This is a genomic window from Planococcus faecalis (assembly GCF_002009235.1).
Taxonomy (GTDB): Bacteria; Bacillota; Bacilli; order Bacillales_A; family Planococcaceae; genus Planococcus; species Planococcus kocurii.
This window is the reverse complement of record NZ_CP019401.1, coordinates 1-230686: the sequence shown is the minus strand read 5'-3', so window position 1 is coordinate 230686 and position 230686 is coordinate 1. Positions and strand designations below refer to the sequence as shown.

The 230686-nt window shown below is 43.3% G+C and carries 212 protein-coding genes, 20 tRNA genes, 15 rRNA genes, 1 other RNA gene, 1 riboswitch and 3 other annotated features (1 of these 252 cut by a window edge); of the genes, 15 read left to right on the top strand and 233 right to left on the bottom strand.

Translation table 11 applies throughout. The features are described from left to right. From AJGP001_RS01235 to flgB, 28 genes are all read right to left on the bottom strand, one after another. On the bottom strand, positions 1-257 hold the start of the coding sequence (locus AJGP001_RS01235; protein ID WP_078080059.1) for an HAD family hydrolase. It extends 415 nt beyond the left edge of the window; 257 of the gene's 672 nt are visible here — the first part of the coding sequence; it begins with the start codon at positions 255-257; its stop codon lies off the left edge, out of view. Beyond that, on the bottom strand, positions 254-1042 hold the full coding sequence (locus tag AJGP001_RS01230) for a hypothetical protein (RefSeq protein ID WP_245830270.1): 789 nt from the start codon (positions 1040-1042) through the stop codon (positions 254-256). The genes AJGP001_RS01235 and AJGP001_RS01230 overlap by 4 nt, the downstream gene beginning before the upstream one ends. A gap of 311 nt (positions 1043-1353) precedes the next feature. Continuing rightward, on the bottom strand, positions 1354-1704 hold the full coding sequence (locus AJGP001_RS01225) for a PilZ domain-containing protein (RefSeq protein ID WP_058386649.1): 351 nt from the start codon (positions 1702-1704) through the stop codon (positions 1354-1356). 20 nt (positions 1705-1724) lie between these two features. Further along, entirely contained in the window at positions 1725-2162 is a 438-nt protein-coding gene (locus tag AJGP001_RS01220) for a YaaR family protein (RefSeq protein WP_071154105.1), read from the bottom strand. Continuing rightward, entirely contained in the window at positions 2163-2591 is a 429-nt protein-coding gene (locus AJGP001_RS01215) for a DUF6115 domain-containing protein (protein WP_245830225.1), read from the bottom strand. It abuts the gene before it with no gap. Positions 2592-2621: 30 nt separating this feature from the next. Beyond that, entirely contained in the window at positions 2622-3380 is a 759-nt protein-coding gene (locus AJGP001_RS01210) for a FliA/WhiG family RNA polymerase sigma factor (protein ID WP_071154104.1), read from the bottom strand. A 36-nt stretch (positions 3381-3416) separates the two neighbouring features. Beyond that, positions 3417-4286, bottom strand: a complete 870-nt coding sequence (locus AJGP001_RS01205) for a MinD/ParA family protein (protein WP_078080057.1) — start codon at positions 4284-4286, stop codon at positions 3417-3419. Beyond that, a complete protein-coding gene (gene flhF, locus AJGP001_RS01200; RefSeq protein ID WP_071154103.1) occupies positions 4279-5379 on the bottom strand; it encodes a flagellar biosynthesis GTPase FlhF in 1101 nt (366 codons plus the stop codon). Before flhF ends, AJGP001_RS01205 begins: the two co-directional genes overlap by 8 nt. Further along, complete coding sequence (gene flhA, locus AJGP001_RS01195; protein WP_058386653.1) at positions 5376-7415, bottom strand: flagellar biosynthesis protein FlhA; 2040 nt, start codon at positions 7413-7415, stop codon at positions 5376-5378. The genes flhF and flhA overlap by 4 nt, the downstream gene beginning before the upstream one ends. A 22-nt stretch (positions 7416-7437) precedes the next feature. After that, a complete protein-coding gene (gene flhB / locus AJGP001_RS01190; RefSeq protein ID WP_078080056.1) occupies positions 7438-8526 on the bottom strand; it encodes a flagellar biosynthesis protein FlhB in 1089 nt (362 codons plus the stop codon). Then, the gene (gene fliR, locus AJGP001_RS01185; protein ID WP_071154102.1) at positions 8527-9306 is read right to left on the bottom strand and encodes a flagellar biosynthetic protein FliR; all 780 of its coding nucleotides are present in this window, start codon (positions 9304-9306) and stop codon (positions 8527-8529) included. A gap of 6 nt (positions 9307-9312) precedes the next feature. After that, positions 9313-9582, bottom strand: coding sequence for a flagellar biosynthesis protein FliQ (fliQ, locus tag AJGP001_RS01180; RefSeq protein WP_049693911.1), 270 nt, complete (start codon positions 9580-9582; stop codon positions 9313-9315). A 16-nt stretch (positions 9583-9598) separates the two neighbouring features. Beyond that, complete coding sequence (gene fliP, locus AJGP001_RS01175; RefSeq protein WP_071154101.1) at positions 9599-10288, bottom strand: flagellar type III secretion system pore protein FliP; 690 nt, start codon at positions 10286-10288, stop codon at positions 9599-9601. Next, positions 10285-10932, bottom strand: a complete 648-nt coding sequence (locus tag AJGP001_RS01170; protein ID WP_071154100.1) for a flagellar biosynthetic protein FliO — start codon at positions 10930-10932, stop codon at positions 10285-10287. Before AJGP001_RS01170 ends, fliP begins: the two co-directional genes overlap by 4 nt. 26 nt (positions 10933-10958) lie before the next feature. Then, a complete protein-coding gene (gene fliN / locus AJGP001_RS01165) occupies positions 10959-11990 on the bottom strand; it encodes a flagellar motor switch protein FliN (RefSeq protein WP_078080054.1) in 1032 nt (343 codons plus the stop codon). Continuing rightward, positions 11980-12963 (bottom strand): flagellar motor switch protein FliM, encoded by a 984-nt coding sequence (gene fliM / locus AJGP001_RS01160; protein ID WP_078080052.1) that lies wholly within the window; start codon positions 12961-12963, stop codon positions 11980-11982. Before fliM ends, fliN begins: the two co-directional genes overlap by 11 nt. Positions 12964-12976: 13 nt before the next feature. Continuing rightward, positions 12977-13192, bottom strand: coding sequence for a flagellar FlbD family protein (locus AJGP001_RS01155; protein ID WP_058386660.1), 216 nt, complete (start codon positions 13190-13192; stop codon positions 12977-12979). 23 nt (positions 13193-13215) lie between these two features. Further along, positions 13216-14010 carry a flagellar hook-basal body complex protein gene (locus AJGP001_RS01150; protein WP_078080051.1) on the bottom strand — a complete coding sequence of 265 codons (795 nt, stop codon included), beginning with the start codon at positions 14008-14010 and terminating at the stop codon, positions 13216-13218. Positions 14011-14052: 42 nt separating this feature from the next. Continuing rightward, positions 14053-14508 (bottom strand): flagellar hook assembly protein FlgD, encoded by a 456-nt coding sequence (gene flgD / locus AJGP001_RS01145; RefSeq protein WP_058386662.1) that lies wholly within the window; start codon positions 14506-14508, stop codon positions 14053-14055. 16 nt (positions 14509-14524) lie between these two features. After that, positions 14525-15844: a flagellar hook-length control protein FliK gene (locus AJGP001_RS01140; protein ID WP_071154098.1), complete on the bottom strand. Its 1320-nt coding sequence runs from the start codon at positions 15842-15844 to the stop codon at positions 14525-14527. Positions 15845-15848: 4 nt separating this feature from the next. Beyond that, positions 15849-16358, bottom strand: a complete 510-nt coding sequence (gene fliJ, locus AJGP001_RS01135; RefSeq protein WP_237150193.1) for a flagellar export protein FliJ — start codon at positions 16356-16358, stop codon at positions 15849-15851. After that, positions 16321-17637 (bottom strand): flagellar protein export ATPase FliI, encoded by a 1317-nt coding sequence (fliI, locus tag AJGP001_RS01130; protein ID WP_058386664.1) that lies wholly within the window; start codon positions 17635-17637, stop codon positions 16321-16323. The genes fliJ and fliI overlap by 38 nt, the downstream gene beginning before the upstream one ends. Continuing rightward, positions 17618-18415, bottom strand: a complete 798-nt coding sequence (locus tag AJGP001_RS01125; protein WP_071154097.1) for a FliH/SctL family protein — start codon at positions 18413-18415, stop codon at positions 17618-17620. Before AJGP001_RS01125 ends, fliI begins: the two co-directional genes overlap by 20 nt. Further along, positions 18408-19421 (bottom strand): flagellar motor switch protein FliG, encoded by a 1014-nt coding sequence (gene fliG, locus AJGP001_RS01120; protein ID WP_071154096.1) that lies wholly within the window; start codon positions 19419-19421, stop codon positions 18408-18410. The genes AJGP001_RS01125 and fliG overlap by 8 nt, the downstream gene beginning before the upstream one ends. Before the next feature lie 11 nt (positions 19422-19432). Beyond that, positions 19433-21070 (bottom strand): flagellar basal-body MS-ring/collar protein FliF, encoded by a 1638-nt coding sequence (gene fliF / locus AJGP001_RS01115; RefSeq protein ID WP_071154095.1) that lies wholly within the window; start codon positions 21068-21070, stop codon positions 19433-19435. A gap of 25 nt (positions 21071-21095) precedes the next feature. Next, a complete protein-coding gene (gene fliE / locus AJGP001_RS01110) occupies positions 21096-21392 on the bottom strand; it encodes a flagellar hook-basal body complex protein FliE (RefSeq protein WP_071154094.1) in 297 nt (98 codons plus the stop codon). A 428-nt stretch (positions 21393-21820) separates the two neighbouring features. Then, positions 21821-22276, bottom strand: a complete 456-nt coding sequence (flgC, locus tag AJGP001_RS01105; protein ID WP_058386669.1) for a flagellar basal body rod protein FlgC — start codon at positions 22274-22276, stop codon at positions 21821-21823. Between the two features lie 5 nt (positions 22277-22281). Then, positions 22282-22683 (bottom strand): flagellar basal body rod protein FlgB, encoded by a 402-nt coding sequence (gene flgB, locus AJGP001_RS01100; protein ID WP_071154093.1) that lies wholly within the window; start codon positions 22681-22683, stop codon positions 22282-22284. Between the two features lie 79 nt (positions 22684-22762). Beyond that, positions 22763-22849, bottom strand: a riboswitch (cyclic di-GMP riboswitch). A 222-nt stretch (positions 22850-23071) separates the two neighbouring features. On the opposite strand from flgB, the gene AJGP001_RS01095 reads away from it, so the two are divergent. After that, positions 23072-23908 carry a flagellar hook-basal body protein gene (locus tag AJGP001_RS01095; RefSeq protein WP_078080050.1) on the top strand — a complete coding sequence of 279 codons (837 nt, stop codon included), beginning with the start codon at positions 23072-23074 and terminating at the stop codon, positions 23906-23908. Positions 23909-23922: 14 nt separating this feature from the next. Beyond that, a complete protein-coding gene (locus AJGP001_RS01090; protein WP_078080049.1) occupies positions 23923-24765 on the top strand; it encodes a flagellar hook-basal body protein in 843 nt (280 codons plus the stop codon). Between the two features lie 257 nt (positions 24766-25022). On the opposite strand, the gene AJGP001_RS01085 is transcribed toward AJGP001_RS01090, so the two are convergent. The 14 genes from AJGP001_RS01085 to AJGP001_RS01020 all read right to left on the bottom strand — a co-directional run bounded on the left by AJGP001_RS01085 (position 25023) and on the right by AJGP001_RS01020 (position 36298). After that, a complete protein-coding gene (locus AJGP001_RS01085) occupies positions 25023-26399 on the bottom strand; it encodes an IS4 family transposase (protein WP_071153814.1) in 1377 nt (458 codons plus the stop codon). A 374-nt stretch (positions 26400-26773) separates the two neighbouring features. Then, positions 26774-27655, bottom strand: coding sequence for a flagellar hook-associated protein FlgL (gene flgL / locus AJGP001_RS01080; RefSeq protein WP_071154092.1), 882 nt, complete (start codon positions 27653-27655; stop codon positions 26774-26776). 27 nt (positions 27656-27682) lie between these two features. Next, entirely contained in the window at positions 27683-28951 is a 1269-nt protein-coding gene (flgK, locus tag AJGP001_RS01075; protein ID WP_071154091.1) for a flagellar hook-associated protein FlgK, read from the bottom strand. A gap of 25 nt (positions 28952-28976) precedes the next feature. Beyond that, positions 28977-29462: a flagellar protein FlgN gene (locus AJGP001_RS01070; RefSeq protein WP_071154090.1), complete on the bottom strand. Its 486-nt coding sequence runs from the start codon at positions 29460-29462 to the stop codon at positions 28977-28979. 28 nt (positions 29463-29490) lie between these two features. Beyond that, positions 29491-29760 (bottom strand): flagellar biosynthesis anti-sigma factor FlgM, encoded by a 270-nt coding sequence (gene flgM, locus AJGP001_RS01065; RefSeq protein ID WP_071154089.1) that lies wholly within the window; start codon positions 29758-29760, stop codon positions 29491-29493. A 38-nt stretch (positions 29761-29798) separates the two neighbouring features. Beyond that, positions 29799-30224, bottom strand: coding sequence for a flagellar protein (locus tag AJGP001_RS01060; protein WP_071154088.1), 426 nt, complete (start codon positions 30222-30224; stop codon positions 29799-29801). A 70-nt stretch (positions 30225-30294) separates the two neighbouring features. Beyond that, positions 30295-30720: a flagellar basal body-associated FliL family protein gene (locus AJGP001_RS01055; protein WP_071154087.1), complete on the bottom strand. Its 426-nt coding sequence runs from the start codon at positions 30718-30720 to the stop codon at positions 30295-30297. A gap of 10 nt (positions 30721-30730) precedes the next feature. After that, the gene (gene motB / locus AJGP001_RS01050) at positions 30731-31495 is read right to left on the bottom strand and encodes a flagellar motor protein MotB (RefSeq protein WP_078080044.1); all 765 of its coding nucleotides are present in this window, start codon (positions 31493-31495) and stop codon (positions 30731-30733) included. Continuing rightward, the gene (gene motA, locus AJGP001_RS01045; protein ID WP_078080042.1) at positions 31485-32282 is read right to left on the bottom strand and encodes a flagellar motor stator protein MotA; all 798 of its coding nucleotides are present in this window, start codon (positions 32280-32282) and stop codon (positions 31485-31487) included. Before motA ends, motB begins: the two co-directional genes overlap by 11 nt. A gap of 334 nt (positions 32283-32616) precedes the next feature. Then, the gene (gene fliS / locus AJGP001_RS01040) at positions 32617-32994 is read right to left on the bottom strand and encodes a flagellar export chaperone FliS (RefSeq protein WP_071154085.1); all 378 of its coding nucleotides are present in this window, start codon (positions 32992-32994) and stop codon (positions 32617-32619) included. Between the two features lie 16 nt (positions 32995-33010). After that, the gene (locus AJGP001_RS01035) at positions 33011-33400 is read right to left on the bottom strand and encodes a hypothetical protein (RefSeq protein ID WP_058386680.1); all 390 of its coding nucleotides are present in this window, start codon (positions 33398-33400) and stop codon (positions 33011-33013) included. Beyond that, positions 33400-34887 carry a flagellar filament capping protein FliD gene (fliD, locus tag AJGP001_RS01030; RefSeq protein ID WP_071154084.1) on the bottom strand — a complete coding sequence of 496 codons (1488 nt, stop codon included), beginning with the start codon at positions 34885-34887 and terminating at the stop codon, positions 33400-33402. Before fliD ends, AJGP001_RS01035 begins: the two co-directional genes overlap by 1 nt. Before the next feature lie 18 nt (positions 34888-34905). Continuing rightward, on the bottom strand, positions 34906-35250 hold the full coding sequence (flaG, locus tag AJGP001_RS01025) for a flagellar protein FlaG (RefSeq protein WP_071154083.1): 345 nt from the start codon (positions 35248-35250) through the stop codon (positions 34906-34908). A gap of 307 nt (positions 35251-35557) precedes the next feature. After that, the gene (locus tag AJGP001_RS01020) at positions 35558-36298 is read right to left on the bottom strand and encodes a glucosaminidase domain-containing protein (RefSeq protein ID WP_071154082.1); all 741 of its coding nucleotides are present in this window, start codon (positions 36296-36298) and stop codon (positions 35558-35560) included. Positions 36299-36496: 198 nt separating this feature from the next. Here AJGP001_RS01020 and AJGP001_RS01015 point away from each other — a divergent pair, with 198 nt between their 5' ends. Further along, entirely contained in the window at positions 36497-37381 is an 885-nt protein-coding gene (locus tag AJGP001_RS01015; RefSeq protein ID WP_071154081.1) for a hypothetical protein, read from the top strand. A gap of 299 nt (positions 37382-37680) precedes the next feature. Here the strand turns inward: AJGP001_RS01015 and AJGP001_RS01010 are convergent, their stop codons facing one another. The 9 genes from AJGP001_RS01010 to AJGP001_RS00970 form a co-directional block, all read right to left on the bottom strand. Further along, complete coding sequence (locus AJGP001_RS01010; RefSeq protein WP_071154080.1) at positions 37681-37857, bottom strand: YjfB family protein; 177 nt, start codon at positions 37855-37857, stop codon at positions 37681-37683. Positions 37858-38286: 429 nt separating this feature from the next. Next, on the bottom strand, positions 38287-38421 hold the full coding sequence (locus AJGP001_RS01005) for a flagellin (RefSeq protein ID WP_038702006.1): 135 nt from the start codon (positions 38419-38421) through the stop codon (positions 38287-38289). A 322-nt stretch (positions 38422-38743) separates the two neighbouring features. Next, complete coding sequence (locus AJGP001_RS17675) at positions 38744-40078, bottom strand: flagellin N-terminal helical domain-containing protein (protein WP_071154079.1); 1335 nt, start codon at positions 40076-40078, stop codon at positions 38744-38746. Positions 40079-40308: 230 nt separating this feature from the next. Continuing rightward, positions 40309-40533: a carbon storage regulator CsrA gene (csrA, locus tag AJGP001_RS00995; protein WP_008431704.1), complete on the bottom strand. Its 225-nt coding sequence runs from the start codon at positions 40531-40533 to the stop codon at positions 40309-40311. 3 nt (positions 40534-40536) lie between these two features. Next, the gene (gene fliW, locus AJGP001_RS00990; protein ID WP_071154078.1) at positions 40537-40992 is read right to left on the bottom strand and encodes a flagellar assembly protein FliW; all 456 of its coding nucleotides are present in this window, start codon (positions 40990-40992) and stop codon (positions 40537-40539) included. A 103-nt stretch (positions 40993-41095) separates the two neighbouring features. Beyond that, the gene (locus AJGP001_RS00985) at positions 41096-42928 is read right to left on the bottom strand and encodes an adenylate/guanylate cyclase domain-containing protein (RefSeq protein ID WP_245830224.1); all 1833 of its coding nucleotides are present in this window, start codon (positions 42926-42928) and stop codon (positions 41096-41098) included. 2 nt (positions 42929-42930) lie between these two features. After that, complete coding sequence (locus tag AJGP001_RS00980) at positions 42931-43275, bottom strand: DUF3307 domain-containing protein (RefSeq protein ID WP_071154076.1); 345 nt, start codon at positions 43273-43275, stop codon at positions 42931-42933. After that, positions 43272-44423 carry a GAF and HD-GYP domain-containing protein gene (locus AJGP001_RS00975; RefSeq protein WP_071154075.1) on the bottom strand — a complete coding sequence of 384 codons (1152 nt, stop codon included), beginning with the start codon at positions 44421-44423 and terminating at the stop codon, positions 43272-43274. Before AJGP001_RS00975 ends, AJGP001_RS00980 begins: the two co-directional genes overlap by 4 nt. A 464-nt stretch (positions 44424-44887) precedes the next feature. After that, positions 44888-46318 (bottom strand): purine-cytosine permease family protein, encoded by a 1431-nt coding sequence (locus tag AJGP001_RS00970; RefSeq protein ID WP_078080039.1) that lies wholly within the window; start codon positions 46316-46318, stop codon positions 44888-44890. Positions 46319-46735: 417 nt separating this feature from the next. On the opposite strand from AJGP001_RS00970, the gene AJGP001_RS00965 reads away from it, so the two are divergent. Further along, on the top strand, positions 46736-48553 hold the full coding sequence (locus AJGP001_RS00965) for a putative bifunctional diguanylate cyclase/phosphodiesterase (RefSeq protein WP_071154074.1): 1818 nt from the start codon (positions 46736-46738) through the stop codon (positions 48551-48553). Positions 48554-48633: 80 nt separating this feature from the next. Here the strand turns inward: AJGP001_RS00965 and AJGP001_RS00960 are convergent, their stop codons facing one another. The 10 genes from AJGP001_RS00960 to AJGP001_RS00915 all read right to left on the bottom strand — a co-directional run bounded on the left by AJGP001_RS00960 (position 48634) and on the right by AJGP001_RS00915 (position 59944). Continuing rightward, positions 48634-49452, bottom strand: coding sequence for an STAS domain-containing protein (locus AJGP001_RS00960; protein WP_078080037.1), 819 nt, complete (start codon positions 49450-49452; stop codon positions 48634-48636). Between the two features lie 230 nt (positions 49453-49682). Beyond that, positions 49683-51485: a glutamine--fructose-6-phosphate transaminase (isomerizing) gene (gene glmS, locus AJGP001_RS00955; RefSeq protein WP_058386694.1), complete on the bottom strand. Its 1803-nt coding sequence runs from the start codon at positions 51483-51485 to the stop codon at positions 49683-49685. A gap of 993 nt (positions 51486-52478) precedes the next feature. After that, positions 52479-53828, bottom strand: coding sequence for a phosphoglucosamine mutase (gene glmM, locus AJGP001_RS00950; RefSeq protein ID WP_058386695.1), 1350 nt, complete (start codon positions 53826-53828; stop codon positions 52479-52481). Positions 53829-53898: 70 nt separating this feature from the next. Next, complete coding sequence (locus AJGP001_RS00945) at positions 53899-54903, bottom strand: CdaR family protein (protein WP_071154073.1); 1005 nt, start codon at positions 54901-54903, stop codon at positions 53899-53901. Next, on the bottom strand, positions 54896-55732 hold the full coding sequence (cdaA, locus tag AJGP001_RS00940) for a diadenylate cyclase CdaA (protein WP_058386697.1): 837 nt from the start codon (positions 55730-55732) through the stop codon (positions 54896-54898). Before cdaA ends, AJGP001_RS00945 begins: the two co-directional genes overlap by 8 nt. A 102-nt stretch (positions 55733-55834) precedes the next feature. After that, complete coding sequence (locus tag AJGP001_RS00935; RefSeq protein WP_078080035.1) at positions 55835-56458, bottom strand: anti-sigma factor; 624 nt, start codon at positions 56456-56458, stop codon at positions 55835-55837. Positions 56459-56470: 12 nt separating this feature from the next. After that, positions 56471-57034: an RNA polymerase sigma factor SigW gene (sigW, locus tag AJGP001_RS00930; RefSeq protein ID WP_058386699.1), complete on the bottom strand. Its 564-nt coding sequence runs from the start codon at positions 57032-57034 to the stop codon at positions 56471-56473. 470 nt (positions 57035-57504) lie between these two features. Beyond that, the gene (rocF, locus tag AJGP001_RS00925) at positions 57505-58413 is read right to left on the bottom strand and encodes an arginase (RefSeq protein WP_071154072.1); all 909 of its coding nucleotides are present in this window, start codon (positions 58411-58413) and stop codon (positions 57505-57507) included. A gap of 70 nt (positions 58414-58483) precedes the next feature. Further along, positions 58484-59047: a GNAT family N-acetyltransferase gene (locus AJGP001_RS00920; RefSeq protein ID WP_078080033.1), complete on the bottom strand. Its 564-nt coding sequence runs from the start codon at positions 59045-59047 to the stop codon at positions 58484-58486. 15 nt (positions 59048-59062) lie between these two features. Next, positions 59063-59944: a LysR family transcriptional regulator gene (locus tag AJGP001_RS00915; protein ID WP_071154071.1), complete on the bottom strand. Its 882-nt coding sequence runs from the start codon at positions 59942-59944 to the stop codon at positions 59063-59065. Positions 59945-60048: 104 nt separating this feature from the next. Here AJGP001_RS00915 and AJGP001_RS00910 point away from each other — a divergent pair, with 104 nt between their 5' ends. Beyond that, positions 60049-61128: a citrate synthase/methylcitrate synthase gene (locus AJGP001_RS00910; protein ID WP_071154070.1), complete on the top strand. Its 1080-nt coding sequence runs from the start codon at positions 60049-60051 to the stop codon at positions 61126-61128. A gap of 70 nt (positions 61129-61198) precedes the next feature. Here the strand turns inward: AJGP001_RS00910 and AJGP001_RS00905 are convergent. The 116 genes from AJGP001_RS00905 to tilS all read right to left on the bottom strand — a co-directional run bounded on the left by AJGP001_RS00905 (position 61199) and on the right by tilS (position 155720). Then, a tRNA-Ala gene (locus AJGP001_RS00905) sits at positions 61199-61271 on the bottom strand. A 31-nt stretch (positions 61272-61302) separates the two neighbouring features. Beyond that, positions 61303-61375 (bottom strand) — tRNA-Lys (locus AJGP001_RS00900). 10 nt (positions 61376-61385) lie between these two features. Beyond that, positions 61386-61460: transfer RNA gene (locus AJGP001_RS00895), tRNA-Gln, on the bottom strand. 19 nt (positions 61461-61479) lie between these two features. Beyond that, positions 61480-61563: transfer RNA gene (locus AJGP001_RS00890), tRNA-Tyr, on the bottom strand. A gap of 20 nt (positions 61564-61583) precedes the next feature. Next, positions 61584-61659, bottom strand: a tRNA-Val gene (locus AJGP001_RS00885). 4 nt (positions 61660-61663) lie between these two features. Continuing rightward, positions 61664-61738 (bottom strand) — tRNA-Glu (locus AJGP001_RS00880). Between the two features lie 52 nt (positions 61739-61790). Next, positions 61791-61863 (bottom strand) — tRNA-Thr (locus AJGP001_RS00875). 42 nt (positions 61864-61905) lie between these two features. Then, positions 61906-62021, bottom strand: a 5S ribosomal RNA gene (gene rrf, locus AJGP001_RS00870). Positions 62022-62098: 77 nt separating this feature from the next. Continuing rightward, a 23S ribosomal RNA gene (locus tag AJGP001_RS00865) occupies positions 62099-65031 on the bottom strand. Between the two features lie 197 nt (positions 65032-65228). Then, a 16S ribosomal RNA gene (locus AJGP001_RS00860) occupies positions 65229-66778 on the bottom strand. Together the 16S, 23S and 5S rRNA genes with 7 tRNA genes alongside form the textbook arrangement of a ribosomal RNA operon. A 508-nt stretch (positions 66779-67286) precedes the next feature. Next, positions 67287-67952 carry a KinB-signaling pathway activation protein gene (locus AJGP001_RS00855; RefSeq protein WP_058386704.1) on the bottom strand — a complete coding sequence of 222 codons (666 nt, stop codon included), beginning with the start codon at positions 67950-67952 and terminating at the stop codon, positions 67287-67289. Between the two features lie 193 nt (positions 67953-68145). Further along, positions 68146-69210, bottom strand: coding sequence for an Mrp/NBP35 family ATP-binding protein (locus AJGP001_RS00850; protein ID WP_058386705.1), 1065 nt, complete (start codon positions 69208-69210; stop codon positions 68146-68148). Between the two features lie 176 nt (positions 69211-69386). Beyond that, entirely contained in the window at positions 69387-69821 is a 435-nt protein-coding gene (locus AJGP001_RS00845) for a VOC family protein (protein ID WP_078080031.1), read from the bottom strand. Positions 69822-69932: 111 nt separating this feature from the next. Beyond that, a complete protein-coding gene (gene rpsI, locus AJGP001_RS00840; protein ID WP_058386707.1) occupies positions 69933-70325 on the bottom strand; it encodes a 30S ribosomal protein S9 in 393 nt (130 codons plus the stop codon). 29 nt (positions 70326-70354) lie between these two features. Then, on the bottom strand, positions 70355-70792 hold the full coding sequence (rplM, locus tag AJGP001_RS00835; protein ID WP_058386708.1) for a 50S ribosomal protein L13: 438 nt from the start codon (positions 70790-70792) through the stop codon (positions 70355-70357). Between the two features lie 193 nt (positions 70793-70985). Further along, the gene (truA, locus tag AJGP001_RS00830; protein WP_078080029.1) at positions 70986-71729 is read right to left on the bottom strand and encodes a tRNA pseudouridine(38-40) synthase TruA; all 744 of its coding nucleotides are present in this window, start codon (positions 71727-71729) and stop codon (positions 70986-70988) included. Between the two features lie 11 nt (positions 71730-71740). Then, positions 71741-72538 (bottom strand): energy-coupling factor transporter transmembrane component T family protein, encoded by a 798-nt coding sequence (locus tag AJGP001_RS00825; protein WP_078080027.1) that lies wholly within the window; start codon positions 72536-72538, stop codon positions 71741-71743. Continuing rightward, the gene (locus AJGP001_RS00820) at positions 72535-73407 is read right to left on the bottom strand and encodes an energy-coupling factor ABC transporter ATP-binding protein (protein WP_071154691.1); all 873 of its coding nucleotides are present in this window, start codon (positions 73405-73407) and stop codon (positions 72535-72537) included. The genes AJGP001_RS00825 and AJGP001_RS00820 overlap by 4 nt, the downstream gene beginning before the upstream one ends. Further along, on the bottom strand, positions 73383-74231 hold the full coding sequence (locus AJGP001_RS00815; protein ID WP_071154690.1) for an energy-coupling factor ABC transporter ATP-binding protein: 849 nt from the start codon (positions 74229-74231) through the stop codon (positions 73383-73385). The genes AJGP001_RS00820 and AJGP001_RS00815 overlap by 25 nt, the downstream gene beginning before the upstream one ends. Positions 74232-74629: 398 nt before the next feature. Then, positions 74630-75004: a 50S ribosomal protein L17 gene (rplQ, locus tag AJGP001_RS00810; protein WP_008432531.1), complete on the bottom strand. Its 375-nt coding sequence runs from the start codon at positions 75002-75004 to the stop codon at positions 74630-74632. Positions 75005-75049: 45 nt separating this feature from the next. Further along, a complete protein-coding gene (locus AJGP001_RS00805) occupies positions 75050-75994 on the bottom strand; it encodes a DNA-directed RNA polymerase subunit alpha (protein ID WP_058386713.1) in 945 nt (314 codons plus the stop codon). 130 nt (positions 75995-76124) lie between these two features. After that, positions 76125-76514: a 30S ribosomal protein S11 gene (rpsK, locus tag AJGP001_RS00800; protein ID WP_006828953.1), complete on the bottom strand. Its 390-nt coding sequence runs from the start codon at positions 76512-76514 to the stop codon at positions 76125-76127. Between the two features lie 25 nt (positions 76515-76539). Continuing rightward, positions 76540-76905, bottom strand: coding sequence for a 30S ribosomal protein S13 (rpsM, locus tag AJGP001_RS00795; protein ID WP_006828952.1), 366 nt, complete (start codon positions 76903-76905; stop codon positions 76540-76542). Between the two features lie 23 nt (positions 76906-76928). Continuing rightward, positions 76929-77042, bottom strand: a complete 114-nt coding sequence (gene rpmJ / locus AJGP001_RS00790) for a 50S ribosomal protein L36 (RefSeq protein WP_058386714.1) — start codon at positions 77040-77042, stop codon at positions 76929-76931. 37 nt (positions 77043-77079) lie between these two features. After that, the gene (gene infA, locus AJGP001_RS00785) at positions 77080-77298 is read right to left on the bottom strand and encodes a translation initiation factor IF-1 (protein ID WP_006828950.1); all 219 of its coding nucleotides are present in this window, start codon (positions 77296-77298) and stop codon (positions 77080-77082) included. A gap of 398 nt (positions 77299-77696) precedes the next feature. Beyond that, a complete protein-coding gene (locus AJGP001_RS00780; protein WP_058386715.1) occupies positions 77697-78350 on the bottom strand; it encodes an adenylate kinase in 654 nt (217 codons plus the stop codon). 61 nt (positions 78351-78411) lie between these two features. Then, positions 78412-79707, bottom strand: a complete 1296-nt coding sequence (secY, locus tag AJGP001_RS00775) for a preprotein translocase subunit SecY (protein ID WP_058386716.1) — start codon at positions 79705-79707, stop codon at positions 78412-78414. Further along, positions 79707-80147 (bottom strand): 50S ribosomal protein L15, encoded by a 441-nt coding sequence (rplO, locus tag AJGP001_RS00770; protein WP_058386717.1) that lies wholly within the window; start codon positions 80145-80147, stop codon positions 79707-79709. Before rplO ends, secY begins: the two co-directional genes overlap by 1 nt. Positions 80148-80180: 33 nt before the next feature. Further along, positions 80181-80363, bottom strand: coding sequence for a 50S ribosomal protein L30 (gene rpmD, locus AJGP001_RS00765; protein WP_071154689.1), 183 nt, complete (start codon positions 80361-80363; stop codon positions 80181-80183). A 13-nt stretch (positions 80364-80376) separates the two neighbouring features. After that, on the bottom strand, positions 80377-80877 hold the full coding sequence (gene rpsE / locus AJGP001_RS00760) for a 30S ribosomal protein S5 (protein WP_008497444.1): 501 nt from the start codon (positions 80875-80877) through the stop codon (positions 80377-80379). A gap of 21 nt (positions 80878-80898) precedes the next feature. After that, the gene (gene rplR / locus AJGP001_RS00755) at positions 80899-81261 is read right to left on the bottom strand and encodes a 50S ribosomal protein L18 (protein WP_058386719.1); all 363 of its coding nucleotides are present in this window, start codon (positions 81259-81261) and stop codon (positions 80899-80901) included. A gap of 33 nt (positions 81262-81294) precedes the next feature. Then, positions 81295-81834, bottom strand: coding sequence for a 50S ribosomal protein L6 (gene rplF, locus AJGP001_RS00750; RefSeq protein WP_071154688.1), 540 nt, complete (start codon positions 81832-81834; stop codon positions 81295-81297). Between the two features lie 30 nt (positions 81835-81864). Continuing rightward, positions 81865-82263, bottom strand: coding sequence for a 30S ribosomal protein S8 (gene rpsH, locus AJGP001_RS00745; protein ID WP_006828942.1), 399 nt, complete (start codon positions 82261-82263; stop codon positions 81865-81867). Positions 82264-82292: 29 nt separating this feature from the next. After that, a complete protein-coding gene (gene rpsN / locus AJGP001_RS00740) occupies positions 82293-82478 on the bottom strand; it encodes a 30S ribosomal protein S14 (protein ID WP_006828941.1) in 186 nt (61 codons plus the stop codon). A gap of 19 nt (positions 82479-82497) precedes the next feature. After that, positions 82498-83037, bottom strand: a complete 540-nt coding sequence (rplE, locus tag AJGP001_RS00735; protein ID WP_006828940.1) for a 50S ribosomal protein L5 — start codon at positions 83035-83037, stop codon at positions 82498-82500. A 27-nt stretch (positions 83038-83064) separates the two neighbouring features. Then, positions 83065-83376 (bottom strand): 50S ribosomal protein L24, encoded by a 312-nt coding sequence (gene rplX / locus AJGP001_RS00730; protein WP_058386721.1) that lies wholly within the window; start codon positions 83374-83376, stop codon positions 83065-83067. Positions 83377-83411: 35 nt separating this feature from the next. Next, positions 83412-83780: a 50S ribosomal protein L14 gene (gene rplN, locus AJGP001_RS00725; RefSeq protein WP_006828938.1), complete on the bottom strand. Its 369-nt coding sequence runs from the start codon at positions 83778-83780 to the stop codon at positions 83412-83414. Between the two features lie 47 nt (positions 83781-83827). Beyond that, positions 83828-84091 (bottom strand): 30S ribosomal protein S17, encoded by a 264-nt coding sequence (rpsQ, locus tag AJGP001_RS00720; RefSeq protein ID WP_008432511.1) that lies wholly within the window; start codon positions 84089-84091, stop codon positions 83828-83830. Positions 84092-84115: 24 nt separating this feature from the next. Then, positions 84116-84316, bottom strand: a complete 201-nt coding sequence (gene rpmC / locus AJGP001_RS00715; RefSeq protein ID WP_006828936.1) for a 50S ribosomal protein L29 — start codon at positions 84314-84316, stop codon at positions 84116-84118. Beyond that, positions 84306-84740, bottom strand: a complete 435-nt coding sequence (gene rplP / locus AJGP001_RS00710) for a 50S ribosomal protein L16 (protein WP_006828935.1) — start codon at positions 84738-84740, stop codon at positions 84306-84308. The genes rpmC and rplP overlap by 11 nt, the downstream gene beginning before the upstream one ends. 1 nt (position 84741) lies before the next feature. Next, positions 84742-85398: a 30S ribosomal protein S3 gene (gene rpsC, locus AJGP001_RS00705; protein WP_008497438.1), complete on the bottom strand. Its 657-nt coding sequence runs from the start codon at positions 85396-85398 to the stop codon at positions 84742-84744. A 3-nt stretch (positions 85399-85401) separates the two neighbouring features. Next, positions 85402-85743 (bottom strand): 50S ribosomal protein L22, encoded by a 342-nt coding sequence (rplV, locus tag AJGP001_RS00700; RefSeq protein WP_008432509.1) that lies wholly within the window; start codon positions 85741-85743, stop codon positions 85402-85404. Between the two features lie 19 nt (positions 85744-85762). After that, the gene (gene rpsS, locus AJGP001_RS00695; RefSeq protein ID WP_006828932.1) at positions 85763-86041 is read right to left on the bottom strand and encodes a 30S ribosomal protein S19; all 279 of its coding nucleotides are present in this window, start codon (positions 86039-86041) and stop codon (positions 85763-85765) included. Between the two features lie 60 nt (positions 86042-86101). Beyond that, the gene (rplB, locus tag AJGP001_RS00690) at positions 86102-86932 is read right to left on the bottom strand and encodes a 50S ribosomal protein L2 (protein WP_058386722.1); all 831 of its coding nucleotides are present in this window, start codon (positions 86930-86932) and stop codon (positions 86102-86104) included. A 46-nt stretch (positions 86933-86978) separates the two neighbouring features. Continuing rightward, the gene (rplW, locus tag AJGP001_RS00685) at positions 86979-87263 is read right to left on the bottom strand and encodes a 50S ribosomal protein L23 (protein ID WP_058386723.1); all 285 of its coding nucleotides are present in this window, start codon (positions 87261-87263) and stop codon (positions 86979-86981) included. Further along, the gene (gene rplD / locus AJGP001_RS00680) at positions 87263-87886 is read right to left on the bottom strand and encodes a 50S ribosomal protein L4 (protein WP_058386724.1); all 624 of its coding nucleotides are present in this window, start codon (positions 87884-87886) and stop codon (positions 87263-87265) included. Before rplD ends, rplW begins: the two co-directional genes overlap by 1 nt. 29 nt (positions 87887-87915) lie before the next feature. Beyond that, positions 87916-88545: a 50S ribosomal protein L3 gene (gene rplC / locus AJGP001_RS00675; protein WP_058386725.1), complete on the bottom strand. Its 630-nt coding sequence runs from the start codon at positions 88543-88545 to the stop codon at positions 87916-87918. A gap of 47 nt (positions 88546-88592) precedes the next feature. Continuing rightward, a complete protein-coding gene (rpsJ, locus tag AJGP001_RS00670; protein WP_006828927.1) occupies positions 88593-88901 on the bottom strand; it encodes a 30S ribosomal protein S10 in 309 nt (102 codons plus the stop codon). A gap of 255 nt (positions 88902-89156) precedes the next feature. Then, on the bottom strand, positions 89157-90479 hold the full coding sequence (locus AJGP001_RS00665) for a Na+/H+ antiporter family protein (RefSeq protein WP_078080022.1): 1323 nt from the start codon (positions 90477-90479) through the stop codon (positions 89157-89159). Positions 90480-90626: 147 nt separating this feature from the next. Further along, the gene (gene leuD, locus AJGP001_RS00660) at positions 90627-91214 is read right to left on the bottom strand and encodes a 3-isopropylmalate dehydratase small subunit (RefSeq protein ID WP_078080020.1); all 588 of its coding nucleotides are present in this window, start codon (positions 91212-91214) and stop codon (positions 90627-90629) included. Positions 91215-91239: 25 nt separating this feature from the next. Then, positions 91240-92658 (bottom strand): 3-isopropylmalate dehydratase large subunit, encoded by a 1419-nt coding sequence (gene leuC, locus AJGP001_RS00655; protein WP_078080018.1) that lies wholly within the window; start codon positions 92656-92658, stop codon positions 91240-91242. An 18-nt stretch (positions 92659-92676) separates the two neighbouring features. Beyond that, the gene (gene leuB / locus AJGP001_RS00650) at positions 92677-93777 is read right to left on the bottom strand and encodes a 3-isopropylmalate dehydrogenase (protein WP_078080016.1); all 1101 of its coding nucleotides are present in this window, start codon (positions 93775-93777) and stop codon (positions 92677-92679) included. 30 nt (positions 93778-93807) lie between these two features. Next, positions 93808-95349, bottom strand: coding sequence for a 2-isopropylmalate synthase (locus AJGP001_RS00645; RefSeq protein WP_078080014.1), 1542 nt, complete (start codon positions 95347-95349; stop codon positions 93808-93810). Beyond that, positions 95336-96370 carry a ketol-acid reductoisomerase gene (ilvC, locus tag AJGP001_RS00640; protein ID WP_058386731.1) on the bottom strand — a complete coding sequence of 345 codons (1035 nt, stop codon included), beginning with the start codon at positions 96368-96370 and terminating at the stop codon, positions 95336-95338. The genes AJGP001_RS00645 and ilvC overlap by 14 nt, the downstream gene beginning before the upstream one ends. Before the next feature lie 28 nt (positions 96371-96398). After that, entirely contained in the window at positions 96399-96911 is a 513-nt protein-coding gene (gene ilvN, locus AJGP001_RS00635) for an acetolactate synthase small subunit (protein ID WP_058386732.1), read from the bottom strand. Continuing rightward, positions 96908-98635: a biosynthetic-type acetolactate synthase large subunit gene (gene ilvB, locus AJGP001_RS00630; RefSeq protein WP_078080012.1), complete on the bottom strand. Its 1728-nt coding sequence runs from the start codon at positions 98633-98635 to the stop codon at positions 96908-96910. The genes ilvN and ilvB overlap by 4 nt, the downstream gene beginning before the upstream one ends. A 354-nt stretch (positions 98636-98989) precedes the next feature. Further along, positions 98990-99889, bottom strand: a complete 900-nt coding sequence (ilvE, locus tag AJGP001_RS00625; protein WP_071153305.1) for a branched-chain-amino-acid transaminase — start codon at positions 99887-99889, stop codon at positions 98990-98992. Between the two features lie 325 nt (positions 99890-100214). Continuing rightward, entirely contained in the window at positions 100215-101402 is a 1188-nt protein-coding gene (gene tuf, locus AJGP001_RS00620; protein ID WP_058386734.1) for an elongation factor Tu, read from the bottom strand. A gap of 115 nt (positions 101403-101517) precedes the next feature. Continuing rightward, positions 101518-103596, bottom strand: coding sequence for an elongation factor G (fusA, locus tag AJGP001_RS00615; protein WP_058386735.1), 2079 nt, complete (start codon positions 103594-103596; stop codon positions 101518-101520). A gap of 51 nt (positions 103597-103647) precedes the next feature. Beyond that, positions 103648-104118 (bottom strand): 30S ribosomal protein S7, encoded by a 471-nt coding sequence (rpsG, locus tag AJGP001_RS00610; RefSeq protein ID WP_058386736.1) that lies wholly within the window; start codon positions 104116-104118, stop codon positions 103648-103650. Between the two features lie 44 nt (positions 104119-104162). Next, the gene (rpsL, locus tag AJGP001_RS00605) at positions 104163-104582 is read right to left on the bottom strand and encodes a 30S ribosomal protein S12 (RefSeq protein ID WP_058386737.1); all 420 of its coding nucleotides are present in this window, start codon (positions 104580-104582) and stop codon (positions 104163-104165) included. 98 nt (positions 104583-104680) lie between these two features. After that, positions 104681-104929 carry a ribosomal L7Ae/L30e/S12e/Gadd45 family protein gene (locus AJGP001_RS00600; RefSeq protein ID WP_071153302.1) on the bottom strand — a complete coding sequence of 83 codons (249 nt, stop codon included), beginning with the start codon at positions 104927-104929 and terminating at the stop codon, positions 104681-104683. Positions 104930-105067: 138 nt separating this feature from the next. Then, positions 105068-108673 (bottom strand): DNA-directed RNA polymerase subunit beta', encoded by a 3606-nt coding sequence (gene rpoC, locus AJGP001_RS00595; protein ID WP_058386739.1) that lies wholly within the window; start codon positions 108671-108673, stop codon positions 105068-105070. A gap of 107 nt (positions 108674-108780) precedes the next feature. Further along, positions 108781-112335, bottom strand: a complete 3555-nt coding sequence (gene rpoB, locus AJGP001_RS00590) for a DNA-directed RNA polymerase subunit beta (RefSeq protein WP_058386740.1) — start codon at positions 112333-112335, stop codon at positions 108781-108783. Positions 112336-112549: 214 nt separating this feature from the next. Next, the gene (locus tag AJGP001_RS00585) at positions 112550-113152 is read right to left on the bottom strand and encodes a class I SAM-dependent methyltransferase (protein WP_071153301.1); all 603 of its coding nucleotides are present in this window, start codon (positions 113150-113152) and stop codon (positions 112550-112552) included. 124 nt (positions 113153-113276) lie between these two features. After that, on the bottom strand, positions 113277-113636 hold the full coding sequence (gene rplL / locus AJGP001_RS00580; RefSeq protein WP_058386742.1) for a 50S ribosomal protein L7/L12: 360 nt from the start codon (positions 113634-113636) through the stop codon (positions 113277-113279). Positions 113637-113693: 57 nt separating this feature from the next. Continuing rightward, a complete protein-coding gene (rplJ, locus tag AJGP001_RS00575) occupies positions 113694-114194 on the bottom strand; it encodes a 50S ribosomal protein L10 (protein ID WP_058386743.1) in 501 nt (166 codons plus the stop codon). 31 nt (positions 114195-114225) lie between these two features. Then, positions 114226-114374 (bottom strand) — a sequence feature (ribosomal protein L10 leader region). A gap of 42 nt (positions 114375-114416) precedes the next feature. Then, on the bottom strand, positions 114417-115115 hold the full coding sequence (gene rplA / locus AJGP001_RS00570; RefSeq protein WP_058386744.1) for a 50S ribosomal protein L1: 699 nt from the start codon (positions 115113-115115) through the stop codon (positions 114417-114419). A gap of 105 nt (positions 115116-115220) precedes the next feature. Next, positions 115221-115646 carry a 50S ribosomal protein L11 gene (rplK, locus tag AJGP001_RS00565; protein WP_006828906.1) on the bottom strand — a complete coding sequence of 142 codons (426 nt, stop codon included), beginning with the start codon at positions 115644-115646 and terminating at the stop codon, positions 115221-115223. Between the two features lie 164 nt (positions 115647-115810). Beyond that, entirely contained in the window at positions 115811-116344 is a 534-nt protein-coding gene (nusG, locus tag AJGP001_RS00560; protein WP_058386745.1) for a transcription termination/antitermination protein NusG, read from the bottom strand. Between the two features lie 103 nt (positions 116345-116447). After that, positions 116448-116633 carry a preprotein translocase subunit SecE gene (gene secE, locus AJGP001_RS00555; protein ID WP_058386746.1) on the bottom strand — a complete coding sequence of 62 codons (186 nt, stop codon included), beginning with the start codon at positions 116631-116633 and terminating at the stop codon, positions 116448-116450. Positions 116634-116691: 58 nt separating this feature from the next. Further along, positions 116692-116838, bottom strand: coding sequence for a 50S ribosomal protein L33 (gene rpmG / locus AJGP001_RS00550; protein WP_078080010.1), 147 nt, complete (start codon positions 116836-116838; stop codon positions 116692-116694). A 69-nt stretch (positions 116839-116907) separates the two neighbouring features. Further along, a complete protein-coding gene (sigH, locus tag AJGP001_RS00545; RefSeq protein ID WP_071153300.1) occupies positions 116908-117558 on the bottom strand; it encodes an RNA polymerase sporulation sigma factor SigH in 651 nt (216 codons plus the stop codon). 71 nt (positions 117559-117629) lie between these two features. Further along, positions 117630-118139 carry an NYN domain-containing protein gene (locus AJGP001_RS00540; protein WP_071153299.1) on the bottom strand — a complete coding sequence of 170 codons (510 nt, stop codon included), beginning with the start codon at positions 118137-118139 and terminating at the stop codon, positions 117630-117632. A 4-nt stretch (positions 118140-118143) separates the two neighbouring features. Next, complete coding sequence (gene rlmB / locus AJGP001_RS00535) at positions 118144-118899, bottom strand: 23S rRNA (guanosine(2251)-2'-O)-methyltransferase RlmB (RefSeq protein WP_071153298.1); 756 nt, start codon at positions 118897-118899, stop codon at positions 118144-118146. Continuing rightward, on the bottom strand, positions 118896-119315 hold the full coding sequence (locus AJGP001_RS00530) for a Mini-ribonuclease 3 (protein ID WP_071153297.1): 420 nt from the start codon (positions 119313-119315) through the stop codon (positions 118896-118898). Before AJGP001_RS00530 ends, rlmB begins: the two co-directional genes overlap by 4 nt. After that, a complete protein-coding gene (gene cysS, locus AJGP001_RS00525) occupies positions 119312-120721 on the bottom strand; it encodes a cysteine--tRNA ligase (protein WP_071153296.1) in 1410 nt (469 codons plus the stop codon). The genes AJGP001_RS00530 and cysS overlap by 4 nt, the downstream gene beginning before the upstream one ends. Next, positions 120718-121380, bottom strand: coding sequence for a serine O-acetyltransferase EpsC (epsC, locus tag AJGP001_RS00520; protein WP_058386752.1), 663 nt, complete (start codon positions 121378-121380; stop codon positions 120718-120720). The genes cysS and epsC overlap by 4 nt, the downstream gene beginning before the upstream one ends. A gap of 52 nt (positions 121381-121432) precedes the next feature. After that, positions 121433-121650: a binding site (T-box leader), on the bottom strand. A 42-nt stretch (positions 121651-121692) separates the two neighbouring features. After that, on the bottom strand, positions 121693-123156 hold the full coding sequence (gltX, locus tag AJGP001_RS00515; protein ID WP_071153295.1) for a glutamate--tRNA ligase: 1464 nt from the start codon (positions 123154-123156) through the stop codon (positions 121693-121695). Positions 123157-123196: 40 nt separating this feature from the next. Next, entirely contained in the window at positions 123197-123697 is a 501-nt protein-coding gene (ispF, locus tag AJGP001_RS00510; RefSeq protein ID WP_058386754.1) for a 2-C-methyl-D-erythritol 2,4-cyclodiphosphate synthase, read from the bottom strand. Further along, positions 123694-124389, bottom strand: coding sequence for a 2-C-methyl-D-erythritol 4-phosphate cytidylyltransferase (gene ispD, locus AJGP001_RS00505; protein ID WP_058386755.1), 696 nt, complete (start codon positions 124387-124389; stop codon positions 123694-123696). The genes ispF and ispD overlap by 4 nt, the downstream gene beginning before the upstream one ends. A 29-nt stretch (positions 124390-124418) precedes the next feature. Continuing rightward, on the bottom strand, positions 124419-125498 hold the full coding sequence (locus AJGP001_RS00500) for a PIN/TRAM domain-containing protein (RefSeq protein ID WP_058386756.1): 1080 nt from the start codon (positions 125496-125498) through the stop codon (positions 124419-124421). A 93-nt stretch (positions 125499-125591) separates the two neighbouring features. After that, complete coding sequence (radA, locus tag AJGP001_RS00495) at positions 125592-126968, bottom strand: DNA repair protein RadA (RefSeq protein WP_058386757.1); 1377 nt, start codon at positions 126966-126968, stop codon at positions 125592-125594. 61 nt (positions 126969-127029) lie between these two features. Next, positions 127030-129492 (bottom strand): ATP-dependent Clp protease ATP-binding subunit, encoded by a 2463-nt coding sequence (locus tag AJGP001_RS00490; RefSeq protein WP_071153294.1) that lies wholly within the window; start codon positions 129490-129492, stop codon positions 127030-127032. Then, positions 129489-130580, bottom strand: a complete 1092-nt coding sequence (gene mcsB, locus AJGP001_RS00485) for a protein-arginine kinase McsB (protein WP_058386759.1) — start codon at positions 130578-130580, stop codon at positions 129489-129491. Before mcsB ends, AJGP001_RS00490 begins: the two co-directional genes overlap by 4 nt. Beyond that, positions 130570-131103 (bottom strand): UvrB/UvrC motif-containing protein, encoded by a 534-nt coding sequence (locus AJGP001_RS00480; RefSeq protein ID WP_071153293.1) that lies wholly within the window; start codon positions 131101-131103, stop codon positions 130570-130572. Before AJGP001_RS00480 ends, mcsB begins: the two co-directional genes overlap by 11 nt. 12 nt (positions 131104-131115) lie before the next feature. Then, positions 131116-131586 carry a CtsR family transcriptional regulator gene (locus AJGP001_RS00475; protein ID WP_058386761.1) on the bottom strand — a complete coding sequence of 157 codons (471 nt, stop codon included), beginning with the start codon at positions 131584-131586 and terminating at the stop codon, positions 131116-131118. A gap of 787 nt (positions 131587-132373) precedes the next feature. Further along, a complete protein-coding gene (locus tag AJGP001_RS17425) occupies positions 132374-132520 on the bottom strand; it encodes a hypothetical protein (RefSeq protein ID WP_169835247.1) in 147 nt (48 codons plus the stop codon). A gap of 316 nt (positions 132521-132836) precedes the next feature. Continuing rightward, positions 132837-132952, bottom strand: a 5S ribosomal RNA gene (gene rrf / locus AJGP001_RS00465). A 139-nt stretch (positions 132953-133091) separates the two neighbouring features. Beyond that, a 23S ribosomal RNA gene (locus tag AJGP001_RS00460) occupies positions 133092-136024 on the bottom strand. Positions 136025-136144: 120 nt separating this feature from the next. Further along, positions 136145-136220, bottom strand: a tRNA-Ala gene (locus AJGP001_RS00455). Between the two features lie 8 nt (positions 136221-136228). After that, a tRNA-Ile gene (locus AJGP001_RS00450) sits at positions 136229-136305 on the bottom strand. A 121-nt stretch (positions 136306-136426) separates the two neighbouring features. Next, positions 136427-137975, bottom strand: a 16S ribosomal RNA gene (locus tag AJGP001_RS00445). A 235-nt stretch (positions 137976-138210) separates the two neighbouring features. Further along, positions 138211-138286: transfer RNA gene (locus tag AJGP001_RS00440), tRNA-Ala, on the bottom strand. Positions 138287-138292: 6 nt separating this feature from the next. Next, positions 138293-138369 (bottom strand) — tRNA-Pro (locus AJGP001_RS00435). Positions 138370-138395: 26 nt separating this feature from the next. Then, positions 138396-138472, bottom strand: a tRNA-Arg gene (locus AJGP001_RS00430). A 31-nt stretch (positions 138473-138503) separates the two neighbouring features. Beyond that, a tRNA-Leu gene (locus AJGP001_RS00425) sits at positions 138504-138592 on the bottom strand. Between the two features lie 29 nt (positions 138593-138621). After that, positions 138622-138696 (bottom strand) — tRNA-Gly (locus AJGP001_RS00420). Positions 138697-138701: 5 nt separating this feature from the next. Further along, positions 138702-138786: transfer RNA gene (locus AJGP001_RS00415), tRNA-Leu, on the bottom strand. A gap of 20 nt (positions 138787-138806) precedes the next feature. Continuing rightward, positions 138807-138882: transfer RNA gene (locus tag AJGP001_RS00410), tRNA-Lys, on the bottom strand. 7 nt (positions 138883-138889) lie between these two features. Next, positions 138890-138965: transfer RNA gene (locus AJGP001_RS00405), tRNA-Thr, on the bottom strand. Positions 138966-138977: 12 nt separating this feature from the next. Beyond that, positions 138978-139053: transfer RNA gene (locus AJGP001_RS00400), tRNA-Val, on the bottom strand. Positions 139054-139063: 10 nt separating this feature from the next. Beyond that, positions 139064-139179: ribosomal RNA gene (rrf, locus tag AJGP001_RS00395) — 5S ribosomal RNA — on the bottom strand. Positions 139180-139317: 138 nt separating this feature from the next. Further along, positions 139318-142250, bottom strand: a 23S ribosomal RNA gene (locus tag AJGP001_RS00390). 197 nt (positions 142251-142447) lie between these two features. Beyond that, positions 142448-143997, bottom strand: a 16S ribosomal RNA gene (locus AJGP001_RS00385). A 374-nt stretch (positions 143998-144371) separates the two neighbouring features. Continuing rightward, entirely contained in the window at positions 144372-145856 is a 1485-nt protein-coding gene (gene lysS, locus AJGP001_RS00380) for a lysine--tRNA ligase (protein ID WP_078080008.1), read from the bottom strand. 168 nt (positions 145857-146024) lie between these two features. Further along, positions 146025-146525: a 2-amino-4-hydroxy-6-hydroxymethyldihydropteridine diphosphokinase gene (gene folK, locus AJGP001_RS00375; RefSeq protein ID WP_058386763.1), complete on the bottom strand. Its 501-nt coding sequence runs from the start codon at positions 146523-146525 to the stop codon at positions 146025-146027. Continuing rightward, entirely contained in the window at positions 146522-146887 is a 366-nt protein-coding gene (gene folB, locus AJGP001_RS00370; RefSeq protein WP_058386764.1) for a dihydroneopterin aldolase, read from the bottom strand. The genes folK and folB overlap by 4 nt, the downstream gene beginning before the upstream one ends. After that, complete coding sequence (gene folP, locus AJGP001_RS00365; RefSeq protein WP_078080006.1) at positions 146887-147699, bottom strand: dihydropteroate synthase; 813 nt, start codon at positions 147697-147699, stop codon at positions 146887-146889. Before folP ends, folB begins: the two co-directional genes overlap by 1 nt. 126 nt (positions 147700-147825) lie before the next feature. Then, the gene (gene cysK / locus AJGP001_RS00360) at positions 147826-148767 is read right to left on the bottom strand and encodes a cysteine synthase A (RefSeq protein WP_071153238.1); all 942 of its coding nucleotides are present in this window, start codon (positions 148765-148767) and stop codon (positions 147826-147828) included. Between the two features lie 131 nt (positions 148768-148898). Then, complete coding sequence (locus tag AJGP001_RS00355) at positions 148899-149840, bottom strand: peptidyl-prolyl cis-trans isomerase (protein WP_071153237.1); 942 nt, start codon at positions 149838-149840, stop codon at positions 148899-148901. After that, positions 149824-150705 (bottom strand): Hsp33 family molecular chaperone HslO, encoded by an 882-nt coding sequence (gene hslO, locus AJGP001_RS00350; RefSeq protein ID WP_058386768.1) that lies wholly within the window; start codon positions 150703-150705, stop codon positions 149824-149826. The genes AJGP001_RS00355 and hslO overlap by 17 nt, the downstream gene beginning before the upstream one ends. A 17-nt stretch (positions 150706-150722) precedes the next feature. Then, positions 150723-151490 (bottom strand): type III pantothenate kinase, encoded by a 768-nt coding sequence (locus AJGP001_RS00345; RefSeq protein WP_071153236.1) that lies wholly within the window; start codon positions 151488-151490, stop codon positions 150723-150725. A 115-nt stretch (positions 151491-151605) separates the two neighbouring features. Beyond that, on the bottom strand, positions 151606-153624 hold the full coding sequence (ftsH, locus tag AJGP001_RS00340) for an ATP-dependent zinc metalloprotease FtsH (protein ID WP_071153235.1): 2019 nt from the start codon (positions 153622-153624) through the stop codon (positions 151606-151608). Positions 153625-153745: 121 nt separating this feature from the next. Next, entirely contained in the window at positions 153746-154297 is a 552-nt protein-coding gene (gene hpt, locus AJGP001_RS00335; protein WP_071153234.1) for a hypoxanthine phosphoribosyltransferase, read from the bottom strand. A 25-nt stretch (positions 154298-154322) separates the two neighbouring features. Next, the gene (gene tilS / locus AJGP001_RS00330; RefSeq protein WP_071153233.1) at positions 154323-155720 is read right to left on the bottom strand and encodes a tRNA lysidine(34) synthetase TilS; all 1398 of its coding nucleotides are present in this window, start codon (positions 155718-155720) and stop codon (positions 154323-154325) included. A gap of 126 nt (positions 155721-155846) precedes the next feature. Here tilS and AJGP001_RS00325 point away from each other — a divergent pair. Next, positions 155847-155920, top strand: a tRNA-Met gene (locus AJGP001_RS00325). Between the two features lie 165 nt (positions 155921-156085). On the opposite strand, the gene AJGP001_RS00320 is transcribed toward AJGP001_RS00325, so the two are convergent. Together AJGP001_RS00320 and AJGP001_RS00315 are read right to left on the bottom strand one after the other, a co-directional pair. Then, positions 156086-156508 (bottom strand): S1 domain-containing RNA-binding protein, encoded by a 423-nt coding sequence (locus tag AJGP001_RS00320; protein ID WP_058386773.1) that lies wholly within the window; start codon positions 156506-156508, stop codon positions 156086-156088. 116 nt (positions 156509-156624) lie between these two features. Next, the gene (locus AJGP001_RS00315; RefSeq protein ID WP_071153232.1) at positions 156625-157047 is read right to left on the bottom strand and encodes an FtsB family cell division protein; all 423 of its coding nucleotides are present in this window, start codon (positions 157045-157047) and stop codon (positions 156625-156627) included. 281 nt (positions 157048-157328) lie between these two features. Between AJGP001_RS00315 and AJGP001_RS00310 the strand changes: the two genes are divergently transcribed. The 3 genes from AJGP001_RS00310 to argF are packed head-to-tail and all read left to right on the top strand — an operon-like array spanning position 157329 to position 162440. After that, positions 157329-158399, top strand: coding sequence for a carbamoyl phosphate synthase small subunit (locus AJGP001_RS00310; protein ID WP_071153231.1), 1071 nt, complete (start codon positions 157329-157331; stop codon positions 158397-158399). Then, on the top strand, positions 158392-161490 hold the full coding sequence (locus AJGP001_RS00305; protein WP_078080005.1) for a carbamoyl-phosphate synthase (glutamine-hydrolyzing) large subunit: 3099 nt from the start codon (positions 158392-158394) through the stop codon (positions 161488-161490). Before AJGP001_RS00310 ends, AJGP001_RS00305 begins: the two co-directional genes overlap by 8 nt. Continuing rightward, positions 161487-162440 carry an ornithine carbamoyltransferase gene (gene argF / locus AJGP001_RS00300; RefSeq protein WP_078080003.1) on the top strand — a complete coding sequence of 318 codons (954 nt, stop codon included), beginning with the start codon at positions 161487-161489 and terminating at the stop codon, positions 162438-162440. The genes AJGP001_RS00305 and argF overlap by 4 nt, the downstream gene beginning before the upstream one ends. 49 nt (positions 162441-162489) lie before the next feature. Here the strand turns inward: argF and AJGP001_RS00295 are convergent, their stop codons facing one another. The 18 genes from AJGP001_RS00295 to metG all read right to left on the bottom strand — a co-directional run bounded on the left by AJGP001_RS00295 (position 162490) and on the right by metG (position 182766). Then, positions 162490-162780 (bottom strand): RNA-binding S4 domain-containing protein, encoded by a 291-nt coding sequence (locus AJGP001_RS00295; protein ID WP_058386778.1) that lies wholly within the window; start codon positions 162778-162780, stop codon positions 162490-162492. Position 162781: 1 nt separating this feature from the next. Next, a complete protein-coding gene (gene yabN, locus AJGP001_RS00290) occupies positions 162782-164245 on the bottom strand; it encodes a bifunctional methyltransferase/pyrophosphohydrolase YabN (protein ID WP_078080001.1) in 1464 nt (487 codons plus the stop codon). Beyond that, complete coding sequence (locus AJGP001_RS00285) at positions 164242-165846, bottom strand: putative polysaccharide biosynthesis protein (RefSeq protein ID WP_078079999.1); 1605 nt, start codon at positions 165844-165846, stop codon at positions 164242-164244. Before AJGP001_RS00285 ends, yabN begins: the two co-directional genes overlap by 4 nt. A gap of 122 nt (positions 165847-165968) precedes the next feature. After that, positions 165969-169502, bottom strand: coding sequence for a transcription-repair coupling factor (gene mfd, locus AJGP001_RS00280; protein ID WP_071153230.1), 3534 nt, complete (start codon positions 169500-169502; stop codon positions 165969-165971). Positions 169503-169571: 69 nt separating this feature from the next. Then, positions 169572-170135, bottom strand: coding sequence for an aminoacyl-tRNA hydrolase (pth, locus tag AJGP001_RS00275; RefSeq protein WP_058386781.1), 564 nt, complete (start codon positions 170133-170135; stop codon positions 169572-169574). Positions 170136-170301: 166 nt separating this feature from the next. Further along, entirely contained in the window at positions 170302-170946 is a 645-nt protein-coding gene (locus AJGP001_RS00270) for a 50S ribosomal protein L25/general stress protein Ctc (protein WP_071153229.1), read from the bottom strand. Between the two features lie 112 nt (positions 170947-171058). Continuing rightward, positions 171059-172021 (bottom strand): ribose-phosphate diphosphokinase, encoded by a 963-nt coding sequence (locus AJGP001_RS00265; protein ID WP_058386783.1) that lies wholly within the window; start codon positions 172019-172021, stop codon positions 171059-171061. Between the two features lie 15 nt (positions 172022-172036). Beyond that, positions 172037-173410 (bottom strand): bifunctional UDP-N-acetylglucosamine diphosphorylase/glucosamine-1-phosphate N-acetyltransferase GlmU, encoded by a 1374-nt coding sequence (gene glmU, locus AJGP001_RS00260; RefSeq protein WP_071153228.1) that lies wholly within the window; start codon positions 173408-173410, stop codon positions 172037-172039. Between the two features lie 244 nt (positions 173411-173654). Continuing rightward, positions 173655-173939: a septation regulator SpoVG gene (gene spoVG, locus AJGP001_RS00255; RefSeq protein ID WP_058386785.1), complete on the bottom strand. Its 285-nt coding sequence runs from the start codon at positions 173937-173939 to the stop codon at positions 173655-173657. A 235-nt stretch (positions 173940-174174) separates the two neighbouring features. Next, a complete protein-coding gene (locus AJGP001_RS00250) occupies positions 174175-174552 on the bottom strand; it encodes a RidA family protein (RefSeq protein ID WP_071153227.1) in 378 nt (125 codons plus the stop codon). Then, positions 174553-175380, bottom strand: a complete 828-nt coding sequence (gene purR / locus AJGP001_RS00245; protein ID WP_058386787.1) for a pur operon repressor — start codon at positions 175378-175380, stop codon at positions 174553-174555. Positions 175381-175437: 57 nt separating this feature from the next. After that, complete coding sequence (ispE, locus tag AJGP001_RS00240; protein ID WP_078079997.1) at positions 175438-176301, bottom strand: 4-(cytidine 5'-diphospho)-2-C-methyl-D-erythritol kinase; 864 nt, start codon at positions 176299-176301, stop codon at positions 175438-175440. A 148-nt stretch (positions 176302-176449) separates the two neighbouring features. Beyond that, positions 176450-176713 (bottom strand): biofilm formation stimulator Veg, encoded by a 264-nt coding sequence (veg, locus tag AJGP001_RS00235; RefSeq protein WP_006830753.1) that lies wholly within the window; start codon positions 176711-176713, stop codon positions 176450-176452. Positions 176714-176876: 163 nt separating this feature from the next. Then, on the bottom strand, positions 176877-177755 hold the full coding sequence (gene rsmA, locus AJGP001_RS00230) for a 16S rRNA (adenine(1518)-N(6)/adenine(1519)-N(6))-dimethyltransferase RsmA (RefSeq protein ID WP_058386789.1): 879 nt from the start codon (positions 177753-177755) through the stop codon (positions 176877-176879). Next, a complete protein-coding gene (gene rnmV, locus AJGP001_RS00225; RefSeq protein WP_071153226.1) occupies positions 177755-178312 on the bottom strand; it encodes a ribonuclease M5 in 558 nt (185 codons plus the stop codon). Before rnmV ends, rsmA begins: the two co-directional genes overlap by 1 nt. Before the next feature lie 114 nt (positions 178313-178426). After that, positions 178427-179755, bottom strand: coding sequence for a resuscitation-promoting factor (locus AJGP001_RS00220; RefSeq protein WP_071153225.1), 1329 nt, complete (start codon positions 179753-179755; stop codon positions 178427-178429). A gap of 86 nt (positions 179756-179841) precedes the next feature. Continuing rightward, positions 179842-180609 carry a TatD family hydrolase gene (locus AJGP001_RS00215; RefSeq protein ID WP_058386792.1) on the bottom strand — a complete coding sequence of 256 codons (768 nt, stop codon included), beginning with the start codon at positions 180607-180609 and terminating at the stop codon, positions 179842-179844. Positions 180610-180810: 201 nt separating this feature from the next. Further along, positions 180811-182766 carry a methionine--tRNA ligase gene (gene metG / locus AJGP001_RS00210; RefSeq protein ID WP_071153224.1) on the bottom strand — a complete coding sequence of 652 codons (1956 nt, stop codon included), beginning with the start codon at positions 182764-182766 and terminating at the stop codon, positions 180811-180813. Positions 182767-183094: 328 nt separating this feature from the next. Here metG and AJGP001_RS00205 point away from each other — a divergent pair, with 328 nt between their 5' ends. After that, positions 183095-183379 carry a transition state genes transcriptional regulator AbrB gene (locus AJGP001_RS00205; protein ID WP_269465414.1) on the top strand — a complete coding sequence of 95 codons (285 nt, stop codon included), beginning with the start codon at positions 183095-183097 and terminating at the stop codon, positions 183377-183379. A 236-nt stretch (positions 183380-183615) separates the two neighbouring features. Here the strand turns inward: AJGP001_RS00205 and rsmI are convergent, their stop codons facing one another. From rsmI to ffs, 18 genes are all read right to left on the bottom strand, one after another. Further along, on the bottom strand, positions 183616-184485 hold the full coding sequence (rsmI, locus tag AJGP001_RS00200; protein ID WP_071153223.1) for a 16S rRNA (cytidine(1402)-2'-O)-methyltransferase: 870 nt from the start codon (positions 184483-184485) through the stop codon (positions 183616-183618). Then, positions 184482-184751, bottom strand: a complete 270-nt coding sequence (locus tag AJGP001_RS00195) for a GIY-YIG nuclease family protein (protein ID WP_071153222.1) — start codon at positions 184749-184751, stop codon at positions 184482-184484. The genes rsmI and AJGP001_RS00195 overlap by 4 nt, the downstream gene beginning before the upstream one ends. Beyond that, the gene (locus AJGP001_RS00190; RefSeq protein WP_071153221.1) at positions 184738-185475 is read right to left on the bottom strand and encodes a tRNA1(Val) (adenine(37)-N6)-methyltransferase; all 738 of its coding nucleotides are present in this window, start codon (positions 185473-185475) and stop codon (positions 184738-184740) included. Before AJGP001_RS00190 ends, AJGP001_RS00195 begins: the two co-directional genes overlap by 14 nt. 86 nt (positions 185476-185561) lie before the next feature. Further along, positions 185562-185921, bottom strand: a complete 360-nt coding sequence (gene yabA, locus AJGP001_RS00185) for a DNA replication initiation control protein YabA (protein WP_008433090.1) — start codon at positions 185919-185921, stop codon at positions 185562-185564. A 10-nt stretch (positions 185922-185931) separates the two neighbouring features. After that, positions 185932-186744, bottom strand: coding sequence for a PSP1 domain-containing protein (locus AJGP001_RS00180; protein ID WP_071153220.1), 813 nt, complete (start codon positions 186742-186744; stop codon positions 185932-185934). 3 nt (positions 186745-186747) lie between these two features. Next, entirely contained in the window at positions 186748-187740 is a 993-nt protein-coding gene (holB, locus tag AJGP001_RS00175; protein ID WP_078079995.1) for a DNA polymerase III subunit delta', read from the bottom strand. 94 nt (positions 187741-187834) lie between these two features. Further along, entirely contained in the window at positions 187835-188164 is a 330-nt protein-coding gene (locus AJGP001_RS00170; protein WP_058386800.1) for a cyclic-di-AMP receptor, read from the bottom strand. A 101-nt stretch (positions 188165-188265) separates the two neighbouring features. Further along, positions 188266-188916 (bottom strand): dTMP kinase, encoded by a 651-nt coding sequence (tmk, locus tag AJGP001_RS00165; RefSeq protein ID WP_078079993.1) that lies wholly within the window; start codon positions 188914-188916, stop codon positions 188266-188268. A 121-nt stretch (positions 188917-189037) separates the two neighbouring features. Further along, positions 189038-191149 carry an RNA degradosome polyphosphate kinase gene (locus tag AJGP001_RS00160; protein ID WP_078079992.1) on the bottom strand — a complete coding sequence of 704 codons (2112 nt, stop codon included), beginning with the start codon at positions 191147-191149 and terminating at the stop codon, positions 189038-189040. 78 nt (positions 191150-191227) lie between these two features. After that, on the bottom strand, positions 191228-192754 hold the full coding sequence (gene ppx / locus AJGP001_RS00155) for an exopolyphosphatase (RefSeq protein ID WP_071153219.1): 1527 nt from the start codon (positions 192752-192754) through the stop codon (positions 191228-191230). 50 nt (positions 192755-192804) lie between these two features. Next, on the bottom strand, positions 192805-194247 hold the full coding sequence (locus AJGP001_RS00150; protein ID WP_071153218.1) for an aminotransferase class I/II-fold pyridoxal phosphate-dependent enzyme: 1443 nt from the start codon (positions 194245-194247) through the stop codon (positions 192805-192807). Positions 194248-194395: 148 nt separating this feature from the next. After that, positions 194396-194511: ribosomal RNA gene (gene rrf, locus AJGP001_RS00145) — 5S ribosomal RNA — on the bottom strand. A 77-nt stretch (positions 194512-194588) separates the two neighbouring features. After that, a 23S ribosomal RNA gene (locus AJGP001_RS00140) occupies positions 194589-197520 on the bottom strand. Between the two features lie 197 nt (positions 197521-197717). Beyond that, positions 197718-199267 (bottom strand): 16S ribosomal RNA (locus AJGP001_RS00135). 551 nt (positions 199268-199818) lie between these two features. Next, entirely contained in the window at positions 199819-200415 is a 597-nt protein-coding gene (gene recR, locus AJGP001_RS00130; protein ID WP_008497656.1) for a recombination mediator RecR, read from the bottom strand. A gap of 12 nt (positions 200416-200427) precedes the next feature. Then, positions 200428-200751 (bottom strand): YbaB/EbfC family nucleoid-associated protein, encoded by a 324-nt coding sequence (locus AJGP001_RS00125; protein ID WP_410477420.1) that lies wholly within the window; start codon positions 200749-200751, stop codon positions 200428-200430. Positions 200752-200775: 24 nt separating this feature from the next. Further along, on the bottom strand, positions 200776-202509 hold the full coding sequence (gene dnaX, locus AJGP001_RS00120; RefSeq protein WP_071153217.1) for a DNA polymerase III subunit gamma/tau: 1734 nt from the start codon (positions 202507-202509) through the stop codon (positions 200776-200778). A gap of 163 nt (positions 202510-202672) precedes the next feature. Continuing rightward, positions 202673-202938, bottom strand: an RNA gene (gene ffs, locus AJGP001_RS00115) — signal recognition particle sRNA large type. A gap of 373 nt (positions 202939-203311) precedes the next feature. Between ffs and AJGP001_RS00110 the strand changes: the two genes are divergently transcribed. Continuing rightward, a tRNA-Ser gene (locus AJGP001_RS00110) sits at positions 203312-203404 on the top strand. Positions 203405-203534: 130 nt separating this feature from the next. Here the strand turns inward: AJGP001_RS00110 and AJGP001_RS00105 are convergent. The 3 genes from AJGP001_RS00105 to AJGP001_RS00095 form a co-directional block, all read right to left on the bottom strand. Next, entirely contained in the window at positions 203535-204203 is a 669-nt protein-coding gene (locus AJGP001_RS00105) for a deoxynucleoside kinase (RefSeq protein ID WP_058383834.1), read from the bottom strand. Beyond that, complete coding sequence (locus AJGP001_RS00100) at positions 204200-204838, bottom strand: deoxynucleoside kinase (protein WP_071153216.1); 639 nt, start codon at positions 204836-204838, stop codon at positions 204200-204202. The genes AJGP001_RS00105 and AJGP001_RS00100 overlap by 4 nt, the downstream gene beginning before the upstream one ends. Positions 204839-204933: 95 nt before the next feature. Beyond that, a complete protein-coding gene (locus tag AJGP001_RS00095; protein ID WP_058383836.1) occupies positions 204934-205794 on the bottom strand; it encodes a YitT family protein in 861 nt (286 codons plus the stop codon). 123 nt (positions 205795-205917) lie between these two features. Here AJGP001_RS00095 and tadA point away from each other — a divergent pair, with 123 nt between their 5' ends. After that, entirely contained in the window at positions 205918-206409 is a 492-nt protein-coding gene (tadA, locus tag AJGP001_RS00090; protein WP_143039500.1) for a tRNA adenosine(34) deaminase TadA, read from the top strand. 12 nt (positions 206410-206421) lie between these two features. Here the strand turns inward: tadA and AJGP001_RS00085 are convergent, their stop codons facing one another. The 4 genes from AJGP001_RS00085 to pdxS all read right to left on the bottom strand — a co-directional run bounded on the left by AJGP001_RS00085 (position 206422) and on the right by pdxS (position 210479). Further along, on the bottom strand, positions 206422-207282 hold the full coding sequence (locus tag AJGP001_RS00085; protein ID WP_071153215.1) for an alpha/beta fold hydrolase: 861 nt from the start codon (positions 207280-207282) through the stop codon (positions 206422-206424). A 141-nt stretch (positions 207283-207423) separates the two neighbouring features. Further along, positions 207424-208698 (bottom strand): serine--tRNA ligase, encoded by a 1275-nt coding sequence (gene serS, locus AJGP001_RS00080; protein WP_071153214.1) that lies wholly within the window; start codon positions 208696-208698, stop codon positions 207424-207426. A gap of 62 nt (positions 208699-208760) precedes the next feature. After that, positions 208761-208967 (bottom strand) — a binding site (T-box leader). Between the two features lie 11 nt (positions 208968-208978). Further along, positions 208979-209593 (bottom strand): pyridoxal 5'-phosphate synthase glutaminase subunit PdxT, encoded by a 615-nt coding sequence (gene pdxT, locus AJGP001_RS00075; RefSeq protein WP_071153239.1) that lies wholly within the window; start codon positions 209591-209593, stop codon positions 208979-208981. Between the two features lies 1 nt (position 209594). Beyond that, positions 209595-210479, bottom strand: a complete 885-nt coding sequence (gene pdxS / locus AJGP001_RS00070) for a pyridoxal 5'-phosphate synthase lyase subunit PdxS (protein ID WP_071153213.1) — start codon at positions 210477-210479, stop codon at positions 209595-209597. A 104-nt stretch (positions 210480-210583) separates the two neighbouring features. Between pdxS and pdxR the strand changes: the two genes are divergently transcribed. Further along, positions 210584-211978: a MocR-like pyridoxine biosynthesis transcription factor PdxR gene (gene pdxR, locus AJGP001_RS00065; protein ID WP_078079991.1), complete on the top strand. Its 1395-nt coding sequence runs from the start codon at positions 210584-210586 to the stop codon at positions 211976-211978. Between the two features lie 41 nt (positions 211979-212019). Here the strand turns inward: pdxR and AJGP001_RS00060 are convergent, their stop codons facing one another. After that, positions 212020-213378: a serine hydrolase gene (locus tag AJGP001_RS00060; protein ID WP_078079990.1), complete on the bottom strand. Its 1359-nt coding sequence runs from the start codon at positions 213376-213378 to the stop codon at positions 212020-212022. Between the two features lie 107 nt (positions 213379-213485). Continuing rightward, on the bottom strand, positions 213486-214949 hold the full coding sequence (guaB, locus tag AJGP001_RS00055) for an IMP dehydrogenase (protein WP_058383843.1): 1464 nt from the start codon (positions 214947-214949) through the stop codon (positions 213486-213488). A 227-nt stretch (positions 214950-215176) separates the two neighbouring features. On the opposite strand from guaB, the gene AJGP001_RS17310 reads away from it, so the two are divergent. Both AJGP001_RS17310 and AJGP001_RS00050 read left to right on the top strand, forming a co-directional pair. Continuing rightward, on the top strand, positions 215177-215542 hold the full coding sequence (locus tag AJGP001_RS17310; protein ID WP_151897503.1) for a hypothetical protein: 366 nt from the start codon (positions 215177-215179) through the stop codon (positions 215540-215542). Positions 215543-215600: 58 nt separating this feature from the next. After that, positions 215601-215834 carry an IS30 family transposase gene (locus AJGP001_RS00050; RefSeq protein ID WP_071153244.1) on the top strand — a complete coding sequence of 78 codons (234 nt, stop codon included), beginning with the start codon at positions 215601-215603 and terminating at the stop codon, positions 215832-215834. Positions 215835-216077: 243 nt separating this feature from the next. On the opposite strand, the gene rrf (AJGP001_RS00045) is transcribed toward AJGP001_RS00050, so the two are convergent. From rrf (AJGP001_RS00045) to dnaA, 9 genes are all read right to left on the bottom strand, one after another. Next, positions 216078-216193 (bottom strand): 5S ribosomal RNA (gene rrf / locus AJGP001_RS00045). Positions 216194-216270: 77 nt separating this feature from the next. Continuing rightward, a 23S ribosomal RNA gene (locus AJGP001_RS00040) occupies positions 216271-219203 on the bottom strand. 197 nt (positions 219204-219400) lie between these two features. Continuing rightward, positions 219401-220951, bottom strand: a 16S ribosomal RNA gene (locus tag AJGP001_RS00035). A 934-nt stretch (positions 220952-221885) separates the two neighbouring features. After that, entirely contained in the window at positions 221886-224468 is a 2583-nt protein-coding gene (gyrA, locus tag AJGP001_RS00030; protein WP_058383847.1) for a DNA gyrase subunit A, read from the bottom strand. A 30-nt stretch (positions 224469-224498) separates the two neighbouring features. Next, positions 224499-226427 carry a DNA topoisomerase (ATP-hydrolyzing) subunit B gene (gene gyrB, locus AJGP001_RS00025; RefSeq protein WP_071152957.1) on the bottom strand — a complete coding sequence of 643 codons (1929 nt, stop codon included), beginning with the start codon at positions 226425-226427 and terminating at the stop codon, positions 224499-224501. A gap of 158 nt (positions 226428-226585) precedes the next feature. Beyond that, positions 226586-227698 (bottom strand): DNA replication/repair protein RecF, encoded by a 1113-nt coding sequence (recF, locus tag AJGP001_RS00020; protein ID WP_071152956.1) that lies wholly within the window; start codon positions 227696-227698, stop codon positions 226586-226588. After that, positions 227688-227927: a S4 domain-containing protein YaaA gene (yaaA, locus tag AJGP001_RS00015; protein ID WP_071152955.1), complete on the bottom strand. Its 240-nt coding sequence runs from the start codon at positions 227925-227927 to the stop codon at positions 227688-227690. Before yaaA ends, recF begins: the two co-directional genes overlap by 11 nt. 106 nt (positions 227928-228033) lie before the next feature. Continuing rightward, the gene (gene dnaN, locus AJGP001_RS00010; protein ID WP_058383851.1) at positions 228034-229170 is read right to left on the bottom strand and encodes a DNA polymerase III subunit beta; all 1137 of its coding nucleotides are present in this window, start codon (positions 229168-229170) and stop codon (positions 228034-228036) included. Between the two features lie 172 nt (positions 229171-229342). After that, positions 229343-230686 (bottom strand): chromosomal replication initiator protein DnaA, encoded by a 1344-nt coding sequence (dnaA, locus tag AJGP001_RS00005; protein WP_071152954.1) that lies wholly within the window; start codon positions 230684-230686, stop codon positions 229343-229345.

Here is a 230686-nt window from a genome sequence, read left to right as displayed (position 1 = left end):
TTGGTTACATAGTCTTCTAATAAGGTTTGCCAAGTTATCCCTTCAATCTCTAACTCTTCAATTAATTGTTGATAAACACGGTCTTTCCAAACGTATCCTTTGGCATCCAATTCGATAAAGCGATTACTAAAAAAAGCCTTAGGTACATGCTTTACGTGTTCATCTAACCGGTTGTACTGTTCATCTACAAACGCTAGCAGCGAACTATCCCGGTCCAATAATGTGCCATCCAAATCAAAAATAACCACTTTGATCATTCGACTTCTCCTGTCTCGCTACTTTCTAGATTCAGCTTCTCATAAAACCCTAAAGATGCTAATAAAAATGCTTTATCATACTTTGTTTTCTCATGAATTCTATCTACCCAATCCTCCAGATTTTCTAACGGCTCATCGTGATAAAGTCCCGTGTTTGTACTCAAAAAACTGTTCCAGTTATCAAACTCCCAGTGGCGCGTCTCTCCTTTTTCATACAGCCGAACTTCGACCAACGGCTCAGGAGAGATATGATGTTGAGAATACTCAGCTGCCGCTAAAAACTGGAGACGTTCCACTGGCTTTACCTTGTAGAGTTGACGGGATTGTTTGCCATTGGATCGGTAATAGACCATCTCAACCTCTTGACCAATCGACTTTACTTGCACTTCTGCTCCTGGAAAATACCCAGACAATTGACTGCTTGTAAAATTCTGACTGTCTCCATCTATTAAGATGGGCTGGATCCACTGATCGCCTAAATCACATAGAAATCTGCGTCCATCCCTGTCTTCAGCTATGATAGCTGCGTGAGCATCTACTGTTCCTAGCTTACTGCCTATTGGATAAGCGTTAACCCGTGCGTCTTCAAAAGCTGCTAACAGCCAAATTGCCAAGTCAAAACAATTCCCTGTGATACCGTATTGGTCATGGTGCTGTTTCATGAGCTCGACATCGCGTTGCTTTTGGTCGCCTGATCGCTGATAATACCAAGCTTTTGTCAAAGTCTCCATGGGAAATCCATCAAACTGCTGCCAAACTGAAAGAATCTCTGCGGGTGCTTTTATTTGCTTCACCTTCTTTTTCTTTTTTGTATGCTATTACTTCTCTATATTCTGTAGAAATTCCTGCTGTTAGAAGAACTAAGCTATTGCGAACTCGGTGTGCAAGTTTTCATATCCAGTCGATTGACATCAGCGATTCAGATTCAAGGGCTCTTTTGATCTTTGCTTTCACTTACAAAATGATCTTTTATTTTAGCTCGAAACTAGCTGATGACATTGAACATCTAGTTGTTCTTCAGTAGGCAAAAGGGGCTATCCCAAAAAGTCATTGCTCATGACCTTTTGGGATAGCCCCTTTTCATCAAGTACTAGAGTTAATCCGTCAGAAAACTTTTTCGGTTGCGGATTTGGTAATGGTTTAGTTGCTTGAATAACTCTGAGGAAGTTCCTTGATCCACAGAAAATTCAACCCCGCATTCTACCACGTCGATACCTGTCGCTTTTCGAACAACAGTCCCTTCTATTAAGAAAGCGCTATCTACTAGTTCAAAACTACAGCGTACGCTTTCTCCCAAAGGAATATTAAGTACAGAAGAAAACACCAACCCTCCGGCACTAACATCATAAATTTCGACCGGCAAAAAATTACCTCCGTAAACTGAAACCTTGCCATTCAAAGCCTGGTTGAAAATAACTCGAAAAAATTCGCGACGATTTTCCGACATTTCACTCTCCCCATCCTCGGTCACATATACAAATTTACAAGCAGACCTTTGATTTCTCCTACTAGATCTAAAGTACCGATTCCTTCTTCTTCATTATTCAATACTTCGTCTTGAATTTCAATTAGTTTTTTATCGATTATTTTGATAATTCGTTGGGGTTTTAAGTTACCGCCTGATGTAAGACTTTGCTCATCTGATAAGTGTAAACCATAACTCACAGATTCTGAGACAAATTGCTTAACAGCTTGCTTATAATTCACTAAATTTTCAAGTGTACGTTGATTGGCTAATTTTTGACCTTGCGTATCCACATTACTCATCAACTGATTTAACGAATCATTTTGCAGCTTTGACTGAGATTTTCTCATGGCATTTGAGAAAAGTTCGTTCGGCTTGTTACCATTCGTTTGTTTCAACAGCCGGTCGTTTTGAATCGTACTCTGACTATCAATACGCATTTACAGCACCTCGTCTTCTTTTAAATTACTGTACTGCTTATTGTTCATATTAAGGACAAGCTCTACTTCGCCAAAGTCGGCGTGAAGCACTTTAGCAATTTGTCTGGAAGAAAACCCTTGTCTAGACAGCTGAATGATTTTCTCTGTTTCTACAGTAGACTTTTCGGGACTGTCGATCTGTTCAATCTTGGTTTGTTCTAATCGTTCAACGCGTTCGACGAGTTGGGTTTCGCTGTTCTTTATGTAAGTAGTTAATTTATTGTAAAGTTCATTGTTTTCTTCTTCAAGTTGGGCCACAAACTGGGCCATCTTTTCATGAATTTCAGGTGAGCTGTTATTTATGTGCTGTTTTTTTACTATCAGCATCAGCCGTATATTCATTAGCACTAGCCCCGTACTAACTGCTATCAATAGCCATTCCATCCCCATCACCTTAGCCTTCTGTTTGGTAGTTTCACTTCAATAATGATCGTGTACAGATAAAATCGAAGCATGCAGTCGAAGCATAGCTTTTGAGTGAAGCTGTGAAACTCTTGATACACTAACGCCGAGAATTTCGGCAATTTCGGTTAATTTCATTTCTTCAAAATAGCATAATGACACCGTAATTTTTTCTTTTTCAGGCAACCGTTCAATGGCACGAACTAGCGATTCTTTCATCATTCGATCTGCTAAATGGCGTTCTGGCGAGCCTACGTGATGGTTGTTCACTGTTCGTCGTTCTTCAAAGTGTTCGTCATCCATTGAAATCATTGTTGATAGCGCTGCTTCTGAAACTGTCTTATTAAGCTCAGCTTTCGTAATACCCAAATACAAACTAACTTCCTCGTCAGACACAGAAGCGCTATTTTGCTGCTCTAATAAAAGATAGGCTTTTTCAATTTTCTTTACTTTTTCTCTAACGGATCGCGGCAACCAATCACTATGTCGCAACCCGTCAATAATCGCGCCTTTGATGCGCCAGGAAGCATAGGTTTCAAATTTCAAATCTCTTTCAATATCGAATTTACTTAAGGCATCGAGTAATCCTTCATAGGCATAGCTGCGGATATCATCTTTTTCCACAGTTTTCGGTAAACTGATCATGAACCGTTGAATCACGTAATCAACCAAAGGAAGATATTGTTCAACCAAGTATTCGCCAGCTTCTGGATCTTGGTGTTGTTGCCAATCGCTCCAGCAGGAGAGTTCTTCTTTTGATAATTTGGGATTCAGCATGATTTTTCACCACCATTTCCAAGCGTCAAGCCGCTCTTATTTAAAAAATATTTTCATAATAAACCCTTTCAGTCCCAGTTTATAAGGAACACGGAGATGTAGAAATTCACCCGTTAGTTGACGAATGGCCACTGCCGATTCACTATTCGGATAAACCAGCAGTAGCGGCTGTTGCTTTTTGACAGCTTCTGGCACGTGTAAATCATTTGGGATAGAACCCAAGGCGCCAATCTCTTTCCCTAAAAACTGAACTGCTGCTTGGGTAAAGTTATCAGCTGTTTGTTGTCCTTCTTTGATACTGACGCATTGATTGACTACTAGCTTCATATGAACATTTGGATCTTTGCCATGCACCATCTTGACGACTGAATAGGCGTCAGTAATCGACGTTGGCTCAGGAGTAGTAACTAAGATGACGTCATCAGCGGCTAAGATAAAGCGAAGATTTTCGTAGGACAAACCTGCTCCCGTATCCAAGATGATGTAGTCTACTTCACCCTGTAAAGTGGCCAGTTCCTGAAAAAATTTATGCAGTTTGTGATCATCCATTCGAAACAGTTCGTTAAAACCATTGCCCCCTGAAATGAACAGCAAGCCATTTGGACCTTTTTCAATAATATCCCGAACAGCCAAATCTTTTTCAATCATGGAAGCAATGGTTTCACGTGGAATCTGATCAAGTAACACATCAATATTAGCGAATCCCATATCAACATCAAGAATCAATACCTTTTTATCCTGTTCAATAAGGCTTAAGCCAAAATTTAATGCGAAATTCGATTTTCCAACTCCGCCTTTGCCACTAGCGATTGCCAACACTCGTGTTTTTTTAACGGTTTTTTTGCTTGGCTTATCCGATTGCTTTATCAGCATTTTTTCTCTTAACTGGTTGGCTTGATCAAGCATTAGTTTTTTCTCCCAAGATGAAGTCCGCTACTAATTCCGGTGTGCAGTCCATAATGTCATCCGGTACATTTTGGCCATTAGCGATATAGCGTATCGGAATGTCGTAATGGCAAATCAAATTCACGATAGCGCCCGAAGAACTGGTTTCGTCTTTTTTAGTCAATAGCAGTTCATCCATAGAAATGGAACGGAAATTATTAATTATTTTTTTCATATCTTCGTATTTGGCAGTTAAGCTCAATACTAAGTGAATCTGTACCTTACTATCAGTTGGCAGTAACTGCTTAAGGTCTTCAATATATTGCGTCTGCTGATAATTTCGGCCTGCCGTATCCATTAAGATGATATCGCAGTCATGAAAATCTTCGATTGCTTTCGTTAAATCTGCAGAAGACTCCACTACCTTAACTGGAATATTCAAGATGCTGCCATAGGTTTTTAATTGCTCAACTGCCGCAATACGGTAAGTATCCGCAGTAATCAATCCCACTTTTTTATCCTTTGTAAGCAGATAACCAGCCGCAATTTTTGCGATTGTCGTTGTTTTCCCAACCCCTGTTGGTCCGATAAAACAAATAATTTCTGGTTGTTGTGAAATTTCATCACACTGATGCCAATCCATCATTGCGACCAATTCTTCACGAGCAAAGCGCTGAACACGCTCTAACGTTTGATCAGTGTTAAATTCATCTCTTGCGATCAATTTTGCTAGCAAGTCTGTCAAAATATCCGGCGCTATTTCTTGCGCAATCAATTGCTTTTTCAACAACCGAAGAGATTCAGGAAGATCCTCTTCTTTCATCTGTTTCATCATAAATTGTTTCATATTCTTTAACTCATGGATCAATTCTGCTGAGGAGTCTTTTGGATTACTCCACTTTGATGGAGATTTCGTTTCAGTTGGCAATCCTTTTTTCGGCGGGATTGGATCAACGCCAGCTGTGATTTCTAATTTTTCTTTCTTGAAAAAACCTAAAAATCCACCTGTCTTGATTTTTTTGGTATTTAAAATCAACGCATCTTCGCCTAGATCCTTTTTAATCATGGGGAGTGCTTCCGCCATCGTGTTGACGATATATGTTTTCAACCTCATGAGACGTTCACCACTCCAACACTTTGAATTTCAATCTCCGGCTCTAGTTCGTTATAGGACAGCACTGGCAGGTCGGGTGCAAAACGCTCGACGAATTGTCTCATGTAAATACGGATAGCAGGAGACGTCAGTAAAATGGGCTGAACGCCGGTTTGCTGCAGTTGCGCCGCTTGTTCTGTGATCTTTTGGAAAATCGTTTGAGAAGATTCTGGATCAATGGACAAGTAATTGCCTTGCTCTGTCCGGTGCACAGAGTCAGCGAATTTCTTTTCAAGACTCGCGCCTGCTGTAATCACTTGCAACGGTTCTTTTGGCGTAGCGTATTGCAAGGTAATTTGACGTGATAGGGATTGACGAACATACTCCGTCAACAAATCTGCGTCTTTTGTTTGCGTAGAGTAATCTGCCAACGTTTCCAAAATGGCTAATAAATTGCGGATGGATACTTTTTCTTTCAAAAGTTTCATTAATACTTTTTGCACTTCACCAATGGTCATTAAATTTGGTACTAACTCTTCGACTACTGCTGGTGCTGTTTCGCGCATATTTTCAATGAGCGATTTTACTTCTTGTCTACCGATTAATTCATGCGCGTGGCGTTTGATCACTTCTGTCAAATGAGTAGACACAACAGACGGCGGATCAACAATGGCGTAACCTGCCATTTCGGCTTCTTCTTTCATGTCCTCATCGACCCATAAAGCAGGCATACCAAAGGCGGGTTCCACGGTTTCAATGCCTTCTACTGATTCGTCGTCAATGCCCGGACTCATGGCTAAGTAATGATCAAGCATAATTTCACCTGATGCGACTTGGTTGCCTTTGATCTTAATCATGTATTCATTCGGCTGCAGTTGGATGTTGTCACGAATCCGAATGACCGGAACGACAATACCTAGCTCCATCGCGCATTGTCGACGGATCATAATCACACGGTCCAGTAAATCGCCACCTTGATTTTTGTCGGCAATTGGGATTAATCCATAGCCAAACTCAAATTCAATGGCATCCACATGCAGTAAGTCAATGACACTTTCTGGACTTTTCATTCCCGCTATTTCTTTATCTTCTTTGCCTATTTCAACTTCCTGCTTTTCCTCAGATTTCAAGGTTTTTTGCATTTGGAAAGCACCATAAGCGATGACACCCGCAATCGGCACAACGAGCATTGGACTGATTGGTGTAAAAACTGCAAACATCACTAACGTTCCGGCTACAATATACAACATCTTTGGATAGGCGAAAAGTTGTTTTGTGATATCTGACCCTAAATTGCCGTCTGATACTGCACGTGTGACGACAATACCCATCGCTGTCGAAATTAATAGCGCTGGAATTTGAGAAACTAAGCCATCTCCAATAGACAGTAGCGTAAACAGCTGCGCTGCTTCTGCAAATGGCAATTTGTGAACCATGACACCGATTAGCAAGCCACCAATGATGTTGATGAGGGTAATAATGATTCCGGCAATCGCGTCTCCTTTAACGAATTTACTCGCACCGTCCATGGCCCCGTAAAAGTCTGCTTCTGAACTTACTTTTTCACGACGGCTTTTTGCTTCTTGATCCGAAATCATTCCTGCGCCGAGGTCGGCGTCAATACTCATTTGTTTACCCGGCATGGAATCGAGCGTAAATCGTGCAGCCACTTCGGCTACTCGCTCGGAGCCTTTCGTAATCACGAGAAACTGAATAATCACTAAGATGAGGAATACCAAGATCCCGATAATGGCGCTTCCTCCAACAACGAACGAACCAAACGTTTCAATCACTTGTCCACCTGTTTGATTGGTCAAAATCGAACGGGTTGTCGAAACGTTTAACCCCAGTCGGAACAAAGTTGTTAACAACAGTAACGTAGGAAAAATAGAAAATTGCAGAGGTTCTTTTGTATTCATAGCCACTAACAAGATCGTTAGTGCCAAACTGATATTGATCATAATTAACACATCTAACAAGAGCGGCGGAAGAGGGATGACCATCATCACCACAATCATGATAACGGCTACCATGATGGCATAATCTCTGAATTTCACGCGGGTCCCTCCTCTATCCGGGTTATCGGATTTTTCCTTTTAATCGGTAAATATATGCTAAAACCTCAGCCACAGCTAGGAATAATTCTTCCGGTACAACATCCCCAACTTCAACTTGGGCATACAGTGCTCGTGCGAGAGGTTTGTTTTCCATCGTCACAATTCCAAATTCTTTCGCTTTTTCTTTAATCTTCAGCGCCAAATGATCTTTGCCCATTGCGATGATGACCGGAGCCTCCATCATTTCGGCATCGTACTTGATCGCGACAGCGTAATGCGTGGGGTTGGTGATTAACACATCTGCACTTGGCAGATCCTGTATCATACGGTTCATGCTCATTTGTCGCTGCTTGTCTTTTATTTTTGATTTGATGAGCGGATCGCCTTCCGCTTTTTTGTATTCATCTTTGATGTCTTGTTTTGACATCTTGATGCCTTTTTCAAATTCGTATTTCTGATAAATGTAGTCTAGGATAGATAAACTCAGCAGGATCAGTCCTGCAATCAAGCCCATTTGGAAAACCAATGAACCGATAAAAGAAAACGAATAGCCAATGCTTTTTTGTGACAGCGTAAATAACTCATCTTTGCCTACCCACAATACGCCAAATGCAGCGCCGCCGATAATGCCGATTTTCAAAAGGGACTTCCCCAACTCGACTAAAGCGCGCATTGAAAATATTCGCTTTGCCCCTTTGATTGGATCTAGTCGTTCAAACTTGGCCATGATGGGGTCTGATGTGAAAATAACACCCACTTGGATAAAGTTTCCGAGAAAGCCGAAGACCATACCAACGAGCATGATAGGCAGCATCAACAAAAAGGCATTCATGGCCATCTGCTCAAACAAGGTACGAATGGTGGCCGGTGTTATTTCCCAGGAAATATATTGCGTAAAGTGAATCCGGTAAATAGCTAAAATTCGGTCCATCATCCAGCCACCGAGCGAATTCAGTAGCACAATCCCCCCGATAATAATCATGGCAGCTGCGACTTCCGGGCTTTTGGCTACTTGGCCCTTCCGCTTGGATTCTTGCCTTTTTTGCGGTGTCGCTTTTTCAGTTTTCTCACCCGCAAAAAATTGCAAATCCAAGGGATATCTAGTTGCCACTTACGTTCCTCCTAACAAACGAATCAGTTGAGCCATACTCACCAAGAGTTTCTCAAAGAGAACCTGCAGGATATAGAAAAACACGGGCATGGTTAGAAAAAGCATGATAAAACCGACAAAAATTTTCAACGGCAACCCGACAGCGAATATATTCAGCTGAGGCACCGTTTTCGCCAAAATACCAAGGGCAATATCCACTAAAAACAAAGCGCCAACGATTGGCAAGGCAATTTGCAACGCAATCAAGAACATTTCTGCAAACAAGCCCGTCATAAATTGTGCGATGTCTTCAGCTTTCACAGAAATAGCTAATCGCTCTACCGGAAACACACATAGGCTTTGCATCACACCGTCTAACATCAAATGATGACCATTTACAGTTAACAAGAACAACAACGCCATCATGTACTTGAAATGACCGATAATCGGCACTTGCGCACCGGTTTGTGGATCCAGCACATTGGCCATCGAAAAACCCATTTGAAAATCAATAAAAGCGCCTGCAATTTGAACCGTGTACAACACGAGAGCTGCAGTGAAGCCGAGTGCCAAACCCGTCGCCAGTTCTTTAGTAATTAACAAAAGATACGTCGAGTCCAAAAGAATCGTTTCGCCCATAGGCAAGGTCGACACAGCGACAAACGCTAAAAATGCTGCGATACCTACTTTGAATTGAGCGGGTACCCCTCGCATTGAGAAAATAGGAGCAATTAGAAAAAAACTGGTTAAACGGACGAGCATGAGTAAAAAATAAGGCAAGATATCAAAAATTTTGTCCATGTCCGTTTACCCGATAATTCTTGGCAGCTGCTCAAACAAGTCCCGTGTGTAATCTAGCAGCAAGGTCAACATCCACGGGCCAAAGACCACGAGCGAGATAAAGACCGCCAGTATTTTCGGGATAAATGCTAAGGTTTGTTCTTGAATTTGTGTCATCGCTTGGAACACGCTGACCAATAATCCAACAGCTAACGCAATGAGCAGCATTGGAGCGGATATAAGAATCACTGTAAAAATTGATTGTTCCGCTAGTTTGATCACCATATCTGGAGTCATCGTATTCTTCCTTTCGTCAAAAGCTGACCAGCAGCGATTCGATTATTAAGTACCAGCCATCGACCAACACAAATAGCAATATTTTAAACGGTAACGATATCATGACTGGCGGCAACATCATCATCCCCATTGCCATCAACGTACTGGCGACAACCATATCAATGATTAAGAAAGGAATAAAAATAACAAACCCAATTTGAAAAGCAGTTTTCATCTCACTAATAGCAAATGCCGGAACCAGTGAAGTTAGCGGAATCTCTTCAATGCTGTCAGGTTTTTCTAGCTCCGCGTATTTAAAAAACAAAGCCAAATCTTTTTCTCTTGTATTTTTTGCCATAAATTCTTTTAATGGCACAATAGCGGTATCCAGTGCTTCTTGTTGCGCCATGTCGCCGTCTAAATACGGTTGAAGTGCAGTTTCATTCATTTCTCCTACGATAGGAGACATGATAAAAAATGTTAGAAATAGTGCTAAGCCAACCAATACTTGGTTCGGTGGCATCGACTGTGTGCCGAGTCCAGTTCGCACGAATGACAAAACGATGATGATCCGTGTAAAACTAGTCATCATAACTAGAATTCCTGGAGCTAAAGACAAAATCGTTAACAGGAAGAATAATTGAAGCGTTGTTGAGACATCTTCAGGGGACTCTGCGCCAAAATCAATGCCCGGAATATTAATAGCAGATAAGATTTCCGGAATCATAGCGGACGTCCTTCCGTGTCTTGCGTTTCTTTTTCAAACTCATCTTCAAGCGCTTGTTGTTGGGCTTTTTGTTTATTTAAGCTTTGCTTAAATAACTGATCAAAGCCATTTTTTTGCGCTTTTTTTGAAAAACCTTCCATCTTTTTCTTTGTTAAATCAAACAAGTTTTTCGATAATGCGGGTTGTTGCTGCTCAAAGTCTTTTTCAATGTTGTTAATTTCCACTGCATCTGAAAATTCCTTGATGAGCGTTACTTCATCACCCACGCCAAGTAAGTACATCTGGCTGCCAATTTTCACCACTTGCAGCGACTTATTATTGCCCAGCGGCGTACCACCCATCAGTTTAACAGCTTGGTTCGGTTGCAGGTTTTTCTGACGTGCCGCTAAAAACTTAATAAGTCCATAAATCATCACCACAATCAACAACGTATAAAAGATTAATTGAACAATAATACCGGCTAAGCTTTTTTCTTCTATCGGTGCTCTTTCTACATCATCAACGGGTGTTTTTTCTACCGGATCTTCATTATTTAGCCATTCCACCACATTCGGACTGGCTTGAACAGCTAGTGGCACCGACATTGCGCTCAAAAACAACAGCGCTAATAGCAATGGCATCCACATATAACTTGATTTAGGCACTCTTAGTAAACTCCTTTTATCCATCATTAACGCAGTTTTGAGATGCGTTCAGCTGTGCTCAATACATCTGTTACCCGGACACCGAAGTTCTCATCAATGACAACTACTTCTCCAACTGCAATCAATTTATTATTGATTAGGATATCAACGGGTTCTCCTGCTAATTTATCCAATTCAATAATAGACCCTTGCGAGATTTCCAATATTTCCTTGACTACTCGTTTTGTACGGCCTAGCTCCACAGTAACTTGGAGCGGAATATCCAATAACATATTCAAGTTATTCGGTGCAGATGGCGCTGTTTCCGTATTGTCGAAGCTTGAAAACTGAACATTTTGTACGGTCGGTGTTGCTTGAGCCTGCTCATTTAGCCCATCATCTGATTGCTTTGGCATTTCACTTGTCTCCTTTAGTTCTTGCGGATTAAACGGTGCCGTTAAAATCTCCACCAAGGTTTTTGCAAGTGGTAGAGGCAAACATAAACAAAAACGGATGTTTTGCTTTCCGCTAACATTCAACTGAAATTCCGACTCTGTAAACGACTGCTCTTTCGTAAAGTTAGCTAACGAAAATTCACCCGTTTGGTCCACAACGTCCATACCCGACAAGGAGTAAGTAAGCTCGTTTTCTAACAGCGCTGACATCGACTGTGCCACTGAATCAAACATTTTACTAATCAACTCTTGAACCGCTTGAAATTCTGTTTGGTCCTCTGTAGTCTTTAATGCAGCATCCATGTCCTTTTTAGAAACAGCAAGAACCTGCATTCCGCTAGCTGAACCCGTATATTCACCAAGCGCCACATAAAACGGTGCGCCGATCGAACCAAATACAGCATCTCGACTGGTCACAGTTAGCGTTGGAGAAGTGACAAAAACCTGTTCTGCAAGCAACGATGTGAGTAAAGCAGCCGAACCTCCTAGAGACGTGTTCAATAATTCGATGATAGCTTCTGTCTCTGTTTTTGATAATGCGTTTTCAGGCATCGCCTTTCCTCCTGTCTTCTGGTCATCCGAAGAATTTTTACGTTTTTCTGGAGAATGATGATCAGTCGTCATCAAATTGAACTCCTTGAATCGATAGTTCTGTTACTTGTACAGCCATCCGACCTTTTGAAACACCAGGTTGGGCATAAAATTTTAATTTGTTATCTACTTGAAGCGTGACAGGTGACTCGTAAGATTCGTCCAAACGAATGACATCGCCATTTTTCAGGTTCAGGAAATCTCCAAGTTCAATCGTTGATTTTCCCAGTACCGCTTTGATTTCCATTTTGGTGCTTTGCAGCTTTTCTTCTAACGCTTCCATTTCATGTGTTTCAACAGCCTTTTTTTGGTTTGCCAGCCAATGTTTCGCTGACAGCTTCGGCAAAATTTGCTCGAGCACTGTATGAGGCAAACAGATATTGATGATGCCTTCTGCGTGTCCAATTTTTGTTTGCAACTTGATTAAAATGACCGTTTCGTTTGGAGGAGAAGTAGTCAAGAATTGTGAATTCACTTCAATCTCTTTGAGTTCTGGAGACAGTTTCACTACAGATGACCAGGCTTCTTCAAAACAATCCAGTGATTTTGAAAACACCCGTTCAATGACGCTGATTTCAATTTCAGTCAACTCACTGTCTTTCTGCAAGAGATTTCCTTGCCCGCCCAGTAGCCGGTCAAACATGACATATACCACCTCTGGAGAAAAATCCATCACCATGCTGCCCTGCAGCGGTGTTGCTTCAAAAACACCCAACATCGATTTTTTTTGGACATTTTGAACAAATTCTTGATAGGAAACCTCTTCAACTTTTTCAACGGTCACTTGAACAAATGTTCGAAGCTGTGCCGAGAAATAAGAAGTTAACAAGCGCGAAAAATTCTCATGGATACGCGATAAGGTACGGATTTGATCTTGTGAAAAACGTAACGCTTTCTTGAAATCATATGCTTGAACATTTCTTTTTTTATCAATCACTTTCGGTTCTTGATTGCCCATTGCCGAAAGGATGGTTTCGATATTTTCATTTGATAAAACGTCTGTCAACTTGATTGCCCCCTCATTCGTCTAGGTTCGGCTCATGCAAACGAGGTAAAATGTTCAGCTTCCGGTAATAGTCGGTTACTTTGTCCATAACTTCCTCTACAGTTTCCAGTACATGGACTTTCTTACCGGTTGTTAACGTCACCACTGTATCCGGTGTCGATTCTAGTCGCTCGATATAGATGGCGTTTAATACGATAGATGAACGGTTTAACCTAGTTAAGTTAATCATTTCGATGGACTAAGCTCCTTCCATTAACGTTTTAGGTTCATAATTTCCTGTAAAATTTCATCAGAAGTGGTAATGGTTTTTGAGTTAGCTTGGAATCCGCGTTGCGCTATAATCATTTCTGTAAACTCTTCCGTTAGGTCAACGTTAGACATTTCGAGCATGCCCGAACCGATTTCTGTTTTAGCGTCTGTAGCTGACCCTAACTTCATATCATTGCCTGCACTAGCAGTCATTTGGTATAGTGACCCCCCAATTTTGCTAAGTCCTTCAGGATTGGCTGGTGCCGCAACTCCTATTAACCCTCCAATAAGATTTTCATCTTTTCCGTCACTTATTTTCTTTCCGATAATTTGACCCTCACGATTAATACTAAATGAACTATAGGTGCTAGCATTAATTTTAATGGTGTTTCCAGCATTGTTCAAAACCTTATACCCTTGAGCTGTTACTAAGTCGCCTGCAGCTGTTACTGTAAAGTTTCCTGCCCGTGTTAAGTATTGTCCTGCTGGAGCAGTAGCTTTTGGGTCTTGCACAACGAAAAAGCCGTCTCCCATAATGGCAAGATCAGTTCCCACGCCCGTAGACATTAATGAACCTGCATTGTGATTGACGTTGATGGAAGAAGTTACCGAACCTAGACCCACTTGCATCGGATTCGCACCACTACTCGACATATTCTGGCTTAACAAATCTTGAAAATTAATGGTGCTTTTTTTGTAGCCGACTGTATTAACGTTAGAAATGTTATTCCCGATAACATCTAACTTTGTTTGGAAGTTTTTCATACCTGACACACCTGAGTACATTGAACGTAACATTTAATTTTCCCCTTTCAAGAACCGCGTTTCATCCACCATGGATTACACAGTTTCTTGTTTATTAGCTGGTGCTGTCGTTTTTTCAATATGAATGATTGAGTTGATTGGCACTTTTACATCTGATCCTTCAAGCTCTGCCATTACTTCTCCGTTTTTACTGGACAAGGCTTTGACAATTCCTTCACCTGACGCTGTTTCGGACTGCCACTTAACCGATGTTCCGATTAAATGCGCATAATCTGCTAATGACGAATTTCCTTGATTGTTGACGAATTGCGTCATCGTTTTATTTAAATTGGTCAATTGTTCGAGGCTTGTAAATTGGGCCATTTGGCCAATAAATTCGGTGTCCTTTAACGGCTCCATCGGATCTTGGTGCTGCATTTGAGTCACTAGAATTTTAAGGAATGCATCTTGTCCAAGTGCATTTGTTGGTGCCGTCTTAGCCACTGGCGCTGCAGCAGTAGCCGCTCCCGTTGTCGCTGTCGAAATATTCATCCAAACACCCTTTCTTCTATACGGTGTAATCTACTTTTAGTAAGCCTTCAGGCAATAGCTTTGTTGTTTCTTTAACTACGTCTTCTTCAGACTGAAAATAGCTATGACCACTACGCGGATTTTTACTTTGTTGTTGCGTAAACCGTTGTTCTGCATGAGGTTGTTGCTGATTAAAAGGCTGCTGTGGGCTTTGTTCGAGCACTTCAATTTTTTCAACTTCCACACCCTGTTGAATCAATGAAGTTCTCAACTGATTTAGCTGAAGTTCAATCGCTTCTTTTGCCATTGGTGTGCTTGCCATAATTTGAGCGGCTAGTTTGCCATTTGTTGATGTCAATAAGATTTCAAGGTGTCCCAAATGTTCCGGGAAAATATTAACACGCATTTTCAGGCCTTCTTGACCGTCGACTAAGCGCATTGAACTTTTCAACATCCCGCCGAGGTCTTCTAGAAGATGGGGTAAACGTACTAATGGAACTGGCTGTAGACTGGCTTCTGCTTTCACAAGAGTCCCGGCAACCTTTCCAGCATCTGCTGTCATCGTTAAAGGCTGCGCAGCTAGATCTGGAGTCGCTTTCACTTCTATGGATTCTTTAGGAGTTTGAAGTTCTTCTCCACTTTGGAGCTTCGGAACAACCTTACCTTCTCCTGCTTCAAGTTCTTTTAACGCCTTTTGCATTTCAACAGACACCTTAGAACTGTTGCTCACTGGCTTCAGTAATTCACCAACAAGTATGGGAATATCCTTTACCGCATGACTTTCTTCACTAGACGCTATAACCGGCTTTAGTTGAGGGCTCGTAGCGATTAGAGCTTGTTGTTTTTCAAGCATCCCCAACAAATCATCGAGTTGTTTAGAAAGTTGTATTAAGCCATTAACGCTTGTCTTATTCGCTTTTCCTTCTACCTCGTTCAACATCGGGGATTTCACAGTTTCTCCAGCTGGTTGTTCGACTAAAATTTGGAGCTGCTGTTGTATTTTCTGAAGCAGTGAAACGAGTTGACTAGGATCTTCTGATGCATTCGCAGCTACCTGACCGGGCGCTGGCAAACCAGTTGGCTTGTTGTCAGCCTGCAGTTGTTGCAACTGCAGAATGGCGTATTGAATTTCCTGCTGCTCAGTTGTTGGCTCTTCAACTAGTAGTTCTTGTAAAGACGCTAGCACAGATTCCACGTTTTCCAACAGGTTTTCTGTAGGTGCTTGTTGTTCGCTAACAGGTGGAAGTGCCAATGATTCCAGTAAAGAAGCAAATGCCGCTTGATTCACAACAGGTTTCGAAGTTGTTTTCGTGACAGGGCTAATGATTTGTTGAAACGTCGGCTTTAAAGCTTCCATACGTTCAAGTCCCTTCCGCCAAGTTATTTGCCTTAGCTAAGCGATAAAACCGCGTACTGGCCATTTCGTCAAAAAAGCTTTGTTCGGCCGCTTTGTTTTCTTCTTGGAAATGTGTTAACTTTTGTTGCTTCAAGTTTTCCCACGTTTTTTCTTCTTTCGCTTTTTCTTGCAATACACCTTGAGACGCTGAAACTTTTTTCTGTAAATGTTCCAATTCTCTTTCGGAAGAAAGCGATTGACCTTGAAGCTGATAAATATAGTCTTCTAACATGCGAAGTTCTGAAATGTTGACGCCACTTTGCTGTTTGGCATTTTTTAATAACTCAGCATCTGAGATTTTCTTTTGAATCATTCTTTTTTGCTGATGTCCTACTTCATGTTGTTTGATAGCTTCAGCCATTTGGATCTGCGCAAAGCCCTTTTCATTTTCTTTTAAATCCAATATCTTTTGAAATCGAAAGTTGAATTGTGTCAGTTTAAATCCCTCCAAATTGTGCGGATAGCCGTTCAACACTTTCTTCTATTTTGGCTTTCTCGTAAATGTCTTGCTGCAAATATTCTCGGATCAATGGATACGCTCGAATGGCGTCATCAATCTCTTTATTTGCACCACTCTTGTAGGCTCCGATATTAATCAGATCTTCAGAAGTCTCGTAAGCTGCTAACAGACGTTTGAAATCTCGTGCGGCTTGTTGATGTTCTTCTGATACCACTTCGTGCATCACCCGGCTAACACTCGCCATTACGTTGATCGCTGGAAATTGACCTTTTTGAGCAATTTTTCGGTCCAATACAATATGTCCATCTAAAATTCCGCGCACCGCATCGGCAATCGGTTCGTTCATATCGTCTCCGTCTACTAAAACGGTATAAAAAGCGGTGATCGTTCCTTTACTGGAAGTACCCGAGCGTTCGAGTAATTTCGGTAACAATGCAAAAACGCTTGGTGTATACCCTTTACTCGTTGGTGGTTCGCCTACTGCGAGCCCCACTTCACGTTGTGCCATCGCAAAACGCGTCACCGAATCCATCATCAACATGACATTTTTTCCTTGATCCCGGAAATATTCAGCAATCGCTGTTGCGGTTAGTGCGGCTTTAATGCGCTGCATGGGTGTTTGATCGGAGGTTGCTGCGACGACGACGGATTTCTTCAGCCCTTCAGGACCTAAATCACGTTCAATAAAGTCACGAACTTCACGGCCACGTTCTCCAACGAGCGCAATGACATTAATATCTGCTTCTGTATTGCGAGCAATCATGCCCATCAACGTACTTTTCCCAACACCACTTCCGGCAAATACCCCAATGCGTTGACCTTGGCCAACAGTTAGCAAACCGTCAATGGCACGAACTCCGACTTCTAAAGGTTTATCGATTCTCGGGCGCTTTAACGGGTTCGGCGGGGCATTATTAGTAGAATATTTTTTCAACCCCCGAGGCAATAAGCTTTCATCAAGTGGCATCCCCGTTCCGTCCAAAACTTTCCCTAAAATAGAAGGCCCCACTTTAATCTGCAGTGGCCCTCCCGTGGCGACGACTAAACAACCGGGTCCAACTTGCGAAAGATCCTGAAGTGGCATGAGCATGATTCTGTTTTCTTTAAATCCAACAACTTCGGCTTCAATCGGTGGCTCGTTGCGATTTGGGTAAAGCAAACACAATTCACCAATTTTTGCATTAGGTCCTCGTGATTCAATCGTCAAACCAATTACTTGAATCACTTTCCCGTGCTTTTTGATCGGTTCAATGTCGCTCAGCAATTCCAGGTATTCATCTTCCCACAAGTTCATCGTTGGTTTTCTCCTCACAGTAAGCGAGCAATTGATTTTTGATTTCTTCTAGTTGATGATCAATCATCGCGTCATAAGATCCACTCGCTGTATGAATTCTGCAGCCACCTGATGTCAGATTCGCTACAGGAACTAGTTTTAATTCTGAATCGGCTTTGATATAGGTTTTTAACTCCTCTAAAAAGGGAATAATGACCGAGTAATCTTCGGGAGAAACTTGCATCGTGACGTCTTCAGCTTCTTCTACTTGCTTTAATGCGTGCTGAATAATGCTCAATAACTGCTGTCTATCTTGTATCAGTTCGTTGTGGATCACTTTTTCGGCAATCGTCACACTTAGTGACAGCAAGAAAGGTTCGGCTTGCTGAATAATAGTGGCCTTTTCTTCATAGGCTGTTTCCAGTAAACGAGTCATTTCTGCTCGTTTTTCAACGCTGTCTTGCTCCACTTGTTCCAGTCCTTCTGTAAATCCAGCCTGAAACCCTTGTTGCTTTGCTTGTTGTTCGACTCTTTGCGCATGCTGTTGTGATTCTTGTTGCTTTTCTTGCCACCACTCATCGATTTCTCGTTGTGCATTTTGCTGATCGTTTACGAGTTGAGCCTGCAATTGCTCTCTCTTAGCTTCCAATTCATTGATTTCTTGAAGCAACTGCTGTTGCTGTTGTCTCGGATCTATTTTGGGATCAGTAAAAACAGGTTTTTGAGTCTCAATTTTGCGTGTCTGAATAATTTTCATTTCTTCAGAAAGAGGCTGAGAAAGTCGAATAATATTAGACAATTATTTCTTCTCCTCCTCCACGCGATACATCAATTTCTCCTTTTTCTTCCATACTACGAATCAAGCCAACAATATTTGTTTGTGCATTTTCTACATCTTTCAGTTTTACTGGACCCATAACTTCGATTTCTTCATGGATAGCCTCTGCTCGACGTGTCGACATATTTTGATAAATGCTGTTTTTCACTTCTTCGCTTGCTACTTTCAATGCAAATGTCAAATCAGCGTCGCTAACTTCACGGACAATTCGTTGAACAGAACGACTTTCAAGTTTGACGATGTCCTCAAAGACAAACATCCGTTTCTTGATTTCTGAAACCAGTTCGGGATTGTCTTTTTCAAGTTCGCCCAAAATGGATTTTTCTGTACTGCGGTCCACATTGCTCAACACGCGAACAATGGCTTCAACTCCTCCAGTCGCGGTGTAATCTTGGCTGCCAGTCGCAGTCAGCTTACGCTCCAAAATTTGCTCGACTTGATGGATAACGTCTGGGGAAGTGCTTTCCATTAAAGCAATACGTCTTGCAACTTCCGCTTGTTTGCTACTTGGTAGCTCAGACAAAATTTTAGAGGATTGTTTCGCATCTAAATAAGACAGCACTAACGCAATGGTTTGCGCTTGTTCGTGTTGAAGAATGTTTAAAATCTGATTAGGGTCCGCTTTTCGAGCAAAACTAAACGGTTTTACTTGAAGTCGGTTCGACAAACGACTAATCGTGTCCATCGCTTTGTCTTTCCCTAGCGCTTGTTCGAGAATGTTTCGGGCATAAACCAATCCACCCTCATTCATATAATCCTGCGCCAAAATCATTTCATAAAATTCATTAATGACTCTTTCCGTTTGGCTGTTTTTCAACTGCCGAACATTGGAAATCTCCATCGTCAGTTGATCAATTTCTGGCTCGGTCAATTGCTTGAATATCTCAATAGAAACTTCAGGTCCTAAACCAACCAATAAGATGGCTACCTTTTGAATCCCTGTCAAATCATGTATTCCTCTAACCATTAGACACTCTCCTAGTCATCTGCCATCCATGACCGCAACAATTTCGTAAAGTCTTCAGGTCGTCCTTTGGCAAGCTTTTCAATCGTTTTTCGCTTCGGATTGGATCGATTACTAAACTCAGACAAATCGATTTCTTCCTCTTCGGGTTCTAGTAAATTTGATTTGGCTAATGCCTGTTCGAACCCTTCAAAACTATATTCTTCTTCTATATCCACTTTTTTCTTTTTACGAAGTAATAACAAGGCAACAATAATCACAATTACCAGCACAATTGCCGCTCCAATTACTAGCAGAAGATTATTAGGAATACCAGCGAAAAATGTCGCTTCTGGCTTTTCATCTTCAACAGCTGGACGTCCTTGGAATTCGGTTGCAAAAACGGAAATTCGATCTTCCAACTCAACATCTGTCGCTTGAAATTCATTCATGCTTAGCGATGTACTCACTGCATTTTTCAATAAATTACTGATATCCGCAATGTTTTCTTGCGTCAAACTTGCCGGGTTATCCGGAATCGGCGGCTCTACACCAACGTTGATTGTAATGTCATCAACGACATATGGGCTCTTTTCAATTTGGCGATTGATTCGGTTGACTTCGCTGTTAATGCGCTCTTCTGTTCGTTCAGATTCACTGTTTCCAGCACCGTCTACACCTGGATAATTAGCCACTTCCGTTTCCCCGGTTCCCGCTGCATCTTCAATAACTGTTCCTTCACTTGAATACGTTTCAACAATTCGTTCGACACTAATACTCAAGCCTTCATTATTTTCAACATCAACCGGTTCCACTAATTGTTCTTCTCGTTTTTCTTTAGTGAAATCAATATTCGTCATAACAGAAACAACCACTTTATCCTGACCTAATAATAAGCCAAGCATTTGTTGCAACTCGCGCTGAATATCTTGTTCAATGCCTTTTTGAATTTCACGATGCTGCTGGTAAACCGACAAATTGGTATCTGCTTGATTGGCATCTTGCACTTCAAACACTTGGCCGTTTTGATCCATAATCACAATTTGTTCTGGCGGCAAACTTGGCACCGATTTACTGATTAAATGATACAAGCCATTAATTTGCTTTTGATCCAACTGCAAAGTCGAATCACCTTGAACCACAATCGAAGCCGTTGACGTTTGCTCTTCGTCGGTAATCCAAATATTTTCTTTTGGCAACGTAATCATGACATTGGCTTCTGTCACTCCGTCAATTTGCTCAATCAAATACGCTAACTCATTTTGCATCGCATCCCGTTCAACCACATCAAAATGACGATCGGTCATCCCAAGCCCCATATTTTCACTAAACGTACCGTAATTGACATTGCCGTTTTTCGGAATGCCTTCAGCTGCTAAACTTACTTTCAAATTAGCCAAATGCTCTTCAGGCACACTGATCGTTTTACCATCTGCCGACACTTCCACAGGAATTGCTTGTTCTTCAATCGCCGTCTTGATTTCACCAGCTTCGGCCGCCGTCAAATCAGAATACAATACAGAAAAATTAGATTGATTGCTAAAGAAAACGAAGATTCCTAAAATCATTAATGTGATAAAAAAAGAGCCGATAACAGACCATTTCGTTACAGGAGAAAAACTGGTCCATGATTCGCTCATTTTCGTTTTGAATACTAAAAGCTTTTCTTTCATTTCATCATCATCCTGCCGGTTTCAATCATACTTGCATTCTCATCACTTCTTGATAAGCTTCAACCACTTTATTTCGTACCTGCATCGTCATTTGCAACGACAAGCTGGCCTTTTGCGAAGCGATCATTACTTCATGAACATCCTGAACTTCTCCTGTCACCAATTGATTGGTCAATTTATCTGATTCGTTTTGTGCTTTGCTTACTCCTTTTAATGCATCTTTGAATATTTCCCCGAACCCTTCAACTTTGTTGTCCAGCTTCACTTTGTCGAATAATTGGTTTTGAATAAAAGGCGTTTGAATCCCGCTGATTTTTTCCATGGTGCCTCCTAGGTAGTTATAGTAGGATAATTTTTTTATATACCGCTTCGGCCGCTCTGGGCATGGCTCTCGTAAGAAGCCAGGCAAAGAACGCCTGTCTTCTTACTTCGCCTAGCCCGTGGACGCGCCTACGCTTAGAAAGTTGGTGAATTAAAAATCGAACTTTCAATTTCGCACTACTTCATAAAGACTTATAGCAAACTAACTCTATGTTTCACTAGTTAAAATCAATAGTTTCTTCTTATTATTTCACGACTCTTAGAAGAAAAAGCGGAAGGCGGCGACTATTTTAAGTAGGTGCTACTAGGAAACCGCTGCTCCTGCATCGCTGCGCTAGCTTCGTCGCAAGGAGATGGTCCAAATTCCTGTGGACCATCTCTTGGAAAGCGTCCGCCTGGAGCAATTTCTTTCACCTTAAGTAAAGTGTATTATTTGCCGATTTCCAAAGCTTTCATAAACATGCTTTTTGATGCATTTAATGCCGTGACGTTTGCTTCGTATGAACGAGTTGCCGACATCAAATCGACCATTTCTTTTAGTGGATCCACGTTGGATGAACGAACATAGCCGTCTTCTCCAGCATCTGGATGTTCCGGATCATACGTTAGTGTAAAAGGCGTCTGGTCTTCTCTAATTTCCGACACGTTAACACCTGTCACTGCAGTGTTTCCCCTGTTCATTGCCGACTGCAATTGATTGGCAAAAGGCGAGGTTCCACTTTGAGACAACTCAACTGATTTTCTGCGGTACGGCACCCATTCCCCGTCCACTAATTCGGCACGGTTCGTATTGGCGTTTGCGATGTTCGCAGAGACCACATCCATGCGCATTCGGTTAGCCGTCAGCCCCGAAGCACTAATATTAAATCCGCTGAATAAACTCATTTTTGTTATCTCCCTCCATTAATAACAGAGCTAAGACTGTTGAGTTTGCCGTTGACCCGTTCGGTTACGGCGTTGTACCATAATTGGTTTTTTGCCAGTTCAGCCATCTCGACATCCATGTCGACATTATTGCCATTGTTATTATATTGGGTTGAGTTGTTTGTTAAGATTTTAGTCGATCCTACAGTAGCTTCATTGCTAAACGACAGGTGGCGATTGTCTGTTTTATAGCTTGAAAGACTTTGCTGATTCATCGCTGTATCGAGCGCTGCTTGGAAATCTACTTTTTTGCTTTTGTAATTAGCCGTATCTACATTGGCGATATTCGCTGAATGAACTCGCTGTTTAAGTGTAGAAGCCGATAAAGCTTGTTCCATGGTCTCTAGAGATTTAGGGAATATATTCATCGATAAACTCCTTTTTTTTACAATCAATATGCTAATAAAAATCCACTTTAAAAAAGTGGATTTTTATCAAATATACCACTTAGGTAACCCGGCTACCTTGTACACTGTGTATTTAGGCCCGTAGCTTTGCGTCTTTACCTTTCGAGTAAGTTTGCCATTTTCATTATGATATTCTATTATTTTTTTATTAAACTCATCATTTTGTACTATTTTCAAAAATTAATAACAAAGTGATAGTATCATGTTTCAATAATTTTGTATATTTTTCTTTTTATAAATATAAAATGATATTTCTTCCATATTAATCAATAAGACACTATTTTTATTCATTCGTTAATGTTATGCTACGCGATATCTATCATTATGTTAATAAGAAGGAGAAAAACCTATGTTTCGCGGATTATATACTGCTACATCAGGGATGATGGCCAATAATAGGAATCAACAAATATTGACAAATAACCTATCAAACGCCAATACTCCAGGATTTAAAGAAGACAAAGCAGTCTTACGAGCATTTCCAGACCAACTCATCGTAGCGATCGAAAATGGAAAAAAAGGTACAATAGTCCCCCAAAATATCGGTAGTTTGACTACAGGAGTATATACACAGGAGGGTATTCCGTCTTTTCTTCAAGGTCCGTTACGAGAAACTGGAAATTCAACAGATATGGCGTTGTTGGATGAATTATTACCACTAAACACGGATACCCAACAAAAAGGGACGATGGTTTTCGCAGTGACTGCTGAAAACGGTGAGATGCGTTACACAAAAAACGGCTCTTTCGCAGTAAACACTGAAGGATTTTTAACGACTAGTGACGGATTTCCTGTTCTCGGCGAAAACCAACAACCCATTCAAGTTGGTTCAGCCGATTTTACTGTCCAAGACAATGGCCAACTTATTCTAGCAGATGGTACACAAGGCGATCGCTTGTGGATTGGTCACACGGACAACCCACAGCAATTTGTAAAAGAAGGTCAGAATCTTTTACGCTGGACGGGAGATGCAGAAGCTGCTCCTCAGTTTATCGATAATGTTGCTCGACTTGCTGGCACAAACAGCTTTTTAAAACAAGGGTTTATTGAACAATCGAATGTGGACTTGACCAAAACCATGACAGACATGATGACGACATACCGCGGCTTCGAATCCAACCAAAAAGTAATTCAAGCATACGACCGCAGCATGGAAAAAGCCGTCAATGAAATCGGACGCGTTTAGGAGGAAGTGAACCATTGAATATCCAAATGAATACTGCGAGTAACACGATGAGTGAACTGCAAAAGAAAATCGACTTGATTGGCAACAATATCGCCAACGTCAACACCAATGGCTATAAACGTCAAGAAGCGAGTTTTTCAGATGCACTCGTCCAGTCTATCGAAAAACAAGTCGGCCAACAAAATGAAATTGGACGAACCACGCCTTACGGTTTACGGATTGGCGCCGGCGCGATTCTGTCCCAAACCGCTGTTCGCAATGAGCCAGGTTCGATTCGCCAAACCGATCGCCCTCTCGATTTTATGATCCAAGGGGAATCCGCCTACTTCCGCATTGCCGCTGAAGGCAATACTTTTTATACAAAAGATGGATCTTTTCAAGTTCAACCAGTTCCCAACTCCAATCAAGTGCGTTTGGTTACCTCGAACGGGGATGCGGTACTCGGCGCTACCAATCAGCCCGTCGTTTTTGATGCTGATTATAAGGATATTCAGTTAAGCGGGAATGGCACTTTGGAAATTTCTTATACCGATGCCACTAAGCAACCTACTGAAATCCAAATGGGTGTTGCCCAGATAAACCGGCAAGGCTCACTCGAAAAAATAGGTGGCAATCTTTTCCGCCTGACCGGTACTGAAGCTGAACAACTCGCAAATGGTAATTTACAGTTAATCGATTTGTCCCAGCAAACGGATGGAACGATTGGCATCAAACAAGGCGCGTTGGAAATGTCCAATGTTGATTTGACTGATGAGATGGCGGAATTGATTTCCACGCAACGGCTATTTCAATCACAAGGAAGAGCGATTTCCTACGCAGATGACATGATGGGATTAGTTAATACCATTAAGGGATAACAAAAAAAGAGCAGGCACCCCGCGGGGTGCCTGCTCTTTTTTCTATGTAGCTTGTGCGGAAGAAATCGCTCCAGGCGGACGCTTTCCGGGGGGCACGGCTTCAGCCCATAGCTGTCAACTTAAGAAATAACGTGGAGTATGCCCATTAAATTTGTACGATATGGGGGTTTGAATTAGGGGAATATCGGAAATGGTGATAACTAAGAACGCCAACTAGCCTCCCTTTTTTGGGGGAGGCTGTGGGTGGGTGGGTAATTCTAGTTGAGTTGAAGGCGTTTCAAGGCTGTTCCTTTAGCGGAATTCGGCTTCCGTGCAGTCCTGCTGAGTAAGTGGGAAATCAAGGGGACAAAAGCCAGAAGCGTCTTCTTTTTTTGTTTGACGGCTTCATACATTTGTGCCAAAAACTCACAGGCGATACTTCGAATCGCGATGGTTTCACTAATTTCTTTCTCCTCGATTTCCCAAATCGCATTCCGAAGTTGATACGCAATCAATTGGCTTAACAGGAAAACCAGTAATGTGGCATATATATGGCAGAGCCAGCGCTCTTGTTTGATCAACCGGAAATGATCGATTTCCAAATAGGATTTCAATGCCTTAAAGATCAATTCAATTTGCCAACGCATGCGATACAACTCAACGAGGTGCGAACCTGAAACCGGTTCGGGTAAGTTGGTCATATATCCGGTTATTCTGGCTAAATCACGAACCAACTGCTTGGGTTTCTTCCCACTTTTGGTCGCCCGGCGCTGAATTTTTTTCAGTCGCTGTTGTCGGTCTTCTTCGCCATGGGCAACTAGCACACATCGTGCTGGAAAATGCGCATCGTGCCCAAAGTAAACTTGTTCCAGTTCCAAGATTTCTCCCGGTACCATGTTCTCGCAAAGGAGATCGAGTTCAATGCGTTGATACTCACTACTCTTCACCACAGATCCATTCGGATGATAGGCAGGGAACGGGTTTTGATAGGCCAAATAAGCGTCGTTTCGAAACTTGGTGAGAAAGTAGTTGTGGTTTTCATCAATCTTCTCCAATAAGTGGAAATGGAAATAGCCAAGGTCTTGCAAGCACAATTCTTGCTCGTCCAGAAACGGCACCCGTTTCCCTCCCATGACGGTGTCGTTGACGTTGTCCAGATCGACACGCAAAAAGGTCAGTCGTCCCGTCAACACATCAAATTCATGTTGGATTTTCACGGAGGTTTGGCGTGTTTTTTTCGCGCGCGCTTTCAATGAATTGGGCACATCGATATGCGTGGCATCTAAGATGCGCAAGCTCGTAAACGGCCAATCCACGGCCACTGGATGTTTCGCTAGTTCAAGCGATTGCTGAATCTGGAATAACTCTTCGACCAACCGTTGAAGAAAATGGACAGCTTGCTTAGTGAACTTCTTATCGATTGCGGTACGACTGATGTCGATTTCCTGATCGGCCAAGAGCTTGGTGCTGAGTTCTTGCAAGCTCGGATCGATGAAGTTTCCATGGGCCTGAAAAAGCAACGACAGAAAATCGCTGGCGGTTAGTTTTCTCTTACGTTGAATAAATCCCGTTTCTTTGGCTAGGGCGTCGACCTTTTCTGGTTCCAGGAATGCAAATAGTGCATCCAGGTAGCTGAGCGTAGTTGGAGCTGTCATAGAAAAAACTCCTCTCGTTGATGGGTATTCTTCCATACCATCTTTCGAGAGAAGTTAGTCCTTTTTCTTAAGTTGACAGCTATGACGGCTTCAGCCGCTTCCCTCGCTCTGCTCAGTCCAGGGTCTTCAGCTCGCGCTGATCCCCCAGGATTCGCCGCCTTCCGCTCTTTCTTCTAAGAAGCATGGTAACAAATGATTAGTAGCAATCTTTATCATCAATAACCAGTTCGATTTATTTAAGATATGGAGCAAACCAGTGGAGACTCCCGCGGGAAAGCGAGACAGCCGAGACCCTGCAGGAGCGTAGCGACGAAGCGGCTTGGCGCTCGCCCGCAGGAAAGCGGAGCTGGTTTGTGTAATATCAGCATAACTTCTTATCTCAAAAAGTCCATCAAACTTGGCTGGATGATTTTTGATGTTGCGGCGAGGCTGGCTTGGTAGATACTTTCTTCGCTCTTTAGCTTGATAACAGCTTCTGCGTAATCGATATCTTCCACTCTTGACAACATCGATTTGATTTCAAGATTGCTGGCAAGCAAGCGATTTTCAACGGCTTCTAGACGATTTTGTCGTGCACCGTTTTCAGCGCCCACTGTCAACAACCGGTCAATTCCGGCATCAATTTTTTCCAAATCGATGGCAGTTCCAGCCTTTAAATTGGCGGACATGCTTTCCAATGTGTTAAAGAGGTTCGCCGCATCAGCTGAAGCGCCAAACAACTGCTCGGGCAAAACACTCGATTGAATACTGATGCCTTCTCCGATCGTAAAGGTTTTAGCGACTAAGTCCGCACTACTTGGCGTCATGTCTCCTTTTTCAGGGAAAGGCAGTTCGCCGGTTTTTTGACCATTGAACAAGGACTTGCCATTGACTTTAGCATTTGCCAGTTGCCGCATGTGCTCTGTCAATTCTTCTATTTCAGCGGCCATTGCTGTCTGATCCAGCTCTGAATACGTACCATTATTTCCTTGAACCGCTATTTCGCGCACCCGCTGCATGGCATTGACCATGGAGTCGATGTTTTGACCGGTTTCGTCCATCCACAGTTTGGCTTCGCCTGTGTTTCGCTCGAATTGTGCATTGGTGGCAAGCGTACTTTTTAGGTTCATCGCTTTACTGACACCATTGGGGTCGTCCGATGGGCGGTGAAGCAGTTTGCCACTCGCTACTTGGTTATTGATTTTTTCAAAGCGGCTCAAGTTTTGGCTCATATTGCGTATGGAATTCTGGTTTAGCATCTGTTGCGTGACTCTCATGTTTTCCCCTCCACGTTGCTTCTGCTATTAGCTACCCATTCGGTTAATAATGGTATCCAGCATTTGATCCGTCATTGATACTAACCGCGCTGCCGCATTATAGGAATGCTGGTACTTGATCAAATTGGCCATTTCTTCATCGAGCGAAACACCCGTTACGGATTGTCTGCGGTTTTCTGTCGCTTGAAGTGCTGCACTATGATTGGCAACCGAGTTGGTCGCTGATTGACTTTCTGCACCGAGTTGACTGACAAGTTTTCTGAAATCACTTTGTGCAGTGGCGATTGTTTTTCCTGTTGCTGCTTGTTGTTCCAAAGGATCTGCTTCGTAATTCACTTTTAGCTCAGACAGTTTAAAGTTTGCGGCATCGCCAATGAATAAAGCTTGATCCTTGCCACCCGTTCCCGACATGCCATTTGCTTGGACAAAATCGCGAACTACAGTTGTTAAGTTTGTCTGATATTTTGTTGCAGTATTTAAGGATTCGCCCAACCCTGCTAATTTCCCACCAAATTTTTGAGGGGTATTCGTTGCATCCTCGGCTGTGATTTCAGAAACTGCTTCACCTGTGACCAGCGCTTGGTTGTTGGAAGCGAGGCTAATCGAGTAACTGCCATTTGCTTTTTCTTCTACTTTTACAGACATCAATTTCGAAAGATCTTCTACTAGCGCGTCCCGTTTGTCTTTTAAATCATTTGATTGACTGCCATCGCGGACGATGCTTTTGTTGAGCTCAGCGATTTGTTTTAAATAGCCGTTTGCTTCGGCCACTGTTTCGGTAGATTGTTGTGTCAGTTCACTTTTCAAACTGTCTAGTGATTTGTTCATTGATTGTGCTACGTCGATAAAGCCTTGTGCACGTTCTTTTACAACGGCTTGTGCAGATAAACTATCCGGTTCGTTAGCTAAGTCTTGCCACGCGTTCTTCAATCCGTCCATCGCGCTACTTAAGCCGCTATCACTCGGTTCATTGACGATCGTTTCTAAGCGGTCCAATGTTGTTTGCTTGGCTTGCCACTGTCCGAGTGTTTCGGAATGATCGCGTACTTGCTGATCGAGAAAACGGTCTCTTACACGTGTAATCGAATCAATCGTGACACCGGTTCCGAGTTGGCCTGTATGAGCACCTTGGCCTGTCCAAATATCTAAAGATGGCGACGAGCTTGAGTTGACTTGTTGGCGTGAATAGCCTTTTGTATTAACATTGGCGATATTCTGTCCAGTCGTCGCAATGCTTGCCTGGCCGACGGATAATCCGCGTTTTCCTAATTCTAAGCCGTGAAATGTTGAAACCATAATTCTCCCCGCTCTCTAACAATTCCTAAGCTCTTGTATCAAAAAAGCCTTGATTGTTTGTTGGTGGTTTTTGCTGATTTGCCGGTGATTGATAATTAAAATGCTGTTGTTTTGATTTTGTTACTTGGGTAATCATATGTTGAACAAAGCTTACCGAGTCTTCAAGAATTTTTTCGTTCGTTTTGTTTTTTGCTTGAAGCTCGGTCAACAGCATTTGTAACGTTGTCAATTGTGAGTAGAGCTCTTGTTTTATCTCTTCATCTGGAATTTGTTCGGCAAACTGGCTAAAGGTTAAACCCGGATGCTCTTCCAACACGTCGGCTACGAGTTGCTGCCGTTCGTCTTCTAATTGGCCAAGTTGTTTGACTAGTTTGGTTTCTTCTTTTACAAGCTCGGTTAACTCATCGACTTTTCGTTCGATCAACACCGTCTGCTTGCGTTCGGCATAACGGATAAGCTGTTTTTGTATGCTGATTAGTTCGTCCAGCGTATTTACTACTAAGTTCAGCATCCGTCTCCTCCTCTTTTGCGCGCTTTACTTATTTATCAAACCAGAATTGATGCACTTTATCTGCTACTTTTTCTGCGTCTACCTGGTACTCACCTGATGCCACTTGAGCTTTCAGCAACTGAATTTTTTCTTGTCTTTCAATGTCCACACTGGCATTTTTTTCGAACATGGCTTTTGCCTCATTTGAAATTTGCAGCTCATCTTCTTTTTGCAATGGCTTTGTTTTTGCAACAGGAGCCACTTGCATTTTTTGGTAAGATTGAATAAAGGAAGAACTATTGGTCTTATCGATATTCATTCCTTCACCACCCTCTAGTGTAATTTAGTTTCGTTCGATCACCGTATTTTCCAATACTGTGCGTTGACCTTTGGCCTGACTCGTTTTCTTCCGGTTTCTTCTAAGAATTTATCATTTTTTAATGTCGCATCAATTTTCTTTGAAAAATCCTCGAAACAGTCACTACACAGGATCTGCCTTTTGATTACTTTACCACAATGCTTGCACGGGTAACCCAAATTGGCGAAGTCCTCTGCGTAAATACGGCCGTCACGAATAAATTCGGCAATTTGTTTGACAGAGACCGTCGTCGACTCGCTGACTTCTTGAATATCCGCAAAGCGATTGGCTTCGATTTTCAAAAAATTGTTGACCAACTTGAATTCTTCTTCGATTTCCTTGTAGCAGTCCAGGCAATAGTCAGTGTAGTCTTTAAAGAATAATGTACCGCAAATTCGGCAATTATCCAGCTGATTTGCTTTCATATGCACCCACCTGACCTTCTCTATAAATTTATATCGGCAGATTTCACAAAATGTTTAGCGGAATTCGTGATTATTGCAATTTAAATTCAGTCACTAAGACACGTTCGACTGTACCTTTTTCAAAAACTTCGGTTAACCGCTTTATCAGTTCTTCCTCGATCATCGTAATGCCGCTTTCTCCGATCAATTCTTCCTTCGTAAAACTAGCAACTGTTGCAATAATAGCCGCACGCACTTCGGCTGTCCGTTTTTCAGCTTCTTTTTTTGTGTCCTTATCACTCAGTAAAATATTAAACTGCACCACTCCGAAATTTCCGGAAGATGCTAGGTTGGTCGTAATAATATCGGTGTCAATGCTTAGTTCTGCTATTTCTTCGGCACTTAACGACGTTTCTTCTTCGGCTCCAGCATCTTTTTGCAGGAAGTAAAATGCGGCTCCGCCTCCGATAACGATGGCAATAATCAGCACACCTATAATTTTCTTTAGTTTTCCCATGTCACACCTCTTACTCGTCAGTTTCTTTTTCATAAGGTGAAATCAGCACTTCCACGCGGCGGTTTTCCGCTCGTCCTTCAGGTGTATCATTTGAGGCAACTGGATGGTATTCACTATAGCCAGAAGCGCTGAATTTCTGCGGATCGAGCTCATCGTTTTCAAGCAAAATCCGCATGAAATTAACAGCGCGTGCAGAACTCAATTCCCAGTTGGTTGGGAACTCTTTTGTCCCTGCCGGAATATTGTCTGTGTGTCCTTCGATAAAAATCATCCGCGGCGGATCGGAAATCAATAAATTTGAAATCTCACTCGCAATTGCCTCGGACCCGCTTCGCATATCCGAACTGCCCGACTCAAATAACACGCCTTCTTTAATCGTAATCATCAAGCCTTTCACGGTCATTTCAGTTTGGAGACGAGGGGACAATCCTTTTTCATCAATATAAGCGTCAATTCTTGTTTGGAACTCTTGCAGTTCCTGTTGATCTTTAGCGGCTAAAATTTCTTCTGGGCTTTCGCCTGATGGCGGATCTTCAATTAGCTCGGCTGTTGGCGATGTATCAAAACTTTCAACGGGTGCTTGCTCATCGAGTACGCCGGTACCGCCTTGCAGTTCGCTGTTAAACGATTTAGCAATAGCACTTAGCTTTTCAGCATCGACTTGGCTGGACGCAAATAATACGATGAACAACGCCAAGAGGAGCGTCAAAATATCGGCATAAGGCAAGAGCCAAGCTTCATCGACGTGTTCTTCATGCTTTTTTTTACGCTTCAACTTGAACACCGCTCTCCTCGTCAGATTCAAGTACACGGTCTTTCGTCGGTAAGTACGTTAATAGTTTTTCTTCTACGGTGCGGACAGGCAGGCCTTCTTGCACAGCGAGCAAGCCTTCTAGCATAATCATTTTTGTTTTCACTTCTGACTCTGATTTCCGCTTGAGCTTATTGGCAAATGGATGCCACAGCACGTAGCCTGAGAAAATCCCGAATAGCGTGGCGATAAAGGCGGCGGAAATCGATTTACCGAGAAGCGCTACGTCGTCTAAGTGACCGAGTGCCGCAACGAGTCCGATAACGGCACCGAGTACACCGAGTGTCGGGGCGTATGTACCGGCTTGTGCGAAAATTTTCGCACCCAGTTCATGGCGTTCTTCCATCGCGGCGATTTCTTCTTCCATTAAGTCGCGAATGTGTTCTTGCGACTGGCCATCCACGACCATTTTCAAACCGCGCTGCAAAAAAGCATCTTCTACTTCTTCTGCTTTTTCTTCGAGCGCCAGCAAGCCTTCTTTTCGTGCGAGCATCGCCCATCCCGTGAACATGGGAATCATTTCTCTGATCGACACTGATTTTTGATCGCTGAAAATTACTTTGAACAGGCTTGGGATTTTCTTGATTTCGTCCATCGGAAAGGCAACGAGCAGACAGGCGACGGTGCCGGCAAAGATGATGACGAGTGCCGCTGGATTGTATAGGGCGATCGGGTTTGACCCTTTCAAGATCATCCCACCGATCAACACAGCAAATCCCATTATGACTCCTATCCATGACGTCTTATCCACGTTTATACCTCATTTCTTTTTGCGGGTGTAGTTTCATACTTTTTACTTGGTTGAGGATATTCCGCAAAACAACTCCGCTTTCCTGCGGGCTTGCGTCGAACTAACTCGGGCTATGGGCCCGAGTGGATTTCGCCACTTCGCTATCCCGCGGGAGTCTCCGTTGTTTTGCTCCATATCTTATTTCTAAAAATCGGAATTTTTTTGCGGTTGATTTATCAGGTAGCTAGTGGAGTTCATTTCTTTATGAAAGTACTGAGAAACCGCTCTAGCTTTACATTCACTCTAGTACTAAGCGTCGACCCGTCCAGGAGCTAAGCCCGATGCGGATTAGAAGTTAGTTGCTTTTGGCTAACGCCATGGCTTGTTTCCAGGTGCTGCGCATGTCTGTCATGAGTGTTTCTACTTCTTCTAATGCTTCTAAATCGTTTTTCATGTTGGCTTCTAGTAGACGGCTGTACATGTATTCGTACATTTGCTCAAGATCTGTCGACATGTCGATGTCTGCGTTTAAGGTGCTGCGAAGTTCTTGGATGATGTTTTGAGCTTTGATGATGTTGGTGTTTTTTTCTTGGAAGTTCTTGTCGTTCATTGCTCGTTTTGCTAGTTTTATGAATTTTACAGAGCCGCTGTAAAGCATTAACGTTAGTTCCTGAGGTGATGCTGTCATGACTGAGTTTTGTTGGTAGGTTTGGTACGGATTGATGATTGCCACGCTTTTTCCCCCTTGTTTAGTTGCGCTTGTCGATAAATGAACCGGCGGTGACCATCCCCTGATAAGCACCGCTGTATTTTTTGGATATTTCTTTTGTTTCTGTAATGCGCTTGATCTGCGTAAAAAAAGATTGGTGCAAGTTAATGATCAGTGGCTGGAGCTGTTGATCAATTTCTTTTAACTGGGCAATAATCGAAAGTTCTTCTGCTGTCCATTTAAAGTTTCTTTGCTTCATGAATATCTCTAATTGCCGAATTGATTCTTGCCTGTTAGCAAATAACATTTCGAGCGACTCAACGATTCCTTCTTCGTTTGCTTCCATGCGCGAATTGATCTGCTGCGCTTTTTCGTAAAGATCGTATGTTTGTTTCAAAAAAGCATACATAATCGTTTTGGACGTCATCATTACGCGCCACCGAATAAGCTTTGTTGCATCCAGGTGCTTTGTGAGTTCACCTGACTGAGTGCTTTCTCCATGGCTGTGAACTGTTTCCAATAACGATCCTCAATACGCGTCAGACGATCTTGCCAGCGGCTGATTTCTTCGTCCATTTGTTTGATGTTTTTAGCAAGCGTGCTATTGTCAATGCTAACCGAAGCACTGCCTGCTTTGGCACTAAGATTTTTAACGACGGCGTTCAAGGTATCGTAGACACGAACGCCGACTCCGTTGCCCGCAGCGTCTCGTGTCGTGAACAACGCCATCACTTCATCGGGTTTGTTCGCCAACGCTTCGCTCAGTTTCTTTTCATCAATGAACAACTTACCGCCTTCTGTATAAGAGCCGGTGTTAATGCCAATCTGCGACAAGTGATTGATGTTGCCATCTGCAATACCGGATACTTTGTCCATAAATGCTCTACGCAAATCTTGCATGGCACTTTTTAACACTGGATCGTTGCGAAGCAGGCCACTGCGCGCTTTTTCTTCCCATAATTCGATTTCTTTTTCCGTTAGATCCTTTTTCTGTTCGTCTGATAAAGGCTGGAAATCGGGATAGCGTTTTTCAATGATTTGCTTTTGCAATGTCTCGATGGATGCATTGTATTTATCGACAAAGTCTTTGATCATGGCTAATGGCTTTTCAGGGTTCGACTGGACGTTAACAATTGTTTCAGCACCTTTTTGCAGAAGGTTGACCGTAATTCCATTCACTACGGTTTGATTGGTTTTTAAATTTTTAATTTCAATGCCGTCAAACTTGATCAAGCCATCTGTAGCTCCATCTGCCGTTGCTGTAGCGGTACCGTTATTAATAATTTTGTCGGCCAGTGCGGTACTGGCTGCTCCGTTCGCGTCCGTAAATTCCATTGTAAAAGCTTGTTCACTGCCCATTCCTTTTGTGGCGATAAAAAAACGGGATGTCGTGTTATCGAAACTTGCCCGAAGCGCTGGTACGGATGCTGCTGTGGCATCCTGAAGTTTTTTAGCAACGCCTTCAAACGTATCCGTACTCGCTACTTCAATTTCAATGGTGCCGACTTTTATTTTTCCGGCTAGGCCGATTTGGTCTGTCGATTTTGCTGGATTTACTTTGCCATCAGCGGCTGTTGTACTGACGCCAAGGGTTGAATTTAACTTCCCCGCACTCGCAACATTCACGACTTCCACTTTATACGAACCGCTCATCGCAGTTGGTGTTGTTGCGACTGTGAAACTTGTCGGGTTTGATGACGTTGCACTGTAAGAGTTGAACGACGACTGAAGCCGCATATTGCTCGCACTCGTCCGGAGATTCGACATCGACAGGTTGGTATCGCGAAATGCTTCTTGTTGCCACTCCGTGAATACTTTTTGTTGCATTAATTTATCTAAAGGAAGTTTTTGGACTTTCATCATGTCTTTCACAATTGATTCGGTGTCCATTCCTGATGCTAATCCACCAACACGCATAGTGTATTCACTCCGATCTTATAGTTTCTCATCCACCATGAGGCCTGCCATATCGGCCATCGAGGCATACATATCTAAAAATTTCTTGTTTGGAATTTCGCGTAAAATTTCCTCTGTTAACGAATTTATTACTTGAACGTAATAAACATTCATTTCTTCATGAAACTGAAATTTCACATTGGTCTGAGCTGATTCTAAAAATGTGTTCATGCTGTCGACTTTATCGGTAAGTGCTTCTTTCGTAATGGGTTGATCCGCTTCTTGATGTTGGTTTTCTTCTGGAGCGATGGGTTGTTTCGGTACTACTGGGGTTGGTTCGCTCACTCTCGGAAATTCTATCGAAGGCAATTTAGTTATTTCCATGTAGGTTACACTCCTCTTCCTTCAGATCGACTAAAGGGCTCTATATAGTAGTTATCGGCAGAAAAGCAGATTTTTTTAGTAAAAAAGTAAAAAAAAAATAAGACAGGTTTGTGAAAATGAAACCGCGCTGGTCGCTTTGGGGATGACTCCCGCAAGAAGCCAGGAAAACCACCTGTCTTCTTACTCCGTCTACCCCGTAGACGCGCCATCGCTAGCGTCTGGGTAAAAAAATATAAAAAAGAGGTATTAGAACAAGTTCGTCCCAATACCTCTTTTGTTTACACACTCATATTTTCGAAAATCTATGTTATGTCAATTTAGAATATTGACTGCTGACACCTTGTGTCCAGTGGTTGTTTAATCCTGTCGGGTCGTTTGCGGCTCCAACTGGCGCGTATTTCGCTCCGATTTTCGCTATGGTGTCTTTGCCTTCGTTTAAATAATTTTGACGCAAATTACGTGCCATGTCGAAAATGCTGTCTTCTACAGAAGCATAGCTCCGCAAGCCATTTTTGCCCATCATGCCGGCGACATTGTTTTTGTCGTTAACCGCGCGTGACGAGCCATTGCCCGTTTCGTGAATGGCAATCGCTGACAATAAATTCGGATCCAAATCGTATTTTTTCCCCGCATTGATAAAGTGAGCGGCCGTTCCATCTAATTTACCTTCTAGTGTATTGTCTAGTTTGATAAATTGCGTCGGTTTAAACTTCAAGTCACTCGTATCTGTTGCAGCGGTTGGCACTTCTTGCGTATTGAGCGGCGGAATTGAAATGGCCGGGTTATAAGAATTGTCGAGCGGTGCCGTTAACGGCGTTGTCAAAGTAGGCAGTGAAACCTGAGCGCCTGTTTGCTGTGTCACGCCGGGATTTGTTTGTTCCATGTTTTCCATCATGGCGTTCATCAGCATCGCAAAAAACGTACTCGGACTTGTCGAACTGCCGATAGAACTGCTATCACCACCAGTTTGTCCCATAGCCGGCATCGATTTCGCCATCGTCGCGATCGTGTTATATAAAAATAAATTAGAAGAAATTGGACTGGTCATTCAGTTGTCACACCCTTTGCTCGAGTTAATCTTGTTTAGTGTACAAGATTACGGGTGAAAAAAGAATAGGATAATTGTGGGAGAGGGAAATAATCTTTTATTATAAAACAGAATATTATGAATGAAATTAGACATTTAAGATCATATCTATGTATATTTAATTAAGAACAACAGTTCCTTTAAGAAAGGAGTTTTGTTATGCATGATATGCTTTGCGGAAAATTACTAGGAGATGGTTGCTTAACCAAACAACTTCGTAGAAAACCGCGTTTTCAATTTACTCATTGCAAAAAAGATACTGGATGGAGTCTATTTTGCTTTGAACAACTTTCACCCTTTATACCTCTAAATCCACCTAAATACAGAAAAATTATTGATGCACGTACAATCGCTGGCTTCACAGAAAGCTATATTGTTCAGTCACGGACTTCAGAAGAGCTTTGCAAGTTATATGAAATATGGTATCCTCACTCAAAAAAAGAACTGCCCTTCTCTTATATTGAAAATCACTTTACTAATAAGACTTTGGCATGGTGGTATCAAGACGATGGACACTTAAAACTCCAAAATAGCATTCCAAGAAAAATCATTTTATCTACTGATAGTTTTTCATTAGCTGAAAACCACTTTCTTATCGACTTTCTCAATAAAAGATATGATCTTCATTTTTCTATCGATGCTCAAAACAGACTTCTGTTGTACGATCAGTATCAGATTATGTATTTTTTAAAATTGGTAGACCCTCACATACATGAGTCAATGAATCGGAAAAGAAAACCATCTCATACTATAAAGAAAATCGCTAACCGCACGACTATCTACTTGCCTAGTGATATAACAATTCACAAACCTACTTTTGAAATAAATGAACAGTATAAAAGATTGCCACTGTTGTTATCTTTAAGCGACAATCATGTTCATTTCTTTCCGCAAACTAAGACACTGCTAGATTCACAAGTCGAAACAAAACCTTACCAAATACAAATAGAAACTGGCTTTAAAGAAAGCCTAATACTATTAAGAAACCAAACAGGATTGAATATTAGTCAGTTAACCACATTATGCTTTAAATTAAACTCTTAGACAGAACTGGCATGCACTATTCCACTATCGCTTAATTTCTTTGATAATCAACGTATGTTTCGCAGCATCTTCACCACTTTTTTCTTGTATTACAAAATACGAACTATAGATGAAGATTTTCTTCTCTTGAAAAAGGAGAACCGCACACTAGCGACGGCGCGTCCTCGGGGTAGGCGAAGCCCAAAGACAGGTGACCTTCCTGGCTTTGGGCGAGAGCCATCCCCAAAGCGACCGGCGCGAATTGGTTCCAAGAAAAAACCTGTAGACCACTCGAATAAATCGAGTGGAACTACAGGTTTTTAAGCTCTTATATCTATCCGACTCCCAATATGAGGACGAACAGATTGCTCTAACATCTTCACAACCTCTTGACCATTCGTTTCCGCTTGATCAATCGTTTTCTTCATAATCGATACATTCGCTTCAGTTCTCACGCTTGCCTGACTCATTGCCATTGATAACGCAGCGATATCCATTAGATTACCTCCTTATAAAAAAAAGAGCCTAAAATCAGGCTCCTTTTGATCCTTAAAATTAACGTAGCAATTGTAGTACTTGCTGTGGTGCTTGGTTGGCTTGCTTTGCCGCTATGTCTTTCGATCATAGAATAGACTATATCTTCACCCTCACACTTGAGGGGCTGGGCACTTCGAATGGCGCTTGCCACCCTACGGATTTCATCGCCATAGCTTCTGCCTTAGACGGTTTATCCTAGTCGTTGAACCTTCCCCAGAGTTTCCTCACAGGAGCTTGGCTGCTGATTATCCATTGGTGCATCCTCATCATTTTCAAACCGTCACGCTGACCGTTTCCAGTTACGTTGTGGTTGATGGGGCTTTAGGAAGTTCCAGCAATTCACCCAGTTATACTCTAACCCGTTACCCGGTTAGACGCCCTAGAATCAATTATCTCAACAGTTGTAATACTGATTGAGTCATTTGATTGGATTGAGCTAGCATTGCTTGTGATGCTTGTGCAAGAATCGAGTTCTTTGTTTGTTCCATCATTTCTTTCGCCATCGTGCGAACATTTACTTTCATAAATGACTAGACTATATCTTCACCCTCTAGTGTTAGTAGGGGCCGGGCACTTCGGATCCACAGTACTGATGTATACTGCCTCACCTACGGATTTCATCACCATAGCTTGCGCCTTAGATGGTCTATCCTAGTCGTTGAACCTTCTCCACTCTTTCGAGACAGGAGCTTGGCTGCTGATTGCCCAATCTTTTATTTTTTCAGGGCCGTCACGCTTGTCGTTTCCAACTACGTTGTGGCAATAAAAGCTATCAGGACTTTCCAGCAATTCACCCGGTCGTAATCTCTGATCGTTACCAATCAGGACGACTGTACCTCCACTCGCTTACGCGGCTTCGGCATAATCAACGTCGCGGATTCTTGATTCCGCAGCTGTAATGTTTTCAGAAGACGCGTTCAAATTATTGATTGTGTGGTCTAAACGATTTTGCATCGCACCAAGTTTAGAACGTTCAGAAGATACTGATTCAATTGCTGTTTGGATAATAGTAATCGCTTTATTAGAAGATGCTTGAGATGAAATATCAATACCCTTACCAGTAACTTTAATTTCTTCACCAGTTGCTAATCCTGCATTCGCTGTTGTAGTAAGTAGAGCTTTACTAGTGTCTTTAACATCTACCCAGTTTGTAGTTGCCGCAGCTGAACCTGCTACGCCACCCGATAAGTTGGTAGCTCCTAGTGCAATAATATCTCCATTAGCATTAGCTAACCCGATATTGAAACCGCCTGAAATCGAAGAGTTTTTCGAAACATCTACTACAGTATAGCTGCCTGCCTCTAATTTAGAACCAGTAATTCCAACATTCGCGGTTACAGTATCTCCAGTATCTTCAATAGTTAAGCTTCCTCCTGCAACAACGTTTCCATCTAAGCTGAAAGTGTCTCTATTTGCTGCATTCGCGTCTGTTACGCCATATTGGACCCACGCTTTTCCATCTTCACTAGTTGCTACTGCATTACCAGCCGTGTCTACCGCTACATATTTTTGAGCAGCTGCTGTTGATATTGTTCCTCCAGACAGGTCATCTGTTAAAGCAGTACCTTCGTATTTTTCAATTTCAACAACTTTAAACGTTCCATTTGCAATCTCAGTACCCGCAGCACCTCTAATCACACCAGCTGTTTGCTCTACTTCTGCTGATTCGCTACCAGCAACTTTCAAAGCAGATGAATCCATCTTATTTATGGAAAGGCTAATGTTTTGATCTGCATTAGCACCGACATGGAACTTAGCTTCAAATTTACCATCGAGCAAAGATCGAGTATTAAATTCAGTATCTGTAGATATACGCGTAATCTCTTCAGCTAATTGATTAATCTCTTTTTGAAGCTCACTCCGGTCTGTATCAGTGTTTGTACCGTTTGCTGATTGTACTGCCACTTCTCTCATGCGCTGAAGAATGTCGTGAGTTTCACTCAAAGCACCTTCTGCAGTTTGAATCATAGAAATACCATCTTGAGCGTTACGAGAACCTTGCTCTAACCCACGAATTTGTCCGCGCATTTTTTCAGAAATTGTAAGTCCAGCAGCATCGTCTGCAGCTCTATTGATACGCATACCAGAAGATAATTTCTCCATATTTCCCATTTGTGCACTTTGAGCCGAGCCCATTTGTCTGTGTGTGTTAAGTGCTGCGATATTGTGATTGATAATCATTGTGTATTACCTCCGTGTAATGTTTTTTGTTTTTTGTAAGCGTCCAAATCCTTTTGCACTGCCTTACATATATTATTATCGGAGGGCTTTACCAAATGTTTAGTGTTTTTTGAAAAAAGATTTAGAATATTTTTTACGCCCCTGCGGCAGCCGCAATTTAAGGAACAATTGAGTCTGTCAACGTGGCGCGTTAGGCATAGAAAAAGCCTGCAAATTCTGCAGGCTCCAGGCTATTTTTTCCGCATACTCAAAAAGTCACTCAAGTTGATGACATTTGACGTTGCTTGTTTGTTTTCTTCTTGAATTTCTAAATACACTTCTTTTCGGTGGATGGTGATTTGCTTTGGCGCGTTAATGCCGAGACGCACCATGTCGCCTTCGATCGAAGTGACCGTAATTTCAATATCGTCGTTGATGACGATGGTTTCGCCTTTTTTGCGTCCGAGTACTAGCATCGTCTACACCTGCCTTGCAGCGGTGTTGTCTGTTTGAAATAATGCCTGCTTGATTGCATAGTCTTTATTGTTCAAGACGATTTGCATGCCTTGTTGTTTTTTATTGTTAATGACAAGTGGCGCTTTTAAGTTTGTTGTGGCGCTACTAATATCGCCTTTGACTGTAACTGTTGTTAAAACAATGGCATCTGTCGGCTCTTCTAGTTGTAGCCGCTCCACGATTTGCTCTTCTAGTTTAATGTCATAGTCTTTAAAAAATGTAAATGGATCAACTAAGAAAAAGCTCACATCCACGTGTTCTACCGACTGCAAGAAAAAGAATGGCGACTCTTCTTCTGCGTCTGCTGGGATTAATACATAGTCTTTCACCTCTTCAAATCCTGGAATGCCTTTATCAAATGTAATGACACGATCTTCCTCTAGTTCGACTTCTCCGAATTGTTCTGTTTGAATTTTCATGTCCGACTCCTTCCGTAACAACTAAATGCCTTGTAAGATAAAGATATCTTACGAGGCATTTATTGACAATCAATTTTTATCGATTCCATCTAGTGGAAAGCACTCAAATGACCCGTTCTTCCATTACAAATCTCTCCGCTAACCGAACCCGTACCAACTCCACTGCTACGTCGATGCCCTTTAACTCGGCCGAAAACTCTTCTAGTTGCACATCCGCGCTGTTCAACAACTCGACTGACTCCGGTAGCGCGAGTACGTCTTTACTAAGGACAATGTCCCCACCTTCGCCTTGCGCTTGAATACGTGCGGCAATGTTCACGGTACGGCCGAAATAATCGAGGCGGTCGTTGGAATTAACCGCGATGGCTGCTCCGCTGTATAAGCCGAGTCGCAACACCAAGTTTTCTTTCGCTGTCTTGTTAAACACTGCTAGGTTTTTTTGAACCGCCAGTGCCGCTTTCAGCCCGTCTTCTGGTTTATGGAAAACCGCCATGACGGCGTCGCCAATGGTTTTCACGACGCTGCCTGAATTTCGGGCAATATGACCCGTCAGAAAGTCAAAATGATTGCGCACTTGTCCGTAAGCACTCGAGTCACCGGCCGTCTCATACAGCAGTGTGGAGCCTTTTAAATCGGTAAACAAGATCGTCACGTGATTGATGCCGATTTTCTGTCCGGGTGACAGCACTTCCGAAGAAAACAAATCCCTGAACTCTTGCATGGCAGTGACTCTAGCGGCCGTTACTGCTTGTTTGTTCCAATCGGCATGTTCTAATGCGACAACGATGTCTGCGCTGCTGGTGTTTGTGATTGCGACGTTTCGAGAGCCGTTCACTGAACTGTGTGACCAGCCAAGATCCGTGTAAACAAGCTGGTTTGATTTTATTTCACTGTTCACAGACACATGGTCATTTGCCTGAAGCACACGAAAACGTAGCGCGTCTTCGCCTTGTGGAATAACAAAGCTCGCGGTTTTGCCCCCCTCGATCACTTGCTGCGCTTTAACGTGCGGGGTGATCATTGGACCACCGATGCAATACACTTCGGCGTAAGCTTGACGTACCGTTGGATGAACTGAAAAATTCAACTCGACAAACTGATCAAAATTAGCGTCATAGTTAATGCCGCATAAATCGCAATGAAATTGCTGCTCTAGCTGTGCGAGTGAACCGTGTTCGACTTTCGAAACGCGGCAGTTTGGGCAGATGACGTTCCAGCTGAGATTTAGTAATCCCGCTTTTGTGGCATACAGCAAGACGCGCAACACTTCGTCCAAATCGACGTTCCACAACTTAGCGACTTGCACGGGCTCGATTTGCGCGACGTCGTGATCGCCTTTGTCCGCTAAATAACGATGCAACAACTCCACATAGTCTCCGTTGACCGGTGACTTTGCGAGTAGGGCCGATAACCGCTCGAGTTCGGGTAAGTTGATGTTCGCCTTGCTTGTTTTTTGTGGTGCTTCTAAAACAGTCGTTGCTCCAGACTGTAAGTAATCATCGACATACCCCATAATTTTTTTGACAGCGGGCAGAGCGGTTACCCAAATCGCTCCGTAGCCCATTACGTTAAGCGGTACAAAGCGAGCGGTCAGCTTGACCCGGGTTCCGTTTTCCGCGTTATCGAATAGCTCGACTGTCAACGTATAATGCTTCATCGGCCCGGTAAGATAACGGCGTTCGACCGTATAGCTCTCGTGTTCTTGCCACTGAAACGGAAACTCTTGCCAACTGATTGGCACAAGTCCGAGCACTTTGGCATGAGCTTCTCGGTAAAACACGTCCGCTCCGTCTTGCTTAGCCGGACTAAAGCGGACCGGAAACAAGCCAATAGACAAGTTCATGCGGTTGTTGTCCGCAAGCAATTGCCAAACGGTTTTCCGGTCTAGTGCGTATTCTTTTTCAAGTACGTAGGTTTTCGGTTTCAATCGTTTCACTCCTAGGAAATCGCAATGGCAATGGCCAGTAAAATCACATGGAAAATTTGATCAGCCACAATCGACAACCACACTTTTTCTGGACCTTTCGCGGTTTGGATCCGTTCCACCCAGAACATAACGAAGGTTTTCCGGTCTAATACAAGATGGCCAATAAACACAATCGCCAGTGCGGGCAAAGACAATCCGCCTGATAACATGCCAAAGACGGCAATCACCGCTGTGTAAACCGACACATGCGTGAATAACGGCAGCCACTTGGTCGCTTTGTATTTGGCCATCCAACTCGTTTGCAGTAAAAAGTCTCCAATTAAATGACCAAGCAATAACACATCAAACTGATTCATAAACGGTAGCCTCTTCCCTGCCCTGCTTCGTATTGTTCGATTTGGTAATTACAGCCCTGTAAAATCGCTGCAAATGCATCAACGACTCGGCTATCGAATAACGTGTTTTTACAGCGCTGCAACTCTTCCACTCCCGACTCGAAAGAAGCACCTGCGCTATAAGAACGCGCTGTGGTCATGGCGTCAAACGCATCGGCAACTCCAACGATTCTAGCAAACAACGGGATGTTTTCGCCTGCCAAGCCATGTGGATAGCCGGTGCCATCAAGTCGCTCGTGATGCGACAACGCCGTTTCAATGGCATGAACCATGGCTTCTTTTGGTTCGATATTGGACAAGATACCTGCACCGATCACCGTATGTTGTTTAATAGTGGTATATTCATCCGTTGTTAGTCGTTCAGACTTTCTTAAAATGTTGTCCGGTATACCGATTTTTCCGATATCGTGCAAAAGAGCGGCTTTGTATAATTCTTCACAGCTTTGCGCATCCATTCCGAGTTTTTCGGCAATCCACAACGAATATTTCGCCACTCTTTCTGAATGACCCGCTGTATACGGATCGCGCGCATCCAACACTTTCGCCAGTGTTCGTATCATGCTGAGCAGCATGCGCTGCAGTTCGTCGTACATTTGGCTGTTGTGGAGTGCCAGCGCCGATTGGTTGGCAAGTGCTACTGCTAAACGGATGTCTTGTTCGGAGAAAAAAGCGATGTCTTTTTTGTTTAATAACTGCAAAGCACCAAGCACTTTGCCTTTCACTGCTAACGGAACGGTGATCATCGACTTGGTGATAAAGCCGCTCGAGTCGTCTACACGATTTGCCCAGTTTGGATGCCATGCGACGTTTTCGATCAACTCGGCTTTGCCTGTTTCGATCACTTTGCCGACAATGCCTTCATCTCTCTTTAATTCGATGTTGAGAATATCCGCTGAAGAAGGTCCGTACGCCGCGTCCGCTTTGATTGTTTGGCGCTCTCCGTCGAGTACCCACAAGGTTCCTGCTTCGGCTCCCACCACTTGTACCATTTGCAGCAAGATGCTTTCCAGCACTTCACCCATTTCCAAGTTTGAATTGAGCTGCTTAGAAGCTTCCAGTAACATCACCAGTTCGCGAACTTGGGATTCTAACTCTTTTAGTTGTGTCATGAACTTCCTCCGATAGCTGATCCGAATCAAAAACATTTTATTTTAGGTTGCATCTAGTGAATTCATGCGTTTCGCCTGCTAATTTGCATCCTTTTTAAGAATTCAGTAGAAAAATTTCGTTTTCACTGGACTCCGTCTCTTCGCGCCAGCGAGGCGATGATGAAAAGTTCGTATCCTTCGTTCACTATCTATCGTTTTATTGTTTCTTGTCGATCATAGCGTGGAATTTACCATTATGCAATATTACCCAAATTATTTTATTTTTCTTTACTCAATTTGACATTCTTAGTAATTCGGCTTGAAAAAACCGCAACCTCTCCGGTTTTGAGAGGTTGCGGTCGTGTTTGCTATTTTTTCCACCAACTGCCGCACCTTCTCGGACGTTAAGCTCGAGCCTTTTTGCTTGAGCTCTTGTACTTCCTTCTAAGTGGAAATAGACGCTTACTTATTGCTTCTACTAAGCTTCAGATTTTTGATTCGGCAATCCAATCTTCTTTCGGAATATCCCTTGTTTCTTTTTTCACATAATAACGGCCTTTTGTAGCTACGGCTAGAACCACTGTCAAAATCGAGGCTAAAACCAATGCGAAAAATGCGGCTGTGCTTTGCAGGAAAGTTCCCATGTAGCCGAGTGCTGCGATTGTTCCGATGGCAGTCGGCACGAGCAACGACACGACGCCGACTGGATTCCATTTGTATAGATTTTTCTGCCTCGATTCGTAATAGCCCGGACCGATGTTCAGCCATTTTTTGACGACCAATGCATCCGTCACTAAAATCGACGCCCAGCTCATCAGCGCCACACCTTGGAACGTCATTGCCGTATCTAAATAGTCAACGATTCCACCCAGCATGAGCATCATCGCTGTGACACCGGAGACCACTACCCAAAAACGGCGCCCGGGTGTAAAGCCAAACATATTTTCAAAAAAGCTCGACAAGGATAGTGAGCTGCTGTAGATGTTGGTAATGTTGATGCGGATTTGCGTCAGCATCGTAAACAGCACACCGCCAAGCCCAAGCAACACCACAATGTAAATGCCGGGATTAGATTCGCCGAGCGTTACGCCAAACCAAATACCGAGACCTCCCATAACGCCAAAACAGAAAATCTGTGGAATAAACCCAATGGCAACCGAACCGATTTTCAAATCTTGTGGCTTTAAAAAACGCGCGTAATCAGAGGCGATCAACGCCGTTAATCCCATAATGCCGTGTTGCATCCCGATGCACAACAGCAACGCCGTTCCACCGATTTGGACACCTTCTGGCATGTATGTCCAAAAGCTGCCGTCATATTGTGATGTCGTATTGAAAGCAACGACAATTGCCGCAATCAAAAATACGGCAAATAACGGCAATGACCATTTCTGCAATTTATCCAATTGGTTAATGCCAAACCAATTTAACGGAATGACAACTGTGCCAAATACAACGATCAGGAGCCATGTGGGGATGGCGGGGAAATAAGCATGGACAGCAGTGACCAAAATCATGCCTTCAAACGCACAATACATGATAAAGTTCGATGCGTAGATTAAGGAAGTTAACGAGGCCCCGATGTAACCGAACCCTCCGCGGGATAATAAATTGACGTTCATGCCTGATTTGGCCGATAGGTAAACGATGATGGTTCCGAGGATGCCTGCGACGAGTATCGCGTAGGTGGCGGAAATGATGGCATTGGCCGCTCCAAATTGCAAGGCCATGACACTTCCCATTTGGAAGTAAAAAATAGCGGTTGCGATGCCGAACGTAATATTGGTGATACTCAACCAGCCCATCTTACGTTCTTCACGCGGAACACGGTCAAACGTATAATCGCCTGTGGATTCATCTCCATAGCTTTTTTTCTTGCCAATCAATTGGTGATCTGTGGTAATCTCAGATCTCATTTGATCATTCCTTTCGTATTCAGTTTTACTGTCTTTTGGAAAAGATAGTAGCTTGTCTATTTCCGTTCATTTGCAAAAGAAGAAGGGCATCGAAGCTTGTACATCACTCATAAAAGACAAAAAAACGAATTTTCTCCGCTCACGAGTGTTGCTGCAGCGGAAAGAATCACGTTCCTTCCTATTGTAACATAACAGTTGCACACTCACTGATTTTTCCATAATCCACTTATCCCATCGATTCAACTCGCACAAATGGACAAAGTCCCCACTCGCAGAAACCAAAATCCTTTCATAGCCAGTTTGAAAGCATATTTTTTTTAGCAATTAATGTATATTTTTATGCTATGATGTGTAAACAAACTTTTCACAACTACTAGCCTTAGTAAATTTTTTTATAAAGGAGACTTTGCTTACTCCATGGATATTTTTTCACTGCCCTCTTATTTTTTAGTCCTGATGCTATCCATTTTTTTTATTTTTTTACTGATCTCACTGTTTGTCTATTTGCGACATCGTCAGGATTTCAAACTAAAAGCCAGCTCTGCTGAATCAGAAAAGAAATTTGAATCCATTTTCGAATCGACGACAGATGCCATCATCGTAGCTGATCAAACGGGCATCATTATGCAATGGAATTCAGGTGCCGAATCCATTTTCGGTTACAGCAAAGAAGAGGCACTCGGCTCCAATCTGGAAATCATTATCCCGGGGTCCTTTGTAGAAGCTCACCGAAAAGGTTTACAACGTTACCTGGATACCGCTGTTCCGCATGTGATTGGTCAGCGCATTGAATTGGTGGGTGAGCGCAAAGACGGCAGCGCGTTTCCGATTGAAATGTCTCTCAGCACATGGAAAAGCGATAAAGTTGTCTTTTTCGGAAGCATCATTCGCGACATCACCAAGCGAAGAGAGGCAGAAGAAAAAATTCACAGCCTTGTCTACAAAGATTCCTTAACCGGTTTACCCAATCGGCGACTGTTTAATGACCACTTGGTTTCACTACTTAATGACGTTGACAATAAACAGCCTTTTGCTCTTCTGTACATCGATTTGGATCATTTCAAAATGGTGAATGACACGTATGGCCATTCTGTAGGAGATCAATTGTTGATGGAAGTGGCTGTGCGTTTTCAAAGCATCGCATATGAACATGACACCATTTCCCGGTTGAGCGGAGATGAGTTCATTATGTTATTGCAGAATACAGATAAGACCCAAGCGGCCAATCACGCGCACATGATGTTAGAGCTCTTTAAAAAGCCTTTTCATTTCCAGCCGGAAGAATTGTTTGTTACGCCTTCTATCGGCATCAGTATGTACCCTACTGATGGAACCGATTTAGATACGTTAGTAAAAAATGCAGATATTGCGCTGTATCAAGCAAAAGCACGAGGCAAAAACAATTTTCAGTTTTTCACAAAAGAAATCAATCAATCCATTTTGAGAAAGTCTAAATTGGCCATTGATTTGAGAAAAGGCTTGGAGCATGATGAATTCTTTATTCATTACCAGCCACAAATCGATTTGAAAACCGAACAACTAGTTGGCTTGGAAGCTTTAGTTCGCTGGAATCACCCGGAATGGGGCGCAATCTCACCCGCTGAGTTTATTCCGATTGCTGAAGATACTGGAAGCATCGTCCAACTCGGTGAATACGTCTTGCGTCAAGCTTGTCTGCAAAACAAAGCTTGGCAACGAGCAGGATTGCCGAAGTTTCGCGTAGCCGTCAACATTTCTTCTCACCAGTTTTCGCAATCCAATTTGACGGAAACGGTCCATGCGGCATTAATAGATTCGGGACTTGAACCTCGTTATTTGGAACTCGAACTGACTGAAAGCATTATTCAAAGCTCTTCTACAGCTATTGCGACGATGAACGAACTCAAAACCATGGGCGTTTATTTGTCGATTGATGACTTTGGCACCGGTTATTCGTCGCTTCGTTATTTAAAGCTATTCCCGATTGATACGCTGAAAATCGATCAATATTTTATTCGGAATATTATTACCGATTTAAAAGACGCAGCACTTGTCGCTACTATCATCCGTATGGCTAATGACCTTCAGTTAAACGTCATTGCGGAAGGTGTTGAAACAGCTGAACAATTTCAATTCTTGAAACAAAAAGACTGCAACCAAGCGCAAGGGTACTACTTTAATCGTCCGCTCCCTCCTACAGAAATTGAACGACTTTACGGACCGGCACACAATACGCAATCGCCTTCTCACAGTTGATGCATACTTAATGAGCGAGCCAATCAAATAAAGCCACGTTCCGCAATAAATTGCGGGACGTGGCTTTATTGTTGTTTCAGTTATTTCACGCTTTCTAATGCTTGCTTTACAGTTGCATAGGTCTCCGCATCTAGCATGTCAATGCCGCTGCGAACGATGGCTTGAACCAAGTCAGGCCGCAATCCCGCAATAATCACATGAATTCCCATCAATCGAAGTGTTCCTCCAATTTGTTGGAGAGACTGCGCAATGTGGTCATCGATTGTTAAAACACCTGAAAAGTCCGTAATGACGTGATTGACATCCATCTCGGCAATTCGTGGAATGACGTTGTTCATAATATGAGCGATTCGGTAACTATCCATTACCCCAATTAACGGCAACACGACGACGTCTTCTAAAACCGGTACAATCGGTGCTGATAAACTGATTAGCTCAACGCGCGTCTCTGCTTGGTGCCTTTCAGTAAGTCGTTCAAATGCATAAAAGGTCTCATTTAAACTAACATCTAACATAGCATTGATCGCTTTGATCGCTTTCATGCTCTCGACAACAGACAAGTCGAATTGCAAACTGAGACGTGTAAAAATCTCTGAAAACACTTCACGCGTTACCGGATAACGAATAACAATTGCTGAAATTTGCCCTCCTGAAGAAACTTGAATTTCAGCATTTTTTTTGCTCCATTCGATTAAAGCTTCTGGCACTTCAACTTGTTGACCTTCAAGAAGAGAGTAACCAAAAAAACCAAGCAATTCAATGTACATTGCAGTTGCTCGTTCTCTTTCCCAATCCGGAATATCCAAGCTCGCTTCTTGCATCACTGAATCGACTACTTCTGCTGACAATAGTTCAGCGTTTTCACTTATGTATTTGGAAAATTCTTTAAAAGAAGACATCTATTTCACACCTTTTTCTTATATTGCTTTGATTATACCATTGGGCAGGGAGCGGATAGAAATTTAACCACTACCGTGTGTAGAATTTTTGAAGGAGTGTTTTTTAAAGTTCAACCAGGCTCATCAACTAAAAATCCCCCTACGGATTTCCATCCGTAGGGGGATTTTTAGAAGCTATAACTATACTCGACCACAGATCACTAATCGATAGTTACGTTATTTAACACTCTTTACTCAACCGTTACCGACTTCGCCAAGTTACGCGGCTTATCAACGTCACAATCGCGGTGAAGCGCTGCGTAATAGCTGATCAGCTGCATTGGGATAACCGATACTAGCGGTGACAGCAATTCGTTTACTTTTGGCAAGACCAGGCTATCGCCTTCTTCTTGCAAGCCTTCCATCGAAATGATGCACGTGTGTGCCCCGCGTGCCGCTACTTCTTTCACGTTTCCACGGATGTTTAAGTTTACCGCTTCTTGCGTCGCCAGTGCGATAACCGGTGTGCCTTCTTCGATCAAGGCAATTGTTCCGTGCTTTAGTTCCCCGCCAGCAAAACCTTCTGCTTGGATATACGAAATTTCTTTTAATTTCAATGAACCTTCAAGTCCCACGAAATAATCCATCACGCGTCCAATAAAGAAGCAATTGCGAGTTGTCGACAAGAATTCTGTCGCAATTTGTTCCATTTCTTCTTTTGAATCGACTTGTGCTTGAATCGCATTGGCAACAATTCCTAGCTCTTGAACCAAATCAAAACCGATATCAATGCCGCGTGCTTCTGCCGTTACAGCAGCTAAAATCGACAAGACTGCGAGTTGTGCTGTATACGCTTTTGTTGACGCAACCGCAATTTCAGGACCTGCAAACAATAATAAGGTATGGTCAGACTCACGTGACAACGTAGATCCTGCAACGTTTGTAATGGTTAACGATGCATGACCCATTTCTTTGATCTTCACCAATACTTGACGGCTATCCGCTGTTTCACCTGATTGCGAAATAAAGATAAACAATGGTTTTTCCGATAGCAATGGCATATTGTAGCCAAATTCGCTTGAAACATGCACTTCAACTGGGATACCCGCTAATTTTTCAATATACTCTTTGCCGATCAATCCTGCGTGGTAGCTCGTACCCGCCGCGATAATGTGGATGCGGTCAGCTGCTTGCATCGCTTCTAGAATTTCTGGTTGGATAGTCAATTTATCGTGTTCGTTTTGGTATGCTTGAACGATCTTGCGGACAACCGCTGGCTGCTCGTCAATTTCTTTCAACATATAATGTGGGTATGTGCCTTTTTCAATATCGCTCATGTCGATTTCAGCAGTAAATGGCATACGGCTTACCGATTGGCCATCCAACGTTAAAATATCGACGCTGTCCTTACGAACGATGACGATTTCTTTGTCCATTAATTCCACAAACTGATCTGTTAATTGCAGCATCGCCATAGCGTCTGATGCGATAACGTTAAAATCTTCACCCAGACCGACAAGTAGCGGGCTCTTGTTTTTCGCTACAAAAATTGTTTGTTCTTCTTCTGCGTCTAATAACGCAATGGCATACGAACCTTTCAGTAAAGTTAGTGCTTTGCTGAAAGCATCTTGTGTAGACTGGCCTTCTTCAACGAATTTCCCGATCAATTGAACGATGATCTCGGTATCCGTATCCGACTCCATTTCCACACCAGCCAAATAATCGCGCTGAATATGATGATAGTTTTCAATCACACCGTTATGCACAAGTGTAAAACGGTCCGATGTATTTTGGTGCGGGTGCGCGTTGGCACGTGTTGGCTTGCCGTGTGTCGCCCAGCGTGTATGACCGATTCCTGTAGAACCCATAACCTCTTCGTCTACAACGCCACGTAAATCAGCAATACGTCCTTTTTCTTTAAACACTTTGACGCCACTGCCGTTACGAACCGCAATTCCAGCTGAATCATAACCGCGGTATTCTAAACGCTCTAAGCCTTTCAATAAAATTTCCTTTGAATCATTTTCACCAATATATCCTACTATTCCACACATAATGTAATTCCTCCATTTGTCTAAGTCAAATAAGCGTTTGCTCTTACGCAAACACCTTTGTTTTGAGCCCATCCATCTTGTTGTCCAATCGATCACTCGACTGTTTTAAGAATAGACATAACGACCAGGCTTCATGGCCGGAAGGGATCCGCCGAAATCTCGATACTCCTTCTCCTCGTCTACTGAAGATGACTTGTCCGTCCATTTCTTCAGTACAGGCGCTATAATTGTTTTCCTCGCAGCTACTTCGATCCTCCTTTTTCTGCGGTCGTAAACCAACTCTACTATCATACAGTGTCCACACAATCCCGTCAATTAAAGCAAATAGTTATTTAGGTCTATTTCATCATTTTTTTCCGTATACTGGTTGATTTATCTGTAAAAATACATTTTCATCACGTTATATTTTTGATGTAAATCAAACAATTGGTAGGCTTATCGCTTTTTTAAACGCTTATAGTTCTCCAGCTACAAGCTATTGCGCAAACTAGCTCCGCTTTCCTGCGGGGGTCTCAGAATCCGAACCAGGAAACCGACTCGCTTCACACCGTTCAACGATCCTGACACTCGATTAAATCCGTTAGAAGCGAACATACAAACGGCTATGATGCGCCTATTTTTTCTGTCGGGAATCTCAGCAACTGCTTGAAGTGCAAGTGCTCGACTCCTGCAGGACCAGCGCGTGGCGAAGACCCTGGAGCGAACAAAGTGAGTGAAGCGGCTGAGGCCGTGCCCGCAGAAAGAGAGCGCTGGAACGGAAAGCAGCCACCCTTATGCTCATTCCTTTGAAACATAGAAAAGTGCTTGACTACAGATAAGAAAGCGTCCGTCTATTATGCTTTCTTCGTTTCTCTCTTTCCACTCATTTACCCCAAAACTCGATCATAGAACCAATCTGACAAAAAAGCTTCTCCAACTACGGTTATCCAAAACTTTCTAAACAAACAAAAGTCCGTAAGCAAGATGCTTACGGACTGGGACTGGTTGATCCGATTAGTTTAAGCCCATTTCGCAACGTACCACTTCTGCGATACGTTCTACGTAGCTTTCACAGTCTTCTGATGAAGCGGCTTCTACCATAATGCGGACAAGTGGCTCTGTGCCCGATGGACGGACAAGCACACGGCCGTTGCCATTCATTTCTTTTTCGACTTCAGAAATGACGTCTGCAACTTTCGCGTTGTCTGTTACTGCGTGTTTATCCGTTACACGAATATTCACAAGTTTTTGAGGGAAAATCGTCATATCAGACGCCAGTTCAGACAATTTCTTGCCGGTAATTTTCATAATATTTACTAGTTGAAGACCTGTTAACAAGCCATCGCCTGTCGTATTGTAATCAAGGAAAATAATATGACCCGATTGTTCGCCGCCTAAGTTGTAATCATTTTTCTTCATTTCTTCGACTACATAACGGTCACCAACAGCGGTTTTGTTGCTCTTCATGCCGTGGCTTTCTAATGCTTTGTAAAAGCCCATATTGCTCATAACAGTCGATACGACCGTATCTTTTTTCAGACGGCCTTCTGAATGCAAGTGCTTCGCACAAATATACATAATTTGATCGCCATCTACAATTTGCCCTTTTTCATCGACTGCGATTAAACGATCGCCATCTCCGTCAAATGCCAAACCAATGTCTGCGCCTTTAGCAAGTACCAGTTCTGCTAATTTCTCAGGATGTGTAGAACCTACACCTGCGTTAATGTTCAAGCCATTTGGTGACGCACCCATTGACGTAATGTCAGCATCTAAGTCAGCAAAGACATGCGTTGCCAGTGTAGACGTGGCACCGTGTGCACAGTCAAGTGCTACCAGAATGCCTTCGAATTCTTCATCAACCGTTTGTTTTAAGTATTGAAGGTATTTCTGTCCGCCTTCGAAATAATCGGTAATGCTACCAAGATCGCCACCCGTTGGACGTGGCAATAGATCTTCAGCGCTATCTAATAATGCTTCAATTTCCGCTTCTTGTGCATCAGACAGTTTAAACCCGTCTGAACCAAAGAATTTGATGCCGTTGTCTTCTACTGGATTGTGTGAAGCAGAAATCATAACGCCCGCCTCTGCACTCATGACGCGTGTTAAATAAGAGACACCGGGTGTACTAATAACGCCAAGACGCATCACTTCTGCACCTACAGAAAGTAGTCCTGCTGCTAAAGCACCTTCTAGCATTTCGCCTGAAATTCGTGTATCACGACCGATTAGCACTTTCGGCTTGTCTTTCGCACTTTTTGTCAAAATGTATCCGCCAATGCGACCTAATTTAAACGCCAATTCAGGTGTTAACTCACTGTTTGCAACTCCACGTACTCCATCTGTTCCAAAATATTTTCCCATTACCATACTCGCTCCTTCAGTCAATTGCTTCAATTTAGTTTATCTGATGCTTCTTTCATGTCTAAAGCATTTATGACTCTGTATTATCGACCACTTCTGAATCTTTTTGATCTGTCGGTCGTTTTGCAGAATCGTCAATTACCGTTTCGGCTTCTACCGTTACTTGTCCTGGTGACACCGCAGAAGCTCCCGCAGGAATGTCCAGTTCTACCTCTAAGGTACTATCTTTAGCCGTGACCAGTGCAGCGTCTGCTTCAACGACGTATTCGGTAATTTCATCTACGACACTTTTGGGGCCGAAAATTTGGATTTCTTCCGTCGTTGTCGTCCAATTTTTAATGGTAATGCCGGTACCGGCTTTGCCAATCGGTTCAATTCTTACCGGCACGGTTTTGCTGTATTCAACAACTTCAACCGCAACTTCCACTTCTGCCGGTTCGATTTCTGCACTTTCCAGCTTTGTCAAATCTTCTGCTAGCACCCGAACGCGGGCGGCGGTGTTAAAGGATTCCTTGACACCTTGCTCACCAGAAACCGTAGCTTTGACAAAGCTGATAGCGTCTATCATGCTTTTAGGACCCGTTACAATGACCGTTTCTGGATCGACTGATACGTTATCCAAAATATAACCATCCGCTAACATCCGCTCATTGATTTCTGGATCTACACGGAATTCTTGCGACACCCGCTCTTCAATGACGACATTAACAAACGCCGGATCGACTCGAACCGTTAATTGTTCAGAAAGATTTTCAGTTTGAATCGGGACTTGGTGCTCGCCCATCGGCAAATTACGCAAATCCACAAATAAGGTGAAGTCTTCTAATTGGCGTGCCGTTTGTACGACACTCACAGGGCCGCTCAAATGCAAATCAGCGGTTTTTGGGACACCGCTAACCATCAAACTATTGTCATGGTAGACCTCAAGTTCTACTTCTTCAATCACTTCCGACACACGGCTAGTATCTGTTGTCACCGCGGAATTATCGTCTGCCTGTACCGAGAAAAATAAAAGGAAGGCTAATAACAGCGCCGTAATCCGTAAAAACCAGCGATTGTCCATCATCTTATCCATTCTTTTTCCCCCTCCACTTCCACCAAGGAAGAGTGACTTCTTGCTGTTCTGCGCCAAACCAGATTCGACGAAGCTTTACTTCAAAGTCTTCAAGTGATAAATTACGATGCAAATCGCCATTTGCTGTTAAGCTGATGGCGCCTGTTTCTTCTGACACGACAATGGTAATCGCATCCGTCACTTCACTAATGCCAAGAGCGGCACGGTGACGCGTTCCGAGTTCTTTTGAAATGAACGGACTTTCAGACAGTGGCAAATAACACGCCGCTGCGGCAATTCGGTTTTTTTGAACAATTACCGCTCCGTCGTGCAGCGGTGTGTTTGGAATGAATAAATTGATCATTAATTCAGATGTTAAATCTGAGTTCATTGGAATGCCGGTCTCAATGTATTCACTCAATCCTGTTTCGCGTTCAATCGATACCAATGCCCCAATGCGTCGTTTCGCCATATAGCTAACGGACTTGGACATCGCTTCAATCAATCGGTTGCGTTCGGACTCTTCGTTTAATGTACTGCTAGAGAACAATTTGCCACGCCCGAGCTGTTCAAGTGCGCGACGCAATTCCGGTTGGAAAATGATAATAATGGCTAAAAAGCCCCATTCTAATACTTGTTGCATAATCCAGCCTAACGTTTCCAAGTTAAGTGCTTGTGTCACGAGGCGCGCGATAATAATAACAAAGATCCCTTTTAACAATTGAACCGCTTTTGTTCCTTTGATAACAGTGATCAATTTATAAACAACAAACCACACCAATAAAATGTCGATGATGTTTGCTAGAAGTCTAAATGATGTTTGGTCGGTTAAATTTTCAAAAAAAGGCATCTGCAACCCTCGCTTTTCTACATCTGCATATGCATTTATTATAGCATAAGTGAATTGGGCTTGCCTTCATAGAAAAAACCCATCCTTTAGGAGAGGAAGGGTTTAATCTTCATTTTTGTCAAAAACAGTGGCTGCGTCTTTAAAGCCGTTTTTAATGGTATACCATAGCCATTCAAACGCTTGGTCGATTTCCTCAATTTCACCGGTAATGACCCCACTCGATGCCATGTACTCGCCATTAACAATGGTCACGTTTCCTTCAAGTTCGCCTTCTACACGTAGATCTCCATTACGTATGGTCATATCACCCACAACTGTTTGTCCTTCTGGAACAACGACAGTCTGTCCTTCTATAACAAGGTTCGGTTGATTGGTAAAAGAAAATTGTTGTTCGTTGTTAAAGTTCGTAAACAACGCTGTGCTCATCAATACGCAAAACAAAGCCGCTGCTGCGAGCATTGGGTGTTTTCTTAACCAACGCTGAACCCCAGCCCGCTGCTTTTCTTTCGGCAAGCGCTCCATTGTTGTTTGGACAAAATTGGGTGGCGCTTGTATATGGGAAACACTTTGGATAAATGCAACGGTTTTACTTAATGCCTGATATTGTTCTCGGCAATCCTCACAGCTCTCCAAGTATTCTTTTAATTGTTGTTCCTCGCTCGGGCTTGTATCGCCGTCGAGGTGATGGTTCATTAATTGGATAATGTTTTCCGGACACGCATTCATCGTGATCGCCTCCTACAAATTGCTCAATTGCTTGCGAAGAGCTTCTCGGCCTCTGTGTATACGCGTCTTCACCGTTCCCAACGGCAAATCTAAAATTTCACTGATTTCCGCGAGCGGCAATTCTTCAATATACTTTAATACAATAGCGGCACGATACTTGTCTGGCAAGCGACTAATTTCATACTGCACCCGCTCCTGAACTTCCATCCGCATTAACTCTTCTTCTGGAAGCTCATCGTCATTGGCAATTTTTGAATACATATTCAAGCCTTCCGCTCCGCGCACTTCCGCATCTAAGTGGTAATCCGGTTTTTTCTTCCGAATCCGGTCGATGCACAAATTGGTAGCGATGCGGTACAACCAGGTGGAAAATTTGCGGTTCTGGTCAAAGGTGCGGATATTTGCATAAGCACGCATAAAAGCTTCCTGAGCAATATCTTCTGCTTCTTGCTTGTTGCCAAGCATGCGGTAACAGATATGATACAGCTGGTGCTGGTAAAGCTCCACGATTTCGGCGAATGCGTTCTGATCGCCTTTTATTACTTTCGCTATTCGTTTATTGACTAACGCATCCATGATCTCATTTCCCTCCGCCTATGCGGCTGTACTTTGTATACGTATCTCGATTAAAAAAGTTTCATTTATTTTTCTTATTCTATCGTAGCAGACAGTACCCAAATAAATCCAACTATTTTTTACAAGTTTTTTCATTTAAGGAAGTTTACTAACTGATGAAACAAAAAACAGGCGTTCGCCTATTCAGAATGCAGAAAAATTCGAATTAAAATAAATAACGATTCACAACCCAATCAGTCTAGCCACTTTGCTTTTTGCGGGCTCAACTTCAGCTTCCGTTGTTCCAGCGAAAGGCAACGAGATGCTCCTACATCGTGCACTAGCTTCATCCGCGGAAAGCGTCGCATGAAGCGCACAATCCTGTATACACAAGATGAAGCGACCAGAGCGATGTATTCGAAAAAAAACTGCAGACAATTCGAATAACTCGAGTTTGTCTACAGTCTGAACAGGCTTTCGCTTGTTTTTGCTTATAATAATTTTTCGCCGAATAATGAACCAATCAACGCAACTGCAACATCCGCTGTTTTGTTTTTCTCGTCAAGAATCGGATTCACTTCTACAAATTCAGCAGAAGTAATAATGTCTGCATCATACAACATTTCCATTGCTAAATGACTTTCACGGTAGCTAATGCCGCCTGGAACAGGAGTACCAACGCCTGGTGTGTACATTGGGTCGATGCCATCAAGGTCGAGTGACAAATGAACCGCATCTGTTTTGCGCTCTTCTTTCAAATAACGGATCGAATCTTCGATGACGGCATGCATGCCCATTTTATCAATTTCGTGCATGCTGTAAACGCGAATGCCGTGTTCTTTGATCAATTCACGCTCACCTGGGTCAACTGAACGAGCCCCGATAATGACGATGTTTTCAGGTTTTACTTTTGGTGAATAGCCGCGAATATTCGTCAATTTCTCGTGGCCGTGTCCAAAGCTTGCTGCAAGTGGCATGCCGTGGATATTGCCTGATGGTGATGTGTCGCTTGTGTTCATGTCAGCGTGTGCATCGTACCAGATAACGCCTAAGTTTTCATGACGCTCAGAAATCCCAGCGAGTGTACCGATTGCAATACTGTGATCGCCGCCTAACACGAGCGGGAAGTTCCCAGCTTGTGCTACTTCAAATACTTTATCGCCAAGCGTTTCTGTCGCTTCTGTGATTGCTTTTAAGTTACGTAAGTTTGTGGACGTATCGACGCTTCCGTCTGCTTGACCAATTTGGATGTCCCCTTCATCCGTAACCGTATGGCCCAACTCTTCAATGCGGTCTACTACGCCCGCATAGCGGATCGCGCTTGGTCCCATATCGACACCGCGACGATTTTGTCCGTGGTCCATTGGAACTCCGATAATAGAAATAGTTAATTTATTCATTATTCTATACCCCCTTAGCAAGATAGACTTATTGTAACCGCTAAGGTCTCTTTGGCTCAACTAGACAAAATCACGCATATTTATTCGCTTTTTTCGTTAGCTCTTTTTTTATTGTTGGCCAGTCTTTGTCAATTAGTGAATACACCACTGCATCTCTCGGCTTGCCGGTTGAGCGAATGCGTTCGTTACGAAGCACGCCTTCTTTCACTGCGCCCATGCGTTCAATCGCCTTCTGTGAACGGATGTTATCGGCATCTGTTTTGAATTGGACTCGAATCATGCCACGTTCTTCAAAGCAATAACTAAGTAAAGCAAGCTTAACTGCTGTGTTGACATGCGTTCGCTGTGCTGACAGTGCATAAAATGTTGCACCGATTTCACAGCTTTTATTCGCTTCATCAATTGCATATATGCGTGTTGTGCCGATGATTTCTGCTGTTTGTGGATTTTCCACTGCGAAAATAAGGACATTAGACTGATTAAGCCCAGATTCTAGCCACGCTACCAAATCTTCAAAAACCGCTACTTGGCTGAGCATGTGTTCGAAAATTTCCGGTGTGTATAGCGCCCATAAGGCTTCAAAATCATCTCTTTTCAATAAGCGTAACCGAATACCACCTGACTCAATAATCATTGCCCTCTCCCCTTTTCACGTAAAGTATACCGATTGAATGCGGCGCATAAAATCTTTTTCCAGTATCCCCATATGTTTTGTTAAAAAGTAAGTGGACACGACGGGTAATGGAAACAACTCAAAATGCGCTTCCATTAAACGTCCTTCCACCAATTCCCGGCGAACCATTGATTTTGGTAAAAAGGATGCCCCGAGACCCTCTTGTATAAAGCGCTTGGCGATATGAGCTTGCGTCACTTTCATCGTTCGAATTCCCGGCACGTGCAAACGCAACTTTCCTAATAGCTCTTCCCAAAAAACAGGGTGATGATGTGTAAACAGTACGGAATTCCGCAAAGCATCTTCCACTGAAACTTGCGGCCCAGTCTCGTCATCATAAGCATCTCTCGGCAAAACGAACAGAATTGGATCGTTGTAAACAATAACTTGCGCAATGCTCCGACCCGTAGGCGGTAAAGCAGAAATGCCAGCCGATACTTGCTCCGATTCGACTAAAGCTTCGATTTGTTCCGATTCTTCCACACGAATTACCAATTCTACTTCCGTATGTTCACGAATAAATGATTTCAGCACATAAGGCAAAATTGTTTCCGCCATCAACGGGGAAATAGCAAGCGTCCAGGTCTTCCGGTACCCTTGAGCAAAGGAATGCAATTCTTCAACACTGTCATCTAATTGTTCTAATACTTTTTCGGCTTTGTCTCTAAAATACCTGCCTTCTTCTGTTAACGACACCCGGTTGTGGCTGCGTTTGAATAACAGAAGACCCAAATTTTCTTCTAATAACCGAATGTGAACAGTCACGCTGGGTTGCGACATCATCAGCCGTTCTGAACTTATTCTAAAATTTAAGGTTTCTGCAGCGTCCACAAAGGTTCTCAACCACTGGACTTCCATAACATCCCTCGTCTCGATTACTTTTCTTAATTGTCTCAATTATATATCTTTAATTTTTATTATCAAATAGAGAGCGTAAACTAAAAGAAAAGGAGGAGTTTATGATGTTTCAGCCTGGATTAAAAGGTGTTGTCGCTGTTCAAACAGCGATTGCTTCTGTGGATGGAGATATAGGGGAATTACGCTACCGTGGACAATTGGTAGAGACCGTCATACGCGGTAGGTCATTCGAAGAAACTGCCTATTTTTTATGGCATGGGCAATGGCCTGACGATGTTCAATTGGAAAACCTCCAACACCAACTGCTGAGTTACCGAAAATTGCCGGCACATATTGTTGAAATGGCTCAGTTGCTGCCAAAAGAAACTTCGCTAATGGATGCTTCACGGACATTGGTATCGGCTTACACACATAGTGAATTTCAAACCTTGCCTTCTGCAGAACAAGCAGTTGCGCTAACTGCCGCACTACCGGTAATGACTGCGCTCTTTTATCGCCTTCAAAACGGGCAGCAAGCCCTTAGCCCAAGAGACGATCTTGGTCACACGGCCAATTACTTATGGATGATCACCGGACAGCCACCCACAAATGGGCAAACGCAAGCGCTCGAAACTTATTTAAAATTAACAATGGAACATGGCATGAACGCTTCGACATTCGCAGCACGCGTTACCATTTCCACTGAATCCGATCTCGTATCTGCAGTTGTCTCAGCTCTTGGTACCATGAAAGGACCGCTTCACGGAGGGGCTCCATCAGGGGTCATTGATTTACTGGATACCATTCAAACAAAAGATCGAATCAACGCCGTTATTGCAGACAAGCTAGACCGAGGTGAAAAAATCATGGGTTTTGGTCACCGTGTTTACCGAACAGAAGATCCACGGTCAATCGTCCTCCGAAAAAAATGCTTGGAACTCCAAGGAGAAGATTCGTGGCTTGATTTAGCAGTTGCTGCTGAAAGTCATATCATTAAAGGGTTGAATGCCCGTAAACCAGGACGGGCACTCTATACCAACGTCGAATTTTATGCGGCGGCAATTATGCGATCCATTGCGATGCCGACACAATTATTTACGCCAACGTTTAGCGTCGCGCGAATTATCGGCTGGACGGCACACGCACTCGAGCAGCAAGACCATAACGTGATTTTCCGTCCTCAATCCGAATACATCGGAACCTAAAAAAACCCCGTATCCAAGTTAATGGATACGGGGTTTTTACACATGGATAGTACAAATACACATGGAACAATGGAGCCTAGGGGGCTCGAACCCCTGACCTCGTCACTGCCAGCGACGCGCTCTCCCAGCTGAGCTAAGGCCCCGCGCTGAACAGGCGCAAGGATGTTACAAGAATGAGCCATGAAGGATTCGAACCTTCGACCCTCTGATTAAAAGTCAGATGCTCTACCAGCTGAGCTAATGGCTCATAGTAAAAATGGCTGGGGTACCTGGATTCGAACCAGGGCATGACGGGATCAAAACCCGTTGCCTTACCGCTTGGCTATACCCCATTCATAACTATAAGAAAACTGGTGGTGGGGGGCAGATTCGAACTGCCGAACCCGAAGGAGCGGATTTACAGTCCGCCGCGTTTAGCCACTTCGCTACCCCACCGTATGAATTTGCGAAAAAAATGGTGGAGGATGACGGGATCGAACCGCCGACCCTCTGCTTGTAAGGCAGATGCTCTCCCAGCTGAGCTAATCCTCCAAAATGGTGACCCCTACGGGATTCGAACCCGTGTTACCGCCGTGAAAGGGCGGTGTCTTAACCGCTTGACCAAGGGGCCTTGGTAAAATTGTCTAGTTAACTTCCTATTCAGAAACTCTCAAAAGAATAAAAGCTTCCAACCGGATTCGAACCGGTGACCTCTTCCTTACCATGGAAGCACTCTACCTGCTGAGCTATGGAAGCAAGGTAAAAGAATCATTAGGAATAAAAAATAAACATAGAATAGCCCAGCGACGTCCTACTCTCACAGGGGGAAACCCCCAACTACCATCGGCGCAAAAGAGCTTAACTGCCGTGTTCGGGATGGGAACGGGTGTGGCCTCTTTGCCATCATCACTGGACTATTTGGTTGAGTGTTTGTTCACTCAAAACTGGATAAACGACAGGTGAAACAAGCAAGTTTTTCGCATACAGTGTGTTGGTTAAGTCCTCGATCGATTAGTATTCGTCAGCTGCACGTATCGCTACGCTTCCACCTCGAACCTATCTACCTCATCGTCTTTGAGGGATCTTACTTGCTTGCGCAATGGGAAATCTCATCTTGAGGGGGGCTTCGTGCTTAGATGCTTTCAGCACTTATCCCGGCCACACATAGCTACCCAGCGATGCCCTTGGCAGAACAACTGGTACACCAGCGGTGTGTCCATCCCGGTCCTCTCGTACTAAGGACAGCTCCTCTCAAATTTCCTGCGCCCGCGACGGATAGGGACCGAACTGTCTCACGACGTTCTGAACCCAGCTCGCGTACCGCTTTAATGGGCGAACAGCCCAACCCTTGGGACCGACTACAGCCCCAGGATGCGATGAGCCGACATCGAGGTGCCAAACCTCCCCGTCGATGTGGACTCTTGGGGGAGATAAGCCTGTTATCCCCGGGGTAGCTTTTATCCGTTGAGCGATGGCCCTTCCATGCGGAACCACCGGATCACTAAGCCCGTCTTTCGACCCTGCTCGACCTGTACGTCTCGCAGTCAAGCTCCCTTCTGCCTTTACACTCTACGAATGATTTCCAACCATTCTGAGGGAACCTTTGGGCGCCTCCGTTACTCTTTAGGAGGCGACCGCCCCAGTCAAACTGCCCGCCTGACACTGTCTCCCAAGCCGATCAGGCTTGTGGGTTAGAATTTCAATACAACCAGGGTAGTATCCCACTGACGCCTCCTCCGAAGCTAGCGCTCCGGAATCTCAGGCTCCTACCTATCCTGTACAAGTTGCACCAAAATTCAATATCAGGCTACAGTAAAGCTCCACGGGGTCTTTCCGTCCTGTCGCGGGTAACCTGCATCTTCACAGGTACTATAATTTCACCGAGTCTCTCGTTGAGACAGTGCCCAGATCGTTACGCCTTTCGTGCGGGTCGGAACTTACCCGACAAGGAATTTCGCTACCTTAGGACCGTTATAGTTACGGCCGCCGTTTACTGGGGCTTCAATTCGCACCTTCGCTTGCGCTAAGCACTCCTCTTAACCTTCCAGCACCGGGCAGGCGTCAGCCCCTATACGTCACCTTACGGTTTTGCAGAGACCTGTGTTTTTGCTAAACAGTCGCCTGGGCCTATTCACTGCGGCTCTCTCGGGCTATTCACCCTACCAGAGCACCCCTTCTCCCGAAGTTACGGGGTCATTTTGCCGAGTTCCTTAACGAGAGTTCACTCGCTCACCTTAGAATTCTCTTCTCGCCTACCTGTGTCGGTTTGCGGTACGGGCACCTCCCGCCTCGCTAGAGGCTTTTCTTGGCAGTGTGAAATCAGGGACTCAAGGGTAAACCCTCTTGCCGTCACAGCTCAACGTATCAGAAATGGGATTTGCCTCATTTCACGCCTCACTGCTTGGACGTGCACAACCAACGGCACGCTCTCCTTATCCTTCTGCGTCCCCCCATTGCTCAAACGGCGGGGAGGTGGTACAGGAATATCAACCTGTTGTCCATCGTCTACGCCTATCGGCCTCGACTTAGGTCCCGACTAACCCTGAGCGGACGAGCCTTCCTCAGGAAACCTTAGGCATTCGGTGGACGGGATTCTCACCCGTCTTTCGTTACTCATACCGGCATTCTCACTTCTAAGCGCTCCACCAGTCCTTCCGGTCTGACTTCAACGCCCTTAGAACGCTCTCCTACCACGGATCTCTAACGAGATCCATCCACAGCTTCGGTAATCCGTTTAGCCCCGGTACATTTTCGGCGCAGTGTCACTCGACCAGTGAGCTATTACGCACTCTTTAAATGATGGCTGCTTCTAAGCCAACATCCTGGTTGTCTAAGCAACGCCACATCCTTTTCCACTTAACGGATATTTGGGGACCTTAGCTGGTGGTCTGGGCTGTTTCCCTCTTGACTACGGATCTTATCACTCGCAGTCTGACTCCCAAGCATAAATCACTGGCATTCGGAGTTTGTCTGAATTCGGTAACCCGGGATGGGCCCCTAGTCCAAACAGTGCTCTACCTCCAGGATTCTCAATCTTGAGGCTAGCCCTAAAGCTATTTCGGAGAGAACCAGCTATCTCCAGGTTCGATTGGAATTTCTCCGCTACCCACACCTCATCCCCGCACTTTTCAACGTGCGTGGGTTCGGGCCTCCAGTAAGTGTTACCTTACCTTCACCCTGGACATGGGTAGATCACCTGGTTTCGGGTCTACAACTGCATACTCTGTCGCCCTATTCAGACTCGCTTTCGCTGCGGCTCCGCCTTCTCAGCTTAACCTTGCATGCAATCGTAACTCGCCGGTTCATTCTACAAAAGGCACGCCATCACCCATTAACGGGCTTTGACTACTTGTAGGCACACGGTTTCAGGATCTATTTCACTCCCCTTCCGGGGTGCTTTTCACCTTTCCCTCACGGTACTGGTTCACTATCGGTCACTAGGAAGTATTTAGCCTTGGGAGATGGTCCTCCCAGATTCCGACGGAATTTCACGTGTTCCGCCGTACTCAGGATCCACTCTGGAGGGATAGGGTTTTCGGCTACGGGGCTGTTACCCGCTGCGGCGGACCGTTCCAGGTCGCTTCGCCTAATCCTATCTTTTGTAACTCCGTATAGAGTGTCCTACAACCCCAAGAGGCAAGCCTCTTGGTTTGGGCTGATCCCGTTTCGCTCGCCGCTACTCAGGGAATCGCATTTGCTTTCTCTTCCTCCAGGTACTTAGATGTTTCAGTTCCCTGGGTCTGCCTTCTCATGTGCTATAGATTCACACATGGATACTACCCGATTAAAGGCAGTGGGTTCCCCCATTCGGAAATCTCCGGATCACAGCTCACTTACAGCTCCCCGAAGCATATCGGTGTTAGTGCCGTCCTTCTTCGGCTCCTAGTGCCAAGGCATCCACCGTGCGCCCTTTCTAACTTAACCACTGGTTAATTAAAAAGTTGTGACGAAATCGTCACGCGTACTTGAATTACTTGCTTTGTTTCAATGTCGTTTTATCCAGTTTTCAAAGAACAAGGTTGAAAGTCACAAAAAAAGGCGTTGCCGCCTGAAGGTGAACCTTCAAAACTGAACGCAAAACGTCAACCCCGAGACAAGCTCGGTTCCGAATTTATCCTTAGAAAGGAGGTGATCCAGCCGCACCTTCCGATACGGCTACCTTGTTACGACTTCACCCCAATCATCTGTCCCACCTTCGGCGGCTGGCTCCACAAGGGTTACCTCACCGACTTCGGGTGTTACAAACTCTCGTGGTGTGACGGGCGGTGTGTACAAGGCCCGGGAACGTATTCACCGTGGCATGCTGATCCACGATTACTAGCGATTCCGGCTTCATGCAGGCGAGTTGCAGCCTGCAATCCGAACTGAGAACGGTTTTCTGGGATTGGCTTGCCCTCGCGGGGTTGCAGCCCTTTGTACCGTCCATTGTAGCACGTGTGTAGCCCAGGTCATAAGGGGCATGATGATTTGACGTCATCCCCACCTTCCTCCGGTTTGTCACCGGCAGTCACCTTAGAGTGCCCAACTGAATGCTGGCAACTAAGATCAAGGGTTGCGCTCGTTGCGGGACTTAACCCAACATCTCACGACACGAGCTGACGACAACCATGCACCACCTGTCACCACTGTCCCCGAAGGGAAAAGTGTATCTCTACACCGGTCAGTGGGATGTCAAGACCTGGTAAGGTTCTTCGCGTTGCTTCGAATTAAACCACATGCTCCACCGCTTGTGCGGGCCCCCGTCAATTCCTTTGAGTTTCAGCCTTGCGGCCGTACTCCCCAGGCGGAGTGCTTAATGCGTTAGCTGCAGCACTAAGGGGCGGAAACCCCCTAACACTTAGCACTCATCGTTTACGGCGTGGACTACCAGGGTATCTAATCCTGTTTGCTCCCCACGCTTTCGCGCCTCAGCGTCAGTTACAGACCAGAAAGTCGCCTTCGCCACTGGTGTTCCTCCACATCTCTACGCATTTCACCGCTACACATGGAATTCCACTTTCCTCTTCTGCACTCAAGTTCCCCAGTTTCCAATGACCCTCCACGGTTGAGCCGTGGGCTTTCACATCGGACTTAAAGAACCGCCTGCGCGCGCTTTACGCCCAATAATTCCGGACAACGCTTGCCACCTACGTATTACCGCGGCTGCTGGCACGTAGTTAGCCGTGGCTTTCTGGTGAGGTACCGTCAAGGTACCAGTAGTTACTTGGTACTTGTTCTTCCCTCACAACAGAGTTTTACGATCCGAAAACCTTCGTCACTCACGCGGCGTTGCTCCGTCAGACTTTCGTCCATTGCGGAAGATTCCCTACTGCTGCCTCCCGTAGGAGTCTGGGCCGTGTCTCAGTCCCAGTGTGGCCGATCACCCTCTCAGGTCGGCTACGCATCGTCGCCTTGGTAGGCCATTACCCCACCAACTAGCTAATGCGCCGCGGGCCCATCCTGCAGTGACAGCCGAAACCGTCTTTCCGTGCAGCCTCAGGAGAGGCCGCAAACTATTCGGTATTAGCACCGGTTTCCCGGAGTTATCCCGATCTGCAGGGCAGGTTGCCCACGTGTTACTCACCCGTCCGCCGCTAAACAATGGGAGCAAGCTCCCAAAGTTCCGCTCGACTTGCATGTATTAGGCACGCCGCCAGCGTTCGTCCTGAGCCAGGATCAAACTCTCCATTATAGAGTAGTGTTGATTGCTCAATACTGCTGGCGTATCGCCGTCCGAAGACGCACGATTCGCTTTGATCTGCGTGATGCTGATCAGTAAGTTGTCGTCACGAACACCGAGAAGGAAAACAACTTTGCTCTGATTGCCATAAGGCAACCTTCGCAAAAGCCGTTCTCGCACCGAAGTGCTCGTGACGTCTTTCGTTGACGTTTTGCTGTTCAGTTTTCAAAGTTCAAGTTGTTGTGTTTGGTTGCCGCCGTTTTGTTTGTGTTGTTCGTTGTTGCTTGGCGACTTTTATTATATTAAAGCATGATTACATTTCTGTCAACACTTTCGCAAAAGTTTTTCTTAAAACCCTGTTTTCCCTTCTGTATTCTCTCTTTAAAAAATCGAAAAAGTACCTAGCTCCCTTACAGCCATCTATATTCGCTCATCGTGCAATTGATTTTATTAAAACAAAAAATCATTTAGCCACTTTATTGAAACAAGCGGTTAAATGATTTTTCTTACAAAACAATGCTTACGCTTTTGCTTTTCTTGCAGCACGTCGTTCTTCTAATTTCTGGCGATCAATATCTGATTGTGCGTTGTATTTTGGCAACACCAATAACTGATACGCATTTACTGCTAAGAATGGGAACAGCAATAAAGTAACCCAGCTGTCGATATTCCCTTCTTCTACCATCAACGCCGGCAGCCATTCAACCGTCGTAATAACAATCATGAAGAACAATGCAGAAATAAATGTTTCTTTATTGGTCCATTTTGCTTTCACATATGCCGTAACCACTCCGGTAACGATCAAGATTGTTAATAAGATTCCATATAACCAAACCTGTTCAGTCGTTTCTGCGTTTGGCGCAAAGCGGAATAAAATCAAATCTGTAACGACTACGACGATAATCAAAAGTTGAATCCAATTCCACAAACGCAATGTACGAAATATGTTCATCCCAATCTGATGCACCGTCAAGTAAGCAAAGAAACACAATTGGCTAATAATGCTCATCGTTAAGCCAATAATAACGAGCCAGACAAATCCTGCCAAGAATTCGCCCCAGTGTCCTGCATGAAACGGTTGTGAAAATATATCATCCCAGCGAACGAATAAACCGAGTACGCCGGTTACCGCTCCACCAATTAATAAAGCTTTCAAGAAAAACTTAACCCAATTTCGTATTGTCAATTGAATGCCTCCGTTATTTAAAGTTCTTTTACGATTGTACCAACCGGCTATTAAAAAATCCATTCACTGTAGACGATAGATTGTGAACAAAGCTTGAAAGTCGAATCTTTGTTACTGAATCGCCATATCCTCCTGAGGATTGCACAAAATAAAAGCCCGGAAACCGATTATGGCTTCCGGACTGCTCACTATCTTATTTTTTGTCAGCAAATTGTTTAAGTACTTGCTGCGCAATGTCTTCGTAGATTTTCCCTGTCGGATGATCCGCCAAGTAAACAGACGGTGCAAAGTCAGCTTCGTTCCAGTCAGGCTGACCCAGTGGAATTTGTCCAAGTAGCGGCGCTTGCAACTCTTCTGCAAGTTTCGGTCCGCCACCTTGTCCGAAAAGAAATTCTTTCTTGCCCGTTTCTTGGCTTTCAAACCATGACATGTTTTCAATAACACCCAACACCTCGTGATTGGTTTGAAGCGCCATCGCTCCAGCACGTGCCGCAACAAACGCTGCAGTCGGGTGTGGTGTGGTGATAACAATTTCTTTAGATGCCGGTAGCATTTGGTGAATGTCGAGTGCAACGTCCCCTGTACCTGGTGGCAAGTCCAATAGAAGGTAATCCAAATCTCCCCATTCTACATCGCGGAAAAATTGATCAAGTACTTTGCCGAGCATCGGGCCACGCCAAACGACTGGCATATTGTCTTCTACGAAAAAGCCCATCGAAATTACTTTTACGCCGAAGCGCTCTACTGGAATGATTGTTTGACCACGAACGACTGGCGATTTATCAATGCCCATCATGTCTGGCACACTAAAACCGTAGATATCTGCATCGATTAAGCCCACTTTTTTGCCTAGACGCGCTAATGCAATTGCTAAGTTAACAGATACCGTCGATTTACCAACTCCACCTTTACCGCTGGCAATTGAAATAAATTCAACTTTGTTCAATGGAGATAACAAATCCTGCGCTTCTGATTCATCAGCTGTGCCACGGAATTTCGCTAAAGCTTCTGTTGAGAGCTCTTCAAAACGAATTCCGACAGAACCCGCTCCCGCTCCTTTTAATACATCGACAACTTTCATCTGTAACTGCATTTGTTCAGGTGTATTTGTTTTAGCAATTGCCAATTTGACACTGACGTGTTTTTTCTCTTCCTTAATCGTTACAGACGTAATGCCATCTGTTTCAGTTAACGATCTATGTAAAAACGGATCTTCTAACGCTCCGAGTAATTCGCGTACTTGTACTTCAGTTAACATATCGATACACTCCCTATCAATTTTGCTCACCATAAAGTATAGCACAGCAAATCTTATTTTTAATCTATTCGGTCTTATAAGAAAAATGAAAAAAGCCACTGCGCTCCGGTGGCTATGAGAGCTCGGGCGAAGTGGCGTTTCTTCAACAGAATAACTGGCGTGGCCAAGAGCCCAACTTACGAATCAATTTCCAGCATATCGTTTTCATCGAACGTAAAGTCCGGACCCCATGCTACTTCCCAGTAATAGCCGTCGGGATCGGTGAAGTAACCTGAATAACCTCCCCAGAAAACTTCTTTCGGTTCTTTGATGATCCTTCCTCCAGCCGCTTCCGCAAGAGCCATCACTCTATCCACTTCTTCTTTAGACTTTGCGTTATAGGCCAGCGTAATGCCTGAAAATCCACTGCCACTTGGCGGGTTCTTTTCATCGATATCTTTCGCCAAGTCCTCCAATGGATACAACTCCAGTTTCGTACCAGCCGAATTGAAAAACACGATTTCAGGATTGTCCCCTTTTTCCGTCGTTTTAAAGCCGAGGCCATCTCTGTAAAACTTTACGGATGTTCCCATGTCTTTCACACCCAGGCAAATTAAATTGATCCGGTTCATTTCGGCACCCCTCCCATTTCCTTCTATTTTACCTGTTCGAACCTCCATTTGAACATAAAAAAAGCACTTCCCGAATTTCTTCGGAAAGTGCTTTGTAAACGAAAATCGAAATTAACGTTTTGAGAACTGAGGTGCACGACGTGCTGATTTAAGACCTGGTTTCTTACGTTCTTTCATACGTGGGTCACGTGTTAACAACCCAGCAGATTTCAACGCAGGACGGAATGCAGGGTCTACAGTTAGTAGAGCGCGTGCGATACCGTGACGGATTGCTCCGGCTTGGCCTGTGAATCCACCGCCGTTTACGTTTACTAGGATGTCGTAGCTTCCTAGAGTATCCGTAGCAACTAGTGGCTGTTTGATAATTTGTTGTAGTGTTTCATAAGGAACGTAGTCCGCTACGTCACGTTTGTTGATTGTAATTGTGCCGTCACCCGGTACTAAACGTACGCGAGCTGTTGAGTTTTTACGACGACCTGTCCCAATATATTGAACTTGTGCCAAAGGTGTATCCTCCTCTAATTTACTAATTATTAACCGCGTAGTTGATAGATTTCTGGTTGTTGTGCTTGGTGGTTATGTTCAGGGCCAGCATAGACATGCAGCTTTCTAAACGTTTGACGACCTAAAGAGTTTTTTGGAAGCATCCCTTTAATAGCCAATTCAAGCATTCTTGTTGGGTATTTTGTGCGCATTTCAAGTGCAGTACGTTGTTTAAGTCCACCCGTGTATTGTGTGTGACGGTAATAGATCTTGTCTGCAAGTTTGTTACCTGTAAGGTGAATTTTTTCAGCGTTGATAATGATCACGTGATCACCAGTGTCAACGTTTGGTGTAAACGTTGGTTTATATTTTCCACGTAAGATTGAAGCGACTTCAGAAGCTAAACGTCCAAGAGTTTGCCCTTCTGCATCGACAACTAACCATTTACGCTCTACTTCGTGACCCTTAGCCATGAATGTTGTACGCATGTATATTGTCCTCCTAATATATCGTCTCTTTTAAGTTCTTTTACAGTGTTCCGCTGTTCCGTTTTTTCGTTATCCCTTAACACAAATAACCTTCCGGGGCATATCGTGGGGGTAATGAAAATACCATACATCATGTTATAACGAAAGTGCTAAAAAGTCAAGGGGTTTTCTAAAAACACCAGGAAAAGTTGCTTCAGCTCTCGTACATCACGCTTTCCAAGTAAAGCCCATGTGCTGCCGCTGTTTTTCCAGCGGCGTCCCGGTCCGTTGCAGCCACAATTCGACTAAGTTCGTCAGCTGCTCTTTTACCGGTACCGACTTCCGTTAAGGTCCCTGCAATAATGCGAACCATATTGTATAAAAAGCCAGATCCTTCAATAATCATATGCAATTCGTCACCATGTTCTTCAAACTCCAGACGTCGAACTGTTCGCACTTTATCGACTACTGCGGTATTCGCCGCACAAAAACTGGAGAAATCGTAAGTGCCAATCAACGCCTGTGCCGCTATGGTCATTGCTTCTACATCGAGTGGTTGCTTGATGTGAACCATCAAATTGCGCGTGAACGGACTGATGATTTGACTGCGATTCCATTTATAACGATAAGTTTTACCTGTCGTATGATAACGCGCATGAAAAGACGCATCGACTTCTTCAATCGCGTTCACGCGGATGTCTTCTGGCAATAGCACATTCAAAGCCTTTATCCAACCCGTCATCGGGATGGAAAACGCTGTATCAAAATGAATGACTTGTCCGGTAGCATGGACTTTGGCATCTGTCCGTCCGCTTGCCACGACTTGCACAACTTTTCCTTTATGAATGGTTTTTAACACGTTCATTAATTCGAGCTGGACCGTGCGTTTGTCTGGCTGCACTTGATAACCTGCAAATCCAGAACCATCATACGCAATGGTCGCTTTTAATCGTTTCATAATTTCTCTCCTTATACCCGGAAATACCAAAGCATTCCCGCGAGCCCCGCTAGCACAAGCAGGCTCAAGCTATCGATAGAACGCCAATTGAGTTGGCGATAGCGCGTTCTGCCTTCGCCCCCGCGGTAGCCACGAACTTCCATCGCTGTAGCCAAGTCCTCTGCCCGTTTAAAGGCACTGACGAACAGCGGAATCAGCAAGGGCACAACCGCCTTAATGCGCTCTTTAATCGGCCCTGAGCCAATGTCAGAACCTCTGGCCATTTGCGCCTTGAGAATCTTCCCAGTCTCGTCCATAAGCGTCGGGATAAACCGCAACGAAATCGACATCATCAACGCCAGTTCATGGACCGGCAACTTGATTCGTTTAAATGGACCAAGCAGTACTTCAATCCCGTCTGTAATAGAAATCGGTGAAGTCGTCAAGGTTAAAATACTAGTAATAAACACCAGTACTAAAAAGCGAATCGAAATGAATATCCCCTGCCGCAAACCTTCTTCATAAATTTCAATAAAACCAAAATCCACTAATATATCACCTTCACGCGTAAAGAAAATATGCAATAAAAAAGTGAATACCAACAATATAAAGACCGGTTTCAATCCATTTATCAAGAAATACAAACGAATTTTGGATAAAAATACTACCAGCAAAGTAAATCCTAGCAAAATCCCATAAGTCACTGCGCTATTCGCAATAAACACGATGGCAATAAACACAAAAACAAATGAAATTTTCGCCCGTGGATCCATTCGGTGAATAACAGAATCACCAGGAATAAATCGACCAAAAATCATTTTCTCCATCATTCGGAATCACGTCCTTCCGATAATGCGGATGCAATGTTTTGAGCTAACGCTTCTTCTGTCAATGAAACAACACCCAGTTGAATTCCTGTTTTGGCTTCAAATTTTCGTTGCAACCGAATGGTACGCGGTGGTTCCAAACGGTAATCTCTCAGTTGCTCTTCATTTGAAAAGATTGCTGTTGGCTCTCCTGTGACCACACAGCGACCATTGTGCATAATCGCCACATTATCTGCGTAACGCGCCGCATCTTCCATGCTGTGCGTCACCAGCACCGTTGTTAGTCCTTTTTCAATATGCAAACGGTAAAACAAGTCCATAATCTCACGGCGACCACGTGGGTCAAGGCCTGCTGTCGGTTCATCTAACACCAATACATCTGGTTCCATCGCCAACACGCCAGCGATAGCCACGCGACGCATTTGCCCACCGGACAAGTCAAACGGCGATTTTGTCAAAACTTCTGCAGGCAATCCAAGCTGTTCGACTAATTCATGCGCCCGGCGGCTCGCTTCTTCTTCTGACACACCATAATTTAAAGGTCCGAACATAATATCCTTTAAGACCGTCTCATCAAACAGTTGTTGCTCAGGAAACTGAAAGACAATCCCCACTTGTCGCCGAACATCACGCAAATTCTTTGCTTTTACACCAGCTTCGATTTTACGGTCACCAATCGTAACGGACCCTTCAGTTGGTTTTAAGAGCGCATTGAGATGTTGAAGAACAGTTGATTTGCCAGACCCAGTATGGCCAATAATAGCCGTATAGGAACCAGAAGGAATATGCAGCGATACATCCGTCAGTGCTCTCTTTTCAAAGGGCGTATCTTTCGCGTAACTATATCCTACTTCCTGGAGTAAAATGTCCATAACTCATCCACCAATTCTTCTTCTGTCATATGTTCTCCTTGCAACGCCACACCCGCTTCTCGCAACAAATGCGTCATGCGCATCGAAAACGGCAAATCTAAACCCAAAGTTGTTAATTCATTACCCGAAAGGAACACGGATTCTGGTATTCCTTCTAACTGCTTATGGCCTGCGTTCATTACAAGAATACGATCAGCAAGTGCTGCTTCTTCCAGGTCGTGCGTAATGGATATTACCGTCAAACCTGTTGCTTCCCGAAGTTCACGAATGGTTTCAATCACTTCCATACGCCCTTGCGGATCGAGCATCGAAGTTGCTTCATCCAAAATCAATAAACGTGGACGGAGCGCCAGTGCACCCGCAATTGCCACACGCTGTTTTTGGCCACCCGACAAATGATGAGGTTCATGATCAAGATAATCGTCCATCTTCACTTGGTGCAAAGCTTCTTTGACACGAACCACCATTTCTTTATGTGGCACACCGTTGTTCTCCAGTGCAAAAGCAACATCATCTTGAACCGTTGCCCCGACAAACTGATTATCTGGGTTTTGAAAAACCATGCCCATTTGGGAACGGATGTCCCACAAACTTTCCTCAGCCATCAATTTGCCCATGGCTGATACTTGACCGGTTTGCGGAAATAATAAGCCGTTCATCAATTTAGCAATTGTCGATTTTCCAGAGCCATTGTGACCCACTAAGGCAATCCACTCCCCATCTTGAATGGAGAATGACAAATCTGCTACAGCGGGTTTTACCGACTCGTCTTCTTGCGTATATGTAAATGTCACATTTTCGAATGACAAGATAGTCGAATTCATCTCAGCTGACCTCCTCTAACACTTGCTTAACTCTTCTCTACTCTACTGGTTTTTATGCGCGTTTGTAAAACCTAAAATAAATAAAAAAAGCGCGCACCTCATTCAGAGAAATGCGCTTTTCTGTCTCTATGGCTTCCCCGGTTGCTTAAGCCAGGGTTGAATGAGGTGCGTAGAGCTAGACGAGACGCCGCCTTTCGGCTCGCTCATCATAACACTCAGCTTTTCATATTGTCGTATAAATCATAATGCTAAAAGAAGAGGGCTATTGACCCCCTTCAAGTAAATCAATTATGCCTCCGCATAATTGCGTCCGGATTTTGAATTGCGCTAGCGCAATTAATTCCTTTCAAAATCCGTGACATCCGCCGGAGGCTTTAATTTGAATCAATAGATTCAAATTAAACCAATTCGATAATAACGATAGGTGCGCCATCTCCGCGACGAGGCCCCATTTTCATAATACGAGTGTAACCGCCTTGACGGTCAGCGTAACGTGGTGCAACGTCATCAAACAATTTCTGCAATGCATAAGTTGTCGTTTCGTTGCCTTCAGCGTCTGCAGTTGTAACCAACTCACGGCGCATCCATGCTGCTGCTTTACGGCGAGCGTGAAGATCTCCACGTTTACCAAGCGTAATCATTTTTTCTACAGTCGAACGCACTTCTTTCGCACGAGCTTCAGTCGTTTGAATGCGTTCATGTACGATTAAGTCTGTTGTAAGGTCACGTAATAGTGCTTTACGTTGAGAACTTGTACGTTGAAGCTTTCTCATTGAAGTTTCCCTCCTTTGTTGAATAGTTCGGATCCGATCTTAATCTCAGTCTTCTTTACGAAGTCCAAGACCTAAATCTTCCAACTTCACTTTAACTTCTTCAAGTGATTTGCGTCCGAGGTTGCGTACTTTCATCATGTCGTCTTCCGACTTGCTTGCCAGTTCGTGTACCGTGTTGATACCCGCACGCTTTAAGCAGTTGTAAGATCGAACCGAAAGATCAAGTTCTTCGATAGTCATCTCTAATACTTTTTCTTTTTGGTCTTCTTCTTTTTCAACCATGATTTCAGCCGTTTGTGCCTCATCTGTTAATCCTACGAAGATATTTAAATGCTCAGTAAAAATTTTAGCTCCAAGCGCAATTGCCTCTTTTGGACCAATGCTGCCATCTGTCCAAACATCAAGAGATAATTTATCGAAATGAGCCAGTTGGCCCACACGAGTATTTTCCACTTGGAAGTTAACGCGTGAAACTGGAGTGTAAATAGAGTCAATCGGGATAACACCAATCGGAAGATCTTCACGTTTGTTCTGATCTGCACGAGCGTATCCACGGCCTCTGTTCGCATACATACGCATACGTAGATGACCATTTTTAGCGATTGTTGCAATATATAGATCCGGATTCAGAATTTCCACGTCACTATCGTGCGTGATATCTGCAGCCGTAACCGTTCCGTCACCTTTTATATCAATTTCAATGACTTTTTCTTCGTCAGAGTAAATTTTCAAAGCCAGCTTCTTAATATTCAAAATGATTGTTGCTACATCTTCTTCTACACCTTCGACAGTGGAGAATTCATGCAGTACGCCATCAATTTGAATTGAAGTAACAGCTGCGCCAGGTAAAGATGAAAGTAAGATTCGACGTAAGGAGTTTCCTAAAGTGGTTCCATATCCACGCTCAAGAGGTTCAATAACAAATTTTCCGAATTTGGAATTGTTATCGATCTCAACCGTTTCAATCTTTGGTTTTTCTATTTCGAGCATTCAGTTTACCCTCCTTCAAAACGTCGGTTTTTTTTCGTGTCATCAAGAATTCGATAGTCACAGACTTTCGCTACGATTCAGAACCCATCCAGTAAGTCGTGATGTTCAAAAATCCTATTCAGATTAACGATTATACGCGACGGCGTTTTGGCGGACGGCAACCGTTATGAGGTACTGGAGTTACATCTTTAATCGCTGTAACTTCTAGTCCGGCAGCTTGAAGCGCACGGATAGCAGCTTCACGACCTGAACCAGGACCTTTAACTGTAACTTCTAAAGTTTTAAGACCGTGTTCGATTGATGTTTTAGCAGCAGTTTCAGCAGCCATTTGCGCAGCGAAAGGAGTAGATTTACGTGAACCTCTAAATCCTAGAGCCCCTGCACTTGACCATGAAACAGCGTTACCCTGCATATCAGTGATAGTAACGATTGTGTTATTAAATGTTGAGCGGATGTGAGCAATACCAGATTCGATATTCTTTTTCACACGACGCTTACGAGTTTGTTGTTTACGTGCCATGTTAAGAAGAAACCTCCTTTACTGATTATTTTTTCTTGTTAGCTACAGTTTTACGAGGACCTTTACGCGTACGCGCATTGTTCTTCGTATTTTGACCGCGAACAGGTAGTCCACGACGATGGCGAATCCCTCGGAAGCTAGCAATTTCCATCAAGCGTTTGATGTTCATTGAAACTTCACGGCGAAGGTCACCTTCGATTTTGTATTGATCTAATTGTTCACGGATATTGTTCAACTCGTCTTCTGTAAGATCACGAACGCGTGTCTCTTCAGAGATACCAGCAGCAGAAAGAACTTTCTGTGCAGTTGTTTTACCAACACCGAAAATATATGTTAATGAAATAACAACGCGTTTGTCGCGCGGAATGTCAACACCAGCAATACGTGCCATGTGTGCGATGCACCTCCTTCAAATTAGCCTTGTCTTTGTTTGTGTTTCGGATTTTCACAGATTACCATTACTTTACCGCTTCTGCGAATAACTTTACATTTTTCACAGATCGGTTTTACAGATGGTCTCACTTTCATCTAACCCAACCTCCTTAGTGGTCCGGAGTGCAAAAGATTATTTAAAACGGTATGTGATACGACCGCGTGTTAAATCATAAGGAGAAAGTTCTACTGTCACTTTATCTCCTGGCAGAATGCGGATAAAATGCATGCGAATCTTGCCAGATACGTGCGCGAGAATCGTGTGACCGTTTTCCAATTCTACTTTAAACATCGCGTTAGGCAAAGTCTCAACGACAGTTCCTTCGATTTCAATTACATCGTCTTTCGCCATCGACCCAGTCTCCCTTCTGTATACAAATCAGGTTCTCATCTTCAAACAGTATTTGCTGATTGAATAGTGTAGTACATTCATTCACGAGAAATGCATGAGTGACATTCGAAGATATTCTCCGAGCCCCGCAGTCTAGCGGGCCGGGGTTAATCCGGCAAAGCCAGTCTGTCTCATGTATCCTCGACTGCCCGGACTGCCTTGGATGAGTTCCAAACCCGTTACACAGATGCTTCCACGAAACTCATTATACTAGCATCGGTGCATAATTGCACTAAAGTGCATTTGCACCAATGATTGTATCCTGAGCCTTGTTTGCTTTTGCAGCTCTCGAAAATTCATATCTCCGGTGCCCCTTTAAAGCCACATGGAGGCAACTAACTGCGCCCGGCGCCGGGGATTTAGCCTCGGTCGCCCTTTAGAAGAGCATCAATGTCAGCAAATACTTTTTTGATGTCCTGCTGTCCATCTATATTTTGCAGCACGTTTTTGCTTTCATAGAAATCAAGAAGCGGCTGTGTTTGTTGCATATTTACTTCTAGACGCTTCGTGACGGTTTCAGGCTTATCATCTTCACGCTGATAGAGTTCTCCGCCATCTTTGTCGCACACGCCAGCTTTAGCCGGTGGGTTAAACACAGTATGGTAAGCAGTTCCACAAACTTTACAGATCCATCGGCCTGTTAAACGTGCAATCAATTCGTCTTGTTCGACTTGAATATTTACGACATGCTCGATTCGCTTATCAAGATCGGCCAGAAGAGATTCCAACGCTTCAGCTTGAGGGACAGTACGTGGAAAGCCATCTAATAAGAAGCCTTCTTCACAATCCTTCGCACTTAGTCGTTCTCGGACAATGCCGATTGTCACTTCATCAGGCACTAGAGCACCTTGATCCATGAATGATTTAGCTTTCAAGCCCAGTTCCGTTCCACCTTTTATAGCAGCACGGAACATGTCACCTGTAGAAATATGAGGGATGTCGTACTTCTTAACAATTTCGTCTGCTTGAGTACCTTTTCCGGCACCCGGTAGACCCATTAATACGATATTCATACGTTGTCCCCCTCAAACAATTGGACAAGAGACGCTTTCACGTCTCTTTATATCCTACTGATTATTTCATAAAGCCTTTATAATGACGTTTCACAAGTTGAGATTCTAATTGCTTCATCGTCTCTAGCGCTACCCCTACAACAATCAAAAGACTTGTTCCGCCGATTTGCGCCGATTGCGGTAAATTCGCAATGTTAATGAAGAAAATCGGTAGAACAGCAATAACTGCTAAGAAAATGGCACCAACGAATGTCAATCGGTATAACACACTTGTTAAGTAATCTTGCGTATTTTTACCCGGACGGATTCCCGGAATGTATGCACCCTGTTTTTTCAAGTTATCCGAAACGTTCTCAGGATTAACCTGAATGAAAGCGTAGAAATACGTAAATGCTACGATCAAAGCGACATAAATGATCATGCCGACCGGACGCGTATAATCAAACGTACTCTGAATCGCTTCTGTAAACGCATTGGCACCAAAGAAAGAAGCAATGGTTTGTGGCGTAATAATAAACGCTACTGCAAAGATTACCGGGATAACTCCGGCCGCGTTTACTTTCAAAGGTAAATGCGTTTGCTGCCCACTTGTTGTTTGACCACGGCCAGCAACTCGTTTTGCATACTGAATCGGTATTTTACGCAACGCTTGTTGAACGTAAATAACCAAAACCGTAATGGCAACAACAGCTAATGCAAGCAATGCCATAATGGCAATATTGATCGGAAGCTGATCTCCAGCTCCTTGGATCTGCTGTGCATATAGTTGATTAATAGCACCTGGTACTGCAGCGACAATCCCTGCGAAGATGATAATCGAAATACCGTTCCCCACACCTTTTGCCGTAATCTGCTCACCAAGCCACAGTAGAAACGCCGTACCAGCAGTCAAAACAATAGCGATGACAACGTAAGTTGAAATCGTGTCATTCTGGATTAAAGAACCGCCGTACATTTGGTTAAATCCGTAAGACATACCGATTGCTTGAATAAAGGCAAGAACGATTGTGAAGTAGCGAGTGAATTGAGCAAGTTTCCGTCTTCCGACTTCCCCTTGTTTCGCCCACTCTGCAAATTTCGGTACAACATCCATCTGCAATAATTGCACGATGATTGATGCTGTAATGTATGGCATAATTCCCATCGCTAAAATCGAAAAGTTAGCAAGGGCACCTCCACCGAAAGTATTTAAGAATCCAACCAGACCCATCTGGTCAGTAGCTTGCAAAACTGAAGCATCAACATTCGGTACTGGAACAAAAGTTCCAATACGGAAAATGATGAGCATCAATAATGTAAAGAATATTTTATTTCGAATATCAGTCACGCGCATAAAATTAGAGATTGTCTGAAACATTAAACCACCTCGGTTTGTCCGCCAGCAGCTTCAATCGCTTTTTTAGCTGATCCAGAGAATTTGTGAGCTTTTACTGTCAATTTCTTTTCTAAGCTACCATTGCCCAGAATTTTGATTCCAGAACGTTCATTGCTCACAACACCTGTTTCAATCAACAATGCAGGTGTTACTTCTGTGCCTTCGTCGAAACGGTTTAGCACTTCAATATTTACAACTGCATAGTCTTTACGGTTAATGTTGGTAAATCCACGTTTTGGCAAACGACGGAATAATGGGTTTTGACCACCCTCAAATCCAGGACGAACACCGCCGCCTGAACGTGCGTTTTGACCTTTATGACCTTTACCTGCTGTTTTACCAGTACCTGAACCGATACCGCGTCCGATGCGCTTTCTTGAGCTGCGTGAACCTTCTGCCGGTTTTAATTCATGAAGTTTCATTTAGTTGGCACCTCCTTCTATAGAAATCCGTAATTAAACTTCTTTAATCGTTACTAAGTGAGCGACTTTAACGAGCATTCCGCGAATGGCTGCATTATCTTGGTGCTCAACAGTTTGATGCATTTTGCGCAATCCCAATGATTGAACAGTTTTACGTTGTGTCGGTTTAGTACCGATCACAGATTTTGTGAGGGTAATTTCCAATTTAGTTGCCATGTGATTTTCCCTCCTATCCTAACAGTTCTTCTATTGATTTGCCGCGAAGTTTTGCAACTTGGTCAGCACTTTTCAATTGAGTTAAACCGTTAATAGTTGCACGTACCATGTTGATTGGTGTGCTTGAACCTAGAGATTTAGATAAAATATCTTGTACTCCAGCTAATTCAAGTACCGCACGAACAGGTCCGCCAGCAATTACACCAGTACCCGGAGAAGCAGGTTTAATAAGAATTTGGCCTGCACCAAAACGACCGATTACTAAGTGTGGAGTTGTACCCTTAACCATTGGTACTTCGATTAGGTTTTTCTTCGCATCTTCAATAGCTTTGCGGATAGCATCTGGAACTTCTTGAGCTTTACCAGTACCAAAACCAACATTACCATTTTTGTCGCCTACAACAACTAATGCAGAGAAACGGAAACGACGTCCACCTTTTACAACTTTCGCTACGCGGTTAATCGTAACTACGCGTTCTTCAAGTTCAAGTTTGTTTGGATCAATACGACGCATGAAATGTGTCCCTCCTTCTTTTTAAAATTGTAAACCATTTTCACGTGCAGCTTCTGCTAATGCTTTTACACGTCCATGATATAAATAACCACCGCGGTCGAAAACAACTGATTTTAAGCCATTTTCAGTAGCGCGTTTTGCGATTGTTTCGCCGACTTTAGTTGCTGCTTCCACGTTGCCAGTAGATTCTACTGAGAAATCTTTCTCCATAGATGATGCACTTGCAAGTGTAACGCCATTCATATCGTCGATCAATTGAGCGTAGATGTATTTATTTGAACGGAATACGTTTAAACGTGGGCGTTGTGCTGTACCCGTAATTTTAGAACGTACGCGAGCATGACGTTTTTTACGAGATGCGTTTTTGTCGAGTTTCGTAATCACTGAGGTCACTCCTTTCAGCCTGCCTAAGCAGCATTATTTACCTGTTTTACCTTCTTTGCGGCGAACGACTTCTCCTTCGTAACGGATCCCTTTGCCTTTATATGGCTCTGGTGGACGTACTTGGCGAATGTTCGAAGCAAGAGCTCCAACACGTTCTTTATCAATACCTTTTACAATAACTTTTGTGTTTGCTGGAACTTCAACTGATACTCCGTTTTCCGGTGTGAATTCAACCGGGTGAGAGTAACCTACGTTAAGAACCAATTTTTCACCTTGTAATTGAGCACGGTAACCAACACCTACTAGTTCTAGTGTGCGTTGGAATCCTTCTGAAACTCCAGTAACCATGTTTGCAAGCAAAGCACGAGTTGTACCGTGGTTTGTGCGGTGATCTTTAGAATCCGAAGGACGTGTCAATGTTAGCACGTTATCTTCAAGAGCGATTGTAATATCTTTGTGGAATTCGCGAGTTAACTCGCCTTTAGGTCCTTTAACAGTTACAGCATTCTTGTCTCCAAGAGTGATTGTAACGTCAGCAGGAACCTCGATTGGTTTTTTACCTACACGTGACATTCTTTTGCACCTCCATTCGTTTGTTGCTTATTACCAAACGTATGCTATGATTTCTCCGCCGATTTGTTTCGCGCGGGCTTCTTTATCAGTTACTAAACCTTGTGATGTTGAGACTAAAGCGATTCCAAGACCGTTTAGTACACGTGGCACCTCATTAGTTTTTGCATAAACACGTAGTCCTGGTTTTGAAATGCGTTTCAATCCAGTAATAACGCGCTCATTGTTAGCTCCGTATTTAAGGAAAATTCGGATCATGCCTTGTTTATCATCTTCAACGTATTCTACGTCACGAACGAAACCTTCACGCTTAAGGATTTCAGCGATGTCTTTTTTCACATTAGAAGCTGGAAGCTCTAATTTCTCGTGACGAACCATGTTTGCGTTACGAATGCGTGTCAGCATATCTGCAATCGGATCTGTCATTGTCATTACTTTTACCTCCTTCCCAAATTAGGGGATTACCAGCTGGCTTTTTTGACGCCAGGAATTTGTCCCACATATGCAAGTTCACGGAAACAAATACGGCAAAGTTTAAATTTGCGTAATACTGAATGCGGACGTCCGCATCGTTCACAGCGTGTGTACTCTTGTACTTTAAACTTTGGCGTGCGTTTTTGTTTTGCGATCATAGATTTTTTAGCCACGTTTACGCCTCCCTCACGTTTACTTTTGGAACGGCATTCCGAATTGTGTTAATAACTCACGAGCTTCTTCATCAGAGTTCGCAGTCGTTACAATTACGATGTCCATACCGCGTACTTTTGAAACTTTATCATAATCGATTTCTGGGAAGATTAACTGTTCTTTCACGCCAAGTGTGTAGTTACCACGGCCGTCGAACGATTTGTTCGATACGCCACGGAAATCACGAACACGTGGAAGTGAGATAGCAATTAATTTGTCCAGGAAGTCATACATACGCTCTCCGCGTAGTGTAACTTTACATCCGATTGGCATACCTTCACGTAGACGGAAGCCAGCGATAGATTTCTTAGCTTTAGTAATAACTGGTTTTTGACCAGTGATCGTTTGTAATTCTTCAACAGCAGAGTCAAGTGACTTAGTGTTTTGAACAGCTTCGCCTACACCCATGTTGATGACGATTTTGTTTACTTCAGGTGCCTGCATTACCGATTTATATTCAAACTTGCTCACTAGAGCAGGAGTGATTTCATTGACATATTTTTCTTTTAGGCGGTTCATGTGTGTACCTCCCTTCATTCAGGAATTTTATTTATCTAATTTTTCGCCGGATTTTTTTGCAACACGAACTTTTTTACCATCTTCAACCTTATATCCTACACGAGTCGGCTCGCCGGATTTAGGGTCAAGTAACATTACGTTAGAAACGTGAATTGCTGCTTCTTGGCTGACAATTCCACCTTGTGGATTTGCCTGGTTCGGTTTTGTATGCTTTTTAATGATGTTTACACCTTCAACAAGCACACGGTCTTTCTTAGGTAAAGCAGTCAAAACAACACCTGTTTTGCCTTTGTCTTTGCCTGAGATTACCTTAACTGTATCGCCTTTTTTAACATGCATTCTGTCGCACCTCCTTGGTATGGCACATTGATTTATTAAAGAACTTCAGGAGCAAGTGATACGATTTTCATGAAGCTGTTATCGCGAAGTTCGCGGGCAACAGGTCCGAAAATACGAGTTCCGCGTGGACCTTTGTCGTCACGGATAATGACACATGCGTTTTCATCAAATTTGATATAAGTACCGTCTTTACGGCGAGCTCCGCTTTTCGTGCGAACGATGACAGCCTTAACGACTTCACCCTTCTTAACAACGCCACCTGGTGTTGCTTTTTTCACGGTACAAACGATTACGTCTCCGATGTTTGCAGTCTTACGACCAGAACCACCAAGTACTTTAATCGTTAGTACTTCACGAGCACCCGAGTTGTCTGCAACTTTTAAACGACTTTCCTGTTGGATCACTTAGGTAACCTCCCTCCGGAATTTCTTAGGTTCCGAAATTATTTAAATTAAATGATAACCGCTTTTTCTACAATTTCCAATACGCGGAAACGTTTTGTAGCTGATAACGGACGAGTTTCCATGATGCGAACTACGTCGCCCATTTTCGCTTCGTTTAGCTCATCATGAGCTTTATATTTCTTAGAGTATTTTACACGTTTGCCATAGAATGCATGCTTCTTTTGAGTTTCAACCATTACTGTAACGGTTTTGTCCATTTTGTCAGACACAACACGGCCTGTGTATACTTTGCGTTGGTTACGCTCAGTCATACTTGCAAACCTCCTCTCGATTTATCAGTTATTGCCACTGAGTACTCTTTCGTGAATCACAGTTTTCATACGGGCAATCGCTTTACGTACTTCGCGGATGCGAGCAGTATTTTCTAATTGACCAGTAGCCAATTGGAAGCGAAGGTTGAAAAGCTCTTCTTTCAGTGATTTCACTTTTTGTTCAATCTCAGCAGTGGTTAGGTCACGGATTTCATTAGCTTTCATTCGATTCACCACCAATTTCTTCGCGTTTTACGAACTTCGTTTTGATTGGAAGTTTGTGAGATGCAAGGCGTAATGCTTCGCGTGCCACTTCTTCAGTTACTCCACCAAGTTCGAACATGATTTTACCAGTTTTGACAACGGCTACCCAGCCTTCAGGTGAACCTTTACCAGATCCCATACGTACCTCTAGAGGCTTTTTCGTATATGGCTTATGAGGGAAAATTTTAATCCAGACTTTACCGCCACGTTTCATGTAACGAGTCATGGAAATACGTGCTGCTTCGATTTGACGGTTAGTGATCCAAGATGATTCTAGTGCTTGGAGACCAAATTCGCCGAATGCAATTTCTTTACCGCCTTTAGCTTCTCCGCGCATCTTGCCTCGGTGCTCTCTACGATATTTAACGCGTTTAGGCATTAACATATTATTTGCCTCCTTCCTCAGATTTCTTCTTAGTTGGAAGGACTTCACCGCGGTAGATCCATACTTTTACGCCAAGCTTACCATAAGTTGTGTCTGCTTCAGCATGCGCATAATCAATGTCAGCGCGGAGCGTATGGAGCGGAACAGTACCTTCACTGTAGTGTTCAGCACGCGCTATGTCAGCGCCGCCTAGACGTCCAGATACTTGAGTTTTGATTCCTTTAGCGCCAGAACGCATAGTGCGTTGGATCGCTTGTTTTTGTGCACGACGGAATGATACTCGGTTTTCCAATTGACGTGCAACACTTTCAGCAACCAATCTTGCATCAAGGTCAGCTCGTTTAATTTCAATGATGTTGATGTGTACACGCTTGCCAGTCATAGAATTAAGTTGTGTGCGAAGTACTTCTACTTCAGATCCACCTTTACCAATTACCATACCTGGTTTCGCAGTATGAATAGTTACGTTAACACGGTTTGCAGCGCGCTCAATTTCGATTTTAGAAACTGAAGCTTCTTTCAAACGTGCTTCAACATATTCACGGATTTTAATATCTTCGTGAAGAAGTGTCGCATAATCTTTCTCAGCGTACCATTTAGACTCCCAATCACGAATGATTCCGATACGCATCCCAATTGGATGTATTTTTTGTCCCACGAATTATCCCTCCTTCTGGTCAGATACCACTAATGTAATGTGGCTTGTGCGTTTATTAATTGCGCTTGCGCGTCCCATTGCACGTGGACGGAAACGTTTAAGTGTTGGTCCTTCGTCAACGAATACTTCGCTGATGACTAGGTCATTCAGGTCCATTTCGTAGTTGTGTTCAGCGTTAGCAGCTGCAGATTTTAATAACTTCTCAACAACAACAGATGCTGCTTTTGGAGTATGGTTCAAAATCGCAACAGCTTCGCCAATTTGCTTGCCTCGGATTAAATCTACTACTAAACGGACTTTACGAGGAGCAATACGTACTGTTCTAGCGACAGCTTTTGCTTGCATAGGGAAATCCTCCTCTCATTTAACGTCTTGTTTTCTTATCGTCTGCACCATGACTAGCGTATTTACGCGTTGGAGCGAATTCGCCTAGTTTATGGCCCACCATGTCTTCAGTCACGTATACAGGGATGTGCTTACGACCATCGTATACTGCGATTGTTTGTCCGATGAATGTCGGGAAAATTGTAGAACGGCGAGACCAAGTTTTGATCACTTGTTTTTTCTCAGAATCCTTTTGTGCTTCAACTTTTTTCATAAGATGATCATCAACAAAAGGTCCTTTTTTCAAGCTGCGGCCCATGTGGGATCCTCCCTTCGTGATCGCACCACGGTTCTTTTAGTGAACCGTAGCGGAATCAAATTATTTTTTACGACGACGCACGATAAATTTATCTGACTTGTTCGTTTTCTTACGTGTCTTGTATCCAAGAGTTGGTTTACCCCAAGGAGACATTGGTGATTTACGTCCGATTGGCGAACGTCCTTCACCACCACCGTGTGGGTGATCGTTAGGGTTCATTACAGATCCACGTACAGTTGGGCGATTGCCCTTCCAGCGGTTACGACCTGCTTTACCAATGTTGATCAATTCGTGTTGCTCATTTCCTACAGCGCCAATAGTTGCGCGGCAAGTAGCAAGAATCATGCGAACTTCGCCTGATTGCAAACGAACTGTTACGTATTTTCCTTCTTTACCCAATACTTGAGCTGAAGTTCCTGCTGAACGAACTAATTGTCCGCCGCCGCCTGTTTTCAATTCAATGTTGTGGATTGTAGAACCCATTGGGATGTTTGATAACGGCAAAGCGTTACCTGGTTTGATGTCTGCTTCAATACCTGACATGATTTGAGTTCCAACTTCGACTCCTTTAGGAGCTAGGATGTAACGTTTTTCACCATCAGCATAATGAATCAATGCGATGTTCGCAGAACGGTTAGGATCGTACTCGATTGTAGCAACGCGTCCTGGAATGCCGTCTTTGTTACGCTTGAAATCGATCACACGGTATTGACGTTTATGTCCACCACCGTGATGGCGCACAGTAATTTTACCTTGGTTATTACGGCCGCCTTTGCGCTTTACAGGTTGTAGAAGCGATTTTTCAGGCTTGTTCGTAGTGATTTCAGCGAAATCTGAACTTGTCATGTTACGACGACCGTTAGTGGTAGGTTTGTATTTTCTGATCCCCACGTTATTTCCCTCCTTCTTTAATAGTCCTATAAGAACTTATAGAAAATTAAATTTCGAATAACTCGATGTCTTTAGATTCAGCAGTCAATTTAACAATCGCTTTACGGCGCTTGTTTGTATATCCTGCATGTTTGCCCATACGTTTGAATTTGCCTTTGTAGTTCATGATGTTGACTTTCTCAACCTTCACGCCAAAGATTTCTTGTATAGCTTGTTTAACTTGTGTTTTATTTGCGCGAGTGTCCACTTCAAAAGTGTACTTTTTCTCTGCCATTACTTCAGATGATTGCTCAGTAATGACCGGACGTTTTATTACATCACGTGCTTCCATTAACTAAGCACCTCCTCAATTTTCTCAATCGCTGCTTTTGTCATAACAATTTTGTCATGTCCAAGCAAGTCTAATACGTTAATACCATCTGCTGCTACTACTGTCATACCTTTAAGGTTACGTGCAGATTTTGCAACGTTCTCATCAAGGTCAGCAGTTACGAACAATGCTTTTTTGCCAATTGAAAGATCAGCGATCAACTGGTTAAATGCTTTTGTTTTTGGTGCATCAAATGTTAATCCTTCAAGTACCATCAAGTTTTCTCCTACTACTGTAGATGAAAGTGCAGAGCGTAAAGCTAAGCGACGGACTTTCTTAGGAAGCTTGTAGCTATAGCTACGTGGAGTTGGACCGAATACGATACCGCCTCCGCGCCATTGTGGTGAACGGATCGACCCTTGACGAGCACGTCCAGTTCCTTTTTGACGCCATGGCTTTTTACCACCACCAGCTACTTCAGAACGGTTTTTTACTTTATGGTTACCTTGACGTAGTGAAGCGCGTTGAGACACTACTGCGTCAAATAGTACTGATTCATTTGGCTCGATACCGAATACATAGTCGTTCAATTCGATGTCGCCCACTTGTGAACCTGTTTGATTTAATAAAGCTACTTTAGGCATTCTTGTTTCCTCCTTTCTCTAAAAATATATTATTTCGCTTTAGTTGCCGTTTTAACACGGATCAATGCTTTGCGAGAACCAGGAACATTACCTTTAACAAGAAGCAAGTTACGCTCAAGATCTACTTTCACGATCGAAAGGTTTTGAATCGTAATTGTTGTGCCACCCATTTGACCAGGTAATTTCTTCTGTTTGAATACGCGGTTAGGAGCAACCGGACCCATTGAACCAGGACGACGGTGGTAACGTGAACCGTGTGTCATTGGTCCGCGAGATTGTCCGTGGCGTTTAATAACACCTTGGAAACCTTTACCTTTTGTTGTTCCTGTTACATCTACTACATCGCCTTCTGCGAATACATCTACTTTGACTTCTTGACCAATCTCGTAATCAGCTAAGTTTACATTGCGAAGTTCGCGAATGAAGCGCTTAGGAGCAGTGTTTGCTTTTGCTACGTGTCCTTTAGAAGGTTTGTTTGAAAGCTTATCGCGCTTGTCTTCAAAACCTAATTGGATTGCTTCGTAGCCGTCAACCTCAACTGTTTTCTTTTGAAGCACTACGTTTGGAGAAGCTTCAATAACAGTTACAGGGATTAAATCACCGTTCTCAGCAAAAACTTGCGTCATACCGATTTTTCTACCTAAGATTCCTTTGGTCATGTTGTCACACCTCCTGTGATTATTTGTGTTTTCTATTTCGTTGCCGATTAAAGTTTAATTTCAATGTCAACGCCTGACGGTAAATCAAGTTTCATTAACGCATCAACAGTTTGTGGTGTTGGGTTAACGATATCGATTAGACGTTTGTGTGTGCGCATTTCAAATTGCTCACGAGCATCTTTGTATTTATGAACAGCACGCAAGATTGTGTAAACCGATCTTTCAGTTGGCAACGGTATCGGACCCGATACACTTGCACCTGAACGTTTTGCAGTTTCAACAATTTTCTCAGCAGACTGATCAAGAATTCTATGATCATACGCTTTTAAACGGATACGAATTTTTTGTTTTGCCATTATTTTCCCTCCTTTTCGCCTATTTTTGATAGACATTCTCCACGAAAATTTTCCAATCACTCGCCATGGCAAAGCGGCCGGGTGTATCGGTAACCTCTCGCTTCATCGCAGTCAAAAGACCAACATTAGATATTATACAGAATAAAAAAGAATTCCGCAAGTGTTTCCACGAAATTCTTTTTAATTCGCTTTTATTAGTATAACAGGATATTTCAGAACTTCAAGCGAGATGAAAATAGTCCGAACATTTCAAGCCTAGCTCAAGAACATCGCTGCAACCCAACCGAATATCACCAACGGAATATTGTAGTGAAGGAAGGTTGGCACGCACGTATCCCAGATGTGATTGTGCTGTCCGTCAACGTTCAGTCCGGCAGTTGGTCCAAGTGTTGAGTCAGAAGCTGGTGAACCGGCGTCACCGAGTGCTCCTGCAGTTCCGATCAATGCAATAATGGCCATGGTGGAAAATCCGAACTCCAGACTCAGTGGCACAAAAATAGCAGCAATGATTGGGATTGTGGCAAACGATGAACCAATGCCCATCGTCACAAACAATCCAACGATCAGCATCGCTAGTGCCGCGATTGCTTTATTGCCTGCGAAAAGATCTGATACGCTGGCAACTAACGGCTCGATAGCTCCTGTTGCTTGGATCACAGCCGCAAAACCGTTCGCTGTGATCATCACAAAACCGATGAACGCCATCATTTGCATGCCTTCTGTTAAGACTGCGTCAGCCTCGCGCCACTTCATCGCGCCAAAAACGTACAGCACCAAGATACCAGCTAGTGCTCCAATGATCATGGAATCTGTTTGGACTTGCCCGTACAACGCTGCAACCAACGCAACAATTGTCACCAACACATCTTTAGTTGACGCTTTCTTTTTCACAGTTTCTTCTATAGAAGAAACATTTGTATGGTAATCACGCGGCTTACGATAAGAAAAGAACACCGCAATGATCAAGCCGACTAGTAAGCCGGAAACTGGAATCGCCATTGCTTTTGGAATATCCGCCATGTCGATCGACAATCCAGCCAATTCCATTTGCGTAAAAACAATTTCGTGGAAGATCAATCCAAAGCCATACGGCAATAAAATATATGGGGCTGTCAAACCAAACGTCAACACTGCCGCGATCAACCGGCGATCAATTCGTAGTTCGTTTAAAATATGCAAAATCGGTGGAACTAGTAAAGGAATAAAAGCGATATGGATTGGAATGGCATTCTGCGATAAAATTGCCATCGTCAGTAACGCGATAATAATTAGAGCCTTTGCTAAATTTTGTCTTGTTGCTTTCCCATCTTTGTTCACTAACTTCAGCACTCCGGAGACCAGTAACTCTGGAATCCCTGTACGCGATATAGCTACGGCAAATCCACCCAGCATAGCATAGCTCAATGCAATGGTCGCTCCCGCCCCTAAACCGTCTGTAAACGATGTGATTGTATCAGTAAGTGACAACCCGCCACTCAATCCTCCTGCTAATGCGCCGATCAATAAGGCAAAAACGACATTCACACGCAATAAGCTCAATATGAGCATGACCAAGACAGCGATAATAACTGCATTCATATAATAAACTCTCCTTTAGTTTGCTAAAGCGTTAAAGTACATATTTAAAATTAACAAAATAAAAAATAGTTGTCAACAGACGATTACTCTTTTATTTTAAAACGAAAAAAAGACCTTTCACGGTTACGTAAAAGGTCTCTCGAAATATTAAGCACGTTGTTTTTCTTCATAAGCCGCAATATACGAATCATACTGGAAGGTTAACGCAATTTCATCCCAGCCTTTTAAGAGCATTTCTTTCCAATAAGGATCAATTTCAAATTCATAACGCGTACCGTCTTGTCCGGTAACAGATTGGTCTTCTAAGTTGATTTCTAACTTAAAATCTTGTTGTTGACCTTTACTAATCAACTCATCTACTTCTTGATCTTTCAAGCGAATTGGCAAAATGCCGTTTTTAACGCAGTTGTTATAGAAGATGTCTGCATAGCTAGGTGCAATGACTACACGGAATCCGTAATCTAAAATTGCCCACGGAGCATGTTCACGAGAAGAACCGCAGCCGAAATTTTCTTGTGCGACTAGAATTTCGGAGTTTTCGAATCGAGGGTCATTCAAAACAAAGTCTTCTATTGGTGTACCATCTGCATGAAAACGCCAATGATAAAACAAATATTTGCCGAATCCCGTTCGTTCAATACGCTTTAGAAATTCTTTTGAAATGATTTGGTCCGTATCGACGTTTTTTCGTTCTAGTGGCGTCAGTATGCTTGAAATTTTATTTATCGGTTTCATCGAAGGGTCTCCTCACTTTCATTTGTCATACAGACGCTACAGGCTCTTCCATGTAGTTACGGACATCTGTTAAATGACCTTCAATCGCAGCCGCTGCTGCCATGACAGGACTTACTAGGTGCGTCATCGAGCCCGCTCCTTGTCGACCTTCGAAATTTCGGTTAGAAGTAGATGCACAGCGTTCACCTGCAGGTACCGAGTCTTCGTTCATCGCTAAGCACATGCTGCAACCTGTCTCACGCCATTCAAAGCCCGCTTTGAGAAACACTTGATCTAAGCCTTCTTGTTCAGCTGCGCGTTTAACCGTTTCAGATCCAGGAACGACAATTGCCGTCACGGACGGGTGCACTTGCTTCCCTCTAATGATTCTACTTGCCGCACGTAAATCGCCTAGACGTGAATTGGTACAAGAACCGATAAATACATGTTGGATCGCAATTGAAGAAAGCGACATTCCTTCTTCTAAGTGCATATAAGCTAAAGCTTGTTTTAATGCATCTTTATCTGACTGTTTCTCGTAATCTGCAGCAGACGGAACGCGTTCAGCAATACCTGAACCCATTGATGGATTCGTTCCCCACGTAACGAATGGAGAGATTTCATCTGCATGAATCGAAACGGTCGCATCATACTCTGCACCTTCTTCTGTTGCAAGAGCTAGCCAACGATCCGCTTCTTGTTCAAACGCGTCTCCTTCAGGGACATGTCTACGTCCTCTCAAATACTCGATTGTTGTTTGATCTGGGCTAATCAAACCTGCACGTGCACCAGCTTCAATGGACATATTGCAAATGGTCATACGCTCTTCCATCGTTAAGTTACGAACTGCTTCGCCCGTATACTCCATAACATATCCGGTTCCCATATCGATACCAAATTTCGAAATAATCGCAAGGATGACATCTTTAGCAGTAACACCAAAGCCTAACTTGCCATCAATTCGAACTTCCATCGTTTTGGGCTTTGATTGCCATAGTGTTTGAGTAGAAAGTACGTGCTCTACTTCACTTGTGCCAATACCAAATGCCAATGCGCCAAAAGCGCCGTGTGTTGAAGTATGACTATCCCCACAAACAATCGTTTTACCAGGTTGCGTCAATCCAAGTTCCGGTCCAATAACGTGCACAATTCCTTGGTCGGGATGATTAATACCCGCAAGCGGCACACCAAATTCATCGCAATTGTCTTGTAAGGTTTTGATTTGCTTACGCGAGACGGGATCTGTGATGGTATCTCGGTTTCTTGTTGGGACATTATGATCCATAGTCGCAAAACACAAATCCGGTCGACGGACTTTACGCCCGTTTAACCGAAGTCCTTCAAATGCTTGCGGAGAAGTCACCTCATGCAGTAAGTGAAGATCAATATACAGCAGGTCCGGCTTTCCTTGTTCTTCGAAGACAATATGTTGTTCCCAAATTTTTTCTATGATGGTTTGTGCCATGCCAACCGCTCCTTTTACTTACACATAAGAATACATGATATGTTCTGATACAAATTCTCGTTCTAGTTCTTCTATCACTTTCGTTACATATTGTTCTGTTGAAACCACACGCTTCCCACTACCAGCTAAGTCTCCTGTGCAGTAACCATCTTCCAAAACGCTCATTACAGCTTGTTCAACGGCTGCCGCTTCTGTGTGGAGACCAAATGAATGCTTCAACATCATTGCAACCGACAAAATAGCAGCAGATGGGTTGGCTTTGTTTTGCCCCGCGATATCAGGCGCCGAACCATGTACGGGCTCGTAAAGACCGAAGCCGTCTGAACGGATGCTAGCAGATGGCAGCATGCCAAGTGACCCAGTAATAACGGATGCTTCGTCACTCAAGATATCTCCAAACATATTCTCAGTTACGACAACGTCGAAAGTGCGTGGATTCGTGATCAGCTTCATCGCTGCCGAATCAACTAGCATATGTTCTACTTCAATATCTGGATAGGCTGCTTTACGTTCTTCTACAACTTCACGCCATAGCTTACTCGTTTCCAATACATTGGCTTTATCAACCGACGTTACTTTGCCTCTTCGCGTACGAGCGATTTCAAACGCCTGGTTCACAATGCGCTCAATTTCTTCTCTCGTGTAAACCAATGTATCGACAGCCGATTTTTCAGAGCGACGTTTTGGTTCACCGAAATACAAGCCACTCGTCAATTCACGAACAATTACCATATCAACGTCTTTCGCTACTTCTTCTTTTAACGGGGAAGATGCTAGCAATGCCGGGATTGCTTTAACTGGACGAATATTTGCAAACAAATCGAAATGCTTCCGGATGTTCAAAAGCCCTTTTTCAGGACGCAAATGAGCGGGGTTGTTATCCCATTTCGTTCCTCCAACCGCACCGAGGAGAATCGCGTCACTCGCATCACAAACATCGATGGTTTGCTGAGGTAGCGGGTTATCAAATTGATCAACCGCCGCGCCTCCGATTACCGCGTGCTTTAAATGAAAAGTATGTCCATAACGCATTGCGATGGATTGCAACACCTTTACCGCTGCATCTGTCACTTCCGGTCCAATTCCGTCCCCTGGCAATACCGCTATTGTTTTTTTCATTTTAAATTCCTCCTCGTTTGAATTGTTCTTCTATACCGCTGACATCCTAACTTTCTTTCCTACTTGAACAATTTGACGATTAACTGCATTCAAATAGGCTTTTGCCGTCGCTTCCAAAACGTCCTGTGCAACGTCGCGCCCCGTTACCGTCTCACCGTTATAACTCATATTGATAACCGCTTCGCCTAATGCGTCACGCCCTTTACCAATAGAAGTCACACGGTAATCTAAAATGTGAACTTTGCCTTCCACAATCCGCTCCAATGTATTAAAAATCGCTTCAACAGATCCTGCTCCAGTAGCTGCTTCACTAATTAGCTCACCACTCGGGTGATAGGCAGAAGCAGTAGCCGTCGGAATGTTCGCCGTACCGTACTGTACTTGGACACTTTCCAACTTATAGACTGGCGTTTCATCATCGTGAATTTGCTGATCTGTTAGTAATACATAAAGATCGTCTTCCACAATTTCTTTTTTACGGTCAGCCAGCTTCTTAAACTCAATAAATGCGTTGTTCAACTTTTCTTCAGATAAGTCAAAGCCCATTTTGATAGCACGGTCTTTAAAGGCGTGACGCCCAGAATGTTTACCTAGTACCAATTCTGTTGCTACATCACCAATCAATTCCGGAGTAATGATTTCATAAGTCAACGGATTCTTCAGCATACCATCTTGGTGAATTCCCGATTCGTGGGCAAAAGCATTTTTACCGACGACCGCTTTATTCGGTTGAATCAAGCTACCTGTCAATTGACTCACCAATTGGCTAGTGCGCTTAATTTCGTTCAATTTAATACCCGTCTCGATGTTGAACATTTGTTTGCGAATGTGCAAAGCAACTGCAATTTCTTCTAGTGCAACGTTACCAGCGCGTTCTCCGATACCATTTATGGTTCCTTCGATTTGTGTCGCACCATTCTCGATTGCGGCTAGTGTATTAGCAGTTGCCATCCCCAAGTCGTTATGGCAATGTGCAGACAGTTTCACTTTTTCAATTCCCGCTACGTTGTCCGTCATGTATTTGAACATCGCACCGTACTCATGAGGTGTTGCATAACCAACTGTATCCGGAAGGTTAATAGTTGTGGCTCCCGCTTCAATTACTTTACGGATAATATGCGCCAGAAATTCCGGATCTGAACGAGAAGCATCTTCCGCTGACCACTGAACTAGCGGAAAGAACTTACGCGCGTATTTCACGGATTCTACAGCAAGTTCAACCACTTGCTCAGGTGTTTTAAATAACTTTGTTTCCATATGAATAGGCGAGGTAGCTAAAAAGATATGAATATGCGGCTGTTCCGCTCCTTTTAACGCATCCCACGTGCGGTCAATATCACTTTGTATCGAACGGGCCAAACCCGTCACAATTGAATTCTTTACCGTGCCTGCAATTCGCTGCACAGCATCAAAGTCTCCTGGAGATGAAGCTGGAAACCCTGATTCGATAATCGTCACTCCCAGACGTTCAAGTTGACGGGCGATTTCGATTTTTTCTGCTGTATTCAAGTTGATCCCGGCTGACTGTTCTCCGTCTCGTAATGTCGTATCGAAAATATCAATTTGTGACATTGGCGACCACCTCTTTTTGTTTAGTTTTTTTACCTTCATTGACAAATGGCATCATGGCACGTAATTCACGTCCAACTTGCTCGATTTGATGCGATTCTTCTGCTTTTTCAATTGCCGTAAATTCTGGACGGTTTAGTTGATTTTCAAGCAACCACCCTTTTGCGAATTTCCCTGTTTGGATATCTGTCAGAACATCTTTCATACGCGCTTTTGTATCTGCATCGACAATACGTGGTCCTGATACAAAATCTCCCCACTGCGCAGTATCTGAAATTGAGTAACGCATTCCAGACAAGCCACCTTCATACATTAGGTCAACGATCAATTTCAATTCGTGCATGCATTCGAAATACGCAAGTTCCGGTTGGTATCCAGCTTCAACAAGTGTTTCAAATCCAGCTTTTACTAGAGACGTTACACCGCCGCAAAGAACAGCCTGTTCTCCGAATAGATCCGTTTCCGTTTCTTCTTTAAATGTTGTTTCTAAAACACCTGCACGCGTAGCTCCGATTCCTTTTGCATAAGCAAGCGCCACTTCTTTAGCTTGACCTGACACATCTTGGTGAATCGCAATTAACCCTGGTACACCAGCACCCGCTTCGTATGTACGACGCACAAGATGTCCCGGTCCTTTAGGAGCTACTAGGAATACATCTACATCTGTAGGTGCAACAATTTGGTTAAAGTGAACATTGAAGCCATGAGCAAAAACAAGTGACTTGCCTGCTTTTAGTGAAGGCTTAATGTCTGCATTGTAGATTTGTGTTTGTTTTTCATCTGGTACTAAGACCATGATCACGTCTGCCGCGTCTGCCGCGTCTTTTACTGCCATTACTTTCATGCCGTCATTTTCTGCTTGCTCGAATGATTTACCAGGACGCACGCCAACTACTACGTCAAAACCAGATTCTTTTAAGTTTTGTGCGTGTGCGTGACCTTGTGAACCATAGCCAATTACCGCGATTGTCTTGCCTTTAAGTACCTGTTCGTTTACGTCTTGGTTATAATACATTTTTGCCATTTTTAATTTCCTCCTCGAGTTTGGTTTTTTATAGGATGTTTAATTGGGGTGCCTGCGTTTTTTGTGTTTCTCTGACAAAAGCTGATACACCGGTTCGGGTCAGCTCTTTGACACCATAAGGTCTCATCAGATCAATAAATGCTTCAATCTTTTCCGGGTCCCCTGTCACTTGAAATGTTGTTACATTTTTGCTCATATCAACCACTGTTGCTCGAAACGGCTCAACGATACTGAGCACTTCATTTCTGACCGCTGGTGGTACAACTACTTTTACTAGTGCAAGCTCTCTCATGACCATAGCTTTATCTGTAATATCATTCACTTTAAGTACATCAATTTGTTTTTGTAGTTGTTTTAGTAATTGTTCTAATTTCCCTCTATCTTCTACATTGACGACAAAAGTCATTTTTGATATGCCAGGCTGTTCTGTATGACCAACAGAGATACTTTCGATATTAAACTGCCGCTTCATAAGCAAACCCGTGACGCGATTTAACACACCACTTTGGTTGATTACCGTCGTTGTAATGACTCGTTTCATTCACCTTTCACTCCGATCATTTCATTCAAGCCTTTGCCTGGCGCTACCATAGGATAAACACATTCTAGTTGCACTACCCGACAATCGATCAAAACCGGCTCGTTTGAATTAAATGCTTCTGCAAACACAACTTCTGCTTCTTCCATCGTTTCTACTTTGTAACCTTTAACGTCATACGCTTCAGCCAGTTTCACAAAATCAGGTTGAACGGGCATCAACGATTGAGAATAGCGACTCTCATAAAACGTTTCCTGCCATTGTCTTACCATTCCTAAGCTTTGATTGTTTAAAATGACAATCTTCACCGGAAGACGAAGCTCTTGAAGCAAGGACAGTTCTTGCAAAGTCATTTGGAATCCGGCATCTCCAACAATAGAAATTACTTGCTCATCGGGTTTTGCTAGTTGCGCACCAATCGCTGCCGGAAAACCGAAGCCCATTGTACCTAAGCCACCTGAAGTTACCCAGTTATGTGGATTATTGAAACGATAATATTGAGCTGCCCACATTTGATGCTGACCAACATCAGTCGTTACCACTGCATCGCCTCTAGTCAAACGATGAATCAGCTCTACCGCTTGTTGAGGAAGGATACCTTCCCGACCTTTTACATGATACTGAAGTGGATATTCTGCTTTATTCTCGAATAATTCCCCTAGCCACTCCGTAGTGTTCGGACTTTCAAATGATTGATTGAGCAACTGGACCAACGCCTCTTTTGCATCTGCAACAATCGGAATTGCGGTCGGTACATTTTTGCCGATTTCTGCTGGATCAATGTCGATATGAATAACTTGAGCATTTGGTGCAAAGTTAGCCAGGTTGCCAGTTAGCCGGTCATCAAATCTGGCGCCAATGTTTAATAACACATCACAATCACAAATTGCTGTATTGGCTGTATAGGTACCGTGCATCCCCGCCATTCCGAGGAATAATTCGTGTTCGCCTCCAACACTTCCTAGCCCGAGTAACGTATTAGTAATTGGAATTTGATGTTTTTCTGAGAATTTCTTTAGCTCTTCTGTCGCTTTAGCGGCAAGTATGCCAGCCCCCGCTAAGATCAAAGGTTTTTTTGATTGTGACAACACTTGCGCAGCTTTTTGAATTTGTAAAAAATTAGGGCTAGTCGTCGGCTGATATCCCGGCAGATAGACTGCCTCTTCTTCTTTAGTAGATAAGAACAATTCCGTCGCAATGTTTTTCGGTATATCTACTAGAACCGGCCCTGGACGTCCAGTAGAAGCAATGTAGAAAGCTTCTTTAATAATTCTTGGTAGATCCGTTACTTTTTTCACTTGATAATTATGCTTTGTAATCGGTTGTGTGATGCCGATGATATCAGCTTCCTGAAAAGCATCGGTTCCGATGACTGAAGTCGCCACCTGACCCGTAAAAATGACTAACGGCAAGGAATCCAGCATAGCATCTGCAATTCCTGTCACTAAATTCGTAGCACCGGGACCAGATGTTGCAAGTACAACGCCCGTCTTACCTGATACCCTTGCATATCCTTCAGCTGCGTGAATAGCGCCTTGTTCATGCCTTGCTAAGATGTGGCGTATCGGATTTTTGTGTAAGGCATCGTAAATCGGTAGCACCGCGCCTCCAGGATAGCCGAATATGATTTCTACGCCTTGATTTTTTAAAGACTGAATCAGTATGTCTGCACCACTGCCTGTCAATTCCTGTTTAACTTCTTCTCTAACCTGTACGTTTACTCCCAATCTTTCCGCCTCCTTTTTTCAGTTTCTTGTGAAATAAAAAAAACTTTTTCATCCCTACACAAAGAAACATGTTCTTCGTATAGGGATGAAAAAGTTTCATGGTACCACCCTATTTCACTGCGCAACCGCAGCCTCATGGATAAGCAATGCTTATCCATTGATAACGATGACTTTTCACTTGCAAGTCACCGGGACTACCTAAACAGCCGAAGCTTTTCAGCAATCCACTCAGAGGGGATGTCGCAAATGGTTGTATTACCGGCTTCCACCTGTACCGGCTCTCTGTAAATACGGATTCCATTTGCTTTAACCTCGTCATTGAGTTGAACGTATATTTGATTCTAGAAACTCTGTTTAAACTACGTTTAGATGATCTTCATAAACTTTCACGCCGTCGTTCTGAACAAGTTCTCTGAAGGATTCCAACAAATCATTCGTGATTGGACCTGGTTTTCCTTCGCCAATTACTCGACCATCTACTTTGATGACAGAAATGACTTCAGCAGCAGTTCCTGTTAAAAATACTTCATCTGCAACATACACATCATGTCTTGTGAAAACACCTTCTTGCATGTCATAGCCTTTTTGAGCAGCTACATCCATAATTGCATTTCGTGTAATTCCTTCAAGCGCTCCTACATAACCCGGAGGAGTGATTATTTTTCCCTTTCGAACAATAAAGATGTTATCAGCTGAACCTTCAGCTACATAACCTTGGTCATTTAACATAAGCGCTTCAGAAACGCCTGCAAGGTTAGCTTCAAGTTTTACTAAAATATTATTCATGTAATTCAAGGACTTAACTTTTGGACTCAGTACGTCTGAACGACTTCTTCGTGTAGCGACTGAAACAATTTCGATTCCTGTTTCATACATTGATTTCGGAAACAGGGATAGGGGTTCAGCTATCGCAATTACACTTGGATGAGAACAACTGTAAGGATCTAACCCAAGGTTGCCCACCCCTCTTGAAACGATGAGTCTAATATAAGCATCTTTAAACTTATTCTCTCTAAGTGTTTGAACAACAATATTGGTCATTTCTTCGAAAGTGTGTGGAATCTCAAGCATTACTGATTTTGCAGAATCAAAGAGTCGTTCCAGATGTTCTTCCAGCCGGAAAACATTTCCATTGTAAGAACGGATTCCTTCGAATACTCCATCACCGTACAAAAATCCATGATCATAAACTGAAATTTTAGCGTCTTCCTTTTTTACGAATTCGCCATTCATATAAATTACTTGTTCACTCATGATGTCCACTTCTTTCTCAGAAATTTTATAATATGCAATATATCGAATTCTGTATGTGTTTTGTAAATTGTTGCTATCATATCGTCTATTAAGAAGCCTGTCAATGAGCTTAATTGAAGTTTTTAGCCAATTTTGAATATTAACAATAAATGTATACGTTTTCATTGTTGCTAATACTGCATTTGTGACATTAATTAAAAAGTTTGAATATTTTACGAACAACTAGCTATTCAAGCAATACATCTCTATCATTCATGGTGACAACGCAAAAAAGACCCTATCTCATTGGTAATGAGATAGGGTCTTTTATAACACTTAGCAGTTATTACTTAGTAATTGTAGCAACAACGCCAGCGCCTACAGTACGTCCACCCTCACGGATAGAGAACTTAGTTCCTTCTTCAAGTGCGATAGGAGAGATTAGAGAAACGATCATTTCGATGTTATCTCCAGGCATAACCATTTCTACACCTTCAGGAAGGTTACAAACACCAGTTACATCAGTTGTACGGAAGTAGAACTGTGGACGGTAGTTTGTGAAGAATGGAGTATGACGCCCACCCTCTTCTTTTGAAAGAACGTAAACTTCCGCTCTGAATTCAGTATGTGGAGTAATTGTGCCTGGTTTAGCCAATACTTGTCCACGTTGAACGTCATCACGAGAAACTCCGCGAAGAAGTGCGCCAATGTTGTCGCCAGCTTCAGCATAGTCAAGTAATTTACGGAACATTTCTACACCAGTTACAGTTGTAGATTTTGGTTCTTCAGTAAGACCAATGATATCAACGTTATCACCGATTTTGATTTGTCCACGTTCAACGCGTCCAGTAGCAACAGTTCCACGGCCAGTGATTGAGAATACATCCTCAACAGGCATCATGAATGGTTTTTCAGTATCACGTGGTGGAGTAGGGATATACTCATCAACCGCGTTCATTAATTCAACGATTTTGTCTTCCCACTCAGCTTCTCCTTCAAGAGCTTTAAGAGCAGATCCTTTGATGACAGGAATGTCATCGCCAGGGAAGTCATATTCAGAAAGAAGATCGCGGACTTCCATTTCAACTAGTTCAAGAAGTTCTTCGTCATCTACCATATCGCATTTGTTCATGAATACAACTAGGTAAGGAACACCGACTTGACGTGAAAGAAGGATGTGCTCACGAGTTTGTGGCATTGGGCCGTCAGCAGCAGATACTACTAAGATTCCGCCGTCCATTTGAGCAGCACCAGTAATCATGTTTTTAACATAATCGGCGTGTCCAGGGCAATCTACGTGTGCGTAGTGGCGAGATTCAGTTTCATACTCAACGTGTGAAGTATTGATTGTGATACCGCGCTCTTTTTCTTCAGGTGCGTTATCGATTTGAGCGTAAGAACGAGCTTCTCCGCCTGATTTTTTAGCAAGAACTGTAGCGATTGCTGCAGTCAAAGTTGTTTTACCGTGATCGACGTGACCAATTGTACCAATATTTGCATGTGTTTTAGAGCGATCAAATTTAGCTTTTCCCATTAGAAAAATCCTCCTCGAAATGTAAGTGAATGTTTGTTTGAAGTGCTGAGAATAATAGGGCCCTATTATTCTCAGCATACAAACTATTTATACGTGATTAAAGATCAAAATTCAATTATTGACCTTTATTTTTTTTGATGATTTCTTCAGAAATTGATTTCGGTACTTCTTCATAGTGATCGAAGTGCATTGAGAACACACCACGGCCTTGCGTATTTGAACGCAATGAAGTTGCATAACCGAACATCTGTGCAAGAGGTACCATAGAACGAACAACTTGTGCGTTTCCGCGAGCGTCCATACCTTCTACGCGGCCTCGGCGTGACGTAATGTCACCCATGATATCCCCAAGGTATTCCTCAGGAATAACAACCTCAACGCGCATGATAGGCTCAAGAAGAACTGGATTAACTTTAGAAATCGCATTTTTAAGTGCCATAGAAGCAGCTACTTTAAATGCCATTTCGTTCGAGTCAACATCATGGTAAGATCCGTCGAACAAACGAGCTTTGATATCGATCAAAGGATATCCGGCAATAACACCGTTGTCTAGAGAGTCGCGAAGACCCGCTTCAACTGCTGGGATGTATTCACGCGGAACAACACCACCAACGATACCATTTTCAAATTCAAAACCTGCTCCTTCTTCGTTTGGAGAGAACTCAATCCAAACGTGTCCGAATTGTCCACGTCCACCCGATTGGCGCACGAATTTACCTTCAACTTTAGCAGACTGACGGAATGTCTCACGGTAAGATACCTGAGGTGCACCCACGTTAGCTTCTACGTTGAATTCACGACGCATACGGTCAACTAGGATATCAAGGTGAAGTTCACCCATACCCGCGATGATTGTTTGGCCAGTTTCCTGGTCAGTGTGCGCACGGAAAGTTGGATCTTCTTCTTGCAATTTAGCAAGGGCTTGACCCATTTTATCTTGATCGGCTTTTGATTTAGGCTCCACAGAAAGTGAAATAACTGGTTCTGGGAATACCATACGCTCAAGAATTACTTGTTGTTTCTCGTCACTTAACGTATCACCTGTTGATGTATCTTTAAGGCCGATAGCAGCAGCAATATCTCCGCAATATACTTCAGCGATTTCTTCACGAGAGTTTGCATGCATTTGTAGGATACGTCCAACGCGCTCACGCTTACCTTTAGAAGAGTTCTGAACATATGAACCAGATTTAAGAGAACCAGAATACACACGGAAGAAAGTTAACTTTCCAACATATGGATCTGTCATTACTTTAAACGCAAGCGCTGAGAATGGCTCGTCTTCGCTAGGTTTACGTAATACTTCTTCGTCTGAGTCCGGAAGAACACCAGTCATTGGTGGTACATCTAATGGAGATGGTAGGTAATCAATTACTGCATCAAGCATTAATTGAACCCCTTTGTTTTTAAATGCAGTTCCGCAAACTACTGGATAAAACTCAACGTCTAGTGTTCCTTTACGGATACCAGCTTTAAGTTCTTCAACAGTAATTTCTTCGCCACTAAGGTATTTTTCCATCAAATCTTCGTCAAGCTCAGCAACAGCTTCCACTAATTTAGTGTGCCATTCCTCAGCAAGTTCTTTGTGATCTTCAGGAATCTCACCTTCAGTAATTTCAGTTCCTAAATCGTTAGCGTAGAAATGTGTTTTCATTTCAACTAAATCAATGATTGCTGAAAAGTTATCTTCTGCACCGATTGGCAACTGAATCGGGTGAGCATTAGCTTGTAGACGCTCATGCAACGTACCTACAGAGTATAAGAAGTCCGCGCCGATTTTATCCATTTTGTTGATAAATACGATGCGTGGAACTCCGTAAGTTGTAGCTTGACGCCAAACAGTTTCAGTTTGAGGCTCAACACCTGATTGAGCATCAAGAACTGTAACCGCACCATCAAGTACGCGCAACGAACGTTCAACTTCAACAGTGAAGTCTACGTGTCCTGGAGTATCAATAATGTTAACACGGTGTTCTTTCCATGAAGCTGTTGTAGCAGCAGACGTAATTGTAATTCCGCGCTCCTGCTCTTGCTCCATCCAGTCCATTTGAGAAGCACCTTCATGCGTTTCCCCAATTTTGTGGATTTTACCAGTGTAGTATAAAATACGCTCCGTAGTAGTCGTTTTACCAGCATCGATGTGTGCCATGATCCCGATATTACGTGTTTTGTCTAAGGAGAACTCTCTAGCCATGTTGTTTTTCTCCTTCCGTTTCGGATTAAGATGTAAACATCTCGAAAGAAATTACCAGCGATAGTGAGCAAATGCTTTATTTGCTTCCGCCATTTTATGAATATCTTCGCGTTTCTTAACAGCTGCACCAGTGTTGTTAGCAGCATCTAAAATTTCATTAGCCAAACGCTCTTCCATTGTTTTCTCTCCACGAAGACGTGAATAGTTTACAAGGTAGCGAAGACCTAGAGTTGAACGACGTTCTGGACGAACTTCAACCGGTACCTGGTAGTTTGCACCACCAACACGGCGAGCGCGTACTTCAAGAACTGGCATAACGTTAGCCAAAGCTTGTTCGTATACTTCAATTGGATCTTTACCGCTGCGTTCTTTAACTAACTCAAACGCTCCGTATAAGATTTTTTGTGAAGTACCTCTTTTTCCGTCAACCATCATTTTATTAATTAAGCGTGTCACCAATTTTGAATTATAAATTGGATCTGGCAACACATCACGTTTAGCTACAGGACCTTTACGAGGCATGTATGTTCCTCCTTTCAACGAATTCTCTTCGTTAATTTAAGATATTATTTTTTTACTTTAGGACGCTTAGTTCCGTATTTAGAACGGCTTTGCATACGGCCGTTTACTCCAGCTGTATCAAGTGCTCCACGTACGATATGGTAACGTACACCCGGTAAATCTTTTACGCGTCCGCCGCGAAGAAGAACTACACTGTGCTCTTGAAGGTTGTGACCTTCTCCAGGGATGTAAGCATTAACCTCAATTTGGTTTGTCAAACGTACACGCGCATATTTACGCAATGCGGAGTTTGGTTTTTTCGGTGTCATTGTACCAACACGAGTACATACTCCACGTTTCTGTGGTGATGTCACGTTAGTTTGAGCCTTTTTGAAGCTGTTATACCCTTTGTTTAGCGCTGGTGAACCCGATTTAGTAGTCTTCGGTTTACGAGGCTTGTTAACTAATTGGTTAATTGTAGGCATCGATTTTTTCCTCCTCTCAAAAGGTGTTCTAATACCACATATCCAGGTGGTTCATTTTTGGGTAAAAAACAAAGTCTTTGTGATTTACACAAAAACTGTTATCCAGTAATCGCCACAGCAGCTGCACCGACATTAATGCCATATGCTTTGCCAAGCTTCAATCGTGAATCTGCAAATCCGACCCGAATACCTTTTTCTAAGGCTAGTTGGATAATCTGTTCGGTCATTCGATCGTCTGCGTCTTTTGCCACTATTATCTCTTGGACAATACCGCTTTTTATTGCTTTTACTGTCTGCTTTGTACCGATGATCATTTCACTTGTCTGTTTTACTTTTTCATTAGACATTCACATATCCTCCAAAGCGTTAGACCGTTAACCATCAACCCTTAACATATTATCATTCTATGCTAATGCTGTCAACTGAATTCTTAAAAAATCCCGAGGAGATTATTTAGAACCTCCCCGGAATCTAATACATTTATTTTATGACTCTGTACCGACACTTTCTTGCTTCGCCGCTTTTTCGCTTTGAGCAATTCTGATTTGACGGTAACGCTGCATTCCTGTTCCAGCTGGAACAAGTTTACCGATAATAACGTTCTCTTTCAATCCTAGAAGCTCATCACGTTTCCCTTTAATCGCTGCATCTGTTAAGACGCGAGTCGTTTCTTGGAAAGATGCGGCTGATAAGAATGATTCTGTTTCAAGAGAAGCTTTTGTAATCCCTAGAATTACGGGACGGCTTGTCGCTGGTAAGTTACCTTCTAGAACCGCTTTAACATTGGCTTCAGTAAATTGATGAATATCCAAAAGTGAACCTGGTAGCAATTCAGTATCACCGGCTTCAATTACGCGAACTTTACGGAACATTTGACGAACCATAACTTCTACGTGCTTATCGCCGATTTCAACACCCTGCATACGGTATACTTTTTGAACTTCTTTCAATAGATAAACTTGAACAGCTTGAACGTCTTTTACTTGTAGCAATTGTTTCGGATCAATTGAACCATCTGTCAATACTTCGCCTCGAACAATAGCATCGTCTACTTGAACCTTGATACGAGCATTATAAGGTGCTAAGTATTTACGTGTTTCAACGTCACCTTGAATCGTTACTTCTTTTTGGCCTTCGCGAATTTCGTCAATTTCAGTAACGGTACCTGTAATTTCAGAAATAACGGCTTGACCTTTCGGATTACGCGATTCAAATATTTCTTGGATACGCGGAAGACCTTGTGTAATATCGTCTCCTGCAACACCGCCTGTATGGAATGTACGCATCGTAAGCTGAGTTCCTGGTTCTCCGATTGATTGAGCCGCAATAATACCAACTGCTTCGCCCACTTCAACTTCGTCTCCAGTTGCCAAGTTCGTTCCGTAACATTTCTTACAAATACCGTGTTTTGTGTTACATGTAAACGCAGAACGAATTGTCACTTCTTTAATGCCTGCCTCAAGAATGAGACGAGTCAAGTCTTGTGTGATCAGTTCATCTTTCGCTACAATAATCTCTTTAGTTTCCGGATGGCGAATTGTTTTCTTAGCATGACGACCAACGATACGCTCGTGCAGCTCTTCAATCACTTCTGTGCCTTCCATTAACGCCCCTACCAACAAGCCTCTATCAGTTCCGCAGTCATTTTCGCGAACAATTGCATCTTGTGCAACATCTACTAAACGACGAGTTAAGTAACCAGAATCGGCTGTTTTAAGTGCTGTATCGGCAAGACCTTTACGAGCACCGTGAGTTGAGATGAAATATTCAAGTACTGTCAATCCTTCACGGAAGGATGATTTGATCGGAAGTTCGATAATACGCCCAGCCGGGTTGGCCATCAATCCGCGCATACCAGCAAGCTGTGTAAAGTTGGAAGCATTACCACGAGCTCCGGAATCACTCATCATAAAGATTGGGTTTAAGTTATCAAGAGATGCCATCAGTTTGCCCTGAATGATATCTTTTGCATTACTCCAATACGAAATGACACGTGCATAGCGTTCTTCTTCTGTAATCAATCCACGACGGAATTGTTTCATTACTTTGTCTACATTTTCTTGTGCGCTAATTAAAATTTCTCCCTTGTCTGGAAGAACTACAATATCTGACACACCAACAGTAATGCCGGCTTGTGTCGAATACTTAAATCCAAGACTCTTCATGCGATCTAGCATTTTTGAAGTTTCCGTAATATGGAAACGTTTAAATACTTCAGCAATAATTTCTCCGAGAATTTTCTTTTTAAATGGCGTTACAAGTTCGGCTTCTTCAATATGCTTGCGAATATCCGTTGTTGTAGCAACAAAGTATTTCGCTGGCGTTTCCACCTGCAAGTTAAAGTCAGTCGGTTCATTGATATATGGGAATGACTTCGGCAGAATTTCATTGAAAATAATTTTACCAACAGATGTCAATAAAAGCATTTTGTTTTGTTCTTCTGTGAACGTCGGGTTGTTAACAGCTCCAGCTTGAATCGCAATACGTGTATGCAAATGCACATGGCCTGTTTGATAAGCGATCATGACTTCTTCAGGTCCTGAGAAAGTTGCGCCTTCTCCTGTAGCACCTTTACGCTCAAGTGTTAAGTAATAGTTTCCTAAAACCATATCCTGAGATGGTGTTACAACAGGTTTTCCGTCTTTTGGATTCAAAATGTTTTGAGCTGCAAGCATTAGTAGTCTTGCTTCTGCTTGTGCTTCAGATGATAAAGGTACGTGAACAGCCATTTGGTCACCGTCGAAATCGGCATTGTATGCAGTACATACAAGCGGGTGAAGGCGAATTGCTTTTCCTTCAACTAACGTTGGTTCAAATGCCTGAATACCTAGTCTGTGAAGAGTTGGTGCTCGGTTCAATAGAACCGGATGCTCCTTGATAACATCTTCCAGTACATCCCAAACTTCAGAATGAAGACGTTCGATTTTACGTTTTGCGCTCTTAATGTTATGAGCCAATCCACGTTCAACCAATTCCTTCATCACAAAAGGTTTAAACAATTCAATTGCCATTCCTTTTGGCAAACCACATTGGTACATTTTCAAGTTAGGTCCAACTACGATTACTGAACGACCTGAATAATCTACTCGTTTACCAAGAAGGTTTTGACGGAAGCGTCCTTGTTTACCTTTTAACATATGAGAAAGAGATTTCAATGGACGGTTACCAGGTCCAGTAACCGGACGGCCACGACGACCATTATCAATTAATGCATCAACAGCTTCTTGAAGCATGCGTTTTTCGTTTTGAACGATAATGCTTGGTGCACCAAGATCCAAAAGACGTTTCAAACGGTTGTTCCGGTTGATTACACGACGATAAAGGTCATTTAAATCGGAAGTCGCAAAGCGGCCTCCATCTAATTGAACCATCGGACGAAGTTCAGGTGGAATAACAGGAAGCACATCTAAAATCATCCAATCAGGGTTGTTTCCTGAGTTACGGAATGACTCAACGACTTCAAGGCGTTTAATCGCACGAGTACGACGTTGACCTTGTGCCGTTTTTAACTCTTCTTTTAAAGAATCCGTTTCGCGCTCAAGGTCAATTTCTTGTAACAGACGTTTGATTGCTTCTGCTCCCATAGCCGCTTGGAATTTCTTGCCAAACTTATCACGGTAAGCGCGGTATTCTTTTTCAGATAAAAGCTGTTTCTTTTCAAGTGGTGTATCTGCAGGATCAATTACTACATAAGAAGCAAAGTAAATTACTTCTTCAAGTGAACGCGGTGACATATCTAAGATAAGTCCCATACGGCTCGGAATTCCTTTGAAATACCAAATGTGTGAAACTGGAGCAGCTAATTCAATATGCCCCATGCGCTCGCGGCGAACTTTTGAACGTGTAACTTCAACGCCACAACGATCACAGACAACACCTTTATAACGAACACGTTTGTATTTACCACAATGACATTCCCAATCCTTCGTAGGACCGAAAATACGTTCGCAGAACAAACCATCTTTTTCAGGTTTTAGTGTACGGTAATTGATTGTTTCTGGCTTTTTGACTTCTCCATAAGACCATGAGCGAATTTTATCGGGTGACGCTAATCCGATCTTCATATACTCAAAATTATTAACATCTATCAAGGAGCCTACCTCCCTTTTGTCTCGAGTTTCTGTACGGCTCTTCCTCGGTAATGGCTAAGCGAATAAATGGAGAACGGCCGGTTACAGCCGTTCGAATCCAATCGTTATTAATCAATTGTTCCAACCGGTGCTTCTTTATCTGCGATTGGTAGGATATTCAATGAATCCGCAGGCTGAAGATCTTCTTCTTCATCCAAATCGCGTAATTCAATTTCTTCATCATCAATCGTCAACATCTTAACGTCCATACCTAAACTTTGAAGCTCTTTGATTAGAACTTTAAATGATTCCGGCACACTTGGTTCCGGTACACTTTCGCCCTTAACAATTGCTTCATACGTTTTCACACGACCTACAACATCATCCGACTTGACTGTTAAGATTTCTTGTAATGTATGTGCAGCACCATATGCTTCTAGTGCCCATACTTCCATCTCACCAAAACGCTGTCCACCGAATTGTGCTTTACCACCCAGTGGTTGTTGAGTAACCAATGAGTAAGGTCCAGTTGAACGGGCATGCAATTTATCGTCAACCATGTGAGCAAGTTTGATCATGTACATAATCCCTACAGACACACGGTTATCGAACGCTTCCCCAGAACGACCATCATAGAGAATCGTCTTACCATCAAGTGGCATACCTGACTCTTCCATTGTTTCCAACACATCTTCTTCATTCGCTCCATCAAATACAGATGAAGCCATATGAATTCCAAGTGAACGAGAAGCCATTCCAAGATGCAATTCAAGCACCTGACCGATATTCATACGAGACGGTACACCCAGTGGGTTCAACATAATGTCGACTGGTGTGCCATCAGGCATAAATGGCATATCTTCTTCAGGTAAAATCCTTGAAATAACACCTTTGTTTCCGTGACGACCGGCCATTTTATCACCCACAGAAATTTTACGTTTCTGAACGATGTATGCGCGGACTAGCTGATTAACACCCGGTGGTAGTTCATCTCCATCTTCACGGTTGAAGATTTTAACGTCCAATACAATACCGCCAGCACCGTGAGGAACTCGCAACGATGTATCGCGAACTTCGCGTGCTTTTTCACCAAAAATAGCATGAAGAAGACGTTCTTCAGCAGTTAATTCAGTAACGCCTTTAGGTGTTACTTTACCAACTAGAATATCTCCATCTTTTACTTCAGCTCCGACACGGATAATTCCACGGTCATCCAAGTTACGTAATGCGTCTTCCCCTACGTTCGGAATATCGCGCGTAATTTCTTCTGGTCCAAGTTTTGTATCACGTGAATCAGATTCGTACTCTTCTATGTGGACAGATGTGTAAACATCGTCTTTCACTAAACGTTCACTCATGATGATCGCATCTTCGTAGTTAAAGCCGTCCCACGTCATGAAGGCTACCAATACGTTTCTTCCCAATGCCATCTCTCCGCGCTCCATTGAAGGTCCATCGGCTAGAATATCACGTTTAGAAATACGGTCTCCAACTTTAACGATTGGGCGTTGGTTATAACTTGTCCCTTGGTTCGAACGAACGAATTTCTGCAATCTGTAGACATCCAAGTCACCCTTAACTTCATTGCCATCCACAACTTCGATGCGGCGAACTGAAATTTCTTTTGCTTCCACAAACTCTACAATACCGTCATTTTTTGCCACCACAGCTGCACCAGAATCACGTGCCGCCAAATGTTCCATTCCAGTTCCTACAAAAGGAGCTTCCGGATTTAACAAAGGAACTGCTTGACGTTGCATGTTCGCTCCCATTAATGCTCGGTTGGAGTCATCGTTTTCTAGAAATGGAATACAAGCTGTTGCTACGGAAACGACCTGCTTCGGAGAAACATCCATATAGTCAATGCTGCCGCGTTTGTAAATTGTGTTTTCCCCGCGGAAACGTGCCACAATGCCTTCTTCAACAAATGATCCATCGTCATTTAATTTCGAGTTAGCTTGAGCGACTACATAGTTATCTTCTTCATCCGCAGTCAAGTAATCAATATGCTGTGTAACTAAGCCAGTTTCACCATCTACACGACGATAAGGAGTTTCAATGAAACCAAACTTATTCACTTTCGCAAATGTTGAAAGTGTATTGATCAATCCAATGTTCGGGCCCTCAGGCGTTTCAATTGGACACATACGGCCATAATGTGAATAGTGAACGTCACGCACTTCAAAACCTGCACGTTCACGCGTTAAACCACCGGGCCCAAGAGCCGATAGACGGCGTTTGTGTGTCAATTCAGCAAGTGGATTCGTTTGATCCATAAACTGAGAAAGCTGAGAACTACCGAAGAACTCTTTAATTGATGCAATAACCGGGCGGATATTGATCAATTGTTGAGGTACGATGGCTTGTGTATCGTTAATCGACATACGCTCACGCACGACGCGCTCCATACGAGACAAACCAATACGGAATTGGTTTTGTAAAAGCTCACCTACTGAACGCAAACGGCGGTTACCAAGATGATCAATGTCATCTGTGTTTCCAACACCGTAAAGAAGGTTAAAGAAGTAACTAATAGAAGAAATAATATCCGCTGGCGTTACATTTTTAATCTTATCTTCTATATAAGCATTACTAATCACGGTGATTTCTTTTTGATCTTCGTTGTTCGGCGCATAAATTTTAATCGACTGTAAAGTAACTTCACCTTCTAGAACGCCACCTACTTGAGAAACCGTATGGAAACCAACACCGTTTTCTAAGTTTGGAATTAAACGATCCAGTACACGACGATCAATTAATGTCCCTGCTTCAACTAAAATTTCACCTGTTTCAGGATCTGCCAATGTTTCGGCAATTGTTTGGTTGAAAAGACGGTTTTTAATATGGAGCTTTTTGTTCATTTTGTAGCGACCAACATTTGCTAAGTCATAGCGTTTTGGATCGAAAAAGCGTGAATATAGTAAGCTCTTCGCACTTTCAACCGTTGGTGGCTCACCAGGGCGCAAGCGTTCATAAATTTCAAGAAGCGCCTTTTCTGTGCTCTCTGTATTATCTTTTTCAAGTGTGTTTTGAAGGAATTCGTTATCTCCAAGCAAATCAATGATTTCTTGGTCTGATCCAAATCCAAGAGCTCTTAAAAGAACTGTTACTGGCAATTTACGTGTACGATCAATTCTGACATACACGACATCTTTCGCATCTGTTTCGTACTCCAACCATGCTCCACGGTTAGGTATAACAGTTGCTCCAAAGCCTTTTTTACCATTTTTATCTGTCTTGTCGTGGAAATAAACACTTGGCGAACGAACTAACTGGGAAACGATAACGCGTTCTGCGCCATTGATGACGAAAGTACCCGTTTCTGTCATTAATGGGAAATCTCCCATGAAGACATCCTGCTCTTTTACTTCGTCTGTTTCTTTGTTGTGCAGACGCACTTTAACACGCAAAGGTGCTGCGTAAGTAACGTCGCGCTCTTTCGATTCATCGACTGGATACTTCGGTTCCGCGAGACTGTAATCAACAAACTCGAGTGATAGATTCCCTGTGAAATCTTCAATCGGTGAAATATCTCGGAACATTTCGCGAAGCCCTTCTTCGAGAAACCATTCATAAGATGATGATTGAATTTCGATCAAGTTCGGAAGATCCAGCACTTCACTGATTCTCGAAAAACTTCTGCGTTGACGATGTTGACCGTACTGAACTAGTTGACCTACCAACTTATTCACCCCTCAATAAAACGATTATAGGTCTTTGCGATTTCTACAAAATAGTGTATGATATCGAAAAGACAAAAAGAAAACGAGGCTAAAACAGCTCATTTTCGGTTTACACGTGATTAGCTCTGTCGCCATGCCAAGCCCGAAAAAGGGCAAACGACCTCAAAATAATAAATTTTGCATTTCATTATAATAACACAGGCGTTTTGTCAAGTCAAACTTTTCTGGCTTCAAAAATAAAGTAACCTTTCTTCTTATCAACCACTCTTACTTCTCCGAAAAGTTCTTCTAATTTCACTTGTGTAGAAGGAGCACCTTGCTTTTTTTGAATAACTACCCACAATGATCCACCATCCATTAACTTTGCAGCTGCTTCTTCATAAAAACGGAAAATAGTTTCTTTTCCAGCCCTAATTGGCGGATTTGTTAGGATAGCTGAGAAATCATCAATTTCAACCGCAGCTAATCCGTCACTTTCATAAATCTGGACATTGGAGATCTCATTTTTTTCAACATTTGTTTTCGCTAGTTCAATAGCTCGTGTATTCACATCTATCATATGAACTTGTTTTTGAGGAAATGCTTTTGCGATTGCCATCCCGATCGGCCCGTAACCACAACCCACATCCAGCATAGGTCCATCAATATCAGCTTCTCTGAATGCCTCGATTAATAAACGCGAACCAAAATCGACTTCACTTTTGCTGAAAACTCCTGTATCGGTTTGGAATCGGAATTTTTCGCCGCGTAACACATCTGTCCACTCTCGAGGATTGCTTTTTATTTGAGGATTTTTAGAATAATAATGTTGAGACATATAACGTCCTCCTTGCATTCACCTTATTACGGACAATGTCCGCCCTGCAAATAAATTTAAAAAGAAGAAAAGCCCGTCGGTATACACTGACGAGCTTTCCTTTCTTTTTTATGAATTCATGAAATTACTTAACTTCTACTGAAGCGCCAACTTCTTCAAGTTTGCCCTTCATTTCTTCAGCGTCTTCTTTAGATACGCCTTCTTTGATTGCTTTAGGAGCTTCGTCTACAAGTGCTTTTGCTTCTTTAAGACCAAGACCAGTGATTTCGCGTACTGCTTTGATTACTTTGATTTTTGAATCGCCTGCAGAAGTAAGAATAACGTCAAATTCAGTTTGTTCTTCTTCAGCAGCAGCGCCAGCACCAGCAGCAGCAACAGGAGCAGCAGCAGTTACGCCGAACTCTTCTTCGATTGCTTTTACTAGGTCGTTTAGTTGAAGAACTGTCATTTCTTTGATTGCGTCTAAGATTTGTTCTTGTGTCATTATAGTTTCCTCCTATTGATAGGTAATATTTTTTGTCTTGCTTAGCCGGCTAACTTATTAAGCGCCTTGTTCTTCTTTTTGATCTGCAACTGCTTTTGTTGTAGCTGCAAAGTTGCGGATTGGAGCTTGTAGTACGCTGAGTAGCATAGATAGCAAGCCATCACGTGATGGAAGTTCTGCCAATGCTTTCATATCGTCAGCAGATGCGACTACACCTTCAATAACGCCCGCTTTGATTTCAAGCGCTTCATTCGCTTTAGCGAAGTTATTGATGATTCTTGCTGGTGCTACTACATCTTCGTTAGAAAATGCAATTGCGTTTGGTCCTGTAAAGTGTTCGTTGATTGCTTCAAGTCCGTGCATTTCAGTCGCACGACGAGTCATTGAGTTTTTGTAAACTTTAAACTCAACGCCTGCTTCACGAAGCTGTTTACGAAGTTCTGTTAATTGTGCAACGTTCAATCCACGGTAATCAACAACTACAACTGACGCTGCAGCATTGAATTTATCAGCGATTGTTTGCACGACAACTTTTTTCGTTTCAACTGCTTTGCTCATTTTGGCACCTCCTATAGATTTTTCATTTATACCGTCCATAAGAAAAGCCTCTGGTCCATTACAGACACAGAGGCATAAAATCAGCATCAAAAAGATGTTTACTGAATTCATCATGTCCTCGGCAGGGATAAATTAAGCGACTAGCGCCCCTACTGTCTGCGGTACAAATGGGTATTTCACAACTCCGCTAGTATAGCAGAGCAGAAATACGATGTCAATATATTATTTAGCAACTACTTTAGATGGATCCACTTTAACAGCAGGCCCCATTGTAGTAGTAACGTTTAATGATTTGATGTACGTACCTTTAGCAGAAGATGGCTTCGCTTTTAATACTACGTCATAGATCGCTTCTAAGTTTTCAGCAAGTTTGCTGTCATCAAAAGAAACTTTTCCGATTGGCGCATGGATAATACCTGTTTTGTCTGCACGGTATTCCACTTTACCCGCTTTGATTTCTTGAACAGCTTTCGTTACGTCAAAAGTAACTGTACCTGTTTTAGGGTTTGGCATTAAGCCTTTTGGTCCTAAAACGCGTCCAAGTTTACCAACTTCACCCATCATGTCAGGAGTTGCAACGATCACGTCGAAGTCAAACCATCCTTGTTGGATTTTTTGGATATATTCAGCGTCGCCTACGAAATCAGCACCAGCTGCTTCAGCTTCTTTAAGTTTTTCGCCTTTAGCAAAAACCAATACGCTTTGAGTTTTACCAGTTCCGTTTGGAAGTACTACTGCCCCACGGATTTGCTGGTCGTTCTTACGCGTGTCGATTCCTAGACGGAAAGCCACTTCCACTGTAGCGTCAAAGTTCACCGTGCTTGCTTTTTTCGCAAGTTCGATTGCTTCTTTCGCTTCGTATTGTTTTGAGCGGTCGATTAATTTTTGTGCGTCTTGCAATTTTTTGCCTGTTTTAGCCATTTTAAACGTCCTCCTTGTTGTGGTATAACGGAATGAACCTCCCACGATTAAAGGCTGCGCGGTTCATGATGAACTGCGCAACCCATCCAAAAACAACTACTAGAATTAGTCTTCGATTGTAATGCCCATACTGCGAGCAGTACCTTCAACCATCAACATTGCAGCTTCTACTGAAGCAGCATTTAGATCTGGCATTTTAGTTTCTGCTATTTCGCGAACTTTGTCGCGTTTCACAGTCGCTACTTTATTGCGGTTCGGTTCGCCTGAACCTGATTCAATACCGGCTGCTACTTTTAATAGAACAGCTGCGGGCGGAGTTTTCGTAATGAATGTAAATGAACGATCTTCAAATACTGAAATCTCAACTGGAATGATCAGTCCTGCTTGATCTGCCGTACGCGCGTTAAACTCTTTACAGAATCCCATGATGTTAACACCTGCTTGACCCAATGCTGGACCAACTGGTGGCGCTGGATTAGCTTTTGCTGCAGGTATCTGCAATTTTACAACTTTAACAACTTTTTTAGCCACGAAACACACCTCCTTAAGTCCGTGATGTGGTAATAGGGTTGCCCCTCCCACTCAATATCTGTCTGTCAACGATGTTGATAGAATTAGCTAAATTGTACAGAGTGTCCTATGACAGTCTGACCTTTGAAATAATACCATTAATAATTCAGAATAGCAAGGGACTTTTATACTTTTTGAACTTGCTCGAAATCCAGTTCCATTTTGGTTTCGCGACCAAAGATGTCAATCGCTACTTTTACTTTGCCTTTTGTATCATCAATTTCCTCGACTTTTCCTTGGAAATTAGCAAATGGCCCTTCCATTACTTCAACTGTATCCGCAACCGCAAAGTCAATGTCCACTTTGCGTTCTGTCATACCCATTTGTTTCAAGATAAATTCAACTTCTTCATCTAATAACGGCGTTGGTTTTGCTCCTCCACCCGATGAACCGATAAATCCTGTAACACCCGGTGTATTTCTGACTACATACCAAGATTCATCTGTCATGATCAATTCAACCAAAACATATCCCGGGAAGGTCTTACGCATTACTGTACGCTTTTTACCATCTTTAAAATCTGTTTCTTGTTCTTCGGGAATGATGACGCGAAAGATCAGATCTTCCATACCCATTGTTTCGACACGCTTTTCTAAATTTGCTTTAACTTTGTTTTCATACCCGGAATACGTGTGGACTACATACCAATTTTTCTCCATAATCGTGCGGACTAAACGTCCATCCCTCCTTTTTAACCAAATGAAAAAACCCGTTCTCATAGAATGACGGGCTATTTTTTATGCGTTATTCTTATCGAACAACTTATAATGCTACGAACCAACGGAATAATTCCGAGATGCCTGCATCGACTATTGTGAAAAAGAGAGCCATAAAAATACAAGTAGAAAGAACAACGATTGTATAACGAGTTAGTTCTTTTCGTTTCGGCCAGCTTACTTTCCGCATTTCCGAAACGACATTTTTAAAGAAACCGCTAATGTTACCCATTATTTTAAAAACCTCCGAATTTCAAAATCACTCTATATCGCCCGGCATTCAGTTAAATTCATATCGTTTGTTTATGCACGGTATGCTCATTGCAATGAGCACAGAATTTTTTGAGTTCCAAACGTGTGCTAGCTTCTGCTTTCGCAGGAACCGTATAATTACGAGATGCACATTTTGAGCAGCTTAATACAATTTTTTTGACCACAGTATCACCTTATTTATATTTAAAGCTTTTTCAAGGTTATCACTTTAAAACAGCCCTGTCAACCGCACTTCAGGAGCTTGGCATCTCATTGATCTGTAAGTGACGCTCAAGTTTTCTCTTGACTCGCTGTAATGCGTTATCAATTGATTTTACATGGCGTTCAAGCTTTTCTGAAATTTCTTGATAAGATTGACCATCTAAATAAAGGGCTAACACTTCACGTTCCAGTTCACTTAGTACTTCTCCCATTTTTTCTTCCATATACTGAAACTCTTCGTTATGAATGACCAAATCTTCCGGATCGTCTACGCCATTGCCCGCCAGTACATCCATTAAAGTCCGGTCAGACTCTTCATCGTAAATTGGCTTGTCCAACGAGATATACGAATTTAACGGAATATGCTTCTGTCGAGTTGCTGTTTTAATAGCGGTGATGATTTGACGAATAATACATAATTCCGCAAATGCACGAAACGAAGATAATTTATCACTTTTAAAATCTCGAATCGCCTTGTATAAACCAATCATGCCTTCTTGAATAATGTCTTCTTTGTCAGCGCCGATCAGAAAATACGAGCGGGCTTTCATTCGAACAAAAGGACGGAACTTTGTAATCAAAAAATCCAGTGCTTCCGTATTTCCACTGTGGACTAAACTGACAAGTTCCTCATCTGTCATACCGGTGAATCGTTGGGGCTGAACTTGATCATGATTTTCCACGGGTGATCCCTCCGATTGCGTGAGCCTCGATATCTTCAGTATACAGGAAGAAAAAAATGAGCGTCAACCGTTCATTTCAAGCCTCTTCGCCATTTTTCGAAAATTTCCGCTACTTCTCCAGACAGCGGTATCTTTGAAATCCCGCGCTGCTCCTGGATTTCTTTTACTTTTTTAGTGATGTTCTCCTGTATTTCAGTCGTTTCAATTTCTAGTTCTCTTGCTGAAATTCGTAGAGCTCCTTTACCAAAAATAACCCATTGCTCTGTTAAATCCGAAGTTGCTACATAAACTTGGTCGCGGCGAGTATGCAAGCTTGTCGCCAATTTTTCGATCCGTTCATCTGCCGTTTCACTTTCTTTTGTGTAAATGACTTCAACATCGTGGTGCAGATTTTTGGCTTCAATTCCCGGAACAAGGTGAGCGTCAAAAACGATGATAACACGCCATCCCTTATAGCTCCGGTATTCAGCCATCCGCTCTATAAGACGATCTCTAGCATTCGCCAATTTATCTTTTTTCAGTTCCTGCAGTTCGACCCAGTCCCCAATGATATTGTATCCATCAACCAGCAGAATATTCATGGCATTAATCCAATGGATTGCGCTTTCTATAAACTTCGTACATCAACAAGCTTGCTGCTACTGACGCATTAAGCGACGTGACATGACCTACCATAGGCAATTGATAAAGAAAATCACATTTTTCACGCAAAATCCGACTCATGCCTTTGCCTTCGCTGCCAATAATAACGGCTAGTGGCAAAGATGCATCCATTTTTCGGTAATCAACCGACTCTTTTGCATCAGTACCGGCAATCCATACCCCGCGCTTTTTTAGTTCATCTACAGTTTGTGACAAGTTATTAATGCGCACGACTGGCACATGCTCAATCGCGCCCGTTGAAGCTTTTGCCACAACCCCAGTCAAACCAACTGCACGACGCTTTGGAATAATCAAACCATGAACGCCAATTGCATCCGCTGTTCTCATGATAGAACCCAAATTATGTGGATCTTCTAACTCATCTAAGATCAAGAAAAATGGATCTTCACTCTTTGCCGAAGCTGCTGCAAACAAATCATCCAAACTTGCGTAATTATAAGCAGCTACTGCTGCCGCGATTCCTTGATGATTAGTATCCGTCAAACCGTCAATTTTTTTCTTTGGAACTGACTGGACAATGACGCCTCTGTCTTTTGCCAACTGCAATAATTCAGTAATACCTTTTTTCTGGACACCTTCAGCAATCCAGATTTTATTAATATCCCGGTCTGCTCGTAACGCTTCGAGTACGGGGTTCTTACCGCCAATTATTTCCGGTGCCAACTCTTCTTCAGTCATTTCAATCCGCCTCCCAGCTCTTCAATGATCTCAATCGCATAGGAAATGATTTCGTCCACACGCGCTTGTTCTTCTTTTAAATACAACCAGCCCAGTACCGCTTCAAAAGCGGTACTGAAATTATAAGTTTGTACGTCGGTATTCTTTGGTACGGACCCAGACTTGGCGTTGCGTCCTCTTCTCATGATTGCCAATTCGGCTTCTGTTAAAAACCCTTCTTCTGTCAGCCGCTTTAACACTACTGCTTGCGCTTTAGCAGAAACGAAAGTAGTTGATTGGCGATGCAAAATATTCGGTTTTGAACGGCCAGAGCGTAATAAATGCTCACGTACTGCTTGCTCATAGACCGCATCTCCCATATAGGCAAGTGCAAGTGCATTGAGTTGATCTACATCTTTTTTTCGTAAAATAGTCAATTTATTGCCCCTCGTTTCCAGCGTGTCCCTTGCGCTGTATCTTCTAAGATGATATTTTTTTCTTTGAATAAATCACGGATTTCATCTGCCCGTGCAAAGTCACGATTTTTACGCGCTTCAATGCGTTCGATCATCAAAGCTTCTACTTCTTCGTCTAGTAGTTCTTTTTTCTGACTGAACGGTAAGCCTAAAACACCAGCCAACTCATCAAACACCGCGAGGAATGTTTCCAAAACCGTTGTTGCTGTTTGTTTTTCCAATAAATACGTATTAGATAAGCGAGATAAGTCGAAAAGACTAGAAATCGCATTCGCTGTATTAAAGTCATCATCCATTGTTTCAATAAACGCCGCTTTAATCGTGTCGATTTTGTTAATCCAACTATCTGAATGGTCGCCGAGGTCAGCAGACACACTCAATCGGTGATTTAAGTTAGCATAAGCTGTACGCAGTCGCTCTAGTCCAGCAACTGCATCTTCTACTAATTGCTGCGAGTAGTTGATTGGGTGACGGTAATGAACCGACAACATAAAGAAACGTAGCACTTGTGGGTCCATCTCTTTTAATATATCGGTTACCAACACAAAATTATTCAGCGACTTCGACATTTTTTCATTATCAATATTGATATACCCGTTGTGCATCCAATAACGCGCAAATGGCTTGCCAGTGAACGCTTCAGATTGAGCAATTTCATTTTCGTGATGCGGGAACGTTAAATCTTGTCCGCCTGCGTGAATATCAATCGTATCACCCAAATGTTCGCGCGCCATTACCGAGCACTCGATGTGCCAACCCGGACGCCCTTTCCCCCATAGACTATCCCATGAAATTTCTTTTGGTTTTGCCGCTTTCCATAGTACGAAATCTAGCTCATCTTCTTTTTTATCACCTGTTTCAATACGAGCACCAATCTTCAATTCATCAACTGATTGATGAGACAACTTGCCGTAACCATCAAATTTTCGCGTACGGTAGTAAACATCTCCTTGTGACTCGTAAGCGTAATCTTTTTCAATTAGCGCTTGAATAAACTCAATAATTTGCGCCATATGATCTGTTACGCGCGGGTGCACATCTGCCTCCGTACAACCAAGTGCTTTCGTATCTTCAAAGTAAGCGGCGATAAAACGCTCCGCAATCTCTGGTACTTCTTGACCCAGCTCATTAGCCGCTTTGATCAATTTATCGTCAACATCTGTAAAATTAGATACGTACTTCACATCATAACCGCGGTATTCTAAATGACGACGAACGGTGTCATAAACGATAACCGGACGCGCGTTACCAATGTGAATATAATTATAAACAGTCGGTCCGCAGACATACATTTTCACTTTACCTTCTTCTAATGGAATAAAGGTTTCTTTTTGTCTGGATAATGAATTAAAAATTTGGATTGTCATAAACGACGCCCTTCTTCCTGTGTTACTTGTTTTAGTTGTTCGATTTCCTGTTGCAATTTAGCAATTTTTGCTTCCATCCCATCACATTTATCCATAACAGGGTCTGGCATATGTTGATGGTTTAAATCTTGTTTTACTTTCATACCATTTTGAATGACCACTTTGCCTGGAATTCCGACTACCGTAGAATTCATCGGGACATTTTTTAAAACGACCGATCCGGCTCCGACTTTGGAATTAGCACCAATAATAATAGAACCTAACACTTTGGCGCCTGTCGCAACTAAAACATTATCTTCTAATGTCGGATGACGTTTACCACGTTCTTTACCCGTACCACCTAATGTGACACCTTGATACAAAGTAACATTATCACCGATTTCACAAGTTTCTCCAATAACAACACCCATACCATGGTCAATAAAGAACCTGCGGCCAATAACGGCACCTGGATGAATTTCGATGCCTGTAAAAAAGCGGCTAATTTGCGAGATCACACGGGCAATAAAAAACAATTTATTCTTAAAAAAGAAATGTGCTAGTCGATGTGCCCAAATGGCATGGAGACCGGAATAAGTTAACATAACTTCCCAATAATTACGCGCTGCCGGGTCTTGTTCAAAAATGACATCCACATCATCTTTCAATAACTTAAACATTTGTCTCGCTTCCTTTCTGATCCAAAATAAAAAGCGCCCCTGTCATATACATGACAGAGACGCTTAGTTGCGCGGTTCCACTCTGATTAAAAGAACAGCTCGTCCTTTTCTCTCGAAAGCCTATAACGCAGGCAAAACGTCTGGTCTACTTGATTCGACTCAGCACTCGGAGAGGCATTTCGATGCGGCAGCGGCCCGGATCCCTTTCAGCCGATGAGGATCTTCTCTTGAGAGCTTGCTGCATGTACTTCTTCTCGTCAACGTTTTATAGATGGTAAATCTATTTTACACCGTCAGCCTAATAAGTCAATGTTAGGCACCTGCATATTGTGAAACACGGGCGATAGCTTTGTCTTTGCCTAATAAAGAAATAGAGTCTGGCAATTCAGGTCCGTGCATTTGTCCGGTGATCACTACACGAATCGGCATGAATAGGTTTTTGCCCTTATGCCCTGTTGCTTTTTGAACGGCTTTGATTGCTGCTTTGATTTCAGCTGGCTCAAAATTTTCAAGTGCTGCTAGCTGTTCTTTAAAAGCCGCCATCACTTCTGGCACTTGCTCAGCAGCCAAAATTTCTTTCTCCGCTTCGCCATACGTCAATTCGTCAGTGAAAAACTGTTCAGACAGCTCAGTGATTTCTGCACCATAGCTCATTTGATCGTGGTACAAAGCAACTAGCTTATTAGCCCATTCTGTTTGCTCATCCGTCATTTCTTCTGGCAGTTTGCCTGCTTTTTGCAAATGCGGTAGAGACAATTTCACGACTTCTTCAAGCGGCAATTGCTTGATGTATTGGTTGTTCATCCACATTAATTTCTGTTTATCAAACATTGATGGTGATTTAGATAAGCGCTCCACATCAAAGATCCGAATAAATTCTCCTTTCGAGAAAATCTCTTCTTCACCTTCTGGAGACCAACCAAGTAGCCCAAAGAAATTAAATAAGGCTTCTGGAATGTACCCTAAATCTTTGTACTGTGAAATAAACTGCAAGATCGACTCGTCACGCTTCGATAATTTCTTGCGGTCTTCGTTGATGATTAACGTCATATGACCATAACTCGGGTAGTCCCAGCCAAATGCATCGTAAATCATCATTTGTCTTGGTGTGTTCGACAAATGCTCTTCGCCTCGGAAGACATGTGAGATTTTCATCAAATAATCATCGATAACAACCGCAAAGTTATACGTAGGAATACCGTTCGTTTTAACCATAACCCAGTCGCCAACATCTTTTGACTCAAATGAAATTTGCCCACGCACTAAGTCATTAAACTCATACGTAGTGTTAGCCGGAACTTTTGCACGAAGAGTGAATGTTTTTCCTGCTGTTTCTTTTTCAGCAACTTCTTCGACTGTTAAATTGCGACAAGTGCCACTGTATTGTGGTGCTGCAATACCAGATGCTTTTTGTGCATCGCGTTCTGTTTCCAACTCTTCAGGCGTACAGAAACATTTATAAGCCAATCCTTTTTCAAGCATTTTCTCAGAATGCTCTTGATACGTATCCAACCGTTCCATTTGACGGTAAGGACCATATTCTCCGCCAATATCAATTGATTCATCGTGTTCAATACCTAACCATTTTAAATTATCCAACTGCGACATGATCCCGGTTTCAATGTTACGAGCCGTATCTGTATCTTCAATACGGATAATGAATTTACCATTATTGTGGCGTGCAAATAAATAGTTAAATAGAGCTGTACGGGCGCCTCCAATATGCAGGTGACCTGTAGGACTCGGTGCATAACGTACGCGTACTTCTTGTGTCATTTAATTTCCTCCTAAAATGTCTTATCCTTCTGCTATTCTATCACTCCGGGACATCAAGTGAAACCGGACGTTTTGTTAACAAAATCACTGCTAATGAAGCAATTCCTTCTTCACGTCCAGTAAATCCAAGATGCTCTGAAGTCGTCGCTTTGACGTTTACCTGCGAAACATCAGCTTCTAATAAGGTCGCAATCGATTCACGCATTTGCTCAATGTAAGGGGCCAGTTTCGGCTTTTGCGCAATAACTGTGCAATCAATATTGCCGAGTTCATAGCCTTGTTCTTTCACATATTCCCAAATATGCGTTAACAGTTTGCGGGAATCAGCATCTTTAAATTCTGGATCTGTGTCTGGGAAATGCTTGCCAATGTCGCCTCCACCTATCGCGCCAAGTGCTGCATCTGTGATGGTATGCAATAAAACATCCGCATCTGAATGACCAAGCAATCCTTTGTGATGTTCAATTTCAATACCCCCCAAAATAAATGGGCGTCCTTCAACTAATTGATGCACGTCATAACCTTGTCCAATTCGAATCATTTTTGTTCCTCCTGTAAGCGACTTTCCAGAATAGCTTTTCCATAAATCAAATCATCTGGCGTCGTCATTTTAATATTTTCGTATGTACTTTCAACAATCGCTACGGGTTGGTTTAAACGCTCAACAAGCATCGCCTCGTCAGTTCCCATAAATCCATCCTTGTGGGCTATGCGTGCTGCTTCTAAGATCAACGAGTAGCGGAATGCCTGCGGTGTTTGAATCATCCATAATTGATTGCGGTCAACTGTTTCTGTGATTACACCGTTTTCGGCTTTCTTGATCGTATCTTTTACCGGTACAGCAGCAATAGCCGCTCCTGATTGTTGGGCCGTTTCTGCTAATTGTGCAATTACTTTTTGATCGATAAAAGGTCGTGCTGCATCGTGAACCAAAACAACGCCACAAGGTGGAATCACTTCAAGACAGGCTCTAACGCTATCTTGCCGTTCTACTCCCCCTGTAGCGTAACCTTGTACTTTTGTCAGATTGTAGCGTTTTACATAGTCCTCTATCAATTCCTGCTCCTGCTCTTTGACCGCCAGCCAAATAGCATCACAATTGGGATCTTGCTGAAAAACGTCTAACGTATAAAGAAAAATGGGCTTGCCAAAAAGTTCGAGTAGTAATTTATTTTTATCAGCTTTCATTCGTTTCCCACTGCCAGCAGCAGGTAAGACCACTGTATAATTCATCGAAAACATCCTTATCTTTATGTTGCACGTTATTTGCCTTCACGCGGTTTGGCGAAAATCATTCGTCCTGCAGAAGTCTGCAATACACTCGTTACTGTCACATTGATCGCCTGACCAATAAATCCTTTGCCGCCTTCAATGACAATCATTGTCCCATCATCTAAATAAGCAACACCTTGATTTTGCTCTTTGCCGTCTTTAATAACCACGACGTGCATATCTTCTCCTGGAATCACGACCGGTTTTACAGCATTAGCTAAATCATTAATATTCAAAACAGGAACATTATGAAGTTCACACACTTTATTGAGGTTAAAATCGTTGGTCACGACTTTGCCGCCCATTTTCTTCGCAGCGCGCATCAATTTTAAATCGACTTCGCTCACTTCGTCAAAACTTTCTTCCGTGATCATAATCGCATCGACACGTTCGCTTTGAAGCCGTTTTAAAATATCCAACCCACGTCTGCCTCGCGTACGTTTTAAAGTATCGGAAGAATCGGCAATATGTTGCAACTCAGACAGCACAAATTGTGGCACAACAAACGTACCTTCCATAAAACCGGTTGCTGAGATATCGGCAATCCGACCATCGATGATGACACTCGTATCAAGCAATTTATAAGAAACTTTTTCAACAGGCTCTTCTGGCTCTGGCTTTTTCGCTGGTGCAAATCTAGCCGGCGTCAACATAGACAACATCTCTTCACGTTTTTTAAATCCTACCTGAAAACCTAAATAGCCAAGTACTACAGAAAGCACTAAAGGTGCCACTGTCGCAACTAGAAGAATATCAACCGTACTCAGTGCAAAGCCCACTAGGAAAGCTACTACAAGACCAATGACCATTCCTATCGTCCCGAATAACAGATCCGGTGTTGGAGTACGTAGCAATTTCTCTTCCATCCATTTCATAAAATTGATTAGCGAATCGACAAATAATAAAGACAGCAAGAAAAAAACAAGAGCCCCCACAATTGCCGCTACGTAAGGGTTGCTGATCCACGGATTGTCGAGAAGGGGAATAAGTTCAAATGCAGATGGCAATAATAAAATTCCGATTGTCGCACCAATAAGTAAAAACATAATTTGAATAATAGGTCTTAGCATAAGCTCCACCTCCTTTTTTTAATTATACACATTTTAAAACGAGAACGCTCCAATGACACCTGTTTAGAAATAAAAGGAGGCAAAATCGCCTCCTTACTGTGGAAAAATTTCTTTTAATGCATCGTTAACACTTTCTACACCGACTACGCGAATTCCTTCTGGATAATCCCAACCACCTAAATTAGATGCTGGAATAATCGCACGCTTAAAGCCTAGTTTTGCTGCTTCTTGAACGCGCTGCTCAATACGCGATACGCGTCTAACTTCACCAGTCAATCCGACCTCTCCAATAATACAATCATAAACGTTTGGCGCTTTGTCTCGGAAACTTGAAACAATACTTGCTAATACAGCCAAATCAATCGCTGGTTCGTCAAGCTTTACGCCACCCGCAACTTTAATGTACGCGTCTTGCGCTTGCAAAAGCATACCAACGCGCTTTTCTAGAACTGCCATCAATAAGGTCACTCGATTGACGTCAATTCCCGTTGCCATCCGTTTCGGATAATTAAAACTTGAAGGAGTCACCAATGCTTGAATTTCAACTAAAATCGGCCGTGTTCCTTCCATTGAAGCGACGACTGTTGAGCCTGCCGAACCACTCGACCGCTCTTGTAAAAATAGTTCTGATGGATTCAACACTTCTTTTAATCCACTTTGAAGCATTTCAAAAATCGCGATTTCATTTGTTGAACCAAAACGGTTTTTCACACTGCGTAAAATGCGGTATGTGTGGTGGCGTTCGCCTTCAAAATACAACACCGTATCTACCATATGTTCCAAAATCCGAGGTCCTGCAATTTGCCCTTCTTTGGTTACGTGTCCCACTAGAAAAATGGCAATATTTTTTGTTTTAGCGATTCGCATTAATTCTGCCGTACTTTCTCTTACTTGCGTCACACTACCCGGTGCAGAGGTGACTTCGGGGTGGTGAACAGTCTGAATTGAATCGATAATAACAAAATCAGGTGCTACATCTTCAATCGTGTGATGAATCAATTCAAGATTTGTTTCAGCGTAGATAAACAACTCAGAAGATGACGCATCTAAACGCTCTGCACGCAATTTAGTTTGTCTAATCGATTCTTCTCCGGAAATATATAATACCCGGTTTCCACTATTTGCAAGCATCGCAGAAACTTGCAACAGCAACGTTGATTTCCCGATACCGGGATCTCCTCCAATAAGTACCAGTGATCCAGGTACAATTCCACCACCCAGCACACGGTTTAATTCGCTGAGCTCTGTTTCTACTCGTGGTTCATCTTGCGTTTCAATGGCATTAATCGGTATCGCTTTTTGAGGAACCGCCGCACTATGTTGAAAAGCACCACGCGTCCCTTTAGGAGCAGCCACTTCTACTTCTTCAGTCATCGTATTCCATGCTGCACAGCCCGGACATTTCCCCATCCATCTAGCCGATTCATAGCCACACGACTGACAAATGAATTTCGTCTTTTTCTTAGCCATGTGTACCTCCTTAAATAGAAAAACCGCTCGCCGGAAAGTGACTCCGGAGAGCGGAATGTTCTTATTGTTTTTCTATTGCTACTTCTTTTTCTTTTTCAGACTCACTTGTACGAACGACAAATTCATCACCTTCTACATCAAAAATCATTTTTTGACCTGACAGAGCCGTGCCTTTTAATAGCTCTTCTGACAAACGATCTTCTACGTGTTTTTGAAGTGAACGACGCAGTGGACGAGCTCCATACTCTGGGTCATATCCTTCTTTCGCCACTTTTTCAAGCGCTGCTTCTGTTAACTCCAAATCGATATCCTGCTCTTTCAAGCGATCGACCAATTGTTTTGTCATCAACGTCACAATCTCTCTCAAGTTTTCTTTTTCAAGAGAATGGAAGACGATCATGTCATCTACACGGTTTAAGAACTCTGGGCGGAATGCTTTTTTCAATTCAGCAAGCATTTTCCCTTTCATGTCCTTATAGTCCGTTTTTGCATCATCTAAATTAAAGCCAACGTATTTATTGTATTTTAGCTCTTCTGCCCCGACGTTTGAAGTCATAATAATGACCGTATTACGGAAATCGACTCTGCGACCTTTTGAATCCGTCAATCGACCATCTTCAAGAACTTGCAATAGAATGTTGAAGACATCTGGATGAGCTTTTTCAATTTCATCAAGCAGGACGACTGAATAAGGCTTTCTGCGAACTTTCTCCGTCAACTGTCCGCCTTCTTCATAACCCACATAACCTGGAGGCGAACCGACTAGACGAGAAGTCGAATGTCTTTCCATGTATTCAGACATGTCGATACGAATCATCGCTTCTTCATCGCCAAACATAGACTCAGCTAGGGCACGTGCTAATTCCGTTTTACCAACACCGGTTGGTCCAAGAAAAATGAACGATCCAATTGGACGTTTCGGATCTTTCAATCCTGCACGGGCACGTCGGATAGCTTTTGAAATAGACGTCACGGCTTCATTTTGGCCGATTACACGGTTGTGAAGAATAGACTCCAAGTTCAACAACTTATCCGATTCTGTTTGTGCCAATTTCGATACAGGAATACCGGTCCACATAGACACGACTTTCGCAATATCTTCTACTGTCACTTCAGACTCTTCTTTGCCTTGTTTTTCTTTCCATTCTTTTTTCGTTTTATCTAATTGGTTTTGCAATTTCTGTTCAGCGTCACGAAGCGAAGCCGCTTTTTCAAACTCTTGGCTTTGGACTGCTTCGTTCTTCTCAGAACGTGCAGCTTCTAATCGAGATTCCAACTCTTTTAAATCTGGTGGAGTCGTATACGAGCGAAGTCTTACTTTCGATCCAGCCTCATCAATCAAGTCAATCGCCTTATCCGGCAAGAAACGATCCGAAATGTAGCGATCCGACATCTTAGCTGCTGCTTCAATTGCTTCATCGGTAATTTTCACACGGTGATGCGCTTCATAACGATCACGCAAGCCACGGATAATTTGAATGGATTCTTCTACTGAAGGCTCATCTACTTGAATTGGCTGGAAACGACGCTCAAGAGCTGCGTCTTTTTCAATGTATTTGCGGTACTCATCTAACGTTGTCGCACCAATACACTGAAGTTCCCCGCGTGATAGTGACGGTTTTAAAATATTAGATGCATCAATTGCACCTTCTGCACCGCCAGCACCGATTAATGTATGAAGCTCATCGATAAACAGAATCACATTGCCTGCTTGACGAATTTCATCCATCACTTTTTTCAATCGATCTTCAAATTCACCACGGTATTTTGTTCCAGCAACTACTGTCCCCATATCCAAAACCATAACGCGCTTGTCGCGCAACGTTTCTGGAATTTCGTTGTTAACGATTTGCTGAGCCAATCCTTCAGCAATCGCTGTTTTACCAACACCAGGCTCACCAATTAACACCGGGTTGTTTTTTGTTCTACGGCTCAACACTTCAATGACACGTGTAATCTCATCACTTCTGCCGATTACAGGGTCCAATCCACCTTCACGAGCGACTTGCGTTAAATCACGAGCTAAGCCATCTAAAGTTGGTGTGTTTGCCGAAGCATTCGGACTCGTACCTGTTGATGCCTGCTCATTGCTCCCTAGAAGCTGCAACACTTGCTGGCGCGCCTTATTCAAGCTAACACCTGCATTTCCTAACACACGAGCCGCAACGCCTTCTCCTTCACGAATAAGCGCTAACAGTAAATGCTCTGTACCTATATAAGAATGGCCCAATTTACGGGACTCATCAACTGACAACTCAATCACTTTTTTTGCTCTTGGCGTGTAATGAACGATTGGACCAACGTCTTTTTCGCCAACACCCACTAATTCTTTAACACCTTCTTCGATCAACTGTGTGTTCACTTCAATCGCTTCTAGAGCTTTTGCGGCAATACCGCCACCTTCACGAATCAAACCGAGAAGAATATGCTCTGTACCGATTGATTCATGTTTCATGCGAATGGCCTCTTCTTGAGCTAATTGAAGAACTTTTTGTGCGCGTTGTGTAAATCGATTAAACATCATGCAAGATCCTCTCCTTCACTATTCATATCTATTTTATTCAATCGCTCCCGGAACAACTTCGCCCGAGCAAAGTCACGTTCTTTCGGTTGCAGTGGCTTGTCTGCATATTGCTGCAAAAATGCCGGCTGCATAAAAATCATTAATTCATTCAAAATCGACATATTCATATTTTGAATCATCTTTAAATCAATACCCAATCGAACATCTGACAGACAAGTCGCAGCTTCTTCCGTCGTCAGCAGTCTCGAATGGGTAAGAACACCAAGCGAACGATACACCCGGTCCTCTAACATTAAAGGTGAGTTTAACAATATGGCTTCACGTGCTTTACGTTCTTGCTGGATAATCTGTTCTGTCATATTCTCCAAATCTTGAAGAATTTCATATTCTGATTTACCAAGCGTTAATTGATTGGATATTTGATAAACATTTCCTAACGCCTCGCTACCTTCTCCATAAATACCACGTACTACCATACCAAGCCTTGAGATCGCGGGAATAATCCGTTGAATCTGATGAGACATAGTCAAAGCCGGTAAATGAAGCATAACCGAAGCTCTCATTCCAGTGCCAACATTGGTCGGACAGCTAGTCAGATACCCATACTTCTCATGAAAAGCATAAGACAAATTCTTTTCTAATAACGTATCTAGTTCACTTGCTATTTGATAAGCTTTTTGAAGCTGAAATCCAGATTGCAAGCTTTGAATCCGCAAATGATCTTCTTCATTTACCATAATACTCAACTCTTCGTTTTCAGACAATAAAACAGAGCCCGGGTGATAGCTATTCATAAGGTAAGGACTAATTAAATGTTTTTCTACAAGTACTTCTTTTTGTAATTGGGCAAGTTCGTCAATATTGATATGGCTAAAAGTATAATCTAACTCACTACCTTTATCTAATAATACAGAGGAAATTTCTTTATCCACTTTAAGTGCTTCGTCTTCTGTAAAGGCATACGGGAACTTAAAATCATTCAAATTTCTAGCTAATCTAATTCTTGTACTCATTGCAATATCTACATTGCTACCATCATTGGCCATCCAGCTGCTTGCCCGAGGTTGGAGAAACCGTTCAACTGCCATCTGGTGAACCCCCCTCAAGCGTTACGTTTAATCGTTTTACCTCGTCTCTTAATCTTGCAGCTTCTTCAAATTCTTCTTCTTGAATTGATACCTGCATTTGCTTTCGAAGTTTTTCAATCTCTTTTTTAATTTTTAACGTTGATCCGTAAGAAGCGGGTATTTTTCCCGTATGTTCTGTATTGCCATTATGAAATCGCTTGAATATTTCATTGAGTTGTGACGAAAATGTATCATAACAGGAAGCACATCCAAATTTTCCAAGCTTTAGAAAATGTGAAAAAGTAAAGCCACAAGAAGGACAAATAGCCACTTCTTTTTTTGGCCTGCTAATAGTCGCTTGCGAATTAGGGAACCAATTCGATAATAGTTGGTGAATAGCTAATGGATCCTGTTCAAAAGCAATATTGATACTATGATTTTCAGCAGCACAGATATGACATAACTGAAGCTCCATCACCTGTCCTAGCTGCTGTTTTTTCACTATTACTGATGCAGAACATTCTCCGCACTGAGTACAAATCATCTTTTCACCTCTTTAAGTGTTCGATTCATATTTAATTGTAAAAAGCATCGCTATAAGAATCCGTGCACGGACTTCATCACGTATCGGAAGAGCCAACAGAAGAGTTGAACGATCTACTGCGCTTAGAATTAGTTTTGCCTCTCGTTTAGAAACAATCTCTTCATCCAGTAGCCTAAAAACAATGTCTTCTGCCATTACTTGAGTAGCTCCATGTTCCAACCTCTGTATTACTTCTGCAATTACGTCTGATTTTTGATGAAGTCTAATTCTCTTAATACGAATATATCCACCGCCGCCACGCTTACTTTCTACTAAATATCCACGATCAACAGTGAATCGAGTATTAATGACATAATTTATTTGAGAAGGAACACATTGAAATTTTTCAGCAACTTCACTGCGTTTAATTTCAATATGATCTCTCTCGCTTAATTCGATAACTTGTCTTAAATAACCTTCAATTACATCCGAAATGTTTCGCACCGTCTTCACCTCTTTAATACATAATATGATGAAATTGACTTTGACTATATTTGACTTAATTATACACCAAGCTTTTTAGAGATATCAAATAGTAAGTATCGAAAGGATTACTCACACCGATTGTAAACTTAAGTTCGACAACTAAAAAAGCCATTCTTAGTAAATTCACTATGTATTTTCCGACCAAAGAAAAATGGAGGAGCGATCACGGATGAACCGGTGATGGAAGCCTCCCCCCTACCTGTGGCGCAAATTGCCAAACGTCTGAATCGCTTCCTGCAGCCAATTACAATGTCATCAATTTCTTGAAACCGAGCCACTCAACCCGCGATTATTAAACCTAGTCACAAAAACAAGAAACTCTGTGGTCGCCTTTTAGTTGCTTTACCGAAGTAATAAAAAATCTTATATCAAAAACTTGGTAGCTCAGGACTGAACACTAGACGTCACTCTAGGCCACGCAGAGATGATTCCATTCGCACGCTCTAGCGCATGTTCAAAAGGCGATTTCTTGATGTTGCCGCACTGCCAATGCAAGGGAAACGAAAGCTCAACGGCTACCAGGAACACCGATGCAATAGGCGTTCCAACGGCATATTTCTGAAAGAAAAGCCAATTATCCTTCGTTCCAAAAAAAGTTCGAGCATATCCGAGGCAACACCATTGCAGGCGCTCCCCACAAAAGTGCAGTAATCACACGGGTTGAAAGACTGACGAAAGTGATCATCACCTTGGTACCTGCAGGACGTAAGCCGTGAGGTACTAAATCCCCGTTGAATAAATGGTTTCAAAGAGTTCCAAGAAATTTGTTTAATTCCATCAAGTTTGATTGTGGCAAGGAATTTTCCAATTGGAACCATAGTGCGACCGGTACGACATATCGATTTATTTTGCGGATATTGGCCCACCTTCCCAGCGCGCCTTGAATGAACATTCCAATGAACTCCTTTGTAAAGATGGATTGCAGGCAGATGGATTAATCATTTCTACGATGACTGACTAACGGAATCAATTTTTAAAAAACCCTTGAAGCAATTCAGCTTCAAGACTCTTTACTCACTGTTCTATTTCGAAATATCAGCTACATTTCTTATTGAAGTACTATCAGTAGACCCAATGAAGGTGAAGGCATCATTCTTTATTTTCTTCAATAAACATACTTAACTTATCAACTACCATTTTTTATCGCGCTCTAATTTTTTCCATACAAAAAAGCCGTTACCGGAATCGGTAACGACTTTTTTTCATGTGCCCAGCGACGTCTTACTCTCACAGGGGGAAACCCCCAACTACCATCAGCGCAAAAGAGCTTAACTGCCGTGTTCGGGATGGGAACGGGTGTGGCCTCTTTGCCATCATCACTGGACTATTTGGTTTTGAAAGACAAGATTTATTATACCAGTGGTACTGGTTTTTTTCAAGCTTTTTTTACAAAAACTTGGGCTTATTCTTTCAAAACTGGATAAACGACAGGTGAAACAAGCAAGTTTTTCGCATACAATGTGTTGGTTAAGTCCTCGATCGATTAGTATTCGTCAGCTGCACGTATCGCTACGCTTCCACCTCGAACCTATCTACCTCATCGTCTTTGAGGGATCTTACTTGCTTGCGCAATGGGAAATCTCATCTTGAGGGGGGCTTCGTGCTTAGATGCTTTCAGCACTTATCCCGGCCACACATAGCTACCCAGCGATGCCCTTGGCAGAACAACTGGTACACCAGCGGTGTGTCCATCCCGGTCCTCTCGTACTAAGGACAGCTCCTCTCAAATTTCCTGCGCCCGCGACGGATAGGGACCGAACTGTCTCACGACGTTCTGAACCCAGCTCGCGTACCGCTTTAATGGGCGAACAGCCCAACCCTTGGGACCGACTACAGCCCCAGGATGCGATGAGCCGACATCGAGGTGCCAAACCTCCCCGTCGATGTGGACTCTTGGGGGAGATAAGCCTGTTATCCCCGGGGTAGCTTTTATCCGTTGAGCGATGGCCCTTCCATGCGGAACCACCGGATCACTAAGCCCGTCTTTCGACCCTGCTCGACCTGTACGTCTCGCAGTCAAGCTCCCTTCTGCCTTTACACTCTACGAATGATTTCCAACCATTCTGAGGGAACCTTTGGGCGCCTCCGTTACTCTTTAGGAGGCGACCGCCCCAGTCAAACTGCCCGCCTGACACTGTCTCCCAAGCCGATCAGGCTTGTGGGTTAGAATTTCAATACAACCAGGGTAGTATCCCACTGACGCCTCCTCCGAAGCTAGCGCTCCGGAATCTCAGGCTCCTACCTATCCTGTACAAGTTGCACCAAAATTCAATATCAGGCTACAGTAAAGCTCCACGGGGTCTTTCCGTCCTGTCGCGGGTAACCTGCATCTTCACAGGTACTATAATTTCACCGAGTCTCTCGTTGAGACAGTGCCCAGATCGTTACGCCTTTCGTGCGGGTCGGAACTTACCCGACAAGGAATTTCGCTACCTTAGGACCGTTATAGTTACGGCCGCCGTTTACTGGGGCTTCAATTCGCACCTTCGCTTGCGCTAAGCACTCCTCTTAACCTTCCAGCACCGGGCAGGCGTCAGCCCCTATACGTCACCTTACGGTTTTGCAGAGACCTGTGTTTTTGCTAAACAGTCGCCTGGGCCTATTCACTGCGGCTCTCTCGGGCTATTCACCCTACCAGAGCACCCCTTCTCCCGAAGTTACGGGGTCATTTTGCCGAGTTCCTTAACGAGAGTTCACTCGCTCACCTTAGAATTCTCTTCTCGCCTACCTGTGTCGGTTTGCGGTACGGGCACCTCCCGCCTCGCTAGAGGCTTTTCTTGGCAGTGTGAAATCAAGGACTCAAGGGTAAACCCTCTTGCCGTCACAGCTCAACGTATCAGAAATGGGATTTGCCTCATTTCACGCCTCACTGCTTGGACGTGCACAACCAACGGCACGCTCTCCTTATCCTTCTGCGTCCCCCCATTGCTCAAACGGCGGGGAGGTGGTACAGGAATATCAACCTGTTGTCCATCGTCTACGCCTATCGGCCTCGACTTAGGTCCCGACTAACCCTGAGCGGACGAGCCTTCCTCAGGAAACCTTAGGCATTCGGTGGACGGGATTCTCACCCGTCTTTCGTTACTCATACCGGCATTCTCACTTCTAAGCGCTCCACCAGTCCTTCCGGTCTGACTTCAACGCCCTTAGAACGCTCTCCTACCACGGATCTCTAACGAGATCCATCCACAGCTTCGGTAATCCGTTTAGCCCCGGTACATTTTCGGCGCAGTGTCACTCGACCAGTGAGCTATTACGCACTCTTTAAATGATGGCTGCTTCTAAGCCAACATCCTGGTTGTCTAAGCAACGCCACATCCTTTTCCACTTAACGGATATTTGGGGACCTTAGCTGGTGGTCTGGGCTGTTTCCCTCTTGACTACGGATCTTATCACTCGCAGTCTGACTCCCAAGCATAAATCACTGGCATTCGGAGTTTGTCTGAATTCGGTAACCCGGGATGGGCCCCTAGTCCAAACAGTGCTCTACCTCCAGGATTCTCAATCTTGAGGCTAGCCCTAAAGCTATTTCGGAGAGAACCAGCTATCTCCAGGTTCGATTGGAATTTCTCCGCTACCCACACCTCATCCCCGCACTTTTCAACGTGCGTGGGTTCGGGCCTCCAGTAAGTGTTACCTTACCTTCACCCTGGACATGGGTAGATCACCTGGTTTCGGGTCTACAACTGCATACTCTGTCGCCCTATTCAGACTCGCTTTCGCTGCGGCTCCGCCTTCTCAGCTTAACCTTGCATGCAATCGTAACTCGCCGGTTCATTCTACAAAAGGCACGCCATCACCCATTAACGGGCTTTGACTACTTGTAGGCACACGGTTTCAGGATCTATTTCACTCCCCTTCCGGGGTGCTTTTCACCTTTCCCTCACGGTACTGGTTCACTATCGGTCACTAGGAAGTATTTAGCCTTGGGAGATGGTCCTCCCAGATTCCGACGGAATTTCACGTGTTCCGCCGTACTCAGGATCCACTCTGGAGGGATAGGGTTTTCGGCTACGGGGCTGTTACCCGCTGCGGCGGACCGTTCCAGGTCGCTTCGCCTAATCCTATCTTTTGTAACTCCGTATAGAGTGTCCTACAACCCCAAGAGGCAAGCCTCTTGGTTTGGGCTGATCCCGTTTCGCTCGCCGCTACTCAGGGAATCGCATTTGCTTTCTCTTCCTCCAGGTACTTAGATGTTTCAGTTCCCTGGGTCTGCCTTCTCATGTGCTATAGATTCACACATGGATACTACCCGATTAAAGGCAGTGGGTTCCCCCATTCGGAAATCTCCGGATCACAGCTCACTTACAGCTCCCCGAAGCATATCGGTGTTAGTGCCGTCCTTCTTCGGCTCCTAGTGCCAAGGCATCCACCGTGCGCCCTTTCTAACTTAACCACTGGTTAATTAAAAAGTTGTGACGAAATCGTCACGCGTACTTGAATTACTTGCTTTGTTTCAATGTCGTTTTATCCAGTTTTCAAAGAACAAAGTCATCATTTCTACTTGCAAAATGATTGGTGGAGCCTAGCGGGATCGAACCGCTGACCTCCTGCGTGCAAGGCAGGCGCTCTCCCAGCTGAGCTAAGGCCCCAAGAAGAATGGTGGGCCTAAATGGACTCGAACCATCGACCTCACGCTTATCAGGCGTGCGCTCTAACCAGCTGAGCTATAGGCCCTCTTGAGTATAATTGTAATACTGATAAAAGATCAATTCAATGTCACCATTGAAAATGAACCTTCAAAACTGAACGCAAAACGTCAACCCCGAGACAAGCTCGGTTCCGAATTTATCCTTAGAAAGGAGGTGATCCAGCCGCACCTTCCGATACGGCTACCTTGTTACGACTTCACCCCAATCATCTGTCCCACCTTCGGCGGCTGGCTCCACAAGGGTTACCTCACCGACTTCGGGTGTTACAAACTCTCGTGGTGTGACGGGCGGTGTGTACAAGGCCCGGGAACGTATTCACCGTGGCATGCTGATCCACGATTACTAGCGATTCCGGCTTCATGCAGGCGAGTTGCAGCCTGCAATCCGAACTGAGAACGGTTTTCTGGGATTGGCTTGCCCTCGCGGGTTGCAGCCCTTTGTACCGTCCATTGTAGCACGTGTGTAGCCCAGGTCATAAGGGGCATGATGATTTGACGTCATCCCCACCTTCCTCCGGTTTGTCACCGGCAGTCACCTTAGAGTGCCCAACTGAATGCTGGCAACTAAGATCAAGGGTTGCGCTCGTTGCGGGACTTAACCCAACATCTCACGACACGAGCTGACGACAACCATGCACCACCTGTCACCACTGTCCCCGAAGGGAAAAGTGTATCTCTACACCGGTCAGTGGGATGTCAAGACCTGGTAAGGTTCTTCGCGTTGCTTCGAATTAAACCACATGCTCCACCGCTTGTGCGGGCCCCCGTCAATTCCTTTGAGTTTCAGCCTTGCGGCCGTACTCCCCAGGCGGAGTGCTTAATGCGTTAGCTGCAGCACTAAGGGGCGGAAACCCCCTAACACTTAGCACTCATCGTTTACGGCGTGGACTACCAGGGTATCTAATCCTGTTTGCTCCCCACGCTTTCGCGCCTCAGCGTCAGTTACAGACCAGAAAGTCGCCTTCGCCACTGGTGTTCCTCCACATCTCTACGCATTTCACCGCTACACATGGAATTCCACTTTCCTCTTCTGCACTCAAGTTCCCCAGTTTCCAATGACCCTCCACGGTTGAGCCGTGGGCTTTCACATCGGACTTAAAGAACCGCCTGCGCGCGCTTTACGCCCAATAATTCCGGACAACGCTTGCCACCTACGTATTACCGCGGCTGCTGGCACGTAGTTAGCCGTGGCTTTCTGGTGAGGTACCGTCAAGGTACCAGTAGTTACTTGGTACTTGTTCTTCCCTCACAACAGAGTTTTACGATCCGAAAACCTTCGTCACTCACGCGGCGTTGCTCCGTCAGACTTTCGTCCATTGCGGAAGATTCCCTACTGCTGCCTCCCGTAGGAGTCTGGGCCGTGTCTCAGTCCCAGTGTGGCCGATCACCCTCTCAGGTCGGCTACGCATCGTCGCCTTGGTAGGCCATTACCCCACCAACTAGCTAATGCGCCGCGGGCCCATCCTGCAGTGACAGCCGAAACCGTCTTTCCGTGCAGCCTCAGGAGAGGCCGCAAACTATTCGGTATTAGCACCGGTTTCCCGGAGTTATCCCGATCTGCAGGGCAGGTTGCCCACGTGTTACTCACCCGTCCGCCGCTAAACAATGGGAGCAAGCTCCCAAAGTTCCGCTCGACTTGCATGTATTAGGCACGCCGCCAGCGTTCGTCCTGAGCCAGGATCAAACTCTCCATTATAGAGTAGTGTTGATTGCTCAATACTGCTGGCGTATCGCCGTCCGAAGACGCACGATTCGCTTTGATCTGCGCAATGCTGATCAGTAAGTTGTCGTCACGAACACCGAGAAGGAAAACAACTTTACTCTGATTGCTATAAGGCAAGCTTCGCAAAAGCCGTTCTCGCACCGAAGTGCTCGTGACGTCTTTCGTTGACGTTTTGCTGTTCAGTTTTCAAGGTTCAAAGTTAAATAATTGGTGGAGCCTAGCGGGATCGAACCGCTGACCTCCTGCGTGCAAGGCAGGCGCTCTCCCAGCTGAGCTAAGGCCCCATTGTTTGGTCGGGAAGACAGGATTCGAACCTGCGACCCCTTGGTCCCAAACCAAGTGCTCTACCAAGCTGAGCTACTTCCCGAACTTGAGTTGCTGAGTATAAAAATATGGTGCGCCCGAGAGGACTCGAACCTCTAACCGCTTGATTCGTAGTCAAGTACTCTATCCAATTGAGCTACGGGCGCATATGATGCTATTCACTATTTCGTGAAAAGATGGTGCCGAGGACCGGAATCGAACCGGTACGGTAGTCACCTACCGCAGGATTTTAAGTCCTGTGCGTCTGCCAGTTCCGCCACCCCGGCTAAGGGTCGGTATCACGTGCAAATAAATATGGAGCGGAAGACGAGGTTCGAACTCGCGACCTCCACCTTGGCAAGGTGGCGTTCTACCACTGAACTACTTCCGCAAAAATGGTGCGGGTGAAGGGAGTCGAACCCCCACGCCCGAAGGCGCTAGATCCTAAGTCTAGTGCGTCTGCCAGTTCCGCCACACCCGCGTGGCAATATAAAATTAAAATGGTGAGCCATGAAGGATTCGAACCTTCGACCCTCTGATTAAAAGTCAGATGCTCTACCAGCTGAGCTAATGGCTCGAAAAAGTGGTGCCGGAGAAAGGAGTCGAACCCTCGACCTACTGATTACAAGTCAGTTGCTCTACCAACTGAGCTACTCCGGCAAAAGAAATAAATGGTGGAGGATGACGGGATCGAACCGCCGACCCTCTGCTTGTAAGGCAGATGCTCTCCCAGCTGAGCTAATCCTCCGATATATATTGCCCAGCGACGTCCTACTCTCACAGGGGGAAACCCCCAACTACCATCGGCGCAAAAGAGCTTAACTGCCGTGTTCGGGATGGGAACGGGTGTGGCCTCTTTGCCATCATCACTGGACTATTTGGTTTTGAAAGACAAGATTTATTATACCAGTAGTACTGGTTTTTTCAAGCTTTTTTCACAAAAACTTGGGCTTATTCTTTCAAAACTGGATAAACGACAGGTGAAACAAGCAAGTTTTTCGCATACAGTGTGTTGGTTAAGTCCTCGATCGATTAGTATTCGTCAGCTGCACGTATCGCTACGCTTCCACCTCGAACCTATCTACCTCATCGTCTTTGAGGGATCTTACTTGCTTGCGCAATGGGAAATCTCATCTTGAGGGGGGCTTCGTGCTTAGATGCTTTCAGCACTTATCCCGGCCACACATAGCTACCCAGCGATGCCCTTGGCAGAACAACTGGTACACCAGCGGTGTGTCCATCCCGGTCCTCTCGTACTAAGGACAGCTCCTCTCAAATTTCCTGCGCCCGCGACGGATAGGGACCGAACTGTCTCACGACGTTCTGAACCCAGCTCGCGTACCGCTTTAATGGGCGAACAGCCCAACCCTTGGGACCGACTACAGCCCCAGGATGCGATGAGCCGACATCGAGGTGCCAAACCTCCCCGTCGATGTGGACTCTTGGGGGAGATAAGCCTGTTATCCCCGGGGTAGCTTTTATCCGTTGAGCGATGGCCCTTCCATGCGGAACCACCGGATCACTAAGCCCGTCTTTCGACCCTGCTCGACCTGTACGTCTCGCAGTCAAGCTCCCTTCTGCCTTTACACTCTACGAATGATTTCCAACCATTCTGAGGGAACCTTTGGGCGCCTCCGTTACTCTTTAGGAGGCGACCGCCCCAGTCAAACTGCCCGCCTGACACTGTCTCCCAAGCCGATCAGGCTTGTGGGTTAGAATTTCAATACAACCAGGGTAGTATCCCACTGACGCCTCCTCCGAAGCTAGCGCTCCGGAATCTCAGGCTCCTACCTATCCTGTACAAGTTGCACCAAAATTCAATATCAGGCTACAGTAAAGCTCCACGGGGTCTTTCCGTCCTGTCGCGGGTAACCTGCATCTTCACAGGTACTATAATTTCACCGAGTCTCTCGTTGAGACAGTGCCCAGATCGTTACGCCTTTCGTGCGGGTCGGAACTTACCCGACAAGGAATTTCGCTACCTTAGGACCGTTATAGTTACGGCCGCCGTTTACTGGGGCTTCAATTCGCACCTTCGCTTGCGCTAAGCACTCCTCTTAACCTTCCAGCACCGGGCAGGCGTCAGCCCCTATACGTCACCTTACGGTTTTGCAGAGACCTGTGTTTTTGCTAAACAGTCGCCTGGGCCTATTCACTGCGGCTCTCTCGGGCTATTCACCCTACCAGAGCACCCCTTCTCCCGAAGTTACGGGGTCATTTTGCCGAGTTCCTTAACGAGAGTTCACTCGCTCACCTTAGAATTCTCTTCTCGCCTACCTGTGTCGGTTTGCGGTACGGGCACCTCCCGCCTCGCTAGAGGCTTTTCTTGGCAGTGTGAAATCAGGGACTCAAGGGTAAACCCTCTTGCCATCACAGCTCAACGTATTAGAAATGGGATTTGCCTCATTTCACGCCTCACTGCTTGGACGTGCACAACCAACGGCACGCTCTCCTTATCCTTCTGCGTCCCCCCATTGCTCAAACGGCGGGGAGGTGGTACAGGAATATCAACCTGTTGTCCATCGTCTACGCCTATCGGCCTCGACTTAGGTCCCGACTAACCCTGAGCGGACGAGCCTTCCTCAGGAAACCTTAGGCATTCGGTGGACGGGATTCTCACCCGTCTTTCGTTACTCATACCGGCATTCTCACTTCTAAGCGCTCCACCAGTCCTTCCGGTCTGACTTCAACGCCCTTAGAACGCTCTCCTACCACGGATCTCTAACGAGATCCATCCACAGCTTCGGTAATCCGTTTAGCCCCGGTACATTTTCGGCGCAGTGTCACTCGACCAGTGAGCTATTACGCACTCTTTAAATGATGGCTGCTTCTAAGCCAACATCCTGGTTGTCTAAGCAACGCCACATCCTTTTCCACTTAACGGATATTTGGGGACCTTAGCTGGTGGTCTGGGCTGTTTCCCTCTTGACTACGGATCTTATCACTCGCAGTCTGACTCCCAAGCATAAATCACTGGCATTCGGAGTTTGTCTGAATTCGGTAACCCGGGATGGGCCCCTAGTCCAAACAGTGCTCTACCTCCAGGATTCTCAATCTTGAGGCTAGCCCTAAAGCTATTTCGGAGAGAACCAGCTATCTCCAGGTTCGATTGGAATTTCTCCGCTACCCACACCTCATCCCCGCACTTTTCAACGTGCGTGGGTTCGGGCCTCCAGTAAGTGTTACCTTACCTTCACCCTGGACATGGGTAGATCACCTGGTTTCGGGTCTACAACTGCATACTCTGTCGCCCTATTCAGACTCGCTTTCGCTGCGGCTCCGCCTTCTCAGCTTAACCTTGCATGCAATCGTAACTCGCCGGTTCATTCTACAAAAGGCACGCCATCACCCATTAACGGGCTTTGACTACTTGTAGGCACACGGTTTCAGGATCTATTTCACTCCCCTTCCGGGGTGCTTTTCACCTTTCCCTCACGGTACTGGTTCACTATCGGTCACTAGGAAGTATTTAGCCTTGGGAGATGGTCCTCCCAGATTCCGACGGAATTTCACGTGTTCCGCCGTACTCAGGATCCACTCTGGAGGGATAGGGTTTTCGGCTACGGGGCTGTTACCCGCTGCGGCGGACCGTTCCAGGTCGCTTCGCCTAATCCTATCTTTTGTAACTCCGTATAGAGTGTCCTACAACCCCAAGAGGCAAGCCTCTTGGTTTGGGCTGATCCCGTTTCGCTCGCCGCTACTCAGGGAATCGCATTTGCTTTCTCTTCCTCCAGGTACTTAGATGTTTCAGTTCCCTGGGTCTGCCTTCTCATGTGCTATAGATTCACACATGGATACTACCCGATTAAAGGCAGTGGGTTCCCCCATTCGGAAATCTCCGGATCACAGCTCACTTACAGCTCCCCGAAGCATATCGGTGTTAGTGCCGTCCTTCTTCGGCTCCTAGTGCCAAGGCATCCACCGTGCGCCCTTTCTAACTTAACCACTGGTTAATTAAAAAGTTGTGACGAAATCGTCACGCGTACTTGAATTACTTGCTTTGTTTCAATGTCGTTTTATCCAGTTTTCAAAGAACAAGGTTGAAAGTCACAAAAAAAGGCGTTGCCGCCTGAAGGTGAACCTTCAAAACTGAACGCAAAACGTCAACCCCGAGACAAGCTCGGTTCCGAATTTATCCTTAGAAAGGAGGTGATCCAGCCGCACCTTCCGATACGGCTACCTTGTTACGACTTCACCCCAATCATCTGTCCCACCTTCGGCGGCTGGCTCCACAAGGGTTACCTCACCGACTTCGGGTGTTACAAACTCTCGTGGTGTGACGGGCGGTGTGTACAAGGCCCGGGAACGTATTCACCGTGGCATGCTGATCCACGATTACTAGCGATTCCGGCTTCATGCAGGCGAGTTGCAGCCTGCAATCCGAACTGAGAACGGTTTTCTGGGATTGGCTTGCCCTCGCGGGGTTGCAGCCCTTTGTACCGTCCATTGTAGCACGTGTGTAGCCCAGGTCATAAGGGGCATGATGATTTGACGTCATCCCCACCTTCCTCCGGTTTGTCACCGGCAGTCACCTTAGAGTGCCCAACTGAATGCTGGCAACTAAGATCAAGGGTTGCGCTCGTTGCGGGACTTAACCCAACATCTCACGACACGAGCTGACGACAACCATGCACCACCTGTCACCACTGTCCCCGAAGGGAAAAGCGTATCTCTACACCGGTCAGTGGGATGTCAAGACCTGGTAAGGTTCTTCGCGTTGCTTCGAATTAAACCACATGCTCCACCGCTTGTGCGGGCCCCCGTCAATTCCTTTGAGTTTCAGCCTTGCGGCCGTACTCCCCAGGCGGAGTGCTTAATGCGTTAGCTGCAGCACTAAGGGGCGGAAACCCCCTAACACTTAGCACTCATCGTTTACGGCGTGGACTACCAGGGTATCTAATCCTGTTTGCTCCCCACGCTTTCGCGCCTCAGCGTCAGTTACAGACCAGAAAGTCGCCTTCGCCACTGGTGTTCCTCCACATCTCTACGCATTTCACCGCTACACATGGAATTCCACTTTCCTCTTCTGCACTCAAGTTCCCCAGTTTCCAATGACCCTCCACGGTTGAGCCGTGGGCTTTCACATCGGACTTAAAGAACCGCCTGCGCGCGCTTTACGCCCAATAATTCCGGACAACGCTTGCCACCTACGTATTACCGCGGCTGCTGGCACGTAGTTAGCCGTGGCTTTCTGGTGAGGTACCGTCAAGGTACCAGTAGTTACTTGGTACTTGTTCTTCCCTCACAACAGAGTTTTACGATCCGAAAACCTTCGTCACTCACGCGGCGTTGCTCCGTCAGACTTTCGTCCATTGCGGAAGATTCCCTACTGCTGCCTCCCGTAGGAGTCTGGGCCGTGTCTCAGTCCCAGTGTGGCCGATCACCCTCTCAGGTCGGCTACGCATCGTCGCCTTGGTAGGCCATTACCCCACCAACTAGCTAATGCGCCGCGGGCCCATCCTGCAGTGACAGCCGAAACCGTCTTTCCGTGCAGCCTCAGGAGAGGCCGCAAACTATTCGGTATTAGCACCGGTTTCCCGGAGTTATCCCGATCTGCAGGGCAGGTTGCCCACGTGTTACTCACCCGTCCGCCGCTAAACAATGGGAGCAAGCTCCCAAAGTTCCGCTCGACTTGCATGTATTAGGCACGCCGCCAGCGTTCGTCCTGAGCCAGGATCAAACTCTCCATTATAGAGTAGTGTTGATTGCTCAATACTGCTGGCGTATCGCCGTCCGAAGACGCACGATTCGCTTTGATCTGCGCAATGCTGATCAGTAAGTTTTGCGCGGGCCGTTTTGCGCGACCGTTGCTATTTGTTGACGTTTTGCTGTTCAGTTTTCAAGGTTCAAGTTGTTCGCCGTTTCTGTAATGGCGACTTTTCAATATTACCAACTTCTCATTCAGAAGTCAACAACTTTTTTGTTAATGTTTTCTTCGCATCTTTTATTATGAAAAACGCGACAAGAAATAGTATAGCATCGTTTCAGAATAGATACAAGTACTTTTTTAAAAAATCACCGATCTAAAGGTTAAACCCCTTTAAACCGGCTTTTTGAAACACCCTCTTATTCTTTAGGTCGCATTTGAGGGAATAATAACACGTCTCGAATAGATGAAGAATTCGTCAACAACATGATTAAACGGTCAATACCAATTCCCAATCCACCAGTTGGCGGCAATCCGTATTCTAGTGCCTCAATAAAATCCTCATCCATTTCATGAGCTTCATCGTTTCCTTCTGACTTCTCAATCAATTGCGCCTCAAAACGTTGACGTTGATCGATAGGATCATTCAATTCTGTAAAAGCATTCGCGTGCTCACGTCGTACGATGAACAATTCAAAGCGATCAGTGAAACGTTCATCTTCAGGATTCTTTTTAGCTAAAGGCGAAATTTCAACAGGATGTCCGTAAACAAAGGTTGGTTGAACCAATTGCTCTTCTACTTTTTGCTCAAAAAACTCATTTAAGATATGCCCTACTTCCATTGTAGGTTTAACATCAATGCTATGTTCTTTCGCTAAAGATTGAGCTTCTTCTTTCGTCATCTGTTTCCAGAAATCAACACCTGTGTATTCTTTCACTGCATCAGCCATGTGTAGTCGTTTCCAGCCCACCGCTAAGTCAATTTCATCTTCTCCATATTGTACCGTAGTTGTTCCAAGCACTTCTTGGGCAATATGCGCAACTAAATTTTCAGTAAGAGCCATAATGTCATTATAATCTGCATAAGCTTCATATAGTTCCAGCATCGTAAATTCCGGGTTATGACGAGTTGATATTCCTTCGTTACGGAAAACACGACCAATTTCATATACTTTCTCTAAACCACCAACAATTAATCGCTTTAGATGAAGTTCAATTGCAATGCGGATATACAATTCCATATCCAACGCATTGTGATGAGTTACGAATGGTTTTGCAGCCGCTCCTCCTGCGATTGAATGAAGCATAGGCGTTTCCACTTCTAAAAATCCTGCGTTATCTAAATAGCGGCGCATAGATTGAATGATGCGGCTACGAAGGATAAAGGTCTCTTTGCTAGATTCGCTTGTCAGCAAATCCAAATAACGTTGACGGTAACGTTGCTCTATATCTTTTAAGCCATGGAATTTTTCAGGTAAAGGACGTAATGCCTTTGTAAGGAATTCCACTTCTTTTGCTTTAATAGAGAGTTCTCCTACATTTGTTTTAAATACAACCCCTTTAATCCCTAGGATATCTCCTAGATCAACTGTATTGTAAAACTCGTAAGCTTCTTCGCCAATAGCATCTTTACGAACGTAAATTTGAATTTGGCCTTTTAAGTCTTGAATATGGGCAAATCCAGCTTTCCCTTTTCCACGCTTGGTCATAACTCGTCCGGCAATAACTACTTCGTACGATGCTTCTTCTAACTCTTCTTTAGAAAGCTCTCCATATTGCTCAATGATTTCTTGCGACAAGTGCGTCCGTTCGAATCGTCCACCGAATGGATCCATTCCGTTGTCTCGGAAGTTCTGCATTTTTTGACGTCTAACTACCAATTGATCGTTTAATTCTTCTGACATGCCCTACACTCCTTTATCTGTTTAACACTAAATCTCATTCATGTATTTCTCTATTGTACACAATTTCTTACCATACTACATAAAAAAGCTGCCACGAATTTGTGGCAACTTCTATACTGTGTTGCGAAAAGCTTTTGAGTCCACCAATTCTTCCGAACGGAATTTCTGTTACAACTCCATTCGTACGTCTTGCAAAAACATTTCAATGTCTTTATAGGACTTCCATAAACGAACACCGTCTACTTCGAAATTATCTTCCACTTTAAATTCCTGGTTTATTTCGAGTAGTGGCACGATAACGAAAGCCCGTTCATCCATTCGCGGATGTGGAACAATAAGTCTGTCATTTTTTATATTATCTTGATTATACAATAAAATATCAAGATCTATTGTCCGTGGCCCCCACCTAATAAGGCGCTTACGATTTAAATTTTGTTCAATCTTCTGGCAAACATCCAATAATTTGACTGCATTTAATTCCGTTTCGAGTTGGACGACCATATTTAAGAAAGGCTCTTGCTCTTTATATCCCACAGGATCTGTTTCATACAGAGAAGAAATGCGCGTAACTGTAATGGACGGGAATGTTGAAAGTTGCAAGACAGCTTGCCTTAACATTTCGAAACGGTCACCCATATTTGAGCCGAGTGATAAATAACTTTGGTTCATGCGAACTTTCCTCGCGTTAAGTCAATGGCCACGGATTTATAGTGACCGGGAATCGGTGGATCTGGTTTGATTAGTTGTACACGAACGCCTTGCACTAAAGGAAAATCTGTTAGAATTCGGCTAGCTACACTTTCCGCTACAGCTTCCACCAATTTCTTGGGCTCTCCTTCGACAATTGAACGGCAAGCTTCATAGACTTCTCCGTAATGCACTGTATGTTCTAGAGCGTCAGTCTCTCCAGCTTGCTGAAGGTCCACTGCCAATGAAACCGTCATACGAAATCGTTGACCTAATTTTGTTTCTTCAGGAAATACACCGTGGTAACCATAAAATTCCATATCGTTTACGTGAATAAAATCCATTATTTCTCCTCCTTATATGGGCGCTTGCCCGTTAACGCGTCCATCATTCGAACTGTACGCACCGTTTCTTTTACATCGTGCACACGAACCACGTGACATCCGTGACTTATGCCACAACAAATCGTTGCGAGCGAACCTTCTAAGCGTTCTTCAACAGTGGTGTCTAGAATTTTTCCAATGAATGACTTTCTTGAGGTACCCAGAAGAATGGGATAACCCAATTCCACCATTTGCTCAACCAACTGAATCGCTTGGAGGTTTTGCGTTACTGTTTTAGCAAAACCAACACCTGGATCGAGCCAAATATGCTCTTTACGCACGCCGGCAGCTAAAGCAATTTCAATACTTTCACTTAAATCCTGCATCATGTCTTCTCGGAAATTCGAATAGGACGCATGATGTCGGTTATGCATAAGGATCATAGGGACGTTCCATTTAGCAGCCACACTCGCAATTAACGGATCAAACTTCGCCCCCCAAATATCATTTATAATATGGGCTCCAGCAGCAATAGCCGCATCCGCTACACGCGATTTATACGTATCGACAGAGATCAATACATCAAAATGTTCTCGTAAAGCTTTGATGACTGGCACAATCCGCTCAATTTCTTCTTGATCTGAAATCCGGACATGGCCCGGGCGTGTAGATTCACCCCCTACATCAATAATATCCACACCCTCTTCTACCATCTGTTTAGCGTGACTTAATGCCTGTTCGACACCCGCGTACTTACCACCATCAGAAAAAGAATCTGGTGTGACATTTAATATACCCATGACGAGCGTTTTATTCGTAAAATTGATTTTCATAAACGTTCACGTCCAAACTTGGAAGATGTATTGCTTCTTGAAAATGCAAGCACGCCTTCATTTTACCTCAATTGATCAGTTTTTTCCCATAAAAAAAGAGCAGCATGGGTCTGCTCTTTTTATCTTTTAATTTGATTCGTCGAATTGATACAGCGGTGTACTTAAGTAGCGTTCTCCATTAGACGGAATAATCGCCAACACTTTTTTGCCTTTACCCAATCGCTTAGCAACTTGAAGTGCAGCGTAGATGGCAGCACCCGAAGATACCCCTCCGAGAATGCCTTCTTCACGCGCTGCTTGACGAGCTGTTGCATATGATTGATCGTTGGTTACTTGGATAATTTCATCATAGACTTTGGTGTTTAGCACAGATGGTATGAAGCCAGCTCCAATACCTTGAATTTTATGTGGTCCTGGCTTACCACCTGACAAAACTGCAGAATCCGTAGGTTCTACTGCCACTATACTTATTTTAGGATATTTTTCTTTTAACACTTGGCCTGCGCCCGTAATCGTACCACCTGTCCCAATCCCTGCAATGAAAGCATCCAATTGATCGCCCATCGTTTCAACGATTTCAGGACCCGTCGTTAACCGGTGCACTTCCGGATTTGCTTCATTATTGAATTGTTGCGGCATATACCATCCGTGTTCAGCTGCATTTTTTTCAGCTGTTTTAATCGCACCATTTGGACCGTTCATACCATCTGGACCTGGTGTTAAAATCAAGTCTGCTCCGTAGGCACGCAATAAATTACGGCGCTCCATACTCATTGTCTCCGGCATCACTAACACAGATTTATAACCTTTCGCTGCCGCGATCATCGCTAAGCCAATTCCGGTGTTGCCACTTGTCGGTTCAATGATGGTATCACCTTCTTTTAACTCACCGGACTTCTCAGCCGCTTCAATCATTGCAAGCGCTATACGATCTTTAACACTGCTACCAGGATTGAAGTATTCTAATTTCAAATAAACATCAGCATCTTCAGGACCCGTTAAGCGATTTAATTTTACGATTGGTGTTTGCCCAATCAAGTCGGTAATTGAATTTCCCACTCTCGCCATCTCCAACACTCCTAATCCCTAGTAAATTTGTCGACTTTAATAAAGTTAATGTTAGCAATACTGTAGACACTTTGTCAAACTTCGTGAATTCATAAAAAAAGACGTTTCATCACGAAACGTCTAGTGAAAATCTATTCTCCGTAAAACCAAGTAGCATCAAACTCTTGCCAAAAAGCTTCTGGTGATACTGATTGCGGCAATTGCTCAAGCGCTAGCTCACGGCTAATATGACCTGCCACATCCTCATAAGAAAACGTTTGGCCATCTACTTTTTCTGTAACAGAAATAATGGCTGTTTTGCCATTTTCAAGCGCCAGCGGAGATGACCATCCACCTACCTCTACTTTTGTAACCGCTTTGGCAATATTGGCATCTATCCCCGGTTCGCCATTAGAAATATAACCAATGTCGCCACCAAGGTTTCCAGTCGCACTGTCGATGGAACGTTCACGAGCAGTCGCTTCAAATGAAGAGCCTTTTTCGAGCTCTGCAATGGTTTCTTCCGCCTCTGCTGATGAATTTAAGACAATCATTTGCGTACGGTATGAATTTTTAACATCATAAAGTGATTGATTATCGTCGTAAAACGCCTTGATTTCATCATCTTCAATAACGACGTCTTTTGTCAGCACTTTTTCTAAAATCAATTGCGCTTTTATTTTTTCGCGTTGACGCGTTTCGTCTGTTGCATACAACGCTGTTTCTGTACCGTCTTGTGATGATCGAAGAAGCGCCAATTCCAAGTCAATTTCTTTATCACTTACTTCAATTCCATAATCCTTAGCTGCTGTTGCCATGACTTTTTCATTGACCAACTCGAGTAACGCTTCGCGACCATGCTGTTCTTCCATAGAAGCCAGCCATTGCTCACGTGTAACAGCTTGTCCGTTAACTGAAGCGACTTCTTCGACCTTTCCGGTACCATTTGGAATTAACCAAGCAATAAACCACAAAAAATTGGCTAATAGCAAGATCCCTATGATCATCAGTACCGGCTTGGTTTTTAAATGTCTTTTCGGCTTCGCTGTATCTGCCGGTGATACAGGTCGACGGTTATTATAATTGGAGCTCATTAATAAACGACTCAAGTTCCTCTTTGGAATAATGATACGTTTCTAAACAGAAATGGCATTGTGCTTCTGCCATTCCGTCTTCATCGATCATGTCTTGGATTTCCTTTTTCCCAAGCCCTAGAATAGCTGTTGCGAAACGATCTTTGGAACAATTGCAGTCGAAATGTACCGGCATTTTATCAAGAATTTGAACATTTCCTTCTCCAAGAACCGCTTCAAGAATTTCTTCTGGTGATAAGCCGCGCTGAATCATATGCGACACAGGCTCGATACCGGCCAAGTGTTCTTCGATTTGCGTGATTGTTTCATCGTCAACATTTGGCATCAATTGAATAACAAATCCACCCGCCGCCAAAATTGAGTTGTCTGTATCTACCAATACACCCAGCCCAACTGACGAAGGTACTTGTTCAGATGTAGCAAAATAATAAGTGAAATCTTCTGCAATTTCTCCCGAAACAATTGGCGTTTGACCTGTAAAATTATCGCGCATTCCCAAATCTTTCACGACTGACATCATGCCGGTTGTACCAACTGCACGACTAACATCCAATTTCCCTTGTGCGTTTAAATCGAAATGAGTTTGCGGGTTAGAGACATATCCACGAACGCCACCTTTGGCATTGCTATCGACTAGCAACGCGCCAACTGGTCCGCCACCTTCAATTTTGATGGTTACTTTATCGTCACCTTTCAACATAGCCCCTAGCATAACGCCACCTGTCATGGCACGTCCTAATGCCGCTGACGCGGTTGGCCACATCATGTGACGACGCTGCGCTTCTCCTACTGTTTTCGTACTATCTACCGCAAATGCACGGACGCTCCCATTAAAACCGAGGCCGCGAACTAAATAATCTGACACATTTATCGTCCCTTTCTTTACGCTTGGTTGCGTTTGTAAATTAAATACAGTCCTCTTACTGTTAAAAAAGGATCTACATAGTCGATGACTGTTGTTTCGTTAGCAATTAAAGAAGCCATACCACCCGTCGCAATCACTATCGGCTTTTCTTTGCTGTGCTTTTTCATTCGCGTCACGATTCCTTCTACTTGACCTACGTAACCGTAGACAATACCAGCTTGCATAGCGGAAATGGTATTTCTGCCTACTACATGATCTGGAGTAGCGATTTCAATCCGCGGCAATTTAGAGGCACGAGCATATAGCGCCTCTGTTGAAATGTTAATGCCAGGTGCAATGGCACCTCCCATATACTGCTGCTTTTCATCAATATAACAGAAGGTGTTGGCCGTACCAAAGTCCACAACAATTAACGGACCACCATATTCGTGAATGGCGGCTACCGCGTTGACAATCCGGTCGGCACCGACTTCACGAGGATTGTCATACTTAATATTGAGACCTGTTTTGACACCGGGTCCAACAATCATCGGCGTTACTCGAAAATATTTTTGACACATACGCTCTAACATAGACATAATCGGTGGCACAACAGAAGACATAATAATACCATTTATTGATGAAAACGTTAATCCTGCTTCATCTAGAAATGCTTTGATTTGCATTCCGTATTCATCTTCTGTTTTGTGGCGAAGAGTTGCCATACGCCAATGGTGCAATAGCTGATCCTGGTCGTAAACGCCCAGAACAATCGTTGTATTTCCAGCATCTAATACGAGTATCATCATTTACCCTCACTTGTTGACGAATTTCCAAAACATCATACCATAATTTAAAGAAAGCAAAAAGCTGATTGCCTGTCCCCTCAAAAGGGAATGGGCAACCAGCTTGTTGTTTTTGTTATTTACGTTCTTCTTGAATCGAATCTCTTACAGGAGCCGCTTCGCCTTCTGCAGATGGTAAATCTCCTGCTGAAGGATCAGACGGAGCACCTACAGCTTCCGAAACGTCACTGTCTTTAGTCAAATCGGGTTTGCTGTCGTCTCCGAAATCACCGTTTAATGTTTCGTAATCACGTTCAGGAAGTGTACCGTGATCTTTCAAATGCAAAATCTGACCTGCATCTAAAGTTTCCACTTCAAGCAATGTAGTCGCAATCAATTCAAGAAGTTCTTTCTTTTCAGTCAGAATTTCTTTTGTACGAATATATTGCTCCTTGATGATTCGTTGCATTTCCTGATCGATTTCAAAGGCAATGGCATCTGAATAATTTTGTTCAGAGTTAAAGTCACGCCCTAAGAATACGTTACCGCCTTGTGCTGTACCGAATTGAACTGGACCAATCTTGTCACTCATTCCGTATTCCGTTACCATGCTGCGGGCAATTGCCGTCGCACGTTGGAAATCGTTATGAGCGCCGGTAGATACTTCACCGAACATGATGTCTTCAGCTACACGTCCGCCTAGTAAACCGGAAATCTTATCAAGCAGTTCAGGTTTTGTCATAAAGTAACGATCTTCTTTTGGTAGCATGACCGCATAGCCGCCAGCTTGCCCACGGGGAACGATGGTTACTTTATGGACTGTTTCAGCATCATCAAGCGTTAATCCGATAACGGTATGACCTGCTTCGTGGAATGCCACGATATTGCGTTCTTTTTTCGAAATGACACGATTTTTCTTAGCAGGACCCGCAATAACACGGTCAGATGCTTCGTCAAGATCGGACATATCAATTTTAAGTTTATTGCGACGAGCTGCAACGAGTGCTGCTTCGTTCAATAAATTCTCTAAATCCGCACCTGAGAATCCAGGAGTACGTTGAGCGATTGCTTTTAAATCAACGTTTTCTTCAAGCGGTTTGTTGCGCGCATGTACTTTAAGAACTTCTTCGCGACCTTTAACATCTGGACGACCTACAGTAATCTGACGGTCAAAACGACCTGGACGAAGTAGAGCCGGATCCAAAATGTCTGGACGGTTCGTTGCAGCAACAATAATGACGCCTTCGTTTACACCAAAGCCATCCATCTCTACCAATAACTGGTTCAATGTTTGTTCACGTTCATCATGTCCACCACCGAGGCCAGCGCCACGTTGACGTCCAACTGCGTCAATTTCATCGATGAAAATAATACAAGGTGCATTTTTCTTCGCGTTTTCAAATAAATCACGAACTCGAGAAGCTCCGACACCAACGAACATCTCAACAAAATCTGAACCACTGATAGAGAAGAAAGGAACACCTGATTCTCCAGCAACAGCACGTGCCAACAAGGTTTTACCAGTACCCGGAGGTCCAACAAGCAAAATCCCTTTTGGAATGCGAGCGCCGATGTCAGCAAATCTACGCGGATCTTTCAAGAAGTCAACAACTTCGACAAGTTCTTGTTTTTCTTCATCTGCGCCTGCTACATCATTAAAACGAACTTTTTGTTTCTGATCATCATATAACTTCGCTTTGCTTTTACCAAAGTTCATCACACGGCCGCCTCCGCCACCTTGTGATTGGTTAAGTAAGAAGAAGAAAAGAATAAAGATGATAATGAACGGGATGATACCTGTGAAAAATGAAACCCAACCACTGGTTTGTGGAGCTTTCACATATTCAACTTCAACACCGTCTTGCGTTTTTGCAACCGCATCAATTTCAGCAGTCAACGCTTCATTTTCTAGCGGAATATTCGTAACAAACGACTGACCGTCTTCATATCCAGTCATCTTCCCTGTCACTTCATAGACCATTGCATCTGGCTGAATTTTGACTTCTTCAATTTTGCCATCTTCAAGTGCTTCCAAAAATTCGTTATATCCTATATTTTCAGTCGGCTGGTTGCTATTGTTGAAAGTACCCAGAATCCCGATAATAACTAGGAAAATCAGTAAATAAAATATGGTGTATCGAAATATCCGATTCATCCCGCGCCTCCTCATAAAGTTTCCCTAAAACTATACTAAATACTACCATAGGAACATTTCAGCATACAACGAAAAGCCCTTATTCTCGCCGTTAAATCCCCAGACTGTGAACGATCATTGTCTATTCTTCTTGTTCAGCGTAAATCGATGGCTTTAAAACACCGATGTAAGGCAGATTCCGGTATCTTTCTGCAAAATCCAGTCCATAACCTACAACAAATGCATCCGGCACTTCAAACCCAACGTAATCAGCTTTCAAATCTACTTTTCGTCCAGTTGGTTTATCCAGCAAGGTAACGATTTTAATCGATTTTGCTTTGCGGTATTTGAATAGGTCCACTAAATAGCTAAGTGTTTTTCCACTATCGATGATGTCTTCAATAATTAGTAGATCGCGTCCTTCGACACTAGCGTTCAAATCTTTAACGATTTTAACTTCCCCAGAAGAAACAGTGGCATTCCCATAACTCGAGACGTCCATGAAATCCATTTCAACAAAACCATCAATGCGCTTCATCAAATCTCCCATGAACGGCATTGCACCTTTTAATACCCCAATAGCTAATGGATATTTATCTTTGTAATCCTCTGTTAATATAGCTCCCAGTTCACGTGCTTTGTCCTGTAGCTGTTCTTCGCTAATCAATATTTCTTTAATATCGTTCTGTAACATAGTGGACCTCCTAATATTCCTTGTTTTACATGCTATATAATTGTTCAATTAGTACCCAATTATCTCCACCGCGCTTATGCTGACTAATTACGGAAGATGACCGTAAGCCTGGCACTAATAACAGTTCATTTGTGTCCGTCGCAATGACAGGCCAATTTTCTCTCCTAGGCATAGGGATTTTTTCATCAATCATTAAACGTGCCAGTTTTTTTGGCTGATCCATCCCAGCTAGCTGAATCCGATCACCCGGTTCTCTGCTCCGCAAAAAGAATGTAGAATCTTTTGGTGCTTGAAAATACCAAATTACGGCGTTTTCAACTTTTTCAAATTGCGCAGTAGGCATTATTTTGTAACGACATCCACTGTAAACGGGTGTCCAGTCTGCTTCAATAGCAATAGGTGCGAGTGTATCCTGTTGCCTTAGCGATTGCTGTTTGAAGACAACCAAATCGTATTGACGTGTTGCTATATAATTTTGCGGCAAATGCAAAAAGACAGTGCCAGATGAACTTTGCATCATTTCCTGCAGTTGTTCGACCAGTTGTCTCGTCACAGGAACTCGCTTCGGATTATATAGATAGTTTAATAGTAGTAGAACCATTCTTTTTTGTAAAGCACGCGCCTCAACTCTGAAACTTTTGGCAGACAACATAATTGCTCCATCTCTTCTCTGAATCAACCGTTGCAGTTTGTCTTTAGTCAACTCCTGAAGAAATTGCTGATCTTGCTGCATGTCTTCAGCGAGTTCTACGAAATTCTGAGAGACTTCTTTATTCTCTTCTTTGAGAAGTGGTAAAATCCGCTTGCGCAAGCGATTCCGTGCATATGTTATTTCACTATTACTCGAATCTTCTCGGTACGGAATTTCATAAAAATTGGCGTAAGCTGAAATTTGATCTTTATCTACCGCCAATTGAGGACGAATTAAAAAACCGTCTCCGAAAGGCCGGCTCGCTTGAATGCCAAAAGCACCATCTTGAAGACTGCCTCTCAACCCTGACATGAGGATTGTCTCAAGTTGATCGTCTGCATGATGCGCTGTAGCAAACTTATTAGCGCCCGTCTGCTTCATGATTTTCAAGAAATAGGCATAGCGTTCGGATCGGCACAATTGCTGCTTATTGCCGCCTTGTTCTTCTAAAATTTTTAGAATCGGAATAGCTCGACTAAAGCATTCAACTCCCCACCGCATAGCTGTTGCTTGTGTAAACAGATGATCTTGATGCGATTCTTCGCCTCTTAGCATATGGTCTACATGGACTGCCACAACTGAAATACCCAGTTCCTCTTTTTGTGCATTCAAAAAATGAAGTAACACCATGGAATCGATTCCACCTGAACAACCGACAAGCACCTTGTCTCCTTCTTGAAATAACTTATGCTTTTTACTATAGTGCATCAGTAACTCTTGAAAGTTTTTCATTTCTTCATTTCACCTGCCTATCTCCACTTTTAATACATTTATTGAGAAGGTGGACTAAATTGTTTTGAATTAGTAATTGACAGACCGAACATTCAATAGTATGCTATTAAATGTTCGTTTAAACAAGGCGGCGTAGCTCAGCTGGCTAGAGCGTACGGTTCATACCCGTGAGGTCGGGGGTTCGATCCCCTCTGCCGCCATCATAGTTTACTTTAAAGCAGTACCCTTCAAGGGTGCTGCTTTTTTTGTTTCAAAAAATCAATACCCAGACATAAAAAAAAACGCTCCCCATGGTGAGAAGCGTTTCAATATCAATTTCTAGCTGTGTTGAAGCATTTCCCTATACTATTAAAACAGCTAGCAAGTTAGCCTCTTTTTGCCCCTCTGCCGCCGCGCTTAGATTCAGTAGCGCGCTTCAAAGTCGTCATATTTTCTTCGCTGTCTTTCAAGAACTTTGCCATTTTCGTTTCAAAGTTCTCTTTTGGAGCGCGTTCAAATGAACGATTATTGCTTGGGCGTGGGCGTTGTGGTCGTTCTGTGCCGCCGGCTGGTTGTGGCTTCGCTTTACGAATGGAAAGGCCGATCTTACCGTCTGCTTCTACATTCATGACTTTCACTTCTACCATTTCGCCAACTTTAAGATGATCGTTAATATCTTTTACATAGTTGTCAGCGACTTCACTTATATGCACGAGGCCTGTTGCACCAGTTGGAAGCTGAACAAATGCTCCAAAGTTTGTAATACCTGTGACTTTACCTTCTAACTTGCTGCCTACTTCAATCGACATAAAAAAAATGCTCCTCCTTAAAAATTAAGGTGACTCCAAAATTCTGGGTCACGCTGTCATTTTGCGGGACTTGTCCCACTTTTTATTATAACCATCAAAAAAAGAGTGTCAACTGACTACTCTTTTTCTGCTGGTTTTTCTTCATCTTTATTTTCATCATGTGGCGTGGTAAAAATGATCTCTCCTTCTTCTGAAAGAAAGTAATCCTTACGTGCCAGCTTAGCTAAATACTCTTCATCATTTAATAACAAAATTTGTTCTTGTAGCTGATCTTGCTGCTTTTCAACTTCTTTAAGTTCTATCAGTGCTTCCTCACGAAGTTGTGCTTTTTCAGAGATTGTTTGTGTTTGTGCATAAATAGTCGAACCAATCCAAATCGTAGCCACCAGAATCATTAATCCAAAAACTGACAGTCTTCTAAATAATCGTACTCTGTGAGCCGATTTGCGTGCTTCCTCTACTTCTACCGAACGGACATAGTCATTGCGAATTGAGGTGACTTCGCGCTTTTCCGCCTTGTTGTCTCTCTTCAAACTCATGACCCGCTCTCCTTCCATACTAACTTTGTCATTATTATACATGAAATCCCTTGATATGATAAGCTTTTTCAATAATTTTCCCTATTTTCACTTCTTTCCTCCATTAATCGGCGAAATACAATTTTTTAATATCATAAAAATACAGTTGACTTAATTTTTATACAGACATATAATACTAATCATTATCTTTTTATCTATGCTAACGGATGATTTTTAGTTTAAATTTTAATTCTTATTTTATAAATATACATAATTAATGAATAAAATTTGGAGGGGAATAAATGACAGGTTTATTGACATTATCGAATGGGACAGCATTTAAAGGACGTTGGTACGGTAAAGCTTCTGCTATTCAAGGAGAAATCGTCTTTTTCACAGGCATGACTGGCTACGAAGAAGTTTTAACAGATCCGTCTTATAAAGACCAAATCATTGTATTTTCCTTTCCACTTATTGGTCAATACGGAATTCAATCTCTGTATGCACAGTCTGACGTTATTCAAGTAGCTGGCATCATTGTTTCAGGATTGTACGAAGGACCACTCCCTGATGGGGCGATTTCACTTGCAGAGTTTGCTAATAGTCATGAAGTTCCGATTTTCAGCGACGTCGATACACGTACCCTTATTCAACATGTTCGCGACTCCGGAACCATGCAGTCGCAATTAATTCACGATTCCTCGTCTGAGCTAGAGTGGCAAGCTATAAAAACCCACTTTTTTTCACCTATTGAAGAAACTGAAGAAATTCAAACGATCGGCTGTGGCTCTATCCACATAGGATTGATTGATTTTCATTACAAATCCTCCATTTTAAAAGAGCTGCTGAAGTTGGATTGTAAAGTAACCATTGTGCCTTACGCAACGCCGACAGAAAAGCTTGATTCACTAGAGCTTGATGGCTTACTTTTCTCCAATGGTCCTGGAGACCCAGCCGCTCTTCAACAGTTGTTGCCTATCTATCGTGACTGGGCTGAGCGCTATCCAAGTCTCGGTATTTGCCTCGGTCATCAAGTACTTGCTTCGGCATTTGGCGCGAAAACAACTAAGCTTGTCTATGGTCATCGTGGAGCCAATCATCCGGTTATGAACATGCAGACAAAACGTGTCAGCATGAGTTCACAAAACCATAGCTATGTGGTCGAAAACGATAGTTTAACCAATATCCCTTTTTCTGTACTTTATAAGAACGTCAACGACGACAGCATTGAAGGGCTCATTCACGATACTTTGCCCATAACTACTGTTCAATTTCATCCAGAAGCAGCACCTGGTCCCACTGATCATCTTGAATTGTTCCAGCAATTTTTGGCGGTGATTCACCAGCAAGAAGGAGCGAAACTGTATGCCTAAACAGCAACAAATCAAAAAAGTGTTAGTCATTGGGTCTGGTGCTATCGTTATCGGCCAGGCAGCAGAGTTCGATTATTCGGGTACACAGGCTTGTGTTGCTTTAAAAGAAGAAGGCATCTCTGTCATTTTAATCAACAATAATCCCGCAACGATTATGACCGACAAATCCATTGCCGATCGTGTCTACTTTGAGCCACTGACTTTGGATAGCATTACTGCCATTATTGAAAAAGAACGTCCCGATGGATTGCTTGCAACAGTTGGCGGTCAAACCGGTTTAAACTTGGCGATGACTTTATCTGATTCGGGCATCCTGACTCAATATGGCGTCACTTTGCTTGGCACTGACATGAAAGCCATCAAGCAAGCCGAAGACCGTGAGCAGTTTCGCTCGTTAATGCAGCAGTTAGGTGAACCTGTTCCAGACAGTGACATCATTTATTCAGTTGAAGGGGCATTAGCATTTGCGACTTCAGCCGGTTACCCTCTCATCGTGCGGCCTGCTTATACGCTCGGCGGCTTTGGTGGTGGAATTGCCGAAGATGAAAAAACCTATATCAAGCTGGTCAAGCAAGGATTAAGTGCCAGTCCTATTAAACAATGTTTAGTAGAAATCAGCATTGCCGGTTATAAAGAAATCGAATATGAAGTAATGCGCGACGTAGATGGCACATGCATCACTATCTGCAATATGGAAAATCTAGATCCTGTTGGTGTGCATACCGGTGACTCAATTGTAGTAGCACCCAGTCAAACTTTGAACGACAAAGATTTCCATATGCTGCGTAGCGCGTCTATTCACATTATTGAAGCCCTCGGTATTATCGGCGCTTGCAATGTGCAGTTTGCGCTACACCCGGAAACTTCGGCTTATTATTTAATCGAAGTCAATCCGCGGGTCAGCCGTTCTTCTGCTCTCGCTTCAAAAGCAACCGGTTACCCAATCGCTCGAATCGCTGCGAAATTAGCAATTGGCTATACATTGGCCGAATTGAAAAACCCAGTAACCGGCACGACATTCGCCAGTTTCGAACCCGCATTGGATTATGTGGCGGTCAAAATCCCGCGCTGGCCTTTCGATCAATTTCCACAAGCGGATCGCGTACTCGGCACTCAAATGAAAGCGACTGGCGAAGTAATGGCAATCGAAAGGTCCATGGAAGCGGCCCTGCAAAAAGCGATTCGTTCACTTGAATTGCCAATTGATGGCTTTCGCCTGGTAGCACTTTCGGAATTTTCTACAGAATATTTATGCGAATTAGCAAATAAAGCCGATGATCGTCGTTTGTTCGTACTCTTCGAATTGCTACTACGCGGCAAGTCCACCGACTCGCTTCATAACCTTACAGGCATCACACCATACTTCTTGTTTGTAATGGCTACTATCGTCACAGAATGGCAAGAGCTTCAGCAATTGGACTGGAACAGCATGACGCGCACTCGTCTTTTGAAGGCCAAAAAGCTCGGTTTCAGTGATCAGCAATTGGCTGACTTATGGACGATTCCTTGTTCAGAGATTTGGGGACAACGCCGACTTTGGCAAGTAACACCCACTTATCGAATGATCGATACGTGTGCCGCTGAGTTCCAATCGGATACAAATTATTTTTATTCGACATGGCAAGGCGTTTCAGACGTTACACGGGCTCATCACAAGAAAAAAGTAGCAGTTGTGGGTTCTGGACCCATCCGAATCGGACAAGGCATTGAGTTTGACTATTGCTGTGTGCATAGTGTTCTGGCTGCACAAAAGCTAGGCTACGAAGCCATTATGATTAACAACAATCCGGAAACGGTTAGCACTGATTACGAAGTGGCAGACGCTCTTTATTTTGAGCCCATCACACCCGAAGATATTCTCAATGTCTTGGATTTTGAAGGCATTACTCAAGTAATTCTTCAGTTCGGTGGGCAAACTTCACTAAACGTTGCGGCGGCCTTGCAAGAAGCAGGCATTACAGTTCTTGGATCGACAGTTGATTTGTTAGATCAAATGGAAGACCGTGATCGTTTTTATGCCTTCCTAGAATCGATCGACTTACCGACAATCCCTGGTAAAACAGCACTTGATGCTGCTGCTGTCATTCCAGCTGCTCGCGCCCTCGGCTTCCCAGTGCTACTGCGACCATCCTATGTTATCGGTGGACGCGGCATGATTGTTTTGCACAACGAAACCGAACTTACCAAATGGTTGCAACAAACAACGATGACATTCCCTGTACTAGTAGATCATTTTATTACCGGTAAAGAAGTCGAAGCCGACATCTTAACCGATGGCGAGCATGTCTGGATTTCTGCCTTGTTTGAACATGTTGAAGGAACCGGCGTTCACTCGGGCGATAGCATCGCGATAACGCCACCTGTATCGTTATCGGAAAAGGCACTACAAGAACTTTCTGACACTGCGACGCATGTCGCTAGAAATATGAATTATACCGGCTTATTCAATATTCAATTCGTTTACGAAAACGAACAATTATTTGTCATGGAAATTAACCCACGGGCCTCTCGTACAGCTCCCATTAGCTCCAAAGTGACCGATGTGCCACTCGTTCAACACGCCACGGCTTTATTGCTCGGAGTGCCTTTTGAAAAACTAGCTATCGGAAAAACCTATAACGGACAGCCTGAGTATACGGTTAAAGCACCAGTCTTTTCTCATATTAAATTGCCTGGTCTCTCTCCTATCTTGTCACCTGAAATGATGTCGACAGGTGAAGTGATTGGAACAAGCCCGAATTTAGATACCGCCTTAGCAAAAGCCTTAAACGGCGCTTCCGTTCAATTGGCGGAGCTCTCTTCCGGTGGGACGATTTTTGTTGCAGAACAGTCAGTCGATTACGTAGATCTCGCTCCCTGGCAAGCACTGGGCTTTCGTATTGTCACCGAGACCGTTATGCCTTTTGAGGACTGGTTGAAAACGGAATCGAAAAAAGCTTATATCGACTTTGCCCCTGACCCGGAAAGCACGAATGCGAAGCAAGCAGCCATTCACCGTCTCCACGTGTGGACACGTCCTGAAACAGTGGCTGCCTTTAACGGAACCTATTCATCCATTCTCTCACTATCAAAAGGAGTGCTTGCAAAATGACAATGACCACCCCATTTGCACCATCGATTATCCAGGAAAATTTCTTGTCTTTGAAAGATTACAGCACAGATGAAATTATGGATTTACTAAATCTCGCTATTGAACTAAAAAAACCTGAAAACAAATATTTACCGCTGTTACAAGGCAAAGTGCTGGGCATGATTTTCGAAAAATCTTCGACGCGTACGCGTGTTTCATTTGAAGCTGGTATGCTTCAACTTGGTGGCAACGCTATGTTCTTGAGTTCACAAGACACACAACTTGGACGTGGAGAAACCATTGCTGATACCGGACGTGTTTTGTCAGGTTATTTAGACGGGCTAATGATTCGTACGTTTCATCAATCTAGTGTTCAAGAACTAGCAGATTTTAGTTCAATTCCTGTCATTAACGGATTAACCGATGACTATCATCCGTGCCAAGTGATGGCTGATTTGATGACGATACTTGAGCATTTCGGTACCTTAAAAGGCAAAAAAATGGCCTATATCGGAGACGGCAATAATGTAGCTAACTCGTTAATGATCGGTGCCGCTAAAGTCGGCATGGATATAAGCATTGCTTCTCCAATCGCCTATGCTCCAAAACCAGAAATGATCGCTTTAGCAAAACAGATCGCACAATATACCGGTTCAACCATTGAAATTACAGACAACCCAGAACAAGCGGTTAGTGGAAGTGACGCCATTTATACGGATGTCTGGGCAAGTATGGGACAAGAGCAGGAAACCATTGAACGTTTCCAACATTTCCAAGGCTTTCAAGTAAACGAAAACCTCGTCAAACACGCTAAGACCGATTACATCTTCATGCATTGTTTGCCCGCTCACCGTGAGGAAGAAGTGACCACTGCTATTTTAGAAGGTTCGCAGTCCGTCATTTTCCAGCAATCTGAAAATCGGTTGCATGCACAAAAAGCAATTCTCGTTGCATTGATGGCTGATAAATAAGCAGAAAAAAGCCTTAGGAATCATTGGACCCCTAAGGCTTTTTCTGTTTTTACGCTTCGTCATCAATAAATTCAGGCTCAACTTTTTCTAGCTTTTCTTCTTTTAAGATGGTGTACATCGTAACAGCTTCTTCTTTTTTCGCTATTTCTTTCAGCCGATCAATACGTACCGTTACGATTTTTTGACCAAAACGAATTTGCAGTTCATCATTTTCTTTAATAACTGAGCTGGCTTTCGCTTTATTGCCATTTACTAGTATGCGACCTTGGTCAGCTACTTGCTTGGCTAACGTACGGCGTTTGATCAACCGGGATACTTTTAGAAATTTATCTAATCTCATTTCAGTCTTCCTTTCTTGCCAATAATTTGGCTTGGTTCCAAAATACATCTAACTGCTCTAGCGAATAATCACTAAAATCACCGGTTCCTTGTGTTACTTGCTGTTCAACATAATGGAAACGACTTTTGAACTTCTGATTCGCTTGCATCATCGCTTCTTCCGGTGACAAATCAAAGAATCGTGCAAGATTCACTAAGGTAAACAGTAAATCACCCAATTCATCTAATTGACGAGCTTTGGAACCATTCGCTATTTCTTGCTGGAACTCCTTCAATTCTTCTTGAAATTTATCCCAAGCTGCTGCTGCATCCGGCCAACTGAATCCGACCTTCGCTGCTTTTTTTTGATAATTAAATGACGTTGTTAAAGAAGAACTAAATCGTTCTTGGCCTTCTAATACAGAATCTGCTGCCGGTTTTTCCTGTGCTTTGATTTCTTGCCAATTAGCGATAACTTGCTCAGAATCGTCAACCGAAACATCACCAAAAACGTGCGGGTGACGACGAATCATTTTCGCACTAACCGCTTCAAGTACATCTTCTAATTGGAAATAGCCGTTATCTTGACCGATTTGAGCATGCAAGAACACTTGCAGCAATACATCGCCCAATTCATCAGCAATCGCTTCATCATCACCTTCTTGAATTGCCTGAAGCAGCTCATGCGCTTCTTCGATCAAATATGGACTTAAGGACTCATGCGTCTGCTCGCGGTCCCACGGACAGCCTTCAGGGCTTCTCAGTTTCGCAACAATACTACGGAAAGTTTGCCATTCTTTTAAGCGCTGCGTTTGTTGTGCAGCTGGCGGTACGTAGACAGTCGTCAAATTCGTCACTTCTGCTACGCGGTCTAATTCATGAAGCGGTACGGTCTGTAGCACTTCATCTTTAGAACCGGCAGCCGTCACAATCGTTACCGGATACTCATCCGGGTATTTTTCCATCAGCGTTAACTTTACTTCAGAGGCGCTAAAGCTGTCGTATACTTGTGCGATCAATAAATGCTGCGTCATATTTACTTGGTCGCTGGTCATTTCGGTGCCATCCATCAATTGAAAACCTTCGATTGGGTCAATACGAAGCGCACCAAACAAAGAATCTAAGAAACTATGCCCGCCTTCAATAACCAATTGGCAACGTCCCGCTTTTTCTGCCTCAATCAAATTTTGCACTGTTTGCTCGGCAACCAATGGATGACCTGGTACTGCATAAATGACTGATTTTTTTTCAGACAAGTCGATCAAGGTTTCTGCAATTTCTGCATATACCGGACTAAAGCTATCGTGTTTTTCATAAACCGCATCGAAACTTGTGAACGCTACGCCTTCTTGGACAAGTTCTGTCAATACAGGGTGATCCTCGGTTCGTACATATAAGTTAACTGCCGCTTTTAATTTTTTATAGACACCGAGCGGCAATTGGTCTAAATCTCCCGCACCGAGGCCAATAATGTGAATTGTATTCATCGCTTTTCACCTTTTTTCTTTGAATTTATTGCTAATTGTAATTTGGCTAGTTTGCGGCCGAACGGAATAATGTACCATTCCTTTTCTGTGATGATTCGACTTTTACCGATGATTGCCATAAAGATTAAAGCACCAAGTGGAATGGCGGTAGCCGTTGTTAGAAAAGCACCGAAACGACTAGATAAGTGATCAAACAAATAGTTATCAGCTAAAATTGACCAGCCGAATACTACGACAGACATTGCCAGCGCAGCACCGAAAAGCCAGCCATAATAGGAAAGTGGCGCAAATGTTATTGGCCATACCCGCTTAAAATAAAGCAATAAGCCCATTACTACGACCATCAAACCAATGTTTCCAGCAACAGCCGCGCCAGTTACTCCCCAGACAGGCAATAGTAACCAATTGCCGATAACTTTCACAACCATTCCCGTCACTAGCAATAAAGCTGGAACTCTGACCTTACCGAGTCCGTGAAGCATCGCTGTCATAATGAGTAGGAGTGACATCCAGACGATTTGCCAACTGAAAATAATTAACGCTCCAGACCGTTCACGCGTTTGAAATAAGGTTTCGTTAACGTATGGCATAACGAACGTCAGCCCAACTGCCGCTGCAAACGCAAATAAAAACGAGACACGAAAAGCTAAACGTGCGTACATTTCAGCTGGTCGACCACTGTCTTTTTTAGAAGTTCTTGCGACTAGGGGAACAATCGCTAACGTCAGTGAAGTAGCGATTAAAATACCGAATTGTACAAGCGGTTGCCCTCGATCGTAAATCCCTTTTTGCTCCATCGCAACAAACCGTCCCATGCCGCTTTCCTCGAGCAGACGAAAAACCGTAAACGAATCCACTAGCTGAAACAGTACCAAAATTAACGAGCTCATGCTGACGCTCAAACTCACTGCCGTCATTTCCTTAATAATGGGCCAAGCACGAACCGGTAACATCTGATTCTGCGTTTTTAAACCTCTGTTAAAGTAAACCAGTAGTAAAATAACTGCACCAAGTCCACCAATGGCCGCGCCAAGCATTGCCAGTTGTCCAGCAACGTATAAGGAAAACCCATTCGAGACAACCAGCCAAGCACCAGCCAAAATAACGGTGACACGTATTCCTTGTTCCAATACTTGAGCATATGCAACTGGCGCCATGTTGTTGGCGGACTGAAAATAACCTTTCAGCACTGCCAGTGGCGCCATCAATAGTACCGAAAACGCACCGACTTTTAGTAATGGATTTAACTGCAGATCCCCCATCCAACCTGCCAATAATTCGGCACCTGAAAACATGACAACGAAGATCACGACAGAAATGCCTGCTACATAAATGGCAGCGATGCGAAGAATCGCTCTGTGTGATTGCGAATTATAGTCTGCTAATAATTTGGAAATAGCAATGGCAAAACCGTAAGAAGTCCAAATGCCAAAAATCGCAACAAACGGATACACTTGCTGGTAAATGTAAAAGCCTTGGTCTCCTACAAGATTTTGAAAAGGTACTCGGTAAATTGCACTCAGCAACTTAACGATAAATCCTGCAATCGTCAGCAAGACCGCACCTTTCATAAATGATTTCATTGTGCCTTCATTGTTCAAAGGACTCACTCACCTCTTACTGATATGAACTAACTCTAATTATTCGGCCGATAAGTCCGGTGACAGTTGCGAAGTACGAAGCCATATGGTGGAATATCCGCTCTAAAATTTATTGCCTGAAGTTACAAAACCACTTTTTCTTCTCGAAGTGATTCTGGTAATAATTTCATCATGCCTTCTAACACATCAAATGGATGTTGTTTTTTCGTTTTATTTTCATCAATAGACATCATTAACTGTTGACCGGCCATACTAAAACCAACGGCACGCCCATAGACAGCAGATTCCTCTACGACTTTGCCGCCATTGATACTAGCGGTCCCTTTTTCACTAAGTCGAACTGTCACAATTTTACCCGTTTGTTTGATGGATTCGACACCTATTTGGCGCGCCCATACTTTCATGCGGGCAATGCGCAACAAGCTGTTCGTTTCATTCGGCATGTCACCAAAACGGTCGATTAACTCATCCTGCAGCTCAGTCATTTCCTCTACCGTATCGACACCTTTGACACGTTTGTACATTTGGATTTTCTGGTAGCCATCACTGACATAGGAATCTGGAATGTACGCATCAATATCGAGTGAAATCTCGATTTCAGGCACTACTTCTTTTTTGATACCGGTCTGACGTTCATCAATTGCCTCTTGCAGCATTTGCGAATAAAGATCAAAACCGACAGAATCAATAAAGCCGTGCTGCTGTGAACCGAGCAGATTTCCTGCTCCGCGAATCGTCAAATCACGCATGGCGATTTTAAACCCCGATCCAAGTTCCGTAAATTCTTTTATTGCCATCAAGCGTTTTTCTGCAACGTCAGTTAACACTTTGTCACGCTGATACATAAAATAAGCATAAGCGACACGACTCGAACGTCCAACGCGTCCACGCAATTGATACAGCTGTGACAAGCCCATTCGGTCAGCATTGTAAACAATCAAGGTATTAACGTTTGGAATATCAATGCCGGTTTCGATAATAGTGGTCGTCACCAAGACATCGTAATCGCCATCTAGGAAACCTAAAATGACTGATTCTAGTTCGGTTTCACTCATTTGTCCATGAGCATAACCGACGCGAGCTTCTGGTACTAGTTGTTGAATTTCTTCCACTTTTCGCGTCATATCATCGACACGGTTATACAAATAAAACACTTGCCCACCGCGCGCCATTTCGCGTTCGATCGCTTCGCGTACGAGACCGCCATTGTGCTCCATTACATAGCTTTGTACAGGAAAGCGGTTTGCTGGTGGTGTTTCGATAACAGATAAATCTCGAACGCCAATCATCGACATATGAAGCGTACGTGGGATTGGTGTCGCTGTCAGCGTTAAAACATCAACGTTTGTCTTCATTTGTTTGATTTTTTCTTTATGAGTAACACCAAAACGTTGTTCTTCATCAATAATCAGTAAGCCCAGATCCTTGTATTGCATATCCTTCGACAAAATTCGGTGCGTGCCAACGACAACATCAACTGATCCATTTTTCAGTCCTTTAACGGTTTCCGTTTGCTGTTTTTTAGAACGGAAACGACTCATCAAGCCGACTGTAATTGGGTAATCTTTGAACCGCTCGCTCATTGTTTCAAAATGCTGTTGTGCCAATATCGTTGTCGGCACTAAAAACGCCACTTGCTTGCCATCGAGTACCGCCTTAAACGCGGCTCGGATTGCCACTTCCGTTTTACCATAACCTACGTCCCCGCAAATCAAACGGTCCATCGGTCGCTCGTTTTCCATGTCCCGTTTGACTTCATTGATTGAACGCAATTGATCGACAGTTTCTTCGTATGGAAACTCCGCCTCAAATTGACGCTGCATATCCTGCTCTTCAGAAAAGGCAAAGCCTCGTAACGCTTCTCTTTCTGCATAAAGCTTGATCAAATCATCCGCAATGTCTTGAACAGCAGCCGACACTTTTGTACGTGTCTTTTTCCATTCTGCGCCGCCCATTTTATGCAGCTTTGGTTCTTTTTCTTCAGAAGCCACGTATTTTTGAATCAAGTCAATTTTATCGACCGGTACAAATAATTTATCGTCGGCTTTGTAAACGATATGGAGGTAATCTTTATGAACCCCACCGGTTTCTAAAGTTTCAATACCGATAAAACGACCAATCCCGTGATGGATATGAACAATATAATCACCCGGTTTGATTTCGGAATAACTCTTAATACGTTCTGCATTCGTCAGCTTTTGAGACCGCGTTTTCTTTTTCGGTTGTTGCTTAAATAATTCAGAATCCGTAATAACAGTTAATCGTTGCAGCGGCATTTCAAAACCAGTCGCTAGCTCACCATCTACCAAATAAATGTTACCACCTTGGATTTCTGTCGAAGGAACTGCGATTTCAGCTTTCATATCGTAGTCGGCAAGGACCGAACGTACTTTCTCTAAACGCTCCTCGCCTTGCGCTACGATAAAAATCTGCGACTTCCCTAAAACCCAGCGCTCCATTTCCGCTTTTAGCAAATGCATCTGACCATGGAATGACTGCATCGGCTTACAAGAAAAGGCCAATGATTTTTTGACCGATACCATTGGAAATGTCCGAACGAATAAAGACAGAAACGTTACTTTCTGCTCCAATTTCGTCATCATTTCACGGAACGTATACGTTAAAGAAACATCGTGAAGAAACTTCCCTTCTTCAAGCAATGACACAATCCAGTCGCCTTCTTCGCGTTCTAATGTATCTGTCATTTCTTGAATTCGTCCGAGTTCGTCGAAAAAAACCAGTCCATTTCCCGGGAAATAATCGCCTAGAAAAGCTGATTGCGTATCAATCAACGAAGCATATTTAGCTAGCTGTTCTGGTGTTTCGCCTTGTTTTAATTGATTGATATCATGCTGAATATGCTGGTGCATCAAAGCTTTCGTATCGTCAGCTTTTAATTTCTTTAAGCTAGCTGCCAGGTTCGTTTCCAATTTTCCAGCTAGTTGGACCCGTTGGTCTTTTGATAACACTAATTCGCTAGCAGGCAATATGCACAGTGAATGAACTTTTTCGAGTGAACGCTGGTCTTCTGCAGAGAATAGCCGTAGCGAATCCACTTCCGTATCAAATAGCTCGATACGCACCGGATGTTCAAAGTTCAGTGGATAAACATCCAGTATGCCTCCACGAAGCGCAAACTCGCCCGGGGTCGTTACCATTGGCGTACGAGAATAGCCCATCGCCACCAACTTTAACAGCCATTCGTCCGTATCGAGTTCTTCCCCTTCAGCAATCCGCAAGGTAGCATAATCCCATTGTTCTTTCGTTGGCAATAATTTACGCATTCCCGCAACTGGTGTAATGTAGATTCCTTTGCCTACACTCTTCATGTGATCAAGCGTATCAATGCGATGAGCTCGCAGTTCAGGCCCTGAAAAAGACACCTCTGCTGCGATTAACTCTTCCGCTGGGTAAAGGTGGACCTGCTGTTCACCCATCAAACGAACCAAGTCATCATAGACGCGCTGTGCATGCAATAAATTAGGCGTCACAATCAATAGCGGTGTTTCCATTTCAGACCAAATGGTTTGGTAAAAAATAGGCCGCGCGCTACCAGACAAACCAGAAATCAACTGATGGTCCTGCCCTTTCTTCAAATCAGCGATAAATTTTTGTGTGTGGGTATCCTCCGAAAAAATCTTTAAAATATGGTTCATTCAACTTCCTCCTTTCAACAAAATACAAGAAACAGAAAAAAGCTCTGAACGCCGAATGCGTCAAAGCGGTTATGCTCCATTAAATTGATTCATGACTTCGAGATACGGTTTAGATAACCAGTTTTCACAAGCTGCTGCACTTTTTTTGATGGCGTCATCTACCTCAGGCCTTTCCTCTTTTGAAAAACGCTGCAGTACGTAATCTGGCACTTTCATCCCTGCTGGTGGGCGACTAATGCCAATACGCAAACGATTGAATTCTTGTGTTCCTAAATGCTGAATCAGTGATTTAATGCCGTTGTGACCACCTGCACTCCCTTTTTGCCGCAATCGTAGTTGACCTGCTGGTAAATCAAGGTCGTCGTATATAACAATAATGTCTTTTATATCAATATCGTAGTATTCCATCAGCGCACCTACACTCTCGCCAGATAAATTCATATAAGTCAGTGGCTTTAATAGCATCACTTTGCCTTCAGGTCGATGACTAATAGAATACATGCCTCTAAATTTAGACTGCGTCAAGGGTGTATTCCATTGACTTGCTAAATAATCGATTACCTTGAAACCAATATTATGGCGCGTATCTTCGTATGCTTTCCCCGGATTTCCCAGGCCGATAATCAATTTCATACCCATCTTCCTTTGCTTTTTCAGTGACTTCTATTTTACCATAATCATTTGATAAGAAGAACATAAGCGATCTCCTTGATTTGATGGACAACCAATTTACAATTTAAAAACAAAAAAACAAGAGACTGTCTCTCGACAACCTCTTGCTCGTTCTTTGTATTTAACTTTATTTTTCTTCTTCTTTAGAATCTTCGCTGCCAACCACTTCTGGTTCTGCATCTTCATCAGATACAGTCTCCAGCTCATCCAACTCATCTTGAGTACGCGGAGCTGTTGCAGATACAAGGATAAAGTCGTCTTCATCTAAAATTTCATAAGATACCGTTCCGCGGATATCGCCGACTGTGATTGTTTCGCCAATCGCCAGTTCAGTAGTATCTACTTCTAGTGCATCAGGTATGTCAGAAGGTTTTACACGAACATTCACTTCACGGTTTGGCTGAGTGATGAATCCGCCTTCTTTTTCGCCTGCTGATTCGCCTGTCAAGTGAACTGCTACAGCCACTTCAAGCTCATCTGACATATTAATTGCTAAAAAGTCAACATGCTTAAAGCTACCTTTTAAAGCATCCATTTGATAATCACTTAACACAACATTTTTAGCTGTGCCATCGATTTCAAGGCTGATTACACCGTTACGTCCAGATTCACGTAAAGTTTTAATCAATTCAATTTCAGATACAGTCACCGGTGTAGTTTCCGTTTTAAAGCCATAAACTACTCCTGGCACATCGCCTTTTGCACGAAGTTCAGTTAACGCCGAATTCTTATTGTTGCTTTCTCTTTTTTGTGCTGTCATTTTTACAGTCATTGCTTTCAGCCTCCAGTTATATTAAAGTACGTAGTCACGATAAGTACATAATCTATATATACCCATGTCTTGTCTTAATGAAACCTAGAGCATGAAAAGTTGTTGCTGCTGATCAATCAAAAAGAGTGCTGACAGATTTTTGTTCGTGAACACGGACAATTGTCTCAGCCAATAGACGTGCTACAGACAATTGTTTGATTTTAGGAGATTTCTTTTCTTCAGGCAATGCAATCGAATTAGTGATAATCAATTCTTTGATTACTGAGTCGTTAATACGTTGTACGGCAGGACCTGAAAGAACAGGGTGTGTACAGCACGCGTAAACTTCTTTTGCGCCACTTTCAATCAACGCACTAGCAGCAATTGAAATTGTTCCAGCAGTATCAATGATGTCATCAATGATAATCGCCGTTTTCCCTTCTACATTACCGACGATATTCATAACTTCCGCTACGTTTGGACGCGGACGACGCTTGTCGATGATGGCAATCGGCGCTTTCAAGCGATCTGCCATTTTACGTGCACGTGTAACCCCGCCGTGATCCGGCGAAACAATAATGACATTTTCAAGATCAATGCCACTTTCATTTAGGAAGTAATCAGAAAGTAAAGGTACAGCTACTAAGTGATCAATCAAAATATCAAAGAATCCTTGGATTTGAGGAGCATGCAAATCCAGTACGATTACACGCGTTGCACCAGCAGTTTCCAATAAATTCGCTACTAATTTCGCTGTAATCGGCTCACGTGAACGAGCTTTGCGATCTTGACGCGCATAACCGTAATAAGGCATTACGACGTTAACTGTACGAGCAGAAGCACGTTTAACTGCATCAATCATGATCAATAACTCCATCAAGTTCTCATTTACTGGCTGAGAAGTCGATTGGACGATAAACACATCATAGCCACGAATACTTTCTTCAATATTAATTTGGATTTCACCATCACTAAAATGTGTCACCGAACTTTTTCCAAGCGGAATACCCGCGTGTTCTGAAATTTCCTCAGCTAGCTCTTGGTTCGAATTTAATGAAAAGATTTTCAATTTCGAGTTTGCATTTTGATAGCCCATTAGGTGTGAACCCTCCTATTTTCTTCCGTTTAATCTACTTGCATAGCCTTCTTTATTTTCCTGGCGCGCGCGTGCGATTGCCAATGAATCCTCAGGTACATTTTTTGAAATAGTAGATCCTGCAGCGATGTAAGATCCTTTTCCTACAGTGACAGGTGCAATCAGATTTGAATTGCAGCCGATAAACGTATCATCTTCAATGACAGTCTGGAATTTGTTTTTGCCATCATAGTTCACGGTGATGGTACCGCAACCGATATTAACACCTGTGCCGACGTGAGCATCGCCAATATAGCTCAAATGAGAAACCTTGCTATCGTTGCCGATTTCTGCTTTTTTCACTTCAACAAAGTTGCCGATTTTCACATCGTTGCCTAAAACGGTTTGAGGACGAATGTGCGCAAACGGTCCTACAGCTGTATCCGTTCCAATGCTGCTGTCATGAATTTCTGAACTGCGAATTGTTGTACGATCTCCAATGACGCTATTGACGATATGGCTGTTCGAAGAAATAATGCAATCTTCCCCAATTTGTGTTAAACCATCAATTGTCACGTTCGGGTGAATAATCGTATCCGCTCCGATTCGGGCTTGTGCACTAATATAAGCAGTAGCAGGATCGATAATCGAAACGCCAGCTCTCATATGTTTTTCAGCAATTCGCTTGCGCATAATGTTTTCGGCCTGGCTCAATGCCACACGGTCGTTTACACCAAGCGTTTCGTCAAAGCTATCTGTTGCATAGGCAGCTACAATTTCGCCTTGCTTTTGCAGAATTTCAATCACATCAGGCAAATAATATTCACCTTGAACGTTATCATTTGAAACTAATTTCAACGCCTCAAACAACGCTTCGTTATCAAAGCAATAAGTACCGGTATTGATTTCCTTTACTTGTTGCTCTTCTAAAGACGCGTCTTTTTGCTCGACAATCTTTTCGACGATGCCCGCATCGTTGCGGAGAATCCGTCCATAACCTGTCGGATTATCAGCGATTGCCGTCAAGATCGTCGCTTTTGCACCAGTTTCGGCATGCTGATCAAGCAATGACTGCATGGTTTCTGGTCGAATCAGTGGCGTGTCTCCACAAACCACCAAAGTCGTTCCTTTAAGACCTTCAATCAATGACGCTGTTTGTTGCACGGCGTGAGCTGTTCCAAGTTGTTCTGCCTGCAAGGCATATTCACTTTTGTCACCTAGTTGCTGCTGAACTTTTTCAGCACCATGACCAACGACAGTAACGATTTTTTCAACTCCGAGTTGCTCGACATTGCCCGTTACATGTTCCACCATTGGCATGCCACAGACTGGATGAAGCACTTTGTACAATTTTGACTTCATCCGTGTGCCTTGTCCTGCTGCTAAAATTACTGCGTATGTATTTGCCACTTCTTATCCCTCCACTCTTGATTTGATAAGAACTCTTGTTACTGGTTCTATCCATTCATTTATTCTATCAATTGATAGACCCAGTCTCACACTGGCTATGTCAATTAAAAATTTGCTTTTCCTTATTGACTATAGCGGAAAAACCTTGATTTTTCAAGGTTCCAAAGCATGACAATACCATGACAAAAAAAAGCCAAATAAAAAAAGAGCCATTTCAATGTAGAAGGCTCTTGATTCAGCTCCGTTAAACGTTGGCATTTTCCAATACCGATTCACTTTCGCTTTGTTTATATGCAGTTAAGACAGCTTCTTGAAGCTTAGTGCGTGCGCTTGAGTTGATCGGATGTGCAATATCACGAAACTCTCCATCAGGTGTTCTTTTACTTGGCATTGCGACAAATAAGCCATCATTTCCATCGATTACTCGAATATCATGAATAACAAACTCATCGTCCAGCGTGATGGAAGCGATTGCTCTCATTCGGCCATCGGTTTGTACGCGTCGTAGTCTTACATCTGTTACTTCCATTCTCTCGTCCCCCTCCTCTCAGTCGCAGTATTTCAACCCTAATTATGGGTATTCGCTAAAAGGGACTATTATCCTTCATAAATTGCAAAACTTATTAGAAAATTTACTTAATGGAACTAATGACCGAAACGACATACACTTCACGCTTGAACATAATTTTTTATTCTCTCTATGAAAAAATGCAGATCGCCTCGTATTTAACGAGGCGATCTGCATTGCTATAACTCATTCTAGTTTACTGGTTAACTTTTGCGATCACTTCGATTTCTACTTTTACGTCTTTTGGCAACCGCGCTACTTCAACAGTTGAACGTGCTGGTTTATGATCGCCAAAATAAGTTGCATAAATCTCGTTTAGTTCTGCAAAGTCATTCATGTCTTTGATAAAAACAGTTGTTTTAATGACATCTCCAAAAGAAGAACCGGCTTCTGCAAGAACCGCTTTCAAGTTTGAAAATACTTGATGCGTCTGCTCAGAGATTGTGCCTTCAACCAATTCGCCTGCTGCTGTTAAAGGTATTTGACCTGAACTGTAAAGAATTCCACCCGAGACCACACCTTGTGAGTATGGTCCAATTGCGGCTGCCGCTTTATCTGTCGCTACGTAATTCATTCAAATTCCCCCATTTTCAAAGTAATTGCCTTCTTCTAATGCAATCGTACGTTCTTTTTCGCTAACTTCATGCAATTTAACAAGAGATAAATACTTTTCTACGAGCCGTTCATCCGAATGTTCCGATTCTACTAATACAGCAACACCTGCTAATGTGCATTCAAATTCTTCCAGTAGATTTTTCATACCATTCATCGTGCCGCCGACTTTCATAAAGTCATCCGTAATTAGTACGCGTTGACCGCTTTTCATACTACGCTTTGACAAGACCATCGTTTGAATTCGACGAGAAGAACCCGAGACATAATTGATGCTAACTGTAGATCCTTCAGTAACTTTACTGTCTCTACGGACAATTACCACGGGCACATTTAAGTGGCGCGCAATGGCATGGGCAATCGGAATGCCTTTTGTAGCCACCGTCATGATGACATCAATTTTTTCTTTAGCAAATGCTGTAGCAAACACTTTACCGACACGATTCATCATTTCCGGATTACCTAACACGTCGGTCATGTACAAATAGCCACCCGGCAATAGCCGGTCTGAGTGACTTAGCTCTTCCATCAAATCAGCCATTACTGCTCTGATTTCACGTTCTTGAAGCTTAGGTACATATTTCACGCCACCTGCTGCTCCAGGAACTGTCATCAACAAGCCAATTCCTTTTTCTTCAAATGTCTCTTTAACAATCCCCAAATCCTCACTAATAGACGATTTGGCCGATTGGTACAGATCCGAAAAATAAGTTAGTGGAATCAATTTATGCGGATGTTCCAATAAAAAATGCGTCATATCAACAAGCCGTTCACTGCGCTTCCACTTCAAAACTACCCTCTCCTAAACACGAATGATTTATAGAAAACTTACCATAAATGTCCGTATTTAGGCAAGTGGCTCCCGTTCGCCAATCAAGCGCACAGCGTATACTTCTGAGCAAAAGCCACGCAAGCCATTATATATACGTGGAATACGCGCTTCTTGGTGCACCAAACCAAACACTGTTGGTCCACTCCCACTCATAAGTACAGCGTCCGCTCCAAATTTCTTCATCTGCTCTTTAATTTGTTCAACTTCGGGATATAACTTTAACGTAACGCTTTCAAGTGCATTACCAAGGTTAGCGCACATAGCGTCGTAGTTACCGTCGTTAAGTGCTTGAATCATGGCACCTGTATTTGGATGTTGAGCGGTTTGAACATCGAATGCGCCATAAACATCGGCTGTAGAAACGCCAAGTGTAGGTTTTGCTAAAATGACCCAGCAATTCGGTGGCGTTGGTAATTGTTGAATGATTTCTCCACGACCTTTGGCTAATGCTGTACCGCCATAAACGCAGAAAGAAACATCCGAACCAATTTTAGCACCCAGTTCCGCCAGTTCATCGAGTGACAGATTAAGCTGCCAAAGTTTGTTTAATCCTTTTAATGTCGCTGCAGCGTCACTGCTGCCTCCAGCTAAGCCTGCAGCGACCGGGATTTTTTTATCCAGTGAAATGATAACTCCAGTTTTGATATTAAAGGTATCTTTAATCAATTGCGCCGCCTGGTAAGCGAGGTTGCGGGAATCGTCTGGCACGAACCGGTCTGCTGATTGAATATGTATGCCTTTGGCTGTGCCCATCAGTCCAATACGATCCGACAAATCCACAGTGGTCATAATCATTTCAATTTCATGGTAATTATCTGGACGTTTGTGCAAAACATCTAATGTTAAATTGATCTTGGCAGGCGCTTTTACGTAGAGCATCCCACTGCCTCCTTTTTATATTCTAATGAACACTATTTTAACATACCGCGAGATAATGGAAAGTAAAGTGTCGATAGAAACAAAAAAACTCGCCTTCCGCTTAGATCAGCAGTAGCAAGTTTTGGAGTAACTTATAAATATAATTCAATTATTTCACAACAAGTGCATCTTCAGTTCCTTCGTACACAGTAATTTCTACTGCTTCAGTTAAGATGTCTGCGTAGCTGTAAGACACGCGTTCAAATGCATGCTCTTCTTGATCTAGCTCAATCACGAACACGGAGTGATAGGTCTCGCGTAGGATTCCGGCACGTTCTACCGTTTTCTTACGACCTCCGTTTGCCTTCAAAAGCAATCGTTTTCCTAAATGTAGGTCTAACGATTTTTTAATATCCGCCAAAGTTTTGGGCATTTTGTCTACACCTCACTATGGATATAATTCTACCATAATTTGATGGAATTGTCAAGCAAATTTATAATTTTATCAACCAACCTTAGTCGCTGTCAATATTTATTTATTCGAAATTTCTTTAACCCGAAAGAAGTTGTGCCGATTTTGTAACAGAATAACCATTTCATCCGAAATATGCATACAATTTATCTGCCAACAGTCCAAACTCCTTAATCGTTAACGTTTCTCCACGTCTTGTTGGATCAATTTCTGCTTCTGCTAATGCTGTTAAAATCAACTCTTTTTTCTCTTTGCCTAAAGGCATAGCAACTTGAAGATTGTTCAAAATGGTTTTTCTGCGTTGTACGAACGACCCTCTCGTAACGGTAAAGAAGAAGTCTTCATCAATTACCACGACTTCTGGCACGTCGCGTTTGGTCATGCGGATAACAGCCGAATCAACATTAGGTTGTGGCAAAAATACAGACTTAGGAACAGTCAATGCCATTTCAGCCTGTGTGTAGTACTGGATAGCGATAGAAAGTGACCCATAAGCTTTTGTACCTGGTTTAGCTGTAATGCGCTCAGCGACCTCTTTTTGCAACATAACGACCATGCCGCGAATTGGCAGCTTTTCGAGTAATAACTTTAAAATAATCGGTGTCGTTACGTAATAGGGCAAGTTGGCCACGACCACGATGTCATCGTACCCTTCCAGTTCACGATCAATCGCTGCTTGGACATCTGCTTTTAAAATATCCGAATGAATAATGGCAATGTTATCATAAGGCGATAAAGTATCCTCGAGCACCGGTAATAATCGTTGATCAATTTCAAAAGCTAATACTTTTCCGGCTTCTCTTGCCAAATGTTCTGTTAAAGCACCAATTCCTGGACCGATTTCAATTGCTGCAGACTTCTTGGTCAATTTCGCTTGCCCAACAATTTTACGCAAAATATTCGGATCGATTAAAAAGTTTTGTCCTAAGCTTTTCTTTACTTTCAACCCATATTTCGCCATAATTTCTTGCGTTCGAATAGGTGTGGCAATATCTTTAGTCATTAGTTTTCCTCCTGAGTTAACGCTTGTACCGCTTTAATAAACTGAGCTTTGGATATACCGAACATATAGAGCCGTTTTTGAAGCTGCTTGCCGTTCGTATAGCCAATCTGCAAGTCATTGCCCATTTGAATACGGCGCTGCTTTGCTTTTGGATGAGCCACAAGACCTGCATCAATTAAATCTTCCATCGTAATTTCTACTGCACGCTCTTCCTGTAGCGGCGTATAAACTGCGTGCAAAGCTTCACGAATATCTTCATCGCAGGCATGTTCGATTCCTAGGCCTTTGCCGTTTTTAGCAATGGTTTTTTCTTTCGCCAAAAATGCGTGTTTAGCCAGTGGCACATGTTCTTCAATAATAGCACGTATGCGTCTTCCAGGATAATCCGGATCCGTAAAAACGATGATGCCTCTTTTCTGCTGTGCATGAGCGATTCGTACGAGTGTTTCTGCTGTAATTGCTGAACCATTTGTTTCAATCGTATCTGCATCAACTGCACGTTTGATTGCTACCGTATCATCTTTTCCTTCAACTACTATAATCTCATTTATCTTCATTTATAATTTTCCTCTTTTCAAGCTTCTTGTTTATTCTACACGTTTGCCTATAAACATGTAAAAAGCTTTCCCGGGAAATATCCCAAGAAAGCTTGCAGTTAAACTAACAATCGATTAGTTCAGAATTCTAACCTTTACTTGCTTGCGTCCGAATGACAAAGCATCAGATTTATTAGCCATAAATAAATCAATTTTATTTCCTTTGATTGCTCCGCCTGTATCGCCTGCAATCGCATTACCGTATCCTTCAACCCATACTTTAGAACCTAATGGAATCACACTAGGATCTACTGCAATGACTTTTAGGCCTGGATTCGTTTTTAAGTTTATGCCTGTAGCAGTAATTCCTGAACATCCTGTGCAGCTAGCTGTGTAGGCTGTCGCAGATACATAAAATTCTTTTCCGCCAGCTGGCTCTGCTTGAACAGGTGTTGCTTTTTCAGCTACTGTTTTAGTAGGCGCTGCTTTTTCTGTTGAAGCTGTTTTAGCCACCGCTTTTTGAGGCGTTACTTGCTGTTTTTGCTGTACAGGTGTTGCTTTTTGTTGAGTACCACGTGAAACGCTAGCAACCATCGTTTTTGTTCCAACAGCTGTTACTTGTTTCGTTGGCTCTGTAACAACTTTTTCTGTTTTAAGGTCGCGCTTTACTTCTTTACCATTTTCTTTTACTACTTCATACGTTTTTTTGACTACGCCATTTTTACCTTTTTGAACGATTTTTTCACTGCCTTTAAGAAGTGTTTCGTCTTTTTTAGTTTCGACTGCATATTTTACAGAACCTTCGACTACGTCAGTTAGTTTTTCAACACGGACTACTTTGACTTCAGAATTCGGTAAAACCAATTCGTCCATTTCGCTTTCAACACGATCTAGTTTACCTAAAGTAACTTGATTTTCTTTTAAGAGGTTAGCCACTGTTGTTGAAGTTGACCATACTTTCTTTTCTTCAACACCGTCTTGAATCGTAACTTCATATGCTTTTTCAACTGAGATTTTTGTATCCTCATTTACTTGTTCATCTAACGCTGGTGTTACTTTATCGTGTTTAGTTAGTTCAATTTTAGCTGTTTCCAAAATTTCTGATACCGTGTTTTTAGTCGTCCAAGCTGAAGTTGATTTCCCATCAACTGTCACAGCATATTGTTCTGCTGCATCCCATTCAACAGCCATGTCTTTGTTAATAACTGTTTCCGCTGAATGACTAACGAAATCATGTTCTCCGGTTTTGATGTCTTGTTCTTTTAAAAAGGCACCTACTGTTTCTGCATGTGTTCTTACTTCTTCTTTTTCACCGTTTGCTGTTACCGTTACTGTATTTTTTGTTCCTTCGTATATAGCAAAAGTTAAAACCGCCGCGAACAACAACACAGTTGCAATTGTTATCGCCAATGATTTACCTTTGAATAGTTGTGTTGAATAGGTATTACTTGTTTTGTTTGACAAAAATAACTCCTCCTTCTTCACCTGAGTGATTATATAGATTCATGTTTAAGCTATCAACAGATACTAATTTCATCATTTATCTTTTTTTAAGAAAACTTGTAGAACCTTTTAGCGTTCTCAGTTGTAGCTTTTGCTACTTCTTCTATTGAAATTCCTTTTAATCGTGCAATTTCTCCTGCCACTAGCGGCACATAAGAAGGTTCATTTCGTTTTCCACGATGTGGATGTGGGGCCAAATACGGGGCGTCTGTTTCAATCATTAAATGATCAAGTGAAATTAATTCAGCGACTTCTTTTGGTTTTTTAGCATTTTTGAATGTTACTGGCCCTCCAAGAGAAATCATAAAGTTCATTTCTATACTTTCACGGGCTGTTTCTACACTGCCACTAAAACAATGCATGACACCGCCAATTTCTTTTGCATTTTCTTCTCTGAGAATTCTCAAAACGTCTTCAGTTGCTTCTCGGTTATGAATAATAATTGGTAGCTCTACTTTTTTAGCCAACCGAATCTGCTTACGAAAAACTTCCTGTTGTACTTCTTTCGGTGATTTATCCCAGTAGTAATCCAATCCGGTTTCCCCGATTCCCACTACTTTCGGGTGAGCTGCAAGCTCTTCAATCCATTCCAAGTCTTCCTCAGTACAGTCGATGGCATCAACGGGGTGCCAACCAACTACTGCGAAGATGAATTCATAGGTTTCGGCCAATTCTATGGCTCGTTCGATCGTTTTTCGGTCGAAGCCGATGACTACCATTTTCTCCACATGGTTTTCTTGTGCGCGCTCAATGACTTGTACCAGGTCCTCATCATATTGATCTGCATTTAAATGTACATGGGTATCGATAAACATCAATCATTCTCCTCACATTAAGCTTTATTCTAATGGTTCTTCCCGTGTCTTTCTTCACAACAACATTACAATTGAGTAACAAAACATGTTAGTTTAGTGTCAAAATCATTTATTTCTCTGTAATATTAGGTAAAAAACACTACAAAACCAAAAAAAGACCCACCGGTGAAAGTGGGTCAAAACAGGTCTTTTTTAGTAGTCTTATTTGATTTTTGAGCCGTTTGGAAGCTGCTCTGCAACCGATGCCAAAGTTAAATATCCATCTTTCTCGCCAGCAAGAATCATTCCTTGGGACAGTTCACCACGTAATTTTACAGGTTTTAAGTTTGCTACGACGACCACTTTTTTTCCGATTAAATCTGTTGGTTTATAGTGCTCTGCAATTCCTGAAACTACTTGTCTCTGCTCGTAACCCATATCTAGCTGCAACTTTAATAACTTAGAAGTTTTTGGTACAGCTTCACAATTTGTAACAGTCGCTACACGTAAATCGACTTTTGCAAAATCCTCAATCGCAATTTCTGGTACATCTGGAACTTCCACGATTGCCGGCTCTTCTGCAACAGGTACTACTGAACCGCGCATTTGTTCACGAATATAAGCTACTTCTGGTTCTACTTCAAGACGGGGAAAGATTGGCGTTCCTTTTGACACTACTTGAATGCCAGCTGGAATTTTACCAAAGCCTTGTAAGCTATCCCACGTCAAATAGTCTTCCGTTAAGCCTAACTGTTCAATAATTTGTTTAGGTGCATTTGGCAAGAACGGCTGTAACATAACCGCAGTCATGCGAAGACTTTCTGCTAAATGAGCCATAACTGAATCCAATTGTTCTTTTGCGCTTTCATCTTTTGCCAATACCCACGGCTGTGTTTCATCAATATACTTATTGGTTCTCGAAATCAATGTCCATACTTCGCTCAACACAATACTAAACTGCATTCTTTCCATATGCTGCTCATAGACTTTTACCGTCTGCTCAGCTACTTGTTGTAACGGTGCATCAAATTCCGTCTGCAAACCATTGATTTGTGGCACAGCACCATCGCAGTATTTATTGATCATGGATACGGTACGATTCAATAAATTCCCGAGGTCATTCGCCAAATCATAATTGGTTCGTTCAATAAAGGATTCTGGTGAAAAGACACCATCAGAACCGAATGGCAATTCACGTAAAAGGAAATAACGTGTGGCGTCTAATCCATAGCGCTCAACAAGCATTTCTGGATACACGACATTACCTTTAGATTTCGACATTTTACCGTCTTTCATCATAATAAAACCGTGTGCGAAAACTTTTTTCGGCAATGGCAAATCTAAAGCCATTAAGAAAATCGGCCAATAAATCGTGTGGAAACGAACAATATCTTTCCCTACTACATGAACATCAGCTGGCCAATACTTATTAAATAAGCTATCGTCTTTTGAACCATAGCCAAGCGACGTAATGTAATTCGACAAAGCATCGACCCACACATAAATAACGTGCTTCGGATCCCCAGGAACCGGAATGCCCCAGTCAAAAGAAGTTCGTGAAACCGATAAATCTTCTAATCCCGGTTTGATGAAGTTATTGATCATTTCGTTTTTACGCGATTCTGGTTCAATAAATTCAACATTGTTTTCATAGTAGTCAAGAAGACGTGCAGCGTATTTTTTCATATTAAAGAAATACGATTCTTCTTTTACTTTGTGAACCGGACGTCCACAGTCTGGACAATTGCCGTTTTCTAACTGATTTTCCGTGAAGAACGATTCACAAGGTGTACAATACCAGCCTTCATACTGACCTTTATAAATATCGCCGTTGTCGAGGAATGTTTTAAAAATTCGTTCCACGCCTTCTTTATGGCGATTTTCTGTCGTACGAATAAAATCATCGTATGTGATATCCATAACCGACCAAACGTGTTTCGCAGCTTCTGCCATCTCATCCACAAACTCTTGTGGTGCTTTGCCTGCTTCTATCGCTTTTTCTTCGATTTTTTGACCATGCTCGTCCATTCCAGTTAAAAATCGAACATCAAATCCACGCAATCGCTTATAGCGAGCCATGGCATCAGAAGCGACTGTCGTATACGCCGTTCCAATGTGAAATTTTCCGCTTGGGTAATAAATCGGTGTAGTCAAATAAAATGTGTTGTTAGCAGTCACGAAAAATTCCTCCAGTTTTTTTGTATAGTTCTTATTTTAACCAAGTCCCTAATTTTGTACAATCTTTCAATTCGACAAAGTCATTTTTAAGTAAAGTTTTCATGTTACTAAACATGTCTATAATGGAATTTTTTACTTTTGGGGCTACTTTGTCTAATTAATAGCGTTTTTTCTACTAATCTAGATGAAGTTAATACTAAATATAAATTTTTATTATCTTTTCGATAGTTTTTTATTGACCTAATTGACAGTAGTTGGTATGATTTATTACAAGAAGTGGAAAATGTCGAATTTTGACGAATCTAACTGATAAACTAAAAGGAGGACTATTATTATGAAATCAACAGGTATTGTTCGTAAAGTAGATGAGTTAGGACGTGTGGTAATTCCAATCGAATTGCGTCGTACTCTAGGAATCGCTGAGAAAGACGCATTGGAAATATATGTAGATGACGACAAGATTATCTTGAAAAAGTATTTACCAAACATGACGTGTGCAGTGACAGGCGAAGTATCAGACGAAAACATGAAATTAGTTGGCGGTAAATTGATCTTAAGCTCTGAAGGCGCTGAAATGTTAGTAAAAGAAATTCAAAACAACTTAAACAAGTAATATTCAAAAAACCGGATGCCCGCGCATCCGGTTTTTTATTTGCTAAATAGAAGGTATTTGCACTTCGCCAGACTGGTTACGCCCGGCAGAGCTACATGGGTGCTTGCGCTTTTCTTTGTCCAGACTCCAGCACCCAGCTCTTTGGGTCGTAAGCCATTCTGACTGTGCGGCTGAAAATACGCCACTTCGCCAGACTGGCTTACGCCCGGCAGAGCTACATGGGTGCTTGCGCTTTTCTAAGTATGATAGGCCTGATATACTTCTCTTTTTGATAATTGGCGCTCGATGGCTGCTTCTTTGATTGCTTCTTTCGATGTCAGGCTTTTGGTTTCCATCAACTGATCAACATGTTCTTCAATGGACAAGTTTTCCCACCATTTGACGTTTTCTACAGGATCCGGGTCGGCATTCCCTTCAAGGACTAAACAAAATTCACCACGAATTTCGTTTTCTTCTGCCCATGTAATAGCTTCTCCAACTGTGCCTCTTATAAACTCTTCGAATTTCTTGGTTACTTCTCGTGCCAAGACAATTTTTCGTTCGTTACCTACTGCTTTTTGCATGCTTTTCAAGCTTTCTTTTAATCGGTGCGGCGCTTCGTAAAAAATAAGCGTTTCTTCTTTTTGACTTAGTACTTCCAGCTCAGTTAGCCGATCCTTTTTATTGCGTGACAAGAACCCGTAAAATAAAAACGGCTGTGGTGCTATTCCAGAAGCGATTAACGCACTGAGTGCTGCATTAGCTCCTGGGATTGGCACTACAGGGAAGCCATCTGCAACTGCTCGTTTCACAATGTCTTCGCCTGGGTCCGATATACAGGGCATACCTGCATCACTAACCAACGCCACAGATTTGCCTTGTTCTAAATAAGACAATATTTTAAAACCGCCACTTTCTTGATTATGCTCGTGGTAACTAACTAATTTTGTTTGGATGTCAAAGTAATTGCAGAGGTTTTTGGTGTTACGTGTATCTTCTGCTGCAATAATATCGACTTCTTTTAAAATACGTAATGCGCGCATTGTCATGTCTTCTAGATTGCCAATAGGCGTTGCTACTAGATACAGTGTTGCTTGTTTGTGCTGAAAACTTTTTTGAGATTTCATTTGCCGCTCTCCTTCTCTTCAGCAATATAACGAATTTTTTTACCTTTAGTTAATTGCTTAAAGGCATATTCTGCTTTCATTGCTTCTTGTTTTGTCTCAAAGCATTCATGATAAATCAGCTTCGACGGTCCTTTAGCACGTGTGTATTTTGCACCTTTTCCAGCATTGTGTGCAGCTATTCGCTTTTCAAGATCATTAGTATAACCTGCATAGTACGATTGATCTGCACATTCTAAAACGTAAAAAAAATGCTTATTTGTCGCCATACAATAACTCACGCACTTCTTCAGTGTATTCTCCGTCTTCTCCGTAAACAATAAGCGGTGGCAAGATTTTCAAATCCGGCTTGCCATCTTTGATTCCTTCAATTAAGAGGGTATTGGCTTCTTTACCGGCTTTTGGATAGACCAGTCGAATCCGTTTTGGTTCTAAGCGATTTGCCCGCATTACCGAAATCAAATCAATCAATCTGCCTGAACGGTGAACAAATGCTGCTTTTCCGCCTTGCTTGAGCAATTGGCTCGCTGATAAAACGGCTTCATCTAATGTTAGATACAGTTCGTGCCGTGCAATTGCCATATGCTCACTGATGTTTTTATCACTCATTTCGTGTGCCGGAAAATAAGGAGGGTTACACGTCACGACATCGTATTTTTCAAACCCTAATTGTTTTGGCATATCTTTAACGTCGCCTTCAATAATATCAATCTGACTTTCTAACTCGTTGTAAGCGACACTGCGGCGTGCCATATGAACGAGGCGCTCTTGCAGTTCCACGCCAATAATCCGAGATTCTGTACGGGCACTCAGAAACAAAGGAATTGCCCCATTGCCTGTACACAAATCTACAATTGTGCCTCGTTTTAACGGAACATAAGCAAATCGCGCCAATAAAACAGCGTCTAACGAAAACGAAAACACCGATGGACTTTGAATAATCCGTAAGTCTTCCGCTAATAAATAATCAAGTCGTTCATCATCCACTAACATTTATTCAACTCCTAGCATAACAAAAGGCTGCCGCCACACGGAGTGTCGGAAGCCTTTCTCTTTAAAATTTGGATAATACGTTCTTTTTAGTTTTGCTTGTTCAAGAATGACAAACAAAACAGGCAATCGTCACCTTTTCGGGAACTGCCGAAATGTACATTACAGACATGATAGCCTTCATGATACAAACGCGCTAAGTTATCGTAACCTTCACCGATGTCCATAACAGCTTTTTTTAATTTTACAGGATCTACAGCTGCTACTTCAGGTACTGCTTTATGAAATTCATCTAAGCGTGAACGCAAATGATGATTTTCCAATTGCAGGGCATGATGTTCTTCCATCGTCCGAGCTACGACTGCTTTTAATTCGCTGAATTGCTCTTGCATGGATTGAAGTTGTTGTTCAAACTCCATAACCGTATCCAAAAAATTCTTTTCCTTCACTTAAACCACCTCACGCTCTCGTTCCTTGGCCCATTATCTCATCTAATGTATATTCAAGTGTTTGTTCCTGCTCAGTTAAACGAACTTTTAACACTCGTTCTAAAATATTCATGCCAACAACACGACCATCGCCATCTGGTGTGGTTACTCGTGTACCAACGTCTGGCATTTCTTTTTTCGCTGTTTCGTATTCATCGTTCTCATATTTTAAGCAGCACATCAAACGGCCACATAAGCCTGAGATTTTAGAAGGGTTCAACGATAGATTTTGATCTTTCGCCATTTTAATGGATACTGGTTCAAAATCACCTAAGAACGTCGAACAACAAAGCATACGACCACAAGGACCGATACCACCAAGCATTTTCGCTTCATCACGAACGCCGATTTGGCGAAGTTCGATGCGTGTACGGAAAATGGAAGCCAAGTCTTTGACCAAGTTCCGGAAATCCACGCGTCCCTCTGCTGTAAAGTAAAAAATGACTTTATTGCGGTCAAAGGTATATTCGACATCTACTAGCTTCATGTCTAAACGATGCTCTTCGATTTTGTCCGTACCCAGTTCAAAAGCACGACTTGCTTCTAATCGATTTTCTTCCACCTGTTGGCGGTCGCGTTCAGTCGCTACTCTTACTACTTGCTTTAAAGGTAGAACCACATCGTTTTCTCCAACAGTTTTCGTTGGCACTACTACTTTGCCGTATTCTACACCTCGTGCTGTTTCGACAATAACGTAATCGTCTTTTTCAATCCCTAATTCAGCTGGATCGAAATAATATATTTTACCCGCTTTCTTAAAGCGGACACCTATGACATTATACAATTGCTACCCCTCCTGCAGATTCAGCATTAACTGCTCCATCAACAGCGTCCGGTTCATATTGCGCGGCAATTGTTGTTTGGCTTGTAATATAGCCTGCAACTGCCTGGACAATACCGTAAAGGAGCGTTGGAGAGCCATCTGCTTCCAAGTTTCTTCCATGTCTGGATATGTGCGTGCAGTCTCAAGACCTGCTTTTACCGAAGCAATGTCCCGATATGCAAATAATAACATGTCTAGACCTCTTTCGGCATCTTCTTTTTCTTTAAATAATGGCAACCAGTCAGACTGAAGCATTAAAAGAGCTTCATGAACGTTGATACTAGCGACTTCTACTAGTTTCAACACTGTTTTTCTAGCTTGTGCAAATTGTTCATCCTGACTTAAAGTAAATGCTTCTTCTTCGCTTTGTGTTAGCATACTGACAGTTGCAGCCATCGATTCAGTCATTCCTTCAGCCATTAACTTCTCTATTAACTTTGGTCGCGACAACGGACGAAACGAGACTAACTGACAACGAGAACGGATTGTACTCATCAGTGCATTCAGTCGCTCCGTCAACAAAATTGCCGTGACGTTAAACTCTGGTTCTTCCAAGAATTTCAGCAAAGCATTGGCAGAAGAATTATTCATCCGATCTGCCTGCTCAATTACGTATATTTTACGACCTGTATTCAAGCCCGTTTTATTCAATCTAAAAATCAATTCTCGAATTTGATCAATTTTAATGTTTTGACCATCTGGTTCGATGAAAACAACATTCGTATGATTGCCTGAATTATAAAGTTGGCAACTTCGACATGTTTCACATGGAACATTTTGAATAGGGATTTCGCACAACAGCAGCTTAACGAAAAAATGAGTAATCTCTTTTTTACCTGAACCTGCAGGCCCTTCGAATAGATAAGCATGTGCTAGACGTTCTTTTGAATAAGCACCTTGTAGTCGTTTCATAACTACCGGTTGCATTTCCAAAAATTCATCGGTTGTTTTTTGCATCAATTTCACCTTCAGACTTTGTAAAAAATCCCGTGTTCCGATTGGAGCACGGGTATTATTTATGGTGCTAGGAAATTCACGTGTCTTTTATCGATTAAAAATGATGGAATTGTTCGATCGGCAAGACAAAAATAGTTGCGCCTCCAACTTCAACTTCCACTGGATAAGGAATATATGAGTCAGCATTTCCGCCCATTGGTGACACTGGTGCTACCATCTGTTCGCGTGATCGGCAATTTTCACGAATCAAGTCTAATAACTTCGGTATGAGATCATCTTCTACACCGATTAAAAAGGTCGTGTTCCCTGAGCGCAAAAACCCTCCTGTACTGGCAAGCTTTGTAGCCCGGAAATCATTTTTTGTTAACGCATTGGATAATCGGTTACTGTCTTGATCCTGTACAACTGCTACTACGAGTTTCATCAGTATCCACTCCTTTTTATCTTTCTTCTATATAAGTATAACATGAACAAAGCTACGCGCTGTACATCTTTACAGCCGTTTGACAAAAAAACAGCTGCTCCTCAAGAAGGATCAACTGCCGTTTGCCGTTCTTCTATAAATCGTATAGCGGTTTCTAATGCATCTGAAAAAACGTTCTCTAGCTCATTTTCCGCATTGATCAAGCGGATGCGCTCTGGATTTTGACTCAATAGCAAAAGGTAACCTTCTCTTACTTTATAATGGAACTTCATCGACTCTACATCTAGTCGATTTATTTCCCGGTGTACATCCTTTTCAATACGGGCCATTCCTACTTTCGGATTAACGTCAAAGTAAAGAGTTAAATCTGGCATGTACGCATCAATGGCGAATTTGTTGATAGCAAAAATTTCTTCCATCCCGATTCCTCGTGCATAGCCTTGGTACGCGAGACTTGAATCGATGTAACGATCACATAAAACGATGCTTCCTGCTTCAAGTGCGGGAATAATTTTTTCCACTAAATGCTGTCTTCTCGCTGCAGCATATAGCAAAGCTTCTGTTCGCGCATCCATCGCAGTGTTTTGTCGGTTTAAAATGACCTCACGGATTTGTTCGGCAATATCAATGCCTCCTGGTTCTCTTGTGCAGACAACGGAAAATCCTTTTTCTATTAGTGCATCTGCTAGCATTTTTAAGACCGTCGACTTGCCTGATCCCTCTCCGCCTTCCAGATTGATCAAATAACTCATTTCCTATTCACCTTATTTCATGAAATTAATCTTCAGTTGCTGTTTTGAGCTCTTTATACTATACACGAAAAAGTACTTCTTTTATAGTGACCAGTAATGACGATATAACTAAACAACAGCTTTATTCTTCATCTTCTGCTACTTGATAAGCTCTTCGGAACAACTCTTTTTGGCTATCTATTGCCGGCTCATCATTTTTTCGTGATACGTAATGATATACACCAGTCGCATCCTGCCTTCTCGCCTTAACATTGTCCGCAAGTCCCAATTCAAGTATGGTTTTAACTTGTTTTTTAATCGTTTCATCAACTATTGGAAACAAAATTTCGATACGGTTGTTCAAATTCCGCGTCATCATATCAGCTGAGGATAAAAACGTCTTTTCTTTGCCGTTGTGATTGAAAAAATAGATGCGGCTATGTTCCAATAAGCTCCCTACAATGCTTCGTACTTGAATATTTTCGCTGACATCTGAAATACCTGGTCGTAAACAGCAAATTCCTCTGACGATTAACTCGACCTTCACTCCAGCATTCGATGCTTCATACAGTTTCATAATAATGAGTTTGTCTGTCAATGAGTTCATCTTCGCTATAATCCGACCGGTTCCATGCTTTTTTTGAAAGCGGATTTCAGCATCAATCAAGTCAATAATGTCTGTACGAATTGTAAAAGGCGCTACCGATAAATAATGGAACTCAGGTTTTTCCGTATAACCGCTCAAATAGTTGAAAAAATTAGTCGCATCAATTCCGAACTGTCTTTTCGACGTGAACAAACTCATATCAGTATAGATTTTAGCCGTTTGGTCATTGTAATTCCCCGTACCTAAATGAACAAAGCGTTCAATTTTATCTTCTTTTTTTCGGACTACTAGCGTGATTTTACTGTGGGTTTTCAAGTGAGTCATGCCGTAAATAACATGACACCCTGCTTTCTCCAGCTCTTTTGCCCATTGCACATTGTTTTCCTCATCAAAACGTGCTTTTAATTCGACTAGCACCGTTACTTGCTTGCCATTTTCTGCAGCTCTTTTTAATGCTTTGATAACTGGTGAATCTCCGCTAACACGGTATAAAGTTTGTTTGATCGCTAGTACGTTCGGATCATCTGCAGCTTCTGAAATAAATTGAACGACGGGCTCAAAGGATTCGTATGGGTGATGAAGAAAAACGTCTTGCTCGCTAATTTTTTGAAAAATTTGTTTGCCAGTTTCCATTCCTACCGGCAGCTGCGATACCTTTCCTTCAAAAACCAACTGCTCCCAAGTAGGGGCCATCTGTTTATAAAAGTTGAAAAAAACCGTTGCATCTAAAAAACCTTCAATGAAGTAGACATCTTTTTTATCGACCTCTAGCTCGTCTGTCAAGTAGTCTAAAATAACGTCATCAAATCCAGGTTGTTGAATTTCCAGACGGACAGCCGCTCCCCATTTTCGTTTACGGAGTTCCTCTTCAATTTCCTTCAGCAAGTCGCGCGCGCCTTCTTCGTGAATGGTCATATCGGCATTACGGGTAATCCGAAACACCGATACCGAGACTACTTTAAAGCCATGAAAAAGCTTGCGAATAAAGAAACTAATAACGTCTTCTAACAAAACAAATTTCAAACTGCCTTTCTCTGACTGTAAACGGACAAATCGTTCTAATACAGCAGGAACTTGAACGATGGCAATTTTCTGTCCTTCTTCGTCTCTTTTTTCCTCGTCTTCCAACCTCACCGCTAAGTTGATGCTTTTGTTCAACAGCATTGGAAAAGTTCGATAAGCATCGATGGCCATAGGCGTTAGTACTGGAAAAATATATTCTTCAAAGTATCGTTCTAATTCGTCTAACTGATTGGTGTCTAAGTCTGCTGTTTTCACAAATTCCACATGCTCTTTTTGAAGCTTTGGCAATAACGTGTTTTGTAAAGCTTCATATTGTAACTCGACAAGCTGATGAGTCTTTTTTGCGATTTCATTTAGTTGTTGCTTTGGGGTCATTCCAGCTTTATTTTCAGGCTTCGTAAATCCAACTTTCACTTGATCCTGCAAACCTGCTACACGAACCATAAAAAATTCATCTAAATTAGAGCTGAAAATCGCCAAAAATTTAAACCGTTCGAGTAAAGGATTTTTTTTATCGAATGCTTCTTGTAGAACACGTTCATTAAAAGCAAGCCAGCTCAACTCACGATTATTATAATAAGCCGGATTTTTGAGTTCGACGTTCTTTTTTTTCTGCGTCTCCAATTTTGAATCTCCTTTTTACTTATATTTTATTCAGACTATCCCTTGTACTAAAATGAGATTCACCTTTTAAACGATTGATTAGCTATCAAATTTAAATTCTACTGATTTTTTTAGTTGTTTTTCCAAATGCTTTTTCTGTTTTTCTACTTGGTATTGCTCCGGTTTCCAGTCTTCACGACAGTGAACAGAAAAAACAAGCACGTCATCTTTTTCTTCTACTGTGATCGTCTCCACAATGTCTCGTTTCGTCGCATTTAAACTATAAGCCACTTTAATAATAGCTCCGAGCAGCGTGTATTTGGCTAATTCATCTTTGGTAAACCACTCTTCATAAAGAGCCACATTGCGCTTAAAGACATTTCGATTTTTAAACGAAGCCATCAATGCGATAATGACTCGCTCTTTATGAAGCAAGCCATCAATGGTCCTGTTACTCAATAGATAAAATGTATGCTGGTGGCTCGATTCTGAATCGATGTAACTGCCCAAATTGTATAAGGCGCTGCTTAACTTTAAGCGTTTGTCATCCTGCTCGTCCAACGATAACAAGCCCAATTTCTCTAGCTCTTTTGAAATTAGCAGTGCACTCGTGCTGACATGAAATGCATGTGTTAAATTAATGTCATAATCGACAGCCAGCTCATGGAAGCTTTCTTCCACGACATTTGGGAATACGGATAAATCGAAGCCCTTGGTCGTCTCTTCATAGAAAACACCATCTCGCAACCCTTTTCTACTAAGAGCAAACTGCTTTGTATCAATCAATTCCATTAAGTAACGAAATACTTCTACAGCTGGAATGATAATATCCGCACGATCCTTTGATAATCCCTCTAGTCGCTGTAATTCCGAAAACTCAAGAGAATTGAACAACTCGTTAATGTCCTCAACATCGTCTTTACTCATGACATATTGATGAACGCCAGAAAATGGGTATTCAATGTGCTCCTGATGGATTTGGGCTAAATTTCGAGCACTTCCTCCAATTCCAATCAGCGGTAAGCGTTTGTCATTTAGCCATTCTAACTGATCAAACTGTTCTTTTAAAAACGATCGTAACTCACGCAATTCCTCTTTTGTCGGCATATCCCCTTCAATGAATTGCTCTTTCAAGGACAACACACCAAATGGAAAACTATAAAAGTAAATCAGCTGGCGATTCTTAAAGTACGTAATCTCTGTACTACCTCCACCGATATCTACCGTGATGCCACTAGTAAATGGTGTCGAGTTGACGACTGCTAGGTATCCATAATTCGCTTCTTCAAATTCAGAAAGGATACGGATTGAAAAGTCTGTTTCGCTCTGTACTGCCTTTATAATGTCATCTTGATTTACTGCTTGACGAACTGCTGCTGTAGCCACACATTTGATAGCTTCAAGTTGATGATGGCGCGTAACTCCTTGAAAACTTTTTAGGGTCTTGATTAGTATATCGATTCCTTCTTGTTCTAAAATATTTTCTTCGTTCAAGTAGCTGCGGAGACGAGCCACGGCCTTCACGTTCTCACTTTCAGTAAAACGACCACTTTTGTCTCGTGTATAGATAACAAGTCGGATGGTATTTGAACCAATATCAATAATTGCGTATTTTTCTTGAGCCATGAAAATCCCCCTCATCCTACTCTATTTAAAACGATAGTACAGTATACCCTCTATCCCTTACTTATTACTGGATCTCCTTGTTGAAGTACCGATAATTGCTTAGACTCTAAACGATGATCTCCTTGAATTTGCGCATTTGAAGCCAGATGATTCATCAACTCTTCCACTTTGGCCAATGTCCACTTTTCACCAGCGACTATGAGTGGAATTCCGGGTGGATATGGAATCACCATACCTGCAGCAATTCGACCAATCACTTGTGTATACGAAACCCACTCTTGGTCCGCCACATCAATTTCTTCAAAAGACAATTCCGGAACCGTTACATCGACGAATTTTGTTAGTCCTAATTTTGTTTCTTCCCTTTCTTCATCTTCAAGCATTGATATAGCTTCTTTTAAACGACTACGAATTTCTGCAAACGGGTAAGTATGCCACTGCTTTAACAATGGCAAAATTAGGAGCACTTGAAAAAGATCAGCCAATTCCACTTCGATTCCAACTTGCTCTAGTTTTTGTTTTAATTGATAGCCACTATGATGATCTACTCGCATCATAATTTTCAATGGGTCATCGGACTCCACCACTGTTAGATGTGGAATCATACGTAAGCTGCTAAGAAAGCGATCGCGCTTTTCATTAAACATTCGAATATCCGGTTGCGAATAGTTTTGAAGATATGAGCGTGCATCATCCAAAGAAGCCAGGATCAAATAAGACGGACTGCTTGATTGATACATTCGCAAATATTTTTGAATTTTTTTTACATTTATACGGTCACTACCCATATGCAAAAATGATCCCATTGTCATCGCTGGCAAGGTTTTATGCGCTGACTGAACTACTACATCTGCACCTAATTCTAAAGCTGAAGTCGGGAACGGTGATCCTACTTGAAAATGAGCACCGTGCGCTTCGTCTACTAAAACCGCAATGTTTTTCTCGTGGCACAGAGAAATAATAGCAGCAAGCTCTCGGGATACAATTCCGTAGTAATTGGGATAGGTCAGCACGACTGCCTTTGCTTCCGGATATTCCTCTAGCGCTGATTCTATTGCGTTAAGAGAGACCGCAGCGGCCGTCATAGACTCTTCGTCCCATTGTGGTGAAACGTAAACTGGACGCATGCACGCAAGCTCCAGTGCATGAAAAATGGACTTATGCGAATTGCGCTGAACAATAACGACATCCCCTTCTTCACACGCTGCATGAACCATGGCCAAATTTCCTACAGTCGAGCCGTTTACCAACAAGAAGCTCCTTTTCGCTCCATAAGCCTCCGCCAATAAAAGCTGCGCTTCTTGAATGATGCCTTGTGGATAATGCAGATCATCCAAATCTGACAGTTCCGTCAAGTCGTAGGACAGTGCTGATTGGATTTCTTCTGGTAATCCTGATAAAATCCCATGCTTATGGCCGGGTACATGAAAAGAAACAGGCTGTCTTTTTTGAAATTGGATTAATGCATCTACGATTGGGCGTCGTTGCGTCATAAATTTTCATCCTCACATTGATTAATTACTTTCATTATAGCAACTCCAGCCAAGAACGGTGAGTCGGAGCCTGAATAGCCTAACTATGTTATTAATTTTTCCATACAAAAAAGCCGTTACCGGAATCGGTAACGACTTTTTTTCATGTGCCCAGCGACGTCTTACTCTCACAGGGGGAAACCCCCAACTACCATCAGCGCAAAAGAGCTTAACTGCCGTGTTCGGGATGGGAACGGGTGTGGCCTCTTTGCCATCATCACTGGACTATTTGGTTGAGTGTTTGTTCACTCAAAACTGGATAAACGACAGGTGAAACAAGCAATTTTTTCGCATACAGTGTGTTGGTTAAGTCCTCGATCGATTAGTATTCGTCAGCTGCACGTATCGCTACGCTTCCACCTCGAACCTATCTACCTCATCGTCTTTGAGGGATCTTACTTGCTTGCGCAATGGGAAATCTCATCTTGAGGGGGCTTCGTGCTTAGATGCTTTCAGCACTTATCCCGGCCACACATAGCTACCCAGCGATGCCCTTGGCAGAACAACTGGTACACCAGCGGTGTGTCCATCCCGGTCCTCTCGTACTAAGGACAGCTCCTCTCAAATTTCCTGCGCCCGCGACGGATAGGGACCGAACTGTCTCACGACGTTCTGAACCCAGCTCGCGTACCGCTTTAATGGGCGAACAGCCCAACCCTTGGGACCGACTACAGCCCCAGGATGCGATGAGCCGACATCGAGGTGCCAAACCTCCCCGTCGATGTGGACTCTTGGGGGAGATAAGCCTGTTATCCCCGGGGTAGCTTTTATCCGTTGAGCGATGGCCCTTCCATGCGGAACCACCGGATCACTAAGCCCGTCTTTCGACCCTGCTCGACCTGTACGTCTCGCAGTCAAGCTCCCTTCTGCCTTTACACTCTACGAATGATTTCCAACCATTCTGAGGGAACCTTTGGGCGCCTCCGTTACTCTTTAGGAGGCGACCGCCCCAGTCAAACTGCCCGCCTGACACTGTCTCCCAAGCCGATCAGGCTTGTGGGTTAGAATTTCAATACAACCAGGGTAGTATCCCACTGACGCCTCCTCCGAAGCTAGCGCTCCGGAATCTCAGGCTCCTACCTATCCTGTACAAGTTGCACCAAAATTCAATATCAGGCTACAGTAAAGCTCCACGGGGTCTTTCCGTCCTGTCGCGGGTAACCTGCATCTTCACAGGTACTATAATTTCACCGAGTCTCTCGTTGAGACAGTGCCCAGATCGTTACGCCTTTCGTGCGGGTCGGAACTTACCCGACAAGGAATTTCGCTACCTTAGGACCGTTATAGTTACGGCCGCCGTTTACTGGGGCTTCAATTCGCACCTTCGCTTGCGCTAAGCACTCCTCTTAACCTTCCAGCACCGGGCAGGCGTCAGCCCCTATACGTCACCTTACGGTTTTGCAGAGACCTGTGTTTTTGCTAAACAGTCGCCTGGGCCTATTCACTGCGGCTCTCTCGGGCTATTCACCCTACCAGAGCACCCCTTCTCCCGAAGTTACGGGGTCATTTTGCCGAGTTCCTTAACGAGAGTTCACTCGCTCACCTTAGAATTCTCTTCTCGCCTACCTGTGTCGGTTTGCGGTACGGGCACCTCCCGCCTCGCTAGAGGCTTTTCTTGGCAGTGTGAAATCAGGGACTCAAGGGTAAACCCTCTTGCCATCACAGCTCAACGTATTAGAAATGGGATTTGCCTCATTTCACGCCTCACTGCTTGGACGTGCACAACCAACGGCACGCTCTCCTTATCCTTCTGCGTCCCCCCATTGCTCAAACGGCGGGGAGGTGGTACAGGAATATCAACCTGTTGTCCATCGTCTACGCCTATCGGCCTCGACTTAGGTCCCGACTAACCCTGAGCGGACGAGCCTTCCTCAGGAAACCTTAGGCATTCGGTGGACGGGATTCTCACCCGTCTTTCGTTACTCATACCGGCATTCTCACTTCTAAGCGCTCCACCAGTCCTTCCGGTCTGACTTCAACGCCCTTAGAACGCTCTCCTACCACGGATCTCTAACGAGATCCATCCACAGCTTCGGTAATCCGTTTAGCCCCGGTACATTTTCGGCGCAGTGTCACTCGACCAGTGAGCTATTACGCACTCTTTAAATGATGGCTGCTTCTAAGCCAACATCCTGGTTGTCTAAGCAACGCCACATCCTTTTCCACTTAACGGATATTTGGGGACCTTAGCTGGTGGTCTGGGCTGTTTCCCTCTTGACTACGGATCTTATCACTCGCAGTCTGACTCCCAAGCATAAATCACTGGCATTCGGAGTTTGTCTGAATTCGGTAACCCGGGATGGGCCCCTAGTCCAAACAGTGCTCTACCTCCAGGATTCTCAATCTTGAGGCTAGCCCTAAAGCTATTTCGGAGAGAACCAGCTATCTCCAGGTTCGATTGGAATTTCTCCGCTACCCACACCTCATCCCCGCACTTTTCAACGTGCGTGGGTTCGGGCCTCCAGTAAGTGTTACCTTACCTTCACCCTGGACATGGGTAGATCACCTGGTTTCGGGTCTACAACTGCATACTCTGTCGCCCTATTCAGACTCGCTTTCGCTGCGGCTCCGCCTTCTCAGCTTAACCTTGCATGCAATCGTAACTCGCCGGTTCATTCTACAAAAGGCACGCCATCACCCATTAACGGGCTTTGACTACTTGTAGGCACACGGTTTCAGGATCTATTTCACTCCCCTTCCGGGGTGCTTTTCACCTTTCCCTCACGGTACTGGTTCACTATCGGTCACTAGGAAGTATTTAGCCTTGGGAGATGGTCCTCCCAGATTCCGACGGAATTTCACGTGTTCCGCCGTACTCAGGATCCACTCTGGAGGGATAGGGTTTTCGGCTACGGGGCTGTTACCCGCTGCGGCGGACCGTTCCAGGTCGCTTCGCCTAATCCTATCTTTTGTAACTCCGTATAGAGTGTCCTACAACCCCAAGAGGCAAGCCTCTTGGTTTGGGCTGATCCCGTTTCGCTCGCCGCTACTCAGGGAATCGCATTTGCTTTCTCTTCCTCCAGGTACTTAGATGTTTCAGTTCCCTGGGTCTGCCTTCTCATGTGCTATAGATTCACACATGGATACTACCCGATTAAAGGCAGTGGGTTCCCCCATTCGGAAATCTCCGGATCACAGCTCACTTACAGCTCCCCGAAGCATATCGGTGTTAGTGCCGTCCTTCTTCGGCTCCTAGTGCCAAGGCATCCACCGTGCGCCCTTTCTAACTTAACCACTGGTTAATTAAAAAGTTGTGACGAAATCGTCACGCGTACTTGAATTACTTGCTTTGTTTCAATGTCGTTTTATCCAGTTTTCAAAGAACAAGGTTGAAAGTCACAAAAAAAGGCGTTGCCGCCTGAAGGTGAACCTTCAAAACTGAACGCAAAACGTCAACCCCGAGACAAGCTCGGTTCCGAATTTATCCTTAGAAAGGAGGTGATCCAGCCGCACCTTCCGATACGGCTACCTTGTTACGACTTCACCCCAATCATCTGTCCCACCTTCGGCGGCTGGCTCCACAAGGGTTACCTCACCGACTTCGGGTGTTACAAACTCTCGTGGTGTGACGGGCGGTGTGTACAAGGCCCGGGAACGTATTCACCGTGGCATGCTGATCCACGATTACTAGCGATTCCGGCTTCATGCAGGCGAGTTGCAGCCTGCAATCCGAACTGAGAACGGTTTTCTGGGATTGGCTTGCCCTCGCGGGGTTGCAGCCCTTTGTACCGTCCATTGTAGCACGTGTGTAGCCCAGGTCATAAGGGGCATGATGATTTGACGTCATCCCCACCTTCCTCCGGTTTGTCACCGGCAGTCACCTTAGAGTGCCCAACTGAATGCTGGCAACTAAGATCAAGGGTTGCGCTCGTTGCGGGACTTAACCCAACATCTCACGACACGAGCTGACGACAACCATGCACCACCTGTCACCACTGTCCCCGAAGGGAAAAGCGTATCTCTACACCGGTCAGTGGGATGTCAAGACCTGGTAAGGTTCTTCGCGTTGCTTCGAATTAAACCACATGCTCCACCGCTTGTGCGGGCCCCCGTCAATTCCTTTGAGTTTCAGCCTTGCGGCCGTACTCCCCAGGCGGAGTGCTTAATGCGTTAGCTGCAGCACTAAGGGCGGAAACCCCCTAACACTTAGCACTCATCGTTTACGGCGTGGACTACCAGGGTATCTAATCCTGTTTGCTCCCCACGCTTTCGCGCCTCAGCGTCAGTTACAGACCAGAAAGTCGCCTTCGCCACTGGTGTTCCTCCACATCTCTACGCATTTCACCGCTACACATGGAATTCCACTTTCCTCTTCTGCACTCAAGTTCCCCAGTTTCCAATGACCCTCCACGGTTGAGCCGTGGGCTTTCACATCGGACTTAAAGAACCGCCTGCGCGCGCTTTACGCCCAATAATTCCGGACAACGCTTGCCACCTACGTATTACCGCGGCTGCTGGCACGTAGTTAGCCGTGGCTTTCTGGTGAGGTACCGTCAAGGTACCAGTAGTTACTTGGTACTTGTTCTTCCCTCACAACAGAGTTTTACGATCCGAAAACCTTCGTCACTCACGCGGCGTTGCTCCGTCAGACTTTCGTCCATTGCGGAAGATTCCCTACTGCTGCCTCCCGTAGGAGTCTGGGCCGTGTCTCAGTCCCAGTGTGGCCGATCACCCTCTCAGGTCGGCTACGCATCGTCGCCTTGGTAGGCCATTACCCCACCAACTAGCTAATGCGCCGCGGGCCCATCCTGCAGTGACAGCGAGATGCCGTCTTTCCGTGCAGCCTCAGGAGAGGCCGCAAACTATTCGGTATTAGCACCGGTTTCCCGGAGTTATCCCGATCTGCAGGGCAGGTTGCCCACGTGTTACTCACCCGTCCGCCGCTAAACAATGGGAGCAAGCTCCCAAAGTTCCGCTCGACTTGCATGTATTAGGCACGCCGCCAGCGTTCGTCCTGAGCCAGGATCAAACTCTCCATTATAGAGTAGTGTTGATTGCTCAATACTGCTGGCGTATCGCCGTCCGAAGACGCACGATTCGCTTTGATCTGCGCAATGCTGATCAGTAAGTTGTCGTCACGAACACCGAGAAGGAAAACAACTTTACTCTGATTGCCATAAGGCAAGCTTCGCAAAAGCCGTTCTCGCACCGAAGTGCTCGTGACGTCTTTCGTTGACGTTTTGCTGTTCAGTTTTCAAGGTTCAAGTTGTTGTATCGTTTGTGTTGTTGTTGTCGTTCTTTACGACTCCTATGATACTAAAGCATAAACTTCAGACTGTCAACACTTTTGGCAAATAAAATTATATTTATAAAACATTCTTCTTTGAATTATCTTTTCCTTCTATAGAAGAGCATAAAAAAAGAAATCGAAAAACTAGCTATCAAAAGCCATTCTACTCGACTTCTTTCTTTCCCTTCTCTATTACCAACAATCTTTCTTTTCTCAATAATTATATGAAGAACATAATAAATCAGAATATTTTCCATTTTTTCAGAAGCGAAAACCGGCAGTTCCTGATAGCTGTTGCTGTATTAGAGCTCACGTCGCCCTTCTAACGCTTTCGATAAAGTCACTTCATCAGCGTATTCCAAATCGCCACCTACTGGCAGTCCATGTGCAATCCGAGTCGTTTTGATTCCTGAAGGTCTTACGAGTCGAGAGATATACATCGCTGTCGCTTCTCCCTCAATTGTCGGGTTTGTCGCTAATATCAATTCTTCTACTTCTTCATCTTGAAGACGTTTCAGCAAAGACGGCACGTTAATATCTTCCGGACCAATACCATCCATCGGAGAAATTGCCCCTTGTAAAACATGATACAAACCTTTGTAATCACGCATTTTCTCCATCGCAATGACATCTTTCGGATCTTGTACTACGCAAATCGTCGTGCGGTCACGTTGCTGATCTTGGCAAATATGGCATGGATCTACATCCGTAATATGGCCGCACACTGAGCAAAAGCTTAAGTTCCGTTTCGCATCCACTAAGGCTTTAGCAAAATCAAGCACTGTGTCCTCTTTCATTCCGAGCACAAAAAACGCCAGACGAGCCGCTGTTTTCGGCCCAATCCCTGGCAGTTTCATAAAACTCTCCATTAATTTCGAAATAGGTTCTGGATAATGCATCGTTATTGCCTCCTAGAACATTCCTGGCATGTTCAAGCCCTTCGTGAATTTCCCCATTGTGGAATTCGCGTGATCGTCCGCTTTTTTAAATGCGTCATTTGTTGCTACAACCAGTAAGTCCTGCAGCATTTCAATATCTTCTGGATCTACTACTGTAGGATCAAGTACGATATCCAACACTTCTTTATGACCCGACACAGTAGCTTTAACCATGCCACCACCTGCTGTTCCTTCAAACTTTAAAGTTCCAAGTTCTTCTTGGGCAACTGCCATCTCTTTTTGCATTTTCTGCATTTGTTTCATCATACCTTGCATATTTCCTCCACCGCGCATAATTAGTTCCTCCTTAGAATTTTCATTTTAGTCGTCATGAACTTCGACAAAGTCTTTTCCGAAAAGCCGTTCAGCTTCTGAAACAAACGGATCTTCTTCCGCTACTGCTCCTTCACCCGAAAACGGATTTTCTTCTTCAGACTCTGACTGTTTTTCTTCAGTGCCCGCCTTCAATCCACTTTTCTTAATAAACTCTTCACGGATTTTCAGCCAACTGACGTCCGGAACAAAAACCGGCGTATACGCTTTGCCTGCGTACTGCTCCAGCAATTGACTAAATGTAGCAGCAAAGGTCTGATTGTCAGAAGCCATCTGGCAATGAATATCATACTTGAATTTTAACACAAATGCATCCGCTGAGGCTGCTACTGGCTCCGCATCATTCAATAAAGCTGAATGCGATCGCTGCAATTGGCTCATGACTGTTGCCCAATTGGTTTTAATCGCTTGTATATCCACTTTAGTGGCATTTTTCAAGACGTCTTGAATACGTCCTGTCGGTATTTTAAAGCTACTTTGAACGCGCTGACGTTTTTTCTGCTCAGCCGGTGCTGCTTGCGCACCATTAGCTACGCCATTTTTAACCTGTTGTTGTAGCTCGCGCACTAAATTTTCCAACTGGATCACTTTTGCTTCTAGCTCAGGCGATACTGCAGAAGCCCCGCTTTGAACCGGTACATCTGCTTGAGCCATTTTCAATAAAGCTGTTTCCATATAGATTTTGGTATGATTTGAAAAACGCATTTCTTGTTGCGTTTTAGATAAAATATCAATCCACGTGTACAATGTTGCCGGTTCAAATCGATTGGCCAACTCTTCAAATCGCGGTTCATGCGTGACCAACTCCAACATATCATGAAGATCTGGAGCCGTTTGGATCAACAGCAAATCACGATAAAAGGTAATAAAATCTTCAACCAAGCGAACGGGATCTTTGCCATCGCGTACCAATTGTTCTAACAATGTTAACGATTTTCCGACATCCTTAGCGAGTAATGCTTCGGCAATGCCATAAAATACATCCTGACTAACAGAACCTGTAACTAACAAAGCATCTTCAATCGTCATTTCATCGCCACTAAACGATACCACTTGATCTAATAGACTCAATGCATCACGCATTCCACCTGCAGCCGCTTGTGCAATAAGTTTAAGCACTTGCTCATTGTACGGAATTTCAGCATCTGTTAAGACTTCGACCATACGTGCCACAATATCAACTTGTGTATGTGATTTGAAATCAAAGCGCTGGCAACGAGAAATAATAGTCAGTGGCAATTTATGCGGTTCAGTCGTCGCCAAAATGAAAACTACATGTTCTGGTGGTTCTTCTAATGTTTTTAATAACGCATTAAAGGCACTGTTTGATAACATATGCACTTCATCAATGATGTAAATTTTAAACCGCGAATTTGCTGGTGAAAAACGAACCTTTTCAATGATTTCTCGCATTTCTTCTACACGTGAATTAGACGCTGCATCAAATTCAATAACATCCGTATTCGATCCCTCGTTAATACTCTTGCAAGAAGCACACTCGTTGCACGGTTCCGAAGCAGGAGCTTGTTCGCAGTTTAATGCTTTGGCAAATATTTTAGCGGCACTGGTCTTCCCTGTCCCCCTTGGCCCTGAGAACAAATAAGCATGTGTTGTCTTATTGTAAAGGAGAGCATTTTGGAGGGTTTGTTTGACATGCGTTTGACCTGTCATTTCAGAAAAGGACTGCGGTCTGTAAACACGGTAAAAAGCTTGATACGCCAACTTATTCTCTCCTTTTAACTAATCTGTTTTTCATCCTATCATTATAGCATAAAAGCTCGTTTTTTCTGAACGTTTCCCTGCTTCATACACACGAATTTTACGAACAGAATAATAAAAAACCTGTCCGCTGCAAGAGCGGACAGGTTTGAATTTACGATTATTGCCGTGCACCTTTCTTCGACTGCTGTACATAAGCGTTACCCTTGTCGCTGGCTCGATCTAGGCGATCCCGCGGCACATGGAATATTCCACTTAATGCTGCTTCCTTCCGGACCTGACATGGTTCATGGGATCCCATTGCGCAGGACCCAGATGTCAACACTACGTGCAAGAGGCAGACCTTACATACAAACAGCCTCAGAAAGGAATTCAGTCCTGCTAAAGCGGATTGCAGGTTACAGGACACCGCTATCTTCCCACCTAGCACGGCATTTACTAGTATACAAATGAATCACAAAAAAATCAATCCGTAACCTTCCTTTGACGATAATTTCTTTTGAACTCAATTGATGTAGAAATACGATATGAGCCAAACCAAAGATACCAGCGTCTATCCAAAGCTTGCAACAAAGCGTGTTGTTCAGGGCACCACGATCACGATTCCTTAGATTTTTCTCATATAATTAAGTTACATCTACTGCGTAAATACTTAGGAATCTGAAGAGGTAAAACACGAAATAACGATTAATCCTTACCTGTACTACTACTCATATCTCACGTTTTTAGATGAATAAATTAAAAAGAACTGAAAAACTGTTGACAGCTATTGTTCATCCATGATAAATTAGTTCTTGTCTGATACGGAGGAATACCCAAGTTTGGCTGAAGGGATCGGTCTTGAAAACCGACAGGGGAGTCAAATCCCGCGGGGGTTCGAATCCCTCTTCCTCCTCCATTTTTTAATCCAACTAATTTATAACTTCGATATAGCAAACCGGAAAGCTTAGGCTTTCCGGTTTTTTTGTATCTTTTTTATTTCCCAGGAAATACGAAAAATCCCTTAAGCTTGAGCTCAAGGGATTTGTTTATTTGCGAAGAATTGAAGCTTGTTGCATAAAACCACCAATGCGTTCAACAATTTGTTCCGAACACTCCGGATTTGTCAGAAGATCGTAGTCATTGATATTTAAACGCAGTACGGGACACCCATTAAAGGAATTGATCCAACTCTCATAGCGCTGGTGCATCTCTAGCCAGTAATCTACTGGTGTCTGTTGCTCCATAGCACGTCCACGCTCTTGAATACGTGAAAGGATATCCTCAATCGATCCTTCCAAGTAAATCAATAAATCTGGATGCGGGAAATAAGGCGTCATGACCATCGCTTCAAACAGATTTGTGTAGGTTTCGTAATCTACATTGTTCATCGTGCCTTTATCCCAATGCATTTTCGCAAAAATCCCGGTATCTTCATAAATCGAACGGTCTTGAATAAAACCGCCGCCATATTCAAACATCCGCTTTTGTTCTTTAAAACGCTCTGCCAGGAAATAGATTTGCAAATGGAAACTCCATTTCTCAAAATCATTGTAAAACAAATCTAAATACGGGTTGGTGTCAACATTTTCAAAGGACGTTCGGAATTGCAATGCATCCGCTAAAGCTTTAGTCATCGTTGACTTCCCGACACCTACTGTACCCGCTATTGTAATTACCGCATTCTGTGGAATGCCATATTTTTCACGTAAATTCATAAAGTCAAACTCCTTTTTTGTAAAGTTCCATCCACTTTATCCAAAATAAGCTGCAAATCGTCATCGTTTTGAACAAAATCGATTTCATCTCCATTAAAGCGCAATACAGGAATTTCCGGATGCTCGCGTTCAAAACGTTCGATAAATTCGTGATAGTCAGCTGCTAGCTGTTGCATGTATTCCGGCGTAATCATCTGTTCAAATTCTCTACCTCGTAACTTGATACGCTTCATTAAGGTATCCAGGCTAGCATGTAAATAAATGACCATGTTCGGTTTTGGCATATCCACCGTCAGAATTTTATAGATGGCTTCGTATTTAGCATATTCTGCCTCTGGCAATGTACGCTTAGCAAAGATGAGGTTTTTGAAAATGTGATAATCTGCTACGACTGGTTCCCGCTTTGAAATAAATTTCTTCTGGATGTCCGCCAACTGTTTATAGCGATTACATAAGAAGAACATCTCTGTTTGGAAGCTCCACTCTTCTATATCTTCGTAGAATTTATTTAAAAATGGGTTTTCGTCAACAATTTCTTTTAACAACTGAAATTGATTTTGATCGGCGAGCGCTTTCGTCAGCGACGTTTTGCCTACACCAATCGGACCTTCTACCGTGATGAATGGTACCGGCATGCGAAGTCCTCCTTTTTGGTTTCAAGTAAATTGCAATGCCATTTATTTTAACACACCACTCACGCGAAAAGTAGAGCAGAAAATCGAAGGATTTATTAATGAATCGGTTTTTTAAAGGTTGCCCCGTGGACTTCTTGAGTGTCCATAATCGTTAAAAAGGCTTTCGAATCAACATCTGTGACAATTTGTTTGAGCTTGGTTAGTTCCAGACGAGTAACTACCACATAAATAACATCTTTAGGAGTATTCAAATAGCCCCCTTGACCATGCAGCTTAGTAAAGCTTCGACCAAGACGATCATTAATCGCTGAACCAATTTCTTCGTATTCTTCTGATACAATTAGTACAGCTTTTGTATCTTCAAGACCTTGAATGACCACATCAATCGTTTTAGAAGCAATATAGTACGTCAAAACCGAATACATCGCTTGCTCCAGTCCAAGAACAAAAGCAGCCCATCCAAAGATAAAGACATTGAAAAACATAACAAACTCACCAATGGAAAACGGTAATTTTTTCGTCAATAAAATCCCGAGAATCTCGGTTCCATCAAGTGCGCCACCGTTCCGAATGACCAGTCCAACCCCCACACCAAGAAGTAACCCGCCAAATATTGTAGCAAGAAGTGGATCTCCCACAAAAGGTTCGATTTTATGCATCGGAATTGCTATTAACGCTAGGGTCACAATAGCAAAAATAGAAGAGACAAAAAAGTTACGACCAATATGCTTATAACCAAAATAAAGGAACGGCAAATTGATTGCGACCATCAATACGCCAAAAGGAACAACCGTTAAATAGTTCAAGATTAAAGAAACGCCAATAATACCACCATCAATAATCGAATTCGGAACTAAAAATAATTCAATAGCCGCCGCCGCCAACGTAGCTCCAATAAAAATAAAAACAAATCGTAGAGTAAAATGAAGAGGTTTTTCTTTTTTATGTTGTTTCATTCTTCGAACACCCCTCACTGTTTAGTAGCTAATTTCTTTAGTTTACGCTGTTCAATGATTTTTGTCTGCTCGACTTTTTTAATTGGTAGAAAATGATACACTGGATTTAAGGAGCGATGCATCATGAACGGGATGGAAAAAGATCATTATTACATGAATATGGCGATTGACGAAGCCAATAAAGCAGGAGTAAAAGGAGAAGTACCCATTGGTGCTGTTATTGTTTACAAAGACCAAGTTATTGCGCGTGCACACAACTTACGTGAAACGACACAAAACGCTGTAACACACGCCGAACTACTAGCTATACAAGAAGCTTGTCTGCATCTCGGCAACTGGCGACTCGAAGACACAAAGATTTACGTTACGTTAGAGCCTTGCCCCATGTGTGCAGGTGCCATTTTGCAGTCTCGGATTCCCCACGTTGTTTATGGCGCGCGCGATGCGAAAGCGGGCAGTGTAGATTCCTTGTACCGTTTGCTGAATGATGAGCGCTTTAATCATCAATGCCAAGTAACCGAAAACGTTCTTGCTGAAGAATGTGGACAGCTGCTAACGCAGTTTTTCCGAAATCTTCGAGAAGCCAAGAAGCAAAAGCGGAAAACCCAGTTATAGGGTCTTCCGCTTTTATTCGTTGATGAATTGAACAATCAAGTGATTAACAATCTCCGGTTGCTCGTGTTGAATCCAATGCGTTGCTTCTCCGACAAAGGCCAAATTGACTTCTTCGCAAAAAGACATGCTTTCCTTTGCAAGCATAGGTGACAGAAACTGATCGCCCACTCCCCAAATAATGCGGACTGGTACTTTGATTTTCGTATCCGGCACTTGCCTAAAGCTGCCTCTCCGGATTGCCCGGTACCAATTGAGCATCGCTGTTAATGCATCAGACTGTGACCACGCTGCTTTGTATAGTTCAAGTTCGTGTTTTGAAAAAGCAGTCGGCTTGCTAGACTGTTCAATTCCTTGCTGCATAGCTTTAAATCCCCCCATGCCAAGAGCCTTCTCAGGCAGATTAGGTAACTGAAAAAACGCAATGTAGGCACTCTTCATCCATTGTAGTGGATTTTTTTTGAGTACTTTTGGCATGGCTTTGGGATGTGGGATGTTCAAGACAATCAATTTTTCCACATACTCGGGCCGCGTGGCTGCCAAATGCCAAGCTACTGCTCCGCCCCAGTCATGTCCGATAATAATAGCTGTCTTTTTTTGGAAGTGCTCAATGATGCCAATCACATCATCACGTAAATAATCCACGGTGTAATTATCGATTCCTTTTGGCTTATCGCTCAAATTATAGCCGCGCTGGTCAGGCGCCACGACCCGGTATCCTTTTTCTGCTAAAGGTTGAATTTGATTTTTCCAACCAAACCAAAATTCTGGAAAGCCATGCAACAAGACAACTAACGGTCCATTTGCTGGTCCCGCTACAGCTATATGAAGATGGATACCGTTTGTTTCTATAATTTGAAAGCTTAGGTTTTCCATAAAAACAACTCCTTCGCTCAGATTCCTTAACTTCTCTTTACCCTTTTTCTCTAAAAAAAGACTCAAAAGCAAAATTGCTTTTGAGTCTTTTTATTAAATCGCTCCACTACTTAAAAGCCATGAAGAAAAATGAAAGCTACTTTATCCAATAGTCTTTTTGCCACCCATATAAGGCTGTAATACTTCAGGAATTAGGATTGATCCATCTTTTTGCTGACAGTTTTCAAGTAAAGCTGCCACCGTACGACCAATTGCTAATCCACTGCCGTTTAATGTGTGAACAAATTCAGGTTTTCCTGTTGTTTCACGACGGAATTTAATATTTGCACGTCTTGCTTGGAAATCTTCAAAGTTACTGCAAGAAGAAATTTCACGATATGTTTCTTGGCTTGGAATCCATACTTCGATATCGTATTTTTTGGCAGCTGTAAACCCTAGGTCGGCTGTACACATTTTTAAGACGCGATAAGGTAGTCCTAAAAGTTGCAGTACTTTCTCCGCATGTCCTGTCAATTTCTCTAATTCGTCGTAAGAATCCTCTGGCTTTACAAAGCGCACTAGCTCGACTTTATTGAATTGGTGCTGTCTGATTAGTCCGCGTGTGTCGCGACCTGCAGAACCCGCTTCAGAGCGGAAATTCGCGCTATAAGACGCAAAGGCTTGTGGCAACATATCTGCCGTTAAAATTTCATCACGGTAAAAGTTAGTTACCGGTACTTCAGAAGTCGGAATGAGGAAATAATCCTCTTTCTCAATCAAAAATGCATCTTCTTCAAACTTCGGCAATTGGCCAGTGCCTGTCAAGCTTTCGCGGTTAACCATATAAGGAGGCAACATTTCTTCATAGCCATGCTCTTCTTGGTGGAGGTCCATCATAAAGTTGATCAATGCGCGTTCTAAGCGAGCACCAAGTCCACGGTAAAAGACAAACCGGCTGCCCGTTACTTTCGCTGCGCGTTCAAAATCAATGATGTTTAAATCCGTTCCTAAATCCCAGTGTGGCTTAACGTCAAAGTCAAATGCAGGCTTGTCGCCCCATGTGCGGATTTCTTCATTATCATCTTCAGAATCGCCAAACGGCACGCTGTCGTGCGGAATATTTGGAACACGCATCATAATATAGTGCAAGCTTTCTTCAACTGCTTTTAACTCTTCATCAATCACTTTAATTTGATCGCCAACTTCACGCATTTTTGTAATGGCTTCGTCTGCATTTTCTTTTGCACGTTTCATCGCTGCGATATTTTGAGACGCTTCGTTGCGCTCTGCTTTTAATTTTTCAGTTTGTGCAATCAACTCACGGCGTTTTAGATCCAATCCTTCAAAATCATTAAGTACAGAAATATCTTCCCCGCGCTTTCCAAGCTTTGCTTTTACTTCTTCAAAATTGGCACGTACAAAACGAATATCCAACATACTGTTTCCTCCTTAAAATTTCAAAATAAAAAAAGACAACAAAAATAGCCCCCATCCCTTGGTAAAGGGACGAGAGCTACCCGCGTTGCCACCCTGATTGATCGGCAAAAGCCAATCCTCTTCATCACATAACGGCATTTAAACCGGCAATGGCTTTTTTCGCCATGCAACTCCGGGGTGGATTCAAATGTGTTTTTCACCGGTTCGCACCAACCACCGGCTCTCTTTGGAAAAACAGTCATTTTACTAATTCCCATCAACGTTTCGTCTTTTAAATTAATCATACTTTACTATAAGTTGATAGGTTTTGCAAGAGAAGGTCTGACTTGTTCTTAATCATGTTTAAAAAATAAGCCGTAATGCGGTGATCGTCGGTCAATTCGGGATGGAATGAACAACCGAGAAATTGGCCATCTCTCGCCATCACAATTTTTTCATTATGCACGCATAACACTTCGGTTTCTTCTCCGACACTAACAATATGGGGCGCTCGGATAAAGACGGCTTCAAAAGATCCATCAATACCTTTAATCGCAAGCGGTGCTTCAAAACTATCCACTTGTCGACCAAACGAATTTCGTTCCACTGTAACGTCCATCACACCTAAATGCGCATCGTCGCTACCAACGACTGTTTCAGCAAGCAAAATTAAGCCCGCACACGTGCCAAACATCGGTTTTCCGGTTTGCGCAAACTCTCTTAACGGTTCCATCAAGCCATAACGATCGATTAAACGGCGCATCGTCGTACTTTCTCCGCCCGGTAAGATTAAGCCATCCAAATTTTTAAGATCTTTCGGCCATTTAACAGCAATCGCTTCCGCTCCGCACGCCTGAACCGACTTGATATGCTCACGAACAGCTCCTTGCAACGCAAGAATTCCTACTCGTTTCAGGTTACCAGCCTCGCTCTTGCATACGTTCACCGGCAGCAATGGTTGAAATTTCAATGCCCTTCATTGCAATGCCCAGGTCTTTTGACAGTTCAGCGATCAATTTGTAATCTTGGTAATGTGTCGTCGCTTCCACAATCGCTCGGGCAAATCGTTCAGGGTTATCTGATTTGAAAATACCAGAACCAACAAACACACCGTCCGCTCCTAATTCCATCATTAACGCTGCATCTGCAGGTATGGCAATTCCGCCAGCTGCAAAATTAACTACCGGCAAGCGCCCTAAACTTTTAACTTCTTTTAAAAACTCATAAGAAGCTCCTAAGTTACGTGCTTCTGTCATTAATTCATCTTCGCTCATTGCGACTACTTTGCGGATTTCTGCATTTACTTGTCGCAAATGACGAACTGCTTCGACAATATTTCCTGTACCTGGTTCGCCTTTTGTTCGTAGCATCGAAGCGCCTTCACCAATTCTGCGCGCCGCTTCACCTAAATTCCGACACCCGCAAACAAAAGGAACCGTGTATTGGTTTTTTAATAAATGAAATTCTTCATCGGCTGGCGTCAGCACTTCACTTTCATCGATATAATCGACACCCATCGCTTCTAAAATACGCGCTTCCACAATATGACCAATACGCGCTTTTGCCATCACTGGAATCGATACAGCTTTCATCACTTCTTCTGTGATGCGTGGGTCTGCCATACGTGCTACTCCACCGTCTCTACGAATATCTGATGGCACACGTTCAAGTGCCATGACAGCCGTTGCGCCTGCAGCTTCTGCAATACGTGCTTGTTCTGCATTAACCACATCCATAATCACGCCACCTTTTTGCATTTCAGCCATTCCTCTTTTTACACGATTTGTTCCATGTTGAGTCATTTACTAATTCCCCCTATTCATTAATAAATTCAGTATAATAGAGATTGACCATATAAAAAGACTCAGTTACAATCATTTCAATCAGGTCAGTTGGAGGAATTCATATGGATATGCTAATGTTTCAACTTCAAAAACAGTCACAAACCCCGTTATACAAACAGTTGTATCAAGAAATAAAAGAAGCCATTATAAACGGCACAATCGGCATAGAGGCAAAATTACCAAGCAAACGCAAATTAGCAGATTATCTGCAAATTAGTCAAACGACCGTCGAACTGGCGTATTCTCAACTTGTCGCGGAAGGATTTATTGAATCTAGACCACGTAAAGGATTTTATGCTCAACCCGTCGAAGAACTGGCGTACTTGGATATTCCGCATGACGAGCCTACCGTCAAAGAAACGACTGCTTACAAAATAGATTTCAACTCGGCCAGTATTGATACACGTTCTTTTCCATTTTTAACGTGGCGCAAACTGACACGTGACATTTTAGATGACTCTAATCATCACTTATTATTATCTGGGCACCCTCAAGGAGACGACGCCTTGCGCCAAGAAATTGCCCGTTATTTGTACCAGTCTCGCGGAGTTGTTTGTGATGCAGAACAAATCGTGATTGGCTCTGGTACAGAACAATTAATGCCCTTACTCATTCGTCTACTTCATAAAAAACTGGTTTACGGCTATGAAAATCCTGGCTATGCATTGACCCATAGCATTTTCAGTCATCACGACCGCCAGTCTATCCCGATTGAACTCGAACAAGACGGCATCAACGTTAGTCAGTTAGAAGAATCTAACGTTGATGTAGCTTACGTCACACCATCACACCAATTTCCATCAGGTTCGGTCTTGAGTGCCACCAAACGTGCGCAATTACTGAACTGGGCTGTCGCTAAGCCTGAACGTTATATTATTGAAGACGATTACGACAGTGAATTTCGATACACTAGCCGCCCCATTCCCGCGCTACAAAGCATGGACTTAAGCGACCGTGTTATTTACATTAGTACTTTTTCTAAATCGCTCATGCCTTCTTTGCGTCTCGCTTATATGGTTTTGCCTAAACAACTGCTACGGGCTTATCAGCAAACGTTTCTTCATTACTCTTCATCGGTACCCAGACATGATCAACAACTAGTCGCCAAATTCATGAAAGATGGTCATTTTTCGCGCCACTTGAACCGCATGCGCAAGCTCTATCAGAAGAAAATCAAACAACTGAGTCAGTCGCTCGCTTTATTCTCTCCGGTCGTCACGGTTTCCGGTGAACAAGCAGGCATGCATATCGTGCTAACCATCCAAACCTCGTCAAGCGAAGAAGAACTGGTACAACGTGCTAAACAAGCGGGCATTCGTGTCACAGGTCTAAACTCTTATGATGTCCACAAAAAATCTGGAATTTACCCAAAAATTGTGCTCGGATTCGGTGGTCTATCCGAAGAAGAAATTCATTTAGGAATTATTGAATTGATGGCTTGTTGGAAAATACAATAAAAAAAGCCGTTCATCTATTTGGATGAACAGCTTTTTTATCATTAAAATAACCCTCTTACAAAACTACCTGCATCATCCCACAAAGAAGACAAGAACTCTCCTGTACTGCGCATCGATAAAGACAACCAGTTAGCACGTTCAACAGCTTCAGTAGTCACGATTTCAACTTTTTCCGTACTGCCGCTCAAATAGCCATATTCCGTGCCATCTGTTTTCTTAAGCTGTAGCGTTCCTACAACTAAATCTTTTTCCACACCTGCTTCTAGTTTGCCGTTCTTAACTACTGAATCGTCTAACAGTAATTCCGGTCGATACAATTCTTTATCCGCTGTCCGAATCATCATCTTTACTGGCTCTTTGACCGCAATCGATACTTTTTCTTCTAATCCATTTTCAACAGCAAGCGTTTGCTGACCTTCAAATTGATAGCCTGCAGGAATAACCTCTTCTGTTGTAAATTCACCAAAACCATAATCGAATAAAGTACGGGTCGCATCAAAGCGAGCTTTATACGAACCGGCCCCTTTATTATCTACTGCTCCCATAACCACAGCAATCAACCGGGTATCGTCACGCTTTGCTGTCCCTGCAAACGCATAACCGGCAAAATCTGTGCTGCCGGTTTTTAATCCGTCCATACCTTCGTATTCGTAAATTAGCCCAGGAAGCATTGAATTCCAATTTTCCATACGCGTTTCGTCTGCCGTTCCTTCACGAAATAATTTTACCGGAATTTTAGTCGTTTCTAACACTTCTGGATAATCATCCAATAAGCGTTTCGTTAGTTTGGCAACTGAACGCGCCGGCATGATGTTTTCATCTGTTTCTTTCGTGCCCTCTGGATGCATGCCCATCAAGCTTGAATTACTAAGACCCGTTGAATTGACAAAAGTCGTTTCTTCTAAGCCCATTTCTTTTGCTTTATCGTTCATTAGGTCAACAAATTTACTTTCTGTTCCTGCAATCGTCTCGGCAATACCGATTGTTGCTGCGTTAGCTGAGAAAATAGCCATCGCTTCATACATTTCTTTAATGGTGTAAGAGCCGTCTTCACGAAATGGCACATTACTTAAACGCATGTCCTGAGAAATTTTGTACGTGTAATCCGTCACTTCATACTCTTGATCCCACGTAACCTTACCATTTTCAATCGCTTCAAATAATAAATACTCTGTCATCATTTTGGTCATGCTAGCTATCCCTAAAGGCGCTTCCGCATTTTTTTCATAAAGAATCTTGCCACTTTGAGCGTCTACCAAAATAGCGGCTTCGGCCATTATAGTTAATGCGTCTTCCGCATAGGCTTGCTGCGGAACAATTGCTAGCACAGTAAGTATGACGAGTAATGCTATAAGTAGTCCTTTAGTTAAAAAATTCTTCACGTATTTGAATACCTCCATCTATAAGATTCCACATGCTATTTTATCACATTCATTATGCTTAAAAACGAAAACATAAAAAGACATCTTGCTCTTCGATTAAATGAAGAGCAAGATGTCTTATAAACTTAAATGGAGTAGTTTGGAGATTCTTTAGTAATTTGAACATCATGCGGATGACTTTCGCGTAATCCTGCTCCAGTCATACGAATAAATTGTGCTTCTTCACGTAACACCTGTAAATCTTTAGTTCCGCAATAACCCATTCCTGCACGGATACCACCTAGTAATTGATGAATTGTATCAGAAAGTGGTCCTTTGTATGGCAAGCGACCTTCGATTCCTTCTGGCACTAATTTTTTTGCATCATCTTGGAAATAGCGGTCTTTCGAGCCTTTTTCCATAGAAGCGATTGATCCCATACCACGATAGGTTTTAAAGCGACGACCTTGGAAGATTTCAGTATCTCCTGGACTTTCAGTCGTCCCCGCCAACAAACTACCAAGCATTACAACATGTCCGCCCGCTGCTAAGGCTTTGATGATGTCTCCAGAATACTTGATTCCACCATCAGCAATAATGGCTTTGCCATGCTTACGTGCCTCTGTTGCGCAGTCATATACCGCTGTAATCTGAGGAACCCCAACACCTGCGACAACACGAGTTGTACAGATCGAACCAGGACCGATTCCAACTTTAACTACATCTGCACCCGCTTCAATCAATGCTTTTGTTCCAGCAGCAGTGGCTACGTTTCCAGCAATAATCGTTAATTCTGGATAAGTTGCCCTGATCTGCTTTACCATTCCTAAAACGCCTTCTGAATGACCATGAGCTGTATCCAGTACAATGACATCAACAGAAGCCTTCACCAAATGCTCAACGCGCTTCATAGTGTCTGAAGTAACGCCTACAGCAGCGCCTGCTAACAAACGACCGTGCTGGTCTTTCGCAGCATTAGGAAATTCAATTACTTTTTCAATATCTTTTATCGTAATTAACCCTTTTAACACGCCTTGGTTATCAACAATTGGTAACTTTTCAATCTTGTATTGCTGAAGAATCTTTTCAGCATCTTCTAAGGTAGTTCCAATAGGAGCAGTTACTAATTGCTCTTTTGTCATTACATCATTAATTTTCAAAGAATAATCTTGGATAAACCGTAAATCGCGGTTTGTGATAATTCCAACAAGTTTTAATTCACTTTCGTTGTTAACAATAGGTACACCTGAAATTCGGTATTTTCCCATTAAATGCTCTGCATCGTAAACTTGATGCTCAGGAGTTAAGAAGAAAGGATCGGTGATCACGCCATTTTCTGAACGCTTTACAGTAACGACTTGTTCAGCCTGTTCTTCAATACTCATGTTTTTATGGATAATTCCTAATCCGCCTTGGCGAGCCATAGCAATAGCCATTTTAGCTTCCGTTACTGTATCCATACCTGCACTGATCACTGGAATTTTTAACTTAAGGGTTGGTGTCAATTCAACTGATAAATCAATGTCTTTTGGTAAAACTTCCGAATGGGCTGGTACAAGCAATACATCATCAAACGTTAAGCCTTCTTTTACAAATTTTGATTCCCACATAAGTAGACGCGCCTCCTGCTTCCTTTAAATATTATTGTAAGGTTATCAGCGTAGATATGGTGTGTCAAGAAACTGTTAAAAGAAAAAATATTTAGAATAGTAAAATATTATTTTTTTATAGATTATCATAGTAAGTTGGAAGGCTAGAAAATAAAAATAGCTCAAGTGGATACACCGCAGTTAATGCGAATCAACTAAAGGAGTGTTCCCAAACGAGCGATGCCCCTGTGATATTACGGGAAGGTGTGCGAATCGAGTGTTATTGCCTGAAAGAAAAACTACTGTCCTATATAGCGAAACAGCTAGAACGAAGCAAAAGCACTCTCCACTATGAAGTGAAACGCTATAAGCTTTGCCACGCTCTGTTGGCACAGGCTGATTACAAGGCCAGACGTGATAGACAATCGGTCAATCAAGAAGATGTCGATTATAACCTGTCCAAACTAAAGTACAATTGGTCACCAGAATGCCTCGTGACGGTACTGGAAAATGCATCTAAAACCTTTTCCCATCCGTGTTTCGAGCGTTACCGGTACGCGGCTCTCGGCTTGTTCAACCTGTCCCAAAAGCTACTGATCCGCAAAGAAAGTTAAAGAGTAACGAGGTGAACCGCGAGGCAAGCTGCCTTGTCTGAAAAAGATCCATGTACGTTTGGCGCCTCGAAGCCAAGTGGGACATTGGGAAATCGATAGCGTTATCGGCAAATCGCACAAGAGCCAGATTCTCACATTGACGGAACGTACCACCCGTTTTGAGAAGAACTATAAGTTAGCTGCGAAAACGGCAAGTGAAACCACACAGGCCATCATCCATGTGTTGAAAAACCTGCCAAAAAAAGTGGTGAAACCCATTACCGTCGACCGGGGCATGGAATTTCACGGCTAGATCGATGTGGAGAAAGCGTAGAGATCCCGTTTTACTTCTCGGATTCGGGTGTTACTGGTCGGCGTGGCACGAATGAAAAGAGTAACGGTGGTATTTAGCGCACGTATCCAAAAGGCACCGACTTCAGCCGCATGATACAGAAACAGCCCCTATACTTTCTCTTGATCGTCATTTATTTAGTATGTCCTGATTTTTCCATACAAAAAAGCCGTTACCGGAATCGGTAACGACTTTTTTTCATGTGCCCAGCGACGTCTTACTCTCACAGGGGGAAACCCCCAACTACCATCAGCGCAAAAGAGCTTAACTGCCGTGTTCGGGATGGGAACGGGTGTGGCCTCTTTGCCATCATCACTGGACTATTTGGTTGAGTGTTTGTTCACTCAAAACTGGATAAACGACAGGTGAAACAAGCAATTTTTTCGCATACAGTGTGTTGGTTAAGTCCTCGATCGATTAGTATTCGTCAGCTGCACGTATCGCTACGCTTCCACCTCGAACCTATCTACCTCATCGTCTTTGAGGGATCTTACTTGCTTGCGCAATGGGAAATCTCATCTTGAGGGGGGCTTCGTGCTTAGATGCTTTCAGCACTTATCCCGGCCACACATAGCTACCCAGCGATGCCCTTGGCAGAACAACTGGTACACCAGCGGTGTGTCCATCCCGGTCCTCTCGTACTAAGGACAGCTCCTCTCAAATTTCCTGCGCCCGCGACGGATAGGGACCGAACTGTCTCACGACGTTCTGAACCCAGCTCGCGTACCGCTTTAATGGGCGAACAGCCCAACCCTTGGGACCGACTACAGCCCCAGGATGCGATGAGCCGACATCGAGGTGCCAAACCTCCCCGTCGATGTGGACTCTTGGGGGAGATAAGCCTGTTATCCCCGGGGTAGCTTTTATCCGTTGAGCGATGGCCCTTCCATGCGGAACCACCGGATCACTAAGCCCGTCTTTCGACCCTGCTCGACCTGTACGTCTCGCAGTCAAGCTCCCTTCTGCCTTTACACTCTACGAATGATTTCCAACCATTCTGAGGGAACCTTTGGGCGCCTCCGTTACTCTTTAGGAGGCGACCGCCCCAGTCAAACTGCCCGCCTGACACTGTCTCCCAAGCCGATCAGGCTTGTGGGTTAGAATTTCAATACAACCAGGGTAGTATCCCACTGACGCCTCCTCCGAAGCTAGCGCTCCGGAATCTCAGGCTCCTACCTATCCTGTACAAGTTGCACCAAAATTCAATATCAGGCTACAGTAAAGCTCCACGGGGTCTTTCCGTCCTGTCGCGGGTAACCTGCATCTTCACAGGTACTATAATTTCACCGAGTCTCTCGTTGAGACAGTGCCCAGATCGTTACGCCTTTCGTGCGGGTCGGAACTTACCCGACAAGGAATTTCGCTACCTTAGGACCGTTATAGTTACGGCCGCCGTTTACTGGGGCTTCAATTCGCACCTTCGCTTGCGCTAAGCACTCCTCTTAACCTTCCAGCACCGGGCAGGCGTCAGCCCCTATACGTCACCTTACGGTTTTGCAGAGACCTGTGTTTTTGCTAAACAGTCGCCTGGGCCTATTCACTGCGGCTCTCTCGGGCTATTCACCCTACCAGAGCACCCCTTCTCCCGAAGTTACGGGGTCATTTTGCCGAGTTCCTTAACGAGAGTTCACTCGCTCACCTTAGAATTCTCTTCTCGCCTACCTGTGTCGGTTTGCGGTACGGGCACCTCCCGCCTCGCTAGAGGCTTTTCTTGGCAGTGTGAAATCAGGGACTCAAGGGTAAACCCTCTTGCCATCACAGCTCAACGTATTAGAAATGGGATTTGCCTCATTTCACGCCTCACTGCTTGGACGTGCACAACCAACGGCACGCTCTCCTTATCCTTCTGCGTCCCCCCATTGCTCAAACGGCGGGGAGGTGGTACAGGAATATCAACCTGTTGTCCATCGTCTACGCCTATCGGCCTCGACTTAGGTCCCGACTAACCCTGAGCGGACGAGCCTTCCTCAGGAAACCTTAGGCATTCGGTGGACGGGATTCTCACCCGTCTTTCGTTACTCATACCGGCATTCTCACTTCTAAGCGCTCCACCAGTCCTTCCGGTCTGACTTCAACGCCCTTAGAACGCTCTCCTACCACGGATCTCTAACGAGATCCATCCACAGCTTCGGTAATCCGTTTAGCCCCGGTACATTTTCGGCGCAGTGTCACTCGACCAGTGAGCTATTACGCACTCTTTAAATGATGGCTGCTTCTAAGCCAACATCCTGGTTGTCTAAGCAACGCCACATCCTTTTCCACTTAACGGATATTTGGGGACCTTAGCTGGTGGTCTGGGCTGTTTCCCTCTTGACTACGGATCTTATCACTCGCAGTCTGACTCCCAAGCATAAATCACTGGCATTCGGAGTTTGTCTGAATTCGGTAACCCGGGATGGGCCCCTAGTCCAAACAGTGCTCTACCTCCAGGATTCTCAATCTTGAGGCTAGCCCTAAAGCTATTTCGGAGAGAACCAGCTATCTCCAGGTTCGATTGGAATTTCTCCGCTACCCACACCTCATCCCCGCACTTTTCAACGTGCGTGGGTTCGGGCCTCCAGTAAGTGTTACCTTACCTTCACCCTGGACATGGGTAGATCACCTGGTTTCGGGTCTACAACTGCATACTCTGTCGCCCTATTCAGACTCGCTTTCGCTGCGGCTCCGCCTTCTCAGCTTAACCTTGCATGCAATCGTAACTCGCCGGTTCATTCTACAAAAGGCACGCCATCACCCATTAACGGGCTTTGACTACTTGTAGGCACACGGTTTCAGGATCTATTTCACTCCCCTTCCGGGGTGCTTTTCACCTTTCCCTCACGGTACTGGTTCACTATCGGTCACTAGGAAGTATTTAGCCTTGGGAGATGGTCCTCCCAGATTCCGACGGAATTTCACGTGTTCCGCCGTACTCAGGATCCACTCTGGAGGGATAGGGTTTTCGGCTACGGGGCTGTTACCCGCTGCGGCGGACCGTTCCAGGTCGCTTCGCCTAATCCTATCTTTTGTAACTCCGTATAGAGTGTCCTACAACCCCAAGAGGCAAGCCTCTTGGTTTGGGCTGATCCCGTTTCGCTCGCCGCTACTCAGGGAATCGCATTTGCTTTCTCTTCCTCCAGGTACTTAGATGTTTCAGTTCCCTGGGTCTGCCTTCTCATGTGCTATAGATTCACACATGGATACTACCCGATTAAAGGCAGTGGGTTCCCCCATTCGGAAATCTCCGGATCACAGCTCACTTACAGCTCCCCGAAGCATATCGGTGTTAGTGCCGTCCTTCTTCGGCTCCTAGTGCCAAGGCATCCACCGTGCGCCCTTTCTAACTTAACCACTGGTTAATTAAAAAGTTGTGACGAAATCGTCACGCGTACTTGAATTACTTGCTTTGTTTCAATGTCGTTTTATCCAGTTTTCAAAGAACAAGGTTGAAAGTCACAAAAAAAGGCGTTGCCGCCTGAAGGTGAACCTTCAAAACTGAACGCAAAACGTCAACCCCGAGACAAGCTCGGTTCCGAATTTATCCTTAGAAAGGAGGTGATCCAGCCGCACCTTCCGATACGGCTACCTTGTTACGACTTCACCCCAATCATCTGTCCCACCTTCGGCGGCTGGCTCCACAAGGGTTACCTCACCGACTTCGGGTGTTACAAACTCTCGTGGTGTGACGGGCGGTGTGTACAAGGCCCGGGAACGTATTCACCGTGGCATGCTGATCCACGATTACTAGCGATTCCGGCTTCATGCAGGCGAGTTGCAGCCTGCAATCCGAACTGAGAACGGTTTTCTGGGATTGGCTTGCCCTCGCGGGGTTGCAGCCCTTTGTACCGTCCATTGTAGCACGTGTGTAGCCCAGGTCATAAGGGGCATGATGATTTGACGTCATCCCCACCTTCCTCCGGTTTGTCACCGGCAGTCACCTTAGAGTGCCCAACTGAATGCTGGCAACTAAGATCAAGGGTTGCGCTCGTTGCGGGACTTAACCCAACATCTCACGACACGAGCTGACGACAACCATGCACCACCTGTCACCACTGTCCCCGAAGGGAAAAGCGTATCTCTACACCGGTCAGTGGGATGTCAAGACCTGGTAAGGTTCTTCGCGTTGCTTCGAATTAAACCACATGCTCCACCGCTTGTGCGGGCCCCCGTCAATTCCTTTGAGTTTCAGCCTTGCGGCCGTACTCCCCAGGCGGAGTGCTTAATGCGTTAGCTGCAGCACTAAGGGGCGGAAACCCCCTAACACTTAGCACTCATCGTTTACGGCGTGGACTACCAGGGTATCTAATCCTGTTTGCTCCCCACGCTTTCGCGCCTCAGCGTCAGTTACAGACCAGAAAGTCGCCTTCGCCACTGGTGTTCCTCCACATCTCTACGCATTTCACCGCTACACATGGAATTCCACTTTCCTCTTCTGCACTCAAGTTCCCCAGTTTCCAATGACCCTCCACGGTTGAGCCGTGGGCTTTCACATCGGACTTAAAGAACCGCCTGCGCGCGCTTTACGCCCAATAATTCCGGACAACGCTTGCCACCTACGTATTACCGCGGCTGCTGGCACGTAGTTAGCCGTGGCTTTCTGGTGAGGTACCGTCAAGGTACCAGTAGTTACTTGGTACTTGTTCTTCCCTCACAACAGAGTTTTACGATCCGAAAACCTTCGTCACTCACGCGGCGTTGCTCCGTCAGACTTTCGTCCATTGCGGAAGATTCCCTACTGCTGCCTCCCGTAGGAGTCTGGGCCGTGTCTCAGTCCCAGTGTGGCCGATCACCCTCTCAGGTCGGCTACGCATCGTCGCCTTGGTAGGCCATTACCCCACCAACTAGCTAATGCGCCGCGGGCCCATCCTGCAGTGACAGCGAGATGCCGTCTTTCCGTGCAGCCTCAGGAGAGGCCGCAAACTATTCGGTATTAGCACCGGTTTCCCGGAGTTATCCCGATCTGCAGGGCAGGTTGCCCACGTGTTACTCACCCGTCCGCCGCTAAACAATGGGAGCAAGCTCCCAAAGTTCCGCTCGACTTGCATGTATTAGGCACGCCGCCAGCGTTCGTCCTGAGCCAGGATCAAACTCTCCATTATAGAGTAGTGTTGATTGCTCAATACTGCTGGCGTATCGCCGTCCGAAGACGCACGATTCGCTTTGATCTGCGCAATGCTGATCAGTAAGTTTTGCGCGGGCCGTTTTGCGCGACCGTTGCTATTTGTTGACGTTTTGCTGTTCAGTTTTCAAGGTTCAAGTTGTTGTGTTTTTATTTGCCGCGCTCATTGGCGACTCAACTAATATACCATGCTGTTATATAAGAGTCAACAGTTTATGCAAAAAAACTTTAACTTTATGAAATACACTGCTTTGAAACGAAATCCTTGTCCCAATTTTTCTAATCTAAAAGAGCAACTTTTGCTTACCATGTTGTTGTATTCTAGCTGTAATAGGTTTTGTTTTGTTATACATCTGGTTTATTTCTTTAGGTAATGAAAAGCTCTTCCAACTAGTCACACCCTGTTATATGAAGAGAACGCCCTAGTAATGGGTTCACTTCCAGATATAACATAGCTTCACACCTCCGGAATCACCACCTTGCATCACTAGAAAAATAATCCTCTCTTTAAGTTAGGACAATGCTTGAAAATTCTATCCAAACAAAAAATCAGAGATGCTATTTTGAGTTGCTAAAACAAGATTTCTACCATCTATTTCGTCAAATAGAATTTTAGATATTGTTTCGAAACTGCTTAAACAATAATATTAAAATGCATAACTAACAGCGTTAACATTTTCAAAAAATATTGAAAGCGTTGTGGTTCACTCACTGCTCCGACTTTAGCAAGCTCCAGGAAGATTCTCTAAATCAGAATGAACTGGACGTTATCCGTTGAAAATCTAGCAAACTTTCATGCAGTCTGTTGCTTTGTAAAATTTCCTCGCCACTTCGGGCAGCTTCAATAGTAGTACGTCTTAAATCTTCGCACAAAAAAACCCGCTGAATTTGATCAGCGAGCTTTTTATTACTTCTTATCCTTCGTCTTCTTCTGGAGTTTCTTCTATAACATCAATCTTTTCATCAGCAACGACATCGTCTGCTTCATAGACATCTGCTTCAGCACTTTCTTCGATCAAGGTTTCATCAACATCTCCATTGATTTCTTCCAGATCTTCAGGTAACTCAATATCTTTTTTAACTTTAGCTACAGTAGCAACAATTTCATCTTCGCCCAATCGAATCAAACGGACGCCTTGCGTACTTCTACCTGTAGTCGAAATATCTTCAACATCCATACGGATCAAAACACCGTTAACAGTGATTAACATAATGTCTTCTGTGCCATTAACAGTTCGCACCGCAACAAGTGGTCCATTTTTATCTGTAATCTGGCACGTCTTGATGCCCATACCACCACGAGATTGGACGCGGTACTCAGATTCTTTTGTCTGTTTCCCGTATCCTTTCTCCGTGATAACCAATACATTGTCGTTAGGATCCAAAATCTCCATGCCGACCACTGCATCGCCTTCACGAAGACGAATGCCACGAACTCCACTAGCTGTTCGACCCATGCTGCGGATATCTGTTTCTGGGAATCGAATCAAAGCACCGTTTCGAGTACCGATGATTATTTCTTTCGTACCATCTGTCAATTTCACAGAAATTAACTCATCTTCTTCACGAAGACTAATAGCAATCAAGCCGTTTTGTCGAATATTAGCGTAATTCGTGACAGGTGTCCGTTTACTAACACCTTCACGTGTTGTAAAGAAGAAGAACGCATCTTCTTTGAATTCATCGACGCGTATAACAGCTGTTACTTTTTCTTCCTTGCTAATTTCAAGAAGGTTGACTAAAGGTAAGCCTTTGGCAGTTCTGCCGTATTCAGGAATCTGGTACCCTTTTTTACGATAAACTTTACCTTTGTTTGTAAAGAACAGAATCGTATCGTGTGTTGACGTGTACAGTAAATGTTCCACAAAATCATCTTCATTCGTGCCCATTCCTTGTACGCCGCGCCCACCACGTTTTTGGCTGCGGTATGTGTTAGCAGGCAAACGTTTGATATAGCCGTTATGAGTCAGTGTCAACACTGTTGCTTCCACTGGAATCAAATCTTCATCTTCAAACATTTCTGCTCCGCCAGTTGTGATTTCCGTTCTACGCTTATCGCTAAAGCGTTCTTTAATTTCAAGCATTTCTTCCTTAATAATTTCAAGAATACGATAATCATTCGCAAGAATATCTCTCAATTCTTCGATTAGTTTCACCAATGCTTGATACTCTTCTTCGATTTTATCTCTTTCCAACCCAGTTAAACGTTGCAAACGCATATCTAAAATCGCTTGAGATTGACGCTCAGTTAAATTGAAATCAGTCATTAAGCCGTTGCGTGCTTGTTCTGCTGTTTGTGAGCCACGAATCAATGCAATAATCGCATCAATATGATCTAACGCAATGCGCAAACCTTCTAGAATATGAGCGCGATCTTCTGCTTTTGTCAATTCGAATTGCGTACGACGACGAATGATTACTTTCTGGTGCTCAAGGTAATGGAAAAGAATTTCTTTTAAGCTAAGAACTTTTGGGTGACCGTCCACAAGTGCTAGCATATTAAGACCGAAGCTGGTTTGCATCGCTGTTTGTTTGTACAAATTATTCAAGAGAACACTGGCGCTAGCATCTCGACGTACTTCAATCACGATGCGCATACCGTTACGGTCAGATTCGTCTCGGAGATCCGTAATTCCATCGATTTTTTTATCACGGACAAGTTCCGCGATTTTTTCAATCAATCGCGCTTTGTTTACTTGGAAAGGAATTTCGTTAACAATAATAACTTCTTTGCCATTCGCTTTTGTTTCGATATCAACAACCGAACGAATTAACACAGAACCTTTGCCTGTTTCATAGGCGCGACGAATTCCGCTCCGACCAAGGATAATACCACCAGTCGGGAAATCAGGTCCTTCAATATGCTCCATTAATTCTTCGGTTGTAATTGCAGGATTATCAGCGAGTGCTAAAACAGCATCGATTGTTTCACCCAAATGGTGCGGTGGAATATTGGTAGCCATACCAACCGCAATCCCTGACGTACCGTTTACTAAAAGATTTGGAAAACGACTTGGTAACACAATTGGTTCTTTTTCTTGTCCATCATAGTTATCGCGGTAATCAACCGTGTTTTTATTTAAATCGCGTAATAATTCCATCGAAATTTTAGACATTTTGGATTCTGTATAACGCATTGCCGCAGCTGAGTCCCCATCGACAGACCCGAAGTTTCCGTGCCCGTCTACAAGCATATAGCGGTAACTAAAATCTTGCGCCATACGAACCATGGTTTCATAAACAGCTGAGTCACCGTGCGGATGGTATTTACCAATAACATCCCCAACGATACGCGCTGATTTTTTATACCCTTTATCTGCCGTAATTCCCAAATCATGCATTGCATAAAGAATACGGCGGTGGACAGGCTTTAATCCATCACGCACATCAGGTAAGGCACGCGACACAATAACGCTCATCGCATAATCTAAAAATGAAGTCCGCATTTCCGTACTTATATTTATTTCTTCAACACCACTGCTCGGCCGTTCAGCCATATCCGCAGCCTCCTCTCAACTCTATACCTGTTAAACGTCTAAGTTTCTAACGTATTTCGCATTTTCTTCGATAAAGTTACGGCGTGGTTCAACGTCGTCTCCCATCAAAATATGAAAAGTTTCGTCTGCTACCATGGCATCGTTTAATGTGACCTGCAGCAAAGTCCGCACATCCGGATCCATTGTTGTGTCCCACAGTTGTGTCGCATTCATCTCTCCTAATCCTTTATACCGCTGAATATTCGGTTTTGGCGTTGGAGACAATTTTTCAAGTGCTAATTTTAATTGTTCATCTGAGTAAACATAATCCACATGCTTGCCTTGTTTGATTTGGAACAACGGCGGCTGGGCAATGTAAATGTAACCAGCTTCAAGCAATGGACGCATGTAACGGAAAAGGAAAGTTAATAACAGCGTACGAATATGAGCGCCGTCAACATCCGCATCGGTCATAATAACAACTTTGTGATAACGTGCTTTTTCAAGATTAAACTCTTCACCGATACCGGTACCTAGTGCTGTAATAATATTGCGAATTTCCTCGTTCGTGAGAATTCGGTCAAGACGAGCTTTCTCAACGTTCAAGATCTTTCCGCGCAATGGCAAAATCGCTTGAAAATGACGATCTCGGCCTGATTTTGCAGATCCACCAGCTGAATCACCCTCAACGATATAAATTTCACTAATTTTAGGATCACGAGATGAACAATCGGCCAGTTTACCTGGCAGACTTGATACTTCAAGAACTGATTTACGACGCGTAAACTCACGAGCTTTTTTAGCCGCCATACGTGCATGGGAAGCCATAATCCCTTTTTCAACAATTTTCTTTGCAACGGTAGGATTCTCTAGCAAGAATCGATCAAACCCGCCAGAAAATAAATTATTAACGATAGTACTGACTTCCGTATTGCCAAGTTTAGTTTTTGTTTGGCCTTCAAACTGTGGATCTGGGTGTTTGATGGAAATGATTGCAGTCAATCCTTCGCGCACGTCATCTCCGGTTAAATTTAGATCTTGTTCTTTCAACATGCTCTTTTTACGAGCATAGTCATTAACTACACGTGTCAAAGCAGTTTTAAAGCCGGATTCGTGTGTTCCGCCTTCATGGGTATTGATATTGTTAGCAAAAGAGAAAATATTGGCTGCGTAGCCAGCATTGTATTGCATCGCTACTTCAACAGTAATGCCTTCTTTTTCAGCCTCAACAAAAATAGCCTCGTCGTGGAGTGGGTCTTTGGATTTGTTTAAATGTTCGACATACGACTTAATGCCGCCTTCAAAATGATAAACTTTCTCTTTTTCTTCGCCTTCGCGCTCATCTTTCATGACAATTCTTAAGCCACGATTCAAATAAGCTAGTTCACGTAAGCGATGATCTAGAAGATCGAATTCATATACAGTCGTTTCTGTAAAAATTTCTGGATCCGCTTTAAAACGGATTGTCGTGCCTGTGTGTTCTGAATCTCCAATTACTTTTAGTTCTTCTTTTACCGCACCACGTTCAAATTTAATATAGTGTCTTTTTTCATCGCGATTAACGAATACTTCTGTCGTTTCTGACAAAGCATTTACTACAGAAGCACCTACGCCGTGAAGACCACCAGATACTTTGTAACCTCCGCCGCCAAATTTACCTCCTGCGTGCAAAACAGTCATAATAACTTCTACTGCTGGACGTCCCATTTTTTTCTGCATACCAACAGGAATTCCACGCCCGTTATCTTCTACGCGAATCCAATTATCGGGTTCAATGGAAACTTTAATTTCGGTACAATGACCCGCTAGTGCCTCATCAATACTATTATCTACGATCTCCCAAACTAAATGGTGTAGACCTCTTGAACCTGTAGAACCGATATACATACCTGGTCTTTTACGAACAGCTTCTAATCCTTCTAATACCTGAATTTGACTCGCTTCATATGATTCTTGCAAACCTTTTTCTTCCATAGCCATTCCATTCACCTGCTCTTTCTTACGCATTTCATAATCCCGAATTCCATTTATCAACATAACCTGTGGACGATAAGGACAATATTTCATAATAATTTAGACATTCACAGGTGTAAGTACCTAAAAACCTATAATTTTCAGCTGTAAAAATACCAATAGCATTATTCTTTAACTTTTCCATTAGAAACTTCGAAAAGACGTGCACTTTGGATGGTTTCGTGTTGGATTCCTTCAACACTTGTCGTCGTAACAAAAGTTTGAACAGACCCTTTAATTGTATTCAGTAAGTGAGATTGTCTGTAATCATCCAATTCAGAGAGCACATCATCAAGTAATAACACAGGCGCTTCTCCAACTTCCTGTTTAATCAGTTCGATTTCAGCGAGTTTTAACGATAAAGCGGTAGTGCGCTGTTGCCCCTGCGAACCGTAAGTTTGAACATCGTAGCCATTAACAAAAAATTGAAGTTCGTCACGGTGAGGACCGACAAGCGTCACTCCCCGTTCAATTTCTCGTTTTCGCACTTCTATCAGTTTCTGCTCTAAAAAAGACGCCATTTCTTCCGGCGTCCATTCAGGCTTTAAACCGCTGATCGGTTGATAGCGGATTTGAAGTTGTTCCAATCCACGGGAAATACCGTGATGGATTGGTTCAGCCCATTTTTGCAAAAGCTCCATGAACTGATATCGCTTACGAATGATTTTGACAGCCGCTTCTATGAATTGTTCTGTATAGACATCGAACATTACGTCATTAATCGTTTGTTTTCCGTAATGCTGTTTCAATATATGATTTCTTTGTTTGAGGAGTTTTTGGTAAGTTACTAAATCATGCAAATAAACTGGAGAAATTTGTCCGATTTCCATGTCAATGAAACGCCTGCGTACTTGTGGACTTCCTTTTACAAGGTGTAAGTCTTCTGGAGCAAACATAACAACATTTAATTGGCCAATATAATCACTCAGTCTACGTTGTTCTAAATGATTGACTTTTGCTTTCTTACCTTTTTTTGACAAGGTGATTTCGAGGGGCAGTTTACCATATTTACGGTAAACATCAGCTTTAATTTTACCATATTCGGCTTCCCAGCGTATCAATTCCTTGTCATTTGATGTGCGATGCGATTTAGCCATGGATAAAACGTAAAGTGATTCCATGATATTCGTTTTGCCTTGTGCATTTTCTCCTATAAAGACGTTAATCTCTGGAGAAAAATTTAGTTCTAGTGATTCGTAGTTTCGATAATTGACAAGCTCGAGGCGGTCAATCCGCATCGAAGCTCATGCCTTCAGCAGTCACGATACGAAATTCTCCAAACCCTGGAATATTGATAAGGTCATTCGGACGTAATTTACGTCCTCTACGGCTTTCAGCTTCACCGTTTACAAAAACTTCGTGTTCCCCTAAAAACCATTTAGCCATTCCACCTGAACTTATTGTATCCGTCATTTTTAATAATTGTCCCAATGTTATATATTCAGTCTCAATCCCGATTTCTCTCAAAATGCACTCATCCTTCGATTCATAGTCTATCCCTCTATTTTACCCTATTTTAGCTAAAAAGTAAAAAGGATAGCCTATATGGCTATCCTGAGGGTGTGATTTAATTTTAATATGTTCGGACAGGAAGAATTAGCTGCAAAATCGAATCATCTAAAGCTGATTTTAAAATGAAAGGACGCATTGCCCCAGTAAACTGAATAATAACATCTTGTCCATCAATTGCTTTTAGCGCATCCATCATAAATTTCGCGCTGAAAGAGATTTTTAATTCTTCTCCTTCGATGCTTTGTGCTTGTAGCTGTTCTTCTACTTTACCTACTTCTGGTGAATTAGAAGAAACTTCTACTTCATTTCCTGCTTTCGCAGAGAAACGCACGACATTATTGCGTTCTTCTCTTGCTAACAAAGACGCACGATCGATTGCTTGTAAAAGGGAACGTCCGTTAACAGTTACAGTCGTTTTGTATTCTGCTGGGATTAAGCGAGTTGTGTCAGGATAATTTCCTTCTAATAGACGAGAGAAGAAAAGAATGTGTTTTGATTTAAATAAAACTTGTTGATTTGTCATGACGATTTCTACTGCTTCAGAAGTGTCATCAAGAATTTTATTTAATTCAGTCAAACTTTTTCCGGGGATAACAACGCTATACTCCCCTTCTGGTAGTGTTTCTAACTTTGTTTTTCGACGTGCCAGACGATGGCTGTCGGTTGCCACACAAATAAGTTCGCCATCTTTTACTTCCCAATGAACACCTGTGAGTACAGGTCGTGTTTCTGAACTAGATACAGCAAAGACTGTTTCACGGTTGATTGTTTTTAGTAAATCGGCTGGAATTGTAAACAAACGATCGTCTTGAATGTCTGGTAATTGTGGATAATCCATTGCGTCCAAGCCGATTAAATGAAATTCAGATTTTCCTGAACGAATATGCGTTTGGAAATTTCCTGTGATTTCAATTTCAACTTCGTTAGTTGGCAATTTACGAATGATTTCTCCGAAAACCTTCGCTTGAAGAACAATGCTTCCTCCTTCAGTTACCTGAATGATTTGCTCTCCATCTTCTTCTGCTGGAATAAATGTTTGGATCGTGATATCAGAGTCACTACCAGTTAATCTCATTCCTTCTGAAGATACATCCATTTTAATTCCTGTTAAGATCGGAATCGTTGTTTTTGAACTTACTGCTTTCATTACATCGTTTAATCCTTCAACTAGTCGTTCACGTTTTATCTCGAATTTCATTCTCGAACCTCGCTTATATATATATTTTATTTAAAGGCTTTTAAAGTAATAGTAGTAGTAGGGGCTGTGAATATGTGGATAAGCCTTAAAAAGTCAACAAAAGCAGTTTATCCACATGTAGATAAACTGTGCATAAACTGCTTGCTAATTTATCGGGTTATCCACAAGGTATTTACTTGCCCAATGCGCTTTTGATGTCCTTAATATCTTGTTGAAGTTGCTGATTGTCTTTTAACATTTTTGAAATTTTATCGTGAGCGTGAATAACGGTTGTATGATCACGTCCACCAAATTCTTCTCCAATTTTAGGCAAAGAGAAATCAGTCATCTCACGTGACAAATACATCGCAACTTGACGCGGATATGCGATATCTTTTGTGCGACGTTTTGTTTTAAAATCTTCTAATTTAACGTTGAATTGATCACCAACAGCATGTTGAATGTCTAAAATTGTAATAACTTTTGGCTTTGAGTTTGGCATGATATCTTTTAAAGCTTCAGCAGCGAGCTCAGCGCTCATATCGCGATTAATCAAAGAAGAGTAAGCCACAACGCGGATTAATGCTCCTTCAAGCTCACGAATATTCGAATCTATAGAATTCGCAATATACGTCATGACGTCATTTGGAATATCCAGTCCATCCGCTTTTGCTTTTTTGCGCAAAATAGCGATACGGGTTTCCAAATCAGGTGGTGTAATGTCTGTAATCAATCCCCATTCAAAACGAGAACGCAATCGATCTTCTAGTGTAGGAATCTCTTTTGGCGGTCGGTCACTTGAGATAATTATTTGCTTGGACTCTTCGTGCAGCGTGTTAAACGTATGGAAAAACTCTTCCTGTGTTTGTTCTTTCCCCGCTAAAAACTGAATATCGTCAATTAAAAGAATGTCGACACCTCTGTATTTATCGCGGAACTCGCCCGTTTTATTGTCACGTATTGAGTTAATAAATTCGTTTGTAAATTTTTCCGAAGACAAATAAACCACTTTCGCATTCGGATTGTGTTCGAGGACGTAATGTCCAATAGCATGCATTAAATGTGTCTTACCAAGTCCAACTCCCCCATAGATAAACAGCGGGTTATAAGCTTTTGCGGGTGCTTCGGCCACGGCCAAAGAGGCGGCATGCGCAAAGCGGTTGCCTGAACCAATTACAAACGTATCGAAAGTATATTTAGGATTCAGCATGCCAGGCAAAAACTCTTGCTGCTGGTCATGACCCGGTTTAACGCGAGGCGCAGGGAGTTGAAAATCATCCATATCCTGATCTTTGGGCACAACAAACTTAATCATCATATCATCGCCAGTGGAATCTGATAAAATTCCGGTGATCAAGTGTACATAATGGTTTTCCAACCAATCACGTGCAAAAGAATTGGGCGCTGAAATGGTGACTGTATCATCCTGGTAGGATAAAAGTTTTGTTGATTTTAACCACGTTTCAAAACTTGGTTTGGAGATTTTAGTTTCAACTTGGGCTAAGACACTCGACCAAAGTTCGTCTAAGTGTTCCAA

Excerpts from the sequence above, each read along its gene's own strand:
- AJGP001_RS01225 (WP_058386649.1), bottom strand. The coding sequence starts at position 1,704 with ATGTCGGAAAATCGTCGCGAATTTTTTCGAGTTATTTTCAACCAGGCT.
- AJGP001_RS01220 (WP_071154105.1), bottom strand. The coding sequence starts at position 2,162 with ATGCGTATTGATAGTCAGAGTACGATTCAAAACGACCGGCTGTTGAAA.
- AJGP001_RS01215 (WP_245830225.1), bottom strand. The coding sequence starts at position 2,591 with ATGGGGATGGAATGGCTATTGATAGCAGTTAGTACGGGGCTAGTGCTA.
- AJGP001_RS01210 (WP_071154104.1), bottom strand. The coding sequence starts at position 3,380 with ATGCTGAATCCCAAATTATCAAAAGAAGAACTCTCCTGCTGGAGCGAT.
- AJGP001_RS01205 (WP_078080057.1), bottom strand. The coding sequence starts at position 4,286 with ATGCTTGATCAAGCCAACCAGTTAAGAGAAAAAATGCTGATAAAGCAA.
- flhF (WP_071154103.1), bottom strand. The coding sequence starts at position 5,379 with ATGAGGTTGAAAACATATATCGTCAACACGATGGCGGAAGCACTCCCC.
- fliR (WP_071154102.1), bottom strand. The coding sequence starts at position 9,306 with ATGGACAAAATTTTTGATATCTTGCCTTATTTTTTACTCATGCTCGTC.
- fliQ (WP_049693911.1), bottom strand. The coding sequence starts at position 9,582 with ATGACTCCAGATATGGTGATCAAACTAGCGGAACAATCAATTTTTACA.
- fliP (WP_071154101.1), bottom strand. The coding sequence starts at position 10,288 with ATGATTCCGGAAATCTTATCTGCTATTAATATTCCGGGCATTGATTTT.
- fliN (WP_078080054.1), bottom strand. The coding sequence starts at position 11,990 with ATGACGACTGATCATCATTCTCCAGAAAAACGTAAAAATTCTTCGGAT.
- AJGP001_RS01155 (WP_058386660.1), bottom strand. The coding sequence starts at position 13,192 with ATGATTAACTTAACTAGGTTAAACCGTTCATCTATCGTATTAAACGCC.
- AJGP001_RS01150 (WP_078080051.1), bottom strand. The coding sequence starts at position 14,010 with ATGTTACGTTCAATGTACTCAGGTGTGTCAGGTATGAAAAACTTCCAA.
- flgD (WP_058386662.1), bottom strand. The coding sequence starts at position 14,508 with ATGAATATTTCGACAGCGACAACGGGAGCGGCTACTGCTGCAGCGCCA.
- AJGP001_RS01140 (WP_071154098.1), bottom strand. The coding sequence starts at position 15,844 with ATGGAAGCTTTAAAGCCGACGTTTCAACAAATCATTAGCCCTGTCACG.
- fliI (WP_058386664.1), bottom strand. The coding sequence starts at position 17,637 with ATGAACTTGTGGGAAGATGAATACCTGGAATTGCTGAGCGACATTGAA.
- fliG (WP_071154096.1), bottom strand. The coding sequence starts at position 19,421 with ATGGTTAGAGGAATACATGATTTGACAGGGATTCAAAAGGTAGCCATC.
- fliF (WP_071154095.1), bottom strand. The coding sequence starts at position 21,070 with ATGAAAGAAAAGCTTTTAGTATTCAAAACGAAAATGAGCGAATCATGG.
- fliE (WP_071154094.1), bottom strand. The coding sequence starts at position 21,392 with ATGGAAAAAATCAGCGGGATTCAAACGCCTTTTATTCAAAACCAATTA.
- flgC (WP_058386669.1), bottom strand. The coding sequence starts at position 22,276 with ATGAGTTTATTCAGCGGATTTAATATTAGTGCTTCGGGGCTGACGGCT.
- flgB (WP_071154093.1), bottom strand. The coding sequence starts at position 22,683 with ATGAATATATTCCCTAAATCTCTAGAGACCATGGAACAAGCTTTATCG.
- AJGP001_RS01095 (WP_078080050.1), top strand. The coding sequence starts at position 23,072 with ATGTTTCGCGGATTATATACTGCTACATCAGGGATGATGGCCAATAAT.
- AJGP001_RS01085 (WP_071153814.1), bottom strand. The coding sequence starts at position 26,399 with ATGACAGCTCCAACTACGCTCAGCTACCTGGATGCACTATTTGCATTC.
- flgL (WP_071154092.1), bottom strand. The coding sequence starts at position 27,655 with ATGAGAGTCACGCAACAGATGCTAAACCAGAATTCCATACGCAATATG.
- flgK (WP_071154091.1), bottom strand. The coding sequence starts at position 28,951 with ATGGTTTCAACATTTCACGGCTTAGAATTAGGAAAACGCGGATTATCC.
- AJGP001_RS01070 (WP_071154090.1), bottom strand. The coding sequence starts at position 29,462 with ATGCTGAACTTAGTAGTAAATACGCTGGACGAACTAATCAGCATACAA.
- flgM (WP_071154089.1), bottom strand. The coding sequence starts at position 29,760 with ATGAATATCGATAAGACCAATAGTTCTTCCTTTATTCAATCTTACCAA.
- AJGP001_RS01060 (WP_071154088.1), bottom strand. The coding sequence starts at position 30,224 with ATGAAAGCAAATCAGCTGGATAATTGCCGAATTTGCGGTACATTATTC.
- AJGP001_RS01055 (WP_071154087.1), bottom strand. The coding sequence starts at position 30,720 with ATGGGAAAACTAAAGAAAATTATAGGTGTGCTGATTATTGCCATCGTT.
- AJGP001_RS01035 (WP_058386680.1), bottom strand. The coding sequence starts at position 33,400 with ATGATGACGTCCAAAACGATTATGTATGCTTTTTTGAAACAAACATAC.
- fliD (WP_071154084.1), bottom strand. The coding sequence starts at position 34,887 with ATGCGTGTTGGTGGATTAGCATCAGGAATGGACACCGAATCAATTGTG.
- flaG (WP_071154083.1), bottom strand. The coding sequence starts at position 35,250 with ATGGAAATAACTAAATTGCCTTCGATAGAATTTCCGAGAGTGAGCGAA.
- AJGP001_RS01020 (WP_071154082.1), bottom strand. The coding sequence starts at position 36,298 with ATGACCAGTCCAATTTCTTCTAATTTATTTTTATATAACACGATCGCG.
- AJGP001_RS01015 (WP_071154081.1), top strand. The coding sequence starts at position 36,497 with ATGCATGATATGCTTTGCGGAAAATTACTAGGAGATGGTTGCTTAACC.
- AJGP001_RS01010 (WP_071154080.1), bottom strand. The coding sequence starts at position 37,857 with ATGGATATCGCTGCGTTATCAATGGCAATGAGTCAGGCAAGCGTGAGA.
- AJGP001_RS01005 (WP_038702006.1), bottom strand. The coding sequence starts at position 38,421 with ATGAAAGTAAATGTTCGCACGATGGCGAAAGAAATGATGGAACAAACA.
- AJGP001_RS17675 (WP_071154079.1), bottom strand. The coding sequence starts at position 40,078 with ATGATTATCAATCACAATATCGCAGCACTTAACACACACAGACAAATG.
- csrA (WP_008431704.1), bottom strand. The coding sequence starts at position 40,533 with ATGCTAGTACTCGGACGCAAAAAAGGCGAAACCATCGTCATCAACGAC.
- fliW (WP_071154078.1), bottom strand. The coding sequence starts at position 40,992 with ATGAAAATTCAAACAGAACAATTCGGAGAAGTCGAACTAGAGGAAGAT.
- AJGP001_RS00980 (WP_071154076.1), bottom strand. The coding sequence starts at position 43,275 with ATGAATCAGTTTGATGTGTTATTGCTTGGTCATTTAATTGGAGACTTT.
- AJGP001_RS00975 (WP_071154075.1), bottom strand. The coding sequence starts at position 44,423 with ATGACACAACTAAAAGAGTTAGAATCCCAAGTTCGCGAACTGGTGATG.
- AJGP001_RS00970 (WP_078080039.1), bottom strand. The coding sequence starts at position 46,318 with ATGAGATCTGAGATTACCACAGATCACCAATTGATTGGCAAGAAAAAA.
- AJGP001_RS00965 (WP_071154074.1), top strand. The coding sequence starts at position 46,736 with ATGGATATTTTTTCACTGCCCTCTTATTTTTTAGTCCTGATGCTATCC.
- AJGP001_RS00960 (WP_078080037.1), bottom strand. The coding sequence starts at position 49,452 with ATGTCTTCTTTTAAAGAATTTTCCAAATACATAAGTGAAAACGCTGAA.
- glmS (WP_058386694.1), bottom strand. The coding sequence starts at position 51,485 with ATGTGTGGAATAGTAGGATATATTGGTGAAAATGATTCAAAGGAAATT.
- glmM (WP_058386695.1), bottom strand. The coding sequence starts at position 53,828 with ATGGGAAAATATTTTGGAACAGATGGAGTACGTGGAGTTGCAAACAGT.
- AJGP001_RS00945 (WP_071154073.1), bottom strand. The coding sequence starts at position 54,903 with ATGGATAAGATGATGGACAATCGCTGGTTTTTACGGATTACGGCGCTG.
- cdaA (WP_058386697.1), bottom strand. The coding sequence starts at position 55,732 with ATGCCTTTTTTTGAAAATTTAACCGACCAAACATCATTTAGACTTCTA.
- AJGP001_RS00935 (WP_078080035.1), bottom strand. The coding sequence starts at position 56,458 with ATGAATGCGTGTCCGGAAAACATTATCCAATTAATGAACCATCACCTC.
- sigW (WP_058386699.1), bottom strand. The coding sequence starts at position 57,034 with ATGGATGCGTTAGTCAATAAACGAATAGCGAAAGTAATAAAAGGCGAT.
- rocF (WP_071154072.1), bottom strand. The coding sequence starts at position 58,413 with ATGAATAAATTAACTATTTCTATTATCGGAGTTCCAATGGACCACGGA.
- AJGP001_RS00920 (WP_078080033.1), bottom strand. The coding sequence starts at position 59,047 with ATGATTATTGAGTCAGGTGGTATTCGGTTACGCTTATTGAAAAGAGAT.
- AJGP001_RS00915 (WP_071154071.1), bottom strand. The coding sequence starts at position 59,944 with ATGGAAGTCCAGTGGTTGAGAACCTTTGTGGACGCTGCAGAAACCTTA.
- AJGP001_RS00910 (WP_071154070.1), top strand. The coding sequence starts at position 60,049 with ATGTTTCAGCCTGGATTAAAAGGTGTTGTCGCTGTTCAAACAGCGATT.
- AJGP001_RS00850 (WP_058386705.1), bottom strand. The coding sequence starts at position 69,210 with ATGTTAACTGAAGTACAAGTACGCGAATTACTCGGAGCGTTAGAAGAT.
- AJGP001_RS00845 (WP_078080031.1), bottom strand. The coding sequence starts at position 69,821 with ATGAACCGGATCAATTTAATTTGCCTGGGTGTGAAAGACATGGGAACA.
- rplM (WP_058386708.1), bottom strand. The coding sequence starts at position 70,792 with ATGCGTACAACATTCATGGCTAAGGGTCACGAAGTAGAGCGTAAATGG.
- truA (WP_078080029.1), bottom strand. The coding sequence starts at position 71,729 with ATGAAACGATTAAAAGCGACCATTGCGTATGATGGTTCTGGATTTGCA.
- AJGP001_RS00825 (WP_078080027.1), bottom strand. The coding sequence starts at position 72,538 with ATGATGGAGAAAATGATTTTTGGTCGATTTATTCCTGGTGATTCTGTT.
- AJGP001_RS00820 (WP_071154691.1), bottom strand. The coding sequence starts at position 73,407 with ATGGACATTTTACTCCAGGAAGTAGGATATAGTTACGCGAAAGATACG.
- AJGP001_RS00815 (WP_071154690.1), bottom strand. The coding sequence starts at position 74,231 with ATGAATTCGACTATCTTGTCATTCGAAAATGTGACATTTACATATACG.
- rplQ (WP_008432531.1), bottom strand. The coding sequence starts at position 75,004 with ATGAGAAAGCTTCAACGTACAAGTTCTCAACGTAAAGCACTATTACGT.
- AJGP001_RS00805 (WP_058386713.1), bottom strand. The coding sequence starts at position 75,994 with ATGCTCGAAATAGAAAAACCAAAGATTGAAACGGTTGAGATCGATAAC.
- rpsK (WP_006828953.1), bottom strand. The coding sequence starts at position 76,514 with ATGGCACGTAAACAACAAACTCGTAAGCGTCGTGTGAAAAAGAATATC.
- rpsM (WP_006828952.1), bottom strand. The coding sequence starts at position 76,905 with ATGGCACGTATTGCTGGTGTTGACATTCCGCGCGACAAACGCGTTGTT.
- rpmJ (WP_058386714.1), bottom strand. The coding sequence starts at position 77,042 with ATGAAAGTGAGACCATCTGTAAAACCGATCTGTGAAAAATGTAAAGTT.
- infA (WP_006828950.1), bottom strand. The coding sequence starts at position 77,298 with ATGGCGAAAGACGATGTAATTGAAATCGAAGGAACTGTCGTTGAGACT.
- AJGP001_RS00780 (WP_058386715.1), bottom strand. The coding sequence starts at position 78,350 with ATGAATATCGTATTAATGGGTCTACCGGGTGCCGGAAAAGGTACTCAA.
- secY (WP_058386716.1), bottom strand. The coding sequence starts at position 79,707 with ATGTTTCAGACAATCTCTAATTTTATGCGCGTGACTGATATTCGAAAT.
- rplO (WP_058386717.1), bottom strand. The coding sequence starts at position 80,147 with ATGAAACTTCATGAATTAAAACCGGCAGAAGGTTCACGCAGCTCAAGA.
- rpmD (WP_071154689.1), bottom strand. The coding sequence starts at position 80,363 with ATGGCAACTAAATTGGAAATTACCCTCACAAAATCTGTGATCGGTACT.
- rpsE (WP_008497444.1), bottom strand. The coding sequence starts at position 80,877 with ATGCGTCGTATTGATCCAAACAAACTTGAACTTGAAGAACGCGTAGTT.
- rplF (WP_071154688.1), bottom strand. The coding sequence starts at position 81,834 with ATGTCACGTGTAGGTAAAAAACCAATCGAGGTTCCTGCTGACGTTACA.
- rpsH (WP_006828942.1), bottom strand. The coding sequence starts at position 82,263 with ATGACAATGACAGATCCGATTGCAGATATGCTGACACGCATTCGTAAC.
- rplE (WP_006828940.1), bottom strand. The coding sequence starts at position 83,037 with ATGAACCGCCTAAAAGAAAAATATGTCAATGAAATCACTCCTGCTCTA.
- rplX (WP_058386721.1), bottom strand. The coding sequence starts at position 83,376 with ATGCATGTTAAAAAAGGCGATACAGTTAAGGTAATCTCAGGCAAAGAC.
- rpsQ (WP_008432511.1), bottom strand. The coding sequence starts at position 84,091 with ATGACTGAGCGTAACCAACGCAAAGTATACACAGGCCGTGTTGTGTCT.
- rpmC (WP_006828936.1), bottom strand. The coding sequence starts at position 84,316 with ATGAAAGCTAATGAAATCCGTGACCTAACCACTGCTGAGATTGAACAA.
- rplP (WP_006828935.1), bottom strand. The coding sequence starts at position 84,740 with ATGTTAATGCCTAAACGCGTTAAATATCGTAGAGAGCACCGAGGCAAG.
- rplV (WP_008432509.1), bottom strand. The coding sequence starts at position 85,743 with ATGCAAGCAAAAGCTGTCGCTAGAACAGTACGTATTGCTCCTCGTAAA.
- rpsS (WP_006828932.1), bottom strand. The coding sequence starts at position 86,041 with ATGGGCCGCAGCTTGAAAAAAGGACCTTTTGTTGATGATCATCTTATG.
- rplW (WP_058386723.1), bottom strand. The coding sequence starts at position 87,263 with ATGGAAGCACGTGATGTAATAAAACGTCCGGTCATTACTGAGCAATCA.
- rplD (WP_058386724.1), bottom strand. The coding sequence starts at position 87,886 with ATGCCTAAAGTAGCTTTATTAAATCAAACAGGTTCACAAGTGGGCGAC.
- rplC (WP_058386725.1), bottom strand. The coding sequence starts at position 88,545 with ATGACCAAAGGAATCTTAGGTAGAAAAATCGGTATGACGCAAGTTTTT.
- rpsJ (WP_006828927.1), bottom strand. The coding sequence starts at position 88,901 with ATGGCAAAACAAAAAATTCGTATCCGTTTAAAAGCGTATGATCATAGA.
- AJGP001_RS00665 (WP_078080022.1), bottom strand. The coding sequence starts at position 90,479 with ATGAATGCAGTTATTATCGCTGTCTTGGTCATGCTCATATTGAGCTTA.
- leuD (WP_078080020.1), bottom strand. The coding sequence starts at position 91,214 with ATGAAACCGATAAATAAAATTTCAAGCATACTGACGCCACTAGAACGA.
- leuC (WP_078080018.1), bottom strand. The coding sequence starts at position 92,658 with ATGGCACAAACCATCATAGAAAAAATTTGGGAACAACATATTGTCTTC.
- leuB (WP_078080016.1), bottom strand. The coding sequence starts at position 93,777 with ATGAAAAAAACAATAGCGGTATTGCCAGGGGACGGAATTGGACCGGAA.
- AJGP001_RS00645 (WP_078080014.1), bottom strand. The coding sequence starts at position 95,349 with ATGTCACAAATTGATATTTTCGATACGACATTACGAGACGGAGAACAG.
- ilvC (WP_058386731.1), bottom strand. The coding sequence starts at position 96,370 with ATGGCAAAAATGTATTATAACCAAGACGTAAACGAACAGGTACTTAAA.
- ilvN (WP_058386732.1), bottom strand. The coding sequence starts at position 96,911 with ATGAAACGAGTCATTACAACGACGGTAATCAACCAAAGTGGTGTGTTA.
- ilvE (WP_071153305.1), bottom strand. The coding sequence starts at position 99,889 with ATGAGTGAACAAGTAATTTATATGAATGGCGAATTCGTAAAAAAGGAA.
- tuf (WP_058386734.1), bottom strand. The coding sequence starts at position 101,402 with ATGGGAAAAGCTAAATTTGATCGCTCTAAAACACATGCAAATATTGGT.
- fusA (WP_058386735.1), bottom strand. The coding sequence starts at position 103,596 with ATGGCTAGAGAGTTCTCCTTAGACAAAACACGTAATATCGGGATCATG.
- rpsG (WP_058386736.1), bottom strand. The coding sequence starts at position 104,118 with ATGCCTCGTAAAGGTCCTGTAGCTAAACGTGATGTGTTGCCAGATCCA.
- rpsL (WP_058386737.1), bottom strand. The coding sequence starts at position 104,582 with ATGCCTACAATTAACCAATTAGTTAACAAGCCTCGTAAACCGAAGACT.
- AJGP001_RS00600 (WP_071153302.1), bottom strand. The coding sequence starts at position 104,929 with ATGTCTAATGAAAAAGTAAAACAGACAAGTGAAATGATCATCGGTACA.
- AJGP001_RS00585 (WP_071153301.1), bottom strand. The coding sequence starts at position 113,152 with ATGTCTCAACATTATTATTCTAAAAATCCTCAAATAAAAAGCAATCCT.
- rplL (WP_058386742.1), bottom strand. The coding sequence starts at position 113,636 with ATGACACAAGAACAAATCTTAGACGCAATCAAAGAAATGACAGTTCTT.
- rplJ (WP_058386743.1), bottom strand. The coding sequence starts at position 114,194 with ATGAGCAAAGCAGTTGAAACGAAAAAAGTTGTCGTGCAAACAATCGCT.
- rplA (WP_058386744.1), bottom strand. The coding sequence starts at position 115,115 with ATGGCTAAAACAGGCAAAAAATTGCAAGACGCACAAAAATTAATCGAC.
- nusG (WP_058386745.1), bottom strand. The coding sequence starts at position 116,344 with ATGGAGAAAAATTGGTATGTAGTCCACACGTATTCCGGGTATGAAAAC.
- secE (WP_058386746.1), bottom strand. The coding sequence starts at position 116,633 with ATGGGTAACATTAGCGGTTTCTTTAAAAATGTCGTTTCGGAAATGCGG.
- AJGP001_RS00540 (WP_071153299.1), bottom strand. The coding sequence starts at position 118,139 with ATGAATATTCTGCTGGTTGATGGATACAATATCATTGGGGACTGGGTC.
- rlmB (WP_071153298.1), bottom strand. The coding sequence starts at position 118,899 with ATGACTGAAGAAGAGTTGGCACCGGAAATAATTGGCGGTAAGAACCCC.
- cysS (WP_071153296.1), bottom strand. The coding sequence starts at position 120,721 with ATGACAATCCAAATTTTTAATTCATTATCCAGACAAAAAGAAACCTTT.
- epsC (WP_058386752.1), bottom strand. The coding sequence starts at position 121,380 with ATGTTTAAGTTATTGAAAGATGATGTGGATGTCATTTTTGAACAAGAC.
- gltX (WP_071153295.1), bottom strand. The coding sequence starts at position 123,156 with ATGACACAAGAAGTACGCGTACGTTATGCACCGAGTCCTACAGGTCAC.
- ispF (WP_058386754.1), bottom strand. The coding sequence starts at position 123,697 with ATGATTCGAATTGGACAAGGTTATGACGTGCATCAATTAGTTGAAGGA.
- ispD (WP_058386755.1), bottom strand. The coding sequence starts at position 124,389 with ATGAATTATACAGTGGTCTTACCTGCTGCTGGCAGTGGGAAACGAATG.
- AJGP001_RS00500 (WP_058386756.1), bottom strand. The coding sequence starts at position 125,498 with ATGCTAAGACCTATTATTCAAATTATGTTTTTACTTATTGGTGCGACA.
- radA (WP_058386757.1), bottom strand. The coding sequence starts at position 126,968 with ATGGCTAAGAAAAAGACGAAATTCATTTGTCAGTCGTGTGGCTATGAA.
- AJGP001_RS00490 (WP_071153294.1), bottom strand. The coding sequence starts at position 129,492 with ATGATGTTTAATCGATTTACACAACGCGCACAAAAAGTTCTTCAATTA.
- mcsB (WP_058386759.1), bottom strand. The coding sequence starts at position 130,580 with ATGGCAGTTGAACGGTTTCTCCAACCTCGGGCAAGCAGCTGGATGGCC.
- AJGP001_RS00480 (WP_071153293.1), bottom strand. The coding sequence starts at position 131,103 with ATGATTTGTACTCAGTGCGGAGAATGTTCTGCATCAGTAATAGTGAAA.
- AJGP001_RS17425 (WP_169835247.1), bottom strand. The coding sequence starts at position 132,520 with ATGTTCATTCAAGGCGCGCTGGGAAGGTGGGCCAATATCCGCAAAATA.
- lysS (WP_078080008.1), bottom strand. The coding sequence starts at position 145,856 with ATGTCAGAAGAATTAAACGATCAATTGGTAGTTAGACGTCAAAAAATG.
- folK (WP_058386763.1), bottom strand. The coding sequence starts at position 146,525 with ATGAACCAAAGTTATTTATCACTCGGCTCAAATATGGGTGACCGTTTC.
- folB (WP_058386764.1), bottom strand. The coding sequence starts at position 146,887 with ATGGATTTTATTCACGTAAACGATATGGAATTTTATGGTTACCACGGT.
- folP (WP_078080006.1), bottom strand. The coding sequence starts at position 147,699 with ATGAAAATCAATTTTACGAATAAAACGCTCGTCATGGGTATATTAAAT.
- cysK (WP_071153238.1), bottom strand. The coding sequence starts at position 148,767 with ATGGCGAGAGTGGGAAATTCAATTACCGACTTGATTGGGCAAACACCA.
- AJGP001_RS00355 (WP_071153237.1), bottom strand. The coding sequence starts at position 149,840 with ATGAGCTCCAATTATAATAACCGTCGACCTGTATCACCGGCAGATACA.
- AJGP001_RS00345 (WP_071153236.1), bottom strand. The coding sequence starts at position 151,490 with ATGATACTCGTATTAGATGCTGGAAATACAACGATTGTTCTGGGCGTT.
- ftsH (WP_071153235.1), bottom strand. The coding sequence starts at position 153,624 with ATGAATCGGATATTTCGATACACCATATTTTATTTACTGATTTTCCTA.
- hpt (WP_071153234.1), bottom strand. The coding sequence starts at position 154,297 with ATGTTACAGAACGATATTAAAGAAATATTGATTAGCGAAGAACAGCTA.
- tilS (WP_071153233.1), bottom strand. The coding sequence starts at position 155,720 with ATGAAAAACTTTCAAGAGTTACTGATGCACTATAGTAAAAAGCATAAG.
- AJGP001_RS00320 (WP_058386773.1), bottom strand. The coding sequence starts at position 156,508 with ATGTCGATTGAAGTAGGCAGCAAGTTAGAAGGTAAAGTCACAGGTATT.
- AJGP001_RS00315 (WP_071153232.1), bottom strand. The coding sequence starts at position 157,047 with ATGAGTTTGAAGAGAGACAACAAGGCGGAAAAGCGCGAAGTCACCTCA.
- AJGP001_RS00310 (WP_071153231.1), top strand. The coding sequence starts at position 157,329 with ATGACAGGTTTATTGACATTATCGAATGGGACAGCATTTAAAGGACGT.
- AJGP001_RS00305 (WP_078080005.1), top strand. The coding sequence starts at position 158,392 with ATGCCTAAACAGCAACAAATCAAAAAAGTGTTAGTCATTGGGTCTGGT.
- argF (WP_078080003.1), top strand. The coding sequence starts at position 161,487 with ATGACAATGACCACCCCATTTGCACCATCGATTATCCAGGAAAATTTC.
- AJGP001_RS00295 (WP_058386778.1), bottom strand. The coding sequence starts at position 162,780 with ATGAGATTAGATAAATTTCTAAAAGTATCCCGGTTGATCAAACGCCGT.
- yabN (WP_078080001.1), bottom strand. The coding sequence starts at position 164,245 with ATGAATACAATTCACATTATTGGCCTCGGTGCGGGAGATTTAGACCAA.
- mfd (WP_071153230.1), bottom strand. The coding sequence starts at position 169,502 with ATGAACCATATTTTAAAGATTTTTTCGGAGGATACCCACACACAAAAA.
- pth (WP_058386781.1), bottom strand. The coding sequence starts at position 170,135 with ATGAAATTGATTATCGGCCTGGGAAATCCGGGGAAAGCATACGAAGAT.
- AJGP001_RS00270 (WP_071153229.1), bottom strand. The coding sequence starts at position 170,946 with ATGACTGTAAAAATGACAGCACAAAAAAGAGAAAGCAACAATAAGAAT.
- AJGP001_RS00265 (WP_058386783.1), bottom strand. The coding sequence starts at position 172,021 with ATGGGCTATCAAAATGCAAACTCGAAATTGAAAATCTTTTCATTAAAT.
- spoVG (WP_058386785.1), bottom strand. The coding sequence starts at position 173,939 with ATGGAAGTAACAGATGTAAGACTACGACGCGTACAAACCGATGGCCGA.
- AJGP001_RS00250 (WP_071153227.1), bottom strand. The coding sequence starts at position 174,552 with ATGAATTACGTAGCGACAGATAAAGCGGCAGCCGCAATTGGACCATAC.
- ispE (WP_078079997.1), bottom strand. The coding sequence starts at position 176,301 with ATGCTCTACGTAAAAGCGCCTGCCAAGATCAATTTAACATTAGATGTT.
- veg (WP_006830753.1), bottom strand. The coding sequence starts at position 176,713 with ATGCCCAAAACTTTGGCGGATATTAAAAAATCGTTAGACCTACATTTA.
- rsmA (WP_058386789.1), bottom strand. The coding sequence starts at position 177,755 with ATGACTAAAGATATTGCCACACCTATTCGAACGCAAGAAATTATGGCG.
- rnmV (WP_071153226.1), bottom strand. The coding sequence starts at position 178,312 with ATGAAGATAAATGAGATTATAGTAGTTGAAGGAAAAGATGATACGGTA.
- AJGP001_RS00215 (WP_058386792.1), bottom strand. The coding sequence starts at position 180,609 with ATGTTTATCGATACCCATGTACATTTAAATGCAGATCAATATGATGAG.
- rsmI (WP_071153223.1), bottom strand. The coding sequence starts at position 184,485 with ATGAAATCTCAAAAAAGTTTTCAGCACAAACAAGCAACACTGTATCTA.
- AJGP001_RS00195 (WP_071153222.1), bottom strand. The coding sequence starts at position 184,751 with ATGGCGACAAATAAGCATTTTTTTTACGTTTTAGAATGTGCAGATCAA.
- AJGP001_RS00190 (WP_071153221.1), bottom strand. The coding sequence starts at position 185,475 with ATGTTAGTGGATGATGAACGACTTGATTATTTATTAGCGGAAGACTTA.
- holB (WP_078079995.1), bottom strand. The coding sequence starts at position 187,740 with ATGCAAAAAACAACCGATGAATTTTTGGAAATGCAACCGGTAGTTATG.
- AJGP001_RS00170 (WP_058386800.1), bottom strand. The coding sequence starts at position 188,164 with ATGAAACTCGTAGTAGCAGTTGTACAGGATCAAGACAGTAACCGATTA.
- tmk (WP_078079993.1), bottom strand. The coding sequence starts at position 188,916 with ATGAGTTATTTGATCAATCTGGAAGGCGGAGAGGGATCAGGCAAGTCG.
- ppx (WP_071153219.1), bottom strand. The coding sequence starts at position 192,754 with ATGGCTCAAGAAAAATACGCAATTATTGATATTGGTTCAAATACCATC.
- AJGP001_RS00150 (WP_071153218.1), bottom strand. The coding sequence starts at position 194,247 with ATGACGCAACGACGCCCAATCGTAGATGCATTAATCCAATTTCAAAAA.
- recR (WP_008497656.1), bottom strand. The coding sequence starts at position 200,415 with ATGCATTATCCAGAACCTATTTCGAAATTAATGGAGAGTTTTATGAAA.
- AJGP001_RS00105 (WP_058383834.1), bottom strand. The coding sequence starts at position 204,203 with ATGAATTTACGTGAAAAATATGGCATTCCACAGAATGCGGTAATTACA.
- AJGP001_RS00100 (WP_071153216.1), bottom strand. The coding sequence starts at position 204,838 with ATGCCGGTACCATTCATCACGGTAGAAGGTCCGATTGGTGTAGGCAAA.
- AJGP001_RS00095 (WP_058383836.1), bottom strand. The coding sequence starts at position 205,794 with ATGAAACAACATAAAAAAGAAAAACCTCTTCATTTTACTCTACGATTT.
- tadA (WP_143039500.1), top strand. The coding sequence starts at position 205,918 with ATGAACGGGATGGAAAAAGATCATTATTACATGAATATGGCGATTGAC.
- AJGP001_RS00085 (WP_071153215.1), bottom strand. The coding sequence starts at position 207,282 with ATGGAAAACCTAAGCTTTCAAATTATAGAAACAAACGGTATCCATCTT.
- serS (WP_071153214.1), bottom strand. The coding sequence starts at position 208,698 with ATGTTGGATATTCGTTTTGTACGTGCCAATTTTGAAGAAGTAAAAGCA.
- pdxS (WP_071153213.1), bottom strand. The coding sequence starts at position 210,479 with ATGACTCAACATGGAACAAATCGTGTAAAAAGAGGAATGGCTGAAATG.
- pdxR (WP_078079991.1), top strand. The coding sequence starts at position 210,584 with ATGGATATGCTAATGTTTCAACTTCAAAAACAGTCACAAACCCCGTTA.
- AJGP001_RS00060 (WP_078079990.1), bottom strand. The coding sequence starts at position 213,378 with ATGGAGGTATTCAAATACGTGAAGAATTTTTTAACTAAAGGACTACTT.
- guaB (WP_058383843.1), bottom strand. The coding sequence starts at position 214,949 with ATGTGGGAATCAAAATTTGTAAAAGAAGGCTTAACGTTTGATGATGTA.
- gyrA (WP_058383847.1), bottom strand. The coding sequence starts at position 224,468 with ATGGCTGAACGGCCGAGCAGTGGTGTTGAAGAAATAAATATAAGTACG.
- gyrB (WP_071152957.1), bottom strand. The coding sequence starts at position 226,427 with ATGGCTATGGAAGAAAAAGGTTTGCAAGAATCATATGAAGCGAGTCAA.
- recF (WP_071152956.1), bottom strand. The coding sequence starts at position 227,698 with ATGCGGATTGACCGCCTCGAGCTTGTCAATTATCGAAACTACGAATCA.
- dnaN (WP_058383851.1), bottom strand. The coding sequence starts at position 229,170 with ATGAAATTCGAGATAAAACGTGAACGACTAGTTGAAGGATTAAACGAT.